The following is a 230,686-nucleotide window of genomic DNA, read 5'->3' as shown; positions in this document are numbered from 1 at the left end:
CTGGTTCCCGGCGTTGGGATGCGGATGGACATAGTGGCAACGCACGCCAACGCGGCGAATAAAGCTGTCATGACAATTTTCTTCAGATTCGTATTTGTGTTCATTTGAAAGCCCTCTTTTCTTGTTCATATTATGTAAAACATAATGGTTTTACCAATGTAGATACTTTATATCATATCTGGATTGAAAAAAAGAGCCAATAATTATAAATATGACCATGCCAGTTTGAAAATAAGCAGTTGTTCTGATTAACCTTGAGAGAGAGGGTGAGATTTTGTATAATGGGAGTAACCAAACGGAAAAATGTGTTGCTGACGGCGGAGGACGCAGGGGGAGGCAAAGATTTGGGGAAGTAAGAAGGAGGTCTGTGTGTTGAGAAAAATGTTTAATATCAATGGCGATTGTAAACCGTTGCTGCATTATATGGTGAATATAGAAGACAGGCTGAACGAGGTAAAAAAGATGGTGGAGCAAGGGAGTTATTTCACTATTAACCGGGCAAGGCAGTTTGGGAAGACTACGATGCTGAGAGGGCTGGCGGAGTTTCTTGAGAATGATTATATGGTGATAAGCCTGGATTTTCAGATGTTGGGTGCAGCTAAGTTCAGGAATGAGAATATATTTTCAATTGCATTTGCAAACATTTTTATTGAAGCAGCGGAGGGAATAGATGACACAGGGGTGTTGGGGTGTGCGTTAAGTTCCTTTCGGGAGGCTGTAGAAGAGCATAAAAGTGAGATAGAATTATTTGAATTGTTCGGATATCTCAGCGAAGTATGCAGATGTTCTGAAAAACCGGTCGTATTGTTGGTTGACGAGGTTGACAGTGCGAGTAATAATCAAGTTTTTCTTGATTTTCTTGCACAGCTTAGGGGGTATTATATTAATCGGGACGTGAAAGCAACGTTTCATTCAGTAATCCTCGCAGGTGTTTATGACATTAAGAATATCAAACATAAGATTCGGGCAGACGAGGAACGTAAATGGAATAGTCCCTGGAACATAGCGGTAGATTTTCAGGTTGATATGAGCTTTTCGACGGCTGATATTGCAGGGATGTTGGGACAGTATGAGGCGGAACGAAGGACAGGAATGGATGTGGCAGGGATTGCAGGGATTATCTATGACTATACTTCTGGGTATCCGTTCCTTGTTTCTTATATTTGCAAATTAATTGATGAGCGAGTGGATACTGGAGAGATTGATATAGGGAATAATGCTGGAAGAAATGAGAGGTGGACAAAAGAGGGTGTGTTGGCGGCGGTGCGTTTTTTGCTGTCAGAACAGAATACTTTGTTTGAATCATTATTCAACAAGCTTGAGGACTATCCGGAGCTTGAGATAATGCTCCGTGACCTTTTGCTTTGCGGGAAGGACATTCCTTATGTTGTGGGGGTACGTTCTGTGGAAACTGCACTGATGTTCGGTTTTGTCAAAAAAGTGGGACATAACGTGGTCATAGCGAATAGGATTTTCGAGACTCTGCTATATAACTTTTTTTTGGCTGCTCCCGCTATGCAAAAAGAACGAATCTATGATGAGGCTTTGCGGGATAAGAACCAGTTTGTCCAGAATGGGCGGTTGGACATGAAGCGGTTGCTGGAGAAGTTCGTAATTCATTTTAATGATATATATGGGAATTGGCAGCAGACTTTTTTGGAGGAGGATGGACGCAGGTATTTCTTGCTATATCTAAGACCTATTATTAATGGAGTGGGAAATTATTATGTGGAATCTTGGACACGTAATATGGAACGTACGGATGTAGTCGTAGATTATCGGGGAGAGCAATTCGTGATAGAGCTTAAAGTGTGGAGAGGCAGTGCATATCATGAGCGCGGGGAAGGGCAGTTGATTGAGTATCTCGATTATTATCATTTGAATCAGGGATATATGATTAGCTTTAATTTTAATAAGAAAAAGGAGATTGGAGTGAAGGAGCTGGAAATCGGAGAAAAAGTGTTGATTGAGGCGGTTGTTTGAATTGGATAGAATTATAATCAGCCAAACGCACCCGGTTTATGCGGGTGCGTTATTATAAATCAGCATACGTTGTTTCTCAAGCCGGGATTGCAGGCTTTTCAGGAATTTTTCATTGCCGATTACTTTCAGCATAGGCCCAAAGGACATGACTTCAATCAACAGCTCTGTTTCCATGTTCTGATTATAATAGATGAGGCATTCATATGTGTTTTCGCCGATTTTTGCGGTGTTCTTCTCATAATTGGCGAAATGCAGCATGGCGCGCTCAAGGGCGTTGCGTTTGTTGACAATATGCAGTGTCAGCGGCTCTTTGTAGTAAGAATTCCGAATCAGAGAATTCAGGTCAATGTCGGAAGTTAGAGTCTTGTCTGTAAGCCGGACCCTTTGGATGCGGGCGACATTCAGGATGTCAAGCCGCATTCTTCTATGGTTGGAAGTTTTCAGGGCAAGGAGACGGAACTTGTCATTTTTTACAGAATACTCAAGTCTGGCGGGAACGTAGTAGTGATGGACGCGCGTCCCGGCGGGGGAGGTATAATCAAGCTCCACATAGGCCTTCCGTTTCTGCGCTTTTAGGAGCGTACGGAAATTCTGCCGGTATCTTTCTTGGATGGTATCGGATTCGTCCGTATTGGCTCTGGTAAGGTCTGTGTTGTGTGTAGATGCTTGGCTTTCGTTAGCGGCGGTATGGAGTAATTTGGACGTAACAGGATAGGGATCACCGTCGGCAAAACGGTCGTAGCAGCAGAATTGTTCCTGCCGCCAGAGAGGTTCTACGGATACTAGCATTTCGTTCAGGGCGTCGGTTTGTTCACGGTCAAGAAAGAGCCCGATGCGCGGGTCGGACAGCAATGCCTTGAGGTAAGATTTTTCGAGGGCGGAAAGCGGGACGGTAAAGGAGGGTGATAGTTTGGAAAGGTAGAGTTCACCATCCCGGTCAAATAGATTCCATGCGCCGCTTTCCAGCTTAGGGATGATGGAAATCATACTTTCCCCGAAGCCTTCGCTGTTTATCTGGTTGTAGATATCCTGTATGGACAAGGCGTTCTGACGGCATAAAATATGCCGCATTACCTGATAATAGCAACTGTAGATTTCTGAAAATAGTTCCATATGTTGATTCCTTCTATTTATTGTATAATGTGCAGAAATTAATTCGCTCTGGGATGCCCTTAGGGGCCCTTCTATCATATCTCATACATTTCATACATTTCCTGCAAGTCCCGGTAAAACCTCTGTTCTACGGATTTTGCCGTACACCTAAGTTCCAGTATCCTTCCGATAAAGGTACGGATCCAGGGCAGCATTTCGTTGCAGTCAAAGGCTTCTGTCTCGTACTGATAGACGTTCCGGGCAATCCTTGTGACCCTTCCGCCTCTGCCCTCCCGTTTCAACCGGTCTACAATATAATTTTCCGTCGGCTCTAAAGCCTGTATGGTCATGGTCAGTTTATCCAGATGATGTCCTTCTTCCCCTTGAAAAGAAACGCCCCACAGATACTTCCGGTTATGGTCAAGTTTCTCCGTTAGTTCGTCATAGTCTGGGGAGGAATCCAGAGGGGTCACGCATTTAATAGAATCCAGACGGAAACAGGAGAAGCGGTTTCTTTTGTGTACATATCCGCACAGGTAACGGCGCCCGGTTCTTGCGCTGATAAATATCTGCAAAGGGACGCAGGCAGATGTGGTCTTCGTCTCTGTCCGGGAACTTTTTAACTCGAGTCTTACCTGCGCTTTTTTGTTCATGGCGTCCAGTAGGGAAAGAAGTATCTCGTCCTCCAAAGTATGTACGCAGAAACTATGTTTTACCCGGAAGGTCTGATTCTGGCAGTCTGTCTGTTCCGTTAATTCATTCCCGACCACTCCGAAGACTTCTGCCATCTGGTAAAATGACAGGGCATCTTGTATATTTTCATTGGAACGAAGCCAACAAGGGAGTGTAAGGCTTAGGGAGAACACCACTGTTTTCCCGAGCTTTTGTTTCTCCAGTAAGCCTTCTTTCGCGTAGGCATTACATTTCCGGCGGACGGTCTGGATGTCGAACAGGGCGTCGTATTCTGAAAGCAGGAGGTCGGTGATTGCGTCCGCTGTCAGGGGACGTCCGTCTTGAAGGATATCAAGAATTAGAAAATGCAGTACAATATCATTGTCCGTGAAGCTCTTGGTCTTCCATACCCGGAACAGGGGATTGGTGTCCAGCAGATTGCTGTCAATGGCAAGGGAAATGTTGGAGCCGCCGGATACATGGTCTTTGCGGACATAGGAACCAAGCCAGCTCTCAAGCCTTCGGCGTTCATTGTCATAGGTGCGGGGGCTTTTGCCTTTGAATTCGTTCCGGGTCTTGAAGCCGTAGACAAAAAAATCACGGACATATTCTCTGGTCTTTGGAAAACTTTTTACCAATTCCTGAAATTCTGACATTGCTTCCTTCCTCCTTTTGTTTTGCACGATTGCGTTTTTGTAGCTTTTGAATTTAGTATATCATATGGGAGTGGGATTGTGTTCGCAACTTTTTTAAAATGATAATCTGGAAAATGTCGGATATAATACATTTAAGAAAGGACGGGGATGATATGTTTGTGATAAGCAATGAAAATACGAGATTTCCAATAAAAATATGGTTGGAAAATGATAGTCAGTTGGAAGGAACTTGCCTGGAACAGGCGTATCATCTAGCGCAGCTTCCGTTCCTACATAAATGGGTATGCCTGATGCCAGATACCCACACAGGAAAAGGGATGCCAATCGGCGGGGTAATCGCGGCGAAGGATGTGGTGATTCCTAATGCGGTAGGCGTTGACATCGGCTGCGGCATGGACTACATTTCCACAAATATCCGTGTGGAGGATATCAGGGAGATTCAGACCGGGAACGGCACAATCATCCAGTCGGTCATTGGAAATATCATGCGGTCGATTCCGCTGAACACTGAGCGTTACAGAGAACCTCAGGCGTCGGCTGTGCTGGACCTGGCAAAACAGGAGATAGAGAAGTATGAGAAGAACGAGGAACTCCTGCCGCTTATCGAGGACGGGTATTATCAGGTGGGAAGCCTTGGAGGAGGAAATCATTTTATAGAATTGCAGGAAGACCAGGAGGGGTATCTGTGCCTGATGATACATTCCGGCAGCCGCCATCTGGGGAAGGAAATATGTGATTATTTTCACAAGAAAGCAGCAGAGCTAAACCGGAGATGGTACAGTGAAGTAAAAGAGGAGTATCATCTGTCGTTCCTTCCGGTTGGGACAAAAGAGGGGCAGCAGTATATTCATTGGATGAATCTGGCGATGGATTACGCTTTTGAGAACCGGGAGCGTATGCTTGAGAAGACCTGTGCAATCGTGAAAGAAACGATTGAGAAGCATACAGGGCTGACCGTGGAATTCGGGGAAGAGATTAACTGTCACCATAACTATGCCGCATTAGAGAACCACTATGGAGAAAATGTCTGGGTACACAGGAAAGGCGCTACCAGAGTAAGGGAGGGAGAGCTTGCCGTAATCCCTGGCGCCATGGGCTCCTACAGCTATGTGGTGGAAGGGAAAGGCAATCCCTTATCCTTCTGCACCTCTTCCCATGGGGCGGGCAGAAGTTACTCAAGGTCAGGGGCCATGAAAGCATTCAGTACAGAGAAGGTTATGGTGGATTTGAAGGAGCAGGGCGTTGTGCTCGGGAAACGCAAGAAAAACGACGTGGCAGAAGAGTGCAGGTTTGCTTATAAAGATATCGATCAGGTCATGGAGCAGCAAATGGATCTGGTCACGCCAGTCAGAAAATTGAAGACGGTAGGCGTCGTGAAGGGATAGGGGAATTATTTATTGCGCGCGGGTATCGGGAGTTACTCCCTGCCCGGCGGTGCCTGCAGCGTGCTGTCAGGTATACCATAAATATTTCATGTCTTAACTTACTGTTAAGGAGGATGTGCTGTCGAGGGTTCAAACCCCTCCCATGTAAATGGTAGCTCAGAGGTAGAGCACACATGAAAATGGCAAAGACTTTCAATAGTCTGCGGTTCGATTCCGCTCTCAAGAATACTTTTATCCCGAGTTCGCGCACAGGATGCGGATTGGCCTGCAGCCTGTAAGTCTGCCTCCTGTCTGGAATGTATGGCGGTTATTTCCGCAGATAACGAGGTAAGTGTGCTGCTTATGTGCATTTGCCTCGTGAAGCAGAGGGACAGGGGGATTTTCGGTTCTGCCGGGATTGATGTATGAGGTGGGGACACAGCATATGTCAATGGCTGACGGTTGTCAACGGCAGGATGGAGTAAAGGGAAATGCAGCCAGAATGGAAGAACAGCAGATGCCCTTCTTTCGGACTAACTGCAGCCCCGGGCTTCCGCAGCAGGTCAATGAACGAGGGATAAAAGTATACCCAATGGCACACAATAGTTAGGAGGAATGTGATATGAAGTATATGATTAAGGATAATCAGGCAGGATTTGTGTTAAAGGACGGCGTATTTCAGAAAATGATTACATCCGGTACATATCATTTTTCTAAAATGCTGGGCTACAGTGTTGAAATCGAGGAAATGTCCGGCGAGGTCGATTACATGGAAGTACCGTATCAGGTATTGGCAGGGGATTCTGCATTCCTTGGGGCAACCTTGCACGTGGAGATCCCAGACGGCTCGGTGGGGTTCATTTACATAAACGGAAAATTAACGTCATTTGCCAATCGGAAGGAATATACATTCTGGAATGTATTTGACAAGTATGAGATAAAGATTGTCTCTATGGCGGAGACGGAGATTGGAGAGGATGTTTCAAAGCAGATGCTGTCATTGGTTCCTATGAATCTTTATACGGAGATGTCCGTAGGAGAGGGGGAGACGGGGCTTGTGTATTATGACAATGTACTCCAGAAATCAGCTTCAAAGGGGGTGTACCGTTTCTGGAACTATGCCCGCAGCGTGACATATCGCGTATTCGATCTGCGGCAGCAGGAGCTTGATATCGTGGGGCAGGAGATTCTTACCAGAGACAAGATTGGTATCCGTATGAACGTGTCCTGTATGTATAAGATTCGCGATGCCGTAGAATTTGCGGCAACAGTCTCGGAGCTGAAAAGACCGCTCTACTCGGCGGTGCAGTTAGTTATCCGGGAGATTGTGGGGAATTATAAGCTGGATGAGCTTCTGGAGTCGAAAGAACAGATTTCTAAGGAAATCTATAAGGCTTTAAAGGCGCGGGAGACGATGTTCTGTGTGAATTTCCTGACGACCGGGATTAAGGATATCATACTGCCAGGGGAGATTCGGCAGATTATGAACTCCGTCCTTGTGGCGGAGAAGACGGCGCAGGCAAATGTGATTTCACGGAGAGAAGAGGTTGCTTCTACCCGGTCGCTGCTCAATACGGCGAAGCTGATGGATGAGAATAAGACGCTTTATAAGCTGAAGGAGCTGGAGTATCTGGAGCGGATCTGCGAGAAGGTCGGGGAGATATCGGTGAATGGGAATATGGGGATTGTGGAACAGTTAGGGAAGATGATTGGGGCAGGGGCTTGATTGTTTATAACGGTTCTTTGGGGGTGGCGCATATCTTGCGGTGTAAAGCAAGGTTATGCGCCAATAAAGATATATGCGGAAAATATAAATTGTGACGGCAGTCAATGAGTGATATAATAATGGCAGAGAAAATCTTGAATTAGGGAGGAACTGTAGACATGGATGTTGGGACAATAGATATATTATCGGTATTATATGACAATGTTATAAATTACGATAAAATGGCATCCGAATTAAATAGAACGGATAATAGTTTTAATGATTTACTAAAAGGAGCCGCGATTGAGGATGTCAAAAAAGATATATATAATAAATTTAATATCAAAGTAAATGTACCGGATAGTAAAGACGAATGTACCATTCCTTGTGAAGTATTATATAGAATGAATAGCGATACTGTATTGAGAGAAAAGGTATATACGGTATTGGCTGATTATAAAAATACGAAGAGTACACTAGCCGGTTTTTATCCACCGGTAAAAAAGTATACGCTTGCATTTGACGGACAGGGAAATGTGATTTCTTACATTCTGGAACCAGATATGGAGAGATTAGAAGAGGATTATGGTAAATCAAGTAAGAAAAATTATAGATTTGACAGAGTCTCTTTAGAAACTTGTAATTATAATGAGATCATCAATAATCTACTTTTCGGTTTGTATCAGGGGTGCGAGACACAGTGTTCCATGATGGCGGCAGATTTTCTGAAAAAGTTACGGCTGACAGATGTAAATTAAAAATGTATGTAGAGATGACTATGGAAAGGGGGATATCCTGTGGGAAACTACGTGAACACTGGTAATGCAGGCTTTGCCGCCGCTGTCCGTGACACTTATGTAGATAAAACGGAATTGATTTCATTTATCAACAGTACGTTGGGAACGAAACGAAAACTTACCTGTGTCAGCAGACCGCGCCGTTTTGGTAAATCCTATGCCGCTCAAATGTTGTGTGCTTATTATGATAAAAGCTGTGATTCTGGAAGTTTGTTTGCAGGTTATAAGATTGCAAAGGACTGTTCCTATAAAGAACATTTGAACCGGCATGATGTGATTTACCTTGATATTACATGGTTTATTTCTATAACAGAGAATATCAGGGATACAGTGTCAAATCTACAGGCGAAAGTAGTGGAAGAGCTTCGGGAACTCTGCACTGATGTAAAACAGGAACAGACATTGCCGGAAACCATTGCCAGGATTCATGAAGCGACCGGAAAACGATTTATTATCATCATTGATGAATGGGATGCGTTATTCCGTGAGGCGAGGGATGACCATAGGTTACACGAACAGTATATCCAGCTTTTGCGAGGTCTGTTCAAAAGCAGCGGCCATACAGACAAGATGATAGAAGCAGCCTATATGACGGGAATCCTGCCGATTAAAAAATACGGTACGCAGTCGGCAATGACCGATTTTAGGGAATATACCATGATCCAGCCGGAACCATTGGAGGAATATATGGGATTTACGGAGGATGAAGTCCATAGATTATGCCAGAAATCAGACTTGGGATTTTCTGCAATATGTGAGAGGTATGATGGGTATGTACTGGGAGATAATACGCACGTTTACAGTCCAAAATCGGTCATGGATGCATTGGCAAGAAACAGGATAGGGAACTATTGGACGCAGTCCGAAACGTATGAATCATTGAAGATTTATATTGACTTGGATGAAGATGGTCTGAAAGAGGCGATTGTTCAGATGCTTGGAGGAGCGCACCTGAAGATAGATACGGGAACATTCCAGAATGATATGACTTCGATAAAAAGGAAGGATGATGTCCTTACGCTGTTGGTGCATTTGGGTTATCTTGCGTATGATGCCAATGAAAAGCGTGTTTTTATTCCAAATGAAGAAGTCAGACAGGAGTTTGTACGTGCCGTATCGACTGGCAGGCATCAGGAAATTGGGAAGTTGATAAGGAATTCCGATTTCCTTCTGGAACAGACGTTAAGTATGGATGAAGAAGCAGTTGCGGCAGCGATTGAGGAGGCACACAGTGCGGGGACAGCGCCTGTTTTCTACCTATTTTGCTTTCAACGATGAATACATGGCAACGCTCAGGATAATAGCTCCGCCCACCAGTTCCCGTATACTGGGAATTTCTCCAAGGAACAACAGCGCATAGACAATTCCATAAACGGTCTCCATTCCGGATACAATCCCGGCGGTCTGAGCTTTCACACTTTTCTGGGCGGTTACATACAGAGAATGTGCGAAAGCCGTACAGACAAATCCCACGAAGGCGACTCCCGCGAAATCCTGCGCCCTCCATGTTGTGTCTACAAGAAACAGCGCCGGAAGCAGCACGATGGCGGCAGACCCCTGTTCGTAGAGACAGATGGTGCGGGCGGCATACCGGGCTGAAAAATATCGGTTTGCCAGCGTCAGGACCGCATAGGTAAGGCTGCATATCATCCCCCAGATAATACCGATGGTGGTATGGTTCGCCATAGAAAATTCTGGTATGGTAATGAGTACGCCGATGAACAGAATCACCGCACTGATAATGCTCTGCCTTCGTATCTTTTCATGGAATACGACTGGTTCTAGGAATGTCAGGAACAGTGGGAATGTGGAGAATGTGATTGTCCCGATTGCCACTGTTGACACTTGGATGGACTGGAAGAAGGTCGTCCAATGGGCAGCCATGACTGCGCCTGTGAGAATAATCAGAAAGACGTCTTTTTTGGAATCAAGCCGCAATCTATCCTTTTTTACAAGTGCGATTACCAGCAGTAATGCAGAAGAGCATACGACTCTTCCAAGGGCTACCATGACTGCGGATACTTCTACGAACTGTGCGACAACGCCTGCAAGCCCGAAGAGCATTACGGCGATATGCAGGTATAGGATATTTTTGTTAAAATGTGTTTGTGTGTCCATTGCCTGGGTTCTCTCCTTTGTCTGCTAAACAAATGCTTCTATCAGCAGTTTGTCTTTGTATGGAGTTTCTGTAACTCCAATCTCTTTCTCTTTATTAAAATTGAAGGTAAGCATATACCCTGTCTTTAAATGATGATGCTCCAGATAACGAGCCAACTGCGCTTCCCCTTCCTGATGCCTTGAAGCGCCGCGCCAGAGCTTGGTTTCTACAATAAATTGTTCCCCGCCGTAATCAACAATCAAGTCGGTACGCTCCCGGTTTCTGGTTTCTGCTTCTATATAACAATTCCCGGTTCCGTTGATAATTGGTTTCAAGAACAGCATGAAATAACGCCGCCCGTCATCTTCATAGAACTTCTGTCCACGGTCGCCGTAAAGGGAATCAAAATGCTCTACAAATCGTTCTAACACGAATCGCATATTTAAACGCCCATTCTCAATAAATCTTGCCTTATCTTTTAATGCGGCATCATAGATTTCCTCCTGTTGCATAGAGGGGACTGCAAGGAAGAAATTATACAGTAAGGTCTCGAAGATTCTGTTGGCGATCAGAACCTGGCTCTTTGAAACCTTTACAAAACCGAACATAAGCGCGGCTTCAATCGGACGAACACCGATTACATACGCAATTTCTTTTCCTGTAAACAACAGGTCGCGGAGCATGTGTTCCAGATCAGGGTAATCCTCCAGTTTATTAATGAGGGAATCAAATAACGTGTTTGATTCCGTAAGCAATATGCGGACGGCATCTAAGAAGCCTGTCTTTGTCCATGTAGATTTTGAGGAGTCTCCTTTTACAGTAATCCTCTCGTCCATAAGTTTACAGAGGCGGGAAACCAGGAATGGATAGCCGGAAGTATAATCATAGAGAAGACCGGATATCTCCGGAATATTCATGCCTGTATGGTGGTCGCATTCGTAATCTTCAAGCATTCCCGCAATCTCTCCGGCAGAAAAGCTCATATCGATGAGAAAATCCGCAGCAATGTTCCAGGGACTGTTATTCTTGTGTGCCTCGTCCGGACGGAGCTTATGACGGATGTTTCTGATATCGTAAACACCGGCAAGAATCACAGACTGGAAGGTAGGTTTTATATCTCTGTTCATGTAATAGCCCCGAAGCTGTGCAAGGAAATCCATAAATACCGTGTTATTTGTAGCACTGTCAACTTCGTCAATCATCAGGACAACTGGTCTGTCAGATGTGCCGCACCATTGGCTTAAAATCTTGAATAGCGCCGAGAGGGTGGTATTGTTCAAAGATTTCCCGGCAGACATGGACAGCTTCTCTTCAATATCCTTGGGGATATCCGGCACGCAGTCCAGTAGTTCATTAGAAAAAGCGGATGTAAAAGCCATTTCATTTTCAAAATCCCCATGGCTCATCATCTGGAAATCCAGGCTGATTACCAGATATTCGTCTGCCAGGAAGCGTGCAAGCGCCCTAAGGGTTGTGGTCTTACCGTACTGGCGGGCGCGGTTTATTGTAAAATATTCTCCCTGGTCAATCATCTTTTTGATTGCATTCAGCTTTGGCTGAATATTGACCATATAGTGATAATTTGGTTTGCAGTCGCCATTGATATTGAAGAATCTGCTCATTTTTTGCACCATACCTCTCTGAACGGTTATGAAATACGGTTTAATACTATCATGTGATGGTGGAAATAGCAAGTGGATAGGAAGCAGATTTAGCAGCGCATTATATGATCCGCAGGATAAGATTTATGCAGTTTAACTAAAAAGTCGGTATAGAAATGTTAAGAAAACGTGCAGAACTGCAAGATAAAAGCGGTGGTATTTTCTGTCTTCCCGCCGTATACTTGTTTTACAACAAAACAAGAGAGGAGAACCATATGAACTTAGGTAACAGTTTATTCCATGCACGGAAAAAATGCGGGCTTTCACAGGAAGAGGTAGCACAGCGGTTAGGAGTGAGCAGACAGACCGTTTCCAAATGGGAGACAGATGAGACGCTTCCGGATATCCGCCAGTCCAAGAAGATGGCGTTACTTTACAACCTGTCACTGGACGAATTGATTGATTTTGATATTGACATCAGGGAAATTCAGGAGGCAATCCAGCGGACGAGCCAGGAAACCGAGGAGAAAATCGACTGGACAAGCGCATGGGGAAAGAAGTACCCCATCTTGCTTAGCTATCAGAAGGAAGTCAATACGCCTAATTACGAGGTGCGCCTTGGTGTGATGATAGACGAACTAAAAGCGGAGTATGGATATTCAGAAATGGATGCATTTCTGGTGTTGAAAGATATTCTGGCGAAGGTATGGAAGGAGCGGAAAGCTCGTATGAAATAATTAGATGGCAGGAGGATTCCCGGGGATTTTTCCGGATTCTCCTGCCATCTTAGCAATCGCTATTCTTTTTGAATAAACGGATTTCCCCGGTCAGAGCCAGACGTTCAATTCAGCGGTCCGGAGTAGTGTCTGGAACGGTAGTCCCGCGGTGACATCCCGTATACATGTTTAAATGCCCTTGAGAAATGAAGTTGGTTCGGGTAGCCGACTGCATTTCCGATATCTTTTACGGGCAGTTTTGTGGTGACCAGGAGTTGTACTGCCTTGCGCATCCTGAAATTTATCAGGAATTCCTGAGGGCTGACTCCAAGATTCTCCCGGAAGATCTTCCCAAGATAATTGCGGTGGATCTTACAGGAATCCGCGATATCTGCGACGGAAATATCCGTATGGAAATTCTGATCAATGTAGGTCATTGCCCATTCGAGATAATACCGGCTCATTCCCTCAGTCTTGGGCGTAGTTTTGGCAGATGATGAGCGCATCAGACAGTCCAGAAACATATACAGATGGGACATGAGGTGGAATTGCGTTTCTTTTTCATGATGTACGATATAAAGCATCGTTTCTTTTAATTTACCGGAAAGCACCTTATCCTCTGTGCGATAGACCGGATTGTTGACAGTAAGTCCGGCCACCATCATGGCCTCTTTTGCGTGCATGCCGTCGAATTCGATCCAAGTATACTCCCAAGGGTGTTGTTCATCGGCAGTGTAAGTCGTGATCTGTTCCGGCACAATGAGAAATCCTTGCCCGCTCCGAATATAATAAGTATGGTCACAGCCCTTGGCATCTGTCGCCTGCAGTTTCCCTGCACCCAGAGATTACATAATGGAAGAGATAATGAGAACGGATATGCGGTCCAAAAGAGGAGAGCGGGTCATTTTGAGCATACCCGAACTGATACATGCACAAGTCTATAAAATTTTGATTCTGAAATACATGGAAAATATCATTCATAATAAAAGGGTTCTCCTTTGGCGGGTATCTGTATAGGAATATTCTTCAATATCATTTTAAGCACAGTGTACCCAAAAATGCAAATATGAAGAATAAAGAAAATTATAATTGTATAAATAATATATTATTTGTGTTAAATGGTTGACAAATTTGTGAAAAGTGATATTATTAGTTTAATCAATAAACTGTTTAATGATTAAACTAATAAAAGAAAGGATGAGAAGAATGATTTATGACTTTGACCGTGTAGTAGACAGAAAACAGACAAATGACATGAAATGGAATTCAAAAGCAATCAGTTCATACGTGCATCTGGAAATCCCGGAAAATATAATACCGATGTGGCTTGCGGATACGGAATTTGCATGTGCCCCTATGATTGTAGAGGCTTTGAAGAATCGGACAGAGAAAGAGATTTTTGGCTATTGTGCACCTATGGAAAGTTTTTATGAGGCAGTATGTTATTGGCAAAAGAAACGTTTTGGATGGGAGATAGAGCCGGAATGGATCACCTATATTCCGTCAGTTGTAGCAGGGGTGAATATTGCGGTTCGTACATACAGTAAAGAAGGCGAGGGGGTGATCATCCAGCAGCCAGTGTATGATCCTTTTGCGTCCATTATCAAAAACGCTAAGCGTAAGGTTGTGAATAATGGTCTGATTTGTAAAGACGGACATTTTGAGATGGATTTTGACGAATTGGAAAGGCTGGCGGAAAGACCAGAGAATAAAGTCATGATTCTGTGCAGTCCCCATAATCCGACCGGGCGAGTCTGGACGAAAGAAGAGTTAGTGCAGGTAGAAGAGATTTGTATTCGGAATGGGGTAATGCTTGTGTCGGATGAGATTCATGGAGATATTGTATACAAAGGACACAGGCATTATCCATTGCTCAGCCTGGATGACAGATATACTAAGAATGTGATTCATCTTACGGCACCGGGCAAGACATTTAATGTGGCCGGACTGAAAGGAAGCATTTCCATTATTCCAGACCAGAAAATCAGGGAAACATTTGTGCAGACACAGATTGCCATGTCATTAGACGTCAAGAATACGTTCGGAATCGAATGTGTGATTGCGGCATATACGGAAGATGGGGCGGAGTGGGCGCGTCAGGAAGTGGAATATATGGAAAAAAACGTGGATTATCTGGAAAAATATCTTCATGAGAATATGCCGGGCGTTACGATGATACGGCCTGAGGGTACGTTTCTTTGTTGGCTGGATTTGTCCGGGCTGGGGTTGAGTGATGAAGAAATCTTTCAAAGAATAATAATGGATGCAGCGGTAATCTGTGTTCCTGGTCCATGGTTCGGTCCCGGCGGCGAAGGACATATTCGGTTAAATATAGGGTGTCCCCAAAGTATGCTCGTGACAGCGCTTGATCGAATGAAAAGAGCGCTAAAAATTGTTGGATTGTCTGAGGTGTAGAAGTAGACTGGACACGCTTTCTTAATTTTAGTAGAATGATGTCAGAAGAATAAAGAAAGCAGGACAGACGAGATGACAAAGATTAAAGAAGCCCTCAGATTGCTCGAGAATTTGTATATGGTAGAACGCATTGTTACGGCAATGGAAAAAGAACCGAAATACTACGGGACAGAGGAATTGCTTTACACAAATGAAGTACATACTTTAAAGATTATTGCACAAAATGAGGGAATTACGCAGAAGCAACTAACGGATAAGATGTTCCGTACAAAAGGTGCAACTTCAGTTATGATAAAGAAGCTTGAAAAAAAAGGTTTAATTATCAGACAGGAAGATAAAATGGATGCAAGGATATTAAGGCTGTATCTGACTGATAAGGGAAAGACCGTGAATGAGGTTCATCTTAAATATGATGAAGATAAGATGAGTGAATTAATGCGAGAGGTCTCTCTTTCTGACGAAGAGGTGAATAGTACCAATCATGTTTTGGAACTATTCATAGATTTTGCAGGAAAAAGAATCTTATAGTGCCGCAGCACATGGAGGAGCTGTAGGCAGAAGGTTTTCATAGTGAACTGGGGAGCGGACTTCATAGGTACGGGCGTTGTATGTGGAGGAAGTCATATGAATGATATTATGAAGTTGGCCAGTGGTCCTGTCATGTGGACGATTTCATTGGTCACAATAGGAATTGCGATACTGGAGTCAGTCCTTATCTATCAAAGGGCAAAAAAATTTGTTGTTAAGACCAATCTCTTAACATCTGGGGAAATGAAGATGTGCATGAAGACAGGAGGGATTGTTGCGATTGGCCCGGCGACATCAGCTTTTGTTGTTTCGCTCAGTATGATATCCATGCTTGGTGCGCCGATTACATTAATGAGGGTGGGGATGATAGGAGCCCCGGCAACAGAACTGATGTCCGCAGGAATCGGAACGGAAGCGGCGGGAGTTGTACTGGGAACGGATGCCCTTACTGGTCCGGCGCTTGCAGCGGCGCTATGGTCCTGTGCGATTTTAAGCAGTGGTTATCTGATTCTGGTACCGATCATGACACGTGGCCTTGGTGTGACACTTGGAAAGGCTATGAGTCCGAAAGAAGACGGAAAGAAGTCCATATGGGTCATTATTTTTGGAGCGATTCTGCCGCTGGTGGTCTTCGGTGCGCTGGCGGTCAGTCAGGTAACAAAGAGTGTGATTCATGCGGCGACCTTTGGTTCTGCGGCTGTTGTGATGCTTGGCTTAAATAAAATAGCGAAGAAGAATAATACCGGGTGGCTGAAACAATGGGCAATGGGAATCGCTGTACTTTGCGCAATGATTGTCGGTGGAATCATGAAGAACATATAGGAGGTCACAACGATGAGTGATACGAACAAAAAAGATTCTATGGAAACCAATCACATTGATAAGTTGTATCAGGATGAATATATCAGGCACATACATAAAATCGGCACTGTTACGATGATGGCGCTTCTTGTGATCAGCTTTCTGCCTGCAATTTATGTGTCCTTTGTGAAAGGAATGCATCCGGGATGGGGAGTGATTGGGAAAGCAGCAGTCACATTGTTGGGGATTAATGTATTCCAGTGGATTATTGAGCCTATTATATATTTTCCAATGATCGGCATTACGGGCTCATATATTGGATTTGTGGCGGGCAATATTACTCCGATGCGGATTCCGGCAGCTATTGCGGCGCAGAATGCCGTTGATGCGAAACAAGGGACAAAAAAAGGCGAATTTGCAGGTGTAATTGGGATTGTGGCGTCAGTAATCGTCAATTTTGTGGTACTTGCAATCGTCATTTTATTTGGGAGTTATTTGATCTCAATTCTCCCATCATCTGTTAAAGATGCGCTTCAGTTTGCGTTGCCGGGCGTATTTGGCGCATTGCTGGTAACATTTGTTTCAACACTATTGAAATAAGGAGGCTATATATGAATTATATCGATTTGCACTGTGATACATTGATGCATGCTTTTCTGAGAAATAAGACGGATATCTATGATATGCCGGAGACCATGCTTGATGTGAAGCGCATGAAACAGGGCGGCGTGTTGGCTCAGTTTTTTGCGGTGTTCCTTCCGCCGGCGGGGGCGGAGAAAATGGTGGGGCGTCCGCTTCCTTCGGATGATGATTATATAGACCTTTTGGTAGGAATTTTACGGAACAGTATAGAGATGTACCCAGAGTGTATTGCAGGGGCTTATGGTATGGATGACTTGGAAGAGAATCAAAGGCAGGGAAAAATATCGGCATTTTTGACGATTGAAGACGGAAGAAGTGTAGCCGGAAAAATCGAAAAACTAAAGGAATATTATCAGAAGGGAATACGCCTCATCTCTTTGACATGGAATACGCCCAACTGCTTTGGGTATCCGAATTCTAAGGATGCGGATGTGATGGAGAAAGGGCTGACTTCATTTGGAAAAGAGGCTGTGGAATATATGGATGAACTTGGGATCGTGACAGATGTTTCACATCTGTCTGACGGTGGTTTTTATGATGTAGCGCAAGTGTGCAGAGGTCCTTTTGTGGCGTCCCATTCTAATTGCCGTGCTCTTATGGAGCATCCAAGGAATCTGACGGATGATATGATTAAGGCACTGGCGGAAAAAGGCGGTGTTGCAGGAGTGAATTTCGGCCCAGAGTTTTTAAATGGCTCGTATGCCAAAAGAACCAGTCGTATCGATGATATAGTGGCGCACATTTTGCATTTTGTCAGGTACGGCGGAGAAGAATGTGTTTCAATTGGTACAGATTTTGATGGAATCAGCGGAGAATTTGAAGTTGGGAGTCCGGATAAGATGGAGTTGTTGTTCGAGGCATTAAAAAGAGGTGGTATGTCAGAGCGGCAGATAGAGTTGCTGGCTTATAAGAATGCAATGCGTGTGATGAGAGAAGTGTTGGTGAGATAAGACTGAAAATGCAGTTGGCTTAATGGCTGACTGCATTTTTTTTAGTTTATATCAAAATGCAAACAGAAATAAGAAAAACGGATAAAAATGTTTTATTAGGATATATAACCGGATTGCACAAGCTATTCCAATACCTTAAATACATGGCTATAATATGTATAGTCCAATAAAAGGATGGTGTTCAGATAAATCCGGCCGGTATATTTGAAAAGAGTAATTTTGGTATATTTTTGCGTCTATTCAAAATGACTCTACAGAATTCTGTTCCCAAAAACAGGTCTTGGAAGGGATTCTGGGAGTGGATGAACAAACGGGAGGAAAGAATATGGATAAATGGTTAAAAAAAGGAATGGCTGCCACGGTTGCAGGAACCATGGTCTTCGGGCTTGCGGCTTGCGGTTCAAAAGGAAACGGCGGTTCTGCAGACGGGCATCTGGTATTCCAGATCTGGGATCAGGGACAGAAGGCGGGCATGGAAGCCATGGCAGAAGCCTACACAAAAGAGCATGAAGGCGTTACGATTGAGGTACAGGCAGTCGGTTGGGACGAGTACTGGACGAAATTGGAAGCGTCTGCCACGAGTAATTCTATGCCGGATATTTTCTGGATGCATTCCAACCAGATCTACAAATATGCGGACAACTGGGATTTGATTAACTTGTGTACGACCTATGGTGATATGAATGGAAAATGGGATGTTGCAATGCTCCCGAAATGTCCGAATCCGGCAAACGGCGATGGACGTGCTTCTATCTCAAACAGCGTGTCCTACGCGACGGCGGCAAAAGGAAAGAACAAAGAGCTTGCCATGGATTTCCTCGAGTTCTTAGGCTCAGAGGAAGCGCAGAAGATTCAGGGTGAGTCCGGCGCGGCAATCCCGGCGTATAATGGACTTGAGGATGCATGGGTACAGAGCTTTGCAGACAAGGGATATGAGCTTACCCTTGAGAATCTCATCGGGGAGTTTGAATACAGCGTGAAATATGTGAACAATCCGTCCAGACCCTCCTGGGAGCCTAAAGTAGAACAGACTATGCTTGACATTTATGCGGGAAGTGTGACGATAGACGAGGGCATTGAGAAAATGCAGTCTATCGTGACAGAGGCAATGGAAGAGTAGAGAAAATAGTGATAGATGGGGGAATTCTTGATGAACAGAAAGAAAAAAGGATTTGACCAGGATAATAAATGGGGCTACCTCATGGTAGCGCCCACCATTATTGGTCTTCTTGTCTTAAATGTGTATCCGCTGATTGATACTATCATATTAAGTTTTTCATCTGCACAGGTATTTGGCGGACGCAAGTTCATAGGACTTGCCAATTACACGAAGATGTTTTCAGACGCCGAGTTCTGGCGTGCCACATGGAATACGGTGCTGTTCTGTATCCTGACGGTTCCGGTGGGAGTGCTGCTTGCGTTGGTGATTGCAATCTTGTTGAATGCTAAGATTAAAGGGAAGGTAGTGTTCCGTGCGATTTTCTTCCTCCCGATGGTCGTAGCGCCGGCGGCAGTCGCCATGGTATGGAAATGGATGTTTAACTCGGAGTACGGGATTATCAATACGGTGTTCCATACCAGTATTGACTGGATTACGAACCCCAATGTGGTGATCATTACCGTGGCGATTGTGGCAATCTGGAGTGCACTGGGATATGACGCGGTGCTGCTGTTGTCAGGCATCCAGAATATTTCCAAGAGCTATTATGAAGCGGCAAGCTTAGATGGGTGTACGAAACTCCAGCAGTTCCGATACATTACCCTTCCCATGGTGTCGCCTACCTTGTTCGTGGTATTGATTATGCGGCTGATGGCGTCTTTAAAGGTGTATGACCTGCTGTATATGATGGTGGGAGAAGGCAATCCGGCGCTGAGCAAAGCGCAGTCGCTCATTTACCTGTTCTACCGGGAGTCATTCATATCCGGGAACCGGGGATATGCATCGGCGATTGTAATCTGGACGGTGCTCTTGATTGGAATGATTACGGCAGTTCAGTTTGTAGGTCAGAAGAAATGGGTTAATTACGAAGTTTAGGGAGGTGGTATCACATGAGACAGAAGAAAAATGCGACAACGCTGCTTACATATATAGCTTTGCTCATCGGTTCGGTCATTATGATTTTCCCGTTTGTGTGGATGCTTCTCACCTCTTTTAAAACAAATGCGGAGGTCATGCAGATACCGCCGACAATCCTGCCGGCGAACTGGGATTTCAGCTCATTTTCAAAGGTAGTGGATCTGCTTCCATTTGGGAATCTTTACCTGAATACGGCTTTGATGATTTTCCTGCGGGTTGTCTGTGCGGTAGTGTTCTGCTCCATGGCGGGTTATGCATTCGCAAAATTGAATTTTAAAGGGAAGAACATTCTGTTTACACTGATTATTGTCCAGCAGATGATACCGGGACAGATTTTCATTATTCCGCAGTACCAGATGATTGCGAAGATGGGGATGACGGATACCATATTTTCGTTGGTATTTCCGGGTGTTGTCAGTGCGTTCGGGACATTCTTTCTGAGACAGGCGTATATGGGGATTCCGGATGAGGTGGCGGAGGCGGCATATCTGGACGGGTGTACCAGATGGCAGACGTTTACGAAGATTATGTTTCCGCTTACGAAGTCCTCGGTTGCAGCGCTCTCGGTATTTACGGCGGTATTTGCCTACACAGATTTGATGTGGCCGTTGGTTGCGAATACGAATATTAATTCTACGACGTTGTCGGCAGGACTTTCCAGCCTGAACGGGCAGTTCAGCACGAATTATCCTGTGCTGATGGCGGGTTCGCTTCTGGCAATGCTGCCGATGGTAGTGCTGTATCTGTGTTTCCAGAAGCACTTCATCGAGGGCGTAGCTATGACAGGAGGAAAATAGACAGACACTTTCTAATTTATTGCACACCTTTTGGACAGGGCATTCCTTTGTAGTTGGAGGGATGTCCTGTCTGTGTTTTTTGATTCTTGTTTTCATGAAATATTTCTTATTAAGTTATCGTGCCGCAGATACCCGTCGATATATTATATATGTATCATATGGATTATGTTCTGGCAGAGACAGATTTTGATAGAAGGAGGTCGTAACTATGAGCCAATGTACCTGTTTTCATGGCATCGGATATCAGCCGATCACGCCGTGGATGGATAAGATTTCTTCCGCACAGATGGAACAGATTCGGAAGAATTTCCCATCTGTGAAACCGATGAATGATACGCCGCTTGCGCTCCCCAAAGACACGTCTGTTGCTGCGCCGTCCAAGCCGTCTCCGGTAGTGATTGAGTATGGACCGGTGAGACCGGTTCATACAGGGTATGCAAGGATTGACAATGCGATTACAGATGCTTTGAGAGGCAAGAGCCAGGAGTTGAAAGACAGCGTCTATGATATTATACGGAGTGATTTCCTCCCCAACAATGTACATGGGGTGGAGGAGACGGACCGGCTGGCGCGGATTAGTTTGGGCGTCGAGAAGGCGGAGTATCTTGCGAATCAGTTCATGGATGAGCGCTCAAGAGGTTCTTTTATGGATGCCATGCGTTCCATTGCCAGAATCGGCATGGAAGGCAAGCGGGTTGGCTCCTGTAAGATGGAGTATCAGGTAAAGCATGCAATCGGTCTGGATGGAAATGGTTATGTACATGAGGACAGCAGGGGAGAGGTCAGATATGCAATGGAAATGTACGATACTGAGTCGTATGCAGAGTATCAGAAGATGCTGAACGCTTCCGGAGAGGATACGGGGGAATCGGCGATGTTTTTGATGCGTTGGATGCTTAAAAATATTGACCTTGTTGTTGCGGGCAGGCCGGGATACCAAAAGTATCAGGATGAGCAGTATGAAAAATTATATCAGGTAAAGCTGGACCGTACATTTTCCGGGACGGATAAAAGCAGTAAGGATAGTTTCCTTTCCTCCATCAAGGAAAAGTTAAATGCAAACCGGAATTTGCAGATTGATATGTTCATGGAGCAGATTTCGCAGATGGCGAAGGCGCCGGGCGGATATCTGCTTGGCAGGAGAATGGTTCTGACGGGACGGGCATAGATTAGGAAATAAAAGGTATTGCTGACAATCCCCCTCTTTCTTGACAAGAAGGAGGGGGATTGTTAGACTTATATTATAAAGTGCGGCGTCTGTTTTTGCAGATATATGGTGAAGAAGATGAACGATAGCAGGATTTCTAAAAAAGATAATATAAAGCTGGCGGTCAGTATCGTGTTATGGATATCTGCGCTGGTTTTAAGTGCGGCGGCAAGGCTTTTGAGCAGTTTTGCCCAGTGGTACAGTACACATATCTACCCGCTGTGGGTAGGGAGCATTGGCAGGCTGATGGGATATTTCCCATTTTCCGTGTCGGAAATGTTGTTGTACCTCTTGCTGATAGGGGCAGTCATATGGATAGCCGGGAGAATTGTAAGAAAGACAGGCAGGAGAAGCCTGTACAGTGGGTTTCTGGATTTGTTCCTGCTGGCGGCAGTCCTGTGTTTCCTCTACGTGGTAAATTGTGGAATCAATTATCAGCGCGAATCATTTTCAAGCAGTTCAGGGATTCGGACAGAGGAATATTCTTCTGAAGAATTAGAGGAGGCGTGCATTTGGCTTACCGGTGAAATCGCCGGTTTAAGCGGCAAAGTAGAGCGGGGCGAGGATGGCGGTATGGAGCTTAACATCCCGGCAGAAGAAAATGCAGTGAAGGCGATGAAGGGACTTTCCCAAGAGTATCCGGAGCTTACCGGATATTTCCCAAAGCCTAAGGAGCTGGTAAATTCATGTATTCTTTCAATCCAGAATCTAACAGGAGTCTATTCACCCTTTACAATTGAGGCAAATTATAACGGGGATGTACAGGACTATGTGATTCCGTTTACTGCATGCCACGAGTTGTCCCATCTGCGGGGATTTATGCAGGAGCAGGAGGCGAATTTTATCGCTTTTCTGGCTTGCAGTAAATCGGGGGAAGATGCATTTGCATACAGCGGGTATCTGTCGGGTTGGATACAGTGCATGAATGTGTTGTATAAGACGGATTACGATGCATGGAAGGAGGTGCGGGGGACTCTGTCGCCGGAGGCGGAGGCTGACCTTAGGCTGAACCGGGAATTTTGGGCAAAATATGACGGCGCTATAGCGGAAGTCTCGAATAAGGTCAATGATACATATTTGAAAGCAAATGGACAGAAAGATGGCGTGAAGAGCTATAACCGTATGGTGGATTTGATTGTGGCTTATTACCATAGTGAAGTTAGATAATGTGGTCAATCAGGTTTGAATTGTGAGAAGGAGGAAGAAGATGAGTAACGAAAATTTAGTAAAAGAAAGGTCATGTATTGACTGTGCCGTAAAGAACTGTGATAAGATGGATAAATCTTATCCCGAATTCTGTCTGACTACGAACATGAATCCAGAGGTGTATCAGGAGGCAATGGCGTGTTATGAAGAGGAAGAGAACCATAAGACGATGGTTGCCGCGGCAGAAGTGGAGTATGAGCATTACTGCCAATACACGAGAGTTGAGGAAATCATGGAATTTGCCCGGAAGATTGGGGCGAAGAAGATTGGAATCGCGACCTGCGTGGGGCTTCTGAAGGAGAGCCGTACATTGGCGTCTATTATGAGAAACCACGGGTTTGAGGTCTTTGGAATTGCGTGTAAGGCGGGGGCGACGCCGAAATCTTCTGTCGGGATTCCAAAAGAATGCAATGGAATCGGGCTTAATATGTGCAATCCTATTTTGCAGGCAAAGATGCTGAACCATGCGAAGACAGACCTCAACGTAGTTGTGGGACTGTGCGTGGGCCATGACAGCCTGTTCTACAAGTATTCGGAGGCGCTGACTACGACGGCTGTGACCAAGGACCGTGTGCTGGGGCATAATCCGGCGGCGGCGCTTTATATGGCGGATACCTATTATAAGAAGTTGAAGGAGTAAATAAAATATTTTAAAGGCGGGTGGTAGGAATGGGAGGGGCTTTGTATTCTGCAAAAGCATACCCATTCGGGCATCCCGTAATTCATGCCCTTGGGTATCCCTCGTCGGACGGATAATGGATACGTCCGGCGAGGGAGCCTGCTATTACAATTTTATTCCCGACAATGCATCTGCAAATGCAGTATTAATGGGTTCTTCTTTCTGCTTTTTCAGATATTTCTGAACATCTTTCTTGGTGACTCCCGCGCCTTCCTTTTCCCTCCGCGCCTTAAAGGCAGAGAGCTTCTCCTTGTATCCGCAGGCACAGACAAATGTCTCGTCGTCCCCTTTCTTGATTAGTTCCATTTTCTTATGGCAATTCGGGCATCGTGCATTGCTTAGCCGCGCCACCGTCTCCCGGTAGCCGCATTCCCGGTCCTGACATACCAGTAGCCGTGCATTCTTTCCATTCACGGACAGCATCCGTTTCCCGCAGCGTGGGCATTTGGTATTGGTCAGGTTGTCATGCCGGAATGAGCCGTCTGCAGAGCGGATTTCTTCAATCAATGCGTCGGTGTACCCTTGAATTTCTTTCAGAAATGCTCCTTCCTTGCGGCGGCCTTTGGCGATATCGGCAAGCTGCATCTCCCATTGTGCCGTAAGCTCCGGCTTTTTTAAATCCTCAGGAACCAGCGTAAGGAGCTGTTTCCCCTTAGAGGTGATGAGAATCTCATTTCCTTTTTTCTCAATCAGGAAGGAATGGAATAGCTTTTCGATAATATCGGCCCGTGTGGCGACCGTTCCTAATCCTCCTGTTTCGCCGAGAGTCTTCCTTGCCTTGGCGTCTTCGGATTCCATATACCGGACAGGGTTCTCCATGGCAGTCAGCAGAGTCGCCTCGGTAAATCTTGCCGGGGGCTTCGTCTTTCCAGTCTGGACGGAAATATTGGAAATCGGCAGCAGCTCTCCCTTTTTCAGGGGCGGCAAAGACTGGCCGGATGTCTGGAATCCAGAATCTTCTTCTTCGTCATCAAAATCATCTGTTTCATAAACAGCCTTCCAACCCGGTGCGAGAATCCGTTTCCCTTTTGCGATAAAACTTTGTCCGCAGGCTGCTGCGTTCAGCGTGGTCTGCTCGTACTCAAATGCAGGATAGAGGACGCTGATGAAACGCCGCACCACCAAATCGTAAATCTTGCGCTCCTCATTGCTCAGATGCTCAAGTAATGCCGGTTCTTCAGTAGGAATGATGGCGTGATGGTCGCTGACCTTCTTGCCGTCCACAAATGATTTGCTGGTCTTGACGGGCGTTTTTAAAAGCGGTGGTATGAGTTTTTTATACGGTCCGACATTGCAGGCTTTCAGCCGTTCCTTTATGGTAGGGACGATGTCTTCTCCAATATAGCGGGAATCTGTGCGGGGGTAGGTGAGTACCTTGTGGTTTTCGTATAAACGCTGCATAATATTCAGGGTTTCCTTGGCAGAGAATCCAAAGCGGCGGTTCGCATCACGCTGGAGTTCCGTCAGGTCATACAGGCCGGGTGCAAACGTCTTTTTCGCAGACTTTTGTACGTCTGTGACGGTAAGGGACTGCCCTTTGAGGTTCGTGTGTAAATCCGTAATAAAGGATTTATGGAAGGAACGTGTGCTTTTGTTTTTCTGATGCTGCCATGCCCACTTGACCGTTCCGGCAGTGCAGGTAAGCCCATAATATTCCTCCGGGCGGAACGTGCGGATCTCTTCCTCACGCCTTGCGATGATGGCAAGGGTCGGGGTCTGGACACGTCCGCAGGAGAGCTGGGCGTTGTATTTGCATGTCAGCGCGCGGGTGGCATTGATTCCCACCAGCCAATCCGCCTCGGCGCGGCTTCTTGCCGCGTGATATAAGTCTAAGTACTCCCGTCCGTCCTTTAAGTGTGAAAAGCCTTCCCGGATTGCCTTGTCCGTGACAGACGAAATCCAGAGCCTTCGCACTGGTTTCTGGCAGTTGGACTTTTCCAGAATCCAGCGGGCCACCAGTTCCCCTTCCCGCCCGGCGTCTGTGGCAATGATGATGTCACCGATATCCTTGCGGAACAGTTGGGATTTCACGTTGTGGTATTGCTTTGCCGTCTGTTTGATTACGATAAGTTCCCATTTCCTGGGAATCATGGGCAGGTAGGATAGATTCCATTCTTTGAATTTCTTATCGTACTCTTCGGGATCTGCCAGAGTGACGAGATGCCCTAACGCCCATGTGACGACGTACTGGCTCCCTTCGATGGCCCCGGATAGATTCTTGCGGCAGTTCAGCACACGGGCAATGTCACGGGCGACGGAAGGTTTTTCTGCTAAAATTAGTGATTTCATTTACTGTACTCCTTATTATATACTTTAACGGACGGAGTCCGCCCGCCCCATAGGGGCATGAATTACGGTGTGCCCTTGGGTATACTTTAACGGACGGAGTCCGCCCGCCCCATAGGGGCATGAATTACGGTGTGCCCTTGGGTATACTTTAACGGACGGAGTCCGCCCGCCCCATAGGGGCATGAATTACGGTGTGCCCTTGGGTATGCTTTATCAAACATAGCGGATTTATAGAGATTTGTCAACCTGAAAACGATGGTTTATTCTATTATGAAAGCAAGGTTTTCAGCCGATATTACAAGTATAGCATGAGGTTATTCGGAAAAAGAAAAGAGGGATATCTATGAAAGTAACGAACAGCAAAGCGTACTCAGATCCCAAGGTTGCACTCTACCAGATGGATTCCCGGAAAAGTGTTGAAAATAATACGGCGGCTGCCCAGACGGATGCGGCATCTATGATAAAGTATCTGAAGCAGACCTATAAGAATATTAATTTTAGCGTGATTTCATTTGAGAACCATCAGCAGATTTCACAGTATGGGGCAGGACAGACAGGAACGAATAATGTGGCGATTTCCGAAGAGCTGTTAGAGAAGATGAGTACAGATGAGAATCTGCGCCAGCATGTGGAGAATATTCTGAACCATATGGATCAATATCAGAAGTCGGCGAATGTAGAAGCCTTGCTGAAAAATAAGGAACTGGTAGGCATGGGGCTGGTAATTGGCGAAGACGGCCAGGTATCCAAGTGGACGGCAATGCAGAAGAAAGACGAAAGCACCCAGCCGACTTGGTGGCGGGATAAGAAGTCTACCTCCTTCTATGCGAAGAAGAAGAGCCCTAAGGTCAACTCTTACAGCTATTCCCATACGTCGAGCATGATGCGGCTGGCAAGCGCAAGGAATGTGACCTCGGTAAAGGGGTTGATTTCTGCGAAGTATGGGGAGATACAGAGGGTGAAGTCTCAAGTGTCTGACCCGGCGGAGGCGGCAAGGATAGTCCGGAAGATTAAGTCCGTAATCCAGAGCGGCAATATTAAGATTGCAAGGCTTCACAAGGAAGAGAATTTAAGGCTTCGGGAGAAGGCGGCAGAGCGGAAGATGAAGGATAAGCTTGCGCTTCAGTTAGCGCAGGAATTGAAGCGCAAGCAGAAGGCGAGGATGGGGCAGGAACACTGCCAGACAGCGACGGCACATATGGATGATGTGACGCCCAATTCTTCCATGAACGACGAGCAGTTTAAGCAGATGGCAGAGCAATATGTGGATTCGCTGTCGCCTACGGCGTTATCTGCAGAGATTGCGTCTGTGTTGGGAGGTACGGCGTCCGCAGGGGTGAGCGTAGAAGTGATGTCGGCGCCTGTCACGTCGGTGGAATTTATTGATTGTTCGGCGTAGCCGAGAATAAGATAGGTCTGGTGGGAAATATCGTATTTCCCGCCAGACCCGTTTTAATATATATATAATTAAAGGAGGAACCATAATTTACCTATCGCTTTTTAAGAATAGCCTCAAGGACTTGACGTGAGGCTGTTTCCGAAGCTTTCTGGTTCTCTGCCGCAGCTTCCTTTAACTCTGCCCGGAGAATCGGAATCTCCTTAGGAGCGTCGATCGCAAGCTTCACCCAGTCAGTTCCGGCATCCACGACAGTCAATGTGATATTGTGGTTAATGGAGAGGGATTGTCCTTTCCGGCGTTGCAGTATAAGCATAACATTAATCCTCCTTATGGGCAATATCACCAAGCGCATGGCGGAAGGTGTATTCAGGCTGATCCAGAATGACCTGTTTTGCCTTGCGGTTCAATGCGTTAACGGCAAGCGGGGCTTTTAAGTTCACTGTGGATTCCGCAACGGAATCGCGGATCACGCTGATTACATAATATGAGATATCTTCGGGAGAGTCCGCGTCTAGTTCCCGGAGATCCTGTTTGGAAAGAGCGGGAGCATAGTCGGGAAACAACCCGAATGGATTCATCAGTATAAACGAAAGCGTCTCGTCATCCAGACATTGCAGAGAAATCATGGAATCATCTTCCTCCTGGAACGGGATGGGGAGATACTGCGTGTGGGCTTCAAAGCCAATCAGTCCATTGATGATGTGAATAGAATCTGCTTCTTCATAAGAAACAGATCCGAAATATTTAGCATTTATATTCAACGTATTATACCTCCTAAGGATTACGAATACCCAAAAGACATCCCGAAATAAATGCCCTGAGGGCGGACTATCGTCCGATAAGGTATACCCAAGGGCACACCGTAATCATGCTCTGCGGGCGGGTGGACTACGTCCAACAAAGTAACTCAGTAAGAGTGTACCAAGCAATAGGGGGCTGTCCTACAGTGTATGCTCCAAAAATAATATGTGAAAAAGTAAGGGCTTTGTTAAGCCCTTACGTCTATTGGTTCATAGTTCGGATCAGCGCTCGGCGGTACGTAGAGCGGTCCGCCAATATATTCGATGACAACATCGGGATGCTGAGTGATGGACATCTCAATATTGCCCGGGATAAATTCAAAATTGCCGTTTGCTACCTTCAGGTCAAAATTCAACTTATCCATCTCATAATTGATCGTCAAATCAGCAGCTTCATAGTTGATATCTACAGGGGCAGAAGGGGTGAATCCAAGCTGGAATTCTCCGGTAGCAGGAGCTGTTCTCTGCTGCATGATCTGTCCGATTACATCTTGACCGATATCTGCCTTTAACAGAAGCTTGCCTTCCTGTACGAGCTGTGCCGTTGCGCTGTAAGCGGCTTCTTTTCCTGCCTGTGCTGTCTGGGCAACGCTTCTGGCCGTGGTAGGCACAACCGAATTCCTTGCCTCAGAAGAATCCAGGTGCAGTTTTACAGGACGACTCTTGATCGATAGCCCGCCGTCGTTACGGCTGATCTCCAACTCTGCCTTCGCTCTGGAATATTCCAGCCGGGCATTGTTGACTTTCAGCTCATATTGAATGGGGACTGTTGTAATTCTGATGAGTTGATTCATAAAAGACTTCCTCCTTTCTCATTCCTATGCTTTTTATTATTTCATGAAATCAATAAATGATGGTGTCAATATATTGTTGCCAACCTTGAGCGATGCATTGTAAGCATATTGCGCCCAAGAAAAATTCATGATAGCTTCTGCCATGTCAACATTCACAACGTTGTCAATCTGCGTAGCAAGGCTGATCTCGTTTGTCTCTAACCTGTCTTTGGTAGTGGTCAGGAATTCTGTCTGCGTACCAAGGGTCGTTACGGCTTCCAGTACGTCGTTGCGTCCATCGTCAAATTTTTCCAGGAGATCCTTGTACTTGTCATAATCAAAATCAGGTTTATCTAATTCGTCCGCGATCTTTCCCATCAACAGAATCATATTCTTCGGATCGCCGTCGTCATACTTGCCGAAACCTACCAGATTAATGCCGGGAAGGCTGGTATTGAATGCGCTGGATGAATCAATGGTAAAATCATCGTTGATATTCAATCCGAATCCCAAGTCAACATAAACAGAATCTTCCGACAGTTTTTTCAGCCGATCCGCAGCATTCGCTGGATCACCGTCGCCATTGACAAGGTTTCCATCGTCATCATAGAGAAGACCGGTTGTGACGTCTACGTTCCGGTAGAACAAAGCCTGATTACCGGCATTATCTTTGCCAAGCTTAAAGGGCGGTTTCTGACCGTCGCTGCCGGCGAATACATATTTCCCCTCATAGCTTGCGTTCAGGCTCAGGAGGAAACTCTCCTGAGAGCCGCGCCATGCGTCGGCGTAGGTCTGTCTGGTTTCAAGAGAACCGTTGGTTCCGTTTAATGCTTCCAGACCGTACTGCTTGCTCAGCTGTTTTCCAATCGTGTTAAGCTGCATCGCCGCATCTTCCTGGGCATCCTGAAAAGACTGTACGTCTTTTACCAGCTCCAGATAATCGTTATTTCTGACATATTTACGCTCCAGAACAGAAGCACGCAGCGCGCTGGCAGGATCTTCTGCCGTTGCGTTAAATTTCCGTCCGGTCATTACCTTGACTCTTGCGCTGTCCAGATTCGTAAGAGAAGTCGCAAGATTCGATTTGTAATTCCTTAATATCTGATTCGTAGTAATTCTCATGTTATACCTCCTGTTACCTTCCGACTACGCCTGTGCCGTTAATCAATTTGTCAAGAGCTTCGTCCAATGTTGTCAAAAATCTTGCCGCCGCACTGTATGACTGATTATAGTGCAGCAAATCCATGCCTTCCTCATCCAACTGCACGCCGGATACAGCGTCCCTTGAATTGGATGTCTGGTTCAGAACCGAAATCTGATTCGCCAGCATGGTTTGGGCCGATTTATAGTCAATACCAAGTGTTGCCTCAATGTTGGCAAAACAATCATGAAAACTTCCTTTGTAGAAAGTAATGTTATTGCCGGCAGAATTCGGGGCGGAGAATGAGATATTCTTTTCCAGCAGCTTTACCATATTCAGGACATTCTCGTTGGCGGTAGAACCCGTTTCCTTGTCTACCGTCACATAATTGTTGGAAGGACGGATACCGTAGCTTCCGTTCGCCCATCCGCTTGCAATCTTAATGTTGGAAGCGGTAAACTCCGCAGAGCCGTCGCTGGTTTCAAATAGGGGATACTGATATACCTTCTGCGTTCCGTTAGAGCCGTCAAGAAGCGTTCCGTTCTTATCCCTTGCATAAAGGGGATTCCCGTCTTTATCAAAGGTCTCAACGACATTGCCGTCTGCATCTAACATATTCGTTGGATCGCCGTTGGCATCCAATACCGTGTTCGCCTTGTTAAATTCCGTAGCAAAGGTATTCACCAGAGAATCCAGTACCTTCTCATAATAACCAAGCCCTTTGAAGTCCGTTCCGTCGAAATCTCCGGATTTATTCAGGAAATCCAGAGTCCCTTTTAAAGTACCGGAGCCCAAAATATCGGTAACGTCTGTAGTTGCGCCTTTTGCCTCAAAAAGGGTCAGGGATACCGGCTCGTGATCGACATCCACATCGAACTGGGCATATAAACTGTCTGAAATCAGGGAGTGCTTTTTACCCTCGATATCTGTGAAGTCTACATTCAAGATTTCTACGTACTGTCCCGGTCCGACTTCCTGGTTCTTATATTTTACAGAGATTGGAAGATAACTTCCAAGTTCGTCTAACAGCGTGTTCCGCTGATCCTGTAACTCAAGAGCCGGATTGCCAAGAACATGGCTGCTCTTGATGCTTTTATTCAGCTCGGAAATATTCTTGAGCATATGGTTTAAGTCTTCAATATCGGTAGTCTTAAAGCCCATCTGCATATCTTCCCTGACATCCTGAAGCTTGACGGAGTTCTCACGGAACAGATTCAGAAGAATCTGCATATTGGAGCGCACCATCGTATCATGCTCCTGATTGCCAACCTGAGTAGAAAGTGTACTCAATGAACTGGTAAGGGAGATGAAAGCGGCGCGAACCCCTTCCATCGTAGCCTCGTCAAAAATGGGGGTCAACTGTTCAAAACCGGCCGCATGTGCGTCCGTCGTTCCCAGCTTGCTGATCTGGGAGCGGTACTGGGCATCCAGAAACGGATCGCGTAACTGGGAAACCGCTGTCATCTCAACACCGAAACCAACCTTGATGTTGGACTTAGCACTGTAAAAGTCACCCTTCTGGGTATTCAGGCTGGCAAGGTCAAGACGCTGCCTGGTGTATCCAGGGGTATTGATATTCGTAATATTCTGACCGACAACATCCAGAGCACGCTGGCTGGCAGCCATACCAAGCTGTGCGGTGGTGAAACCGGCAAACGTAGAGCGTATCATAGCAATTCCTCCTTCTGATCTATCCGCAAGCCATATCCGCCATATCTAAGCCGGATATTCGTGTATATCCGATCATCTGGGGCAAAGGCTTCGCACAGGTATTAAATGGAACGACTGGTAAAGTTGTTCCGTTTGTTGTCATTTTTCTTCTGTCCTGCAGCAGAATATGTGGCCTTTCCGGGGCCTTCTGCAGCTAACGCACGCTGTATCACATGAAGATTCACTTCAATGATATCCCTTGCGCTTGCGCTGACTGACTGGAAAGTGCGGACCCGTTCTGCTAACTGGTCAAACAAAGGATTCAGGATAGCAGCCGCCTCTTCCGGAGCACATTCCAAAATCTGCCGGAACGTATATCCTTCCATACCGAGACGCTTCTGTTCTGATTCCCGCTTCTGCTCCAATCCGCGTAATTGAAGAACAGCAGCCTGCTCCTTATGCATGCAGTCTTCCACAAATGAAACTCGGTTTTTCACTGCCGCATCAAGCTTCTCCTGTTCTATCGGAATTAAATGATCAAAAAGAGTAATCAACTCTTCTATAATCTTAGTAAAAGCTGTAAAATCATTCATCCCTTGTCTATCCTCCTACAGCAGCAGCATCCGGGCTGCTATGGCATGGGTGTCCACATGGTACGTGTTCGCTGTAACCTGATTCTGCAAATTGTGAATCTTATCTGCAGACGCCATATTCTTAATCTCAGAAGACAACTGCCGGGCAAGTGACTTGGCAAACGTATGCTCTTCAATCTGTCTGGGGTCAGACTTTATAATAATAGCATCGAAGTTGTGTTCGTCATTAGAAACTACAGAAGGAGTAGAACTTTCCTTGGTATGAATACGCAGGTCTGTGAAGTTGTTCATCACATTATTATTAGTTGAGATTTTCATACTGGACTCCTTTTTTCATAAATTTTTGTAACGTGATTATCTTGTTATATTATGAATATCGGCACAACTTCGGGATTCATAACACTAAAAACGAAGTTACTTAACGCCCTTGAGATGATTCATCAGGACGTTAGAAATATTTTCGCAGGAAGCCTGTGTGCAGACTGCCCCGATGTTGTAGGCGACCATAGGCATACCGTATACGACACAGGATTCTTTATCTTGTCCGATGGTAAACGCGCCGCTCTGCCGCATCTTGAGAAGGCCGTCCGCACCGTCGCGTCCCATACCGGTCATGATGATACCGACCTTATTGATGGAGACGTTTGCCGCGATTGAGTTAAACAGGACGTCTACAGACGGGCAGTGGCCGCTCACCTTGGCGCCGGGACGGCACTGGACGATGTAGTTGCGCCCGGAGCGGACAACTTCCATCTGTTTAGCGCCGGGCGCAATCAAGGCCAGGCCAGGATGGATCACGTCGCCGTTCTTTGCCTCGCGCACTTCCATGTTACAGATACGGTTCAAGCGCTGGGCGTACATTTCCGTAAACCCTTCCGGCATGTGCTGGGTAATGACCATACCGGGGATATTGCCGGGAAGCCGTTTCAATACCTCAAGGGTTGCCTCAGTTCCTCCTGTAGATGCGCCCAGCCCGATAATCGTGGAATCAAGGACATTGCGTGACAGCGCTGCAAATGGCATCGGTCTTGCCGTACCCTGTGCTGAGCGCGGACGGGCCGTTCCCGGAGCGCCTGCAGGGGCGGGAGCCGGCGCCGGCGCCGTTGAGTTTGGCGCGGGCGTATTTGGCTGGCTGATGCGGACTTTTGCCTTTGCGGCCGTCATAACTTTTACGGTGAGGGATTCAAAGAATGTATCTTTTGAATTTCTCACCGTCATATCTGGTTTGCGTACAAAATCAACCGCACCGGCTGAAAGTGCATCGAATACGCTCAAGTTCAGGGAGGATACCAGAACGACCGGAAGCGGATTGGTAGGAAGTAACTGCTTCAAAAATTCGATTCCGTTTAGGCCGGGCATCTCCACATCCAGAGTGAGTACATCCGGATGCAGCTGAGGAATCTTCTGTTTGGCATCATAGGCATTGATAGCATAGCCGATTACTTCTATGCCGGGTTGGGATGACAGATGTTGAATGAGCGCCTGCCGAAATAGAGAAGAATCGTCAACGACTAATACTTTAATTTTGTTATTCATAAAAAGGTTCCTTTCTTACGCCGATACTGCGTATCCATTATAGTTGTAGGGATAACCATGGAAAAGCCGCTTCTGAAACATCAAAAGCAGCCCATTCCTTCTGTTTTTATAATTATCAAATTTTACGATAGGTAGCAGGTTTCAGATATTTGTAGGGCGTTGTTGTCTTGTTCAGGCTCTCTGAATGACCGATCAAAAGGTATCCGCCGGGGTTAGTCGCATTAAAAAAACGCTGCACTAACGCATCCTTGGTTGGCTGATCGAAATAAATCATCACGTTCCTGCAAAAAATCACATCGAACTTCAATTTAAATCGAATCGGGTCCATCAGGTTGAATGTCCGGAAGATTACATTGGACTGAATCTCCGGGGCAACGGTAAATGTACCAGGCTCGCCCGCAGGACGGAAATACTTTGACTTCCATCCGGGATCAAGTTCCTTTAACGCCTCTTCGTCATAGACCGCGCTCTTTGCCGCCTTCAGGGCGTTCTGGGAAATGTCGGTTGCGAGAACCCGTGTATCCCATGCGGCTGCCTTGGAACCGAAGAATTCCTTCAGAATCATGGAAATCGTGTAAGGTTCTTCCCCGGAAGAGCATGCCGCACTCCATATACTGAGGACTTTATCCTTCTTTGTCTCTACAAGATAGGGAAGGATGGTGTCCTTGAACAGATCAAAATGTGCCCTTTCCCGCATAAAAAACGTGTAGTTTGTTGTAAGCTTATTCAGCATTAATTCGATATCTTCCGGTTTCTTATTCGTAACCAGATTATCAATATACTCTCCGAAGGAGGAAAATCCCAAGGAGACAATCGTGTTAGAAAGACGGCCGACGATCAACTGGCGTTTTTTTGACAAGTCTATTCCGTAGTTCTGATGAATGAACGTTATCAATGTCTGAAAATCACGGTCATTTAGAGTTAACATAGTTCTGGCTCCTTTGTATAATTAGTATGACTGAACAAGCTGCTCACAATCCAGGAACAGAATAACGGAACGCTCAGATGAAGAAATCATCCCGCTGATCAGTTCTTGCTGGTTCTCTACCGGAACCGGTGAGATTCTCTCCTGGTCAATATCCATTACCTGCTGAACTGCGTCTACGATAATGCCGATGTAGACGGAATTGATATTCAACACGATAATGCAGGTTGAAGAGGTATATTCGATTGCGGGTTTCCCCATACGCAGACGGATATCAATGATTGGGATAATCTGCCCACGTAAGTTGATGATACCCTTGACATAATCTGGAACAAGGGGAACCATGGTAATCGCATGGTTCGTAATAATCTCAATAACGTAGTTGGTGCTGACGCCGATGTTAAGCCCGTCGGAACTGAATGTTAAGAAACGTTCCGTTGAGATTGGCGTCCCATCCTCCATAACTTCGTTCGCTGCTGTATTTACTGCTGTATCTGCTGACATAATTATTCCTCCAGTTTTCTGTACACTTTAATATTGCCGAGTCGCCGCGTATAAGTTGCTGATATCCAGGATTAGGCTGATATTGCCGTCGCCTAAGATGGTGCAGCCGCCGATTCCGGAACTCTTGATGTTGAAGTTGCCAAGGAACGGTGAGAGAGGCTTTACCACTACCTGCTGTTCTCCAAGCAGCTCATCCACGAACAGACAGTAGGATATGTCGGCAGTTTCAACCCAAATCAGGATACCGTCTTCAATATTGGTAACTTCTGTCTCAATATTGTATAACTCATGTATTCTTATAATAGGATAGAACGCATCCAGGCACTTAATAATCTCGTTGCCGTTAGCATCCAGGATGACTTCTTCCTTCTGCGGCTTAAATGACTGGCGGATATTGGCAATCGGTATTGTAAACAAGGACTTGCCTACGGAAACCTCCATACCGTCCGTAATCGCCATGGTAAGCGGGATTTTGAGTGTCGTACAGCTTCCCTTGCCCGTCTCGCTTGTGATGGAAATCGTTCCGCCGACTGACTCTACATTCTTCTTCACTACGTCCATACCTACGCCGCGGCCGGAAAATTCGGTGACTTCTTCGTTGGTGGAGAAGCCGGGCAACAGGAGAAGAGAGAGGATTTCTTTCTTGGAATAATCGCTTGCCGGTTTGGTCAGGATTCCGTTCCGTTCTGCCTTGGCAAGAATCTTTTCCGGATTCATTCCCTGTCCGTCATCGGAAATGGAAATGATAACTTCGCTTCCTGTATGGGCGGCGGAAAGGATAATCTCTGCCTGAGGGTTCTTGCCTGCGGCAATACGCTCTTCTGCCGTCGCTTCTACGCCGTGATCCATGGAGTTACGGACAATATGCATGATCGGGTCGCCGATGCTGTCCACAACTGTCTTATCTACTTCCGTATTCTCGCCTACCAGAGTGAGGCGTACGTCCTTATTAAGCTTCTTCTTCATATCACGGACAATACGGTTCATCTTCTGGAATGTTCCTGACAGAGGAACCATCCTAAGGGACATTGCAATATCCTGAAGGTCGTCTGTTAATTTGCGCAGCTGGCGCGCTGACTTCGTGAAGTTGTCGAGTTTTAAATTCTGTAAATCCGGCGAAGATGTTACCATAGATTCGGTAATAACGATCTCGCCGACGATTGCTACCAGACTGTCCAGTTTGGACAGGTTTACGCTGATTAAGCTCTGCTTTACCGGAGCTCCGTTGTGGGCGGAAGCTGCCGGGGCGCTGCTTGCTGCCGGGGCGTTATTGGATGCCGGGGTGCTGTTTGCTGCCGGGGCGTTATTGGATGCCGGGGCGCTGCTTGCTGTCTCTGCCGTTGCCGGGTGTGACTGTGAAGCCTGAGCCTTCTCGACAGGCTTCGCCGATGCATTTTCAATTACTTCATAGGAATGGATGCTGTTCTGCAGTTTAATCGCCTGGAGCGCCCGCTCTAAGTCTTCCTCGTTCGCAACTGCGATAAAGAAGCCTTTCTCCACAATCGTCTCGCTGGTGTCAGAATTCGTCTCCACATCATTCGGATAGTGTTCAAAGTGCAGGTCAATCTCTCTCAGTGACGTAATTACCATAAACGCACGAAGATTCTCCATACCGGACCCTTCTTCAAAATGAATCCGTATGAAGTAACGTAAATTACTTTCCGGGCAGCCGGCAAGTTCCTGGTTGATACGTGCGATTGCTTCCCCATCGGCAACCGGCATCTCGGATTCGGCCTTCTCATCCTTGGAAGAATCAGCAGCCGGCTTGCTTCCGGAAGAACTGATTTTTTCCAAAAAACTATTAATATTTGCGATGATGTGGTCGATATTAGTGCTAAGGGGCTCATCGTTTTCGATTTTTTCAACCTCTATACGAAGAGCATCCGTTGATTGGAACATCAGATTGAACAAATCATTTTTGTGTGATTCGTCAAGAGCATCCATCCCGTTTTCACGGATATAGAAGAACAAGTCCTCTATATGATGTGCAATCTCCATCAACGTAGAGAATTCCATCATTGCAGATGATCCTTTGATCGTATGCATGATACGGAAAATCTCATTAACATCATTCGTTGTGAACGTTGCATTCTTTTCCGCTTCTATTAAGAGTTCATCCAGCTGTTCCATAAGAGTGTTTGTCTCATAAAGATACATTTCAAGCATGTTATCCATAATCTTAGTACCGCCTTATCTAATAATGTTAATTATAATATGTTAAAAAGTATTATTTTTATGTATATCGTCATAATGGCGGAAAAGGATAAGAGTAAATTATAGAGTAGGTGAAAAAATGTCAAATATTTTAAAAGTAACGAACCCAACCGTGGCGTATGAGAATAATAATACCATAAATAAGCAGACTCCTTCTCAGCAGGCGGAGGATCTAAGCATTAAGAACCCTGTCGAGGCGAACCGGGTAGGAAGGGCAGACGGCCGTACCGAGTCGGGCGGAGACGACGGGGGGCAGAAGGGTATTTCTTATGAATCGAACTTCGGAAGCTTTGTTGCGTCCCTGCGGGATGTGCCGAGACTCGGAGAGATTATGACCAAGATGATCTTCGGCGGGATGGCGAACCTTGTGGAGTCAGGAATCGGCAAGGGGACGGCGGAAGAGATCCAGGCGTTTTTCCAGATGCTTGAGATGTCCCCGGAGAAGCTGAACGAGTTCATGAAGAGCCAGATGGCGGGGGCGAACCGGCTGCAAGGACCGCTGTTTGACGTGATGCGCCAGATTATGGGCGAGGCTACGACGGTGGAGCTCAAGGCGGGTGTGCTGGATTTCCTGAAAAAATATAATGACATGTCTTCGGGCAAGCATATCCTTGAGAATATCAAGGGGACCCTTGAGGATATCGAGGCGCGTATGTTCCGAAATGACCGGGAGGGCCTTCAAAGGCTCGCTATGCGGCTAAAGCCCCATTCTACGGACAGCAACGCGGCGAACGTGCGGATGCTCAAGGAGCAGATTATTCCATACATGGGCAAATATGTGGCGGAGAACCGGGAGATGGGGAAGCTGCGGGATCTGGTTACGCTGGTTGCGTTCAATACGGCGCGGTATGAGAGCGGCAGCCTTGACAAGGTGGTGGAGGCGTTCCAACGGCTGATGGATTTCCCGACATTCCATAAGCATTTCCAGGGAATGACGGGGAAGGATTTTCGTAATATGCTGCTGAATGTGGATTACGACCGGGCGGCAGGTAAGAACGAGGTAACGGATAAGCTGCTGAATATTATGGAGGCTGGCGTGAAGGGTGAAGCCGGTGTCGAGAATAAGGAGCAGTTTGTCAATATTATGCGGAGTGTGCTGGTGAATGAGAGCGTCTATATGCCGGTGATGCATGTGATGCTGCCTGTGATATTGGACGGCGTTCCGATGTTTTCGGAGATGTGGGTTGACCCGGATGAGGAGTCGGGGAATCCCGGCTCTAAGGAGCGGGGCGTGAAGCTGCTGATTAAGTTTGACATGAAAGATGTTGGCTTTTTTGATATGATGTTGTATTATGAGAAGGGGAAGATTGATATGCTGCTCCATTATCCGGAGGAACTGTCCGGGCATGAGGGCGATATCCGCGAGGGTATCCGCAATATTATGCGCAAGAATAATCTGGAGTTGGAGTATCTCGGCGTTGAGAAGGGCAAGGCGCCGATCCCGGTGCATACCGCATTCCCGAAGATATTTGAAAGGAGAAATTCTATCAATGTCACAATATGAGGACGTGATGAACAAGAAAGCAGTCGCACTGCGGTATGATGAGAATAAAGACGTGGCTCCCGTGATCGTTGCTTCGGGACTGGGGTATATGGCGGAGCGCATCGTGGAGATGGCGAACGAGAACGGCGTGCCTGTGTATGAGGATAATTCCCTGGCAACGGTGCTGACGCAGCTGGATCTTGGCACGGCGATCCCGGAGGAGCTGTATCAGGCGATTGTGGATATTTATGCTTATTTTCTGAAATATAATCCAGAGAAGAAGCGGGAGGCTGAGGAGGCTAAGGCTCGGGCGGCTGCCGCGGATGAAGAGGATGAAGAGAGCGAAGAGGGGGAGGAAGAGGAAGGTTAGAAGTAGAAGCGTATTAAGAAGCGAAGTTGATAGGATGCAGAAGGTCTGTGCCCGGCTTCGCTTTTTTTATTTATTAAAGAAATAATAGAATTGGCCGATATATATAAGGTATACCTTAATGGACGAAGTCCACCTGCCCGCAGGGCATGTATTACGGTGTGCCCTTGGGTATGAATTAATAGATGGGAAGAGGAAGATGCGATATGACGAAAGCGCAGAAAAAGCAGGCAGAAGATTTCCTTAAACTGCTGGGGCGGGCGCATGATGGGATTCGGAAGACTATAGAGACGCATAATCACGCTGCGGCGCTGGACTTGCTGTCGCAGTGTCAGGAGTGCGCCATTCAGTTGGGCGGGATTATTGAGGCGGTAGAAGGCGAGGATTTTGTTACGATTCCTTTGATTGAAGATTATTGTGAACTGGCGTATCAGATTTATGATAAGATTTCCAAGAATTCCCCTGTGCATGTGAATCAGATGTGTAAGGCATTGCGTAAGTTGTTGATTAAGATGGAGAACAGTGTGAAGCATGATATCCCAGAACGCATGGAGGTTGTGTTCTTGCCATATAAAGCCTCTATGTGGGATTCGCTGGAAAGTGTGTGGAAGGCTGCGGACGAGGATCCGGACTGTGATGCGTATGTCGTTCCGATTCCGTACTATGACAAGAATGGCGACGGTAGTTTCCGAGAGATGCATTATGAAGGGAACGAGTATCCGGATTATGTTTGTGTTACGGATTTCCGAGAGTATGATTTTGAAAAACGCAGACCAGATATGATTTTTATTCACAATCCTTATGATGAATACAATTATGTCACGAGTGTTTCGCCGGAGTTTTATTCTAAGAATTTGAAGCGGTATACGGACAAACTGGTCTATATCCCCTACTTTGTGTTGGGGGAGGTTGATCCGGAGAATGAAGAAGCTGTGGAAGGAATGGCACATTTCTGTACTGTGCCGGGAGTGTTTCATGCAGATGTTGTGATCGTGCAGTCGGAGAACATGCGGAAGGCTTATATAGAGGCGCTGACAGCGGCGGCGGGGGAGAAGACGAGAGCCTATTGGGAGAAGAAGATTCTGGGACTTGGTTCGCCGAAAATGGATAAGGTCCTGGAAACCTCGGAGGAAGAGTATGAGATACCGGGGGAGTGGCTTAGGGTTCTTGAAAAACCGGACGGGAGCAGAAAAAAAGTGATTCTGTACAATACGAGTGTGACGGCGCTGCTTGAGCAAGGGGATAAGATGCTGAAAAAGATGAAGTCTGTATTCCACACTTTTAAGGAGAATGTCCAAGATGTGGCGTTACTGTGGCGGCCTCATCCGTTGATTAAAGCGACCATTGAATCGATGCGCCCTCAGTTGTGGCTGGACTATAAGCAGATAGAAGAACAGTACCGGGCGGAAGGATGGGGGATCTATGATGATTCCGTTGAGCTGAACCGAGCGATTGCCCTTTGCGACGCTTATTATGGGGATGGAAGCAGCCTTGTTCAGCTTTGCCAGAAGGCAGGAAAACCAGTAATGATACAGAATGTGGAGATAGTATGAGATATTTGGAGTTGACAGCGGGATACCGCACTGCGCTTGCGGACGGAACTTTGGTGCCGGATTCCCCAAAACATATGGCGACGGAAGAATTATACAGGGCATATCCAGGGGATAAGATTCATCTGTGTGATGATAGATATGTATTTGCTCCGGCTGTGTTTTCGATGGAGAGAGAGCAGGAATATATCTATAGTTATGCGTATCAGGCGGAGGAGAACTGGGCGCATTATACCAGGAACCTTACCCCAGACAGTTACAGGCAGGAGGACTATATATTTGAACAGGACTGCTGGTTCCGTGTCTGTGTCAGGAGGATGGACGGGGAATATATTGGAACAGAGGACATCGGACGTGCAGGGAATCTGGTAAGGATGAATGACAGCCAGGACAGCGGCCGAACAGAGGAAAGGCCGAAGCCCTGGTTTCGGCAAGAAATAGCGGACACCGTACATGCTATCAACCATATTGTGAAAGATATGGGGACTTCTGTGGAGGACAATGAGGAAAAGGCTAAAGCGGCGGAAGGCGGCAAAGAACCTGGGAATCGTATTATGAAGCTGTGTCTGCTTACGGATACACACTATACCGTGAATGGGACATGGGAAGATACTGCCTGTAACATTAGAAGCGTGGCGCGGCAGGCAGGATACGATGCGATTATCCATATGGGGGATTTTACAGACGGCATGCTTTCTAAAAGGCTGACGGAAAAGTATGTGACCCGGATTCTGGATGATTTGGAGTCATGTCAGGTCCCGGTCTATGTGACGGTGGGAAACCATGACAGCAATTACTTCCGGAACAGGAAGAATACCTATACGGTTGAAGAGATGCGCCGCATCTATCGGCTGGACGTTCCGGAAGACAACAGGCTTGACTATTTTGTGGATATGTCAGAGTATTCGGTGCGGATGGTATTCTTGTCCTCTTTTGACGACGGGGAGCGTATCCGGTATGGATATTCGGAAGAACAGCTTGGTTGGCTGAAAGAAACTCTGTACTCTTCTGAGGCAGGGACAAGATTTTTGATTTTTTCTCATGATGCGCCCCTTGCAAGACTGGATTACTGGAGTTTTCATGTGAGGAATGGAGAAGAGCTGCTGGATATTCTGGAGGAATGTAATGCAATGCCCCAGTATCAGGTTGCAGGATTTTTCTATGGGCATACCCATGCGGATAATGTTTTCGGAGAATGTAGTTTCCCTGTAATATCGGTAGGCTGTGCGAAACTTGAATATTTTACCGATAAGAAGCCTAAGGGAGCAGTGGCATGGCGGCGGGAAGCGGATACTGTGACGCAGGAACTATGGGACAGTGTTCTCATTGATTTTGATGCGCAGAGATTGAGAATGGTACGTTTTGGAGCCGGGGAAGACAGGGAGGTATCCTTTGCAAAGGAGGAGAGCGTCTATAAGAATGTGGAAGTCTTACGGCGTACGAACCGGACGATGAAGATCTGGGCTCACAGAGGGGCAAGCGGGCATGCGCCGGAGAATACGCTTCCGGCGTTTGAGATGGCGCATTTAGCAGGTGCAGATGGTATTGAATTGGATGTACAGTTATCGAAGGACGGCGTGCCGGTGGTGATTCATGATGAACAAATCGACCGGGTGAGCGATGGAGTAGGGAATGTACGGGATTATACGTTTGAGGAATTGAGGTCATTCAATATGAATCGGCAGTTCCCGGCGTATGGGCGGGCAGCAATCCCTACGCTTTCGGAAGTCTACGATCTGGTCAAGGGAACCGAGATGGTCGTGAATCTGGAATTGAAGAACAGCGTCGTGTTTTACGAAGGGCTGGAAGAACAGGTGTTAGAGCTTGCCAGGAGGAAGGGGCTGGAAGACAGGATTATCTATTCTTCCTTCAACCATTATTCTATGCGGAAGATAAAGCGTCTTCTGCCGACTGCGCGAGTGGCGTTTCTCTATTCGGACGGGATTCTTGACGCGGCGGAGTACGCCAGACAAAACGGTGCATATGCAATTCATCCATCCCTGGGGAATATGATGTATCCTGATTTAGATATAGTGCGGGAATGCCATGATAGAGGAGTCAGGGTTCATGTGTGGACGGTGAATGAAGAGGCGGATATTGAGAGGATGAGAGCTTTGGGCGTGGATGCGGTAATTACAAATTATGTGGAGAGAGGGTGAGGTGGGGGTATTTTATTAAGTTTATATATTATATTATATAAAATGATTGGTTGTATTTGAAACAGAACGAGAATATAACAGTTTATGACAATATTGAGTTAAAGAGGAAAATAAGTTTCGGAGAAAAATGTGGTATGGAGGTAAATGACTATGAGACAGAGATACTTCAAGAAATGTACGGCGTTTATGTTGGTTGTAACGATGATTATGGGGTGTTCTATGTCTGCATCTGCCGAAAGCTTGGGGCAAGGAAGCGGGACGGGAGTCGGGGAAGTGGAAGGCAGTGTGAAAACGGACATATATCAGGTTATCTTGCCTGCCAACACAGACGGCGTATTTGATTTTATCTTAGATCCCCAAGGGCTTATCAATAAAACGGATGCGGCCGCATATGACGGAAAGAAGTTTGAGGCGGGCTCAACCGTGTTTTTTGAACGTAAAGACGGCGAGTCAGAGGAGGATTATTGTAATACCAGTGATTTTGTTACGATTACAAATAAAAGTTCCATAGCGGTAAATGTATCCCTTCATGTGAGTATTGATTTGTCTTCTGTTGAAGGAATTACGATGACGGATGATAAGGAATTCACGGAGGATACCGGAACAAGCCTTTATCTGGGGATTCTGGATGGAGAGGATGAAATTCCCATCAGCGAGGATGGACTGAAGATGGATATAACGATAGACGCCGCGCCTGAAGGGGCGTATGAGTATGTCTATGATGAAAGCAGGGATGAGTATAACTTTAGGTTAAGTGATGATCTTGGAGGCGTAGAGTTTCCTAAGTATTCTTTCCAACTTACGGGAGCGGCAAATGGGAAAGGCGACTGGTCAGAATTGACAGGGGCAAAACCGGAGGTGACGGTTGCCTGGGAGATTACGCCCAGTGAGGGATAGGCGGGATGGAAGATGATGGAAAGTTGAAAGCGGGTGTAAATACGGATATGAGTAATGAAAAAATTCTTGTGACAAGAGCTTCGATGCCGCCTTATGAGGAGTATATTGAAGCAATACGCCCATTGTGGGAGAGTCATTGGATTACCAATATGGGGCGCTATCATAGAGAGTTGGAGAAACGGCTGAAGGAGTATCTGGATGTGACGGAGCTGTCGCTTATGGTCAATGGACACATGGCGCTTGAAATGGCGATACAGGCATTCGATTTTCCGGAGGGAGCGGAGGTGATTACAACGCCGTTTACCTTTATCTCTACGACCCATGCGATTGTCCGCAATCACCTTCAGCCGGTTTTTTGTGATGTTAAGGCAAGCGATGGAACGATTGACGAGACTAAGATTGAGGAACTGATTACGGAAAAAACAGCGGCAATTCTGCCGGTTCATGTCTATGGGAATATATGTAATGTGGAAGAGATACAGCGGATAGCGGATAAATATAGTTTGAAGGTGATTTATGACGCGGCGCATGCCTTTGGCGTGAAGTACAGAGGGCGGGGGATTGGGAATTATGGGGATGCCTCGGTGTTTAGCTTCCATGCTACGAAGGTATTTAATACAATTGAGGGCGGCGCGGTGACATTTTCGGAACATAGGTTATATGAAAGGCTGTATAATCTTAAAAACTTTGGGATTCGGGGGGAGGAGTTGGTGGTATCCATAGGCGCAAATGCGAAGATGAATGAGTTTGCGGCGATTATGGGGTTGTGTAATTTGAAACGTGTCAGCACCATAATGGACGAAAGAAAGGAATTGTGGCAACAATATCAGGATAGACTTTCTAATATAGCAGGAATTAAGTTGTTTTATAGTCATTCGGAAATAAATAAGAATTATTCGTATCTCCCAATTATAGTAGACGAAGGATATGAGTTGAGCCGTGATGAATTATATCGTAAACTTCGGGAACATAATATTTATTCCCGAAAATATTTTTATCCATTAACATTAGACCAAATGTGTTATAAGAATAAATTTAAGCAGGATAATTTGAAAGTAGCGAGGAACCTGGCAAATCAAGTATTGGTTTTGCCTTTGTACTCAGAGCTTTCTATAAATGACGTAGATAAAATATGCAGCCAGATTGGTTGAGGAATTTGATTGAGATAAATAGTAGAGAGGTATATGCGTATGAAAGTATATTTACATATCGGAACATATAAAACGGGATCAACAGCATTGCAGTCGTGTATGACGCTCAATAGAAGCGAGCTGTTAGAAAAGGGTGTTTATTGGGGGGAATATAGCTTGTTGAGTAATTCGCATTCTAATATTGCTTATGGCTTATTGAGGGATGCGTTAATAAAAGAGGAACTATTTTTTGATTATAAGCAACATCCAAGGTTTAAGAATTTAGCTGATGCTCCTCGAAAGGTAATTGAAGACGTTGTAAAAAATGCAGAGAGAAATAATTGTAATACTGTGATTATATCAAATGAAGCTATGTTTGCAGATGCTTTTAGAACGCTTTGTGGTTTACAAACATTATATAATCAGGAAATATATGATAAAATAAATGCGGATATGCGGCAGGCATTTTTCGATATCTTAAAAGAGTATTTTGATGAGATTGCGATTGTCTGCTATCTTAGACGTCAGGACTTCTTTTTAGAATCTCAGTATAATCAATTTTGTAAACAACCTTGGTATGGAAGCGAATGCAAATGTATTGAATTTGAAGAGTTTGTCAGGTATAAACCACTATCGCTGGATTATCAGAAAGAGTTGATTGGTTGGCAGCGTATATTTAACGAAAGTAAAATGATAATAAGACCTTACGAGAAGTTAAATAAAGATATTATTTTTGATTTTTTTGGAGTCATACTAAACTGGAAGGAGGAAGAAATTGAAAGGTTAAAGAAGATTAATAAATCAGGCGCCAATATTAGATGGCATAGAGATTTAGTAGAGTATAAAAAATCTATAGGTATTGAAGATAAAAAGCTGAATCGAACTTTAAATGAATATGCAGAACAGACAGAGAGAATAAAGGATTATGCTTATTTCAGTTCAGAAGGACGAAAAAAATTTTTGTTAATTTATGAGGAGTGCAATTCAAATATTTCAAAAATATATTTTGACGGTAATGAATTTTTTGATACTTCGATGGAAATAGAAGAATATAAAGGAATTAGTTATGATAAATTTCAGGAAATTACAAGATACGTAATGAAAAGGTTGGTCACAGTTTAAATAATTAGGAAAATCCCCTTGCTCTGCTAATACAGAGCAAGGGGATTTTTCAATGAAAACAGTACGTACAATTTTATTTATGCAGCTACATTAACTAAGAATTTTACTTCTGTGCCGTCGCTGAATGTTACGATTAAATAACGTGTACCGCCAACGCCGCCGCTGCCAATAGCTGTATTCTTAGTTCCGTCTATGGTCAATGTTGTACCGGTAAGTGAATAACAGGAAGCAGGAACGGAAGCTGCTACAGTAGTTCCGTCTTTTGACATATTAATAGACGAAATCGTTGCTGTAGAATCTACGTTTTTAACAGTAAAAGTATTAGTGTTGCTTATGCTGTATGCTTTTCCGCTTATACTTGGCTGGCCAACCTTTGTGATAGTCCAAGCAACCTTTGCAGTAACTGCCTTGTCAATCTTAGACCAATCTGCTGCTGAATCACAAGCGCCTTCTAATTTATAAGAGATTTTCTGAGCATCGGTATCGGCAAATCCTGGTGTTAACTCGTAAGTATACCAATATCCATTAGGGGATTCTTCAACACCTTCAACTGCAGACGTGTTAGCTTTTATCTGATACCCCTTTGTTACCGTGGTTCCATCAGCTTCCGGAACTTTCGTTACGGTTGCAGCAGCGCTCTCATAAGAAGCAGACGTGATAGCTGCGGCGGCATCTGTACCCTTAATAAGTCCAAGATAGAGAGACGGTGTTTTTGCACTGGCTAAAGCATCCTTAGCAGCTAACGTAACGTCTCCTGTATCCAGAGTAACAGATAAACCAACCTCTACGTCATAAGAGCTTTTGTTATAGATGGTAATTTCATCACTTGTGTTTGAATAGGTAGGATCTGTTGCACTTCCGGTCGGTGCATTCTCAAAGTATACGGCGCCTGATGCGGTTGGATACTTAGCGCTGTCAGCCTTATTCAATAATCCCTGCGGATCAAGAGTAAAATTGACATTCTGAATTGTAGGAAGCACAACGCGGAATACGTCTTTGTTGACATATCCTTCCAGCGATCCGTCGCCGTTGATTTCGGATGATGCTGAGCCTGGATCTGTTACGTCCTCAGCAAATACTGTTGCCGGTGCCAGTAACAGGGTTGCAGCCGTTGAAGCTGCGATGATTTTTGCAATCTTTGTTTTTCTCATAGTTCGTTCCTCCATTTTAATTAATTTTCGATGGTAATCGTCATATACATAGATAGAGAGCTAGTTTCGTTAAATTCATCATCTACCAAATGATATGTAATGATAGCGTCGTGAACGCCTTGCACCGGAGCGGAATCCAGCTTAATGTCGTTCAAATGGCTGCCGATTTCCAGATATGGAGACTTATAGATATCTTCTTCTTCGTTATCCGCCAGTGCGATTGTGAAGTATACGGTGTTCCGGTTGCTTACAGAGTTCTCCACATAAGCATTCGTAGAAGCTGAATTACCGTCAGGAAATACCCAGTTTGTATTCATTGATACTTCATAAGAACCGACAGGCGTCTTCGCATCTTCCTCCATCTGGCTGATGACCTCGTCAACATTATCTGGAGTCACGACATTGTTGTAAGCCTTTCCTTCCCCTTTCGGAAGAAGCTTCACAATAATGCCGATCAGAACGCCTATAATAATTATAGCGATAATGATTACTATAATCAGAGGTTTCTTACTCTTGCCCGATTTTTCTTGGGTATTGACGTTCTCATTAGCTGTATCTTTGGACATGATAATGTACCACCTTTCTGAGATTTACATTAGTGATATCGACAAGCCAATATGAAAACATAATACTTCAAAGGTAAAAAGTTTATATATTATATTTTATATTTGTGAAGACGAAAAAACTGTGATATAATTCAGTCCATACAGAAAACAAGAGATGGTGTTAAGGAGGAAGGAAACCGTGTCAAATCGCGTACACTTAGACACATTGGAAGCTGAGGCAATCTATATCATGCGGGAGGTAGCGGCAGAATGTGAGAAGCCGGTGATGCTGTATTCCATCGGAAAAGACAGTTCGGTGATGCTGCATCTGGCGCTGAAAGCGTTCTATCCGGAGAAGCCGCCGTTTCCCTTCTTACATATAGATACGACCTGGAAATTCCACGAAATGATAGAATTCCGCGACCGCATCGCAAGGGAAAAAGGAATTGAGATGTTGGTATATACGAATGAAGAAGGCGTGAAACAGGGAATCAATCCTTTTGACCATGGCTCTGCTTACACAGATATTATGAAGACACAGGCGTTGAAGCAGGCGCTTTCAAAATATGGGTTTACGGCTGCATTCGGGGGCGGAAGGCGTGACGAAGAGAAGTCCCGTGCAAAAGAACGGATATTCTCTTTCCGCAATGAAGCCCAGGCGTGGGAGCCTAAGAATCAAAGGCCGGAGATGTGGAATCAATACAACACCCAGATTCATAAAGGAGAAAGCATGAGGGTATTTCCTTTATCGAACTGGACGGAAAAGGATATCTGGCAGTACATTGCGAGAGAAAATATTGAGATTGTACCGCTTTATTTTGCGAAGACAAGACCGGTCGTCTATCGGGACGGCAATATCATTATGGCAGATGATGACAGGATGCGTCTGCTGCCGGGAGAGAAGATAGAAAACAAGTGCGTAAGGTTCCGAACCCTGGGGTGCTATCCGCTAACCGGGGGCGTAGAGTCCGCGGCGGATACGTTAGAGGCGATTGTAGAAGAAACCCTGGGAGCGGTTACGTCGGAGCGGACAAGCCGCGTAATTGACCATGAAGCGGCAGGAAGTATGGAGAGACGCAAGAGGGAGGGATATTTCTAAATTATGAATGGATTATTGAAATTTATCACTTGCGGAAGCGTGGACGATGGTAAGTCTACCCTCATAGGACATATGCTGTATGACGCAAAGTTGATTTTTGCGGATCAGGAGCGCGCGCTTGAGTTAGACAGCCGGGTCGGGAGCAGAGAGGGGAAGATTGATTATTCCCTGCTGCTGGATGGGCTGATGGCGGAACGTGAGCAGGGAATTACAATAGATGTGGCGTATCGATACTTTACAACCGATAGACGCAGTTTCATTGTGGCAGATACGCCGGGGCATGAGGAATATACAAGGAATATGGCGGTAGGGGCGTCGTTTGCAGAACTGGCAGTAATTCTGGTGGATGCGTCCCAGGGAATCCTGGTGCAGACGAGACGGCATGCAAGGATTTGCAGCCTCATGGGAATTCGATATTTCTGTTTTGCGGTAAATAAGATGGATCTGGTTCATTATCGTGAAAGTGAGTATAAGAAGATTGAGAAGGAAATTAAAAAACTGGCTATTGATTTGGATTTAGCCGATGTTACCGTGATTCCGGTATCGGCGACGGAGGGAGATAATGTTACAAGGCGGTCGGAACCGATGAAATGGTATCAGGGGCCGACGCTGCTTGGCTATTTAGAGGAGGTCAATACGGGCGCAGGGACAGAGGAAGGTTTCGTGATGCCGGTTCAGCGGGTATGCAGACCGAACCACACTTTCAGAGGATTCCAGGGGCAGGTTTTAGCGGGACAGATATCGGAAGGGGATATGGTAACAGTTTTGCCAAGCAGGGAAAACGCAAAGGTGCAATCCCTCCTGCTGGCAGACAGGAAAGCGGAAACCGTAGAGAAAGGGAATCCCGTGACGATTCAGCTTAATAAGGAGATAGACGTATCCAGAGGGTGTGTGTTCGTCAGCGGAACGAAGCTGAAAGTCAGCAATATGTTTTCAGCGTCTATATTATGGATGGATGACACGGAGCTGGTGCAGGGAAAGAATTTCCTGATTAAGATTGGCACGAAGACCCTTCCGGCAACGGTAATGAAGATAAAGTATAAGGTGGATATTCATTCGGGCGAACACCTGAACGCTTCCCGGCTATATAAGAATGAGATTGCGGTATGTGATATCGTGACGGCAGAAGAAGTTGTATATGATACATTTCGCAGACACAAAGAGATGGGATGCTTTGTACTGATTGACCGGGTGACAAATATGACGTCTGCTTGCGGTGTGATTAAGCATTCACTTCGCAGGTCTGAGAATATCGTGTGGCAGAAGCTTGACATTACCAGAGAGATTCGGGCGGCGAAGATGAACCAGAAACCGGTTACGCTTTGGTTTACCGGACTGTCTGGTGCAGGAAAGTCTGCGCTTTCCAATGAGATTGAGAAAGCGTTAAGTGTGTCCGGACACTATACGATGCTGCTGGACGGGGACAATGTAAGGATGGGGCTGAACAGTAATCTGGGCTTTACGGAAGAGGACCGCATTGAGAATATCCGGAGGATTGCGGAAGTAGCAAAGCTTATGAATGATGCCGGGTTGATTGTACTGACTTCGTTTATATCACCGTTCAGAAGCGACAGGGAACGGGCGCGGATGATAATAGGGGAGGAGAATTTCGTTGAAATCTATGTGAGCACCCCGTTGGAAGAATGTGAAAAAAGAGACGTGAAAGGGCTTTACAGGAAAGCAAGAAGCGGTGAACTCCCGAATTTCACAGGTATATCAAGTCCCTACGAGGCGCCGGAGCATGCGGACATTACCATAGATACCACAGGTATGTCATTAGAGGACGCTGCAAAATATGTGCTTGAGGAGATAGAAAAATATGTTGACCATGAGACTGGACAAAGAGTTTAAGAAGAGACGGAAAAAATATTATGCCGGAATGATTCTTGCCGGCGTTGTCGGTTGTTTTTTATGCGCGGGATGCGGGAAGGAGCCGGAGAAAGACAAGACGGTAAATGTGGCGTATTTCCCGAACATAACCCATAGCCAGGCGCTTTTGATGAAAAACGAGGGAGCATTAGAAGAAGAGCTGGGCGACAACGTTAATGTGAAGTGGACGTCGTTTAATGCGGGACCGGACGAGGTGACGGCGCTCTTTTCCGGTGATATTGATATCGGGTATATCGGACCGATCCCGGCAATCAGTGCAAATGTAAAGTCGAAAGGGGATGTTGTCGTCATATCCGGATGCTCGGACGGTGGAATGATGCTCCTTGCCGCTCCCGAAAGCGGGATAGAGACGGTTTCAGACCTGGCGGGAAAGAATGTGGCAGTGCCCCAGATTGGCAATACCCAGCATTTGGTATTCTTGGATCTTCTGGCGGAGAATAACCTTGCGTCTGCGGATGCAGGCGGAGACGTGACGATTACCGCAACAGCAAACGCATATATTCTCCAACTGATGCAGAATGGGGAAATTGATGCGGCTTGTGTCCCGGAACCCTGGGCGGAGACGCTGATGAAGGAGTGCGGCGCCAGGGTAATATGCGATGAGAACGAGGTTTGGAGTAAAGGTTCTTATCCGGTTGCCGTGGTTGTGGCAAGGAAGGAGTTTATGGAGGAAAATCCTGACATCGTAGAAAAATTTCTTAAGATTCATGGAGAAATGACCGATTATCTTAATAGAAATGCCAAAGAAACCATGAATGCAATCAATGAAGAGATTGAAGCTGCCACGGATAAGTCGATTGATACGGATATTTTAGAGGCATCTCTTCAGCATATTACATTTAATCGTGATGTAAATGCCGATACGGTGGACGCTTTCGCGGATATATGTGTGCGGGAGGGATTTACGGCAGAGGGCCCATATGAAGGGTTTTTGCAGACAGAATGAGTTCGTGTTTGGGAAAGGTGGTTTAGGCATTGCTTGAATTGAAAGACGTATCAAAGCAGTATCCGCAGCAGGGGGAAGATGTATTGTCCAGCGTATCACTCAAGATAGAAGACGGAGAGTTTTTCGGGATTGTGGGACCGTCAGGCTGCGGGAAGACGACGCTTCTTAATCTGATTGCGGGGCTTGAGCTTCCAACGCAGGGGACGATATTAATGGACGGCAGGCCGATAACTGGGCCGGGGAATGACAGAATTATGATGTTTCAGGATGCCGCATTGTTCCCCTGGCTGAATGTAATCGAGAATGTGAAGTTTGGATTGGATGTGGCGGGGTATTCCAGGGAAGAGCTGGAAGAGAGGGCGCATCGGTATCTTAAACTTGTTAAGCTGGATCGGTTCTGTAATTACCGTGTCCATGAAATCTCAGGCGGGATGAAGCAGAGGACGGCTCTGGCGAGGGCGCTGGCGATGGAGTGCAGGATTTTGCTCATGGACGAGCCTTTTTCGGCGCTGGATAAGCAGACGACGAACGTGTTGAGAGAAGAGCTTGCACAGATTTGTGCTGTGGCAAAGAGGACGATGATCCTTGTAACCCACAGTGTGGAGGAGGCGGTATTCCTGTCTGACCATGTGGCTGTCATCGGCGCGGGAAAGACTGGATTGAAGAATGTTTATTCCATTGACCTTCCAAGGCCAAGGCGCATAGAATCAGAGGAGTTCCTGAGATATAGGCGGGCGATACTTGATGAAGTACGGATCGAGGTAGAACAAAGTGAACAAGAAGAATTTGACTAGAGAGACGTTCTGGAAGGAGAAGCTGCCGGTAGTTCTGTTTTATATTTCGCTTCTATGTGTGTGGCAGCTTTTGTATTGGGTTGGAACGGAGCAGATGAGATGGTGGAAGAGTTATTCCTTCCCAAGTCCGTTGGGAGTGATGGAGACTCTCAAAAGCTTGATCGATAAGGGGACTTTGTTCCAGGCATTCTTATATAGCCTTTTTCGGGGAGTGGTTGGATTTGGAATATCAATTGCAATAGGCGGTGTGGTTGGAGTGATACTGTCGTTGAATGACGGGATTCACCGATGCCTGCATCCCTTGCTGATGGGGCTTCAGACGCTCCCAAGTATTTGTTGGGTTCCATTTGCCATATTATGGTTTGGGCTGGATGAAAGCGCTATTTTGTTTGTGGTGGTTATGGGGTCTGCATTCAGTATTGCACTGTCTGTGAGGAACGGCATCCGGAATGTGAATCCATTATGGATGAAGGTTGCCAGGACCATGGGAGCAGATAAGAAAAAGTTGTATATAAAAGTAATCATTCCGGCGGCTATGCCGGATTTTATTGAAGGATTGCGGCAAGGGTGGTCATTTGCATGGAGGGCGTTGATGTCAGGAGAAGTGATGAGTGCGACGGTAGGATTGGGACATACCCTGATGATGGGAAGGGATCTTGCAGATATCAACCAGGTCATGCTTGTCATGATTGTGATAGTGGCAATCGGGATTGTGATTGACCGGTTTGTGTTTGGAAAGGTTGAGGAGCGTATGCTTAGGAAAAGGGGACTATGAGAGACGGCTTTGTCCTAAGAGATGTTTAAAAATATGAAGTATATATATTATATTATATTATATATCGGGAAGGAGAATAATGGTAAGAGTAATTACATATGGGACATTTGATCTCTTTCATGAAGGACATTACCGTTTGCTGCAGAGAGCAAAAGCTTTAGGAGATTATCTGATTGTGGGTGTGACGACAGAGAGCTATGACAAGGCAAGGGGGAAGCTTGGAGTTGTGGACTCTGTGATTACTCGTATTGAGAATGTGAAAAAGACCGGGTTTGCCGATGAGGTTATCATCGAGGAGTCGGCGGGACAGAAATTTAATGATATAAAGAAGTATCGTATCGATATTTTTACGGTGGGGTCTGATTGGACGGGCTACTTTGATTATCTGAAAGATTGCTGCAAAGTGGTGTATCTGGAACGTACCAGGAATATTTCCAGTACGATGCTGCGGGAGCAGAGACAGCATATTATGAGGATTGGAATTATTGGGAATGGAAGGATTGCCAATCGTTTTGTGCCGGAGGCAAGGTTAGTAAGCGGTATTACGGTACAGGGAGTCTATAATCCGCATCCCCACAGTGCAAAGAGGTTTGCAGAAAAGTGGGAGATTGATGGGTATGAGGATGTGGAACTGTTTTATGACGCCGTTGACGCGGTATATATAGCATCACCCCACAAGACGCATTATGAGTATATTAACGGGGCGTTGGAGCATGGGAAGCATGTGCTGTGCGAGAAACCTATGGTTTTACAGAGGCGGCAGGCGGAGGAAGTGTTTGCGCTGGCGAAGAAACGGGAATTGGTCCTTTTTGAAGGAATCAAGACGGCCTATTGTCCTGGGTTTCAGAAGTTGTTAGGAATTGCCTATAGCGGGGTGATTGGGAGTATCCGGAATGTGGAAGCTTGTTTCACAAAGCTGGAGCAGGAGAATAGCAGGGAATTGACTGATCCGGTTTATGGAGGCAGTTTTATTGAACTTGGAAGTTACGTCATGCTTCCGATATTGAAGCTGATGGGCGCTGATTATGAGAAAGTTTCTTTTGACACGATTAACGGGGAAAAAGGGGTAGACCTTTTTACCAGGGTGACATTGAAATATCGAAATGGCCTTGCAACGGCAACCTGTGGTTTGGGAGTGAAGTCGGAAGGCAGGCTCTTAATTGCAGGCACGAAGGGGTATATCCTGGCGGAGGCGCCCTGGTGGAAGACTTCGTATTTCGAGGTGCATTATGAGGATACAAGCAGGGTAGACAAGTTCTCAGAGGTATTTCTGGGAGAAGGGCTGCGGTACGAGATTAGTGATTTTCTGACCAGGCTCAACCATGGAGAGAAGGATGACTTTAAGCTGACCAGAGGGGAGACTGTGGCGTTGGCGGGGATTATGGAAGAGTTTATGAAAGCGAGCAGGGAGTAAAGGGACGATATGGCATGAGAAAAGCAGAAAAAAAAGAAGTATTGGAATTTGTCAATAGTTTTTATCAAGCCCATGAAGAAATCAAGAAAGCGTTGGAGCAAGGAAGGACGGCAGTCGCCTGGAATATGCTTTGCGAGTGCCAGGAATTTGCGATTCAATTAGGGGAAACCATTGAAAAGAGGGAAGGCGAAGGACATTCTGCCGTTTCTTGTGTGGAAGAATATTGTGAAGAGCTGTTCTGTGTATCGGAGACAATCAAGGACGTGGGATACAATGTAAATAAAATATGCAGGCGGCTTACGAAGCTGTTGGTGAAGATTGAGAACTCTGTGAAAAATGAGATAGCAGTCAGAAAAGAAGTAGCATTTTTCCCTTATAAAGCGTCTATGTGGGACAGCCTTGAGAGTGTGTATCTTGCGGCGAGGGAAGACCCGGAGTGCGACGCATATTGTGTGCCGATTCCTTATTTTGACATGAATCCTGACCGCTCGTTTGGGCAGATGCACTATGAAGGACTTGAATATCCGGAAGGGATAGAAGTGATTGACTGGCAGACGTATCAGTTTGAAGATCGCAGGCCGGATGTGATTTATATACATAATCCCTATGATGATTGGAATTATGTTACCAGTGTGCATCCAAGGTTTTACTCGGAAAATTTGAGAAAATATACGGATACCCTCGTGTATATTCCCTACTACAGCACGACGGGAGGAATGGCGGAAGCACAGAAATTATGCCCTGCGTATGTCTATGCGGACTATATTATCACGCAGGCGCCGGGATTCCGGGAGTATTTTGACGAGAGGATTCCGGATGAAAAGTTTCTGCCTTTTGGCTCGCCCAAGTTTGACAGCATTATAAGAAAATGCAAGAACCCGCCGGAGCCTCCGGATGATTGGAAAGAAAAGATGGAAGGGCGGAAGGTGTATTTTTATAATACAAGTATCAATGGGATGCTTGCTGATACAGAATGTTTTTTGAAGAAGATGCGGTATGTATTTTCCTGTTTTGAGGGGAGGAAAGACGCATGCCTTTTGTGGCGTCCTCATCCGTTGCTGGAATCTACGTTTGAAACTATGCGGGTGGGGTACAGGCAGGAGTATTTGGAGTTAAGACGAGAATTTCTGGGCAAGGGGTTGGGTATTTATGACGATACCCCGGATATGGAGGATACGATTGCTTTATGCGACGCGTATATTGGAGACGCCGCAAGTTCGGTGCTTTCGTTGTTTGGGATTGTGGGGAAACCCATATTTGTATTGAATAACAGGCTGCATAGTGAACCGGATGAGGATAGCTGGCGGGGGGAGATTCATCCGGGGCTTCTTTATACGGAGAAGGATAGATTTTCTATAACACAAGGGAACAGGTTGTATGTGTCAGAACCATTTGCTCATGACTATAAGTATTTATGCGACCTTTCAGATTATGTTTACGGTGGGGATTATAATGTGGTTCATGAGTTTGAGGGAAAATTTTATGTGTGTCCACAAAATGTACAAAATATTTTGGTGATTGATACTGCTGGGAACAAAAAGAAGGTGGAATTTGAGCAGACAAAAATAAAAGAGAATTCCTTTGCATGGTCGATAAAATGGGAAAAATATCTAATTATGCTGCCTCTGAAATATCCGGCTATCGTTGGGTATGACACGGTAACCGGAAAGACTACATATTTAAGGGATGACTTGGATACGTTTGTGAAGAAAAAGGACGAAATTACGATAACCGGAGGGAGCGGAGTAAAGAATGAGAAAATTTATCTGACGTCTCCAACCGATAACAAGGTTTATATATTTAAAATGAAATCAGGAGAGCATACTGTTCGTGCGATACCAGTTGAATCTGATTGTGGATATAGAACTATAATTCCATATGGGGAAGAATTTTGGCTGTTACCTTATATGGGTGAACGACTGAATATTGTTCGGTGGAATCCGGATACAGATGAAGCAAAGGCATATCATCAGTTCCCAAAAGGATTCAAATGCTTGGAACCAGTCCATGGAAATGAGTGTATGGAAAGACCATTTAGCGGCTGGACATTCTATGAAAATTATCTGTATCTGACACCGGATTATGCCAATATGTATATTAGAATTAATATAGATACGGGGGAAATGGAAGAGTGGAATCCGCCTTTTGAGTACAGGGAAGGAAGAGAGTATTTTTATACAACTGATAAGAGCTCATTTTTGTGGGGGTCAGGCGATGGAAACGGGAATGTGATGATTTTTATAAATCCCGAGAGGAGATTATATAAAATTAATCTTGGAACAAATGATTATACGGAAATAGAGATACATTTTGATGTAGACGAATTAAAAGCACACGAGCCGGGATTTTGTCATTCCTCGGAAGGTCTTAGGTATTGTTGTAATGAGAATGCATTCAATTCAATTCGTAACTTTCTTGATGACTCTATTAAGGGAAATCGGTTTGATGAAGATCAGCAAAAAGCTGCATATAAAGAAATTGCATCAAACAATGATGGAACTTGTGGAGTAAAGGTACATGAGTTTATGAGCAGATTATAATATATTTGAGGAATAAGAATGATACAGATTGACCAGAAAACCCTTCGGCAGATCCAAGCAATACAATTGGAGATGTTGGAAGAAGTGGATAGAATATGTAAGAAATGTAGGATTCAATATAATATTATAGCCGGAACGCTGTTAGGAGCGGTGAGACATGGGGGATATATCCCGTGGGATGATGATGCAGATGTTGCGTTTCTTAGAACGGAGTACGAGAGATTTAGGCAGGCAGTGAAGACAGAATTGGATTCCTCGCGTTTTTACTTTCAGGATCACCGAAGAACTAGAGGATATCGCTGGGGATATGGAAAACTAAGAAGGAAAGGAACTGTATTTCTTAGAGAATATCAGGAGGATATGCCCTATAAGCAAGGGATTTTTATTGATATCTTTCCCCTTGATGGAATACCGGATAATTATTTGTTACGTAGTATAAATAATTTTGAATGTTTTTGTGTTAGAAAAATCCTCTGGTCAAGAGTGGGACGAATAGCAGAAAAAAATATGCTGAAACGACAGTGCTATAAGCTGTTGTCTGCGTTACCTGAAAAAAAGGTATGGAGTCATTATCATAGAATGGTTATCCGTGCAAATAGAAAGAGAACCAGAATGGTCAGGATTCTAACATTTCCCACCCCTAACAGGGAGTATGGGTATCATAGAAATTGGTATGAAAATAGTAAAGATTTTATGTTTGAGGGGAAGATATTTCAAGGTATCAAAGATTATGACAGCTATCTTAATTTTAAATTTGGAGACTATATGAAACTACCGCCCTTGGAAAAAAGGAAAACACATCCAGTCAGCGCCATAATGCTGTTGGGTGAGAGGAAATTAGCGGATTGATAAAGAGAGGAAATATGTGCATGGGCAGATTATGTAAGAGAGGAAGAAACTGGCTGCAGGTTTATAACGGGGATGGGGATGTAAGGGAGTGCAGTTGGACCAGTGATGGAGTCATAGGAAGTCTTATAGATTATACGATTCCTGAACTTTACCATGGAGAAGCTGCAAAAAAAATGAGAAAGCGTTTGATGGAGCAAGATTATTCTAAATGTGTAGTTGATGGGTGTCCGTATTTAATGACAGGTGAAATATGTAATATTCAAACAGAGTTAGGCGAAATACCAGAATATCCGGAAGAATTGTATCTAGCTTTTGAAAATGACTGTAATTATCGTTGTATGAGTTGTACTGTTCATAATTATTTGGAGGGAAGGACGAAAGAGGAGTTAGAACATAATTATGACATTATAGAATCAAGAATACGGCAGGCATTGCCATATGCAAAAAGAATTGGTGCAAATGGGCTGGGGGAATTATTTACAAGCAAAAGAATACTTCGATTATTATCGGAATGGAAACCTTTAGCGCCGCCTGAAGAATGTTCCGTTCGTTTGGAGACGAATGGTTCGCTATTTGATAAGAAACATTGGGAACAGATAGAGAATCTTGGTCAATATAATTTAGAGGTAGCGATTACCGTTATGAGTTTCGATGAACTGACGTATCAGCGCCTTTCCGGTGTACAATATCCCATAAGGAGGATTGAGGACAATTTAAGGTTTGTAAAAGGGCTTCGGGAAAAGGGAATCATAAATATGCTGGAAATTGCAACTGTCGTTATGGCGGATAATTTTAGAACTCTTCCAGAATTTGCTCGTAGATGCATAGAAGAGTTTGGTGCAGATTATGTGCGGCTTCGACCATATGATAATTGGGGGGCACAAGATGAAATGGAGGAATTCTTTACAAATATAAGAAATCCAAAACATCCCTGGTATTCTGAATATAAAGAGACTATGGCACATCCATATCTTGCGCATCCTAAAGTACATGATCATAGTGGAGGAAATGATGCATATACGAGAAAAAGTGTTCCCTTTGAGCTGTCGGATATGAAATGGAGGATTTTAACTAAGATTTTGGAAGAATCAGATAAGGTGATGTCTTCAATATCAGAGATAAATAATCTTGTGATATATGGGATGGGAAATATAACTCATATTCTTGTGAAAGAGATGAATGCACGAAATATTCCGCTGTTATGTATTATAGATAGTTATAAGGAAAGCGGATGTTTCGAGGGAGTTCCTGTATATAACATAAAGGAAGTAAAAGGTTTAGTAAATAATGAAATTTCTATCATAGTTATGTCGCTAACGGGAATTTCTGATGTATATAAAAACTTAAATGAATATTGTATACAGGGAAAGGTGATACCAATTTGGGATATTATAGATGATGTTGAGATTTCAGATAGATTAAAGTATATAAATAGATTATAGGGTGATTATTTTTATGTGGTCAGAATTTGAAAAAATTTACAAACAACTGCAAGATGAAGAATCAAGATTTATTTTTTTGAAAAGGCTGCAATATAGCCTTTCTAACCAAGACAAAGAAAGCATGTATTCAATAGCTATCCGAAAACCTGATGATGGAGAGCATAGTCTTTATACACTTTTGAAAGAGCGGAATCGTTATTCTAAAGAACAGCCAGTTATTATTTTTGGAGCTGGTTTTAGAGGTAAAATATATAAACCTTTTATTGAAGGATATACGGTTGGGACGCTAATTGCCTATTGCGACAATAAAAAAGAATTGCAAGGAACGATTATTGAAGGAATTCCAGTGTTGTCTGTTGAGGATGCCTGTAGTCAGGAACCAACTGCATTATTTATTTTACTAGGTGAGAAAGCTAGTGAAGAAATGAAAGAGCAGTTGATTGGATTAGGAATAGAAGAAGAGCGTATTTTTAGTTATCCATCTAAAGAAAAAATTTATGGAGTACAATATTTTGATATGAATATAATCAGGCGTCCATCAGGCGGCGAAGTATTTGTTGACGGAGGATGTTTTGATTTGAAAAATACTTGTCATTTCATGAATATTTATTCGGAATTTAAAAAAGTATATGCTTTTGAGCCGGATACATTAAATTATAAAAAATGTATAGATGCTAAAAAAGTGTATTTAGATGATGACAATAGGGTAGAGTTTATAAATAAAGGATTATGGAGCAGAGATGAAAAATTAAGTTTTTCGGGAGGAGAAGGAACTTCGTCGCATCTTTCTGAATATGGAAAGACAACAATTGAAGCTACATCCATTGATAATTTTTTTGATGGACGGGGGGAGGGCAAAGTATCCTTTATTAAAATGGACATAGAAGGGGCAGAATTAGAGGCGCTAAAAGGCGCACGAAATACCATTTTAAAGGATAAGCCGGATTTAGCAATTTGTGTTTACCACAAAAATGAAGATATTATAGAAATACCCAGATATATTCTGGAATTAGATCCGGAATATGAATTATATTTGCGGCATTATGATTTGGCAGAATATGAAACAGTACTATATGCTGTCAGACCGAGAGTTACCTCGTTTCAATTGGCAGACTTTAAGTGGAAAATATTAACTAAAATCTTGGATGAATCAGATAAAGTAATTTCGACAATTTCAAGAAAATGTAATCCTGTAATATATGGAATGGGAAATTTGACCTATGCGCTTGTGAAAGAGATGAGAGCACGGAATATCTTACCGCTATGTATTATAGACAGTTATAAAGAAAGTGGGAATTTTGAAGGGATTCCTGTATATAACATAAAGGAAGTAAAAGAATTAGAAACTAAAAAGATTTCAGTTATAGTTACGCCGATTAATGGTGTATCAGAAATATATAAAAAGTTAGAGGAGAATGGAATACGAGGGGAGATAATACCTGTTTGGGATATTATAAATGATTCTGAAATTGCAGATAGATTGAAATATATTAATAAGCTGTGAAGCGTATATATGGGAGTGTAGATATTGTTTGAGAAAGAAAAAGTGGTGGATATATCAATACTTTGTAAAACCTATAATCATGAGAAATATGTCAGGAAAACATTAGAGGGTTTTATGATGCAAAAAGGAGATTTTGAATACGAAATCTTAATTCATGATGATGCGTCTACAGATGGTACAAGAAAGATATTAAAGGAATATAAGAATAAATATCCGGATAAAATAACATTGATTCTTCAAGAGGAAAATCAATATTCTCAAGGAATTGAAATTTATCGGACATTTATTTATCCATTAGCAAAAGGGAAATATATAGCTTTGTGTGAAGGCGACGATTTTTGGATTTATGGTCGAAAATTACAAAAACAATATGAACTTATGGAGGCGAATCCGAATATTTCCTTGTGTTATCATAATGCACTGGTATATCGAGAAGAAACAGATTCTTTGCAGCTCAATGTATTTAATCATCCATCTGGTTATATAGAGGATAAAGATATTATATGTACCACAAAAGGCTGGTATCCAACTGCATCCTTTTTTGGACGGACCGATTATATAAAGGAACAACCAGAACTAAAGGCGGCTACGGTCGATGAAGGATTACGCACATATATGGCATGTAAAGGGGATTTGTATTTTATTAATGGAGCGTGGAGTGTATATCGAGAATTTGCCAGCGGTTCCTGGAATGAAAAATATCGTAAGGATAAGACGCTTGCATCCAAATATATTGAAGATATAGTAAGTTATTTTACAAAGTTTGACGATTACTCAAAAAATAGGTTTTCTGACCATTTGCATACAAAATATATGCAGGCTGTAAGAAGATTTTTTGGAGTTAATTTTGGGTGTGGATATACAGTTGAACAGTTTGAAGACGGTTTGGAGGAATTAAGAAGTGCTTCGGGTCATTCTATTGCCCATATATTAGAAGAGTTTCATGACGAGTATATTATTTGGAGTATTGATTATTATGAATATACTGTAAAAAACAAGATAAATGAATTATTTCATAACGGGTATAAACTATACATTTATGGGGCGGGAGCCGAAGCAGTGAAAGCAGTTGTTGTGTTAATGCGTTGGGGTATCAATATAGATGGGTTCATTGTTACAAAGAAAAAAGATGGAATGGAGACATTACTTGGGTATCCAATCCATTCAATAGAGGAAATGAAATTTTTTGATAATATGTATATCTGGCCGTGTCTGATAGATGGCAGAGAAGAAGTGTTGGAAACTTTAAATAATTTGCCATTTTGCAAGAACCTGATATGAAAGGATATACCTTATTGGACGAAGTCCACCCGCCCGCAGGGCATGTATTACGGTGTGCCCTTGGGTATACTTTTGAAAATAATGCAGTTTGGAAAAGGACAGAAGAATGATAGATAAAATAGAAGGCCCTTTGCTGACAGTCATACTCCCTATCTATAACGTGGAATATTATCTTGACAAATGCATAGAAAGCGTAGTTAGCCAAACATACAAAAATATAGAAATCATCCTTGTAAATGACGGCTCCACAGACCATTGCGGAGAAATTTGTGATGGCTGGACGAAAAAAGATTCCAGAATAACCGTATTACATAAACACAATGGCGGCCTGGTAAGCGCCCGGCAGGCAGGTTTAAGGGCTGCTTCCGGGGATTATATAGCATATGTTGACAGCGACGACTGGATCGGAAAGGAAATGTATGAATCCCTTATGGAAATAGCCGTTTCCCATAACCCAGATTTAGTGACCAGCGGATTAATCCGCGATTATGCCAATCATACTGTGGTGGAAAACGAGAAAATAGAAGCAGGCGTCTATGAAGGAGAAAAGCTGCACGAGTTATTACATCATGTCATTCATACAAGCCACTTTTTTGAATCAAAAATTAACATGCATATTACCAATAAGATATTTAGAAGGGAAGTATTAGTAAAATACCAAATGGCAGTACCTACAGACGCCAAAGTCGGGGAAGATGCGGACGTGGTATACCCCTATCTTTTTGAATCAAAAAAAATAGCCGTATCCGGAAGATGCTTTTATCACTATGTGATGCGGGACGACTCTATCATGGGGGCGTCTGCGGCACATAAGAAAAGTCTGGAAATCATGCAGGAAATATTCAACAGGTGTATTTCCAAAAATGAAGAAAGAATACAAAATATCAGAGAACAATTATCCCAGGTAGCGGCCTTTTTCACATGCATGTCCGCCCCTGAATCCATAGTTCGACTGGAAAACGGTATCCTTTTCCCATTCCAGGATGTTAAGCGGCATGACAAGGTTATCTTATACGGGGCAGGGAGGTTTGGGAAAGCAGTGAAAGAACTGTTCATGTCCAAACAATATTGTGAAATCCTGGCATGGTCAGATAAAGCAGAAACAGACGGTGTCATTCCGCCTGAAAAAATTCCAGAGTACCAGTTTGACAAACTCATCTTAGCAGTTATAAACGCGGCTGTAGCAGACGAGATTGAGGACATGTTAGTAGAAATTGGAATCGACAGACAGAAAATATGCCGGGTAACTCCAAATTGGGATATGAGAAAACAGGAATAAAAGAAAGGTTTAACCGATAGGCGGCAGGATGGAAAGAAAAGGCTTCATTAGCATAATCATACCGGTATATAATGCAGAACCGTATTTAGAGGAATGTGTGGAGAGCGTGTTAAAACAGACATACTCCCAATATGAGTTAATTCTGATCGACGACGGCTCAACCGACGCCAGTTGGGAACGCATCCGTTCGTATGCCGGTAAAAATGGGAAAGTAAAAGGACGAAGGAAAGAAAACGGAGGTCCGAACAGCGCCCGAAAACTAGGGTTAGAAATCGCAGAGGGAGAGTATGTGATGTTCATTGACGCAGATGATTCAGTAGACAGGCTGCTTTGCGAGAAGCTCATACGGGCAATGGAGGAGCATGGAGTGGATATGGTGATTTCCAGAATCAAGAAGAAGCTGGAAGGCAGGGACATCGGCGTAATCGGAGGATGGAAAGAGGGAAAATATCCCGGTGCATATATGGCGGAAAACCTGATCGACCCAGATGTATTTTACAGGGCAAACATGCCGTTAGGGCTGGCGGCCAATTTATACCGGGCAGAAATCTTGAAAAAAATATTCCGCACAGTAGATAAAAAAATCCGGTTTTCAGAAGACTATTCCTGCCATATGCTGTCGCTGCTGGATTCAAAATATGTCTATTGCCTGGATGAATGCCTGTACGATTACCGGCAAAACAAGGATTCGCTCATGCACAGCCACGGAAACAGTAATTTTGAGTCAGAAAAATATTTGTATCGTTTTCTGACGTCTGAATTGAAAAAAAGAAACGCTTCGGAAAAGCTTCATAAACAACTGGAATGGGTGGTCATTTTCTCTCTGCTGGTGGGAGGGTACGGAACCTTCCGGGAGAAAAAATATTTATATCCGTTCCGGGATGTCCGCCGGGGAAGCAGGATCATCCTCTATGGGGCAGGGGCTTTTGGGCGGGCGCTTTATGAGTTTGCAGAGCAAAGCGGCTTCTATGAAATTGCGGCCTGGGTAGACAAGAACCACCGGATTTATCAAAAAGAAGGATTTCCTGTAAACGATATAGAAACCATAAATACTTTGGATTATGACTATCTTGTGATAGGGCTGTTAAGGAGCGATTTGGCGGCACAAGTCAAGAATGGGCTGGAAAAGAAAGGCGTCAGTCCGGAGAAAATCAGGACGGTGGATACAGAACTAATATCCTGCCAGGAACTGCCGCAATGTTTTTGGACATAAAAGAGACGAGGAAAAGAAATGTTAATCAGTATCATAATGCCTGTATATAACAACGAGACCTATTTCCCAATGGCGGTAGAAAGCATCCTGGTGCAAGACTATCCCGATTTTGAGCTGATCATAATCGACGACGGTTCTACCGACGGAACGCCGGCAGCCGCAGACGAAATGGCAGAACGCGACGGCCGCATCCGGGTGATCCACCAGGAGAACCAATGGATATACGCAAGCTTTAACCGGGGGATCGAAGAGGCAAAAGGAGAATATATCTATATCCTGAACTCTGATGACAGGCTGCGCAAAGGCAGTTTAAAAAAGATGGCTGACAGCGCAGAAAAATACAGGCCGGACGTAGTCTGGACAACCGTCCTCACCCATGTATGCGATGAAAAGCAGAACATTCTTATCTGTAACAAAGGCAGGGCAGACCGCCACGTAAAAGAAGAAGCCTACTATCCGGACGAGAGGGAGGTAAGGAAACATTGGCCATATTTTTACGGCAGCCTCCTTGCACATAACCAGGCAAATCTGTACCGCAGCGAAATCATGAAAAAGCACAGGTTCAGGAACGACGTGTACGGGGCGGACGCGCTGTTCAACGTCAGCATAGCGCCAGACGTCAAATCTGCGCTGATACTGAAAGAGCCTGTTTATGATTACTTAATCTACCAGCAGCCATCCATGAACGCATCGGTCGGCAAATATTATCCCTATGAACACGATATGTTCAATGAAATATACGTTAGGTATAAAAGTATGTTCCAGGGATGGGGGCTTCCGGAGGAAAGCTACCGGGAAGTCTTGGGAAATTTCAGGTTACGGCAAGTATCAATGGAGATCCGTTCACTGTCAGCCATAAATTGCCCCATGACATCCAGCGAAAAACTGAAACATATCCTATGCAAAGTCCCGGACGCTGTGGTATCTGCCTGTGCTCAGTCAGACAACAGGGAAGAAGAATTAGAGAGCCGCATCCTATCCGGGATGAGGGAACTGCTTCTTCGGGAATCCATAGAAGAAACCGACGAAATGTATTTTGCCTATGAACTGTTAGATTCCCTCTTACGGTACGAAAAAGAGGAAGAAGATTACAGGAAAATCGAAAGGGCAATCCGGCATCCATCCAACCCGATGCATATCGGACAGATATTTTACAATCAATTGAAAGGGAACGGTTAGCAGAAGAATCCATGGAGACAAGTATCTTTAAAAATAAAACTCTATTCATCACCGGAGGGACAGGCTCCTTTGGGAATGCGGTTTTAAGGCGTTTTATCACAACCGATATCAAAGAAATCCGTATCTTCTCCCGGGATGAAAAAAAGCAGGACGATATGCGGCACGAATACCAGGCCAAATACCCCCAGTATTTTGAGAAGCTAAAATTCTATATCGGGGACGTCCGGGAAATCCAGAGCATCCGGAACGCCATATACGGCACGGATTACGTTTTCCACGGGGCGGCGCTGAAACAGGTTCCCTCCTGCGAATTTTTCCCGGTAGAGGCGATCAAAACCAACGTCCTTGGGACAGAAAACCTCCTGACGGCGGCAATCGAAGCAGGGGTAAAGAAAGTCATCTGCCTGTCCACGGACAAAGCGGCATATCCGGTCAACGCCATGGGGACGTCAAAAGCCATGATGGAGAAAGTCGCGGTTGCGAAATCCAGGACCGTACCCCAGGAAAAAACCAGCATCTGCTGTACCCGCTATGGAAATGTCCTGTGTTCCCGGGGGTCTGTGGTCCCACTGTTCATCAGCCAGTTAAAGCAAGGGCATCCGATGACCATAACCGATCCCGCCATGACCCGGTTTATCATGAGCCTTGAGGAGGCGGTGGATTTGGTGTTGTTTGCATTTGAACATGCCAGAACCGGGGATATCATGGTGCAGAAAGCGCCCGCCTGTACGATTGGCGATCTGGCAGAGGCGACGGCAGAGATTTTTGGCGTCAGCCATTCGTTCCAGGTCATCGGCATCCGCCACGGGGAAAAGATGTACGAGACGCTGCTCACAAATGAGGAGTGTGCGAATGCGGTTGACATGGGGAATTTTTTCCGGGTTCCGTGCGACCGGAGGGACTTGAACTATGATAAATATTTTCGTTATGGCAATACAGACTGGAAGAACCTGGACGCGTTTACATCCGATAATACCGAAAGGCTGGGAGTCGGGCAGGTAAAAGAAAGGCTGTTGGAGCTTGCCTATATACAGGAAGAATTGCAGGGATGGGGGCATTAGATGAAGGCTTTGGCAAATGGTTTGATTGCAAAGAAAAAAGTACTATGGCTGTGCAACATTGTGCTGCCTGATTTCAGCCAGGAATTTGGGATTAAGAGGAACAACTTTGGGGGATGGATGACCGGGATGCTCCACGGGATGGAGAAGGAAGAGGGGACAGAGGTGAGCCTGTGCTTCCCAATCATAGATAAGGTCCGGTTAAAAGAAGGCACGTGTAAGGGGCATGACTATTATACGTTTTTATATGATGTGGATGCGGTGACGTATACCGATGAGTTAATCCAAACATTTGAAGATATTTTGGAGAAGAGCCGTCCGGACCTGGTTCATATCTGGGGGACTGAATATCCCCATACGACGGCGATGCTGCTGGCGTGTCAAAGGAAAGGGATGTTAGAGAGGGCGGTAGTGAATATCCAGGGCTTGGTATCAGTTTATTCCAAACATTATATGGCTGGGATACCGCAGGAATATAGAGAGAGGGAAATAGAATGCGGAATCAGTATGGAAGAAGAATATCGCCGGTTTGAGGAACGGGGAAAATGTGAGGTGGAAAGCCTGAAACTGACACGGCATGTAATCGGCAGAACCGATTGGGACAGGGCGTGTGCCGAAGCAATCAACCCCAAAGTCCAATATCATTTCTGCAATGAAATATTAAGGGATATTTTTTATGAGTATGCGGGATGCTGGGACTATGGAGCTTGCCAGAAACATTCCATCTTTGTGAGCCAGGCGTCGTACCCCATAAAGGGATTCCATTACCTGTTAGAAGCCCTTCCTGTGGTAATCCGGAAATACCCGGATACCCATGTATATGTTGCGGGGGTCAATGCCTGGGATACAAAAGGGAAGAATCCGTATTCCCAATATATCATCGAGCTTATGGAAAGGTTTGGTTTGACGGAGCGGATTTCGTTCTGTGGGAGCTTAGATGAAAATCAGATGGTTTGTCAATATTTAAAAGCGAATGTATTCGTATTGCCGTCAACGGTTGAAAACTCGCCGAATTCATTAAAAGAAGCAAAATTACTGGGGGTTCCGACGGTGGCGTCATTTGTTGGAGGCGTTTATAGTGAGCAGAATATTGGGGGAGATAACTTTTTTTATCCATATGATGAACCTCTAGTGTTAGCACATTATATCTGCGTACTCTTTGAAAGCAGGAAATATCCCGTTCCTTATACGTCAAAATTTCATGATGCCGAAAGTTGTGCAGAGCGAAATATGAATATATACAGAAGTATTATATCCAAAGAAACACTGTAATGAAAGCTATAGTTCCAATGAAGGGAGTAGAAATGGCGTTAGTGTCTATTATTGTACCGGTATATAATGTGGAAAAATATTTGGAGCAGTGTATTAACAGCCTGCTAAACCAGACCATGAAGGACATAGAGGTAATCTGCGTAGATGATGGCTCGACGGATTCTTCTTCGCGCATATTAAATGAATTTTCCTCCCGTGCCCCCAGGGTACAAGTAATCTCAAAAGAGAATACAGGATATGGAGACAGTATGAATAGAGGGATTGCAAGGGCAAAAGGAAAGTATATCGGAATAGTAGAAAGTGATGATTATGTGCTTCCGGATATGTTTTCCAGTCTTCTTCGGGAAGCGGAGAGAACAGACGCCGATGTCGTAAAGTCTAACTATCATTCCTTTTCCGAAAGTTCTGGGTTAAACTATGAAGAAATATTAAACGGGATTCCATACCACAAAATTTTGAACCCCAAAGACCATGAAAGAATCTGGAAGATCATCCCCAGCATATGGAGCGCTCTTTATAGAAAAGATTTTTTGGAAAAAAATGGGATTATGTTTCATGCAACGCCGGGGGCTTCTTATCAGGATGTTTCTTTTGGGTATAAAGTATTGCTTTCAACTGAAAAAATGGTCTGTGTGCCGGAAGCATATCTATGCTACCGAAGCGACAACGAAAATTCTTCCGTAAAATCAACGAAAAAAGTATTCTGCATTATGGATGAGTTTGGAGAAATCAAGAAGTATATTAGACAGAAGCGGCTGGAATCCATGATGCCGATTATCTTGAGAGAACAATTCACACATTATACAGGGAATTATTACAGGATAGATTCCATATACCAGTATGCTTTTTTGCAGCGGATGAGAGAAGAATTCGTGCAGGACTATGAATCCGGGTATGCAGAGCAGAGTTTGTGGCCGGAGAGAGACTGGGAATTGCTGCATCAGATTATGAGGAACCCAGAGGCATATTTTGAGTCAACGAACATAGATTACCTGAATAAATATAAATATAAAGCATATACGATGAACCATTGCCTGCCTGAAATCGGCGCAGAAAAAATCATAGACAATGCAGAAAGGATTATCATCTATGGGGCAGGAATGTATGGGCAAAAATTATTAGGAAAGCTGTCTGATAAGAGTAAGATTATTGGATTTGCAGTGACCAGTTTAAAGTCTGATATGCCGAAAGAAATACAAGGGATTCCGGTATATGGAATCCAAGATTTAAAGGAATTTCATTCGGAGGCAGTGGTTCTTGTAGCCATGAAAAAGGTTACGCAGCAGCCGGTGTTGGAAGTATTGAAGAGTTATGGATTTCAGTCTGTTATTTCGCTGGATTCCATCTGAGAAGCGCAGAGATATTCGTTGGAGGAGATAAATATGATTGATATAGACGATAAGAAAAATAATGTGATTACTGAGAGCGCAGTGTGGATGAATTTTGTGGTAGCAAAACGGTGGTTAGAAAACAGAAATGCAAATAAAAGTTTTGTAGATTATTTTCACCAATGCGGTTATAAAACAATCGCAATATATGGCGCAGGTGATATGGGAAGGTTGTTGTATGAAGAAATAAAAGAGTCAGACATTCAGGTAAAATATTTTGTGGACCGGAATGGGGAAGGGATACATGCCATTGATGGGATTCCAGTTATAACCATATCACATTTGGACGAGATGGATGAAGTTGACGTGGTGGTGGTGACATTTTCTAACACATATGACAAAATGTGTAAAATGTTGGCAAAATTCGTGCCGGAAATCAGGACGTTGTCAATCAAAGACGCAATATTTGAGATGTAATGGAGGAGCAGTATGATTGCAAGAAAGATTTCAAAAGAATTTAAAGAGGATGGAATAGATAAAAGTTATGATGAGATTTTTTCTTTGATATGCCGAAACATGGAGATTCAAATTAAGGAGCAAAGGTTCGTGTATTTTATTGATACGGATTACCTGATGGATACGACCAGAGGGATGCCATATGAGAACCTGTCCCCGGCATATGAAAAAATACTGAGTTTTGGCTTGAAACAGTTAAAATATCCGGAGGCGGAGATTACAAATGAATTTTGCGAAAGTTATAATAAAACGCTGGACAGTATGTCAGAGCTTGCAGACCGCATTATTGTAAGGCTGAAAGAGTGCAGGTTTGATATGGACAGACAAATAAAATGGTTTGAGAGGATGAAAGATCAACCCGCGGTACATTTTGAAGAAGCAGTTCAAAGAATGCTGTTTGTAAATCAGATGTTCTGGCAGACGGATCATAAACTAACCGGGCTGGGGGCGTGGGATACTTATCTGTATCCATATTTTGAAAAAGATATAGAGTCAGGACAAATTAGGAGAGAAGAGGTACAAGAAATTTTAAAAGAAGTATATAGGGTACTTCACGAAAATTACGAGTATAAAAGCAATGTATTGATGGGAGATACCGGTCAAATATTTGTGTTAGGGAAATCCGATATGAATGGCAGCTATATATGTAATGATCTGACATATTTATTTATTGAGGCAATGAAAGAAGTACAACTGCCGGATCCCAAATGTTTGCTTCGGGTAAATGCAAATACTCCCAGACCGTTGATAGAGCTTGCTTTGGAATCGATTGCCACCGGAATTGGGGCGCCGTTATTGGCAAATGACGACGTGGTTATTCCCCAATTAATTGAATTTGGAATAGAACAGTCAGATGCGTACGAATATACGACCTCCGCATGCTGGGAACCTCTGATAGGCGGAAAGAGTTCCAGCGTGAATAATATGAACGTACTGAATTACTTAAAAGCCTTGGATAACCTGCTCAGAAGAGAACGCCTGGAAAATGTGAAATCTTTTGACGAACTGTTAGAGAGATACCTGGTATATCTGAAAAAGAATATCAACGAGATAAAAAGGGTTTTGAACATGCGTTGTTTCCAGTATGACCCGTTGCTGTCTGTCTTTACAGACGATTGTTATAAGAATAAAAAAGATGTTTCCTGGGGAGGCGCCCGCTATCACGATGTAGGGATAGCGTCTGTTGCGATGGGAAATGCGGTGAATGCCCTCCTGAATATAAAAGAGTATGTTTTTGAATGTAAAAAATATTCTTTATATGACGTAAAGCAGATGACGCTTCTGGATTTTGAAGGAAAAGAGGATGTCCGGGCAGAGTTGAGGTCAAAACCGTCTGGCTGGGGGACCGATAGGCCGGAGGTAATTGAGCTTGTTAACAAGATAACTTCGTGTGCGGCAGAAGAGTTGAAGGAATATCGCTCTTACCTGGGCGGAAGGCTGAAGGTGGGACTGAGCGGATCCGCTTACCTGGATGCGGCAAGGGAGTTTGTCGCGTCCTTTGACGGGCGCAGAAGCGGAGAACCATTTATCGTCCACATTTCAAATGAGGAGAATGACGGTTTTACAGAGATTATAAATTTTGTATCACTATTGGAATATGGCGAAGGAAGATTTAACGGAAACGTGACAGATTTGATGGTCAACCCGGAATTCATTAGTCAGAATTGGGATAAATTCGTTGATTTTCTAATGCTCTGTATTAAAAAGGGATTTTTTGAAATGCAGATGAACGTAGTCGGCAGCAGGACGCTTTTGGAGGCGCGGGAACATCCGGAAGATTTCCCAAACCTGATTGTGCGGGTGTGGGGATTCAGCGCATATTTTAAAGATCTTCCGGAAGAATATAAGAATGTATTGATCGAACGTGCATTGAAGAACGAGGGCGCTGCGTGATGCATAAGAAATTACTGGTTACGAACATACAGAGAATGTGTTTCCAGGATGGACCGGGGATTCGTACTACCGTTTTTACCAAAGGGTGCAGCATTCACTGTCCCTGGTGTTCCAATCCGGAAAATATGCGGTTCCAGGCGGAAACCTATGAGAAAGACGGCATGAAAGGCGTATATGGAAAAGAGTATTCTGCTTCTGAATTAGTAAAAATCCTCTTGAAAGACCAGGATTTCTGGGATGACGAGGGTGGAGTGACTTTTTCCGGAGGAGAGGCGTTGATGCAGGCAGAAGCATTGCAGGATGCATTGAAGGAGCTGAAAAAACACCAGGTACATACAGCGGTGGAGACGGCATTGTTTGTACCTTCGGAAAAGCTTCGGCTTGTGCTGCCATATATTGATTTCTTTATAGCGGATATAAAAATTCTGGATAGGGAATTATGTAAAAATGTGCTTGGCGGCGATACAAGGATTTACCAGGCCAATGTGGAGCTGGCATATCAAAGCGGCAGGCTTGGACAATTTCGGATTCCCTGTTGTCCGGAATATACATTTACAGAGGATAATAAAAAGAAGCTTCTGGAATTCCTAAGGCAATATCCGGATATCCCGGTTCAGGTATTTTCTGTCCATAGTTTAGGAAAGAAAAAATACGAGACGCTGAATCGGCCGATGTGGGAAAGCCAAGGAGTAGGGCAGGACGCCCTGGAGGAGTATTGCACAGAGCTTATACAAGAAGGAATTCGGGCAGAGGTAATTCATATTTAATAAAGTATATCCGGTAAGATGTATCTGGAAAGAAAGGAACAGCTATGAACAAGATCGGCGTATTTATATGCAATTATAATAAAGCAGAGTTTGTGGTAAGATGTGTAAAATCCATCAGGGAGCAGACCTGCCAGGAACTTGATATCCTGGTAGTGGATAATGCGTCTACGGATGATTCGGTAGAGAAATTAAGAGATTGTTTCGGTGAAGAGATAACGATTATAGAAAATGAGGAGAATGTTGGAGGTTCCGGCGGATTTGGAAGGGCAATCCGTATGGCGCTGGAATTGGGATACCAATATTTTATGCTAGTGGATAATGATGCTTTTCTGGATAAGCATGCCGTGGAACATCTGTACAGGTATATGGAAGCGCACGAAGATACCGGTATCTGCGGGGCGGAGATTCTGTGCATGCAGCATCCCAATAAAATCCAGGATCTCGGCGGAAGGCTGGATCTGGAAAATTATTTTATGGGCGGGGTCATTGCCGGGTTGGAGGAGCTTTCAGGAAATGCGGTTCTGGAATGTGATTATGTCGCAAGCTGTACGGTGATGGCACGGACAGAAGCGGTACGTAAATTCGGCGGTTTCCCGGAAGAAAATTTTATTTACTGGGATGATGTGGAATGGTGTGCCAAATGTTGGAATGCCGGATATAAAGTCGTAGTGAATGGGTTTGCCAAGGCTTATCATGATTTTTCTGACAGAGATTTCCGGAATATGTTTTTCCGTTACTATGTCAACAGGAATCGTTATAAATTTTATACAAAATACCTTCCGGAAGAAAAGCTGGAGGATTTTTACCAGACAATTACCAGAGAATTTTTTTCCCAAAATTATGCGGCAATGAATAAAGGAAAATATGGAACCGTCTTAACTTCCTGGAACGCTTTGGATGATTTTATGCATGGAATCACCGGAAAAGCGGCGGATGGGAAAATCGTCCCTTATGTAGAAGGAACGGACAGGCTTGCAGGAAGAGTTGCCGAATCGAAATCCGTGATTATTTATATGAGGAGGCATACTGGGGAAGATTATAGCGGTCTGAATAATGTATTCAGATATTTGATGAAACATAAAAAGGACATTAAAATTAGGGTAACTTTTCATTTAGAGGAATATAATCTTTCGGAGTATGATCTGGTTTTTGAATTGTGCAGCCATGTTACCAGGATAAAAGAAAATATATTACCGAGAATTTACATAGACCCGTGGCGGAATTATGTACTGGATGAAGATGATTATCAATATTTTCGTAATTATGAACAGAGTCTTGCGAAGTTCCAGGAAATGTACAGGCCATTGTTTGCAAATCAGGTAAAGAAGCTGCGTAAGGGATAGATTCTTGGCGGGGGAAAGGTAAGATATGGATAGTATAGAGGAGAGGAACTGTTTTGACGCTGTTTCCGGATTAAACGGTAAAAAAATTATCCTTTTTGGGGCCGGAGGGATGGCGGGGCATTATTTGGAAAAATACGGCGATAAGTACCCGCCGGCGCTGATTGTGGATAATGATGCGGATAAATGGGGCAGTGAAAAAAACGGAATTAAAATTGAAAATCCGGATATGCTCACCGGTTTTGTACGCGGAGCGTATCGGATTGTAATTGCAGTAAAATATTTTGAGCCGATTGTGGAACAGCTTGCCGGAATGGGGATTGGTGAGGAGGACTACCGGATTTTTGACAGAGAGATGGACATGCTGTTACACGGCAGATTATTTCAGCCAATCGCTGACGGGAAGTACCATATGGGATATGTGACGGGGGTGTTTGATTTATTTCATATTGGGCATCTGAATTTGCTCAGAAATTGTAAGACTCGGTGCCATTATCTGGTAGCGGGGGTTCTGACAGATGAACTTACAGAGCAGGATAAGCGCAAGAAGCCATTCATACCTTTTGAAGAACGGCTGGAAATTGTCAGACAGTGCAAATATGTGGATCGGGTCATTGCCGTGGATTTCCACAATACGAATAAAGTAGATGCTTGGAAAGACTTAAGGTATGGGTGCCTGTTTTCCGGAAGCGACCATCAGGGAGAGCCATATTGGATGTGGCTGCAGAGTCGGCTGAGGTCGCTGGGTTCGGAACTGGAATTTTTCCCATACACGGAAAGCACCAGTTCTACAATGCTGCAGGCGGCAATCAGAATGAAGACGGAGAAGATACATGAAGCCAGTTTGTGAGATGGATCAGGTGATTGGAGAATATATTGAAAATCATGAAAAGAATGAATTTAGCGATGTATTATCGAAAGACGAACGGCTGGAAGCGGCTTTTTATCTGAGCGAGCTGCCAAATGGGCTGTTTGGGTGGTATCCTTTCGAGAAATCCGGAAAGGTTCTTCAAATAGGAAGCTGGTTTGGCGCATTTACGGAAATGCTATGCTCACGCTGTCAGACGGTCACGGTTGTGGAGCCAGACCCATATCGCGCCCATATGACAGGAAAGAGATTCAGGGAGTTTGCGGATTTAAAGATTGTACAACGAAACATAGCAGAGTATTGCGGAGAATGTAATGAAAAATACAACTATGTCATATTTGCCGTTGATGAAAAGTTCGATATCATTCCGGATGTTAATGCATACAAAGAAATACTCACCGCCGCAAAATCAGTTCTGGATAAAGACGGAAGAATATTAGCGGCGATGCCGAACCGATTTGGAATCAAATATTTTTGCGGAGAACCCGACCCAAACACGAAAGTTCGGTTTGACGGGATGACGGAGAATAATTCTGGCCTTTATCGTTTTGACAGGCAGGAGCTTCTGTCATTTGTAAGCAGTATGGAATTTCCGTATGCAAAAATATACTATCCCGTGCCAGATCATCACCATACTCAGATGATATATACGGATGACTATCCGCCGGGGCCGGATATGAGAGAGCGTCTTCACACTTATGTCAGCCACAAAACGTCCCGGCTTTTAGATGAGTGGCCGCTGGTAGAACGTTTGACTAAGAATGGAGTTATGTATTTTTTTTCTAATTCTTTTTTGGTGGAAATGGGGAATGGACCGTGCAGTGAGGTGGCATACTCGTCGATTTCAGCAGAACGCGCCCGCACAAGGGCGTTTGCAACCAATATTATGAAAAACAAAGTTGTTGAAAAGATTCCTCTGTATGACGAAGGCAGGGCAGGGATTAGGCAATTGCTCCATAATACCTGTAAACTGGCTGAAAGAGGAATATCTGTTTTAAAGATAGAGGAAAAAGAAGGACGGGCGGTGATGCCGTATATTGGCTATCAATCTTTTTCCAAACATCTTCAGGAAATTGTGCAGGAAGATACAGAGCTGTTTGTAGAATGCATGGACAGGCTGCGTGATGATATCTTACGCTCATCAAGACATGCGCCGCCAAAGAAGAATGTTTTTCTCGAACAGGCGCCGGATGTGGATTGGGGAGTGATACTGGAACAGGCATATCTTGAGATGATACCTGTAAACAGTTTTTGGAACGAAGGGGAAATCCTATTTTATGACCAGGAGTTTACCAAAGAGAATTGTCCGGCGAATTACGTAATGTTCCGGGCATTGAAAGATATCTATCATTTCTCGCCGGAAATTAACGATATGCTTCCGTTAGATGCAATGAAAGAACGCTACGGGCTTACGGTGACGTGGGAATATTTTGCACAGGAGGAAGAACGGTTCCAGACGGAGCTTAGGAGAAGGAATGTATACAGTGGTTTTTTCCAATGGCTGAGATATTTGTTTGACGTGGTAGCGAAAAACAGGAGAATGCTGGAGAAAGGGGGAGGAGAGAGGGAATATTTTAACCCGCTTTCTGAGCTGGACAGCAGGCGGATTATTTTGTTCGGGGCGGGAAAGATAATGGAGTATTATTTGTATAAATATGGAAGAGATTTTCCGCCGGTTTTTATTGTTGATAATAATCAGGGGAAATGGGGAAAACGAATCGGCGATGTTGAAATAAAGTCCCCTAAAACGATAGCCAGGCTTATGCAGGGAACCTACCGGGTGATTATCGCAGTGAAGGATTTTGAGCCTATTGTCAGCCAGTTAGAGAATATGGGGATTGGAGCAGACAGTTTTCGGATTTTTAATGTGGAAATAGATGCATTACTGGGGGAGCGGGTGTCAAATCCCATGGCAGACGGAAAGTATGAACACGGATATATAGCGGGAGAGTTTGACAAATTTGGAATGTGTGATTTAAAGCTGCTGGAATATTGCAAGGGGCATAGCCGGTGTCTGTCGGTAGGCGTATATACGGATGAATGGATTGAGATGACAGAAAACAGAATCCCGGAGGTCGCTTTTAAGGAGCGGTTGGAAATCGTGCGCCAATGTAAGTATGTGGACAGGGCGGTTCCCGTTGGCGTGGATTCACTGAATGAAATCCAGATGTGGAGAAAATTAAAATTTGGATGTTTGTTTTTGCGAATGGAAGACAGGGAAGTTTCTGATACGGTTTGGCTGCAGAGGAAACTGCGGACGCTTGGAGCGGAGCTTGAGTTTTACCCAGGATTTACAGAGTAGGAGGGATTGGCATATGGAGATCATCTGTTCATCTGCCGGCATCGTGAATCCGTTTCGTCCCGGACAAGGGGTTATGGATATGTTGGACGCCGGTTTTCAGAATACATCGTTAGAGTTTGATATGTCTTGTTCCAGTTATGAGCTGGAACATTATGGAGAGATTCGCAAGGATGAGGAAGGGGAGGCAGACAGGCTGTTTCTTCCTGTTTCGGAGCATCCGGAAGAGGTCCGGAACTTTTTTGTAAAAATGCATGGGGAGTGTGTCCGGAACCATCTGCGAATCCCGGTCGCCCAGGCGCCTTGCCTGCCCCGGGATACGAAGCGGGAGGATTTGGCGGGGAGGCTTACCGAGATTCAGAAGGAATGTATCCGCTTTTGCGGGGAGATTGGCTGTGGTTATCTTGTGGTTCGTCCGTTATATGCAGATACGGTTTACAGATCGGATGCGGTTTCCCAGGGAGATGCTGCTTACGGAGGATATGCGGCTGGCGAAGAGTTCAGCCGTGGGATTGTTGGACATGCAGACGATATACAAGAAAAAGAATGGCGGATAAACCGAAAGTATTACCTGGGGCTGGCAGAGATGGCCCGTGAAAACGGTGTTATGGTTTTGCTTGAGAACCAGTGCCGGAACCGGAATGGCAGGATGGTGCGAAGCGTTTGTTCCGACGGTGAGGAAGCCGCAATGTGGCTGGATTGGCTAAACCGGGAAGCCGGTGAGGAGCGTTTCGGGTTCTGCATGGACGTGGGCGTGTTGAGCCTGTGCGGGCAGGATATGTATGAGTTCACCCTTGCGTTAGGGGATCGGCTTAAAGCAGTGGTTTTAAGGGATTGCGACGGGCAGAATGAAGGCTCTTTGCTTCCGTTTACCTGCGCTTGCTTTGGAAAGCCGCGGACGGATTGGCTGCGGCTTTTGCGTGGGCTTAGGGAGATTGGGTTTGACGGGCAGTTAATCCTGGATGCCTTTGACACGGTAGTTACATTTTCCCCGCTTTTGCGTCCGCCCCTTCTAAGGCTTGCAAAGGCGACGGCAGACTATTTCCAATGGCAGATAGGGATTGAGAACCTGCTGAAGAAGTACCGGAAGATTGTGCTGTTCGGCGCAGGGAACATGTGCCGGAATTATATGAAATGCTACGGGGAGAAATACCCGCCGTTGTTTACCTGCGATAATAATGAAAAGACATGGGGGACGGTATTCTGCGGCCTTGAGGTGAAACCGCCTGGGGCGATGAAAGACCTGCCGGAGGATTGCGGGGTTTTTATCTGTAATATTTATTACCGTGAAATTAAGCGGCAGTTACAGGCAATGGGAGTAGAGAATATCGAGTTTTTTAACGATGAATATATGCCGTCGTTTTATTTTGACAGGCTGAAAGGGGTGTAGCGGTATGGTTTCCATAGGCGTACAGACGAAGGGCGTGGTAGAGGATCGGGACCCGAAAGCGGGATTTGAACTGCTGAAAAGGGTGGGATTTTCTAATGTTGATTTTAGTTTGAATTCGTATCTTCTGAATACGTCGCTGTACCGATTTGAGCTGAATAGTTTTTTTGACCAGACGGTTACGGAATTGGAGACGTTTTTCCGACCCCATAAGGAGGGGGCGAAAGCCGCCGGGGTGAAGGTTCACCAGATGCATATGCCGTATCCATTGTATATCCCTGGCGGTAAGAAGGAGATCAACGACTACCTGTGGAATGTGGTTGCGCCGAAAAGTATGGAAATCTGCGCTTTTTTTGGGTGCCGGTATCTTGTAGTGCATGGGTTCAAGCTGTCGGGGAACCTTGGGTCTGAGGAAGCAGAGTGGAGGCAGACGGAGCGATTCCTGGATTCTCTTGCGCCGATGGCGAAGGAGAGGGGGATTGTCCTCTGTATCGAGAACCTGTACGATGTGCTGGGAGGGCATGTGGTGGAGGGACCTTGCTGTAACGCGGGGAAGGCGGCGGAGCGGATTGATCGGTTTAATGAGAAGTACCATGTGGAGGCGCTGGGGTTTTGCTTTGATACGGGGCATGGGAATTTGGTGGGGATTGATTTTGAAAAGTTTCTGGTAAGGCTTGGGCATCGGCTGAAGGCGCTTCATATCCACGATAATGATGGAGTGGGGGATTTGCACCAGATACCGTTTACGTTCACGAAGACGAGGGAGAATCGGGCTTCCACGGATTGGGAGGGATTCGTCAGGGGGCTTAGGAGGATTGGGTATGAGGGTGTGTTGAGTTTTGAAACGGCGCCGGCGCTGACGGCATTTCCGGGGGAGATGAAGGAGGCGGCGCTGGGGTTTATTGCGGGGATTGGGGAGTATTTTGCCGGTAAAGTCGCATTATAAAGTAGAGTGTTTAAAAGTTAGAATATTATAAAAATAAATGTCGAAAAATGTCGAGTGATGTGATATAGTAAGAGCGTGGCTCAAAGGTAAGGAAATGAAGAGAAGGTAGCTTCTCTTTGTTTGCTTACTTTTTTTATGATAAAAAAATTACAAGACAGATATAAGCTGCGGAGGGAGCAATAGAAAATGAGTATGGAAATAAAAAGTTTTGGGATAGAACAAGCTGATTGTTTTTTAATAAAAATAGAGGAATCGGGTAAACATTTTAACCTGTTAGTAGACTGTGGGAAAGAGGGATTGCTGAACAAAATTAAAGAGGAATTAAATGGCGAGACATTAAATGGTGTAGTTATAACTCATATAGATGCAGATCACATTCGAGGAGCCATAGATTTGATGGAGAAGGGTGAAGAGAGTATTATTCGGAATAAGACATTCTTCTTGTACAATAAATATGATGAAAGCCTAATCAGCTACGAACAGGGACAGAAGTTATTTGAATTGATAAAGCAGCATAATCGTGAAAAGTTATTAATAAAAAGTTATGCGAGTAATTATTTTAGGGAGAATGAAGTATTAAGGAGAAGATGCAAAGGTTCAGAACTTCCAGTCTGGCTTCTATCAAAAAAACAAAGGGCTCTTATAGATCGGTGTTCATTAGAAAAAAATGTTGTATATATTACAATTCTTTCGCCAGATATAATTACATTAAAAAAATTTATGCGAAGCTGGAATGAAAATAAAAAGAATTCGAGCCTTCAAAACAAAAGCTCAATAGTTTTTTTGTTGGAATTTAACGATAGGAGTATCTTAATGCTTGGAGACGGTATGGTAACATATGTGGAGAGGGAATTGGAAAATATAAAGGGGCTTACACATATTGACTATATAAAGATATCGCATCATGGGGCATTAAATAATAATAAAGGGCTGGTAAATATTATTAATAAGTATAAGTGTGAACATGCAGTAGTGACAATAAAAGGTAATCAAAATAATGAGAAAAAACATCCAAGCAGAGAGTTAATAAAAGAATTAGAAGCAGCGGGATGTTACCTTTATACAAGTACAGAATATGAATGTGATGATAATGATGATGAGATAAAATATATTGTAGTTAAAGATAAACTTGTTGTTTAGATGTGAAAGGAGTACAAATGAAAAATTTAGTGTATATTCAGACATTTAATCGGTTTGGAAGTGGTATATTGTTTCCATGCAAATATAAAGACAGAAATACTTGTGTAATTTTGACAAATTATCATGTGATTCGCGATTTAAAATCAGACGGGAGAAATAAGAAAGAGTTTATTAACCTAGAATTTTATGATATGTTTGGAAATGAGGTCAAGAAAGAGTTTATCAAGGCGGTTTATGTAGAATATGGTGAAGTTTGTGACAACGAAAGCGATTTAGCGTTACTACTGGTTGAACTAGACAAAATGGTTTGCATTTCATTTGATTTTGAAGAGGAGATATTATGGGAAAAGCCTGCTTCAAAAAGCATTTGTTCGGTTGGTTATCCTAATATATTGCAAGATGATGATGTGAACCGCAGATTAATTATTGAAGGAAAAGTAGAAGATACATTTCCGCAGATGAAGAAGCTTGGAATATATAAAATTACAGATAGTTACCATTGGTATAAACATATGTCAGATCGGGATTTATTTGAGGGATTCTCAGGAGGTCCGGTTTATCTGTATTCAGAACAAAAGAAATATCTTATTGGAATTAATCAATCCTTGTGCAATGTCGGAGATGGGGATAACCCGTTTAAGCTGGTTTATTTTATTAGGATAAGACAGGCATTTGAGTTTTTAAGAGAAAACGGAATTATATTGTTTGAGTATAATGATGGGAAGATAGAAATTGAATGGACAGGGAAAGGATTAAGCCATGACATTAACGAAAATGAGAGAGAGATTAGTGTACTGCTTTTGGGCGGAAGTGGTTCAGGTAAATCGTCCTTTATTAATGAATTGATGTTACATGGAGATGCTGTGAATGCTAGCGGGGATGGGCAGACGACAAGGATGGACATTGATTATTCTTTGAATGTTTGGCATAAGAAGACTGAATTAGAACTGAGATTTTATAATAAAGAAGAATTTGCAGTGCATATGGAAGAATTGACAAATATAAACAGGATAATTTATTCTTTCCAAAACCCATATTGTTTTCCATATAGGAATTTGGAAGAAGATATGATTGCATATTTAAGGATAGTATTTGAACCATTGGAAAAAATAGATAAAATATTTGAGAAGGATTCATATAAGAAAATTATTGGAAACAATGTAAAACTTGATATTCCCCCAATAATTATTAAAATAAACGATGTTTTAAGAAAGGGAGACGACGCTGAAAAAGAAGAGATAGTTTCGGTATACAAAAATATTTTAAGTTTATTTGGAAGAATGACTAATTTAGAAAAATCACCTATTAGTCCTAATAAAATTAGTGCTATATTTAGAGAGGACTGGCGTGAATGCTATCATAAAAATTGTAAAAAGGAAGACAAAGAAAATGTTGAGATATCTTTGGAGGAATACATAGAACATATTTTAAGGTCAGATAATGAAGATATTGAAAATTATGTTTATAAGGAAGAGGAAAGGCAGCAGTTGTATGATGTGCTAAATAGCAGTAAGGGGTTTTTTGATGTCAAAGAATTCTTTTTTCTTTTTGACGAAAAGGAACCGGAAGAGCATATTAGAGAGCTTGTAAGCAAATATCAAGAATCCATTGATGAAAATATTAAGAGTGAGAATACGGGAGGGGATAAAGAAGAGAATAGAAAGGAAAGTGTGGGAATAAAACAATATTATGAAGAACTTTATGAGTATATTTATAATGAGATATATAACAAGGTGAAAGATTATTTGGTAGAAAAGTATACTCTGAAAATTGAATTTTCGGAAATTAATGAGGATTTAAGGCAGATTATAGGTCTATGTCTGAAAGTGATAGGCGGAAGTTCCTTATCTGGAATGGTAAAGAAAGTTCATGTTATAGACTTAGTATCCAATAATTATGCGCTTATGGTTAAAAGAAGCGGGATAAAAAAAATAAAGTTAATTGATACTTGCGGGTTAGATCATATTGAGAGAGGAAGCGGAATCAAAAGAATATTATTGGAAAGATACACAGAATACAAAGATAATAAGATTAAATTGGATGCAGTATTTTATCTAAAAAAATTGGATGCAGGGAAACCAACTGAATTAGAACGGATTCTTCCGATTTTATATAATATAGAGCCTGATCAGCCAATATTTAATATTTTTACTGGCGCAGATATTTTTTATGGAGGAAGGGAAGAATATCTAATAAATTTTCCATGGAGTGACGAGTTATATAAAATGGAAAAGAAAGATGAGAGAATGCGTATTCCCAAGAGTGTAGCATATATTTATGATAGCCCCAATATTGTAAAAAGGATTCCATGTTCTGAGGAACGTAAAAGAGATTTGTATAGAATAATCAAAGAAAATTTAATGCCTTTTGTTTCTGAGACTGAAAAAAGGAAATGCAAAGATTTTGCGAAGAGTAACCGTATTTATCTAAAAGATGTACTGGAGTCACTTCTTTCGGATGAGTGGAATTCTGGATATGTGGATCGAGAAAGGATAATTAGAATAATTGACGAAGAACCAGAAGAGTTTATTGTAGCTTTAGAAAATGATATTAATAATATGTTTTGGTCAGCTTCAATTTTTGATTGGAAATCACGTCACCATATGACGGTTAATGCAAATGTCAGAAGGATATTTGGAAAAGTAAAAAATGAAAATTATATGGGGTATAATGGTATTTATCTTGACAGATGGGATTTATTATTAAAAGAAGGATTCCAAGAAGCTTTTTTGACGAATAAAAGCGAAGTCATTGAGTTCCTTTCTAAAAAAGGAACTTCAAAAAGTCAGCTAGAAAGAATGTTTGGTAAATTAAAAGAAAATATAATAAAGGAAGATGTGAAATACAACAAGGAGCACGACAAAGAGGAATCCAAGTTTAGAAAAATATTTGTTAAAATGTATTCATGTGAAAGGTATTTTGATAATAACCCATACCAGATCGATTCAGAGCTGAAGTTGGAAGGACAAAAGGAAAAGAGAGAGTATCTCGAAGACATATGTAATTTTCAGAAAGGGTTAAAAAATGATAACATAAAAAAGGAATTTCGGGAGTTATTTATTGACGAAATTAAAAAATATGTAAACGAAGAGAATCAAAGACGAATAAGAAATCTATGGCGGTATAAAACCGATTTCAAAGAAAAAGTAAATGAAGTAATTGAAGAAATGAAAGAAATTGCAGGAAAGGACGACCCGGAATACTTATATGAAGTGTTTAAAATATTTCTCGATTTATATAAGGAAAACTGTAAAAAATAATGAAGATGAGCCATAATTGTTAAATTTTTATAAAAAAAGTGTCGAAATTTGTCGAATACTGTGATATAATGTAAAAGGTTTATCAAAGGTAAGGAGATAGAGAGAAGGAAACTTCTCTTTGTTTGCTTACCTTTTTTTTCGGCCAGGTGTTGGGATGAAGGTAAATACCTGAAACCATAATCAAATCTAAAAGTACAGGAGAAAAGTGCCATGAAAAAGGGATTGGGGAATCAGAAGTTTATGAAAATGCGGTTAGGATGTGTTTTGCTATTGCTCACTGCCATTCTGTTTAGTGGTTTTTGGGGAATAGAAAGCGGGATGATTTATGCAAAGGAGGAAGAGGGCAAGAAAGATTCCGAGAAGAATGAGGGAGAAATGCTGGAACCAGACAATCTGAATGACAAAGGGTATGACGTTGTCTATGTTATTGATAATAGCGGGAGCGTCTGGAAACAGCAGGAAATACGAAACCAGGCGTTTCGTAATATCAGTAATCTTGCCGTTGGAGCCGACATCCGTGTAGGCGTAGTCTATTTTGCCGACCATGTATATGATACGCTCTCTCTTACCTCTATGGAAGATAAGGCGGGAAGTGAGAAGGTTCTGAAATTCCTGGATATGAAACAGCAGGATCAGGGAAATATAGATACGAACATTGGAAATGCGTTGGAAGCTGCTGCGAATATGTTTGACAGCCAGGATTCGTCAAGAGAGCGGATAATTGTACTGTTTAGTGACGGGATTAATGAAAATTTAGCGGGTGACAGTGCATATAAGGTGGCGGCAGACAGGAAGACGGAGGAGCAGGCCGCCCGTCTGAAGAAAATGAAGGCGAAGATTTACTGTGTGTATCTTCAGAAAGACAGAAATGATGAAGCTTATCTGCAACGGCTGGTAAATTATTTTTCCGATGAATGGGACTATGTGCCGTCGCGATTCTCAAAAGTTATGGATAGTGAGATCTCTACGTTGTCGGATAAGTTTGCCGCTATATATTTTGCCATGCAAAACAATATGAAATACCGGGAGGTGAATCCGGATTCATCTGGCAATGTGAATTTTTACATTCCTTCTCTCGGAGTTGAAAAATTACAGGTTTATCTGGACGGTAATATACAAAAAAGTGGGTTGGCATCCGTCAAAGATTCCCAGTATACAATGTGGAAAGATAAGACGGCGACATTTATTGAGTATGGGAAACCTAAGGCAGGGGATTGTACGATTGAAATTGAAAGCCCGGATTTAGACGGGGTATCTGGTACAATTGCGTGTTATGCGTACCTCCAGGTTTCGGTGGATATTAATAAGAAAGAAAAGGGAAAGGGAGAAAAGGGGAAAAAATACGAGATGGTTGTCCATTTCTATGACAGGAATGGTGAAGAGGTCAAGATAGATTCTATGGCTTCTGTTGAGGCAACCGTGATTATGGTGGATGAAAAGGGAGAAGAGACGGAAATCACTCCTGCGATGGAAATCGAGGAGGGGATTGCAAAAAGCGACGCATTTGTTTTGGATGCATACGGAGCATATAGATATGAACTTCATCTGACATATGAGGATTTTATTGATCTGAGTTATAAAGCGGAAGCGGGTTCTGTAGAAAAGACGGCTCCTGTTGTCCATAATATAGAAGACGGAAAATTCAAAGGCGAAAAGACGGAAGATGGGAAGATTGCATTTTCAATCAAAGAGAGCGAGTTGTATGAAGATCTGGAAGGAGAAGGGATAAGCATTGAGAATGTTGCTCAGTTGAATGAAGCAAATAAAGTGTCTGTAACCCAGGAGGATGGGTATGTCAATGTTGTGGCTGACGACACTGGGGATGTAAATTTTGCGCTGCAGATTGTGGATGAGTCGGGGATGGGAGCTGAGGTAACGGTACAAGGCAATCTGTCAGATAAGGGGGTTGCCCGAATGGTGGTAAAGATCGTTATTGTGGCGGTTTTGATGATCATTCTTTTGTTTATATTGAGTGGGCTCAGAATCAGGAGGAAAAAGGAACAATTAGGAGAAATGTTCTCTGAATTTGAGCGTATTGCTTCGGAATTTACCAAGATGATCAATGTATGCGACGAGGAGAAAGAAAAATTCCAGGAAAACGAGTCCCGTGTCAGGAGAGCTTTGCATGGAGAAGGAAAGAAAATGGGAGTACTGGAATTTGCAGGATTGTTGGAAGAAGAGCAGCGGGAAGATTTTGGATTAGATGTTTATCAGAGAGAGAATTATGAAGAGGATATATTGGCAGAAGGAAAAAAGATACAGAAGGAGATAGAGAATGCGAAGCGGGGAATTGGGATTTATAAGGGGAAAGAAGAAAGTATAAAAAAGAATCAGGGGAATGTGGATAATGCCATTAAAGAGATTAGAGAATGTTGTGGCAGAGCGTCTGAAGAACTGGATAAAGTGAAGAACGGATACAGAATGCTCAGAGAACAGAATGAGAAATTAATCGGGAAGATAAGGAAGATGGGAATTGAAGCAGGGACAGTTGAAGATATGTTGGAAAATGAAATTGTCTGTAAGTTATCTATCCGAGAGATTACGACGCTGCCAAATGTGATGGGACAAAAGGGATGCCGGAATGATGCGGGCAAGTATATAAAGGGATTTTATAAACTAGATGATGTGAAAATATTAGGAAAAGGGAAATTAGGAGACAATATAGGGAAAACAGGAATTTATATATATGGGTATGAAGATGAGGATGGTTCGGTTGGGCTTGAATTAAGAAGTATGAGAGAATTTCGTTTTGGTTTGCAAAGGGCTGGAAATGGCACGGATATGGAATTAAAAAAGGAGGCTGTACTTTTGAGTGGGAATAGGTACAGCGTAAAAATTCAAGTGAACCGGTGGGAAGTAGGTATGATATTAGAAGTAGAGGCACAGTAGATATGAAATGAAGAGGAAGGTATGAATAATGAATAAATTAAATTTTTGTCCTTATGATTTTTCGGAAATTGATATGGATAATCTGGCATATGAGTTGACGTTTCCTAGAATGTGGAGTTGGAAGGATGTGAAAGAAAAAACGGTTGTTGGTACGGGAATAAAGATATATATAAGCGAAAATGATGATAGGAGAGATGAACGCTTTAAGAAAAATACAAAAACTGAACATATCATTTTGCGAGAACACTTTTTGCCAGGAAGAAAAAATGGTTTTAAACTTTTGAAAGAGTTTATAGAACGTGAGAATGCAAAGATAGTGGATGAATGTGAGAAAGCTTTAGAAGAAATGGAACTAGAAGAAGGGGCCGATTACGATGATGAATTTTTGGTTTTAAAGAGACAAAAAATGCTTTTTTATAACGTACGGGATGGGATAGATGTGTTTGAAGACATCAATAGAAATATAATTATCTATGCGATGCCTTGCTGTCCGCATTGTCATAACAGGCTTCCCATCGGCTGGGATAAGGCGGAGGACTTTGGCGCGGTTGCGTTAATGGCTCCATCTGGAAGGGGAAAGACTACCTTTTTATTGTCCATGATGAATAGAAATTGGGAGGCATTCCAGGAATTAGGGGGGGATCCAGACAGCAGGCATCAAATCAGTATTGCGCCTGCACATTTGCCTCATGATGAAAAAGATACCACATATTATGAGATGGCAAACAATGCGAATGAAATGTGCCGAAAAGGGGGGCGATGTCCGGACAATACAGATAGACAGCATTGGATTCCACCGGTTTTTTTAAAGGTGCAGTATCTTAATCATACTATGATAATAGGAATATATGACAATGCGGGAGAAGAACTTAGAAAGATGAATTTGATAGAAAACCCTAATCTCCATATGTTGCTAGATAAAATGTTCGCTGAATTATATTTGTTTGAACCAGATGATTTAAATATTACACTTCCCAGAAAAAGAGAACAGAATATTAAGCAGGAATTTAAAAGCTGTAAGTTGCTGCCTGTTGAAGAACAGGGGAAAGAACAGGAGGAAAATAGAGGGAAAAAAATATCAGGAAGAGATTTAATAAAGGATGCATTCGAGGTACCATTTAAAAGCGGAGATATTAAAGCGGCTTTAGAAGTATATTATAACTATAAAAATGTGCTGGTTCAACATGACTGCAGAAGTCATTTAGAGGAGATGTATTTTGCCGGAGTGATTATAAAAAGCGATTTATTGGAGCATTGTGAGGAAATTAAGTCAAAAGCAGAATATGATATATTATTTCAGCGGGGTATATTAGATGATATGCTTGACAAGGATTCCATGGAAATGAGAAATGAACTTGTTCAGAAAATGATTAAAGAACTTCATCTATTTGGAAGTAAAGACATCGATGAATTTAAGAGAGATTTCGGTGAGATTGACAGAAACGGGAAACCCACAGGAAGACAGGCAGTTTCATGGCACTGTATTAGCGCCTTGGGGTGTGGCTCGGACGGAGGAAAACTGCAAGATGAATATGCGCCAATTCGGGTGGCGGAACCGTTACTTACGTGTATATTAAGACGCATTGCAGATAATGGGTGGATGGAGGAATAAGAGGGAAGAATTATGAAATTTGAACAGGCTTTTTATACGCGAGGAAATAACCTAATGCGTGAAACCGGGAAAGGACTTGGACTTGTATCTTATAGTAATCCGAAACGAGATTTTAGGGAAGGATGTATGAGCGTTGGATCGGACTTTGGTAAGGAGTGGTCTGACAAAACTGCACAGTTTGTTCTCTATGCTGACACATTCAGAACCTTTGTAGGGGTAGGGGTTAGTCCGGAATTAAGCGGAGAAGGGGGCGATGTGAATAAGATCTGCCATATTTTTGTCCCTTGTGAGGAGGAAAGGAAGGCGGTGGTATGTAATCCGGAAATGTATTATCTTGATTACCCATTTCAGAGAGAATGTAAGAAAGGAGAACAATTAGACCGGATAGAGCTTTCACCTGTTTTGCGCGAAAAGGATTACTTGAGAATCTTAGAAAAATATCATATGGATCAGAAGCGGCTTGCATATTTCCTGTACAAGATATATCCGCTTATGTTTAAAGAAGAAAATTTCATATGGATATTAGTAGACAGCCAGGAGTGGAAAGAGGAGGAGTATCCAGCCATAGCCAGGGAAATTACATGGCTGGCAAGCTGCCTTGCGCCAGGAGTTGGGGAGGAAGGTATCGATTATAGAAAAAGGCTTACATATAGTGTTAATGCAGAAGATAATACAGCTATAGTTCATATCGCATATTCAGACAATAGAAAAATAGAGGATAAGCATGAGAAGATTTGTCTTGGAAAAGAACCAGATGTGGAGATACCGGAATTATATTTGAGACTTGCTGAGAAAGCGGTAGAATCACTTCTTAGTTATCGAAATTTTGTTTTCTCGATAATGTATAGTCAGATAGAAAATATAAGAAGCGAAAAGTTAAGGGAGAATTTTTTTAAATGGAAACTAAGGGAAGGGGAAAAAATTCCCAAAAGAGAGTTGCCATGTCCCATGGACGTTCTAATTGATAAAGCAAAAAGGGATTCGTCTTTTGAAGGGGCAATTTTAAAATATATTCCACAGGCAGAGGACTTAGAAGCAGAAGAATTAAGACGTTTATTGAAAGAGATTGTCATACGGAAACTTCTGGATTGTACAGAGCAAGAGAAGTCATTAGAGCTAACTAAACTTGCAGAAATATTGATTTTTCGAGTATATGAGAAAAGTATGAGATTATATCAAAAGACGATAGCAGAGCTCCCTAAGACTGTAAAGGCAAGTCTTGTGCAATATCTATTATTTCAAGAGGATTCTTGTATTCAGAGACATTTTGGGAAAATTGAGACATTTGAGGAATTTTGGAATGCTATCAAGTTGTATAGCTGTATCAATGAGAACAATAAGTATAAACAGTATATAATAAATCTGGATTTTGCAAAAGAAATACCTGGGTTAATTAGGGAAAATGTATTGGCGTGCGTTGGGAATTCGGAGCAGAATAATCAGATAAAAGCAACTCAAATATTTGTATGGGAAATGTGTAAAAATGATATTCCTAGTAAAATCTTTTGTACTTGGGCATTTGAGAATCAGGATTTCAACATATGGAAGGAAATCAAGCTTGGAGATGTTGAGGAATATGAGAAAGTAAAGTCCGTGATTCAAAATAAACCATATTTGCAGAAAATCGAAGAAGTACCACTTAAAGATGGAAAAGCTGAGTTGAATCGGGAATGTTATTGTATATGGAAACAGATCGTGGAGCAGAAGGAGTGTGAGTTACAGGCATTAGATAAATTTGAACTCTCTAAAGTCCATGAAGATATGCAAAATTTTCTGGATAATCTGGAAAAAATTATAATAAAGCGGGCTGATAATAAAGATTATATTATTTATTTGATGCTGGAAGTGAGACTAGATGCAGTGTGCTCAGGAACCTATGAAAGAATACCTGTTAGAAGACAAGCTATATATGACAAATTGAAAAAGGAAGAACCTCACTTTTATGCGGGATTGGTGAAAACAAAATGCGATGCAGAAGGTATTGAAATTAAGGAGAAGTTAGAAGAGATCACCAAGGTTAATAATAGTTTTGAAAAAGGAATTAAGAAACAAGTAACTAGAATGGAGATGGGTATGGGCAAAGGAGGAGAAAATGAAAGTGGGAACTGGAGTATAGTGAATAATCTTCAAAATAAGGAAAACGAAGCCATAAAACGGATGGACGAGATGGAGGCAAGGATGGCTAGAGTGGAGAAATTGTTAGCAGGTATGGAGAATAGGCTAATGACGATAGAAGAATTGGAAAGAAGAATCTTACAGTGTTTAGAGTACCAAGGAACAGGTGAAACTCCTGAACTTTCACAACCGAATAGATTGCCACATTATCAGGAAACGAATAGTGATGCGCGTGTTGAAGAAATGGAAGTTTACCCGATAAATAGAGATTGGTTAAAATAGTAAAGCGGGAGGGCATTAATGGATAGACAGGCATACATAAACTGGATCCGCGAGGTTCGTGGAAAGATGAGCCAGAAAGAGTTCGGGGAAAAAATCTGCCATTTTAAAAACGAAAAAGGTACGAAAGTCTGTAAAACATATCATAGAAATGAAATTGCAAATTGGGAAAAAGGGAAGAATGTACCACTGAATCTGGAAACATTTATTTCAATTGCGCTTCTTGATTTTGATAATAATCACCGGGATAAATCCGGCAGTGGGTATCGTAATCTGCGTTTTCAGTATGTCCGAAATAAGATGAAGGTGATTTTAGGCCAGGAGCTCTATTGCAGAATCGTCCATGAAGCGCTCCTTATACAAGTGTGCAGGGATATCATTACATTTGAAGAGCTGCTGGAGTTAGAGCCAGAGTTGGATCGGATTGTCCAGAGTGTTGATATGGACATGTGCCAGAAAAGAGACTATGCGCTGCAGCGAGGTACAGAAAATATTGCAGGCAATCTATATGGAGTAACAAAGAAGGATGAGATTATATCCATTATTGCAGAATCCAAGATGTTTTTTTACACGGGAGTTCGGACATTTGGAGAAAGAATGCGTAAATGTTGCGAAAAGGAGCAGCGATATGCAGCTTCTATCAAATTTGCCGAGGCTGTGAGAGTCTACGCTCCAAATTATAGAGATAGTTTTGGACGTGTTTTTACCAGTAGCGGTATATCGAGACGTTGGATTATAGACCTGTGTATTCATCTTAGATTCAACAGGGCAGAAATACAGGACATGTTAAAGAATGCAAAGGTAATACCACTTTCTGCAGACCCGTGCGACGTTGAATTCTATTATGAAGAACGAGAGGGAATGGCGATTGGAAGCGCATCCTGGTATCAATATATGGAGAAACAGTATCCGGATAAATTCAAGAGTCATTTTTCCGGTCTGCAATTGTTAGATTTGTCGGATAAGATGAGGGTGGCTGGTTTGATAGGGATATTTATCGGGAATGTGAAGCAGATAGAAGAACTGGTGCCGGTAGATTATCTGTTGGAATCTTTCATGTGGTATGACTGTGGAAAAGAAGCATTGAAAATTATGCGGGAGATTAATGGACATGAGAAGTCAGCAGAAGAGTTGGAAATGCTAATAAGGGATAAGGGAAAGTTCTGGATTGATTATTTGGAATCTGGCTTATACACCTTGGAAAGTGAGGACGCACGGAAGGTTTATCGGGATTACCTCCAGGAATTCAGTGAATATTACATGGTTCCGATAAAAGTGGATGGACAGGCCTGCAATGATATAGAAGCCGTAAAATTGCGATATTTTGCGTCAATAATATATACAGTTTTTACAGGTCACTACTATAAGGGAAGAATCCGTGAGGAGGATTTAAAAATTATCAAGAATCAATTTGAGAACCAAGTGGAAGGCTGGAAAGTAATCTATGGATTTATCAATCAATTTTTAGTTACATTTCTAAGCGGAAGAATACTGCACAAAGATGATAAAGCACGTTATTATTGCATGATTAACCATAAGAAAAAAAATACATTTGATATGGAGGACGTGAAAGAGAGTATCTGGGAATCGATATACATGCTGGATTGCACAAAGTGAGATTTTTTATTATCTACTTTGATTCTGATATACTGCAAATATAAACAGATGAAAGGAAGGTAATAAAATGATTGGGAAATTTATTGTTTTCGGTGTTGTATCCTTAATGGTGGTTCTAACGATTTGTCTGCTTCATGATAGTGATTTTGTCAAGTATATTATAGAATATAAGGGCAAAATTATTAGTGCGACAAAAAGGAAAAAAGAAGAAAAAGAAATTGAAATTTCAAATGGGCCGGTTCTCTGGGTTCGGTTTGAGGGTCAAAAAAATTATTATAAAGCAAAGGTTGACAAAAAAGAATTTAGGATAGGAAGGGGGAAGAAGAATAATCTGTCAATAAGTTCAAAAACGGTGGAAGAAAAACATGCGGTAATCTATAAGCGGCAGAAGGGCAGCAGCGTGTTTTACGAATTAGTAAATTATGCCAAGAGTAATCCTGTTGAATATTACAATAAACAGAAACAGGTTTATGAATATCTTGGCTATAAAGATGGTGTGAAGCTTGATGCCAGAGAAGCATTCTACATAGGCAATAATAAGATTATTGTTTCGATCCCGGTGATTACCCATTCACCGACACTCACGGAATACGTCGGATTCAATCGAGACGGAGAAATTAAAGAGCATTCAGGCAGCGGTGCAGAGCAGCCTTCGTATACACAGGTTTTTCAGAGAAACAGTTTGAAGACATGTGTTTAAGGAATGGGAGAAGGGTTATTATGGGAACGGTATATCATCATGGAATTAGATATAGAATGGAAAGTCTTAGAAATAGAGTAGATATGAAATCGATTGCTATTATGCTTTCAATAGAGTTTATGCTGTATTTCTTTGTGATATACAAGGGATTTGGTTGGAATTATCTGCCGATAATTGTCTTCATGATGTTTTTTACGATTGTGAGCAGTGCAGTGGCGTCCTATATGGGCGCAGATCGGTATCTGCTGGTTATTATTATTCTCCTATTAAATCTGGGGTTTGTAGTTCAAGAAATTGAGTCTGGAAATGGTGTAAAGATTTCTAGTTTTTTGCTGAAGTTTGGGCTGGCTGTAGCAGCTGCATTCCTGGCGGCGCTTTTATATAAATATTTGGCAGGAATTTTAATAGACGATAAAATAGTGCTGGGCATAATGACGATTCAACTTTTGGTTTGCATTACAATGTATACAGTTGGAGTGAGGATTGGTGACATGAACAGGCAAGGCGCTGTTTTGACAATCAATGTAAAGGGAATCTCCATTACACCATTTGAAATCGTAAAAGTACTTTATCTCTTGGTTATCGCTGCACTTTTATGTAAAGAAGAATCAAAAATGTTGTATTTAGGAAAATGGAGAATAGGTAAAGAGACTTTTCTTATGATACATACAGGTATTCTTTCCATTTTCTTCCTTCTTTACAGGGAACTTGGAACGCTGCTTGTCATCTACCTTGTAGAAGTTATTATGCTTTGGATTTTTGGAAAGAACAGAAAGCAGATTTTTATGTTGCTTGCGTTTACTGTAATAGGGATTGTGGGAGTTTGGTTTATTTGTGACCAGATACTCTGCCCAATAGTGATAGCAGGAAAAATTTCCCTTCCAGGTATTATGGAGAAGATAGTCAAGCGATTCGGAACAGCCTTCCACCCGGAAGATGCAGTGTTGGACGCAGGATATCAAGGGACGATGGGGCTTGAGGCGTTAGCGATAGGCGGTTTTCTTGGGCTTGACACGGAACGTTATCGTTTGCCCCTTCCGGAAGCGGCAACGGATATGGTTTTTGCTAACGTAATTCAGACTTGTGGTTTCCTCATGGGTGTGGCAATCATAGTTTCTTTCTTTGCTTTGTTGGCAAGGGGGATTGCAATTGCATCTGCGTGTAAAGAAACGTATTTCCAAGGACTTACAATGTCTATTGTATTGCTGCTGGTAATCGAAAATATGATTCATATCGGATATAATATTGCAATGTTTCCCATCACAGGAATTCCATTGTATTTCGTATCACAGGGATTTACGGCGGTTGTTACAGCAATGGTTCTTGCAGCTGTACTTCTTGTGATATCAACTGGGGTGTTAGAAAGGAGGAAGCTTATATGAGTTTATTCCGAAAACGAATTAGAAAGGTTTATATGACGCTGGGATTTGTTTTTATAATGGAATTGGGTATCCTTTTTTATAACTCTGGCACTGTCGTAGGTATGAATATAAGGGCTGATAAACTAAAAGCATATGCAATTGCGTCAAGGGATGACAATACAGTTTCACCAGGAAATTTTTACGATAGAAATGGAATCATCCTGACAGAAAACGTTATGCTGACAGAAATCCGGCATGATAAAGAAGGAAAGCAAGTTGAGAAAACAGTCCGGAAGACACAATATCGTGATGGGAAAGCGTATTCGCAGTTGCTTGGTTATACTGGCGGTCGGATCATAGATATGTCAGCAGAGTCTGTGGAAAAGGTTGTAGGTCGCAGAGATGATTATCGTTTAATGGCTTTTATGGATAGCAATTATTGGGGGGATAACGGATTATACACGACAACTGGAGCCAATGGGGATAAAGGTCAGGATGTAACGTTGACAATCGACCATAAGCTCCAGATGGAGGTATATGAATCTTTGGCGAGACAGATGGATGAAAGCGCCGCTCGAGGTTCAGCAGTTGTTATGAATGCGAAAACGGGTGAAATCTTATCAATGGTCGCATTTCCAACGTATGATTTTAATGATTTGGGAAAAGCAAAAGAAGAGATGCAAAGCGTTGAGGAAGAGACAGAGCTTGAACCGGGGTTCCCAGTCACCTATAAAGGGGCGGTTGCTCCCGGAAGCATCTTTAAAGTATTTACTGCGGTGGCGTTGATTGATCATGGCCTGGAAGATTTTACAGTTGTGGATGAACCATTTATAGTGAATGAGTGGCAGTGCAATAATGCTTATTCCTCTATGGGAGATGAGATTACATACTATGAAGGTATGGAACGTTCTTCTAATGTATTCTATGCCCAAGCGGCGTTGGAATTGGGAGCTGACAAATTAAGGGAAACGGCGGAAAAATTTATGCTTTTTGAAGAGAAAGACGGGGATAATTGCCTGAGTACGGATTTTGGTCTTATACGGTATAACTGGGATCTCGATGTACAGGAGGAGGAACTGGCGCAGACGGGTTTTGGACAGGGAAAAACAGAGCTGTCTACCGTATATGCGGCTGCAATCACACAGGCGATTGCGAATGACGGGGTTATGATGACACCGTATCTGGTGAAAAAGCTTACAGATGCAGACGGAAAGGTGGTCTATACAGGGAAGGCAGAAATGCTCAGCAAGTCTACAAGCGCCTCGACGGCAAACAAAGTGACGGAAGCAATGCGGGCGTCTGCAAGATATAGTAGTACATGTTACAAAGGGCTTGGGAATATGGCGGAAGTATTTCAGAGGTACAAAATTGCAGGTAAGACTGGGACAGCAGAAACGGGTGATGAGAATGATTCTAACAATGCGTGGTTTATTAGTTTTGCACCGGCTGATGAGCCGCAATATGTGGTGGTTATAAATCAATGTAAGACGGATAAAGGTGGATATCGGATGATGAATACCGCGGCAGAAATCTATGAATATCTTTTTGAAAGGGTAAACAGATAAGGAAGTCGGGAAATGCAGTTTCGATAAAAAAGCATTTCCCGATAGCCAATTAATACATTTTAGCAATCAGCAAGTCGTGAAGTTGCCAATACCAGATATTCCAATCAGATAATGGGTAGCTGGCAGATTCTTTACAAGCAGTATTTGATGAAGTGTCTGGATAAAACAGACAGTTTAGAATCTGTGGGTACTCCTTTTCAAAAAAATAACGGTTTTGTCTTGACTTTTCGTTGTAAGAGATTGCTGAAAAGTGTTCATTATAATGTTTTTCTCCGCAGAAGAATAAACGTGAAAACAACAAAGCATAAGAATCACGTACCTGTTGGGAAAATGGGGCGTTAGAATTAATACGGTAGTCAATCATTTTGCAGCCCTTTTTAATATTATCTGATGGTGAGAGGTCAGTGTAATAGCAATCTGTAAAATCAACCAAGCGGATATCAAATTGTTTATTTATCATAATATTTTGTGGAGATAAGTCCAACTGGATAATATTTCCCTGATATAGCCAATCGACAGCAAGGTAAATCTGTTCATAAATATGAAGAATCTGTCTCGAGGTAAGCAATGAACGGGGACCAATATAATGCGGTTGTCTGCAAAGGTAATCTTCCAAGGTTTCACCACAGATTTCTTCCATATCCAGATAAGGTTTTCCATCAGTGCCTCGGTGCAAAGCGTAGTAGCTGGGAAATAATTTAGAATAAGTATTCCCCTCATTTTTTGAGTTCATTAATTGCTGCAATTTGCGCATATGGTCTAATTCCAAATGGAAAGCTAGGGTATATTTTTCATAGTCGCAAGGGGCATCACAGAATTTTGAATAGTATTGGTTGTTTATATTATTCGACATATTGAATTCCTCTTTAGTTTGACTTAATAAACACTATAGCATTAATTTTAATTTGGTTCAAGAGGTGAATAGAATGGAAACATATAGAATTTATACTTATACGGAGAAATCCAGGTTATCAACCCATTTAAAAAATGAGGATAGTTTTTTCTTCTCGGAATTTACATTTATGGAGGATGTAAAGATACAAGTCCTGGCGGTTGCAGATGGGATGGGCGGGTTGAAAGACGGAGACAAAACATCTCGGAACGCTATACAGGGTTTTTTCAAAGCTTTTTATGAAAAAATGATCAATATATATATAGGACAGAATACGGAGAGTTTTTCCATGCAATATTTTGCGGATAAGCTGACAAATGTTCTGAAAGAGTCTATAAAATCTGCAAATACGGAGGTATGCAAAAGTTCTGTTTCCGACGGAGAGACAGGAACAACATTAAGTGTTGTGTGTATTGTGGATGATTATGCGGTAGTTGCGAATGTCGGTGACTCCCCAGTGTACTTATATCGGGCGAAGTCAAGAAAGTTACAGCTTATTTCGCAGTTACAGACAAGAGCTGAGTTGGAAGTGGTATCAGGAAAATATGAGAGATATTCTTCCGAATATTATGTAAATGATCGTTATCTATATAATAGTTTGGGGGAATACTTTGAGATTGGAGACGAAAATATTTATACAGGAGTGATTGGAAAACTCGAAAAAAATGATATGTTGCTTGTTGGCTCTGACGGGGCTTTTGGACGATTACAAGATGCGGAACTTCTGGAATTGGTTGACGGATGTGCAGAAGAGGAGGAAGGATATATTCTGCCGCAGTTATTCGGGCTAGCCCGAATGGATAAGCAGGATGATCAGACAGGGATTCTCTATATAGTGAACGATACTTCGCGGGAGGAAAATTGAGAATAGTGGGAATGGTAAGAATAGAAGAAATACTACAAAAAGGGGAACATATTATTGCAGATAACGGAAATGAATACGAACTGCTCGAAAGTGCAACATGCAAAGAAAATACCAGATTGCGCATATACAGAGTTGGGCAAATATTGGATGTTCATAAACATATAATTTATTTTTTAAAATGTGCATATTTAAATGATCCTATAAGTGTGAGTAATTTAGAGAGGGAGAGTAATTTCCGATTTTACTATCCTTACATTGAACATGTAATAGAAGGATTTTGCGCAAGAGATTCTCGTGGCTATCCAATGTATTGTGTGATATTTGAATACATCGAAGGATGGAATTTGAGAGAATATTGGAAATATAAAGAAAGACTAATGCAGGAAGGCGAAATAGAAAATGGAGAACACAGAAGGGATATCTTTGGGCAGATGATACAGTTCCTACATGGTGTTAATTATTATATGAAGTTTGCACGTAACGATCCGTACCTGCACCGTGACCTTAAACCAGAGAATATTATGATTAACAAAGATGGAAAGGTGGTTATTGTTGACTTTGATATTGCCCATGTATCGGGAAGTACAGAAACACAGATGTGGGTAATGGGGAATGAAGAATCGGAGGATAGTATCAACGAGGGAGGAACGACAGGGCGACGAATTCGGAAAAAACGGATGCTTGGCGGCTCGGGAGGATATACTGCCCCTGAAATGTATATTTCTATTCAAAAAGGCGCTCCGGAAATGCCGAATATAAAATCAGATATTTATTCAATAGGAAGACTATTTTTTTATTGGCTGCAAGGGAAAGATTATTTTTCTAAAAATGAATGTTGGAATTGGAACTATTATTGTAATAATGATGAAAAGCTAGTGTATGGTTTAGAGAAAACGCGGTTTGTTAGAAAGGAATACCTTTCAAGGGAATATGCAGAACTTTTGAAAATTATCCGGAAGATGTGTGTGAAACCTGAAGAAAGATATGCTAATATAACAGATATTTTTGAGGATATGAAGAAATTCTTGATTCAATATTGCGGGGGGTCTGAAAAAAAATATGAAGAATATATACGCTTTAATCAGATGCCGTTATTGAGGGAGAGTTTAAGCCATAAGCTGGAAAACGCACCGAATGTAGTATATGAAGTTTATACGGCTAAAGGGAAATATAAGAAAGGGAAAGCGCTGCTGAATCATACAATGAGAGACATATCTGTTGACGGGAAAAGAGTTATGACTATTTATAATGTGGATGGAATTATATCATATATTCCCTATGAAAAGAAGTTATATCGTTTGCGGCAGGGAAGAGACTATGAAATACATCCGGAAGAAGAATTTGTGTTGGGCGACATAAGGATAAGGTTTTCTATACATTGACGGAGGATAAAATGAGAAAGAATAAAAAAAATATTGAGTATTATATGAGTGATGAGAAAACAGGACGGATAGAAAGTGAACGTGAACCAGAACCAGATGATATACTTGAAGGTGAGATGAATAAGAAAAAAATACAATTGCAGGAAATAGAACCGTACACCCCCAGACCTAAAAATTGGGGTTTGATGTTGGAAAATGATAAAAGGAAAGAGGCAGAAGCGGCAAGGAATTTCAGAAAAAATGCCGAAAAAAGAAAAGAAATTCTTATTGAAATTATCATTGACGGAACATATTCTTTTTCTAAAGTTTTTTTAAAAGTGAATTACATAATTGAACGTATAATCAAAATGATTCATGAGGAAAAAGCAGAATATAGAGGAATTGTTATAAAATATGGGCTGACAGTTCTTCATCAAAAAGCTGAACCGTGTATTTTCCAAGATGGAGGATATTTTACTGAATCTGAGGATGAGCTTTTCCAGAGGATATTAGATATTGAATTTTATGGGGGAAACGCTAGCGGGAGAGAAAACCTTAGGGATGCATTAGATACAGGGTTAAGTATACTTAATAACTATGGAGTGGAGAATGCGTATAGGGGATTAATGATGTTTTCAGATTCTCTTCCGGAAAACGGGGATATGTATCCAGATTTTTTGCAGGATAATCAAGACGGATATATTAATAAAGGGCTTCGTTTTGCAGTGATATATACATATAATGATGAATATATGCCGAAATTAAAGATGGTGGATGGGGATGGAAGAATGGTAGAAAACGGAAAAAATGAGATGTTTTTTGGGAGTATGGAAGAGTTGCTTTCTTTTGACGGATTCAAGATAACAGGAAGAATTCGGCAGATTGTTAATGATATATTAAATCAGACATCTGTAAGAATATGATGTAGGCGAAATGTAGGAGGACTGAAAGACAATGCAGTTGGGGCGGTTTAGTGAAGAATTTCCCGTAAATGACCAGAAGCTAAATGTAGTAGTCTGTATTTTTCAAAAAGATATTAGTATGACAGATCAAAGTCCATTAAACCAGATGCTGGAGGAACTGCAGGTTGCGTTAAAGAATGAGCTTGATGAGTACAGTGAGATTGAGTTGGCGTTTGTTTTTGAAGATAAGGCATTGGGGATAAGGGGATTTGAAAAATTGGAGAGAAACACACCAGCTTATTATAAAGAACCAGATAAGACTTATAACCTTGCGCATATCTGGTTAATGGGGATGGTGTTGTTAGAACAGAAGCAACAGGTAGAAGAGCCTGGCTTTGCTATAGAAAACAGATTGTATCTGGTTACAGATGCAAAACTTCCACAGGATAAGGTTCGGTGCATTATAGAAGTGGAAGGTGGAGTACTCCGTATGCATTCCAGGTTTGAAAAGCTTGATTTTATTCCAATTCTCTGGAAAAGCGAGGAGGCAGATGGAGACATTTTGGAAGAATATATACGAAAACACGGAAAAGGGATACAAATTTTTTAGTAGGAGAAAAGGCATGAAAGATCAAAGGAATGTAAAGAGTTTATACAATACTTTTTTTAGCAATAATTATAGCTTGCGAGATGTTATGGATATATATGTTAAAAATAGTGGAAAATATGATAAAGAAGATTATTTAGAACTCAGATATCTGCTTTATCCACAAGCGGAATTATTTGTAAAGGATACTTATCAGTATCATATATGGACGGCGTTTGATGCTCTTATGCATGTATGCAGTAAAGAAATTGAAAATACTGAAAAACGAAAAGAGTTGATAAAAGTAATAAATGAGTTTCTAATGTACGTAAAGGATAAAGTGAGTAGAAAATATAGGAATGGGGTAGAAATTAGGAATGCTGCATTAAATTTTTTACTAAATATAGTTTGTACTTTTTCAGAAGATAGATATAAAATTCAATATTCTGCCATGATTTTTGATATGGTAGATAGATATAATATTGATGAATCGTTTTATGAATTTTATGGGGAAGGTGCGAAAGAATATATTTTAGTCTGTGTATTGGATATTTTAAAACGGTCTAATATTTCTGACCGGTATGTTAAAGATATACTTATAGAAGAAAATGATAAAAAATATGTAGATAATTTTTGCAGACTTATATTGAAGAGTGGCGATCAGAATCAAAGAAAAGTAGAAGAGAAGCATATGGAAACAGGAGATAAAAGTTCAAATGCCTTTAAGGTGGCATGGGGGTGCATTATTTTTATTTGCATTATTATATTATTATTATTTGGGACATTTGCATACGAGAAAAATAGTATTCATGAAATATTAAAGGAAGACAGAAAAGAAATAAGTGACTTAAAGAGAAAGATAGATTCTTTAGAAAGTGAGCTGGCAAAGCAATTGGATGAAATCAAATCAGTTAAGGCTGATCAAGATAAAAAAAATCAACAAATGGAGCAAGCAATAGAGGAGGAAAAACAGGAAATAGACAATAATGGAGAGAACCCTGATGGAGAATCTCCACCGGCAGCAGAGAATAAAAACTACAAGATGCCGTTTAAGAGCAACGTATGGGCAGAAAAATCTGAAAAATCCTACGTCCTTGGTGAAATCGAAGCAGGAGAGGAAGTCAATATCCTATCCGAGCGGGACAACGAAGGATGGATAGAGATTTTATATCAGGAACAGACCGGCTACATAAAAGCGCCGACTCAGGAACCAGATAACAGTTGATATGAGGGGATTAAATGGAACATTTGGAATATGTGATTGAAGACCACACGATAGCAGAAGTTCTAGGCGTTCAGAATTTCAAAAACGAGGAATCGGCAGTACTAGAACTGGTGAAGAATTCTTTCGACGCACAGGCGAAAAAAGTATATATCACTATATTCAGGGAGCAGATGGTAATCCAAGATGACGGGGCTGGGATGAACCGTCAGTTGATCCTGGACTTCTGGATGCATGTAGGGAGAAGCGAAAAGGCATATGAAGCCGGTGGGAAAGGAGATAAAAGGATACTGGCAGGCGAGAAGGGGATAGGCAGGTTTGCGATGGCGAGGCTGGGCGCGGAGGTGACGGTATATTCCAGGATGGCGGATGATATTGCCGTCGTGTGGAAGACGGATTGGAGCGAAAATACGCTGGACACAGATAAGAATATAAAAGGCCATGGAACGAAGATTCTCATAAGCCGTCTGCGCGATCATTGGACAGAGGTAAGAGTACGCAATCTGTGCGATTTTCTGTCAAGAACATACAATTCTGACAGTATGGAAATCATCGTAGAGTATCAGAACAAAAAAATGAAAATCAGAAAATATTTTGAAGATTTTCAACTTGGGATTCATGGGGTAAGCCTGATTCATTTAGATTACAGAGCAAAAACAAGAACTCTGCACTGCATGATAGAATCGGATGAATTTCGGGAAGAAGCAAAGAAGTGGTGTGGACAATTGAATTTGAGCCATGCCCAAATCAACCTTGACATGGCAGATGAACTGGAAGGAATGCAGGAAGAGCTGGTGCAGAGGGAGATATCGAGAGAAGAATGGGAATCTATGCTGACGCGTATCGGAGATTTTGCTGCGGTATTCTACTTTTCTCTGAAAAATCCTTCAGCAGTTGATGCAGACAAATTTTGTTATAAGCACAGGATATTAGAAAAAAGATATGCTCATGGTATTGTTCTGTATCGGAATGCATTCAGTATATCTTCGTATGAAGGAAAAAAAGATTGGTTGGGACTTGGGATGCGTTCCAGGATGTCATCAGCGGCAGCGTCGCATAAAACTGGGTCATGGCGTGTAAGAGAAAATCAGTTATCAGGAAAAGTCATGATTGACAAAATGGAAAACGACCTTCTGATAGATCTGGCAAACAGACAGGGGCTTATGGAAAATGACACATATAAGATTTTCATTCAGATTATTTTGTCTGGGATTCAATGTTTTGAGCGGTATCGCCAGAAGATTATCCGTAGGATAAATACCAAGAATATAGTCGGGAAATTGCCGGATACGGCAATTTTTGAGAGGGTAGTTAAAAATCCAAGTAAATTAGTAGATCTTTCGTCGGAAGAGCAGAATACATTTGTCCGCGAATTAAAGAATATGAAAAAGAAAGACCAGGAAACCCAACGGCAAATGGATGAAACAGAGAGAAGATATCAGTATGATATCCGGCTGTTGAACACGCTGGCGACTTCCGGGTTAAGAGCAACTTCAATCGCTCATGAGATGCGTAATTACAGAAACAGTATTGACGATAATGTAGATCACATTATTCGTGCGCTTACCAGATATGGGCTTTGGGAAGTTGTGGATGCCCCGGAAAATAAGAAGTATATTCACAGAAACATCCCCGAGCTTTTGGAAAAGAACCGCAGAGTCAATAAAAAGATAGTTTCTTTCATCGACGTAATGTTGTCAGAGGCGGAAAAAGAGCAATTCTTGCCAGAAAATATTCTGTTGAAGGAATTATTCCATGAGCTGAAAACAGATTGGGAAAAGGATTATTCCTGGATAGAAATTCAGCTGATAATGGAAGAGCATGTGCGGCATAAGAGCGCAAAAGATATATTCAGGGTGATCTTTGACAATCTGTTCCTAAACAGCATCCAACAAAACGATGACAAAAACGCCCTGCAAATTATGATAGAAGCGGAGAAAAAAGGCAGGTTTATGGAGTTCACTTACTCAGACAGCGGACGCGGGCTTGTGCCAAAGTATATACAGGAACCAATGCGCATCTTAGACGTACACGAAACGTCACGGAAAGGGGGGCATGGGATTGGTATGTGGATTGTCAACAATACGATTATCGGAACCGGAGGGGAAATTACAGAAATTGACGGAAAAAACGGGTTTCGGATTAAGTTCAGAATAGGAGAGAAGGTATGAGTATCAAGGAAACAATGAATCTGGTATATATAGACGATGAGCCGGAAGAGGCGATTTCGTGTTATTTAGAAGAGCAGTATAAGAATGAAAATGTGGATGTAACTTATCGTGAAAAGAAATTTAAAGTTCATGAAGGGTATGAAAGTTTAATGAATTCAGAGGAGGTGAATAACGCCAACGTAATTTTAATTGATTCTAAATTATTTGAAAATGGCAACATTCAGCATAAAGGCAAATTTTCCGGAGAAGAATTTAGGATGATATTAAGAAAAATCTTTCCATTTATAGAAGTCCTGGTTATTTCACAGAATGGCGAAAACCTGCAATATGACATTATCCCCAAGTATAAGAGGAACGATTCTGAATCTGCAGAAGAGTATTATGAGCGGCTGTTAAAGGGGAAAATTGATGAGTGTATCAGGAAAGTCATTACATTCCGAAATATTTCAGAGAAGCTTAGAAGTAACGATGAAATAGAGAAGTTTTTGGTGGAAAAAACGGTAGATTCGTTAAATGGTACGAGCGATTATGAGGATTTGACGAAAGAAGACATTGACAGGCTGATAAAAGCTTTCCGCAGTATCAGTTAGTAGAGGCAAAAACAGATGAAAAAGAATATAGATTATCGAAATACGGAGTATTGCAAGGAATTAGAAGAGGTAGAAGATAAAAAGAAAAGGCTGGAGAAACAGATAGAGACAGAATGTCCAAAGACAAAGATATTTTACAATAAAATAAAAGAAAGGGACAGCGCGTATCATCAGAAATTTGCAGAAATTTATAATGAGAAGTGCGCCTATTGCGGAATGTCTTTGGGACTGCTGCCATTAGAATGCTTTGAAATAGACCATTATATTCATGAGGCATCTTTTCCGAAATCGCAGGAAGGGCGTATCAAGGCGGGAAGACTCAAGAATCTCATATGGACATGTGTATCCTGCAACCGGGGTAAGTCTGGAATTTTGATTGAGCCGGATTATCTTCAAAAACTAAATACTGATGACGGGAATATTGCCAGGGTATTTGAGCGGGGCGACGATTGTTCTATACAGATAAAGGCTGAGTATAAGGGCGATAAGTTTATAAAAGAGTTTTATGATGCGCTTGGTCTGGGGTATGAACGGAGACGGATTGATTATCTGCTCTTAGAGATGCAAGGGAAGAAAGATGCGGAACAAGACGTAGGTAAAAAAGTAGTATTAGGGAATGCAATACATGATTTATTAACAAAAAGAAATAGAATGAGATGTTCTAAACACAGTAAGTAAGACTTTTGTCTTATAAATATAGTAGAAAGAGGTGATTAAGAGGTGAATGAATATCTGTTAAAAACAGGTAAAGAGTTCCTCAATGAGATTTTTTCAGAAGCCGCCGGATTTGTAGGAGATGTTGCGGGAAGTAAACTCTCACAATATGTATGTGTGATATCCGGGCTTACACAGGAGCGTCTGGATGCGCTTGCCAGCGGTGCAGCGCCTGATGAGACAGAATTTCTTGCCTTGTGCGATGCAATTTTATATCTTGCGAAACAGCCAGGCAATGAGGGATTTACAGAAGCCGCGGAGACGGCAGAAAGACTTAAAGTTCGATGGATGGATGAACGGTTTCAGAGGACGAAGAACGCCGCCAATATTGTTGATGCGTTGGTGGAGGTTTCAGATAAGGAGAGCGAGGCGGAATTTTTATGCAGCTATCATCTTTTCCTGGATGCAAGCAGCCTTTGCAGCAGAGAGATGCCTGTATTTTTGGATAAACTACTTCCCGCAATGGAGGCATATGGGAATCCGCACCAGATTACGGTGCCGCAGGCAGTTATAAACTGTCTGAATGCTCTGGCTTCCACTCCGGAACAGGCCGAACTGAGCAAAGCAAATGAGGGATTAGCGCAGTTAAAGAGGATTCAGGATGCAAAATTACTGTCAATACGGGGGGATGAGGGAGATTCTACATTGATGAGTACCTTTTTATCAGCGTTTTCCCGGTTTAAGCCAGTTTATCGTATGGTTCTGATTACACAGGACGAAGCGTTGGCTAAGGCTGTTTCATTATTGAATTCCAGCGGCGTGGAAGGGAATGATATTTTAATCGCATCATTACAGGAAGACGGCGTTTTAGTAACCTGGTTTAAGACGGCAGACAGGATGGCAGAGGATAAATCAATAGACGAAAATTCTGAAGATGATTCCGATGCAGAATATAATATGGAAATCTTGTTTGAAGAAGGCTCTGTTGAAGAAGTTGAGACTGAAAATTTGTTTGAAGAAGGTTCAGATGAAGAAGTAGGGGCAGAAAATCTGTTTGAAGAAGATCTAGATGATGAATATGACGATGCTCTGGAGGACGATACAATCATATCGGAGGATGATTTGGAGAAAATTATGAGTATTAATGAGCTTTTGCCTGTAGAAGATGAGGCGGATGAAACCGGGCCTGTGGAAATAGAAGAACCTGACGAGCTGGAATTACTGGAAGAAGAACGTTTAACCAGTAGTTTTCTGCTGGAGCCTGATTTTGAAGAATTGGATGAAGGGGTGATAGAAGAGTTTGAAAAAGAAGATTCTGGTGAAAAAGAAGATGGGATGGAGGATACTATACAGCCTGGTTCATGGAGTACGCTGGAATAAGGTATGTCGGATGTTTACGGCATAGTTGGAGAAAGGAAGTGAATAGTTTTGACTTTACGGGATTTAGCAGATGCTCCGGATAATCATTGTTCCTTGCAGGAATGGTTGGACATTGCCCAGTTTGCGGGATTAGCGGTGACAGCAGATACGGTTTTAGACAGCATGCAAGTTTATACTTTGCGTAAAACTGCGCCGGCATTTTTCGCAAAGAAAAAACAAGAAGAAGCAGCAGCGGAACGAGAAACAGAAAAGAGAAAGGCTGCGTCGGCAGAAATGCTCGAAAAGCTGATTCAGGAAAATTATATTTTTGTGGATATCAGCAGTTTACTCGAACCGGCTGGTGAACGCGCCCTCATGCTTATGCTGCCATTACTGAAAAAGTATGGGAAAAAGTTATACATATCCTATTCGGTTTTACGTCAGATGACAGAAGAGGCATCAGACCAATCAGACCCTAAGCGCGCAGAATTATGCGGACAGCGTGTAGACGCACTGAAAAAACTACAGGAAATGGGGCTGGTGGATATCCGTGCCTTCTCAAAAGACGACAATCCTGCCAGAGATTTGATGACTGCATGCGCCCATTTCCGAATTACAAATCCGTTGCTTGTGATTACACAGGATAAAAAATTAGCGGAGGATCTTGTAAGGCTCAATTATCAGAAGGCAGCGAATGGAAAGAGCGTCACGGTGAAACGGGTCAATAAGTATGGGTATCTCAGCAATCTGATTGCACGACAAGGAAAAGCATTTTATGTCTGTGACAAAGTACGGGAAACACCTGATTGTCAGAGCACGGTTACTTTTATACCTAAAACCGGCGATTGTGTATATGGACAGCCTGAATGTAAGGATGAAATCAGTCTGTGTGAAGAAATAGGAAGTGGCGGTGAAGGGACAATCTATCAGACAAATACACCTTATGTTGCAAAAATTTATAAAGAAGAATGCTGCACAGCATACCGACTGGAAAAATTACTTAGAATGATAGAGGCAAAGCTTGAATATAATGGGATTTGTTTTCCTGTTTCAGTCCTCTATAATCGGAAGAGCGAATTTGTCGGTTATTTAATGATGAAAGCAAAGGGGTATTCGGTTCAGCAGAGTATTTTTCGCAAGGCTCTCTTTTTAAAGAAGTTTCCGGGATGGGAAAAAGAAGATTTAGTTCAATGTGCCATTACTATTTTATTTAAGTATAAGTATCTTCATGACCATAATATTTTGGTTGGAGATATTAACCCGAATAATATTCTGGTAGCGGATCCCCTTGAGGTGTATCTTGTGGATACGGACAGTTTCCAGATTAACGATTTGCCTTGTCCGGTGGGATTTCCATTGTTTACAGCGCCGGAACTGCATCAGAAGCATCGAAATGGTGAACTGCATGGGTATGGGGAGATTATGCGTACAAAATCTAATGAATGTTTTGCGGTTGCGACATTAATGTTTATGATGATGCTGCCAGGGAAACCTCCGTATACGCAGCAGGGAGGCGAGGATATTGTGGATAATATCCTGCAGATGCATTTTCCCTATCCTTTAGACGAACGACACGGTGAAAATGTACCGGATGGGACATGGAAATATATCTGGAGTAATCTAACGCATAGGATGAAAGACAATTTTCATACTGTATTTGACGGGAAAGAAGGAAAATCTGTATTTAATATAGAAGAACGGCTTACCGTTGACCAGTGGATAATGGAAATGCGGGAGTACCAAAGAATATTAAAACACTGGACAAAAGAGTTTCAGAAGAATCCGAATTCGTTGGAAGTTGACCCAGAGTCTTTGAAGCTATACCCTGAAAGATTAAAACGCCAGAGAGGTGTAAAATATGAAAAGTGCCATGGCGGTTGTGGAAGGGAGTTTCCAGAAGAGCGTTTAAAGGCAGGTTATTGCCCGGAGTGCCAGCGAAAAGGGGAAGAATTGGAATGTATCGTTTGCGGAGAACGGTTTGTGTATACAAATTATGAGAAGTATTTCAAGAAGTTCAGACGTCCGTTGATGTGCCCGAAATGCAGAAGCAAGAAAGATGAAGTATTCAAGCGTTATCAATGTCAAACCCCAGGTTGTTTCAATGATGTTGAGGTTACGTATGGCAACTATGCATATTTAAAGAGTAATAATTATCAGCTTCCCAAGTATTGCCAGACATGTAAAGAGCTTCGTGAACACAAGGCGAAAAGGGCTGTCTATAAGGGGACGCAGCAGGAGAAGGCGACTCCCCAGACGCCAGTCAAACCAACAAGGAAAATGGAATCTCAGACGCCAGTCAAACCAACAGGGAGAAAGGTTTCGTCAGGGCAGGCTGGATGCTTTATTACTACAGCCGTGTGCGGCTATCTTGGAAAGCCGGATGATTGCCAGGAATTAACGGATTTCCGGTTTTTCCGTGATAACTGGCTGCGTTTGCAGCCGGGGGGCGAGAGGCAGGTTCAAGAATATTATGATACTGCTCCGGAATTAGTGCGGCGCATGCATGATTCTTCGGAATATGGACAGATATGCAGAATCCTTTGGACAGACTTTCTTGTCCCATGCCATGCGATGATCCGGCATCAGCGTTTTGAAGAATGTAGGGCGCGTTATGAGGCGATGGTTAAATATTTGCGTAACGTCCTAGCGCAGTAAGGCAGGTGGGTATATGGAACAAATGAATAGAAGCGGAAAGACCACTTTGTGGACAGCTGTAGGATGCATAACGAGGGGACGTTCTCACGTGAAAGATAACATTGTCTGTCAGGATAGGACATGCATATTAAATGAAAATGGTGTTTATGCATTTGCGCTTGCCGATGGAGCCGGCTCGGCGGCGTTATCACATTATGGTGCAGAAACAGTTACAAAGGCTGTCTGTCGGCTACTTTGCCAAAATTTTAACGACTTTTTCCAGGAACCGTCAGGGAAAACAGTGAAAGAAAAAATTGTAAGCCATCTGGTCGGCGAATTGGAAAAGACTGCCGCTTATCATGGATGCTACATGAAAGACCTTGCGTCAACATTGCTTGCGGTTGCAGTCTGTAAAGAACAGTACTTATTTCTGCATATCGGCGACGGCGTGATTGGATATACAAAAAACGGCAGGATAAAGGTAGCTTCGGCTCCTAAAAACGGCGAGTTCTGTAATGCGACGTATTTTGTAACATCTGGTGATGCCGTCCGTATGATGAATATCGGGAGAGGGGAAGCGACAGGAGTCTGTGGCTTTGTGTTGATGAGCGATGGTTCGGAAGCCAGTCTGTATAGCAAACAGCAGAGAGCATTGGCGACGGTTTTGGAAAGACTGGTGTACAGGCTGAGCATCACATCGGCTGAGTTCTTAACGCCGAGTATACAAAGTAGCCTGGATGAGGTGATTTCCAGACAGACCTATGATGACTGCAGTCTGCTTATTGCAGCCAAGGTGGAGCGGACATATGCAGAGCTGAGTGCAGAAGAACAGAATGAATATTTTGAAATTCAGGCGGACATAGTGAAACCGAGAGCGGCGAAAAAACGCAGAGTACGCTATATGGATATCCTGAATGCTTTGACAGGAGAGAAAAGCGATAGTGAACTGGTAAAGGCGGTAGGTTTAAAAGATACAAAAAGATTCGTAAAAAGATGGCTGTGTCCGTTAGAAGAGCTGGGATATATTGTCCAGGTCCGTCCCCATATTTACAGGAGGATAGTAGGACCTGACATAATATCCGAAGCTGAACTTATAGGATGCATTATGTCGAAAGAGGAGAGGGTACAAGATGAAGAAGGGTGCGGCAATACGCATTGAAGATTTAATGGAAAACGGCGGCCCGTTCCTGCCGGTCTGCCTTTGTCTCGATACAAGCATGTCAATGCAGGCGACATTAGGCGGCAGGCCGACGGGAGAATACGCATATATTGACGGTATCCGAGGGCAGGTTGTGAAAGGAGGGGTTAGTTGTCTGGAACTCCTCCAGGAAGGGGTTCAACAATTTTATGAGACTGTTTTTTCGGACGAGATGGCGAGATTTACGGTTGAAATTGCAATCGTTACATTTGACGACTATGCCCGGCAGATGAAACGTTTTTCTCGTGTGGAGTATATGAAACGAAGTGAAGAAGGGGCGCTTGTCAGCGCAGGGTGTTGGAGACTTCCAGAGTTGGAGGCGAAAGGGGAGAAAACGGCTATGGGTGAAGGGATTAACCTTGCGTTGGATTTGCTGGAAAATTGCAAAGAAGATTACAGGAAGCGAGGATTAGATTATTATCAGCCATGGCTTGTAATTATGAGTGATGGGAAGAATAACGGATCGGATGTCGCGTTTACAAGGGCGAGGGAGCGAATCTATGACCTTGTAAACAGGAATAAGCTGGCGGTTTACCCATTAGCGATTGGCCATAGGGCAGATTTACAACAGCTCAATGCACTGTCGCCAAAGCAGGAGGCGTTCCGGGTACAGGCGCTACAGATTCGCAGTTTGTTCCGGTGGCTGGCCCAGAGTTCTAAGGTTGTATCCAGCGGGGAGTTAGGTCAATCCCGTAGCCCTAAACTTGAACGTTTTGAAGTTGTGGGTTGGGCAGAAGGGTTAATGTAATGATTGGAGGTAAGAAAAATGGCAAGTGATAAAATTCGTATACAAGATCTTTTAGATAATCCGGATCCGCATGTTCCGGTCTGTCTGTGCCTGGACACCAGCGGTTCCATGCTTACGACAGAAGGCGGCACACCGACGAAAGAATTTATAGAAATTGACAACAAACGTTATCGTGTCGTTACCGGAGGCACAACGCGGCTGGATACGCTAGAAAAAGGAATCCGGCAATTTTATGATGCGATTTATGAAGATGAGAACGCCCGCTATGCGGCTGAGATTTCTATCGTCACTTTCGACGACGAAGCGAGAATGGTGACAGATTTTTCCCGTGTCGAGTATAATGATGTGAGGGAAGAAGTTCCAAGCCTTGAGACACATAACCGTACGTCCCTTGGCGCGGGTGTGAACCTTGCGCTTGATCTTCTGGAAAAGCGGAAAGAGGAGTATAAGGAAAAGGGTGTGGATTATTTCCAGCCGTGGCTTGTGATTATGACAGACGGCGAGGACAATGGATCAGTCGAGGAACTGGAACGTGCCAGAGGACGTATCCGCGATTTGGTCAGCCAGAAGAAATTAAGTGTATTCCCATTTATTATCGGCACGGAGGCAGGAATTCAGACATTGGAGTCTCTTTCGCCGGAACAAAAGCCTATGCGTATTAACATAACGCAGATTAAAGGATTATTTAGCTGGCTGGGAAAAAGTATTGCACAGGTATCATCTCAGAGTATTGGAACCGGCGGAACGGTTACGCTCAATGAGTTTGAAGTGACTGCGTGGGATCAGCCGTTGGATTAATGGAAGGATTGGGAAAGGCAGGAGGATGGTATGCAGATAACGGCAACACAAATTGCAAAGATTCTGAATCTGTCAGTTGACCAGATCATGAAGGCTATACAGGAAGTGGGCATTATTTATACTGAGGAACGTCTTTTGTCCGAGACGGAGCTGGATAGGCTGCGCACGGTTTTGTTCCGTTATTACCGAACCAATCCGGCAGAAGGAAGAGAGCGGCGGTTAGAGGATTTGGAGAAGAAGGGGCGGCAGAAGACGGAGCATGAAGCAGTCCGGCGTAGCCCTAAGCTTGAACGTTTTGAAGATGTAGTTTGGGCAAAAAGGGGAAATATTATGAGTGGAGCTAAAAAAATGGCAAGCGATAAAATTCGTATACAAGATCTTTTAGACAATCCGGATCCCCATGTCCCAGTCTGTCTGTGTCTGGACACCAGCGGTTCCATGCTTACGACAGAAGGAGGCACACCGACGAAAGAATTTATAGAAATTGACAACAAACGTTATCGTGTCGTCACCGGAGGCACAACGCGGCTGGATACGCTAGAAAAAGGAGTCCGGCAATTTTATGATGCGATTTATGAAGATGAGAACGCCCGCTATGCGGCTGAGATTTCTATCGTCACTTTCGACGACGAAGCGAGAATGGTGACAGACTTTTCCCGTGTCGAGTATAATGATGTGAGAGAAGAAGTTCCAAGCCTTGAGACACATAACCGTACGTCCCTTGGCGCGGGTGTGAACCTTGCGCTTGATCTTCTGGAAAAGCGGAAAGAGGAGTATAAGGAAAAGGGGGTGGATTATTTTCAGCCGTGGCTTGTGATTATGACAGACGGCGAGGACAATGGATCAGTCGGGGAGTTGGAACGTGCCAGAGGACGCATCCGCGATTTGGTCAGCCAGAAGAAATTAAGTGTATTCCCATTTATTATCGGCACGGAGGCAGGGATTCAGACATTGGAGTCTCTTTCGCCGGAACAAAAGCCTATGCGTATTAACATAACGCAGATTAAAGGATTATTTAGCTGGCTGGGAAAAAGTATTATACAGGTATCGTCTCAGTATATTGGAATCGGCGGAACGGTCACACTCAATGAGTTTGAAGTGGCTGCGTGGGATCAGCCGTTGGATTAATGGAAGGATTAGGAAAGGCAGGAGGATGGTATGCAGATGACGGCAACGCAAATTGCAAAGATTCTGAATCTGTCAGTTGACCAGATTATGCAGGCTATACAGGAAGTGGGTATTATTTACACAGAGGAACGTTTTTTGTCCGAGATAGAGTTGAATAGGCTGCGCACGGTTTTGTTCCGTTATTACCGAATCAATTCGGCAGAAGGAAAAGAGCGGCGGTTAGAGGATTTGGAGAAGAAGGGGCGGCAGAAGACGGAGCATGAAGAGGAGAAAGGGCAGCAGAATCCAGAGGCGGCAGAAGAAACAGAGCAGCAGGAATTGACATCTGCCGCTATGATGGAAGAACTGGTAAAAGATAAAAAGATTATGATTGACACATGCAGCCTGATGCATGAAAAGTGCGGCGAGGTCATCCTGTCTATGCTCCCACTATTAATGAAGCATGGGAAAAAAGTTATTATCCCGATGAAGGTAATAGAGGAATTAAAAAAAATCCGGCATTGTTTTTATGATGCTGCAAAACGGCGGGCAGCAGAAAAGGGAATGCGTATATGTAGGGAACTTCAGGATGCGGGATGTCTGACTGTCAGAGGAAGTAAGAACGATAATTTTGCAGATAATGTATTTTTTGTCACCCTATCCAATTACCGCTATCGGCACAGGATGTTGCTGATCACCCAAGATCACGGACTTACATATGATGTACTTCAACTGAATTCTCTTCATTCCGGTGGAGAAAGTTATCCAGTAGAGGTTATGCATATTACGAACCACGGAGAGCTTTGTGTGTCAGACATGCCGTATGCATAACAAATATTGAAAGAGGATTGCAATGGTATACGAAAATATAAAAAGTTGGTTTTATTTGCAGCCACGGGAAAAAGTAGAGCATACGGCTCTTGTTCTGCATACAAGCTGTGTGAATTACAGCCAGGAGGATCTCTTCCAGTTAACAACCCTTCCGTTTATCTGGATTATTCCGGATAATGTTTTTTGGGAATTGAAGATGTTAGAGGAGTCAAAGTTATTTGGCGCTAAGGCTTCGTTGATTCTGACGAAGGTAATGGGCTCTGTTGACTGGCGCAGACGAAAATTTCGCAGAAGATGGGATTTAGAACAACTATATAAAGGGTGTTCGGAGCCAGTAGCGCCATCAGAAATCTTTGACGGGACACTTCTGTTTGTGTTTGGGGATCTGGGGAAACAGGATGAATTTATCTGTCATAACATTGGTCTGTACGATCACTATATTTTGCTGAATGAAGGATGGAGCTGTATAAAAGGGCAGGCGAGGGTATATGGTCTGAAGCAGATAAGGCAATTGGAAATGCGCAAAGTAAGACCGCTTATGCCGGGGGCTTCAATGCCCTTGCCCCGCGAACTTGCTGAGATTAAAATTCCAGACTATGGGATAATTTTTAGTGGAAAAGAGTTAAAATCAACGAACAAGTATGGAAGTAATGCGGGGATTTACACTTATCGGGAATTTGTAGATCAATACATTAAACTATATAAGAATCGCGATCAAAGAGGGCATCAAAAAAGCAAACTTGAAAATCTTCAATATATTTCGAGGCAGGTAAGTCATCTGAATCTGGCGCTTCCGGAGTCCATTTTGTATAATGAGGCAGGTCATGCTATTGGTTATGTGATGAGGCGTTTTAAAGGTCATCCCCTTAGGGACTATCTGCCTGTCGGATGGGAGGGACATAATCTGGCGTTAATTTTTTGCAGGCTCTCCCTGCTGTTGCTGGAACTTCATACGATGCATATTATTGCCAATGACCTTTCGTTCAACAATATAATAATTGGAGACGATGATGAGGTCAGCCTGGTTGATTGCGACAGTTTTCAGGTGTTTGATTATCCGGGCGGCGGGATTACGGAAATGTACAGGCATCCGGAAATCAGTGCGGAAGAGTGTCAGAAAACACTGAGAGAGCCAAGACATGAGTATTTTTCATTTGCGGTAGTATTATTCCAATGCCTTTTTTATTATGAACCGCTTTGGCAGGTTCAGGACGGGGAGGATGAGCGTATTTTGAATTGGAACAATGTCAGGTTTCCCCTTGACGTAGACGGAAGAAGCCAGAGGAGGGCGAACCGGGATATCCTGCGGTTATGGGAGGGACAGCCAAAAACGGTTCAGAAAATGTTTGCAGATGAATTCCATTTTAGAAGAGACCATAGCGTAGGCGCATGGATCAGGGCATTGGAGTTATTAAGTTAAAAAGAAAGAAGGTTTTGATATGGCATTTGCTGTTCCGCCCAGGATGAATGGACCGAAAACCCATCTTCCGGTTGCCATTGTAATTGATACAAGCGCGTCCACGAAGGATATCCGGGAGCTGATGAATCAATGTGCAAGGAAACTTGTAAATAGTTTGAAGCGTGAACTGGCGTTCCAAAAAGTTGTGGAGCTGCTGGTTGTGCTTTATAACAGCGACTATACGAATATAGTCGATTTTAAACCGTTAGAATCCGTCAGGGAGAGTGATTTAGACATTCCTGAGAGCAAGGGGTTTACCGAAACTGGACGGGCGCTTCTCTATTCGCTACAGAGATTGGATGAAAAAAAGATGGAGTGGAAGCAGAAGAGGGAAAAATATTACCAGCCATTATTATTTTTACTGACGGATGGTTATCCGGACGCAGGAAGAGGCGCGCCCAAAAGTGTTGAAGAAAGAGTAGAGGAAACATATGCTTTAGCTGCAAAGCAGATTAAAGAAAAAGAAAAAAAAGAAAAAATTATTTTTGTTGCAGCAGGCATTCAGCAAGAAAATGGAGACAGGGCCAATATGGAAAAGCTAAGGGAGCTGAGCAGTCATTCAGAGCGCATTTTATGTGTCAAAGACGTTGTCGGCAGCGTCAATAGTATTGAGAAATTTTATAATCTTATTTATGAATCTACGAATGCGCTGTTCTCGAATACTCCGGTTGAGGAAGTGATTGAACAAGTATGGAATTTGGGGAATTAGAAGGGTAAAGGGGCTGGTTTCACTGAATGTAATTGAGTACCTGGGACTGGGAATCTATCATGAAAGATGCAGTCTTCCATGTCAGGATGCAATAGGGAATACGAAAGCTAAAAATGGAAATATGATTATGGCTTTATCAGATGGAGCGGGTTCAGCTAGATTTGCAAAACAGGCGGCGTGGGAAAATGTCTATGCTGTGTTGGAGTATTTTGAAGCTGTGCCATTGTCCGTCTTCCTTTCATTGGAGGAAGAGCAGAAGAAGAAGGATATATTAGATGCTTGTAGGAACAGACTATGCCAGTTCGGCGGAAAGGAGTACCGTGATTATCCGCTTGAGTTTTCCGCCACCCTGTTGTTTTATGTATATGACGGGAAGCATTTTGTGACAGGGCAACTGGGTGACGGAGCCATGTTTATCTTTGATAGATACTGTAAGTGTTTGTTTTGTTCCGAATCTGTAAGCATGAATGGAGAAAAATGGCAAGTTTATTTTACGTCTTCATCTGAGGCAGACAGCTTTATGCAAATTCATGTATTTGATGTAGAAAATATGCCGGTGGACAAGGTATTGATGGCAAGCGACGGTGCATGTCTTATGTTTGAAAATCGGGGCGGCGGCATGGCGGCAGAAACGGCGAAAGAAATCGTTCAATTTGTCCAAAAGGGTGAGATACGTTCAAATACCGAGCTGGCAGATGTGTTAAATCAAATGGCAGAGGTTTCCAGTGAACGTCTGGATGATTGGTCGGTTCTGGTCTGGAGTGGTTCAACAGAGTTTAAAAAAGAGAAGCTGCGTATGATATCTATGCTAAAAGAGGAAAACGAAAAGTATACGAAAATAGATAAGGAAGGAATGGGCAGGCATGATGAAGGTTGATAGGAAAGAAATCTGTAAATATGTAGCTGCATATGACCCTTCGTTAAAAGTTGGAGAACAGCTTGGAAAAGGAGGGATGGCATGTGTTTTTGATTTACCAGAAACCGAACCTGTTCAGGTAATAAAAGTTATGGATACCGGATGCCAGGGAGATTCTATCGGTACGCGCAGAAGAATGCGGAAGTATTTTATCCGCGAAATACAGGCGATGAAAGTATTAAAAGCATGCAAGTGCAAATACATTATGCCGGTACTTGGGTGTTACGAGTACAAAGAGTCGAAAAGTAAGGAAGAGTCAGTGTTTCTGGTGAAAATGAAAAAGATGCAGACATTGACGGATTATTGCAGGGTGTTCGAATTGACAGAGAAGCTGCTTGTGAAGTTGGCTATGGACATCTGCCGGGCACTGCAGACATGTGAGAACCAGAGAATTCTGCACAGGGATGTAAAGCCGGACAATCTTTTCGTTTCCGATGATAACGGAGAGATTTATTTTGTACTTGGCGATTTTGGAATATGCCGCCGGATGGATGAAGTCGGTATGGGAACGGTTACATACTGTGGCACGAGACAATTTATGGCTCCAGAGATTGAACGCAGGGAGCCTTTAAACGGCTCTTTCAATTCGGATATTTATTCGCTGGGTGTTTCATTATACTTTATAGCAAGTAATGGGAAATTCCCATTTTGTAATAAAGAAGGCGATGGGAATTTACAAGGTGGATTGTCGAATATATCGGAGGGCTTTTCAGATATTATCTGGAAAGCAATACAAGTGAATCCAAAAGACAGGTTTCAGCATGCGTCAGAGATGCTGGCAGAACTGGAACGTCTGAGCATGTCGGAGGAGAAGTTGTTGAAGCGGCCGTACTTTTTTGCGGCAAAACAGGCAATGCTTAATGGGCGGTTTGATAAAGCGCTTAAATACGCTGGCCAGGGCATAGAATATGAAGAAGAGGGGTGTGCGAGGCTATATGCATACTGTCTTTATTGTGAATATAATAATGAATGCTGCTTGGATGAGAAGAGAGCAGAACAGGCAGTTACGATGTTGGATGGATTAGCGGAGGGAGGGGATGCCATTGCCCTCTGTATCCGCGCGACGATTCACCATAAGCATAATGAGATTGAAGATTTTTTTCATAAAATCCGAAAATCTGCTGAAAATGGCTGTATTATTGCGCAATATCTTTATGGAAGGTCTTTGTATGAAGGATGGCATGGACGCCGGAGAGAGTCGGCGCTGGGGAAGGCTTACTTGAAGAATGCAGTAATGGCTAATTACAAACAAGCAATTAAGTTCTTTATAAGGCTCTCAGAAAATGATGTCAATGCGTCTAGGTTTCTGGAACAATGCGGTCTAACGGAGAATGAGTTAGAATATGAGGAAGAAACGCTGAAATTTGATATTCTAAGGTTTCTTTAAACGGGTAAGGTATTGAGCCTGTATAGTAAAAAAGGCATTTCCAGGAAAACCATAATAAACCCGGAAATGCCTTTCCCCCTCCCCGCCCTCACCATTCCCGCCGCAATATCTCCTGCTTCATCCGCAGCGCCTCCAAATCCCCCGGCAAAAGCAGCATCAACTGCCCCAAGACATCATACGCCTGTTCCCACTGCCCCGTATCAATCAGCCCCCGGAGAACCTGTTTCACCTGCCCCCCAAGCATCAAAAACTCCTCCGATACTCCTTGCTTAGGAGCTTTCAGCTCCGCCTCCAGCCCCTCCAATAATTGTCCCACAGCCCCCGACATTTTCGGATAAATATAAATCGCATCCTTCAAATACGAGAAACTTTCTAACACCTTTCCATCCCCAATCAACCCCAAAGCATCCCCAAGAGCCGCCGCAAACCGATATCTGACCGGCAAGGCATAAGCCTCCGGCTGTGCCAGCGCCTCATCCCGGTACAACGCCGCCGCATCCGTACAGACACTCGAACAATACTGCCCCAACACTTCCATTAACTGCGAAAACTCCACCGATTCCCGTGTCAGCATCTTTTCCAGAAAACATTGCTCCAACCGTCTTGCATAGAAAGGATTCTCTTCAAGCAACGGCATAATCTTCTGATAGAATTCCTGCATCTCCTCCCATTCCTTGCGTTCCGTCACCGTTTCCGCATATGCGTTCCATGTTTCCGGCGACAGCTCCCCAAGCAATGTACCTAACGGAAAATGATTGCGCACCGCAATCTCTATCAATTCCCACTGAAATCCAGGAGGACGATCCTCCGCACAGGAAAACCATAATTCCTCAGCATCTTGAAGATGTCCCTGCGCTTCCACATAAAGCATTTTCTGAATCCGCACATAAGCATTATCCGCAGTAAGCTTCGCATATCCCTCTAGGATTTCGTCCGTCTTCTCCACATAGACTTGTTTCCACTCTTCCAGACAGGGATAATAATCCGTCACCCGCTCCTTCTCGTCCCACGGAAACCAACAAAGAATCCGACTTACCGCTTGAAAATCGCCTGCCCCTGCCGCAAAGAACAACCCGTCTATATAGATAGAAACCGCCTTCGCCGCTGCCGTGTCCAGATTGATTTCCGCTGCCCTCTGAAGCTTCGCCTCATCCGGGTGTTCCTGCAAATAAAGCAGTTTCTCATGATACAGGCAGACATATTTCAGCCCTCTTTGCAATTCCTCCAATTTCCGGCAGGCATCGCTCAGTGTCAGGCATATGTGAAGGATTCCAACTTCCAATGTCCGGGGATGCCTAAGAATCCGCTCCCCCTCGTCTAATACACTCTGTAACTGACCTGTACGCAAAATCAATAGGGGAAGGTTCGCCTGCATCCACAATTCATAGTTATTGATTTGCGTCTCCTTGCGGGCAAGTGCAAGCCCCTTTTTACAGTACTCGATTGCAGCGTCATAATCGCCGGCGCTTCGGTATTCCTGGGTAATCTGCATACAGCACTGCGCAGAATCAGGATTTTCTTCCAGCATAGGGAGAAGCAGGGAAAGATTTCGATTATTTTTCGTATCCTGGCATCCGCTTTTCTCTTTTGTAGCATAACCAAAATGATGTACGAAAGCCGAGAACCTTTTGTTTGGTTCCTCAAAAGGTCTCAGATTTTCATGAATTGGAAATACAAACTCTGTCCTGGGCGTCAGCCTGCACATCCGTCCCACATCCGTATCCGCATAGCGTTTCCCCTCCAAATCCAAATAATTGCGGACTACATAGCAGGCAGACTGGTAATCCCTATATTCACCGCTCTGAAAGAACCGGATAATCTCCCCGGTATCTTCAAACCACTCATCATCGTCCAGATATAAAAACCATTCCCCCATAGCTTCTTTCAAACCTGCGTTGCGGGCTTTGGAAAAATCGTCGCACCACACAAAAGGAATGATACAAGAAGTGTACTGCCGCACCAGTTCCAGCGTTTCTTCGTCCTTTCCGGTGAAAACAACAATCAACTCACTGTCCAGCTCCTTTAGGAGCGGTTTCAGCGATGCCAGACATTTGCCCAGCGTTTCTCTCCGGTCTGATGCCAGAAGAGAGATGGTAAGTTGTATGTTCATGATTTCTTCCTCCTTATCAATTCCTGGCGAATCCAGATTAATTCCAAATCTCCCGGCATGACAGGCAAAAGCTGTCCGACAATATCCTCTGCCTGCTCTGTCTCGCCGGCGTCCAGCAGCGTATGAAGCACAGATTTCATCTGGCGGGCAAGTTCAGAGAATTCCCCATCTATATGCACAGCAGGGAGGTCCATCTGGCATACCGCCTGGCGAAATAATTCCGTGATAACACCCGTCATAGCGGGATAAATGCGAATTGCGTCGCCAAACATCCGAACTGCATCTGACGTTTGCTCTATTTTCATCGCGTCCAACGCTTTTAAAGTTATGGCAGCAAACCGATATTCATCCGGGAGAAACATCCATGCGTCCGCCCCGAACATCTCATCCCGATAAATACTTTGGTAATATTCCATAAAACACTTGCAATATTCTTCTAATGTTCCTGCGAATTCCTCCCAAAGCGGGAATCCTTTTAAAAGTTTCAGCTCCAATCTTCGTTTTTTCAGGCAAATGCCATGAAGCGGATACATTGCTATCAGCCCCTCTTCACATTTCCGGACACAAGGTACGGAAGAATACGGAAGTGAACCGATGACTTCGGCAGTGCAGGCATTCCAGGTATCCAGATTCATCAGCTTTGCCAATGCCGTTAGCTCCAGCTGGTGCAAAATTCCTGTTTTCAGCAATAACTGCTGCAGATACGCGTCATTGGCTTGACCAATGCACTGAACATACAGCAGTTCTCCTTTACGGCGGTTCCCCTTTTGTAAATGCCGCAAGGATTTTTGAAATAGGAGATATGTCGGTAAAACAGCCATATGCTCCGCCGTTTCCAGCAGAATATCGGTAAATGCGTCGCCGTATTTTGCACAAAACTGTTCAAAAAGAGGATAATAACGGCATAAAAGGGCTTCCTCTTCCCATGGAAATAAGCTCAGAAACAAAGAGGCATTTTCAAAATCCCCTATCTCTAATGCACAGGATAAAGCATTTGCCCGCATAGGATACAGGTTTTCCGGATTTTTCACATAGCCTTCGTCAAATTCCCCGTAGCTTTGCTGTTTCCAGCGTTCCGGATGTTGTTCCATGTCTGAAAGAAGTTTCTCAAATGTTTTCCCATACTCCAAAGCTTCGGCAGGTTTTGAATGTTCTGTGTACAGATGAACCAATTCCTGGTATAGAACCAGACGGGTAAGCGTGCAAGGAGTCACTTTTTCCAGAATTTCTTCCAACTCTTTGATTGCGGCTGCCTTTTCCGTTTTTTTGCCAAGTAAATGTGCCAGATACGCCAACAGCCACTCTTTGGCGTAGGAATCCTTTTCATTTTTGCAAAGCGAAAGCCCCTTCCTGCAGAAGTTCTCTGCCTCGTTCCATTTTCCTGCCAGCTCAAACTCCTTCGCAAGCTGTAGATAGTTTTTCAAAAGACCGGGATTTTCCTGAATGGAATGAAGTAAGAGAGGAATATTTCGGGTGCGTTTCCCATAGGCTTGAGCCGTCTCTTCCCCTTCGTCAGCATATCCATAGTGATGAACGATTGTCTGAAAATATTTACAGGGTTCCATACGGGGATACAATTCTTCGTGAATCGGATTTCGGAAATGAATTCCTGAGACTCGTTTCACCATGCGAAATGCAGAAAAGTCAGCGTATTTCGTTCCATTCCAATTCTGGTAGTTTCTCTGGATGTAATGGGCGCTTTGGTATCGCTTGTATTCGCCGCTCAGGAAAAAATGGCATATTTCTTCCGTATCGTCAAACCATTCGTCGTCGTCAATGTATAAGAACCATTCCCCCTGTGCGGATTCAAGGCCAGCGTTTCTTGCGGCGGAAAAATCATTAGACCACCGGAAAGGAATGAGCTGGGGCGTATATTGTTCAGCAATTTTCCGCGCTTCGTCATCCGTGCCTGTCCATACGATAACCAGCTCACTGGGGACTTTTGCAAGAAGCGGCTTCAGGGAATCCAGGCAGCGCGCCAGAGATTCCCTTCGATTTGATGCAAGCAAAGAAATGCTAAGTAACAGCTCCATTCATTTTTCCTCCTAATCCGTTCTGTGTGCTTCTTCTTTCCCTCAATATCACTTGTTTTAACCGTAATACGTCCAAATCATCCGGCAAAAGTGACAACAGACGGTCTGCGACACCATATGCCTCTTCCCACTGCCGTTTTTCCACCAGGTCGTACAGAACTTGTTTTACCTGTGTGCTAAGCAGCCGAAATTCATCCGTAATTTCCTGCCTGGGGGAACGAATCTGTTCTTCCAGATATGGAATCATCTGGCCGACTGCCGGAGACATCTGTGGATAGATGTGAACCGCCTTTTTCAGGAATGGAAGACTGTCGGCAAACCGTTCTTGTTCAATGTACAGAAAGGCTTGTTCCAGGTTTTGGGCAAACTGACAGCGGGAGGGCAGTGCAAAGGCAGCAGGATTTTCCAAGGCTTCCTCCCGGTATAGGGCTTTCGCATCAGCCGTCAAACTGGTACAGTATTGACGCATAAGGTCTGACAGTCGAGAAGAATCCACTACGCCCCCTGTCAGCAGCTTTTCCAGGACGGACTGTTCCATTTGCCGCGCATAAAATGGAAATCCTTCCAACAACGGCTCCATGTTTCGGTAGAAATTCTCTAACAAATCCGTCCTTTTTGATGAAACCACCGTCAAAACATAATCCGTCCATGTTTCTGGCGTCATATGCTCTAATAAAGGTCTTAGCGCAAATTGATTCCGAACGGCAATCTCAATGAGTTCCCATTGGAATCCCGGTGGGCAGTGATTTGCACAGATTTCCCAAAGTTCCGTCATCTTCTCGGCCATCTTACCATCAACAGAACCGCATTCTGCAAAGAGCATTTTTTGGATACACACGTAAACGTTCTTCGTGTCCAGCCGAATAAATTCTTTCAGAATGGCGTCTCTCATGCCGCCATACGTCTTTTTCCATTCTTCCAAACGCGGATACCAGGGAAGAACCCGTTCTTGCTCCTCCCATGGAATCCAGGACAGAAGCATCCGTATCTTTTTCAAATCCTCTAATTCTGCTGCAAAAAACAACCCTTCTACGTATAAGGAAACCTCTTTGGATAACGCGCTGTCAAAGGTGACGTCGGCGGCATTTTGGAGCATGGCTTTTTCCGGGTGGTTTTGAAGATATAAGAGCTTTTCCTGATAGAGAAAGACATACCTAAGCCCTTTTCGATATTCCCCAAGCTCCCTGCACAGTTCTGTCAAAATAATACATAGATGAAGGGTTCCTGCTTCCAGTGTCCGCGGATGTTTTAGCTGGCGTTCTGCTTCTTCCAATGCCTGACGCGCGCCCTCTGTATGGTATATCATTGACGGGAGCTGAACCTGCATCCACAACTCATAGGTATAGACCCGGGGTTCCCTTCGGGAAAGAGCCAGTCCCTTTCGGCAATATTCTGCGGCGTTTCCATATTCGCCGATACTTCGGTATTCCTGGGTGATTTGCATACAAGTTTGGCCAGAATCCGGATCTTCCTCATACATTTTCAGAAGAAGAGGTAAATTCCGCGCTGCTTTTATCCCTTCCCCCTGGTTCTCTTTTTTTCTGAGATATCCAAAGTGGTGAACATAAGCCGACAATTTCTTGCAAGGTCTGTCAAAGGTAGACAGGCACTCGTGGACAGGATGGACAAATTCTGTGTCGGCTGTCAGCCGGCACATACGGCCGACTTCTGCGTCCGAGTAGCCTTTCCCAGCGAAGTCTTCATAATTGCGCTGTACATAAAATGCTGACTGGTAATTCCTGTACTCGCCGCTTTGAAAAAAATGGATGATTTCCCCGGTATCCTCAAACCATTCGTCATCGTCCAGATAGAGAAACCATTCTCCCTTCGCTTCTTTCAGCCCGGCGTTCCGCGCTTTAGAGAAATCATTACACCAGACAAAGGGGATGATATGGGAGGTATACTGTTGTACCAGCGTTAATGCTTCTTCTTTTTTCCCGGTGAAGACAACGATAAGTTCACTGTCCAGTTCCCTGAGAAGAGGAGACAGGGAAGCAAGGCATTTTCCGAGCGTTTCCATCCGGTCAGATACCAGAAGGGATATGGTAAGCTGTATGTTCATGGGTTTGCCCTCCCTGCAAAAGAAAGCGCCCATCCAATGGACCGGCGCTTTCTGTCGTTATATTTTTGATTACTGTAACAACTGAAGAACTCCCTGAGGAACCTGATTAGCCTGCGCAAGCATAGCCTGGGAAGCCTGAACCAGAATGTTGTTCTTCGTGTAGGTCATCATTTCCTTAGCCATATCAACATCACGGATACGGGACTCAGCAGCAGATAAGTTCTCTGTCTGAACACCTAAGTTGTTGATGGTATGCTCCAGACGGTTCTGTAAAGCACCGAAGTCTGAACGCATGGAAGAAACGATATCGATTGCCATCTTTGCCATAGTGATTGCCTTTAACGCGTTGGTAGAAGTTGAAATATCTACCTTGCTAAGTGTAACAGTCTCCTGCTTAGTACCAATCTTTGCGGACATCTTAGATGAACTCATTGCAGACAGAGTAATCTTAATCTGGTCAGCAGTGTTAGCAGTCTCGCTGGCATGGATAGCAACTACGCCCTTCGCGGAGCCTGTTCCCTGGAACTTGGAGAACAACGTTGTTCCGTTGAAATTAGCGGTGTTACTAATTCTGTCAATCTCATTTCTTAAAGCAACAACTTCTTTCTGCATCTCAGCACGGTTAGCGCTGGAGTAAGTTCCGTTGGCGGACTGTGTAGCCAGCTCAACCATACGGTTCAGCATGGAGTGAACTTCTGTCAGAGCGCCTTCTGCCGTCTGTACAAGAGAAACACCGTCTTCGGAGTTCTTCTGTGCTGTCTGAAGACCTGTGATCTGAGCACGCATCTTTTCGGAAATAGCAAGCCCGGCAGCGTCGTCACCAGCGCGGTTAATTCTGTAACCAGATGACAGTTTCTCCAGGTTCTTTGTCAAAGCTGAATTGTTGTTAGATAAATTTCTGTGTGAATTTAATGCTGTAATATTATGTTGGATTCTCATAGTTTTTCCTCCTTGAAATTCGCCAGGGACATCCTTTTCCCTGCATATTTATTCGCTATTTTTTATAATTGCGAAGTGTTTGGGAGTACAATAAATGCGGCTTCCAGACCTGCCGGCGAACTGTCCGGAAAAGTACACTTTGTCGGACACGATCCGCTTACTTCGCAAGGACATGTACCTCAGTAGGCCCTTGGGGCGCATGTAAAGAAAAAGCAGATACTCCAAAATGAGGGTAGAATTTTGGAGTATACCATGTTATGATACATACATTCAAAGTACCTTGTATTGTATAAAGAAAAGGAATTGTAAATATGGGAATGTATTTAAACAGCCGGACTCCGTTTGAGTCCTACAAATCGACAAAAGCCGGAGCCTACTTTGTAGATAAGACCAGTTTGCTTGGCGAGTTAATTCCCGCATTTGGTACGGAAGACCGCTATTACTGTATTACAAGGCCGCGCCGTTTTGGAAAAAGCGTTATGGCGAATATGGCCGGGGCTTTTTTGGGCAAGGGGATAGAAGCAGGAGAATTATTTGATGGTCTTGCAATATCAAAAACGGAAAGTTATACCGCGCACCGAAACACCCACGATGTATTTTTCATTGATTTCAGCCGGATGCCAAGGGACTGCGATAATTATTCCTTATATATTAAGCGTATTCAGGATGGTATTAACCGGGATTTGTCAGAAGCCTACCCCAGTGTTGGCATTGATATGGATGGCGCTGTCTGGGATAATTTTTCCAATATTTTCCTGCATACAAACGATAAGTTTATTTTTATCATAGACGAATGGGATGCTATTTTTCACAAGTCATTTATTACGTCTTCCGATCAGGAGAAATACCTTGACTTTTTAAAAAATTTATTAAAAGGCCAGGTTTATGTGGAATTTGCCTATATGACCGGAGTACTGCCAATCGCCAAGTATTCCAGCGGTTCAGAGCTGAACATGTTCTTGGAATATGATATCGCCACCTCAGAGAGGTTCAGCGAATATTTCGGGTTTGTGGACACCGAAGTTGATATGCTATACCATATCTATCAGCAGAAAACCAACCGCCCCAAAGTGACCCGCGAAGACTTGCGTTTCTGGTATAACGGATATCATACGGCGGGCGGCAGACAGGTGTATAATCCCCGTTCCATCGTATGCGCATTGACGAATAACCAGCTAAGGAATTACTGGACAAGTTCAGGACCTTATGACGAGATTTTTTATTATATCAAAGATAATGTAGATGAAATCCGTGATGATTTTGCCCTGATGATTTCCGGCGAACGTGTAGCTGCTAAAATGCAGGAATATGCCGCAACGGCGAAAGAGTTAAATACAAAAGGACAGATCTATTCCGCAATGGTTATCTATGGTCTTCTTACCTATGAAGACGGAGAAGTATTTATTCCAAACAAAGAATTAATGGAACAATTTAACCAGCTATTGCTCTCGAACGAGAGGCTGGGGTATGTATACCGTTTAGCCAGAGAGTCGGAACGGATGCTGCGTGCAACGCTTAATCAGGATACGGAAACGATGGCGGAGATTCTGGAGTTTGTCCATGATACGGAGTCGCCAATTCTCAGTTATAACAGCGAAACAGAATTATCGGCAGCCGTCAATCTGGTTTATCTGTCTGCCAGAGACAAATACCGTGTGGAGCGGGAAGATAAGGCGGGCAAGGGATATGTGGATTTTGTCTTTTATCCGGAACGCAGGAATGCAGATGCTATGATTCTTGAATTGAAAATAGACAGTACGCCGGATGAAGCAATCCGGCAGATAAAAGAAAAAAAATATGCGCTTTGTTTTCAGGGGAAAATCGGAGAGGAGCCGAGATATACAGGCAGGATATTGGCAATAGGCATCAGTTATGACAAAAAGAGCAAAAAGCATTCCTGCAAAATCGAAGTCCTCTAAATAAAAGCATTCCTGCAAAATCAGACAGGAATGCTTTTGTTTCATATTGTTTGTTTTTCAATTATACATTCATGGTTATTCCAGAAGTTCCTCCGATCGGCTGAGTGCCGCTGCCAAGCCATTCCATCCTGGTTCTTCTACAGCATTCATGAATTCCTGTGTAATCTCCTGATTCGGAATAAATACTTCATTCTTTTTCCTATCAAAGGTTAAATACCCAAGATGAACCAAAAGTGTAAGCACATCGTCTTTTGTTTTAAATGTGGTCATATCATTCTGGAACTTTCGGGTATTCACCTTACAATGCATATTTCCTAACATCATGGTAACTATTTCTTTTAGACCATCAAAATTCAAATCAATATATACTTTCAAGGCTTCATATGTCTCTGTTCCAATCCAATAGCTCTGTATTTCCTTCCATGTCAACGCATCGATAACTGATTTTGGGTTATACATATGCAATTCACCAATTCGATATCCATCGTACCATTTTTGGATTTCCGAATATTCAACACCATATTCCTCACACTGCTCTTGTACTTCTTCTTCTGTAAATCCAAAGAACTTTCCAAGATTCTTAGGGGATAGCATAGAATATTCATCAAAAATGTTAATTGCAGAATGTTCTCCGTATTTTTTTATAGGTAAAATCCCTGTCATATAAGCTAAATCTACGTATCCGGAGCCTTTAAAAAGCCCTCGCAGGAAGTCCAAGTACTCTTTTTGTTTTTCTTTTCGGTTCCTTGCCATCCGAAATACACAATCCCATTCATCAATAATAAAAATGAACCCATCTCCAGTCTGCAAAAATATCTGCTCAAGCGTCATTTTTAATCTGCCGTTAGGAAGAATGTCCGTACATTCTGGAAATTCTTTTGTTAACTCCGAAATTACGTGTCGCTCAATCTCTGAAATAAACACATCAAGATCCTGCTCAGTTTCCAGAAAACGCTGAATATCCAGCCGTATTACATTATGACGGTTCAAATGCAAATGAAAGTCTTTGCCGCTCTCTGCCTTTTTCCCGGAAAACAATTCTGCCGAATCGCACCCCTTGCTGTAATATGCCACAAGCATATCCGCAGCCATAGATTTCCCGAAACGGCGAGGCCTACTGACGCACATATAACAATTCATCTTATTTATTTTCGCGTTCGTAGCAGAAATCAAGTCTGTTTTATCAATATAAATGTCAGAATTAAGGATTTTTTGAAATGTAATATTACTTGGATTAACATAAATTCCCATACAAGATACTCCTTTATCGTTCTATTTATATATTAACTTTTGGATGGAATAAAAGCAATCCCATTCTTAGCAAAATACCTATGAAAGAAGCTCCCTGTACTCCCGAATCCGTTTATATAACGTACTCCGCCCAACATTGCATAATTCAGCAAAATCTTGGGTTGAAATCGAATCCCCTTCCCACTGCCGATACAATTCTGGGAAATTATCCGGCATATGGATCTTCGGCTTGCCGAACCGTATCCCCCGTGCCTTTGCCGCCGCAATTCCTTCTGCCTGCCGCTGGCGGATATTGTCGCGCTCATTTTCTGCAACAAATGAAAGAAGCTGCAGCACAACATCACTGATAAACGTTCCCAGCAAATCCTTCGTTCTGGTTGTATCTAACAAAGGCATGTCCATAATACGGATATCAACTTTTTTTTCCTTGGTTATGATACGCCATTGCTCCATAATTTCCTGGTAATTCCGCCCCAGACGATCTATACTTTTTACAATGATCAAATCGCCCTCCCGGACACGCCGCATCATCCTTGCATAGGCGGGCCGCTTAAAATTCTTGCCGCTCTGTTTGTCAATATAAATGTCTTTCCTGTCCATCCCCGCATCAAGCAGCGCGATCATCTGCCGCTCAATATTCTGCTCCTGCGTAGAAACCCTGATATAACCGTATACTTTGTTGCTCATTTCGTACCTCCTACATTGAATTTACCTGATTTTGAGTATACAAAAAAACGCTCCGGATACTCAAGTTTTCTACTGCACCAAAAGGATTCTCGGTTGTATTCCAATCAAATTGACGTTATAATAAAAAAAACAGAGGAGGACGAATATGACCACAATAGGACTTGTTATGATTGTAAAAAATGAGAGCCGCAGTCTGGAAAAATGTTTATCATTAGCAGAAAAACTGGTGGATGGAATCTACATTACCGACACAGGCTCAACTGACCATACAATAGAAATCGCCCGAAAATTCAATGCGCACATCTCAGAATACGAATGGTGTAATGACTTTGCAGCCGCCAGAAACTATGCATTGGAGCAGTCCCCTTGCGATTGGAACCTGATTCTGGATGCGGATGAATACTTGGTCTCAGGTAAAAAAGAAGATATCCTGCAGTTTGTGGAATCCGGCGGGCGTGTAGGCGCGATTGAAAGACATGACCGTTACAGGGAAGCGAACGGGGAACTCAGTCAGAGCTGTGTATTTACTACAAGGCTGGTTCCGCGGGGGACCGTTTATGAAGGGAAGGTGCATGAACAGATTATAAGCGAGCTTCCGATTGTCCCGCTTCCGTTGGTATTTGACCATGACGGATATCTACAGGGAGGAAAAGGAGAGCGGAATCTGGAAATCCTTTTAGAAGAATTAGAAGAAAATCCCCACGACCCCTATGTCCTGTACCAGGTTTCACGTACCCTGTGGCTTATGAAAGAGTTTGAGAAAGCAAACGGATATTTTGAAAAATTCTATCAGTTCGTGCCGGAGTCTGGGACGGGATACCGTACAAACGGCGTGATATCATATCTCTATAACCTGTTAGAATTGAAGAAATACGAGAAAGGATTTCAGATCATAGCAGATGAAAAGCAGAGGTTGGACGCCTATGCAGATTACCATTTTGCATGTGGGACGTTTTATACACAGGGAATTTTTGCCGATATCCAGCGATACATAGGATATCTTCCGGAAATAGAGCGGTCTTACCGACGATGTCTGGAGATTGGGGAAGTTCCGGAACACGAGGGAGTCCTTGGGAATGGTTCGTTCAAAGCCGCATATAATCTTGGGGTGTGGTTTGAAGTGAACGGTAAGCCCAAAGAAGCCGCTGTCTATTATAAGATGGCGGCTAAAGAGGGATATACCCCGGCCAAGGAAAGGCTGAAAAAAATTATTTAAAAAAGTTAAAAAAAGACTTAAGTTCTCGCCGAAACATACGATAATATAAGTGTCAAGAAGTTTTCGGTGCAGTCCAAATAAGTGTACTTTTCTGGACAGTTCGCCGGCAGGTCAAGAGCGGTATATTTATTGTTCTCCCGATTACTTCAAAATTATAAGTGAATAATGAATAATTATGCGGGGAAAAGGAATTCCCTGACGAATTTCAAGGAGGAAAAACTATGAGAATCCAACATAATATTACGGCTTTAAATTCACACAGAAATTTAACGAACAATAACTCTTCTTTAACAAAGAACCTGGAGAAATTGTCATCTGGTTACAGAATCAACCGCGCTGGTGACGACGCTGCCGGACTTGCTATTTCTGAAAAGATGCGTGCTCAGATCACAGGTCTTCAGACAGCACAGAAGAACTCCGAAGACGGTGTATCTCTTGTACAGACAGCAGAAGGCGCTTTGACAGAAGTTCACTCCATGCTGAACCGTATGGTTGAGCTGGCTACACAGTCCGCCAACGGAACTTACTCCAGCGCTAACCGTGCTGAGATGCAGAAGGAAGTTAAGGCTCTGCGGGAAGAAATCGACCGTATCAGCAATACTGCTAACTTCAACGGAACAACATTGTTTACTGGTACTACAGCAAGCGTTGCAATTCATGCAGGTGAGACATCTAAGGATGCAAACCAGATTAAGATTACTCTGAGTGCAATGAGCGCGAAGTCTATGACTGCAACGATTGGCGGTACATCAACGACAATTAAGCTTAATTCAGATGTAAACGTTTCAACAGCAACCTTGGCTAAGGCTTCTATCGATAAGATCAATACTGCAATCGATATCGTTTCTTCTATGCGTTCCGATTTCGGTGCATTACAGAACCGTCTGGAGCACACCATCAACAACTTAGGTGTTCAGACAGAGAACTTATCTGCTGCTGAGTCCCGTATCCGTGACGTTGATATGGCTAAGGAAATGATGGCTTACACGAAGAACAACATTCTGGTTCAGGCTTCTCAGGCTATGCTTGCACAGGCTAATCAGGTTCCACAGGGAGTTCTTCAGCTGTTACAGTAATTCAGTAACACTATTACGGATTTTCAAAATCAAAAATATAATGACAGAAAGCGCCGGTCCATTGGATGGGCGCTTTCTTGTGTCTACAGGAGGAATAGAAACTATATGGATATCGTGCTTACCATATCGCTGCTTGCCTCAGACCGCCGTGAGTCCCTAGAACGCTGTCTGGACTCGTTAAAGCCGCTTCTTTCAAAACTTCCAAGCGAATTAATTATCATATTTACCGGAACGGATGAAAAAGTCCGGGAAATTGCCGAAAAGTATACGCCTCAGGTTATCCCGTTTGCATGGTGCGGCGATTTCTCCGCCGCCAGGAATAAGGGGCTAAAAGAAGCCCAGGGGGAATGGTTTCTGTACATTGACGACGATGAGTGGTTCGACGATGTAGATGAGATCTGTGAATTCTTCCTGGGCGGCGAATATAAACATTATCATAGCGCACATTATGTACAGCGAAATTACCAGGAATGGAACGGGACAAAATATTCTGACTTTTCAGCATTTCGGCTAATACAAAGAACCGCTGAGAGCCGATTCTGCGGTGCAATCCATGAGGAATTGACGCCCCGTATGGAACCGTGTAAATATTTTCAAATATGCGTCCATCATTACGGATATGTAAAGGACGCAGGGAGCGCTTTAAAAACATCACGGAATATTCCGATGCTTTTGCAGGTTATGAAAGAGCAGCCCGGACATATTAAGAATTATATCCAGTTAGCCAAGGAATACGATCTGGCGGGAGACTGGAAATTGGCGGAGGAATATTGCCGAAAGGGACGAGAAGCCTGTCGGGAATTGAATGATCCTTATTCCAAGGGATGGCTGCAAGCATATCTTTCTCATCTTGTTACCAAAAAAAATGGAAAAATGCCCGCTATTTCGGAGCTAGAGTTAATCTTGACACAAGAGAGTCCGATGGAGCTTACCAGCTTGGTTCTATACCAGCAGCTCATCCAACTGTGTGCCGAGGAAAAAGAGGCAGAGAAGACTGTGTGGTATGGATGGAAATTTGAAAAGCTTCTGAAAGAGATGGATGAAAAAGAGTCGCTTTGGGAACAGCAAAGCTATGGTGAATTTGGCGAGAATTATGTGAAAAATCCAGAACGCCTATATGGTATGCGTGTAAAATGCGCAGCAAGTGCAATGGAAATCGGGGATTGGACAAGCGCAGCATATTTTCTAAAGCTTTTCCCATGGGAGACGGAGGACATCCTGTGCAGATATTATCCGGAACTTGAAAATTGGAAGGGGATATACGCAAAACCATACGTAGATTTGCTTCTTGGGATATTGGATGATATCGCTTCTGATGAGCAGGCTCCCATCTATCTTTTGCTGCAAAAAGCATTGGATGATTTGGAAAAGGGCAGGAATGAAGAGGGGCAGGAATTACTTGTATACTGTATGCTCCATGCGCAAGATTGCTATTTACAGCAGCAGTTATTGAAGAAAGCAATTCGTCATCAAGTCAATTTCACTCCTTTGGTATCACGGATGTCTTTGGATACATGGAATAACCTTGTTACAGATGCAGTCAGAGAGCTTCCATTTTCTTTGAACCCTGGTCTGCATTTATGCGAGGAGGAATTAGAGAAACACTATCCGCTTCATAGTCTCTGTCTGAAACGGCAAAGGTTGGAGCAGAAACTTTTCAAGGGATTTCCAATTTTTGAAGAATTTACGGAAACTCTGAAAGAGTATTGTACATGTGTTATAGAATTTTACAGGGGATTATTCCGGGATGAATGGTTTCAGGAGGAAAACAGCAGTTTTCTCCCATCTGAATGCAGATTTGCTCAGATTACATTAAAGGCGTTGGAAGAATTATCCATGGAACAGACCGGGGAGGCTGTGCGTCTGCTTGGGGATGCATACCATATCTATCCAGACATGACAGGCGTAATTATGGAGCTGTTTCGGCAGACGGCACGCCGGCTGGATGATCCGGCGCTCCATGCAGGAGCAGAATTTTTACAGCTTGCAAGGCAGATGAAAGAAACGCTGCACACCCTGATTGACGCCAATCAGACTGCACAGGCGGCGGAAATCCTAAACCAGCTTCTTCCGTTGATGCCGGAAGATCTGGAAGTGATTCGATTGCGTCAGGAATTAATAAGGAGGAGAAAGTCATGAATATACAGCTTACCATATCCATGTTAGTATCGGATCGTATGGAGACGCTGGGGAAATGTCTGGCTTCGCTGAAACCGCTCCTGAGAGAGCTGGACAGTGAATTAATAGTAGTTTTTACCGGAAAAAATGAAGAAACACTGGAGCTTGTGCGGCAGTACACCTCCCATATCATTCCTTTTGAATGGTGCAACGACTTCTCGAAGGCGCGGAATGCCGGGCTGAAAGAAGGCCGGGGGGAGTGGTTCCTGTATCTCGATGATGATGAATGGTTCGACGATACAACGGAAATTATCCGGTTTTTTAAAAGCGGAGAGTATAAGAATTATCGGTCTGCCTGCTATGTGGCTCGTAATTATCTGGATTTGGAAGGGAAAAGCTACTCAGACGGGGATGTGGGAAGGATGTGCCGTCTGACGCCGGAGACACAGTTTATATATTCGATCCATGAGAACTTGAATACGTTTGAAGAACCCTGCAAAAGACTGTCAGCTTTTGTCCATCATTATGGGTATGCAAAAAAGGAAACGTTTGCATGGAAAGAAACAAGAACGAGCAGGAATCTTCCGCTCCTCCTGGAAATGTATGAGAAAGAGCCGGACTCCCCATGGTGCTGTATGCAGATTGCCCAGGAATATCGAAGCGTGGGCGAATTTGAACAGGCAGTCGAATACTGCCGAAAGGGGTTGGAGTTCGCTCGGAAAGAAGTTCGGATATCCAATTACGAGTTGTGGCTGCAGGTGAATCTGCCGTTATTGATTTCCTTTACCGGCGACCTGAGACTCGCATTAGAAGAAGGGGAGCAAATCCTCCGGCATCCAAGAACTTTGGAAGCAGGAATCATGCATATATGCGTGATACTCACCTCTTTATGCCGGCAGCTAAGAGAATGTGACAAAGGATTAAAATATATTCAGTTGTACCGTGAAAAATTGTTATACCTCATGAAACATCCTGAAAAAGCTATGCTGCAAAGGTCTGCGGGGCTGACGCTGGATAAAGGCAAGGAAGAGATGGCGCCCATGTATTTGGACGGATTATCTTTCGCCCTGGATATAAAAGATTTCCGAATGGCGCGAAAACTTCTCTCCTGGCTGCCGTGGGAGGATAAAGCACAAATGACGCCTTATTATTCCCACATGGAAGAATGGAAGAGGGTTTATGAGGACCAAAAGGACGAGATTCTCCAAGCATTTGATAGTTTGGACACAACAAACTCTTATGTATGCATCCAGAAAGCGCTTTTTGCAGAAAAACAAGGACAGATTGAGAAGGCGGAGGTATTATGGAAGACATGTGCCAGTGATTGTCCGGCAGGCTTCCAGTGGGAATTGATGGAGATTGCAGTGCGGAATCACTTTCAAGTGGAACCATTGCTTGAACAGATGTCCCCGGAAATCTGGAACGGATATGCGGAAATGGTGGCGGAACGTAAGGAATTAGGGCAATTACAGGAATTTTGCCAGAATATCATGCCATTGCTTGAAAAACGTCCGTTCTATAGGAGAAAGCTGGAGCAAAGTTATCTTGAGAAGCTGTTGACAACAGAGCTGTTAGATTCTTCCAGATTAGTAAAATTACTGAATCAATACTGTACAAGTGTTTGTACCGATGCAACGGCATTGTATCGAGAAGAGGTACTTGCAGATCCAGAAGCATATGCCCTTCCGACTCGCTATCGGTTTGCGGTGCCCCTTGGCAAAGCCTTACGGTTGATTGACAATGGAGAGTTCATAGAGAGTTTTCCCTACTTAAAAGAAGCGCTTCATGTATATCCAGGCATGGCGGGGGCTGTGGGTCAGTTGGTACGGTATTTGGAGGATGAAGTACAGGCGCCAAAACGTTCTGTGTCTGAGGAGTTTGAGATGCTTGGAGGTCAGGTGAAGCAGGTCCTTCGAGGACTAATGAAAGCAGGACAGTGGGAAGAGGCATACAAGGTTATGGGACAATTAATAACGTTATTGCCGGACGACCTTGAGGTTCTGCAAATGAAGCAGGAAATATTGCGGCTAGGCGTATAAAATTAGAGCAGTAAAAAAGGCATTTCGGTACGTTCCCCGAAATGCCTTTCTTAATTCTTAATACTTTAATTCCTAATATTTTGCCATATCATCCACAAAAGTTCCGCTGCTTACCGGAGCTTTCGGCGCCGGAGCAGGTACGATCACTGTATCTGAAACCGGAGCGGGAATCGGTTCCGGGATAGGATCAGAGACCGGAACCGAAACCGGAATCGGATCAGGAGTTCTTGCGGCAACCGGTGTCATAGGTCCTGCCATTTTCTTTAACCGGAAACGTCCGACTAGGCTCTTGAGCAGGCTAGACTGACTGTAAAGCTCTTCGCTGGCAGCCGCGCTCTCCTGAGCGGTAGCGGAGTTCGTCTGGATAACGGAAGAAATCTGGTCGATACCCTGTGTAACCTGCTGAATTCCTTCTGCCTGCATATCAGATGCCTCTGTGATAGCAGCCATATTTTCGGAAATCTTCTGCGCGCTTGATACAACCTTCAACAGAGACTCCTGTGTATCTGACGCAATCTGGTTTCCTTCGGATACGGCAGTCAGAGAATTGCTGATAAGGGCGGTTGTATCTTTTGCAGCTTCCTGACTCTTGGATGCAAGGCTTCTTACTTCGTCTGCAACTACGGCAAATCCCTTGCCGGCTTCACCTGCACGAGCGGCCTCGACAGCTGCGTTCAGTGCAAGGATATTGGTCTGGAATGCAATATCTTCAATCGTCTTGATAATCTTTTCGATCTCGCTGGAACATTCATTGATTCTCGTCATAGCGGTCATCATAGATTCCATCATCTTATTGCTGTTGTCAATCTCGCCTACCGTCAGGCCCATGAGGTCGTTGACATCGCGGGCATTGTGTGCAGTTTTGTTAACCTTATCGGATAATTCGCTAAGCGTAGCAACCAATTCTTCTACGGAGCTTGCCTGCTCTGTCGCGCCTTGGCTAAGGGCCTGGGCGCCGCTGGATACCTGCTCGGAGCCTTCTGCAACCTGGTCGGACGCCTGATGGAGCTGGCTCATGGCATCGTTCAGGGACTCGATAATCTTACCGCAGGAATGCTTGAGAGACTGGAAATCGCCAAGATAATCCATATCCATCTCAACAGACAAATCACCCTCGGCAAGGGAGCCAAGCCTCTGACTGATATGTTCGATGTAACCAGATAACGTCTTCAACAAGAAACGGAGATTTTCTGCCAACCCACCTAGCTCATCATTGGATTCATATGTAACGCTTGTATGCATATTACCTTTTGCCATCTCTTTTACTGCTCCCTCAATCTCTACGATTGGAGAAGTGAGACTCTTGTTCAGACGGACTGCAAGAATACAAATTACAATAAGACTGAAAACTGCAACGCCTACCAGCAGAATCGTACAGGATCTCTTAGTGCTATGACCGTCTTCATAGAATATTTCGGCGTTTGTCTCTGCTCGTTCAATAATTGCGTCAATTGCTTCCTGAAATTTGATGCCAGCGTCCGCATATTCCCCATTCAATACGGCGAGCGCCTTCTGTCCCTGATGGGCCTCCAGATAGGTTAAAGCATCTTCACGAGACTTCTTCAGGTCGGCTGCGGCATCCAAAGCCGCTGCTACCAGAGCGTCATCTGAACCGTATACCTCGGTCAGCTTGTCAAGGTCGTTGGTCATGGTCTGCGCAAGAGTATTCACCTGTGCCAGAAGCTCCTGGCTCTTTGCCTCGTCCTCTGTCGTCAGGGCGCGGAACATATTCAGCTGAGTCTGGCGGGTGGAAGATTCGGCTTCCAAAGAATACCGAACCATTGGGTAGGGACGTTCATAGAAGTTATCTAATCCCTTGAGAACGCTTCCGAGTCCGATATTAGCAACGATGATGGAAATGATATAGAATACCATCATAATTCCAAATGAGAGGAGTAACTTACTCCTCACTTTCAAGTTTCTAAACACGTTTCATTCCTCCTAGTACATAATAATAGTAAAAAATATAAAATAACGAGTAATATGCATTTTTTATTTTATAACGTTTTGCTAAAAAAGTAAATATCTGATTAAAAGTTTCCTGTCATATTTTGTGGTAAATTTTTGTCAATATCTGTAAAAGTTGTTTATGATAAAATAGTGCAGGTTTTTGATAATTTTAACTTTATTATATATCCCAAATGGCGTATAATGGCATAAAATGTTAAAAAGATAGCCAAAAAAACCTTTTCAAAGCGAGATAAAAGTGGTATAAATATAACGTAGAGTGATATAAGTATGTTTTTAGATAAGTTTGATGCTCTTACAAGATATGTAAACGTATGAAAGAATAGGACAAAATCAGAATGGAGAGAGGCTATGGGAATGGATTATACGATTTACGATAATTGGTACAAGTATATGAGCAGCGTTTTGAACCAGATCCGGGGGATATCCGATTATCCTTCTTCTACAGGGCGCGCATCCTCCACAGGTCAGAGCTTTGCGGATATATATAATGCCATAATGGGTTTGGATACCGTTCAGGATACGAAAGCGGCAGAGAATATATCTTTCATAGAGACTGGAAGCACGAGCATGGACGCGATTTTTGAGGAGGCGGCGAATCTGTATGACGTACCGTTGAATCTGTTGAAAGCTATGGGCAAGGCTGAGTCTGGCTTTGATGCGAATGCAGTGTCCCCGGCAGGAGCGCAGGGTGTAATGCAGTTAATGCCTGCCACGGCAAGGTCGCTGGGAGTGGAAGACCCATTTGATGCAAGGAGCAATATTATGGGCGGAGCCAAATATATTTCTCAGCAGCTTAAAAAGTATAATGGAAACATAGATTTGGCGTTAGCCGCATACAATGCGGGTAGCGGGAATGTTGCGAAGTATGGAGGCGTTCCTCCGTTTAAGGAGACGAGAAACTATATCCAGAGAATTAAGGGGTATATGAACACCGACCTGACGACCGGCAAGACGGTGGAAGGGAAGAATGTGGGCAAGGATAACGGAGCGGATGGAATATCCGGTTATGGTACATATTTTGCAGGAGTGCAGACTGGGACGCAGAACAGTACTGCTAAGAACAGTACATATAACCTGTCTCAGGAGAATGCACAGTACTTTATTGAGATGATGAAACTTCAGATGATGAACAGGGCGAGTGTAATCACGAATTCTCTTTCGGATATGAACGGGCAGACCACTTTTTTATAGGGGATGGAAATCGAATGGACTGCCAATATTTTCATGTTAGATAAATGTTAATTTCTAACGAAAAGAGTAGACTTTTTGTAGAATAAAGTCTATAATGAATGAGAATGGTTTCATAATGTCAACTTGTAAAACAGAGGGGTTATCAATTAATTGAGAAGGAAGTGACAGAGAATGTTTGGGAATACGATTTCAATGGCGCATAAATCACTGGATTTTCTGTGGAAACAGAAGGAGATTATTGATTTGAATATTGCGAATGTGAATACGCCGGGATATAAGTGCCAGTCTGTGAGTTTTGAGGAGATGTATCGGAAGCGTCTGCTGGCGGCGAGTCAGACGAAGAATAATGCGAAGGTTCGCCAGGCGATTGACGAGGCGGATTGTCTGGTATACAGCAGGGATAATTCTGGGAGATTGGACGAGAACAACGTCAATGCGGACGTTGAGAATACCAAGATGGCAAGGACGACGCTGCACTATCAGTACTTGATTCAGTCAGTAACCAATGATGTTAAGCGTTATCAGTCGGCTATTAAAGCACAGTAATATGATATATGAACTGTTTGGGTAAGTAAGAGTATATATATAAATAGGAAGGGATTGATATAGTATGGAAGATAGGTTTATCACACCGTTGCAGCCTTTGAGAAGTATAATGGATGTCTCGGGCATATCTGGTCTGAGGACTGTGAATGGTCAGACGCAAGTCACAGGCTCGGATGAGATAAAAGGGCAGGAGGGAATTTCTGCATTTAAGTCTATTTTTGAGGAAGCGATTGATAATGTAAGGTCAACAGAAGATACATTGACAAAGAGGCAGTATCAACTGGCAACAGGACAGATTGAGGATCCGCATACGGTCGGGATTGCGTCGTCAGAGGCGCAGCTCGCTGTGGATATGCTGGTAGCATTGCGTACCAAGGCGTTTGAGGCTTATAATGAGATTATGCGTATCAGTCTATAATACAATGACATGCATTGTATATGGTAGACGGATATTTTTTACTGTAAAAAATAACGATGATACATAGAATCGGAAAGTAAGAGAGTTTTGGACAATGAAGGAAAAGTTTGGGCAGTTTAAAGAATTTGTCGGCAATTTGAGCAGAAAAGTGAAGATTATGATCATTGTCGGTGCAGTGCTGTTGATAGGCGGAGCTGTGACGATTGCGATCATTCTGAATAACCAGCCGTATACAGAGTTGTTTTCTGGGCTGGGGCAGGAAGAGATGCAGCAGATTGCACAGAGGCTGACAGAGGATGGCATAGATTATAAATTTAACGGTGAATCGACGATTATGGTCAAGAAGGACACGGTGGACCAGACGAAGGCAACCCTTGTTCAGGCTGGATATCCTAAGAACGGATTTACATACGATACGTTTAAGGATAACGCAAGCATGCTGACCACCGATTCCGATAAGAAGACCTACAAGCTCTATGAACTGCAAGACCGTATCGGCTCCACCATCCGGCTGTTTGACGGGGTGAAGGATGCAAAGGTTACGATTGCGCTTGGTGAAGAGAGTAAATATGCGCTGAATGATGAAGAAGAGAAGTCCAGCGCTTCGGTTGTGGCAATCATGCAGGACGGCGGTTCCCCGACAGAGGAACAGGTTGTAGCAATCCAACGTTTGGTGGCGAAGAGTATCCCGGGCATGGAGTTGGAGGATGTAGCGGTTATCGACGGAAATGGGAATGATGTTTCTGTTGATGCGAACGGGAATTCGTCTAATAGTTCTACGACAGAAGAGCTTGCCCGTATGGTGGAGAATTCTGTTTCTGCCAGCGTTATGAAGGTGCTTGGTCCGATTTACGGGCAGGAGAATGTGCGTGTTACCGCACATGCCCGTCTGAATATGGAACGACTAATCCGTCAGCAGACCACCTACACCACGCCGGATAAGATTAACGAGGAAGATAAGACGGGAATCATCAGCCATGAAGAGCTTTATGAGGAGCAGGCGGGGACCGGTGATGGCGCCGGAGGAGTTGCCGGGGCTGAGACCAATGCAGATACACCGGAATATAATACGAATGGGGATGCGGACGGAACGAACGCATACAGTGAAAGTGCAGTCCGCGACTATTTGGTTAATGAGTTGAAGGAAGAAGGGCAGATTGACCCGGGTGAATTAGAAGATCTTACGGTTTCTGTTGCGATTAATGGGAATGGATACGGAAGTCTGAGAGAGAACCAGATTCGCTCTCTTGTGGGGAATGCAGCAGGGATTGCGGCAGACGCCCAGGAAGAGAAGATTGCGATTGTAAGCGCACCGTTTGACGGAATTGATACAGACGACGAATCACAGGAAGCATCAGCACAGGGAATTCTTGAGAGCATTCCATTGTGGGCGATTATAGCGGCTGCGGCGTTGATTCTGCTGTTGATTATCGTGATTATTGTCCTGGTACTCAGAAGACGGAAACAGGATGAAGAAGAAGTTGAAGAACTTATCGAAGAAGAGGCAGAGCAAGAAGAAGTTCAGGCTGTACTCGACATGAATGAAGAGCTTCTGCAGCTCCAGAATGACAGGAGTATGGAACTCAAGAAGAATGTACGGGAATTCGCAGAACAGAATGCAGAGATTTCTGCCCAGTTATTGAAGAACTGGCTGAATGGGGGCGTTGCAGATGGAGGAGAGTAAAGAAAACAAAGATAATAAAGAAACCAAAGAACCTAGAGAGAGTAAGCTGACTCCTGAACAGAAAGCAGCGGCGGTCGTTGTTTCCCTTGGAGCCGATAAGGCGTCAAAGATCTATAAGCATCTGAGCGAGAGCGATATTGAGAGACTGACCATTGAAGTGGCGAAGTTAGGACATATCAGCCCGGATGAGATGGAGCTTGTTTTGGATGAGTTCTATAAGACTTGTCTGACGCAGAAGGTTGTAACCGACGGCGGTATGGAATATGCCAGAGCGGTACTTGAAAAGGCGTTTGGGGAGAGTACAGCGCAGTCCTTGTTGGATAAATTATCAAAATCTCTGAAGATAAGACCGTTTGAATTCATACGGAAGAGCAATGTGAAGAATTTGATTTCTTTTTTGCAGCATGAAAGACCGCAGACCATTGCACTGGTTCTGTCTTATGCAGATTCGGATCAGGCGTCTATGGTTATCAGCGAACTTCCTAAGGAAAAGCGGATCAAGGTTGTAGAAGCGATTGCCAGGATGGAAAGTGCATCCCCGGAAGCGATTAAGGTGGTGGAAGATTCCCTCAAGAAGAGGTTCGACAGCATCCTTACTACAGACGTCACGACGATTGGCGGCATCGATTACATAGCAGATGTTATGAACCATATGGACAGGGCGAACGAGAAGTACATCTTCGACGAGTTGGGCAAGAACGACGAAGAATTGGCAGAGACAATCCGGAAGAAGATGTTTGTATTCGAGGATATCGTGTCCATGGACAACAGATCGATTCAGAGATTTATCCGCGAGTGCGATGTCAAGGATATTGTATACGCTCTCAAGGGGTCCGACGAGAAGATCAAGGAGCTTGTATTCTCCAATGTATCTTCACGTATGGCTGAGAGTATCCAGTCTGACCTCGAGATTACGGTTAATGTACGTCTGAGAGACGTGGAAGAAGCGCAGCAGAGAATCGTCGGCGTAATTAGGAGACTGGAAGAAGCCGGTGAGTTGATTATTGTTAAGAGCGGAAAGGATGAAATCATTGCCTAGGATTGTAAAAGAACCGGAGAAGAAGCAGGACGTTAAGCCCTATGACTTCTTCGCCGGATTCAAAATCATCGAAGAGCCGAAAGAGGAGGATGACGACTCGGAGGAAGATGCCGAAGAGGAAGAAGAAACCGTTTCCGTGGAAGAGATTTTGGAGGAGGCGAGAGCGCAGGCAAGGCTGATTGTCAGTGATGCCCGCTCTCAAGCGGAGTACTTACGGGACCAAGGGTATCGGGAAGGGAAGGAAACCGGAATTCAGGATGGAACACGGGAAGCCTACGATGAACAGCGAAGACTTCTGGACGTTGAGATTCAGGAACTCCGGAATAATATATCAGAAGTAATCCAGAGTGTGACGATAGAGAAAGAGAAGCTGCTAGAGCAGTATTTGGATGACCTGAAACGAATTTCCCTTACTGTGGCAGAAAAGGTGATTCAGACCAGCCTTCAGTCCAGCGGCGATATCGTGAAACGTATGATTCTTGCGGCAACAGATAAGATTACGAAAAAGCAGTGGGCGAAGATCTATATTACCAAATGCGACACGGCGGTTTCTATGGATGTAGATACGGAATTTCTGGACAGATTATCCAAACTTTCCGAGAATATTAAGATTGTCACTATGGACAACGGAGAAGAAGGCACCTGTATTATAGAGCTGCCGGATGAGATTATTGACGCGAGCGTCGGTACGCAGTTAGAGAACATCAAAGACATACTGAACAATGTCAGGGTGTAGCCAAGGAGAGAGAGTATGTTTTCAAAATTGCCGGAACTGATACAGAAAGCAGAAACAATCAGTTACATAGGAAAGATAGAGAATGTCATCGGAATGGCGATGGAGTCTTCGGGAAACAGGGCCAGTATCGGGGATATTGCCATGATTTATAATGAGGAGAAGCACAGGCAGATACCTGTGGAGGTCGTAGGTTTCCGCGGAGACAAGATGCAGTTGATGGCATATGAGAACCTGAACGGCGTGGCTGCCGGCAGTTTTGTTAGAAATACCCGGAAACGTTTGAAGATTCCGGTAGGAGAGTTTTTGAGAGGAAGGATCATAGATGCCACGGGGAACCCCATGGATGATTTAGGACCGCTTCCTTCTTCTCGTTATTATTATGTAGAGAATACGTATATCAATCCGCTGACACGGCCTCCGATTACGGACCCGTTGGAATTTGGCGTGAAGGCCATCGATGGGCTGAACACGGTCGGTAAGGGACAGCGTATCGGTATCTTTGCGGGAAGCGGTGTCGGCAAGAGTACGTTGCTGGGAATGATTGCACGAAATGTAAAGGCAGATATCAATGTGATTGCACTGGTGGGAGAGCGAGGCCGTGAGGTTCGTGAGTTTATAGAGAAGGATCTCGGACCAGAGGGAATGAAGCGCAGTGTGCTTGTAGTTGCGACTTCCGACCAACCGGCGATGCTTCGTATGAAATGCCCGTTGGTAGCAACGACGATTGCCGAGTATTTTAAGGATCAGGGGAAGGACGTCTTGTTGATGATGGATTCACTGACCCGTTTTGCCATGGCCCAGCGTGAGATTGGGCTTGCGACCGGAGAGCCGCCGGTTGCAAGAGGATATACCCCTTCTATTTATGCAGAATTTCCTAAGCTCCTGGAGCGCAGCGGGAAGTTCGAGAAGGGTTCCATTACCGGTATCTATACGGTACTGGTGGAAGGCGACGACACCAATGAGCCGATTGCAGATACCGTCCGAGGTATCTTGGACGGCCATATTGTACTTACAAGGAAGCTGGCGAATGAAAACCATTTCCCGGCGATTGACGTGAATGCCAGCATATCCCGTTTGATGACAAATATTGTGCCGGAAGAACACCGTGAGGCGGCGGCAAAGATGCGGGATATTCTAAGCATATATGCGAAGAATGAAGACTTGATTTCAATCGGGGCTTACAAGTCGGGAACAAACCCCAGACTTGACGGCGCTGTTTCTAAGATTGACAAGGTCAATGCCTTCTTGATGCAGAAAATTAATGAAAGCTTCCCAGGGGAGACGTCCTTAGAGATGATGAAGGAGATATTGCGGTGAAGAAGTTCTTTTTTTCATTGGATACGGTACTTAATTATAAGGAACAGGCGCTTGATGGGCTGAAAGCAGAGCATGCCAGGATTCTTGCGAAAGTCAGGGAGTGTGAACGAACCATCGAGAAGATGGAGGAGGAACATCGGCGTTGTACGGCGGAGTTCCGGAATAACCGGATGAACGGGATGAAGATTTGTGACATCCATACCTATGAGAATTATCTGGAAGCGCTGGGGATTAAGATTAGGAAGAAGTATGAGGAGCTGGCAAAGCTCCAGGAGAAAGAAGAAGCCAAGCGCAATGAGGTAGTGGAGGCGAAGAAAGAGACCTCTTCCATTGACAAACTAAAAGAGAAGAAGTTCAAAGAATACGAGAAAGAAGTTCAGAAGGAAGAAGAGCAGTTTATCGAAGAGTTTGTTGCCACGAAGCGGGCGATGGCGAGGATTGTAGGGTAATCCTGCATATGTGGATGAGAGATTTCATCCCGGCAGATTACTATAGATGTAACCATGGCGCAGGATAGCCGATTTGTGTGTCAAGAGTTACAAAGAATTATATAATAGGAAAGGAGGAAGAAACCCATGGAGAAGTTGAGTATGAAGACGATGGATATCGGATTTCAGACGGCAGGGAATGTAAAGGCGTCGCAGCAGACGGCGGACGTGTCTGGCGACTATGATTTCCGTAAGATGCTTCAAAGCAAGAATGAGGATGCCCAGGGCAAACAAGACAGCAAGGAAGTATCCAAGGATCAGAATAAGGATACGGCGACAGATAAGACCGAAGCGGCAGGCAATCAGAAACAGGAAGGGGTGTCCGAGGAACAGGGGAAGACAGAACAGACCGACAGCAGCGAGACGGATACGAGACAGGCAGAGGTTATGATTGCATTGCAGATACGTGAACGCTATTCTTATGGATTTACCGGAGCGGTTCAGGAAACAGAAGAGCAGATTCCTACCGATGCAGTGGCGGAAGTAACAGATGTACTGCCGGAGATCGGGGCAGAAGAAGGAGTACAGATACCGGGAACGGCGGAACAGGGGGTCGTTCTGGTACAGAATGAAGAACAGACACAGCAGGTGCAGATGCCGGAAACTGGACGGGTACAGACAGTGAAGCCGCAGCAGGCTGCAGAGCAGCCGGAACAGATGCCAAAGACAGCGGATGTGAAGACAGCAGAGGCAATGCCGGTAATACAGACTCGGGATTCTGCCGAGACAAAGTCACAGACACAAGATTTTACATCGAATCTGAAAGAGACGGCAAAGACGGTCGCACAGCCAGAGGAAAAGGCGGATGCACAGCCGGAACATTTTGCGGCGGAGCAGGCGGCGGCAGCGGTTCGGCCGGAAGCAGAGCAGTCTGTACGGACAGAGGTGGAAAGGCCGGAGACGGCGGCAAGAGTATACGTGGAGCAGCCGGAGGAATTGCCGGAGAAGGTGACAGACACCTTGTTGGCGAAGCTGGTGGAAGGCGTGAAGGAGTTTGAGATTCATATTGAACCTGTGAATCTTGGAAAGATTGCAGTAAAGGTACTTTACGAAGGAAATCAGGCGACAATCTCGATTGTATGTTCCGAGAAGCGCGCCATGGACGCGCTAAGCCAGAATGCCCGTGAGATTGGGAATATCATCGACCGAAATTTAGGCGGAGAGACGACGATCATCGTGGATAAGCAGGAGACGGACTACTTAAACCAGACTCGGGATGAGAATGAGCAGACGAACCAGAACCAGCGGCAGAAAGAAGAGAAGAGCCAGAATCAGGATGGAGAGGATGCAGAACAGTTCTTACAAAGGCTGCGGTTAGGGTTGACCGGCTAAATATGATGAAGAATGGATGAAAGAAAGGAGAAGAAAATATGGCAGGAGTGAGCGACGTATTATTAAGCGATGCCGCCAAATATCAGTATGATGCAGCGAAGGCATCCCAGACAGACGCAGTTGCCAACGGAGGCGATTTGTCTATTGATGATTTCTGGAAATTGATGGCTGCACAGCTTCAATATCAGGATCCAATGAATCCCATGAGCAACAGCGATATGATGAACCAGATGACGCAGATGGCTACCATGAACGCGATGACCCAGGTAACAGATGCGGTAGCGAAGTTTGCCACGGTGTCGAATAATCTGTCTCAGGTTACGCTGACAACTTATTCTACCGGATTGCTGGGAAAAGAAGTTACGGTTGCGATTACTAATGAGGAGGGAGAAGTGACCGGAACCAAGAAGGGTACGGTAACGGGCGTAGACCTGACCGGTGCGACGGCAGTATATATTGACGGAAAGAAGTACGAACTGTCACAGGTTATGGGTATCGGTGAAGTACCGGTGAAGATTCCAGACAAAGATAAGGACGAAACCGATAAGACGGATACAGATAAGACAGATACGGATAAGACGGATACAGACAATACGACAGGCGACAAGGATAAAGAGTAGTTTGAGGGGATTACACGGGGAATAGAGATTAAGGCGGTGCAAGTAATGAGTAAGATGAACCAGATTACGAATGCCGGGACGCTTAAATTGCAGCATGCATCCGCGCAGCTGCAGACAAAAGGGATCATCGGCGCAGGTGCGAATACAGGCACAAAGGTGCAGTTCGCAGACGTTTTGCAGAAAGAAGCCGACAAAGCTCAGTCCGTTCAATTCTCCAAACATGCGGTACAGAGAGTCCGGGAACGGGGAATCGAGATGACAGACGGTCTCCTGAAGGACTTGAACCAGGCAGTTTCCAAAGCCAGGGAAAAAGGCGCAAGAGACGTGGTTATCATCGGCGAGAGCGGGGCTTTTATTGTAAATGTTCCACATAACGTCGTAGTGACAACGATGTCGGGAACAGAGATGAGGGAAAATATATTTACGAATATTGACAGCGCAGTCTTAATGTAAGCCGGACCATTTGATGGAGGTTTCGTATCTGTATGACTTGCAGATACATAAGGAACCGCCTGGGCAGGAAGCGGTTGTGAGATACAGCGGGCGGCACGGCGGTTCCCCTGAGACGGCGCAGAGTATATGTTAAGGAAAGGATGTATAACAAATGGTTAGATCAATGATTGCCGGAGTCGCAGGGCTCAAGGCGCATCAGTCCAAGCTGGACGTTATCGGTAATAATATAGCGAACGTTAATACATGGGGTTTTAAGTCTTATAGCTACAACTTCCAGGATGCAATGTATACCAATTCAATCAGCAGTACAGGCGGAAGCCAGATGGCGGGGGCTGCCGGCGGACATAATGCTTCTCAGGTAGGTTATGGTTCACAGCTGTCCTCCATCTCCAACGAGTTTAACACAGGAGCTCCGGCTCCTTCTTCCAATAATCTGGACTGTATGATTGACGGTACGGGATTCTTCCTGGTAGGAAATATGGTGAACGGCGCGTTTGACGATATCGAATCTTCCGGGCTGAACCTGTCAAGAGTCGGAATCTTCCGTGTGGATAACAACGGTTATCTGGTAGATAACCAGGGAAGTTATGTATATGGGTATCAGCCGATTGAAGGAACGGGAACGCCAGAGACGCCGGCGACGTCCAGTTCGGTGACGATTAAGGATGCTTCGGCTATGCTGAAGGAGCCCACTACTGCAGATGGGAAATGGACGATTACAATCGCAGGTATAACGATGGATACAAATGTTACGTCTGTGAACGATTTTGAAGACGCGGTAAACGACTGGATAACGGGAGTTACAAAGTTGGAGGCGTATCCGAAAGCAGAAGCGGCGGATCTTGCAGCTGGAAGCGGTGTGACTTTATACACTTTTGAAAATGGCGAATATAAAGAATTTACTGGAACAGTCGATCCTAATGCAACGTATTATAAGCAGAATCCGAAATTGAATGCAAAATATGACTATAAGGATGATGCAGGTGCGACGCAAACTGAAACTGTGTTTCTAGATTTAAGTAAAGTAAATATCAGCCTGGACCGTATTGGTCGTTATCTTACCAGTGCGACACTGACGATTACGGCAAAAGAGGCGGGAGATACTTTCGACGCGACCCTTGGCCCTATTAGAAAAGCCCTAATCGGCACAGGCGAGGTGGTAGACCCTAACGACCCTGCAAAAGTATTAGAGTCAGTCGAATCCGGACGGAATCAGGGTAACAACCTTGTGCCGGGAGTTGCGGCAGAATATGTAGATCAATTATCTGCAATCCGTATCCCGATTGATCCGGAAACCGGGCAGCGTTACGACATTCAGGGATGGAAGATTGACGAATACGGAATGATTATGGGAACCGACAGAAACGAGCGCACGATTCCAATCGGACAGCTTGCCCTTGTTTCCGTAGAGAACCCGAACGGCCTTGAGAAGAAGAACGGCTACTACTACTCCGTAGGGCCGAACGCCGGAGCCGTAGAGGCAATCAAGCCAAACGGCGGGCCGGTAGGAATCATCAGGGGGGGCTCTCTTGAGATGGCAAACGTAGACATAGCGAACGAGTTCTCCAACATGATTACAACACAGAGAGGTTTCCAGGCGAATTCAAAGATTATCACCGTAACGGATGAAATGTTACAGGAGCTTGTTAATATGAAGCGTTAGTAGCTGCCGGGAAGTAATAGATTTGGTTTTAACAGCATATTCCAGGATATGGCGAAATACTTCTTCGCCATATCCTGGGATATGTTTGAAATTTATGAGGAACTATGATATGATAATGCTGACGAAATTAAATGACACGAAGATCGTATTGAATTGCGCGCATATAGAATCTGTGGAGATAATACCGGAATCAAAGATCCTTATGACAAACGGCAAGTTTTACATCGTAAAAGAGGGTGCGGAAGAGATAATCGAGAAAACAATTGAGTACAATGGTAAGATACATTGCTACCGTGGAGATAGATAGTATAGTAATTAAGGAATAAGGCGGTGAAGATAAGTGGATATAACTAGTATTTTAGGTGTTGTTATCGGAGCGGTGCTGATCGTATTCGTAGGTATCGGTCCGGCAAAACTTGGGAACTTCTGGGATCCTGCCAGTATAGCAATCGTTGTTGGAGGTACGATTGCTGCAGGAATTGCAAGTTACCCGTTTAATATGCTTCTGACACTTCCAAAGCATACGAAGATGTTGTTTCAGGGAAAGAAATATAACATCGGCGAATTGATTGACATCCTGGTCGAGATGGCTCAGCTTGCCAGGCAGAACGGTCTTCTGGCGCTGGAGGAGAAGGCGAACGAGCTTGACGATATGTTCTTCAAGCAGGGCATCATGCTGATTGTAGACGCGACAGAACCGGAGGAAGTTCGTACGCTTCTGGAGAGTGATGTGGAAGCCATGCTGTCAAGGCATGAGGATTGTATCGGGATTTATGAGACTCTTGATGCGAAAGCTCCTGCATTCGGTATGATCGGAACGCTGGTCGGACTGGTTAACATGCTGAAAGGTATGAATCTGGATGAAGGCGGCGCGGGAGATATCGGTCCTGCCATGGGAACGGCGTTGATCACAACTTTCTACGGATGTATACTTGCCCACATGATATTCTCACCGATTGCCAAGAAACTGAGAGTAAGGAATGATGAAGAATTACTGTATAAGCAGATCATGATTGAGGGAATCCTCGCGATCCAGGCGGGAGATAATCCTAAGTTCCTGCGTGAGAAGCTGGTTACGTTTGTATCTCAGAAGCAGCGCCAGAAACTTCTGGATCCGGATGCGATTGCGGCGAAGAGCAAGAAGGCAGAAGAATAACAGGAGGGAGATATGAAGAAGAGGAACAAAGGCGGCGGCGGTGGCGGCGCCAATTGGATGGACACCTATGGAGACCTGGTAACTCTGCTGTTATGTTTCTTCGTATTGTTATACTCCATCTCTACCCTGGATCAGTCGAAGTGGATTATGATTGTCAAGAGCTTCAACCCGGAAGCGGAAGAATTGTCCCAGATTGCGGATGAGACGGAGCCGGGAGCGCCCAATGATATGTCGGGAGCCGTAGAGGCGGAAGCGTTCGACGAATTATATGAGGCTTTGAAAGCAGCGGTAGATGAAGCGAATATGAATAGTGAAGTAGAGCTGTTTAAAGGGGACGGTTATACTTTTATCACATTTCAGGATAATGTATTTTTTGACGGAGACAGTTCCGTGATCAAACAGGATGGAATGGATGTGTTGGCGCAGTTTGCGTCGATCCTTTCAGGAGTCAAGGATTCTGTGAAAGAGATTCAAGTGTTGGGACATACGACGCAGGCAGACCCGGTTATTCCGAATAATCCGGAGAACGACAGGGTTCTTTCCTCGGAAAGAGCGGCAAGGGTTGCGGCATTCATCCAACAACGTACGGAAGTGACGCCGGATAAGATAGTACCAATTGGGTACGGACAGTTCCGGCCGGTCGCGCCGTTTGATACGGCGGAGAACCGGGCAAAGAACCGGAGAGTCGAGTTGTTAATCACGAAATCTGATGCGGTAGAGCATACTCTGGAAGAATATTATCAGATGATGGACAGAACAAGCGAGTAAAGTAAGGAAAGTGGGAGTTTAGGATGGCAGATGTATTATCGCAAAGTCAGATAGACGCATTGCTGAATTCCATGCAGAATTCCGGTGCGGATGAGGTGGTAGAAGAAAAGAAGGAGGTCGTGAAGGAGAAGGAGTATAAGAAGTATGATTTCTTCAGCCCGAAGAAGTATACGAAGGATAAGCTGAAGATGCTCAGCAGTATCTACGATAACTACTCCAGAATTGCTGCTTCACAGATCAACGGTCTGTTCCGGGCTGCCAGCGAAGTTGAGGTTATGGGGGTCGAGGAGCAGAGATATTATGAATTCGGGAACGCCCTGAACGAGTCGGACGTACTTACGATTGCCAATATAGATCTGCCCGACCGATCCAGCAATCCGCCAATGCTGATGCATATCAGCCCGATGCTGATGGCGTCGATGATCGACCGTATGCTTGGCGGTACGGGTACGGATATGTCTGTGGATATGTCCTATACCTATACGGATATCGAATTGGCTTTATATGCGAAGATTATCAAGTATCTGGTCATGATTACTAAGGATGTATGGGCGGGTTATATTAATTTGGATGTGGAGTTCGAGCGGGTAGAAGAGAACCCGAGTATGTTCCAGGGAATCAGTGTGGATGAGACGGTTGTGATTATCATGCTGCACATTTCCCTCGGCGGAATCGACGGAAGTATGAATATCTGTATGCCGGGAACGCTGCTGAGCAATATGTTCGAGATTATTGATAAGACGAAGCATCTGGCGAAGAAGAGCGATGCGGCGCACCTTAGGAATACCAAGGAAGATATCCTGGAGAATATTCGGGAGTCCAAGATGGATATTATGGCGCAGCTTGGTATTGCAAGGATGAATCTGGACGATGTATACAATCTTCATGTGGGAGACGTCATCGACTTGAACAAACCGCAGGATTCTTTGATTTCACTCTATATCGAAGGGCAGCCGTGGTTCAACGGCCAGCTTGGCGTACATAATAAGAATGTTGCAGTTAAGATTGAGGACCGTCTGCTTGAGCCGAATAAGTTGCTTGAAGAGGCAGGAGAAGACGTGGCAGTATAACTACCAGATAAATCCAAGGAATTATCTGAGTAAATAAATTATAATGAAAACATTAACATTAACAAAAGTGAGGTAGAAGAAATGGCAAAGATTTTATTAGTGGATGACGCGGCGTTTATGAGAATGATGTTGAAGAACACGCTGTCGCAGGCAGGGTATACGGATCTGATTGAGGCGGAGGATGGAGTGAAAGCGGTAGAGGCTTACACTGCGGAGAAGCCGGATCTTGTGTTCATGGATATTACCATGCCGAACAAGGATGGATTAGAGACGTTAAAGGAGATTAAGGCGATGGATCCGGGCGCGACGGTCGTTATGTGTTCCGCAATGGGACAGGAGACAATGGTTATGGATTCCATCAAGTCTGGAGCAAAAGATTTTATTGTAAAGCCATTTAAGCCGGAGCGTGTATTATCAACGGTGAAGAAGATCCTTGGCTAGTTTAAGGAGGTTAATATGTCTTTTTTGAGTTCATTTGATATAAGTGCATCAGGGATGACGGCAGAGAGGCAGCGGCTTGACATAGCGGCAGAGAATATCTCCAATGCCGAGACCACCAGGACCGCCAGCGGAGGAACTTACCGCCGGAAGATGGTTGTCTTGCAGGAGGTTCCGGCCACCTCTTTCCGCACCAGATTCAACAGCCTCCTGAACCGGACTGCGTCCAAGGGCGGAGTGAAGGTGACGGAGATCGTGGAAGACCAGAGAGACCTGAATCCTGTTTATAATCCGGATCACCCGGATGCGAATGAGGAAGGCTATGTTATGATGCCGAACGTAGATCTTGTAAAAGAGACAATAGACGGTATGTCTGCAACGAGAGCCTATGAGGCGAACATTACGGCCTTTAATGCCATGAAGCTGATGGCGCAGAAAGCGTTAGATATCGGCAAATAGAAAAAGGGGTGATTTTCCCGGAAGGAGTGAAGGGTTAATATGAATTCAGATTGCTTTAGTAAACTGGAAATAGATGCGATAGGCGAGATACTTAATATCAGCCTTGGCGCGTCAGCGACAGCGGTTTCCACGATGCTGAGTGCAAGGGTAGATATAACGACACCTATCGTCAACGTCGTGAATAAAGAAGAATTCGAATTGGACAGGGTTGATCCTGCAGTCTGTGTCGAGATTACATATGTTGCGGGTCTGGAAGGACAGAACGTTATGCTTCTCAAGAGGCATGATATCAAGGTAATCGTCGAGATGGCCATGGGGATGGAGATTGCTGATGAAGATTTTGAATTAGATGAGATTAATATCAGCGCGGTCTGCGAGGTCATGAATCAGATGATGGGGGCGTCTGCGACAGCGTTGTCTGAATTCTTAGGAAGAGTGGTTGATATCTCCACACCGGTTTCTTTCGAGGTGGAGAATGAGCAGCAGTTTATAGATAAATATTTTGTAGATGAAGAACCTAAGGTTTTGATCGGATTTACGCTCAAGATTGCGGACAAATTGGAGAGTGAATTCTTTAACGTAATGCCGATTGCATTGGCGAAGGGATTAGTGGAAGGTTTCCTTCCGCCGGAAGATATTGTTCCATATGTCCCGGGCGGAGCGGGAAGCGCACCGCAGGCAGAAGCCCCGGCGCCAGAACCAGAGCCGGCGCCGGCAGCCAGTGAACCAGCGGCAGAGGCCTCAGGTGGAAAGATGTCCCAGGAGGAGATCGAGAGAATGCTTGCGGGCATGATGGGCGGCGAACCAGAGCCGGCGCAGGCAGAAGCCCCGGCGCCAGAACCGACACCGGCTCCTGCACCGACACCGGCCCCGGTTCCAACACCATCGCCAGCGCCGGCTCCTGCGCCAACACCGGCCCCGGCTCCTACAGCAGATCCGACGGCAGACATGGCGGCACAGCCGGCGATGATGCCAATGATGCAGGGGGCGGCTCCGATGGTGAACCCGGATGTTTCAATGATGCAGATGCAGATGATGCAGCAGATGATGCAGCAGATGCAGCAGATGCAGCAGCAGATGCAGGAACAGAACAGCGCGCCGAAACCAATGGCAGCGCCGCCGGAACCAAAGATGATCCATGTACAACCGCCGATGCAGCCCAATTTGAAGGCGGATACCGGAATTGTGCTTGAAGGGGAGCAGGAAGAGAATATGGAATTGATTATGAGTGTTCCATTGGAAGTTTCTGTTGAGATTGGAAGGACGAAGAAGCTTGTCAAGGATATCCTTGACTTTACGAAGGGTTCTCTGGTTGTTCTGGACAAACTGGCGGGCGAACAGGTAGACTTGTATGTCAATGGACAATGCATTGCGAAGGGTGATGTCGTAGTTGTTGAAGACAACTTTGGAATAAGAATTACAGAGATCATGAAAGTGAATCTGATTGCATTAGAGCAGCATTAAAGAGTAAGGAAGGAAAGATATGTGGAGAGTGATTGCCACCTTTGTTGCGGTAATAGTGATTATATATCTGAGTTATCTGGCCAGCAAGTACATAGGCAAGGGGCTGGGCAGAAGCGGTAGTTCCCGCTATATGCGTCTGATCGATCAGATTACCCTTGGCCAGGATCGGCACGTTGCAATTATGCAGGTTGGCGGGAAGTATCTGCTCGTTGGTGTCACGTCAGGCCAGATCAGTCTCCTGTCTGAGGTTTCGGATGAAGATTTGTTTCCTTTGGAGCCCGATAATGCAGAGGGCGAGGGGAAGATACCGGACTTCAAAACAATGATAGATAAATTGGGTGACATAACGAAAAGAGGAGGTAGAAATTAGTGTACGATTCATTAATCAATGTGAATGGCAATCAGGTTCCTACACTGGATATTCTGTTGATGCTGACGGTCATATCACTTCTGCCCTCTCTTTTGATCATGGTGACGTCTTTCGTAAGAACAGTGATCATTCTCTCTTTTTTGAGAAATGCAATGGGTGTCCAACAGACGCCGCCCAACATGGTATTGGTTGGGATTGCAATTTTTCTGACTCTGTTTATCATGGATCCTGTCATTAAGCAGATCAATACGGAGGCATATACGCCATATAAGAATCAGGAGATTACGCAGGAAGAAGCCATTGCCCGGGCTCAGGTCCCGTTGAAGGAATTCATGCTGTCGAATACGGAGAAGAGTTCCCTCAAGCTGTTTGTGGATATGTCCGGGGCGGAAGAGGTTGAGAATGAAGTGGATCTTCCCATGACGGTCGTGATCCCCTCTTTTATGACGAGTGAGCTGAAGCGAGGGTTTACCGCGGGATTCCTGTTATATATTCCATTTCTGTTGATCGATATTGTAGTATCGTCTACCCTTATGTCTATGGGTATGATGATGCTGCCTCCGGCGATGATCTCAATGCCGTTCAAATTGCTGTTATTCGTAACTGTAAATGGATGGGAACTTCTGTTTTCCACGATTGTCAATAGTTTCCGATGACGGGAAGGGGTATATAGATGACGAATGGTGAAGTGGCGGATCTGATGTATGAAGTGTTCATACTGATTATCCAGCTTGCAGGTCCGCTTCTGGTGATCAGTATGCTGGTTGGTATCCTGATCTCCATCATACAGGCGGCGACGCAGATTCATGAACAGACGATTACGTTTGTGCCAAAATTATTGGTAATTGGCGTCATACTTGTTTTTTCCGGCAGCTCTATGTTGGAGACGCTGCAGGAATTTACCACGAAGATCTTTCTGATGATACAAGGCTGATGCGAGGAGTGATGACATGTCGATAGATAATACCGCACAGCTTACCTTGTTTTCGCTGATTCTGATGCGGATGTCAGGATTTATCTTAATGAATCCGATATTGGGAAGAAATAATATACCGGTGCGGGTGAAGGGGGGATTTATCTTCATCCTGACGATGACGGTGTATTCCGCTTCGATGGAAGAAGCGATAGAGATTGCGAGTACGGTTGAGTTTGGATTTCTTCTATTTAAAGAATTTGCGGCAGGATATGTAATCGGATATGTCATGCACTTATTTTTTTTTATTGTTAGTTTTGCGGGTTATGTGATTGACTATCAGATTGGGCTGTCCATGGCAACCGTGTATGACCCGCAGAGTAACGCGCAGATGCCCGTAACAGGCAGTGTGTACCAGGCATGGCTGATTATGCTGTTTTTCGCTGTGGACGGACATCTTGCACTGATGAAGATCTTGCTGACCTCAGCAGAGATTGTCCCATATGGGGGGATTGTGCTCACCCAGGGACTTGCATTGAAAATCATCGATATCTTCCTGGAATGTGTGGGCATGGGAGTAAGGCTTGCGATACCCATGATTGCAGCAGAGTTTCTTGTGGAGATGGGAGTGGGTATCCTCAATAAAGTAGTGCCGCAGATTAGTATATTTGTGATTAATATTCAGATGAAATTAATTGTCGGTCTGGGCCTTCTGGCGCTTCTGTATGCGCCTGCGGGTGAATTTATCGAGAAGATTATGACGACGATGATAAAGACGGTCCAGGGAATACTGACATTTTTATAAAGGAAGTGAACACCTTTGGCGTCAGATGAAAAAACCGAAAAAGCCACACCTAAGAAGCGAAGGGACCAACGTAAGAAAGGTAATGTTGCTACCAGTAAGGACGTTATCGCGGTCGCTTCGCTTGTAGGGTGTTTCTATTCTATAAAGTTATTTTTCCCGACCATTTACCGCAGGCTCAGGGAGAGCATGGTTTTCCAGTTGGCCTCGGTTGCGGATATCGACGAGCTTTCCCTCGGCAATTTGCAGCTCGTAGGTATGAAGGCAATAGAGACTGCGGCGTGGTGTATTTTTCCGGTTGGCGTGATTAGTCTGGCGATCGGCGTGCTTGCCACAGGAATACAGACCCGATTCCTTTTCACAAGAGAACCGTTGAAGTTTAACCTGGGCAAGCTTAATCCATTGAAAGGGATTAAAAATCTGTTTTCTACGAGACAGCTTATGGAGCTGGTAAAGGCAGTCCTCAAGATTATTATTTTGGCGGTTGTACTGTACGGGATTTTGAAGGATGAGCTTGTGGTAATCGCACAGATGACGGATGTGAATCCGGTTGCGGCCGCCACCTATGTGCTGAACGAGATTATAAGCATGGTATTGAAGATTGGAATGATCTTTGCCGCTATTGCCGGGTTTGATTTCTTCTTCCAGCGATGGAAATATGAGAAGGATCTTAAAATGTCCAAAGAAGAAGTCAAGGAAGAGTTCAAGCAGATGGAAGGAGATCCTCAGATTAAGGGAAAGATCCGAAGTCTGCAGCAGAGCAGGGCGAGAAGCAGGATGATGCAGGCGGTTCCCGACGCCGATGTAATTATCCGTAACCCTACACATTTTGCGGTTGCGCTTAGGTATGATATAGACCATGACAACGCGCCTGTCGTGATTGCAAAAGGGCAGGATTATGTGGCTCTCAAGATTGTCGAGATTGCAGAGAACCATAAGGTCACGGTAATTGAGAATAAGCCTCTGGCGAGAGGAATCTATGCTTCGACTCCCCTTGGCGGGCAGATTCCCGCAGAGTATTACGGGGTGGTAGCGGAGATACTGGTTGAGGTATTCCGAATGAATAAAAAGTTGGTGTAGAAGATGAAAAATATATTAAATAATGCGGTGTCATTGATTGTAGTTATGATTGTACTGCTGTTAATCATACCGTTGAGTCCGTTTTTTCTGGACGTAATGATTATTTTGAATATTGCGGTATCGCTGATTATTCTTCTAATCAGTATGAATATCAAAGAGGCGCTGGAATTCTCTATCTTCCCGTCACTGCTTCTGATCACAACCTTATACCGTATCGGAATCAATATCTCCTCAACAAGGAGTATCCTTAGTAATTCGGGTACGGCGGGACAGGTAATCAAGTCTATGGGCGACTTCGTTCTTCAGGGAAATGTAGTTGTCGGAGTTGTTATCTTCCTGATTATCGTATTGGTACAGTTTCTTGTTATTACCAAGGGTGCGGAACGTGTCGCTGAGGTAGCGGCGAGATTTACGTTGGACGCTATGCCTGGTAAGCAGATGGCGATTGACGCTGACCTGGGAAGCGGCCTGATTACGGAGGAGGAAGCGAAACAGAGGCGTTACAAGATTCAGAAGGAAGCAGATTTCTATGGTTCCATGGACGGTGCCACAAAGATTGTTAAGGGAGATGCGACCATGTCCCTGATTATCACGGCAGTCAATTTCCTGGGCGGCTGTATCATCGGTATGGTACAGGGCGGAATGGGATTTACGGAAGTACTTCAAGTGTATTCCATTGCGACCATCGGCGACGGCCTGGTATCTCAGATACCGGCGCTTCTGATTTCGACGGCGACGGGTATGATTGTTACCCGTGCGGTTGCGGAAGACAGCCTGAACATCGATGTGACCAGACAGTTCTCCGCGCAGCCAAGGTCAATTATGATTGCAGGCGGCGTCCTTGCGATTCTGATTGCCGTTCCTGGAATGCCGAAACTCCAGCTCTCCATCATTGCCCTCGTGATGATGCTTGGAGGTTTTTATCTTCTTCGGCGGATGCAGTCATTTGCGGCGATTCCTGAGCAGGGACCGATGACGATGGGAGGACCTGGCGTACCGGAAGCAGACCCCATGCAGATGATGGAGGACGAGGAAAGTTTCAAAGATATCAACAGTGTATATTCGCTGATAACGGTAGAGCCTATTGAGATGGAGTTCGGTTACAGCCTGATTCCTCTCGTAGACGAGGCAAGCGGCGGAAGGATGATCGACCGTATCGTAATCTTCCGGCGTCAGTATGCACAGGAGATGGGGCTTGTCATCCCATCCATCAGGCTGCGAGACAGTTCCAGCCTGAATACGAACCAGTATGTCATTAAGATTAAGGGAGAAGAAGTCGCCAAGGGTGAGATTCTGGTAGACTACTATCTTGCCTTAGAGCCGCCGAATCTTGAGAAGGAGATCGATGGTATAGATACCATTGAGCCTGCATATGGTATTCCTAGTAAATGGATTACCGTGGATAAGAAAGAGATGGCTGAAATCTATGGATATACGGTTATCGACCCGCTGTCTGTAATGCTGACTCATCTGTCAGAAACGGTGAAGAAGCATGCCCACGAACTGCTGAATCGTCAGGAGGTTGTCCGCCTGATCGACAATATGAAGAAGCAGTCGCCTGAGCTTGTAGATGAATTGATTCCGAACCTGATCTCTTATGGAAACTTCCAGAAGATTCTGACAAATCTGTTGAAGGAAGGTATCCCGATCAAAGATATGGAGACGATCATGGAGACAATCGTAGATTCTTCCATGACGGTAAGGGATCTGGATTCTATCACGGAGAACATCCGTGTTGCGCTGAAACGGACGATTACCAGAAGATTCTGCGAAGGGAACAGTATGAGAGTCGTGACGTTAGACGCAGAGCTGGAAAAGAATATTATTACCAGCCTGACAAACGGGGATCATGGCGTATATCTGGCATTAAGCCCGGAAGTCATGCAGAATGTAATTACCCAGATGTCCGAGGAAGTGAAGAAGTTCCAGGAATTGGGGCAGTCGCCGGTCATCCTGACAAGTCAGGTGGTCAGGATTCATGTTTACCGGCTGATCGAACAGTTCTTCCCGGATGTTTATGTGCTGTCTTTTAACGAGATCAGCAACAATATCCAGATACAGGCGGTCGGCAATATCACGATGTAGCAAAATCTCTGGCAAATGGAGATAGGGGACGGCAGATATCAGTAAATAACTTAGATGTAACGAAATCTAACGGAGTGCAGTATGAACACACAGGAACGTTATAAGGATAAGACAAACGAAGAGCTTTTAAAACTGTATAAGGAGACGGGCAGCCTGGAAGTCAAGCAGGAGATCGTTATGCGCTATATCTATCTTGTGAAGAGTATTGCGCTTCAGATGCGGGACATCTATATGAGTTTTTCTCAGGTAGACGACATTATCAGTGAAGGCGTTATTGCGATTATGTCTTCCATCGATAAGTTTGATATGGATAAGAATGTGAAATTTGAGACATTTATTTCCAAAAGAATCAAGGGAATGATTATTGACTTGGCAAGAAAGCAGGACTGGGTGCCAAGAAGTACAAGAAAGAGCACAAGAGATATTGAAGAAGCGGTCACAACGTTATATAATAAGCTTGGGTACTATCCTTCTGTGCAGGAGGTGACGGACTATCTGAACATTACTCCGGAAAAGTATCAGGAAACCATGCGCAAGGCGTCCCTGTTTAATATCCTTTCGCTGGATATGGTGCTGGCGGAAGCCCAGGGGAATGAAGTCGGCGTGACGCTGCCCCAGGGGGATAAGAGCGAGCAGCCTGAGAGTAAGTTCCTGCAGAAAGAACTTACGCAGGTTCTGGCGGATGGGATTGGTACGCTCAAGGAGAATGAGAAGCTTGTGATTTCGCTGTATTATATAGATGAATTGAATATGAGGCAGATTGCGGACGTACTGAGCGTCAGCGAGCCGCGCGTCTCTCAGATTCATACGAATGCAATAAAGAAACTAAGGAAACACATGGAAAGATTCAACGAAGAAAAGGAGAGCAGGAATGTTTCAAGGGTATTATGATCTAACTTCTAATATGATCACACAGAACCGTAATCTGAATGTCGTCAGCAATAATATGACGAACGTATCCACTCCGGGTTATAAGATGGACCGAATCATGCAGAGTACCTTCCGGGAAGAGATGATTTATCGGTATGACAGAGACGGCAAGACTCCGGTAGGCAGAGTATCCTGGGTGAATACCGCGGCCGAGAGGGTAACGGACTATACGGAAGGAGGCATCCGGGAGACTGGCGATGCGTTGGACGTTGGACTGACCGGCAACGGTTTCTTCGTTATCGATACCGGCGAAGGCCCGGTATATACCAGGGACGGGTCGTTTAACCTGGATAATGAGGGGTATCTGACGCTGCCTGGAATCGGCAGGGTGCAGGGGACAAACGGGGCGATTCGCCTGACGACAGACAATATCATCATCGACAAGCAGGGGAATATCATCGCCGAGGACGGGAACCAGATTTTCGGGACGCTGCAGATTGTGGATTTTGCAGATTACGGCCAACTGACCAAGATTAGCGGAAGTGTGTTCCGGGCGAACGCACAGCCTCAGGCGGCGGATCGTGGGACTACGGTTACACAGCGGTATCTGGAGGACTCCAACGTATCTATGGCGGAGGAGATGACGAGGATGATCAGCAGCCAGAGGATTTTACAGAGTTCCGCCCAGCTTCTCAAGATTTACGATCAATTGGAGGCGAAGATGGTTACGATGGGTTCGGCTACGTAGGCGGCTGATAAATAGATGGCTGCCGGGAGATGTGTATAACATCCGCCGTGCAGGACAGAGAGGAGAGGCATATGTATACATCATTTTACACTGCGGCAAGAGGGGCGATGGAAGAACAGCGGAAGCTGGATGTGGTTGCCAATAACCTTGCGAATGTGAATAACTACGGTTATAAAGCGAAGACGCCGGTTTTTTCGGATCTGATGTATTATAACCTGAATAACTATGACGGGGCGGATACCCCGCTGAAAGCGGGGACGGGAATCCTGGTAGAGCAGACGAAGACCGATTTCAGTCCCAAGGGGCTGGTGACGACCCAGGGAGATTTTGACTATGCGATTATTGATTCCGGATTTTTTATGATGAGAAGCCCGGTTACCAATGAGATTACATATACGAGGAACGGACATTTCAGTATGTCCAAGCGCGGAGATGAATTCTACCTTGTGAATGATAACGGGAATTTCGTTCTGGATGAAAACCGTAATCCCATCCGTGTTACGGATGGCGAGCTAAGCGGTAAGATCGGAGTCTTCGGGTTCAACATTATGGACGGAATGTTGAGTGTCGGCAATAACGAGTATGCACCGGCCGTAAAGAACGGACAGCCGTTCCTGATGGCAGGCGCCCAGGTGGCTGACCATGCGCTTGAGATGTCCGGCGCAAGTGTGGCAGATGATTTTACCCGCATTATTGAGGCACAGAGAGCGTATTCCTATGCATTGAAGATGGTACAGACCTCCGATGAGATTGTGAATACAGTGAATACATTAAGGTCATAGAGAGGTGAATTATGGGGATAAAGACATATGAAGAGATGAATGATCTGGAGCTTGATATTTTGAAGGAGATTGGCAGCATCGGCGGCGGCAACGCAGCCACGGCGCTGTCAAGTATGCTAAGCGCGAAGGTGAATATGTCCCTTCCAAAGGTAGAGATTCTGGATTTCAACGAGGCGCTGGTCAACGTAGGAGACCCTGAGGAAGTGGTTGCGGCCATACTGGTAGAGATGTCGGGAGAATTGAGCGGTATCATGCTGTTCATCCTGACAAAGGAATTTTCAGATGAGATACTGTTCCGGATGCTTGGCAAGACGGAGGCGGATTTCTTTGAATTGGATGAGATTGATTCTTCCGTCCTCATGGAGATTGGCAATATTGTAATCTCCTCCTATATTACGGCGATGGCGTCGCTTGTGAATATGAGCGTGGAACTGTCGGTTCCGCAGCTTGCCGTGAATATGCTTGGCGGGATTATGAGCGTGCCGATTGCGATGATGGGCCAGCATTCAGACAGGATTATGATGATAACGGGAGAATTCAAGATTGATGGAAAAGCGTTAAACAGCAATATGCTGCTTCTGCCAGATGTAGAGTCGTTAAATGTTCTTATGAAAAAACTAGGAGTGGAATGATAAATGGAGAAGAAGATATCAGTAGGAATTGCTGATATGAAGATGACGAGACAGGAAGGCGTGTTGATTACATATGCGCTGGGGTCTTGTATCGGTGTTTCTTTTTATGATCCGATGATTAAGCTAGGAGCGCTTCTTCATATTATGCTTCCTGAAAAGAGTAGTGCGAAGGATGGAAATGTGTTTAAGTTCGCGGATACGGGTATCCGTGAGACGCTTCGCAAGCTTACTGCGTTTGGGGGGTCAAAATCGCGGATGGTATGCAAGATTGCAGGCGGGGCCAAGATGTTCGAGATGAAGGGCAGCGGAGGTCTTGGGAATATCGGTGAGAGGAATGCACAGAATGTTAAGAGGATTCTGATGGCGGAGGGGTTACGAGTTACCAGTGAAGATGTCGGGGCAAATTATGCAAGGACCATGCTGTTGGACGTGGCGACGGGGAATGTGTACGTCCGGTCGGCAGGGAAACCGGAGAAGATGCTTTAGCTCTTATGCCGGATGAATATTGCGTCGATAAATATACATAGAATGTAAAGGAGTGAGTGTGTATGGCTAATACAGAGATTTTACTGGAATCTGGAACAAATGAAATTGAAGTTATGCAGTTTACCATATTCGGCGAGCTGTATGGAATTAATGTGGCAAAAGTGCTGGAGATTATGATGGCGGATAAAGTGAAGCCTATCCCCCATTCTCATGATGCCGTTGAAGGTATTTTCAAGCCAAGGGAGACTCTTCTGACGGTGATTAACCTTCCGAAATATCTGACGGGTGAGTGTGGAGATACGAAGGACAGAGATCTGTTCATCATTACGAATTTTAATAAGATGCACATTGCATTCCGCGTACATTCCGTAGTTGGCATCAGCAGGATTTCCTGGGAAGCCATCCAGAAGCCGGATAAGGCGCTGACGAACGGGGAAGACGGCGTTGCCACAGGTATTGCGCAATGCGGGGATAACCTTGTCACAATCCTTGATTTTGAGAAGATTGTCGCAGAGATTGCGCCGGAGACGAGTATTCAGGTGTCAGATATCGACAAACTTGGCGACAGGGTCGAGAGAGACCAGAGTATTATCCTTGCAGAGGACTCCATCCTGCTTACCAAGATGATCTCGGATTCCCTGTTACGGGCGGGGTATTCCAATCTTACGACCTTTAATAACGGGAGGGAAGCATGGGAGTTCCTTGAAAGCATCCGAAGCGAACCAGATTTCTATAGAAGAGCCGCATTGTTGATTACTGATATCGAGATGCCGGAGATGGATGGACATCGCCTGACGAAACTTGTAAAAGAAGACGAGTATATGAAAAAGATGCCGGTTGTAATCTTCTCGTCCCTGATTAATGAAGAGATGAGAATAAAGGGCAAGCAACTCGGGGCAGACGAGCAGCTGTCAAAACCAGAGATCGGACGTTTGGTCGAGGTCATGGATGCATTACTGGACCGGAGGGATAGTTAAATGAAGAATTGTGTAGTAAGACAGGCTATAAAGGATCTGAAGGACACAGTTATCGGTTATGAGCTGCTTGTCCAGGAAGATGAGAGCAGCCTGTATAATTCCAGCTCAGACAATGTGGCGGCGAATACGATGGTTGCCTTCCTGTCTGAGAATTCTGAGAGGATATTCAAGGACAGGAAGACGTTTATGACATTTACGCCCACCCTCCTGTTTCGGAACACACCGAAGATCTTCGATAAAGATAAGGTTGTGATCCAGATTGAGGACAACATTGTCGTCCACTCTCTGGCGGCAATCCTGATTAGTAAGTACAGGGAAGACGGATACCATTTTGCTATTAATGATTTTCAGTTTACTCCCAAGTATTTCAGTATGCTGGAGTATGTTGATTATATCAAGATGGATCTTTCTAACAAGACGGAAGGGATGCAGCGGCGTTCGATTGCGAATGTAATTGATATGGCCCATGGGTTCCAGAAGCAGTTTATCGCAACGGGCGTAAACAGCAAAGAAGTATATGACTGTGCCGTAGAATTGGGCGTTGATTACGTGGAGGGGAATTATATTGCCGGAGCCACGACGTCCAAGACGAGCAAGATGGACTTCATGCAGGGAAATCTCTACCAGCTTATTGTGGAGATTACGAAGGATGAGCCGGATGTGGAGGTTCTGGAGGAGACGATTATCAGGGATGCGTCCCTTACCTATGCTCTGCTCAAGATGGCAAATTCAGCGTATTTTGCCGTGCATCATGAGACGACGTCTGTCAGGCAGGCGTTGGTTCGCGTCGGCATCAGCCAGTTGAAGCAGTGGGTTTACCTGTTAAGTTTCGAGGATAAGCAGAATAAGTCGGAGTCCGAGGAATTGCTGAAAGCATCTTTCATGCGTGCGAATTTTACATCAGCATTGGTGAAGAGGCTGAAGGATTTCCCGATTAACAGCTCGGATGCCTATTTGCTTGGTATGTTCTCAATGCTGGAGTACATGATTGACGCCCCCCTTGCGGAGATTCTCTATGAGATTCCTATTCTGGAAGAAGTGAAGGACGCCCTCATACGGAAGGAAGGCAAGGCAGGACGCCTGTATGAGCTGGTACTTAGTTATGAGAAGGCAGACTGGAGCGTAATCAAGGAGATTTCAGAGGAATTAGGGCTCAAGACGAACGAGATGGCGCAGATTTATATGGAATGTGTAGAAGAAGTGAATAATATCTGGGATAATGTGGTAGGCATGAGTGAAGAGTAATGCAGTAGGAGTAACGTCGTAGGATATGCCATAAGGTTGATTGAGGAGTAACGGGGGTGGAAGTTATGGTAGGCGGTATCTCAGCGATGAGCCCATATGTACATACATCATATCGGTATATGGGTTATGGGCGTATGAATCAAACGCCGCAGGAGATTGGAGCGGACTCCGGGCGGAAGGTTGGCGCAGTATCCGGCGTACGGAGCGCCGATGCGGTATCTGGGACACAAGGCAGACAGAGTGTATCAGCTATTGGCGGAGCGCAGGGCGTACAGAATGCGGGGGCAGTATATGGCGTTCAGGCCAATGCGAAAGTCGGAGCGGCTTTGGCGGCAGGACGCGCTGCAAGTCCGGGAACACCTGTGGAGCCGGTCAGCCCTGTGCCGGCAGTGGAAGCCAATGCTCCGCGGGGAATCGGGTATATGATTCCTTTCCTGCGGGAAGGGATGGACCCGGCAGAGCTGGCAGTGCGGATGCGTATTCAATATGTAGGCCCGACAGCCTCAGGAAAGACGCCCGCATCCGGCGGGGATGGGAGTGAGGCGGGTGCAGAATCCGCAGGACTGGGAGTTGACGCAGTCAGGAAAACCGCAGAAGAGGGCGAATGCCAGACTTGTAAGGAGAGAAAATATCAGGATGGTTCCGATGATGCCGGAGTTTCATACAAGACGCCGACACGGATAGCGCCTGAGCAGGCGGCAACCGCAGTGCGGGGCCATGAGATGGAGCATGTAGTACGTGAACGGGCGGCGGCAGTGCGGGAGGATCGGCAGGTGGTAAGCCAGTCTGTGACAATCCATACAGCAATCTGTCCGGAGTGCGGTACCGTCTATGTTTCCGGGGGAACCACAAGGACTACGACTGCGGCAAACCCACAGGCAAAACAGCCAGAGCAGCAAGAGGGTAACGGGGGATTCGATGCTGCATAGGGACTGTTATAGCAGATGATAAGATCTGCTGACACATTTTTGGGGTACAGTAATAATATGTTATTGAGAGATTTTATACTTAGAAATAGTTGGCAGAAAAGTTCCCAAAGATAGCAGGGAATGTGCAAAAAAGAAAGAGGGGATATATATCCATGCGTAAAAGTATTAAGACAATGGTTGGAATTCGGGTAGCGTTTGCATTTGCCGCCGTACTCGTCTACAGCCTGGTGGTAACATTCAATGTTTTTCTTATAAAGGATGCGGCGACTTCCAGCAGTGATGCAAGTGAGATGTTGGATACAATCGAAAAGGCAGAGACGGCGCATTATAAATGGTCCAGCAGCCTAAGCAGTGCTTTGTACGCAGGGATTGAGTTTGAGGGAAGTATGGATCCGACGACTTGTGTACTGGGAAAATGGCTTTATAGTGACTTGGATACGGAGGACGCCCTTGTTATTGAGAAGCGAGACGAGATTGAGCCTTTGCATAAGGCGCTTCATGAGTCGGCCGGCTATGCGCTGGAGCTTATGAAGACGGACCCAGAAGGCGCCCGTGAATATTATCAGGATACCATTCGGAAGAATCTTGCTGTGCTGGTGGCGGATTTAGATGAGATTGTAGCGGAAGGGGCAAAACTGACTGAGGAGAGTTCCGAAAGTATGTTCCGTACAATCCACGTTGTGCAGGTATTGGCCGGGGGCTGCTTTTTTGTTGCGCTTATTTGCCTTATCAGCCTTATCACTTATGTAATGAAACGTGTGATCCGGCCGATCATGTATATCAGCGAATGTGTTCGTCCGCTTCAGGAAGGGACGCTGGAATTGAATTTGAACTATGAATCACAGGATGAGATTGGGGAACTGTCAGCGGTTCTGGATAATTCTCTGGAAGTCATTCAGGGCTACGTAGGAGATATCAACCGGATTGTGAACCAGTTAGCGCAGGGTGAGTTTAATGTACACACCTCAACGCCGTTTATAGGAGATTTTAAATCAATAGAGACATCGATAGAAAGTTTTACAGATACATTGTCTGCGTCTATCGGCAATATTGGCAAGGTAGAGCATCAGATATCCGGAAGCGCCGAACAGTTGTCAAGCGGCGCACAGTCGTTGGCGCAGGGGGCGACCCAACAGGCAAGCGCAGTCGAGCAGTTATATGCGATGCTTGAGGAATTGTCAAAGAATGCGGCGAAGAATGTTGAGACGGCGCAGAATGCACAGGAGAATGCACGCCTGACCGGTGAGCAGGTAACGATCAGCAGCCAGCAGATGGAAGAGATGGTTTCTGCAATGAATGATATTACGCAGGCATCCCACAGAATCGGTGAGATTATTGCAACCATTGAGAATATTGCGTTCCAGACGAATATTCTCGCGCTGAATGCTGCGGTAGAGGCGGCAAGGGCCGGCGATGCAGGGAAAGGATTTGCAGTAGTTGCTGATGAGGTGCGAAGTCTGGCGGCACAGTCTGACCAGGCGGCAAAGGCAACCAAAGATCTGATTGGTAATTCTGTCCAAGTGACGGAGAAGGGAAGCCAGATTGTAGATGAAGTGTCCCAGACACTGCAGAAGACACTGAATCTTGTAGTTGAGTCTAACAGTGCGATTGGTTCGATTGCAGAAGTGATACAGGGAGAGGCAGAATCGATTAAGCAGGTTACAGATGGAATCGGGCAGATTTCAGAGGTTGTCCAGACCAATTCTGCCAGCAGTGAGGAATCTGCGGCTGTCAGCGAGGAATTGTTTGCACAGGTTACGATGCTGAAACAGCAGACGGAGAAGTTCAGATTGAAGAAATAATAATGAAGTGATAGAAGGAGCGCTGGCGGCGCTCCTTCTATTATTAATGTCTTGGATTATCCTTCACAATTATGCAGGCTTTGGTTGCCTCAACCGTAACGTCGGATATCAGCTTATTCGTATAAAAACTGATGAGAGGATCAACAGCAGCAGGCGAAGTGACGATATATCTTGGAATCAGTCCGTTCATTGTCAGCGCTATGGTGTCGGCGACACAACGGTCACATGTACAGACATCAAACTGGCGCATAAAATAGATAATCTTATCTTTCACAATTGACTCCATGATGTTCACATAAACAAAATCTGGTTCTGGCTCGGATTCAGGTACAGGTTCTTGCTTGGGAACCGTTGTAGGACCAGGTCCCGGAACGGATTCGGGATCTGGTATCGGTACGGAAGGAACCGGTTCCGGTGTGGGAACAGAAACCGGCGCAGGAGCAGGAGCCGGCTCCGGAGTCGGTACGGTAACGTTGTCGGAAACAGTTTCTATAGAATAAGAATCAGCCGTATCGGGTACGGCTGGAGTGTCAGCAAATCCGGACAAACTGGAAGAACCGCCGCCATTGGCGCTATTATCAGAGTCGGATACGTCGTTCGCAGACTCAATGACCTTTGCTGAACTATCTTCGTCCATAGAATCGTCGTTCAAAACCTCTGATGTATTTGAAACCGGTTCTTCAAATTGTGCGGATAATTTCTGCTGTATCAGATCGGCAACGGGATCTTCCCCGGTTGTGTCAATCACGGAAATATTCTGAACCGAAGCTGCGCTGGCAACAGTTTCGGCTTCGGCAGGTTTCGCGGAAGCAGAAGCCTCCGGTGATGCCGCTTCCACAGAAACCTCCGACGATGCTGCGTCTGCCGAAGTCTTCACGGAGGGGGTTGTATCTGGAGCCTCGTCTGCCGCAGGCTGGCTGCTGTCATGCCCGGCAAGCAGATTCAACACATGGGCGGTCTTATTGCTTTTTCTTGCCATTATCTATACCTCCTTATATTGTCTCGGAAGAAGTCATGTCCACTACTTCACGGATAAATTCCTGATAATCCAGAGACGGCTTCGCATGGGGAGCATGGTCAAATATGCTAAGACCATGCGCCGGAGCCTCGGCTACCGCTACGCTGGTACGAATCTGTGCGTTAAATACACACGCCCCGATCTGTGACGCAATATTCTCAGCCATCTCCTTAACCTCTCGGGCAAGCAGCGTCCGCGGATTATATTTCGTCAGAAGGATACCAAGTACATTCAGGTTGGGATTCACGCTCTGACGGACAGAATCGATAGTTTCCTTTAGCTGGGAGACGCCAAGAAGGCTTAAAATCTCCGGAGCCATCGGGATGATTAGATGGTCGGACGCCGCATATGCATTCACTGTGAGTACGTTCAGGGCCGGAGGAGTGTCAATAATGATATAGTCATACTCTGCAATCACAGGGAGCAAGGCTCTTTTAAGCAGTATATCCCGATCGGAAGAAGTAAATTCCAACTCTGCGCTGCTCAGCAAAATATTTGAAGTAATAATGTCGCAATAATCTGTATCCTGAATTGCATCTTTGATATTAACCTGACCTTTCAGTACGTCGTATATGGTGCTGCAGTTCTCGATATCCAATCCAAGGCTAAACCCCATGCTGCCCTGAGGGTCAAGATCGATTGCCAGCACCTTTTTATTGTAAAATGAAAACAGCCCGGCAGCCAGGGCGCTGGATGATGTTGTCTTGCCTACGCCGCCTTTCTGGTTCGTAAGTGCGATAATAGTAGCCAAAATAAATTCCTCCATTCGTAATTAAAACTTATCTAACTATTATTTAAAGTATACTATATGCCGATAAATAAGTACAGAATAAATTTGAATTTATGAAAAAGGTGCGGCAGTTAAGCTAGACATTTATGTACAAGGCAGCTATCGTACCGCACAGACAATAGGCATTTATGAATGAAAGAGAAAAGGAGAGATTAGTATGGCAACAGTAGGTGGATTAACGAACTCAACAGCTAACAGCATCCGCGGATACGGCGGCCTGGCAAGTGGAATGGATCGTGATACCCTGATTGAAGGTATGACATATGGCACTACCAGTAAGATTACACAGCAGCAGCAGAAGAAGCAGCAGCTTGAGTGGAAGCAGAACGCAGTCCGGGCTATCAGTGATATGATGATCGCATTTGCGAATAAATATACAGCATCTTTGACTTCTTCTAACAACTTATTCAGTTCTATGTTCTGGGGAAGGAATAATATTACGACGACAGGGGCGAACAGCAAGTTTGTTTCTGTGACAGGAACGGCAAGCGCGGCGAATGCTATCACTATCATGGGTGTAAAGCAGATGGCGCAGGATGCGAAGTGGTCTTCTTCTGAGTCTGTTTCAGATATGAAACTACAGACCGGGAAGATCGGGACGACAATAGATAAGAATGGAATGGACGGCAACGAATATGTCGTTCAGGATCTGGTAGGTAAAAGACTGGATTTTGAATATGGAGGAAGCAGTTACTCCGTTACTTTAGGGCTGACGGATTCCGAGGGTAAGCTCTATGATTATAAGACGGCGGAAGGAATTAAGAAGGCAATCAACGAACAGCTGTCAAAAGTAGAAGTGAATGACAATACGAAGCTGTCAGACCTTGTTGAAATTAAGGTTGGAAGCAATGACAATATAGAGATTGCAAAAAAGGCGGGAGCGGGAGGCAATGCTCTAAAAGTAGTCGGCGGCAATAATACGGCGTTAGATTTATTAGGGTTCCCAAGCAAAGAAGCGGACGGAGAGAAGGACAAAGAATGGGATCTTGCCACTGCAACTGCGGTAGGGAATAAACTTGATACTTCTAAGTTGTCACATAATATTAGTTTCGCAGAGAAAGTTGCGGGAAAAGAGCTGACTTTTTCCTATAATGGAACATCAAAGACAATCTATATGCCGTCAAAAGACAAATTGGATGGAACGAATGATAATGAGGTAATCCGTAAGTCTCTTGAGGTAATCCGTAAGTCTCTTGAGGATCAGTTGGCGTCTGCTTTTGGAAAGGGCAGAATTCAGGTAAACTTAGATGCAGAAGGAAAACTTAGCTTCACAACAACGAACCCGTCAGGAGGAAAGGACACGACCTCTACACTCACGCTTGTTTCCGGCAGCAGCGACCTTGTCGGGGCGAACGGCGTACTTGGAATTAAATCTGGAGTTACCAATCGTGTGAACCTGAAAGAATCGCTGGTTAATGCTGGTTTAGGGTTAACCGTTGGGGACTTTGACGGTACAAAGAATAAAATCCAGATTAACGGTGTAGACTTTACACTTAATAAGGATGAGTCTGTCAATGCTCTAATAGACCGGATTAATAAGAGCGGAGCTGGCGTAACCCTAAGTTATCAGGCAGTTGGAGATAAGTTCACATTTACATCCAATGAAAAAGGAGCCAGCGGGACCATCAATATATCTGGTGACAGCGATTTCCTGAATAAAGTATTCGGCGTCAAGACGACGGACGGAAAAGTAGAGGTTCAGGGGCAGGACGCCGTTGTCGCTGTAAAATATAAAGGTTCCGACGATGTTGTGGAACTGATTCGTGACAGCAATTCCTTCACAGTCGACGGTCTTTCCATTGGCGTAAAGGGAACGTTTGGATATAAAGTGAATAAAGACGACGCGGGACATCTCCTGGATGCGGATGGCAATTCATTAGCACCAGGCAAAGATCCGGTTATGGTGTTGGATAAAGACGCAGATGCAGTTGAGATCGATGCCAGAGTAAATACCGACAATATCGTGGACGGTATCAAGGCTATGGTAGAAGAGTACAACAAGATTATCGAGCTTGTGAACAAGGAACTTACCACCAAGCCGGACCGTGACTATTCACCGCTTACCAGCGAGCAGAAGAAGGAGCTGAGCGAGAGCGAGATTGAGACATGGGAAGAGAAGGCAAAATCTGGTATGTTGTACGGCGACAGCGACCTGAGAATGTTAAGCAGCGACCTTCGTTTCATTATCGGAGGCGGTAATGCGGAAGCATTGAAGGCAGTCGGAATCACGACGTCTACGCTGTATTCAGACAATGGTAAGCTGACCTTGGATGAGTCTAAACTGCGCGCAGCCCTGGAGACCGATCCAGAGTCCGTAGAAAAGCTCTTTACAGCGCCGCAGGGAACGAAAAATGAAAAGGGCAATGATATTACCGGAATTGCTACGAACCTCAAGAATGTAATGGATAAGTACGTAAAGACGCTTGGTTCCATGGACAGCAAGGGTATCTTGATTAAGAAGGCGGGATCTACAAGCTCACCTATGAGTCTTACCGAGAATGGTTTCTACAAACAGATAGCTGAGATCAATAAGCAGATCTCTAAGCTCCAGACAAGGCTGGAATCAGAGCGTGACCGTTACATCAAGCAGTTCACAAGCCTGGAGACATTAATCTCCCAGATGAATAGCCAGAGCAGCTGGCTGAGCCAGCTTGGAGGCTATTAAGAATAGATAAAAGGGGAAGAATATGTATCAGAATGGATATCAACAGTATAAGATGCAGTCTGTGAATACGATGACACGCAGCGAGATGCTTCTGCTCTTGTACGATGAGCTGATTAAGCGTCTTAACAGGGCTCAGATCGCATTGGATGATAAGAACTATGATTTGTTTGATAAATCAGTAAAAAGGTCGAGGGAGATTGTAGAGTATCTCAACAAAACTCTGAACATGGAGTATCGGATCAGCTATGATTTGAGGAGGATGTATGAATTCTTCCTCTTTGAGCTCAGCAGGCTGCAAGCTGGCAGGAACAGCGCTGTAATCCAGGAATTGAAGCCCCTTGTCGCAGAACTCAGGGATGCGTTCAAAGAAGCAAGTAAGACGGCTGCCGTATAAACAGGAGGATGTATGGAGAATCAGGAAGAACTTTTGACAGAAGTCCTAAAACGGGTGCAGCGGAACTATATGCATATGGTAGAGATTGAGAGAGTGACGAAGGATCTTGCAGACGCAATGTCCAGAAATGACCAGGAAGCAGTCCAGCTTCTTATGAAGATGCGGCAGGATGAGTTGGAACGGTTTGGAGAGACAAAGCAGGAGATTCAGTTATTGGCGGAAGCCGGAGGCGAAGAAAAGGAAAAGGTCAGATCATGGCTTCGGGGAGAAGATCAGTATCAGCCGGAGAACTTTGAAGCCAGAAAGATTAAGGAGCTTAGCTGTCAGTTGTCACAGGTTTTGGAGCGGACCATTGCCATCGATAAAGTAATCAACTTAAAAGTGGCTGGTAAAGACTCTTATTATCAATCAACGCAATAAAAAGAAAAGATAGGAGCTGGCGGAAATCATTACATTTCTGCCAGCTCTTTTAAATTTGCATACATAGCATCTTGCCATTAATGTGAGATCTGCCTACTTGGGCGATATACTCCAGACTGGTCCGCCGGAATTGGCAAAGCGGCTCAGTTCATCCAGAAGCGTCTGAACTTCCCACGGAGTCTGCGTGTTCTCAAGGCTGGCAGGGTCGGCTACCCGGACTTGAGTTCCGGTCCAGTAATCCGTAATGATAATAAAATGCCCGCTTCCGGTAAAATGGCCGGGCCCCATCAACGCTACCAGGATATGGCCGCTTGACAATTCGGATAAGACTCCTTCTACCGTAAAATTCTGGAAGGAGCTTACCTCAAACCCAAAAGCAGCGGCACACTCAGGAATAAAATTATGCGCCGTCCCGCCTCTGGGCGCCCAGTAATGGTTGGCAGCCGCCCAGTCGGCCATCTCTGGCGGCAGAAGGGGTTGGTTCGTGAAGCTGGATACGATCATGGCGAGAACCGTAGGACCGCATCCGTATTTCCTGAGAGGATCCTGACCTCCATACAAATGCTCCGCCCAGCGGGCGTCAGATTGATTATAATAAGTAAGCATCCCGATACTGCTCTCGACAGTCAGGGAATATTGTCCGTCTGTGACAACCGGAGCTTCGACAGGGTCCGGGGCGGCATCCGGCAGCGCCGGTGGCGCGGGTCGGACAGTGCCGGACGCAAGGTCAATCCGGGAAAATGGCATACACAGAAGCGAGGCTATGGCAATAAGTCCGATAAGAGCCCCGTAAAGTAGTTTCTTTTTCATCTTTGTCTCCATATTTCGGAAATTATATTGACTGTTTTCACAAATAATAGTATATAATAAATATCGGTAACAGTGGGAAAAAAATTAAGGTGGGAGTATATGGCACAGATTATTTTCGACCATGTGACGAAACAATACAAGAACGAAGTCGCATTGAAGGATATTTCCTTTACCGTAGATAAGGGGGAATTCGTTTTTATCGTAGGTAAAAGCGGAGCCGGCAAGAGTACGCTGCTGAATCTGATTATGAAGCAGGAAGAGGTGACTTCCGGGCAGATCATAGTCGAGGGCAGGAGGCTTGACACTATGGACCGTAAGAGGGTTCCGATGCACAGAAGAAGGTTAGGAATCATGTCACCAGAAGTTGGGCTATTGAAAGATCGCTCGATATATGATAATATAAGGTTGGCGATTCTTGCGACCGGTAATGCAGATGAACGGATACGGTCGAAGGTGATTAAAGTTCTGGGATTAGTTGGGCTTGCTGGAAAGTACCATGCATACCCAGATGAGCTTTCCGGAGGAGAGCAGGCGAGAGCGCTTCTTTCGAGGGCCCTTGCTGTCCAGCCGGAGATCTTGATTGCGGATGAACCGACAGCGAATCTTGATCCGGATTCGGCGTGGGATCTGATGCAGTTATTCGATGAACTGAATTACCGGGGAATGACGATTCTGGTAGCCAGCCATGCAAGAGAACTGGTTACAATCATGAAGAAGCGGTGTATTACACTGGTGGCCGGAAGGCTCGCTGTGGACGCTAAACGGTCGATTTATGATCAGAAAGCAATGGATGTTTTTGCTGAGAGAAGAATTCTGGGAGAAGAAGAAAAAAATAGTGAAAAAATGTTATATTTGCCTGATAATGTCCGATAATAAATTTAAAGGGTGTAATTAGTCGAAACTTAATTCGAGAGGCCTGGAAGGGAGGAAACGAACGATTAATTTTGAGATCAGATATGTGTTAATATTGCTGGCAGCAATTATTAATCAGAAACCGATTCAATCCATGCGGAAGCATGTAAGATGGGAGTCGGTTCTTGACGTTTCTGAATATCAGGAGATTGTTAATATTGTCTACGTCGGACTGTTAGGGATTGAGAAGAATATTTCGGAAGAATGCAATGCTCAGTTCTATCAGGAATATAAGAAGTCGCTCCTACTGTATGAGACATACGAGAAGGTAGAAGAAGTCATAAAGTGGCAGTTGGAGAGATATAATATTGAAGCATTATTTTTACTTGATTCCAGTGCGAGCGAGATGTATCCTAAGCCGGAGATGGCGCAGATCAGGCAGGTAGAGATCCTTGTGAACAAGAAGGCTCTTCCCTGGATTAACAGGATCATGCTGGATATGGACTATGAGCACAGAGAGGATTCAACATGCAGCGGCATTTTATACGTACGTGTACCGGGAATCAGGGTTGTGTTCTATGACGCTATGCCGATTGAGAACAGAATGGTTCAGCGTTTTTTCACGGGACCCATTAAGAGATTTCGGTGTGCAGAGCCCTACAAGTACATACATATGCTGTCCAATGAGGAAGAGTACCTGTACCGGGTTGCAAGAATGGTGGAGCTGTATATTACGGGCAGATTAAAGATACGGGACATTTTAGACCTGTGGCAGTATCGGAAGCTTTTAGGAGAGCAATTCCGGTGGAAAACTGTAAAAGAATTGTTAGATAAGGCGGACTGGGAGGAATTCGCAAGCCAGATTGATATTCTAGGGACACTCTGGTTTGGAGAGGATGCTGAGCAGCAGTATGGACTTGCGCTGGAACTGGAAGAGTATATTATTTCCCGCGGCCGTGAGAACAGGCATCTGGACGAAACCTTGCTGCCATGTGAGAAGATCCGGCTGGATTTCTACTGGCGCAACCGGGATAAGGAATGGGCCTTGAGAAAGCAGGCTTGGATGTTCCCGTCGAGAGAATACATGATTCGCTTTTTCCCCATATTGGAAAAGCATCCGTATTTACTTGGCTTCTGTTGGATAATCCGTAATTGGCGTTTTTTTAGAAGGATCTGTGCGAATAAGTGTAAGAAAACAGGTTTTCGGCTTAGAGTCAGATTGTTAGACATACAAGAAAAATTGAAAGGAATGATTAGGAGAAGAAAAAAAGAAGAGGGAGTAGAGGAGCCTGAAGCTACATCCGGAGATGTCATACCACAGGCAGAAGAAGTAGGATTCCCAGACTGTGATGCAGAAGAAGAACGTGTGCCTCAGAGTATTGAGCAAGGAGAAAGAAGCGGTACACCTGGCAGAGATACGGAGGAAGAGAAAAGTTCCCGGGATGCAAGGGAGGAAGAGACGACTTCTCGGGATGCAGAGGAAGAAGAGGAAGACTTACGGAACGAAGATGCAGAGGAAGAGACTGCAAATATAGAACAGACAGAAGGAGAACGAGATGTTTAAGAATTTAAAAATTAGAATGAAATTATTGGTGGCATTTGGAATAGTGCTGTTATTAACTGCCTTACTTTCCGTTTATTCCATATTACAGTTGAGGAAGGCAAGTGATAACCTGACTGGTTTTGTGAATGGGTCTGTCGCGGCAGACGACGCAGTAAAGGCATGCCGGATTGCAACGTTTATAGCGGCGAAAGATATGCGGGATATGATTATCGGTGGGAAAGCTGATTCTGATAACCTTCAGGGAATTGCGGAGAATGAGGAGAGTATACGGACGAATCTTGAGAAGATCAAGGAACTTGGGATTCTGGATAAGGAACAGGTTGCGGAGCTTGAGTCCTTGCTGACAGAATGGATGGGAGTTGCAGAGGAGATTATTGCACAGTTGGAGTCCGGCGATCCGATGGGGGCTGCCGAAAAAGTGCGGACCGAATGTACGCCTCTTCTCGATGAAGTAATCAGCGAGATTAATGCGTTGAACACAGAGACGGTTAATATACGTGCCAACACCGTTGAGGATAGCGTAAAGACAACGAACATGAGTATGATTATTCTGCTGGTTATTACCGTGGTTGCGATCATACTTGCTATGATTATCTGTGCAATCGTTACAAAGCTGATCGTATATCCGGTACATCAGGTAGAAGAAGCAATGCAGGGGCTTGCCCAGGGAGAGATGTCCCAGACTTTGGAATATGAATCTGCGGATGAATTTGGCTTGCTGGTAGGCAGCGTTAAGGAGACGTGTCAGGTATTGGAGAATGTTGTTTCCGATCTGTCGCGTCTATTGGATGAGATGTCAAACGGCAACTTCGACCTGTTTGCAAACGGCGAGTATTACAGGGGAGACTTCGGGCCGCTGTTGACTGCAATCCGCAGGATGAACCGCAGTTTAAGTTCAACTATGAGGCAGATCAATGACGCTTCTGATCAGGTAGCAAGCGGCGCGGATCAGGTATCTTCCGGCGCGCAGGCATTATCACAGGGAGCTACGGAGCAGGCAAGCTCTGTGGAAGAGCTTGCGGCTACCATTAATGATATTTCAAGAGAAGTAAACAATACGGCCGAGAATGCAAGGGAAGCAAGCGAGAAGGTTATGGAAGCTCAGACGAAGCTTTCAACTTCCAACGAACAGATGCAGGATATGATTGCGGCTATGGGCGAGATCAGTCAGAAGTCAGGAGATATCGGCAAGATTATTAAGACCATTGAGGATATTGCATTCCAGACCAATATTCTTGCACTGAATGCGGCAGTTGAGGCGGCGCGTGCAGGAGAAGCCGGCAAGGGATTTGCAGTAGTTGCAGATGAAGTACGTAACCTTGCTTCCAAGAGTGCGGAGGCGGCAAGCAATACGACGGCATTGATTGAAGGTACGATCCTTGCGGTTGAGAACGGTACGAATATTGTAGACCGTACTGCGGCGGCAATTTCTGAGACGGTTGAAAGTACGAAAAGCGCAGTTACATATGTGGATAAGATTTCTACTGCGGCAGTCAGCCAGGCAGAGGCGGTTACACAGGTAACGATGGGTATGGATCAGATTTCCAGCGTTGTCCAGACCAATTCTGCAACGGCAGAGGAGAGTGCGGCGGCAAGCCAGGAGCTGTCCAGCCAGTCACAGTTATTGAAGTCTCTGGTATCACACTTTAAGTTAAGAAGCGCAAGGCCGGGCGAGAATAATTAAGAGAACGTGATAGAGTGAATAAAAAGAGAGAACCTTGAAGTAGAGGATTCTCTCTTTTTATTTGTTTTTTACGATTGAGGGGCACAGCAAAATCCCGCAAACCGTATAGCCTGCGGGATTTCGTTGTAGTTATAGTTGTTCTAAAAGGAATGAGAGTAAAGTCTTGCACCATCTGTTATAGTAAAATGATGCTTACTTTATTGAGGGGGGAGATAGTGATGTTCATCAACTATCTATTAATAGTATAAGAGATATTTATGTCCAAAGTATGTTGATTCCATTAAAGAAAAAGAAAAATTCTTAAGAAGGACTTAAGAACTTAAAAAAGATAACCTAAACCAAAGGTGTTGATATTGATTTGTGCTTAATGTGTGCAGTGAGTATATCAAAAAATTCACTGGACGGCGGCTTGGTGGTTAATGGCCTCAAAGCTATCTCTTGTAAAAGATTCTTGTTTCCTCTGTCCCAGCATACCTTAATTACGGTTCGCAGATCCCTTTCGACACTATAACTTGTGGTGTAGTAATGCTTTGCAATCTGTGGATATAACATTTTACTGACAGATAAGAGATAATCTTCATTTTCCAAACATAGTTTAATTCCATAGCTCAGATAGCGGTATCCGCGGTATGTGGCGCCAATGCCAAGGGAACGGATAAGATACTCAATTTTCTGCTCCATAACAATATCCTCAATAACTTTACACTGAGAAACGAAAGCATGCTACAAGGTCATTATAGCGAAAATATTAGGGCATTAAGCATTGGCGACAAAGACAGTAATTTTTCGACATACTAAGATATTATTCGACATTATAGTGCATGCTGCTAATGAGCAGAAAAGCCTAGTTTTCATAATATATTAAGAATTTATGCAGATACCTCTTAAAAAATAAATGTTATTCTTGTATAGTATAAGGGAGGTGATGAAAATGGCTAAGATATTAGTATGTGACGATGAAAAAGAGATTGTAGAAGCAATCGATATCTACCTGACTCAGGAAGGGTATGAGGTATTAAAGGCGTATGACGGGGAGGAAGCGCTGCGGGTATTAAAGAACCAGAAAGCGGATCTTTTGATTCTGGATGTGATGATGCCGAAACTGGACGGAATCCGGGCGACGCTTAAAATCCGGGAACAGAATAACATGCCGATTATTATTTTATCTGCGAAGTCTGAGGATGCGGATAAGATTCTTGGATTGAATGTCGGGGCGGACGACTATGTGACGAAACCATTTAACCCACTGGAATTGGTGGCAAGGGTAAAGTCACAGCTGCGCAGGTATACCCAGCTTGGCAGTACTGCGGAACACGCCGGGCAGGAAGTGTATGAAGCCGGCGGGCTGGCAATCAACGACGACCTGAAAGAAGTGACCGTGGACGGGGAGCCGGTGAAGCTTACGCCTATTGAATATAATATTTTGCTGCTATTGGTAAAGAATCAGGGGAAAGTTTTCTCCATAGACCAGATTTACGAAAGTATCTGGAATGAGGACGCTATCGGCGTGGATAATACGGTGGCGGTGCATATCCGGCATATCCGGGAGAAGATCGAGATTAATCCCAAGGAACCCCGCTATTTGAAAGTGGTCTGGGGAGTCGGGTATAAGGTGGAGAAATTTTAGAAGGGAGTTTGTATGAGGCAACAATGGTATGGGTCAAAGACTATGAAAGGCCTGTTGATTATACTGGCGCATGTGCTTGCCGTGGCTGCCGCGGTAAGTTTCCTGTGGTCGATGACATATCCGGCGTTTGTGGCCGAGGTGTTTTCGGGCAGCGGGTCGAGTGAGTACGAGGATACGGATATTTTCAAGAATCGGCTGATAGACCTGAACTGTGAGGTTATGAGAGGGCTTAGGGTGCAAGAGCTGGTCGAGACGGACGGGGCGTATGACCCGCAGAAGATCATTGATATCCAGGAATATCAGCAGTCATCCGGAGTGGAGATGAGATTCCCGGGAGAGAATATCCATGGGCTTGCCTATAAGCTGGGCGACTTGATTGCATGGGGCAATAACTGGGGGTATAACGGGGAAGGGCTCTATGACGCAAATGGAGGCTTGGAGGACAAGATAATCGTATGCAGGCGTCCGGATAAGACCTTTCATTACTATTATTACAGTGAATTTAAGGAGCTGGTCAACAGCGGAGAGCTTAGGTTTGTAATCGCGACGGATGAGTCGGGAATTTCAGAGGGCGATATCCTCGCCGAACTGCGGGACGGCAATTTTATCAATAATTCGGAAGCCGCGTTCAAAGGGCTTCAGGATATGGAAGGGAAGATTGTCTATATCGACTGCTGGAGCTATGACGGCGGCTGGATGGAGGAATTATATAAGCCTGTGGACGCGGAAAATATTATGCAGGTGGCAAATGATAATCCGGAGTGGAACGGACGTCTCAACGATGCCTATGCCATGCTGAACAATGCGATCTTTAGCCTGCAGGACGCCTATAGCGCCTATGAATGGATGGAAGAGGGATATCAGGAAGGTGATACGAACCTTACCTATTTATATGCAGATACGGAGAAAGGACTCGTGTATACCAACCGGAAGGAATTTCGGGATTATGGGAAATTAAAGGAGAATCTGGAAACGATCCGGACGATGGGGAAATATGCGGTCATAGAGCCGGAGCTGAAGGATTTTGAATCGAATATCGAAGGGATTGACGCAGCGGAATGGAGGGATGAAATCAAATACTCCGGCGGAAAGGAGAAGGGATTCATCTACGCTGTCAGTGTGGACACCGAATATCCCATTAAGGACTCGCTCTATTCCGAAGCACGGCAATATGAAAAATATAGCCCGTTTGTCCGGGGCGTACTGATACTGGGAGCATCCTCTATCGTTTTGCTCGTCGTGATTTTGATATGGCTTACGGCAGTTGCGGGACGGGATGGACAGAGCCAGGAGATAAGCCTTAACTGGTTTGACCGGTGGAAGACGGAACTGGCGGCAGGGGCAGTTGTCCTGGCCTGGGGCGTGCCTGTGGTCTTATTCGGAAGCAGAACGCAGCTTTTAAGCACAGCCGGGGCTATGTCTAAATGGATGTACTATGAGGCGGAGTATGCGTATATTTCACCGTCCGGTACGTTGGCAGTGGGGGGAACGATTGCAGCATATACCTGTGCAATGTTCCTGATAGGATATCTGAGCCTTGTAAGGAGAATCAAGGCGAGGACGCTTTGGAAGAACAGTCTGTCTAGGAGCCTGATTCGTTTCTCGAAGCGTGCGTTTGCAAGCCTCCATGCAGTCTGGAAGGCGGTGGCGGTATTTACGGTTTTTGTGCTGGTCCATTGGCTGGCCTTACTCAGCAATGGAAATGAGTATGCCGTTGCCCTGATGCTGGCCGGGGAGCTGGCAATCTTCATCTATATGGTGAGGCAGGCTGTCGGACGGCAGAAGATTGACATAGGAGTTGACAAGATTGCAGGCGGAGAAGTAGACTACAAGATTCCCCTTGACGGTATGGGGGAAGAACAGAGAAGTATTGCAAAGAAGATTAATTCTATCGGGCAGGGATTAGATGCGGCATTAGAAGAGAGCATCAAAAGTGAACGGCTCAAAACGGATCTGATTACGAATGTCTCCCACGATATTAAGACGCCATTGACTTCTATTATTAATTATGTGAATCTTTTGAAACAGGAAAATTTTGACGATCCGAAGATTATGCGGTATCTGGATATTCTGGACGAGAAATCCCAGCGCCTCAAGACACTTACGGAGGATGTGGTGGAAGCGTCGAAGGTGAGCTCAGGGAATATCACCCTGGAATTCATGAATATTAATCTGGTGGAAATCATACAGCAGACCAGCGGGGAATTCGAGGAGAAATTTACGGCGAATGACCTTACGGAGGTGATGTCACTTCCGGAGCATGAGGTTATCATCCGTGCCGATGGAAGGCGGCTCTGGCGGGTATTGGCGAATATCTATAATAATGCAGCCAAATACGCAATGAAGGGAACGCGGGTCTATGCAGACCTCTACACCATAGGGGATGCAGCCGTGTTCAGCTTGAAAAATATTTCCGATCAGCCGCTTAATATTTCGGCGGATGAATTGACGGAACGGTTCATACGGGGGGATATCTCCCGGGGGACGGAGGGCAGCGGGCTTGGGCTGTCGATAGCCAAGACGCTGACTCAGATGCAGGGAGGGAATTTTGAGCTGTATCTGGACGGGGATTTGTTCCGGGTGACGCTTACATTTCCGCAAAACCATTAACGGTTATGCACGCGGTATCCTGGCGCAGGCAATGGGGCAGTTTGCCTTGCCTGCACGGGGCAGCCGCGTGTTTTCGTTTTGATACTTGCGTTTATCCGGAAAAAACATTACAATAGTAGATACTATGGATGAATTAAAAGTATTACTACAGGATAATCTGAATATAGAGTTTCGGTCAGCCGTGCTGAGTAATCCGAGACAGAAAGACGTTGCAGAGAAGATGAAGGTGCGCCCGCTGCTCCACAAGGAGAAACTGATGTTTCAGATTGAAACCTTCCGCAACCATCAGGCATTTCACAGGAATGCAAAACCTGAGGAAGCGTGTATGCTGCTTCTGGAAGCGATGGAGAATATGCGGCAGATGCAGATGGAGACAGCAGAGCGGCTCTATACCGTGCTGGTGAGTAAAAAAGGCAAGGTGACGATAAAGAAGAAGGCTTTGGAGTGTGGGAGAAAGGAGATTGATTTAAGCCACAACCGCAAGAAGCGTTATATCCTTGAGGAAGGAAAACCCGTCCCATTTCTGATTGATTTGGGAGTCATGACAGAGGAAGGCAAGGTCGTCCGTTCAAGATTCGACAAATTTCGACAGATTAACCGGTTTTTGGAGTTTATCGAGGATATTTTGCCAGAGCTTGATCGGGACCGGGAGCTGACGATTTTAGACTTTGGGTGCGGCAAGTCCTATCTGACATTTGCCATGTATGATTATCTGCATGAGCGTAAGGGGTATGACGTCCGGATTATCGGGCTGGATTTGAAGAAGGAGGTTATTGCCCATTGCAGCGAGCTTGGCAGGAAATACGGTTATGAGAAGCTGACATTCCTTGAGGGAGACATTGCGGGCTATACGGGCGCCGAACAGGTGGATATGGTAGTCACCCTTCATGCCTGTGATACGGCGACGGATTATGCACTGGCGAAGGCGGTAGGCTGGGGGGCGAAGGTAATCCTGTCTGTGCCGTGTTGCCAGCATGAGCTGAACAGTCAGATTGCAAGCGACGTATTAAAGCCTATTTTCAAATACGGGCTGATTAAGGAGCGCATGGCGGCGCTTGTGACGGATGCGCTGCGGGCAGAGTATCTGGAGTGTGCGGGGTACGAGGTGCAGATCCTTGAGTTTATTGATATGGAGCATACGCCTAAGAATATCTTGATCCGCGGGGTCAGGAGTGGGAATAAGGGGGAGAACCGGGAGGCGGTGAGAAGGTGCGAGGAGTTCCTGCACGTGTCGCCGACCCTTGGGCGTCTGCTAGTGCGCCATCCAGATGGAGCACTAGAATAAGAAGGGGAGTCTTAGATGAATTGGATAAAGAAACTAAGGGATACGGCAATCTTGGTCCTGGTGTTTATCGCTGCGGTCATTGGCTTCAGCTATTACACGAATAAAGGGAACGACAATATGACTGCCGATATTGGCTCTGCCACTTATCCGCAGATTTCGTTTTCCTATAACGGATATGTGCTGAATACCCTGAGTGGGTTTGCAAGGGCGATGGACATTCCCGCCATGCGGGACACGATTACGCCTGTGAATGCCCGAAGGGTGGAGGGGACGATTCAGGCGTATGAGAACAGGATTCAGAAAGCGAGTTATACGATATACACGCTGGACGGCAAAGAGAAGATGGGGGAAGGCGCCCTTTCGCAAAACGGAGAGAGCTTTACGGTAGAGCTTGGCGATGCGGTGACAGCGGGACGGGAGCATGTGCTTGAGATTGTACTGAATACCGGCGGCGAGAATGACATCTATTTCTACACCAGGATTGCGGATGCAGAAGATCTAAGCGTTGCGGAGAGTTTGGATTATGTCCGTAGTTTCCATGACAATGCGATGAATAAGGTGGAAGGGGCGGGCGTAGGTACGGCTATCGAGCCAAATGAGAGCGCCAATAACACCACGTTCCAGCATGTAACGATTCATTCGGATTATGACCATGTGTCTTGGGGCGAGTTAGAGCCTATGGTGGAGAAGGGGGAACGCTGGGACATTACGGAGATGAACGGGGATTCTGTTTCCGTGCGGCTGGAGTACCGTGTGCGGTGTAAGGGTGAGGAGAACGAGTCGGATGTGTACCATGTGGAGGAGTTCTTCCGAGTCAGGCATGTTGCCGGGAGCGGGACTACGTACCTGCTTGATTATGACCGGACGATGGAGCAGATTTTTGACGTGACAAAGCATATGCTGAGCGAAAATGGCATCGTACTTGGTATCGTGCCTCAGGATATTCCCTATCTGGTCAATGAGGACGGGAGCGAGGTGTCGTTTGTAGTGGCAAATGAGCTGTGGAACTACAGTAAAGAGACGGACGAGATTTCGCTGGTTTTTAGCTTCACGGATGTGGAGAACAGTGATGTGCGCAACATGGTTCCCCACCATGAAATCAAGCTGCTTGGAACCGACGGGGCGGGCGGCACCATGTTTGCCGTGTGCGGATATATGAGCCGGGGCGCCCATGAAGGAGAGGTTGGGGTTGCCATCTACAAATACAGTTCAAGGAAGAATTCTGTGGAGGAGAAGGCATTTATTTCCAGTAACAAATCCTACGGGTTTGCGGTCCATGAGCTGAGCAGCATGGTCTATTACAGTATGAAGCAGAACAATTTGTATGTGATGCTGGAGGGTACGCTGTATGAATTCGATTTGACCAAGGGCAAGAGCAGCACCCTTGCGGAGGGGCTTACCGACGGACAGTATGTGGTGTCGGAGGATGGGCATCTGGCGGCGTGGCAGCAGGGGAAAGAGATGAATGCGGCGACGACGGTGACGGTGAAGAATCTCGAATCCGGGAAGGAGCGCAAGACTGAGTGCGGCGGGGATGAATGTATCCGTCCTCTTGGTTTCGTGAAAAATGATTTTGTATATGGAGTGGCGAAGACGGCGGATACGGGAAGGACCATATCTGGCGAAGTGACGGTTCCTATGTATAAGATTGGGATACAGAACAGCAAGGGAGAGATTGTGAAGACGTATCAGGTGGAAGGAATCTACGTGTTGGATACGGTGTTCGATGTGAATATGATTACGCTGAATCGAGCGACGAAGGAGGGAGAGACGTACACGGGTACGACTGCCGATTATATCACGAATAACAAGGAGCGAGAGGCGAGCAACATCTACCTGAAAACGTATACAACGGAGCTCAAGGAGACGCAGGTGAGGCTGGTCTATAACGACGGGATTTCCGACCGGGAGCCTAAGGTGCTGAAGCCCAAGCAGATTTTGACTGAGGATACGGGAGAGATTAACTTCGACGATATCAGTTATGCGGGAAAATATTTTGTCTATGGATATGGGGAGCTTCAGGGAATTTACGATCGGGCGGGCGAGGCTGTCCGGGAAGCGGCAGCCTACAGCGGATGTGTGGTGGATTCCGAGCAGGCTTATATCTGGGAACAGGGCAACCGGAGCAGGCAGCATTTTATTGAAGGAAAAGATGAGGTAATCGGGATTATGGCAGACCGGCTTTTGCAGAGGCAGGCACCGGTGGAGATTTTGAAGGAGCAAAACGGAGGCAGGGCGCATGACTTGACGGGATGTACGGCGGAGATGATATTGTATCTGATTGATAAGGATATCCCGGTTATTGGGATGCTGGACGCACAGCGGGCCGTGATTCTGGTGGGATATACGGAAGGCAGCGTGGTTTATATTGATGCGGACAGCAAGGAGCGTCGGGCGGCGCCCATTGGGGAGATGGATCAGATGACGTCTGGGAGCGGGAATACGTATATTGGATAGGATTGCGGAGTGTTTGCCGTGAAAGGGACGGTTGAAGCGTGTATGATAAGAGGCTGGCTGAAAATGATTCAAAGCATTTTCAGCCAGCCTCTTTTTAGTACATTAGGATACCGGAACGAAGATGATATTCTTATATTTTTTTAGTGCGATGTATAGTATGATTCCCAGTACCCCGCAGGACAGGATTTCCCCGATGCCGATTGTGAGCATCAAGAACGGGATTGGCAGGGCAACGCCGTAGCCAAAGTGGAGTATGAACGGCACGATGACTGTATTTGCCAGGATTGGCGGCAGCGGTGCAAGCACCGGGAGCTGATTGCGTAACAGGTATGTGCCGAATGCCCCGATGAGGGTGGCGATGCTTCCGAAGACGATGTCTGGAAGGATGGCCCCGCCTAAGATATTGCCGATTAGGCATCCGATGAATAGGCCGGGGACTGCGGCTGGGGTAAATAGTGGGAGGATGGTAAGCGCTTCTGCGATCCTTACCTGAATCTCTCCGAAAGAAAATGGTGCGAATACATAGGTAAGCACCACGTAGACGGCAGCGATCATTGCTGCCTGGCTTAGAAAAGCTGTGTTTGGTTTTTTCATGTTTCTTCTCCTTTAGTTTTGTTTTACGTGTGGAAGGTCTCGAACACACGCGCCTGCAAGCCCTGTAAGACCTTGATTTTCGCGGGCTTGGCAACGGATATCAGTATAGCATGGGGGAGGGGAAAAATCAAGCTTTTTGGATATTGCATATGGATTATATTATAAAACGCTATAATAAGGTCGATATATAAATGTAGTATTATATTCAAACCAAGGAGAAGGCGAGGATTAAAGAACAAAACGATAGGAAGGGGCTGGCTGAACTATGAAAAGAAGACATCCTGTGAGAAGAATGCTATGTGTGCTGCTTATTTTAATGGTGTGTACGGTCATGTCAGTCGGCATTTTCTATGGAGTGAAGGGATATCAGATGTATCAGGATGCCATTTCCCTGATGCCGCTTAATGACAGGATTGAGGAGATACAGGAGCAGGAACATTTTACGCGGTATTCTGAGATGACGGATTTTTATATCAATGCAGTGATATCAGTGGAAGACCGAAGATTCAGAGAACATAAGGGGATCGACCCGATTGCTGTCTGCCGGGCTGTGTGGGTGGATGTAAGGTCAATGTCATTCAAAGAGGGAGGCAGCACGATTACACAGCAGCTTGCCAAGAATCTGCTGTTTACGCAGGAGAAGAGTATTGAGCGCAAGGCGGCGGAGGTATTTGCCGTGATGGATATCGAGTCAGAATACAGCAAGGAAGAGATATTTGAATTGTATGTGAATACCGCCTGTTTTGGCAGCGGTTTTGAAGGGATTTATGCCGCTTCCTTCGGATATTTTGAAAAGACGCCTTCAGAGCTTACAGATTATGAGTCGGCTGTGCTGGCAGGAGTGCCGAATGCTCCGTCTTTGTATGCGCCGGGTGTGGACGATGGACTTACTTCGCTGAGGGCACGGCAGGTACTCGAGAGTATGGTAAGGAATGACATGATTACCCAGGCAGAAATGGAGGGAATGATCGGCATAACAGATATTACGAAAGAGTTTTAGGGGTATGAAGGAGGAACGATATATGAGGGCGACAAACATCACCTACCCGGCAGAAAAGAAGGGGTTGTACCGTCTGTTGACAACACAGCTTCAAGGGCTGACAGACGGAGTTTCTGACCTGACCGCGAATCTGGCAAATGTCTCCGCTCTATTAAACCAGGCATTGACAGACATTAACTGGGTAGGGTTTTATCTTATGAAAGACGGATGTTTAATCCTTGGACCATTCCAGGGAAAGCCTGCCTGCGTAGAAATTCAAGTCGGCAGCGGCGTCTGCGGTACGGCAGTTGCGCGTGATGCGGTTATGCTGGTTGAGAATGTCCATGAATTTCCGGGACATATTGCCTGTGACAGTGCGTCTATGTCGGAGATTGTAATCCCGATACATAAGGATGGAGAAGTGATTGGTGTGCTGGATATTGACAGCCCTGTTATTGCAAGGTTTGATGAAGAAGACCGGACTGGGCTTTCCGGGCTGGTGCAGACATTGGAATTGCAGCTTTCAAAGATGATGAGCATTACCGGAGTATGAAATGGCTGAATAACATTACGCGGGAGGGACTGTTTGAAGAAACATAAAAGTTCATTCTTTGATACTTGTGAAAGAATAAAGAGGCGCGAACCCTTGATTTTACTTGGGTGAGCGCCTTTTTTTTGTGCGTAAAAATTCATGCAGTTATAGAAATCGTTTTTTGGTAAAATTTCACGAAGATTCCGACTTTAATTTGTGCATAATATAAAATTCTAAATATTCATTGAAATATGATTGACAAATGTAATGTGTATATGTAGAATGTAACTCAATCAATGTTACAAAAGAATATAGAACATTACAAATGTAATGAAAAGGAGGAAAACATGAACACAACAGCAAGAATGAACCACATCATCCAGCCGGACGGCAAGACATTTATTATGGCGATGGACCACGCAGCCAACTTTAATACGCTGCCGGCGCTCACGGACCCGAAGAAGCTGGTAAAAGAAATTGCAGCAGCAGGTGCGGATGCATTTCTCTCGACCGTAGGCATGACAGAATTCCTGACGGATTCTTTTTCGGGCAAAGGAATCATTGTCAGGGTAGACGGCGGAGTCTCTTATCTGGGAGACAGGTCAAAAGCAATGCAGACTACGGTAACGGCAGAGGATATTGCAAGAATGGGAGCCGACGGTGTGATCACGATGAGCTTCCCAGGCTCTAAATTTGAAAACGAGGTGTTAAGTAATCTGACGAGAATATGTATGGACTGCCACAGATGGGGAATCCCGGTATTGGCAGAGGCGCTTCCGAGAGGATTTGAGCCGTTTGAGGATTCCAGGACTCCGGAGAACCTTATCTTTGCCAGCAGGCAGAGCGTAGAACTTGGCGCGGATTTTGTAAAAACGAATTATACCGGAGATCAGGAATCCTTCAAGGCGCTGGTGGAAGCGACCTATAGACCGGTCGTCATTCTTGGCGGTGCGAAGAAGGTTCCTGTAGAACAGCTCCTTCGAGAAATCAAGGATTCACTGGAAGTTGGCGGCGCCGGCGTCGCAATGGGACGGAATATCTGGGGGCATGAGAATCCGGTAGGGTATACGGCAGCGATTGCAAAACTGATCCATGAGGACTGCAGTGTGGAGGCAGCGTTGAAAGAGATGAATACGGTCTTTGCCGTATAAGGAATTCAAGGAGGAAAGAAGATGTCAACATATAAGGTGGCTGTCCGTCTGTTGAATTCCTGCGGTGAGTGCTACTATTGCCGGAATGGCCATGAGAACCAGTGTGTAAAATCCTTTATTGCCAAGACACAGGAATGTGCAGTCGGACCGGGAGGTTTTTCAGAGTATATGATGATGGAGGCGGCAGATGTATACAAGATGGCAGAAGATATCGAGCTGTCCCATGCAGCCCTCTCGGAGCCTCTGGCATGCTGTGTGCATAGCATTGAAAACGGAAAGATACAACTGGGAGATGATGTAGTAGTCATTGGTATCGGGATTATGGGCGCACTGCATATCCAGCTCGCCAAATTAAAGGGGGCAAGGGTCATTGCATGTGAGCTTGATGAGAAAAGGCTTGAAATCGCAAAGGCGATGGGGGCGGACATTTTAATCAATTCCGGCAAGTGTGATGCAGTAGAAGAGATAAAGAAGCTGACAGACGGGAGAGGGGCGGACGCAGTATTTTGTACGGTGCCGGCAGCGGCGCTTGCCGGCCAGGCCGTTGAGATGACCGGGAAATTAGGAAGGACCGTATTCTACACATCCTTCCATCCGGATAAGCCGATTGAAATCAGCCCGAATAAGGTGCATTCCTCGGAGCAGATCATCACTGGAACGGTAAATCCGCAGAAGAAAGATTTCTTGATTGCAACAAGGCTTTTATCATTAAAACTTGTTGACGTATCGGAACTGATTTCTGACCGCATCCCGCTTGCGGATATCGACAAGGCGTTAGAAAAAGCGATATTGCCGGATACATACCGGATTATCGTACAGCCATGAATCGCAGGAATAGATAGAGAAAGGATTGTTTTGAGTTAGTTGCGAAAAGGGCGGTTCAAGATGTATAATAAATCTATCATATGCAGGGGGATAGATTTATGAAGAGTGAACAGATGTCTAACGAGATGATGAATGAATACCGAAGAGTTGCTTATTACTATTATAAGGCGGGGCTTACGCAGGAAGTTATTGCGAAGAGGATGAAAATGTCGCGTCAACGGGTGAATCGAATCGTAAGCGCCTGTGTGGAGCTTGGTATTGTTAAAATTACGATAGCTGATTTGGATAAATGGAATCTTGAGCTGGAAACGGAACTTGAACAAAAATATGGACTGAAAGAAGTCAGAGTGATAGATAATGTAGTGGAGGACAGGCTTATCCAAGAGTTGGGGATTGCAGCAGGTAATTATCTTCAAAGTATTGTGAAAGAAGGAGATATTGTCGGGGTCACGAGGGGACGGACCACGGCTGCAATGGTGGATCACTGGATACCGGCAGTATCCTATCCTGAAAATGTTACAGTTACACAGCTTATCGGAAGTGCAAGGGAGGAAGATTCAAGGCTTGGGGCAGACAGGATAGTGTATGGCCTGGCGGACAGGCTTGGGGCAGAGGTAGCTGTCTTGCATGCGCCAGTAATTCTGCATAGTGCAAGTTTAAGAGAGTCTTTTGTTGGCGATCCTTATTACATGAGCGCTTATGAGGTGGTAAAGAGCTGTACGATCGCAGTGGTTGGCATTGGGACTGCTGACAGTCAATGGGAGCATATGATTTCCTTGTATGATGTGGAGAACGATGAAGAAAAAAAATGGACGGAAGATGTGGCGGGCGAAGTGTGCGCGAACTTTTTTGACAGAGAAGGACAAGAGGCGGCTCCGCCGTTTAAGGACAGGATCATTGCTATCACGATGGAGGATTATAAAAAAATCCCGGTGCGTATCGGTGTCGCGGGAGGAGAGGAAAAGGCAGAAGCCATTCGTGCGGCGGTAAAGGGGAATTACATCAATGTACTCGTTACTGACTTACTGACAGCGAAATTACTAAAGGAATAGGGTAGGGGAAAATAATCAGGCAGGCGTACCTGTATACGCTGCGGTTTTGGTCGCAGTTCCAAGTATGGCAATCTCCTGTTTCCCACAGTTCACATCAATCATTGTAGGATTTGCGGCATTATTTGCAGCAGTGTCGAGGATGTGCAGAAGCAGGTACAGAAGGATATCCGGACGGTAAGAGAGGTGCTGGGCGGCAAGGGTGGAGCCTTGGGATAAATGAGAAAAAAGTTGTTTTTTCCTCCAACATGATATATAATAGAACATAGTGAAAATTATAACATGCCAAGGGATGCCTAAGCATCTGGAAGGGCAGAAGGAATTGGAGGAATGAATATGTTAGTATCAGCAAAAGAGATGCTTGAAAAAGCAGTGGCAGGCCACTACGCAGTTGGACAGTTCAACATCAACAACCTTGAGTGGACGAAAGCAATCCTGACAGCAGCCGAAGAGACAAAGTCACCGGTTATCTTAGGTGTATCTGAGGGCGCAGGAAAGTACATGACCGGTTTTAAGACCGTACAGGACATGGTAGCAGCTATGGTTGAAGAGATGGGAATTACTGTTCCGGTGGCTACACATCTTGACCACGGTTCCTACGACGGATGTAAGAAATGTATCGAGGCAGGGTTCACATCCATTATGTTCGACGGATCTAAGTACCCGATCGAAGAGAATGTTGCCAAGACAAAAGAACTGATTGAGATCTGTCGCGAGAAGGGAATGTCCTTAGAGGCAGAGGTAGGCGCAATCGGCGGAGAGGAAGACGGCGTTGTTGGACAGGGCGAGTGCGCGAATCCGGAAGAGTGCAAGATGATTGCTGATCTGGGCGTGGACATGCTGGCTGCAGGTATCGGCAATATCCATGGCAAGTATCCTGAGAACTGGGCTGGACTGAGCTTCGAGACACTGGATGCTATCCAGAAGCTTACAGGCGATATGCCTTTGGTTCTTCACGGCGGTACAGGAATCCCGGACGACATGATCAAGAAGGCTATCGATTTGGGCGTTGCTAAGATTAACGTGAATACAGAGTGCCAGCTGGTATTTGCTGACGCTACACGCGAGTATATCGAGGCTGGAAAAGACCGTGAAGGCAAGGGCTTCGATCCTCGTAAGCTGCTCAAGCCTGGTTATGAAGCAATCATTGCTAAGGTAAAAGAGAAGATGGAATTGTTCGGTTCAGTTGGAAAAGCGTAAGAAGCGAGAAATTTTTACTTGCCTTTTTTGACGGATTGAGGTATACTAACAGGCGTAGAGAGAACAAAGGCGTTCCGACCCGGAGGTCGGACGCCTTTTTCGATTTACTTTCAACTTACTTCCCCCTTTGTTTTGGTGGGCTGCCGGAGCATAGCCGTTATCTCGCGGCAGCCTGGATAAAGAGTGGGAGGAAGAGGATATATTTCAAGAAAGGAAACATAAAACATATGAGTGATTTGTTAAATGTAGCTGATATTTTCGGGGAAGATGTTTTCAATGACACAGTCATGCAGGCGCGTCTGCCCAAGAAGGTGTACAAAGACCTGAAGAAGACCATTGAGGAAGGCAAGGAACTGGATCTTGCGACAGCCGACGTTATCGCACATGAGATGAAGGAGTGGGCGATTGAGAAGGGGGCGACCCATTATACCCACTGGTTCCAGCCCCTTACGGGAGTGACGGCTGAAAAACATGATTCCTTTATCTCCGCGCCCATGGGGAACGGCAAGGTACTGATGAGCTTTTCCGGTAAGGAACTGATCAAGGGCGAGCCGGATGCCTCTTCCTTTCCGTCGGGCGGGCTGCGGGCCACGTTTGAGGCGAGAGGATATACGGCATGGGACTGTACTTCCCCGGCATTTGTAAGGCATGACGCGGCAGGCGCGACGTTGTGCATCCCCACGGCGTTCTGTTCCTATACAGGCGAGGCGCTTGACCAGAAAACGCCGCTTCTGCGCTCCATGGAGGCGGTGAACATCCAATCGCTGCGGTTGATTCGTCTGTTCGGGAATACGACGTCGAAAAAAGTAACGCCGTCCGTTGGGCCAGAGCAGGAGTATTTCCTTGTGGATGCGGAAAAATTTCAGCAGAGAAAAGACTTGATCTATACGGGACGTACCCTGTTCGGTGCGATGCCGCCTAAGGGGCAGGAGCTTGACGATCATTACTTCGGGACGATTCGCCAGCGGATTGCGGGCTTCATGAAGGATGTCAATGAGCAGCTCTGGCGGGTAGGAGTGACTGCGAAGACACAGCACAATGAGGTGGCGCCGGCACAGCATGAGCTGGCTCCCATTTACGCGGAAGCCAATGTGGCGGTAGATCACAACCATGTGGTGATGCAGACTTTGAAGCGGGTTGCATGCCAGCATGGCATGAAGTGCCTGCTCCATGAGAAACCGTTTGCCGGGGTAAATGGCTCCGGAAAGCATAACAACTGGTCTCTTACGACGGATGACGGGAAGAACCTTCTTGACCCGGGGAAGACTCCGCATGAGAATATCCAGTTCTTGCTGGTGCTTACTTGTGTGCTGAAGGCGGTGGATGAGCATGCCGACCTGTTGCGCGAGTCTGCATCCGACCCGGGGAACGATCACAGGCTTGGCGCGAACGAGGCGCCGCCGGCAATTATTTCCGTATTTCTTGGCGAGCAGCTTGAGGATGTACTGGAGCAGCTTATCAGCACAGGCGAGGCGACTCACAGCTTGAAGGGCGGCAAACTAGAGACGGGTGTGAGGACTCTTCCGGATTTGGCGAAGGACGCAACGGACAGGAACCGGACGTCGCCGTTTGCATTTACCGGGAATAAATTTGAGTTCCGTATGGTAGGCTCCCGTGATTCTATCGCAGGACCGAACGTAGTGTTGAATACGATCGTAGCGGAGGCGTTTGCCGAGGCGTGCGATGTGCTGGAGAATGCGGAGGATTTCGGCAAAGCAGTTCATGATTTGATTAAGAAGTATGCGGTGGAGCATTACCGGATTGTATTTAACGGTAACGGTTATTCAGACGAGTGGGTAGCGGAAGCCGAAAGACGGGGGCTGCCGAATATCCGGTCTATGGTGGAGGCGATTCCTGCGCTTACGACAGAGAAAGCGGTTGCGATGTTCGAGAAGTTCAAAGTATTTACCAAGGCGGAGCTTGAGTCACGGGCGGAGATTAAGTACGAGAATTATGCGAAGGCAATCAATATCGAGGCGCGTACCATGATTGACATGGCAAGCAAGCAGTTCATCCCGGCTGTCATTAAGTATACGAAGGAACTGGCGGATACGGTGATTGCCGTGAAGGAAGCAGGGGCTGACGCATCGGTACAGGCAGAGCTTCTGGGGGAGATATCCGGTCTGCTTGGGAAGACGAAACAGGCGTTGTCTGAATTGATTCGGCTCACGGATCAGGCGGCGGCCATGAAGGAAGGCGAGGAGCAGGCAAGGTTCTATCATTTTGATGTGGTTCCTGCCATGGAAACGCTGCGGGCGCCGGTGGATAGGCTGGAAATGATTGTTGACAAGGATGCATGGCCGATGCCGTCTTATGGAGATTTGATTTTTGAGATCTAGCAAATATATTAGGAAATTTTAAGAACCTTGGACTTGGAATAAGCATGGGTATGTGATATTCTAAGTGCAAGGTTTTTATGTGTGCGGCAGATATAGGTACGAAGGCTGCATGAATATTATATAAGAAGAAAGTAATCTGGCTTAGGGGGAACTACGATGACGAAATATGAATTTTTGGAAAAAATGAGACATGCCTTGGCAAATGACTTGAGCGGTTCCGTGATACAGGACAATATTAATTATTATGACGGATATATCAGCGACGAGGTCAGGAAGGGTCGCAGTGAAGCGGCTGTAATCGAGGAACTGGGAGATCCCTGGGCGATTGCCAGGACGATTATTGAGTCTGTGGAGAATACAAGCGGCGGGCAGGAGGGTTATACATACGATCCTGCACAGCAGGGTTATGGAAATGGGCAGCAAAAGCAGAATTCCAGTATCCGGGTAATCGGCGTGGATTCATGGTGGAAGAAGCTGCTTGTAATTTTAGGCGTACTGGGAATTGTCATGCTGGTGGTTGCTGTAATCGGAGGAATCTTCTCTCTCCTTGCACCGATTGTCGTTCCGATTCTGATTATTATGCTGATCGTGCGTCTGATAGGAGGCAGGCGGCGATGAAAGAAAGGCGAAGAATAAAAGTAAAAGATCGATGGGGGAGCCATCGATCTTTTGAGGGGAGTATAAATAATTAATAAGGGGTTGTAGAAAGTATCCTTTCTACACATCTTAGTATAGTATAGTATGAGTGAAATTGCAAGATAAAATTTATAAAAATATAAAAATTTTTATAAATAAATTTTTTTCAAAAATCATACATAAAACATTGTCTGGCGGACATAATAGCCATGTAACAAAAATGATTTAGGAGGAATTGACATGGCTAAGAATTATAGTTCATCTAACAAAAACGCATCTAACCAGAATGCAAACAACCAGAACGCATCCAACCAGAATGCAAGCAACCAGAACGCATCTAACCAGAATTCATCTAACAAGAATGCGTCCAACATGACTTCTAAGAACAAGAATTCTAACAGCACCAGCTCTAACAGCACGAACTACAGCGACAACTACTAAGCCGCAGGAGGCCAAAAGAGCCTGTATCGGTTCATGACAATACGCAAGTTAGAGAGAATGACAAAAACGGAAAGTGCGCTGCATAAGAAATCGTCTTATGCGGCGTTCTTTTTATTGACAAGAGATAGGGAAAAAAGTAAGATGGAGAAGTAACGATTAAGAGAGAAATCTGGAGAAACCATATGGATAGAATTGAATTAATCGCCCCCTGCCATTTTGGGCTGGAAGCGGTGCTGAAAAGAGAGATTCTGGAGCTTGGATACGAGATTGCCAGGGTGGAAGACGGAAGAGTCACCTTTTACGGGGATGCCGCTGCTGTGTGTTATGCCAATATTTTCCTGCACACGGCGGAGCGGGTTCTGTGGAAAGTGGGAAGTTTCCGGGCGGTCACGTTCGAGGAGTTATTTGAGCGGACAAGGGAGCTGCCATGGGAAGCCTATATTCCCCGTAATGGGAAGTTCTGGGTGGCGAAGGCCGCGTCTGTAAAGAGCCAGTTATTCAGTCCTTCCGATATACAGTCGATTATGAAGAAGGCAATGGTCAGGAGACTTTCACAGCGATACCATGTGGAGCGTTTCCCGGAAGACGGCGCAGCATACCCCATTCGAGTGTTTCTGATGAAAGACGAGGTGACGGTGGGGATTGATACGTCAGGGGTCTCCCTTCATAAGCGGGGATACCGTGAGGTGTCCGGGAAAGCACCGATTACCGAGACGTTAGCGGCGGCGTTGATTATGCTGACGCCCTGGCACAAGGAGCGGATATTGGTAGATCCTTTCTGCGGAAGCGGTACGTTCCCGATTGAGGCGGCGATGATAGCGGCGGATATTGCGCCGGGGATGAACCGTTCATTTACCGCAGAAGCATGGACGAACCTGATTCCTAAGAAGCTGTGGTATGATGCGGTGGAAGAAGCGCAGGACAGGATTCGTGACGATATCGAAGTGGATATTCAGGGGTACGATGCAGACCGTTCCGTAATCCGGATAGCCAGAAAGAATGCGAAAGAGGCAGGCGTCGGGCATCTGATACATTTTCAGGAGAGGGACGTTAGGGAATTGAACCATCCTAAGAAGTATGGGTTTGTGATTACGAATCCGCCTTATGGGGAACGATTAGAGGAGAAAGCGGCATTGCCTGAGCTTTACCGGACGTTCGGGGAAAGTTTCGCCCGTTTGGATTCCTGGTCGGCGTACATGATTACGTCTTATGAAGATGCGGAGAAATATTTCGGGAGGAAGGCGGACAAGAACCGTAAGATTTATAACGGGATGTTAAAGACCTATTTTTATCAGTTTCAAGGGCCGAAGCCGCCGAGACGGCCGAGGGATGTGGGGTAAAATCTCCTGATTGTGTACATAACGGAATAATCAGTATGCAGGCAGGAAGATGAGCGAGCAGCAGTAGCAGTGGGGAGGCATAAGATGGTGAGAAAGATTATATTTGCAACGGGAAATGAGCATAAGATGGGGGAAATCCGTATGATTCTTGAGGATCTTGGCGCGGAGATCCTTTCACAGCGGGAGGCTGGGATTGAAGCGGATGTTGTGGAGGACGGCGCGACGTTTGAGGAGAATGCGCTGATAAAAGCGACGGAGATTGCCAAAGCGGCGAGGAAGATTCCCGGGTTTGAGGAGGCGATTGTCCTGGCGGATGATTCCGGGCTGGAAATCGACTATCTCAACAAGGAGCCGGGGATTTACTCGGCGCGGTACATGGGGGAGGATACTTCTTACGACATTAAGAACCAGGCGTTGATTGACCGTCTTGCCGGGGTGCCGGATGAGCAGCGGACGGCAAGGTTCGTGTGTGCGATTGCGGCGGCATTTCCGGACGGGAGCAGTGAGGTGGTCCGGGGAGTCATGGAGGGCATCATAGGATATGAGAGCGCCGGGGAGAATGGATTCGGTTACGACCCTATTTTCTTTCTCCCGGAGTACGGATGTACGAGCGCACAGCTTGCGCCCGAGAAGAAGAACGAACTGAGCCACAGAGGAGAGGGGCTTAGGAAGATGCGGGCAATTCTGGAGAGAAAATAAGGATGAGAGGTATCTTATGAAAATATTGATTGTTAGCGACACACATAAGTCTCACAGGAACCTTGAGCGGATTCTTGAGGAAGTCCGCCCGGTGGATATGCTGATTCATCTTGGCGATACCGAGGGAGGGGAGGATTACATTGCGGCGTTGGCGGACTGTCCGTCCCATATTGTCAGGGGGAACAATGACTTCTTCTCGGATTTGCCCCAGGAGGAAGAGTTTGAGGTCATGGGGCGCCACATTTTTATTACCCATGGGCATTATTATTATGTGGCGCTGAATGAGGAGAGGATTAAGGACGAGGCGAGGGAACGGGGAGCGGATATCGTGATGTACGGTCATACCCACAGACCGTCCCTGACGCGGGAGGAGAATCTGATTACGCTGAACCCGGGGAGCGTGGCGTTTCCAAGACAGGAAGGGCGCAGGCCCAGTTATATGCTGATGGACCTGGATGAGGCGGGAAATGTGGAGATCGAACAGAAGTATTTATGATATTTGGGAAATGTCGGTAAAAAAATAGCAAAAATGAAAAAAAGTTGTTGACAAGTGGTGGATAGTCCTATATAATAACTGATGTGTCACGGAGATACGGCTTCGGAGATACCGGGATGTATATAGTGACGGGGTGTGGCTCAGCTTGGCTAGAGCGCCTGGTTTGGGACCAGGAGGTCGCAGGTTCAAATCCTGTCACCCCGATACGTGTGCGGGTGTAGTTCAATGGTAGAACACTAGCCTTCCAAGCTAGATACGTGGGTTCGATTCCCATCACCCGCTTTTTTAAAGCCAAATGGCGAGCAGCTTAGAGGCTTTAAGAAGATAGGTCTAGGGAGCTAGTCTTATGAGTCTGTAGCTCAGCTGGATAGAGCAACGGCCTTCTAAGCCGTAGGTCGAGGGTTCGAATCCCCCCAGGCTCGTTAGAACCACACAATTGAATAAGGTGATACTTAGTTGGACAATGAATAGTTCGATAAGTAATATATATGGTGGGTATGGTGCAGTTGGTTAGCGCGCCAGATTGTGGTTCTGGATATCATGGGTTCGAGTCCCATTACCCACCCTTTTTTCTTTTATTGGGCTATCGCCAAGCGGTAAGGCACAGGACTTTGACTCCTGCATTCGTTGGTTCGAATCCAACTAGCCCAGGGTATGGGCGTGTAGCTCAGGTGGTAGAGCACTTGACTTTTAATCAAGTTGTCCGGGGTTCGAATCCCCGCACGCTCAGGTGAGAATGCTATCTTTGGAAGTGTTTCCGTAGATAGCATTTATGCGGATGTGGCGGAATTGGCAGACGCGCTAGACTTAGGATCTAGTGGGCTTCCCGTGCAGGTTCAAGTCCTGTCATCCGCATTGAATGAAAGCCCCAGAACTCTTAATAGAAGGAAAAGTTCTGTGACTTTGTTTTTACTTTAATAGGAAAGATAGACGGATTTTGTTCAGTTATGTAAAAGGTACAAAAAGGGCGTTTTGTTCATTTGCAAAGAGCAAATGAAGAGTGGAAATGTATTTATGTGAAATGTATAAAAAGGAGGATAAAATTGTGAAAAAAATATCAATTTTGTTGGCATAAAATCGTTTTTTTTACTGTTTACTTTAAAACAGGTTTGGCATATATTCTATATTTCAATTTTCAGAAGTTTCTTTAGAATCAAAAAATCCTCCCCATTTTTGTGAAAAAATAACAAAAATTGACAAATAGCAACGAAAATATTAGTTGCTATTGTAAAATATAAACAAGTGTGTTAAAATTCTCGTATAATCTTTGAAACTATGTTTCAAAGGGAAAAAAGGAGGAAAAGAAAGACATGAAAAAAAGAGTAATTGCGTGTCTGCTTGCGGGAATTATGACATTCTCACTTGCGGCGTGCAGCGGGGGGAGTGTAAGCAGCAACTCATCTTCGGGATCAGGAAAAGAAGACAGCAGTGAGAGCAGTGCAGACAGCGAGGTAGGCGTAGAACAGACCGCAGAGCCGCAGGCTCCGCCGGAGGATGCGCCGGTAGGAGGGCAGTTTGTCGTACAGATTTCACCGGGGACTTTATCGCCGGATATGATGGATGGATGGTCGGCGAATGCGACAAATACAGGATTTATTAGGTTGATGCAAGATTACGGTCTGACAGATATAATGAGGGATCGTACTCTTGACTGGAACCCGGTTGTTGTAAAGTCCCATGACGAGAAGGAGAATGAGGACGGATCGATTACCTATACAGTAGAGATCAATGATAATCTGAAGTGGAGCGACGGTTCCGATATAACAGCGAAAGATTACCTATTCGCTATTATGCTGCGTTCTTCTAAGCAGTTCGTTGAGTGCGAGGGTGATGCGACAACAGGAAGCCCGCTGCTTGGCTACACGGAGTTCAACAGCGGAGACAAGAAAGAGTTTACAGGGCTTCGGCTTCTTGGGGATTATGAATTCTCTATGACAGTAGATGCTGAGAATCTTCCGGACTATTATGTACTTGGCAATATCGGATACACACCGGATCCGATGGCGGCAATTGCGCCGGGAACAGATATTCTGGACGACGGTAACGGGTGCTACTTCAACGACAAGTTCACCACAGATGTTCTGAGAGAGACGCTCCTTGATCCGAACGAAGGTTTCCGTTATAAGAGACCGGTCGTATGCGGACCTTATAAGCTGAAGAGTATTGACGTCAGCACCGAGACCGTAGAACTTGAAATTAACGAAGAATTTCTCGGAAGACCAGATGGAACGAAGCCTCATGTACAGTCCATCATCTCGAAACCAGTTGCGGTAGAGACTTGGAGAGATGAATTCGAGAAAGGTTCCGTTGACTTTTTCAATACGACAAAGGGAGAGACGATTGATTCTACCTTAACAAAGTTAGAGGACGGAAGCCTGAAGGCTAACTATGGACTTGTACCGTTGGATTCTGTAAATGAATTCCGTTTTGCATGTGATTTCGGACCTGCTCAGTTCCCGGAAGTACGCCGTGCATTTGCTTATATTATTGACCGTGATGAGTTGAACAAGCAGCTTACAGGCGGATATGCTTCCGTTGTTGACTGTCTTGCTACGGAGGCGATGGAAGACTATCAGGCGACAAAGAGTGAGCTTGAAGAGAATCTTACACATTATACATACGATATTGACAAGGCAAAACAGGAATTAATCGACGGCGGCTGGACGCTGAATGAAAAAGGGGAAGAGTTCAAGGAAGGTACAGATAAGGTACGTTATAAGGATGTAGACGGCGAGCTGATGCCGCTGGAGATTCAGTGGGCATACAGTGAAAGTGAAATTACGAACCTTTACAACACAGTAATTCCTCCGGAAGCCGAGAAGGTTGGTATGAAGTTTGAAGGGACGAAGATGGACTTTGCGCAGTTGGTTAATCATCTGAACCGCGAAGGATCAGATCCTACTTACCATGTTTTCTCTTGCGCCGTTGTTTTACCTGAACTTAGCTCATGGTGGTACTTCTTTGATGACGCTCCGGACAGAATGGGTCTTTGGAACTACTATCGTGTAAGTGATCCGGAATTGAAGAGCATTACGGCAGAGATGCAGAAAGTGGAGCCGGGTGATGTAGAGAAATTCCGCGAGTTATTTGTGAAGTTTGAAGAGGAAATCAACAAGAAGATGCCGGGTGTTGTTATGACGACAGGAACGCAGTACTGGTTCTATAATCCTAAGTTAAAGAACTTTGTTCCTCGCGCATATGATAACTGGTGGTATTTCATTCTCGATGCTTACATTGAGGAATAAAAGTTTTAGCAGGATAGACATAATAAGGGGAGACGGCGAGCCGCTATCTCCCTTTTTATCAAAATAAAGTGGGGTTTTACATATGGCTAAATATATACTAAAAAGACTTGCCTATATGGTAGTCGTTTTCTTTATTTTGTCCATTTTGCTTTTTGGCTTGTTTAAAATGGTTCCTGGAGATCCGGCGCGAATGTTGGTTGAAGGACAGAAGATGAGCGTTTCTCCTGAGGAATATGAGATGCTGTATCAGCAGGCAAGAGCAAGGCTTGGGTTGGACAAACCATTGATTATTCAGTATTTTAGTTGGTTTGGGAATCTGCTGAGAGGCGATTTCGGATATTCCTCCGTACATCGGATACCGGTTACTGAACTCGTCGGTCCGCCGATGAAGAATACGATCTGTCTGAATGTGGTGTATTATGTGCTTCTGTTTCTTATAACAGTTCCGTTGGGAATCAAGGCGGCAGTGAAGCAGAATACGGCATTTGATACGACTGTGCAGGTGACAACGATTATCGGTATCAGTATTCCGTCATTTATCACGGCGCTGATCTTTATCTTCTTGTTTGCGATTGTGCTCCCAATCTTCCCAATCAGCGGTATGGTGACGACGGGAGCGAATTATACCGGATTCCGGGCGTTTACAGACTATGCGTATCATCTCTGTCTGCCGGTGCTTGTAATGGTATTTGCAGGGCTCGGCGGTCTTACGAGATACGTCAGAGGCGCTCTTTTGGATGCCTTGTCTATGGACTATGTGCGTACTGCGAGGGCAAAGGGGCTGCGGGAAAAGACAGTGATTTATAAACATGCATTCCGGAATGCGTTGATTCCGATTACCGGATATGTTGTCGGGTCAATCGTAGCAATTTTTGGCGGTTCTATCATTATCGAGACACTGTTCTCATGGAACGGGGTAGGTAAGCTGTTAATCGATTCCCTTATGAATCAGGATTATACGGTTGCGCTTGCGATGCAGATGTTCTATATACTTCTGGCGCTTGTGGCGAACTTGATCACAGACCTCTGCTATTGTCTGGTAGATCCGAGAATCAAGTTAGAGTAATGGAGGAATGAACATGTTGAAAAAAGGTAAAAAAGAAGAAAAGCAGCGTTCTATTTTAGAAGAAGAACAGATGCAGAGTCCTTTTCGGACAATTATTAAGAACCTTTGCGAGAACAAGATTGCTATGGGTTCGGCTTTTGTATTTATTGTAATATTTTTGATGTGTTTCATTCTCCCTATTTGGTTTAAACAGGATATGAACTATCAAGACCCAACACAGAAGAATATCGGACCGGGATTTTCATTTCTTTCTGTCCCTAAGGAGCTGAACGGCAATGTAAAAGCGATAGGGGTAGGGCCGACCTTCGGCGTGGGGATTGATAATGACGGCGTTGTGTATGAGTGGGGAAGCTTAACCGACCGTCTGAAACAGATTCCGGCAGACATGGGAAAGGTCGAGGATATTGCAGTCGGCCAGGATCATGTCCTTGCAGTGAATGACGAGGGGAAAGTATTTACTTGGGGATTCAATCGTATGAACCTGAATCGGATTCCGGCGGAGGTACAGAATAAGAAGGTAAAATCAATCGCAGCAGGGTATCAAGTGTCAATTGCAGTTCTGGAGGACGGAAGCATTGTAAAATGGGGAAATGAAAATACAGTTGATATTGTGGCTTCCAGGGCAAAGGATGAGAATGTAAAATTGGTGAAAACGAATATCCAGACCGGCCTTGCGCTGACAGAGGACGGCAAGCTGCTCCCACTTGCGAAGAGGGCGACGGCTTTTGACGCAATTCCGGATGAGATTCAGGGAAAAGTACAAGACTTTGTACTGACAGATAAGACGGCGCTGGCGCTGCTTGACGACGGTACGATCGTTTGCTGGGGCGGCAATGACTATCATATCAAGGATATCCCGGAAGGTGTGGAAGGACATGCGGTCAGTCTTGCGGCAGGACGGAACCATGCCGTTGCGCTGCTTGACGACGGTACAGCCGTAGCATGGGGCGGCAACAATAACAAACAGGCGAAGCTCCCGTCAGGGCTGAAGAATATTGTAAGTATTTCCAGCAAATATTACCAGAATTATGCCATTGACGCAGACGGAAACGTTACCACCTGGGGACTGAAAGGCTACCTGTTCGGTACGGACAACCTTGGAAGAAGCGTTGCCCTGCGTATATTAAAGGGCGGCCAGATGACCATGACGGTTGGATTTGTATCCGTTATCATTTCCCTGATTATCGGTATCATTGTCGGAGGTATTTCCGGATATTATGCAGGAAAGATTGATATCGTGCTGATGCGTATTGCGGAAGTAGTAGGCTCCCTGCCGTTTATCCCGTTGGCGTTAATCCTGTCGGCATTGATCGGAAACAAGGTATCGGAGGTAGGGCGTATCGTTATGATTATGGTAATCCTTGGTATCTTGAGCTGGCCGGGCGTTGCCGGTATCGTCCGCGCGCAGGTACTGGCAGAACGTCAGAAGGAGTTCGTTACGGCGGCAAAAGCCCTTGGCGTGCGTGAGAGGAATATCATTTTCCGGCATATCGTGCCAAACGTTATGACAATCATCATTGTTAATGCCACGCTTGCATTTGCTACCTGTATGCTGACTGAGTCCGGTTTGTCATTCCTTGGATTTGGTGTTGGCGAGCCGATCCCTTCATGGGGAAATATGCTGAATAACTGCCGTTCATCGGAGGTTATCTCACAGTTTTGGTGGAGATGGGTGTTCCCGTCTATCGCACTCGCGCTTTGTACAATCAGTATCAACCTTTTCGGAGACGGCCTGCGGAAAGCAGTTGATCCAAAATCCAGTGAAAGGTAGGGGGGAGTCATGGAGTATTTATTAGAAGTTGACGATTTACATACATTTTTTAAGACGAAAAAAGGAATCGTAAAAGCCGTTAACGGTGTGTCCTATCAGGTGGAAGCCGGTAAGACCCTTGGAATCGTTGGAGAGTCCGGAAGCGGTAAGAGTGTTTCTGCCATGAGTATTCTGAAATTGCTTGACGGCAACGGATACATTGACAGCGGAAAGATTACATTCAAGGGGCGCGATCTGGCAGAGTGTACGATTAACGACATGTATCAGATTCGTGGAAACGAGATTTCCGTAATCTTCCAGGAGCCGATGACGAGCCTGAACCCGGTGTATACGATTGAGAAACAGTTGAATGAAGTTTATCTGACTCACCAGAAGATATCGAAAGAGGAAGCGAGCAAAAAATCCCTTGAGATGCTGAAGTCGGTTAAGATTCCCAATGCCGAGTCTATCATGAAGCAGTTCCCGCATCAGCTCTCCGGCGGTATGCGCCAGCGTGTCATGATTGCAATGGCGCTTGCGTGTGAGCCGAGTCTGCTGATTGCAGACGAGCCGACCACGGCGCTTGACGTTACCATCCAGGCACAGATTTTGCATCTGATGAATGAACTGAAACGTGAGAAAGGAACATCTATCCTTTTCATCACTCATGACCTTGGCGTTATCAATGAGATGGCGGACAGCGTGGCGGTTATGTACTGCGGGCAGGTTGTGGAGATGTGTCCGGCGCATGTGGTATTTGCAAGGGACAATGGATATTCACATCCTTACACGGAAGGTTTAATGACTTCTATCCCGCGCCTGGATACGCCGGTGGGAACGAGGCTTGAGGCAATTCCGGGAGCCGTACCTCATCCGCTGGATCTTCCTAAGGGATGTAAGTTTGCGCCCCGCTGTAAGTATGCTACCGACAGATGCTTAGAAGAAGAACCGGCATTAGAGCAGGTGGAGGGCAATCACCTCGTACGCTGTTTCTATCCGGAAAAGGAGGCGCGCCATGCAAAATAAGAATCAGGATAAAAAGGTGCTGTTGCGGATTACGGACCTGAAACAATGGTTCCCAATCAAGAAGACGAAATTATTCCAGAAAGAACAGCTTTATGTCCGTGCTAATGACGGCATTACCCTGGACATATACGAAGGAGAGACGGTTGGGCTGGTTGGAGAGTCCGGGTGCGGGAAGTCCACGTTCGGAAGGACGCTGCTTCAGATTTATCATCAGACCGAAGGGAAGACCATGTACTATGGACGTTCTCTTACGGAGATGGCCCCGGATTATGTCAATGTCACGGTAAAGAGCATTGGCGCAAGAAAGAAAAAGATTAGCGAGTTAGAGAATAAAGTTACGGCGCTCAAGGCAGAATATGAGAAGATGGCAGACGGCACAGAGAAGTTCGTGAAGCAGGAAGAATGCGAGAATGTCCGTAAAGAGTGCAATAAGGAGTTCCTTGACCTTGTGCAGATTATCGGCGGGTTCTACGGCGTTGACAACGTGCAGGAGGCCGAGCGGCTGCTCCTGGACAAGTTCAGGATAGCCGCGGAACTTAGGAATTTGAGGGAAGAAGACCGGGCTGAGGGCAAGGATAAGAAAAGCGAGATTCAGGCAAAAGAGAAAGAATTAAGCGCAGCGGAAGAGAAGCTGACCGCGCTTAGAAGCAAGTACGGTTCAGACGAGACCTTCCGGAAATACGAAGAGTACCGGGATGAAGGCGTAGACCTTGCCAGACTGAAGAATCATGAGATGCGTATTTTAAGGAAAGATATGCAGATGATTTTCCAGGACCCGTATTCATCTTTGAATCCGAGAATGACGGTAGGGCAGATTATCGGCGAGGGGCTTCTTGCCCATGGATTCTTCACGAAGAATGATGATAAGATGCAGGATTATGTCATGAAGACGATGGAGGAATGCGGACTTGCGCCGTACATGCTCCACAGATATCCGCATCAGTTCTCCGGCGGGCAGAGACAGCGTATCGGTATTGCCCGCGCGCTTGCGCTGAAACCTAAGTTTGTTGTCTGCGACGAGGCGGTTTCCGCCCTTGACGTGTCCATTCAGTCGCAGATTGTCAACCTGCTGAAAGACCTTGGTGAGAAGGAGAACCTTGCGTACCTGTTTATCTCCCATGGCCTGAGCGTCGTAAAATATATCAGCGACAGGATCGGCGTTATGTATCTGGGGAACATCGTAGAGCTTGCGTCTTCCCAGAACATGTTCGACCATCCGATGCATCCTTATACGGAGGCGCTGTTGTCGGCAATCCCGACCACAGACCCGGATGCGAAGAAGGAGATTGTACCGCTGGAGGGCGATATCCCAAGCCCGGTACATCCGCCGAAGGGATGCAAGTTCCATACAAGGTGTAAGTACTGCCAGGAGATTTGCAAGCATGTGACGCCGGAGCTTAGGGAACTTGAGCCAGAGCATTATGTGGCATGCCATTTCCCGTTAGGGCAGAAATGATTTTTTGAAGGAAAGGAAAGGGTACAATGTTATTATTTGGAAAAAACAGCAAATGGGCGCAGAGGCGAAAGGAACAGGACGAAAAGTATAACCGTTTCCGGGAAGAGATTCAGGAATTTCCGTTGGAGAAGAATGATTACCTGGCGATGGTGCTCGGTGCGTTTTGGGCGCTGTGGCCTGTCCTGGCTATCGTAGCCGCTGTAATTTTCGGCGTTGTACTCATCTTTTTTAAATAGTGGAGGAAAACGGTAACATGAAATTTAATGAGTTTGTTTATAAAAGAGTTGAACTGGAGGAGATGAAGGAAAAGATCCGCCAGATTACGGAAGCTGTAAAAACTGCCCCGGATGCAGAGGCACAGATTGCGGAGATTTACCGCATGAACGATTTGATGAAGGAGCATGCAACGGCAGACGCCCTCGTGTACATCCGTTATACAATCAATACGAAAGATGATTTTTATGTGAAAGAGCGGGAGTATAACGACCATATTTCCCCGTTGATTGCAGAAGAGGTACAGAAATATAACGAGGCGCTGCTGAATTCTCCATTCCGCAGCGCGTTGGAAGCGAAGTTTGGCAAAGTCATGTTCCTGAATCTGGAGTTGGGGATGAAGGGATTCTCTCCGGAGGTTACGGAGCTGATGCAGGAAGAGAGCGCATTGCAGACGCAGTACCAGTCGCTTTTGGCAAGCGCGCAGATTGAGTATCAGGGCGGTACATACAACTTATCGCAGATGGGTCCATTTACGCAGAACAAGGATCGTGAGGTGCGTAAGTCAGCTCAGGAAGCAATGGGAAGATTCTTCGACGCGCATCAGGAAGAGCTGGACGAGATTTTTGATAAGCTTGTGAAGAACCGTACGGAACAGGCGCACCGCCTTGGAATGAAGAACTTTGTGGAGCTTGGTTATGTGCGCCGCCAGAGGAACTGCTATACGCCGGAGGCTGTCTCAAATTTCCGCAAGCAGGTTGTGGAAGACCTTGTGCCGATTGTATGTGAGATCAAGAAAAATCAGGCGGAGCGTATCGGCGTGGATGAGTTGAAAGTATATGATGATTCATTCCAGTTCCCGGACGGGAATGCAACGCCTCAGGGAACCTATGAGGAGATTATGGAAGCCGGACGCAGGATGTATACGGAGATGTCGCCTGAGACGGCGGATTTCATCAAGATGATGTTTGACCGGGATCTGTTTGACGTTGTGGCAAAGCCTGGGAAAGCGACAGGGGGATACTGCTGTGATATTCCGGGATATGAATGTCCGTTTATCTTCTCGAACTTTAACGGGACGTCAGGAGACGTAGACGTCTTAACCCACGAAGCGGGGCATGCGTTTGCCTCCTATATGGCGGATAAGCATGTTGACTTGCTTGACCTCAGGCTTCCGTCCATGGAGGCGGCGGAGACCCATTCCATGTCTATGGAGTTCTTTGCAACGCCTTGGTATAAGCTTTTCTTCAAAGAGCAGACGAAGAAGTATGAGCTGTCTCATCTTGAGGGGACGCTGAATTTTATTCCTTATGGATGTCTGGTGGATCATTTCCAGGAGATTGTATATGAACATCCGGAGATGACGCCCAAGGAGAGAAACGAAGCATGGCTGAAGCTTGATAAGATGTATCGCCCTTATCTTGATATGGCGGATATGCCGTTCTACGGAAGAGGAGCAGGCTGGCAGAGGCAGAGCCACATCTATGCGACGCCGTTCTACTATATCGACTATTGTCTGGCTCAGACGGTTGCGCTGCAATTCTGGCTTGAGATGGAAAAAGACTGGAAACAGGCATGGGAGAAGTACAAAGCGTTTGTAAAACGAGGCGGAACCGATACGTTCCTTGGGCTGGTAGCAGGCGCAGGCCTGAAATCACCGGTAGAGGATGGCTGTATCCGTGAGATTGCGGGACATGCAAGTGAATGGATAAAAGAACATAAGCTGTAATAGATGACAGGCGGCAGGTCTGTCGGGGAGCGTTTGTTTCCCGGCAGACCTGTTTTTCATTTTCTATACCCAAAGGGTATAATTTCACATAGAGTATATGAAATAGCTGGTAGAATCGTACATAGTTGTGTATAATATATTGAAAAAACATGGAACTGTATATACAGTTCTTTCTGCAGGGGAGTGATAAGATTGTATACGGTAGCGATTTGCGATGATGAGGCTGGACATTTGGATAAGCTGAAAGATATGTTGGATACTTATCAGGAACAACGTGCGAATTGTGAATTAGAGATTGCATGTTTTGGCAGTGCAAAAGATTTGCTTTGCAGAGTCAGGGAACAGAATTATGAGCCTGATTTAATGCTGCTGGATATTTATTTACAGGAGGAGTTTGGAATTGAGGCGGCAGGAGAACTGCGCAGGATGGGGAACAAGAGCCAGATTGTGTTCATCACTTCGTCGCCGGAGCATGCGCTTGAGGCATACCGTGTGCAGGCGGCGCAGTATCTTGTGAAGCCGGTGGGGGAGGAAGAGCTGTTTCAGACGTTAGATCACCTGCTCAATGAGAGCAGGAAAGAGCGGAGGCGTTATCTGGTGCTGCGTACGGAAGGGAGAGTCGGCCGGGTGGCGGTTGATGGGATTGTCTTTTGCGAGGCGCAGGGCAAGAGCCAGAAGATGCATCTGGCAGATGGGGAAGAATTATTATTGCATATGACGATGACGGAGATTTTTGGTATGTTGTCAGATTATCCGGAATTTGTGAAGGTTGGGGCTTCCTATATCGTGAATCTGGAGCATGTTGCAAGCCTGAATGCGCGGAAACTGGTGATGGAAACGGAGACGGATATCCATCTGCCGAGGGGGTCTTATCAGCCGCTTAGGGAGCGGTATTTTAATTATTATTGTGAAAAGAAGTGAAAGGAAGGTTGTCTTGTATGGAAGGCACTCATAGGAGCAAATGTTTTCGGAAACGGTGTAGCTTGTGGGCTATGCCGTTTCTCCGTTTTGTAGATCATTTAGCAAAGACGAGGGAAGTATTCCAACGAGGTCATAGGAAATATCAATCTGTTGTTCTCTATGCCCCTTTGATTTATCCGGTGCATGAACGATGCACCCAAGGTAGGGACAAAGATGTTCGCTCATTTCTCCCTTTGGCTTCATCACAGTGCGGTTCTTACTGGTATCCCGTGGATACACTCATTAGAATAGATTAAGGACTTTGTAAAGTATTAAAAACTTGATTTTATACCAAGCGAAGAATTTTTGATATAGTAGAGAAATGTATTCATCATATGAAAAAAGGGTTTTTATAAAAATTATCATAAAACGATATGTTTTTTTCATTAGAGTGTAGTATGCTAAAAATAACAGAAAAACTGTATTAGGGTTCTTTGATGGCTCCTAAGGTCAATAAAATATTTATAATGTAATATCTTAAATACTGTTTAAATTTAATATATCTAAGGGAGAAAACATATTATTGATGATTTACCGATTGCTCAGTGTAAAACAATAAAAGAAAGAAACATAATTCGACGCTTAGAAATTGTAATAGCTAATAAGGGGATTGATAATTTAAATAAAGTAGGAGCGATACCAACTATTATAGAGGCGACATATACCTCAAAACATAAAGAAATGGGATATACAAAAGAAGATATACAGGATTATTATGTTTTGTTAAAATTTGAAAAAATTGATAAATTAAAAAATAATCACTGTACTGATTGTTGGGCTAAGGCCGTTTGTCTTTCATGCCCGGCAGCATTACTATTAGAAAAATCTTTGGAAAAATTAGATGCGGAATGTTATACGAGGAGAATTTTGGAAAAACAGATGATATTAAAGTGCGCTAAATTTAGTCTTGCAAAAAACAGTTAGACTTAGGTGCATTTAATAAATTTTGTGAAAAGGAGGTGCTGGAATGTTAAAAGATGTGTTAAATAATGAGCTGAATACACTTACAATTGAGGCTGTAGAGTGTATTGATCTTGATGAAAGTATGGCTGCCGGTGTTGGCTGCCGCGGTTCTGCTTGTGCCGGTGCTTGCACTTGTCCTCTAGTACTATAATAATGTTAACAAACAATACACGTATTTTATATACGTGTATTGTTTGTTAGTATACGGTAATATGAAAAACGAAAGGAAATGCACAAATGAAAATGCTGTCCGGAAAAGGGAAAATATTAATGTCGCTGACCTGCCTGCTTTATGCAATGCAGTCGGTAATTATAGCTGCGCTGGTCTATACAAATGGTAAGATAATTGAGTTTGCGACAAATGGCGATGTAAGCAAAATGGGTTGGGCAGTGGCAGTGGCTTTTGGAATATCATTGCTGAGTTATCTGGAAACTGCCGCTGCCGCCTACACAAGACTGGCCTATCTCTCTAATGGTGAAATGACCATGAAAAGCAAGATTATGAAAAATATCCTGAGACGTCCCCTGCAGAGCTTTCGTGGTGAGAATGACGCCTTTTATTTAAACCTCATGTCAACAGATGTGACAATGTATAGAACCGATTACCTGGGAATATTCCCCTATTTGTTTTCATCAGCTTTTGCGATTATTTCCTCGGCTTATGTGTTGTGGACATTACATATTTGGCTATTGGCGGCAGCTCTTGCAGTGGCTGTCATTCCAATGGCAGCTATCAAACCTTTTGCAACAATAGAGAAAAAACTGAGAGGGGATTACTCTGCTGCCTCTGAAAAATACACCAATGTTTTAAAGGAAACAATCGAGGGGTATGAGGTTGTCCGTACAGGAAACAGTGGGGATGACTTTCAAGCCAGACATGATAATGCCAGCGAAAATCGTCAGAAATATTTCCGTAAGTTTAATTTTGTAAGTGAGATGAGCTTCGAGACCCTTATGTCAGTGGCTGGGCTTTCCAATATCGTATGCCTGGGTATTGGCGGCTATTTGGCTGTACATGGGCTTGTTGCAGCCGGTATGCTGTTCTCAGCCTCCAACTACTTTACAAGCCTTTCAAACTCATTTACAAATATAACGGATTATATTATTACCATTCGTTCCAGTAAAGATGTGGTTGAGAAGCTGCATACGCAAAGCAGTTTGCCGTACCCGGGTGATAGCGGCATCCAATTAGCTGCGCCAACGGATATTTCCTATGAAAATGTATCGTTTTCTTTTGGCAAAAAGAAACTTTACGATGGGTTTAGCCATACATTCCGTCAAGGCGGATGTTATGCTGTGGTTGGTGAAAGCGGAAGCGGTAAGTCCACGATGTTTAAGCTGCTGCTAAAATACTTCGACAATTATGAGGGCAATATTTTATTAGGCGGCCAAAATATCAAAAAACTCTCTGAAAATGAGCTGTACTCAAAGATTGGAATTATCACGCAGACGCCATACTTATTCAATGCCACATTCTATGACAATATAACCTTGTTCAGCGGCAATCCCAAGGAAAATTCCGGCGAGTACATAAACTTGCTGGATGATCTGAACTTAACGGCTTTAGCTGAACAAGTTGGAGACGTTCCTCTTGGGGATTTTGGCGATAATATTTCCGGTGGTGAACGCCAGCGTATTAACATTGCTCGTACAATGTTTAGAAAGCCTGAAATTTTAATTTTTGATGAGCCTGCCACAGGGCTTGACCCTGAGAACGCAGCTCTAATCGACAACTTTATCTTTAACCACAAGGAAATCACCCGCATTGTTATATCCCATAACTGGGCAGAGGACTACCTAAGTCGTTTTGATGAAATTATAAGGCTGTAAATAAAAAAGGATAGGGAATCGTTCCCTATCCTTTTTTATTTATAGCCTTTTTTGCGAAATATACCGAAAAAAGTGCAGATTATGATGATTTATAATATAATGATTATTTTCCTGCTATAATGTTGCAAAATCAACCAGAAACAGGAGAGTGTGTATCAATATGCAGAAGATAGAGGAGATATTAACCCATGCGGCATGGGCAGGAGCAAGCGACGTACATATTACCACCGGGATTTCACCAAAGATGCGGCAGAACGGCAGTCTTGCCACGATGCCATTTGAAAAAATGACGGCAGAGGACACGTTGGAGATTGCGCGCAGCATTATGAGTGAAGCCCAGATGCAAAGTTTTGAGGAGAAGGGAGAGTATGACATGGCATTCTCCATTCCTAATCAGGGACGTTACCGTGTCAATATATTCCGGCAGCAAGGGGATGTGGCTATGGCGTTCCGTCTGGTGTCGGAGAAGATTCCTTCGCCGGAGGAGCTGGGGGCGCCGGACTCCATTATAGACTTGTATCAGCGCAAGCGGGGTCTGGTTCTTGTGACCGGGCCTACGGGCAGCGGTAAGTCAACCACATTGGCGGCGATTATTGACAAGGTAAATACGTTTCGGGACGCCCATGTGGTGACGTTGGAAGACCCCATCGAGTATATCCATCAGCACAAGAGGTCTATGGTACACCAGCGTGAAATTGGGATGGATACCCAGAGTTATGCAAATGCGCTGCGTGCAGCCCTCCGTGAAGACCCGGATGTTATTCTGGTGGGAGAGATGCGGGATTATGAGACGATTGGCGTGGCGGTTACGGCGGCTGAGACAGGACATCTGGTACTGTCCACCCTGCATACGATTGGGGCGGCGAGTACGATTGACCGTGTAATCGACGTATTTCCGCCGCACCAGCAACAGCAGATTCGGGTACAGTTGGCGAATGTATTGGAGGCAGTGGTTTCACAGCAGTTAATCCCAAGAGCGGACGGCAGGGGAAGGGTTGCGGCGTTTGAGGTTCTTCACGCCAATCTGGCAATCCGTAATCTGGTCAGGGAGGGGAAGACCCACCAGATTCCGAGTATTATGCAGACCAACCGCAGGCTAGGCATGATTGCCATGGACGACGCAATCGTAAATCTCTGCCGGGAGGGGAAGATTACAAGGGAAATGGCGGTGGCCTTTGCCCAAGAGCCGGATACGATTGAGAGCAAGCTGTAGAGTAGGAATAACAGACAGGAAGATTAAGGTGAGTATATCTATGGGAAGACACGGCAAAAAGGGATTTACATTGACCGAGCTAGTGGTAGTTCTGGTAATCCTATCCATTATCACTGCGATTGCGGTCCCATTTGCTATGAAATATATCAAACTGGCGGAGTTCCGGGAAAATGAATCGAATGCAAAGACCATTTATCTGGCGGCAGAGTCGGAACTGACATGGTATCGTACTTCCGGGAAATGGAAGGATTTCCGCAAAGCGGTAATCCGTGAGGGGAAGCGCAACGATACATTTGACGGCGCCAGAAAGGATAAGCTGAAAGGGCGGATTTACGCCATTACACTAGACAGCCGGGAGCGCGGTTCAGGCGGACTGGTGACAAAGCTTTTAGAAGATAATTCCTACGACAAGGAATTTCTGGACGCTTCGATTACCATCGAGATTGACGTTGAGACTGGTCAGGTGTATTCAGCGTTCTATGCGACCCGGTGTGAGAGCCTTTCGTACGACGGGAATGATGAGGAGATTCTGAATATTACGGCGGCGGGGGATAACCGAAGCTATGATAACCGCAGAGACCGGCTATTAGGCTATTATTCAGTGGAAGATGTGACGAATGTGGTAGAACTGAAACCGGTGAGGCTCAAAGTCACTGCAATCAATCTGGTAAACAGTGAAACCCTGTCCCTGAATTGGTCCAGCAATTCCAGGCATGATAACCTGGACGTGGAGTTCCATATTACATTTTATAAAAAGACAGGGGATAAGGCAAAAGGAGAGAAGCTGTTTTCGACGGTAATCGACCGGGCGGAGCTTAACGGGAAAGGATTCGGAAAAACTGAAAATGCGATGGTGCATCTGAAACTGGAAGGGCAGGAAGAGGAAACCACCGGGAAAAATAAGGATTTGGGAGAATGGGCCTTCCCCCTTACATATCAGGAAAATGGGCGAAACGGCAAGTTTTCTCTGACGTTGGACGGCATGATGTCGGCAGAGCTTATGGAAAGCCTAAAGGCAGGGCTGCCGGGTGAAGGGGGAGCAGGGACGGATGACTTGGCGCTGCTCAGGGAATACAGTACCAGCATGACAAGATATGCAGGACTTTCCAAACCGGGAAATGAGATGCCGGAGCTGGCACAGCTATCGCAGCCTCAGGACATTTGCGCAGAGATTGAAGTGCAGCCCACCTACCGGAACATGGCGGAGGATGCGCGGGAGTATCAGGCAAGCAGCCCTGTGACCTCCAATGTGGAGAATACAATGTTTGCCGGTGTGACGGAGCTGGACGACGGCAGGATGGAGGCAAGGCTTACCCGTTTCCGCCATTTGTCGAATATACGGTATTGCGGCAAGGCGGCGGTGTTCCGGCTGGATAGCCGGAACATAGACTGGACGGCGGCCGGGACAGGCGTGTTTGGCCTGGACGGTGCAGAGGCACAAGAAGGAAATGAAGACGGCGCAAGGGGAATGCGGTCGGTACGTTGGTATCCGGTCAAGAGCCAGGCGGATGGTTTGGCGTTGGACTTCCCGTCTATCGGTATGCTGGCCAAAGGGCAGAAGCTGACAGGGAGCGGCGCCGGTACGTTGGTGTCCAATGTGAAACTGGGCGCATCTTCCATGCCAGGAGACGGCGTGATTGGAAAGGTGCATAAAGACGACGGCCAGAAGAAGCCTTATACAGAATATCTTGGGCTCTTCTGCGAGGTAGAGGGAAATATAAGTAACCTGACATTAAAAGACCCGACCCTTAGTTTGGACGATACAGGGCAAACGGGAGGAAACTTCCGGCACTTGTCGGGAGTGGGAATTCTCTGCGGCAGAAGTGAAGGAAAGCTGAATGACGTTACGGTCCAGTGGACGAAGAACGGGCAGGATACGGTAGAAGTATTACTGGCAGACCGGAGTGAAAGTGTCCCTTCGGAAAAAGTCTGTGGAATCGGCGGCGTTGTGGGTGTCCTTGCGAAGAAAGAAGCCGATGGTTCTTTATCGGAGTTGACGGATTCAGAGGTCAACGGCATTACCATGAATGGTTCCGTGACAGGAAGTCTTCCAAAGCCGGAATCTGTTGCCGACGGCATGAGCGTAGAGGAACAGGCAAAGGAGTATCAATACGGAATTGGCGGTATTTTCGGTTATGCCCGTATGGGCGGCGGCGTGAAGGCAGAATCCTGTGAGAACCACGCCGATGTGACGGGAAATCTGTTCACAGGCGGGATTGGCGGCAAAATGGACGGCAGTTACCGTTCTTTGGATGATACGGGGACTCGTTCCGGGGATACCGCGCCCGACTTAAAAGACTGCATAAGTGACGGTCTGGTACTGTGCAGTTCTAAAGTCAACCACTCTATGGAGATGGAAGGACGGTATTTCGGCGGGATACTGGGATTTGGAGCCGGTGCATGGGTAGAGGAGTCCTACAGCGCTTCCGGCCGTTTTGGCAATCACCGGTATGACGTCAGCAAAAAGGATGAAATGCTTCTGGGGCGGTATGTCGGCGGTATTATCGGCTACGGAAACAGAAGCCTTATCGCAGGGTGCAGCACGAAGAAGGGCGGATATATTTTAGGCTCGGATTTTGTGGGCGGTATTGCGGGCGGATTGTCCAATGATTTAAGGTATGCGATTCAGGGAACCGAATCGATTACCGTGACGTCCAATGCCGGTTATGTAATCGGCAATAACTATGTGGGCGGTATTGTGGGAAAAAATGATGGCGTCCAAGGCGCAGAATCGGCAATCCTGAACTGTGTCAATCAGGGAGTGGCAGCAGGATATGGGCGTTATATCGGCGGTATTGTGGGATACAACGGCCAATACGGGACGATTAGCGACTGCGCAAGTTACCTGTCAGACTACGACCAGTCCATTTACCGCATGGTAACGGAGACATGGGAGGCAGGCACGGGCAACTGTGTAGGTGGAATGGCAGGCTATAATGATGGGATGATTCAGTTCAGCGATTCCGGAAATATAACTGTGAAGTCTGTTGCCAGCCTGGTAGTGGGCAGACATTTTGTGGGCGGTATGATTGGCTTTAATGATATACATGGGAATCTGGGCGAGGATTTGAACGAGAATTATACCCTGATAGGCGGGCGCATACATGGATATGGCAATGCGGTAGGCGGCTGTATCGGACTGAATACATCCACAGGGATTCTGAAAAATGACCTTGAAGTGAAGCCGGCTAGTGTAACAGGCGCATACTATGTAGGCGGATGTATCGGTGCAAATGTGGTAGACATGGTGGATGATACGGCGGGGCTCACACAGGGACAGTCGGATATCAGGATGGATGGTTTCCGAACGGATAACCGGCTTGGAAGTATTACGGGAAACGCATTTGTGGGAGGCGTGATTGGATATCACAGAACCTACAGCCAGGGACAGTTGGGAAATATTTCGATACATGATTATCTGATGGCCACCGTTACCCAAGCCGCTGGTGCAGAGAATCTGCTGCCCATGCTGCCGCAGATTACCGGGGATGGTTATGGGAAGAATCTTCCCGGTGCGGTCATGGAATCAGATAATCCGTACCGCCTGACCATTTCCGCGAAAGGCAATGCGAATAACAATGTTCCGATAAAATCTTTGCTTTATACGGGAGGAGTGGTCGGATACAGCGAGAAGAACAGCCGGTTAATACTGGAAAATTGTAAAAATGAGGGAAATATCACGAAATCGTCCGCGGCGGACAACGAAATGGCGGCAGGCGTTTCGCTGAAGGCTTATCTTATATATGAGGGAATGAATTTGGCTGCCGAAGAGCTGGAAACGGACGAAAGGGTGTCCATGGCGGGCGGGATTATCAGTGCAAATCAGGAGAATCAGGTCATTGATCACTGCACGAACTCCGGAAGTATGAACGGTTTCGTCGGTTTGGGCGGTATTGTAAGTTTTAACTCCGGCGGTATCTTTAACTGTGAGCTGTCCGATAACTTCGGGAATGCAGGACTGGACTATATCGGCGGAATTGCAGGGCTGAACGTCCGGTCGGAGAGCGCCGGGATAAAATCTTACACAGACGCAGCAGGAAATGTTTGGAGAGACTATACTTCCGGAACTATTGCGAATTGCAGTACCCGGGCAGGGAGGAATATTGCCGGGAACAGTTATGTGGGCGGTATCGTAGGTATCAACATGCAAGGCGGCGTGGTGAAGGAGAACCATAACAGGGCAAACGTAACCGCAGCGGGAAATTATGCAGGAGGAATCGCCGGTTACAATGACGGGAAAATACAGGCGGCAGAGGATACGTTTACAGGCAGCCGCAGCGTCATTGGGACAGGAGGCGAAGGAATCGGCGGTATCGCAGGTGTGAATCGAAATGAGGGGGAGGTCGAAGTCATATCCCTGTCTGCATCGGCATCAGGCGAAGTGGTCGCCGTGAATGCAAAGGTGACTGTTACCGGACGAAGTAAGGTAGGCGGTATCGTGGGAATCAATGTAGGCAGTATCCGTTCGGCGGCTTCCGACGGGCTCCCAACGGGCTATCTGGTATGCGAGGCGGGCAGAGTCCATGCCCTGAATGGGTATGCCGGAGGGATTGCCGGAGAAGCGCAAGGAGAGATTGCGCGGGCAAAGAACCGGTGCAAAGAGGTCACGGCAAGCCGCGGCGCGGCAGGCGGGATTGTAGCGGTCAATCAATCCGGCGTAAGTCTTTTGGAATGTCAGAATCAGGGGAATGTGAAGAGCGACCAAGGGTATGCCGGAGGAATTGCGGCGGAGAATTACGGGACGATTATAGGATGTTCCGTGGGAGATAACGAAAGCAAGGCGGATGCGGTGACGCTCACAAGCCGGGGAACCGGTGAGATTGGGGCGGTATGTGCGGTAAATCACGAAGGCGCATTCATTCAGGATAGTATATTGTATGGCAATGTCGCGCTGGAAGGAGAGGCGCAGACCGCAGGAGGAATCGCCGGGGTGAACCGGGGAATGATTGGACGTCAGTCTGAGTCTGGTACGGGGAGCAAGGCAGAAGTAATTAGGAACATGCCGCAGATTAAGCTCTCTTTCGGAGAATTGACCATAGGAAGCGCGGCTGGCAGAAACGAAGAAGGCGGGTATATCTCTGGCATTGAAGCGCGGGGGCTTAGGTTTGAGGAATTCTGCAATTACCGGTATCTTGGAGGAATTGCCGGAGAGAACCGGCAAGGCGCCGTCGTGAAGGACTGCATTTTCTCGGAAGGGTTGATGAAAGAGGAGGCGGACAGCAGTATACCGGGGAATTGCTACGGAGGGATTGCCGGAGATAATCAAGGGAAACTTGATAATTGTAAGGTGGAAAATTTTACATGCAGTATTACGGGAATCTATACGGCAACAAGTACCAGCGCTGCAAAAGAGAAGGAAGAATTGTCTTCCCATGTGGGAGGAATCGCCGGGAAGAACGGCGGATTCGGTGAAATCAAAGGATGTGTGATTGGCGGGAAACAAAACGCCATTAATGCAGGCAGCGGTATGGCGGGCGGTATTGCCGGTTATAATGGCGGAACCATCGAACTGTCCGGTGATGAGACTGCAACCGGGCTGATGCTTGTGCAGTCAGACGTAACCGGATTGAGCGGAGGCGCCGGGGAACAGGCTGTAATCCAGGGAAGAGTTGGAAGTATACAGGAGTTGGTGAATGCCGCGAAGGCAGGGAATATCTCCGCCGATTCCCAATATGTGGAATGGGATGGCGGAAAAAATGTTTCTATAGAAACTTTAAAATATTCTCAATCCAAGAACAAAGTCAGTTCGGGAAGAAGGTTATCCCTGATTATGTCAACCAATGGCAGCGTGGGAGGAATTACTGCCTACAACACCGGAGCCGTCGATTACTGTGCCACCGGAGACTGGTATCTCAACAATAAATCCAATGCGATTGGAGTCGGAACCGGGGGCATCATAGGCATGAATGAATCCGGGCAGGATTTATCCTTCCTGCTGAATCAGGCTTTCGTGGGGCGTGAACTTGCGTCTGGTGTTACGGACCGGTTTGCCGGGGGCATCATAGGCAACCAGAACAACACTGCCCAGGGCGGCTGGAAACTGAAAAATTGCGTTAACTACGGAACGGTTTACTGTTTGAGGGCGCATTACTCCGGAGGAATCTTAGGTCAGTGGACCGGAACCGGAGGTACGGTGGAGAACTGCCAGAACTACGGCAATTTGCAGACCACTTATCAGGAAGGGTGGCTTGGCGCGGCAGGCGGTATCGTGGCGCAGCTCTACCATGCCTACGAGGATAATGAATATAACATCATTGGCTGCAAGAATTTCGGAAATATTTACGGGAAAACCGGGAAAAATAACGCAGACTGCGCCAACGACAGTGCGGGAATCTTAGGAAATGTCACGGCTTATAAGACAGCCAGCACACAGAACGGTCAGCGGTATACGATTCAGGTGTTGGATTGCGTAAACGGCCCGGGGGTGGAGGTGTATTCCTCATCGATGGCGTCCGGCGTTGTGGGATTTTTCTCCTGCTCGGACGGACCGAATTACAATTCCATCGTAAACTCCACAGGAAACATTTATCTCCGTATCGAGAGATGCAGGAATTACGCGGCAGTCCTGAATGGAAAACAATTTGTCGGCGGCATTTTCGGAGAGAGGTACGGTGCGGGAGGTTCCCAAAATACTGTTATGAGGGACTGCTATTCCGTGGATATCACCGGATACAATAAGGCAAATTTCCCTGTGATTTCCTATGTGAACACCGCCAACAAAAGTAATGCGGCGCTGATTAACGCCTCGGATAATTATTATATAAACGGAAGAACGGGAAGCAACAGTTACTTATTCAACAATGGAGGGCAATATACTGTACCCGATATCTCCAATGACTTAAAACGAGTATCAACGAATCTGCTCTATTATATCACTAAGGATGACAGGCAATATTATGCATATCTGGCGGCAGGGAAATCTGTTTCCGTGGATATACTCAGGGTTTTGGAAGACGGAACCATCTATGACAGAAATGACCAGCCGGCAGGACGCATCCTGTTTGAGATTGACGGGACGGCGGACGGCACACGGTATGATGGTATCGGCAAGGTAGTAAATGCGGGAAGTAATTTTGACGTCCATGTGAGGAATTCCTTCTATATAAAGGAGACAGGCGGAAACACGTATCAGATGCCAAGACCAGAGCAGGTAGAGCTTCGTGTGGATGGGAGCAGGCTGCACATACAGGTAACTCCGGCAGCCGGAACAGACCCGTTTCAGTATGTCGGGGCGTTATACCAGGTAAATGAAGACGGAAGCGAGACATTAATCAATGACAGGATAGAATTTTTCTCAGAGGAGTTTGATTATGAGCTGTCAGAATCGGAAATCCAAAAAGGAGGCATATTGCGGATAAAGCTAAGAGCGTACGGCATGAACCCAGAGCTTCTTCCGTCAGAAGAAGTGGTGGGGGATGCGGCGCTTGGCAGGATATTGCCGGAGCCGGAAATCCGGATTGAACTTGTTCCACAGACAAATGGCGGCTATCAGTATCAGTTCAAGCTGGTGAATGCCAAGGACTATCGTGAGGAGGAGAATTACCGGATAGCTGTGAAATTCATGGATCAGCCCGCGGCGGTTCTTACTGCGCCGGATTTGGAGGGATATCTGGTACCGGAAGGAAACAGTCGGTTGACATTTACACAGGAATTACAGCAATTACTGATTCAGGCAGTGTCGGGAACCCAAGGAGTCTTAGATTCCAGAAAGGTTCCGGTTCCGGCATATCTGCCGAAATATAAACCGTCTATCGCTGTGTTGGATACGAGCCAAAAGCCGAGAGTTACCTGTACGGTCTCCGGAGAGAGTGTAACTGAATTGGGTATCACGGTCACTTTGGATACGTCGGCGTCGGGTAATGTGACGACGCCCCCTATCTATCGGGCGGAGCTTATCGGAACCTGGGGCGGCGGAAAAACCGGGAAAGAGCAAAACGCCGTGCTTGCCAGCCAAGATATGCTGACAGCGCCCAACGGCAAGGCTGTGGTAAATTTCCAATTACCAGAGTATATTCACCGGGCGAAAGACTTGAGAGTCAGGATATGGTATGCGCAATCCGGTTTAGGACCGGTCTACACGTACCGGCTGGCGCAGGAGCAGGAGGCAAATATCTATACGGTCAAGGGCGTGGAAATTCAGGATGTGGACGGCGTACCAACGGAAGTTCCGGTATGGGAGTATGGAAACAGTCCGGTGTTGAATGAAAATGACAATGGTTACTTTATGGAATACCGATGGACTTCGGGGAAATTGTTTGACTGGCTGACCCCGCCGCCGCATTTAATGGAGGAAACGGAATTGACGCCGGAATATGATGGGGAGCAGCAGCTGCAATATACGTTCCGGTGGGACGTTGGCGACGGCGAGTACCAGGAAGGGAACCGGTATGTGGTATCTCTGGCGGGAATCAGCGGGGAAAGCAAGGATTCCATCATAACAGGGCAGGAGATGCAAGGAAATATGCTGACTGTATCGGCGGAGGACTGGACGTATGACCATGTAGAACTGACCGTGACCCGCAAGGGGGACGAAGCAAATGGAATGCAGACCGTCGGGCTGACTTCAACGAAACGTTATCAGGTAAAACGGCGGCTTGGAAGGCCGGAACAGCCATCCGTGGTGAATACCAACGCCGACGAGCTGTTCTATACGGCAAAGTGGGAGCCAATCAAGACGGATGGAGTGCGGGATGAAACAGGGTGTGAAGCTTATGGAATTTATTTACGGCGCTATGAAGAAATAGACGGCATTTTGACGCCGGGAGAGCCTGTACTCTTGAACTCGGATGATCCGGTGTTGGTGGATGGAAATGTTGATATTTACCAGAAGGAGCTGAACCTTGAAGCCTATGCGGGACAGAGGGTGTTAATCTATATTGTGGCGCAGGCGTCGCCGGACAATACACTGTATGTCAACAGTGTGGAGGGAATCACCTACGACCTGACGATACCCATGCGGATTGGAAAGCCTTCCGTAACGTGGGAGATGGGATGGGATTATGACCGTACCAGACCTTTGTCCGTGGAGGAATTTCAGGCAGAAGATGAATGGAAGGAAGGAAAGCTGACCGTGAAGATTACGCCGGAACCGGACAGTATTCCCACGGGTGACAGCAGTTATCTGCTCAAGGGGTATGTGTTCGAGAGCCGGGAAATGGCGGAGGCAGCGAAGCCGGATATCGAATCCGGGAAAGTTGCGGGGGTTGCCGGACTATTGGCGACTTATCCTGCCGCAGACGGCGCTGGGCTTACGCCCGTTGCGATGGAGTCCGGCAGCGGCAGCACCTATAATGGTACGATTCGAGGAATATCGGCGCAGCATGCAGGCAAATGGTTGCTGCTCTATACAAGGATATCTTCCGGGAACGGGCAGGTAAGTTCCTGGTGGACGCCAAGTGAGATTGTCCGTCTGCCATATGTGAGGCTGAATCAGCCGGATGTGACGGTTGACAGCCAGGAGCGGGAGATTACGCTGGAAACAGGCTCGAATCCGGATCTTCTGGGAACGGAAATCTGGAAATCCAGCCGGATTGCCCTGCACTGGGATGATGTAGAGTGGGCGGATTCCTACTATATCACATTGAAGCCAAGAGCGCTGAACCCGGACACGGACAAGGCAGAGGCTTCACAAGAGCAGACCTACCGGATTGTGGAGGAGGCGGATGAGACGACGGCTGATACGGGAAACCGGAAAGTGACGGTTTATCGAAAGACGGAAGTCTTCGATGAACAACAAGGCGTGGATGTGGAATATTGGGAGCCGATAGAACCAGTAAAGCCTGTGGAAATGGATGAGAATGGGATAACCCTGTTTGAATTCAATGATTATTGGGTGAAGGATGAGAATGGGATATATACGGAAGCCGAGATTCCATATGCCTACCGGGTGAAGCTGAATACCCGGCTGGAAGCAGCGTGGGATGAGGAAACCGGGTTCCGGTATACTTTGATTCTTCCGGATGCCGAGAGCCTGACTACATTAAACGGCACGGTTCTGTCCGATGTTGGGCTGCAAATTACGGAGAAAGTCTTACTGTCCTCGGATGTGGCGGTAAATGCGCCGGATGGCGCAAGCCAGAGCGATGGGTATACGAATTCGGGTGATTTTGAAGCGCTGTTTTAAGGTTGGATCATTCCCTCAGGGGCATCCCGTGATGCATGCCTCTGAGGGGGCTGGCGGACTTCGTCCAACAAAGTTTGAAGAAATGGAGGGTGATATGGTACGGCAGAATAGAGACATTTATTTCAAGAATAGAGTAGAGTCTAAAAAAGGCTCTACGCTCGTAATCGTTGTCTGCGTATCTGCCTTTTTAATGGCATTCGCCCTAGCCATGCTTTACACGTCTGGTCTGCTTCTGTCCCGCGCCAACCGGCGTCTGGAGCAGGAGCGCAGCTATCAGCTTGCACAGAGCTTCGCAAAGGCATTGGAGCAGGAGTTAAAGGCGGATTATGATAAACCGGAAAATGCACCTGAGAATAGTTTTTACCGTTATGTGTACAATTTCCTGGAAGGAAGATATGGGGAATATGACCCGGACCATCCGGACGAAACCATTTTCCACTATACGGCGGCTCTGCCGGATGGAGTAGACACGGAGAAATACGGCACAATCAAGGTGGTCATGTACAAGGAGGCAAATCAAGACCAGGATGCGGAGATGTCTGGTGAACTTGTGAAAGACCAGAGTGTTGACGACGTCCTGAATAACGGGATTGCCCGTTATACCTTCACGGTGGAAGTGACCGCAGAAGTGGGAGGGGTTTCCTACAGCTACAGCACGGTATACCAGCAGATGGCGACTTATGAGGTGAGCTTTAAACACGATGGCAAAAATATCCTATGGGACGGCAGTTGGCATGAGTATCTGTCAAGTCCGGAATATATTGTTGATTGGGAGAAGGGAAATATCCAGTACGAATACCAGTCTGACAAGATTACCCACTGCGAGTTTGCTAATGCCCATGAGTAAAAAATCAGGAGGGAATCATGAAGATATATAGAATTCATTCTGGAGCGGGAGAGTCGCTGGTGGAGGTAACGGTCAGCGCCGTAATCTTTTTAATAATGATGGCAGTCCTGCAAGGTTCGATTTCGTTCTGTACAAATGCACAGCACAAGAGTGAGGAAATTCGACAGGAGAACGCGGAGATTTGTCGGAACCTACAGTCGGCGTCCTACATTCCTGGCGCAGAAAACATGACTTATTTATTCAAAGCTACAACAGCAGACGGAGAAACACCGGGAGCAGAAGCAGCGGTGCTCTTTCGCATCGCCGTAGAACTAGGAACGAAAGAAGTAACATATCTGGATGCAGACGGAACGCCAAAGACGACGACATTTTACCTGTTTGGAGCATCTGATGCGAAGGGGACAGGAGAGGCAGGCGGAACGGAAGATACAGGAGGTGATGCCCCTTGAGGGCGCTGCAAAGGCTTAGAAGATATAGAAAGTCTGGCACGAGTCTGGTGGAGATGGTCGTTACGCTGTTGGTCTTTGGCATCATGATGACGATGATGGTTGGAGTTTTAAGCCCCGCCGCAAAAATATTTGTCCGAATACAAAAGCTGCAATACGCACAGATTATCTTGGATAATACCATACAAGAACTAAGGGGAATGACCAGAGACGCAACCGGATATATAAAAATCTATGAGAAATGCGGCGAAACGGATCGAATCGCAGACCAGACTGGGGCACAGAGCGGACAGGGATTAGAGTTTGTCAATGAGGATGGCTATGTCATGCTGATTTCCACGGAAGGCTGTCCTGACACAGGCATATACAGGGGAAGTCAGCTCCTCAGTACGGTGAACCCCGGCGATGTACCGGCAGGAAGGCTGTTTGCAAGATACTATGTCCGTGAGAAGGATGGAAAATATCACTATGAGGATACTTCCGGTCATCCCATTGCCAGAGCCGTAAACAGTATATTTACCGACAGATATTATATGGGAAATTATTTGGAGATTACATTTTCCTACCCTTCAGGAACTAGCCCGGATGGGAAGGTAGATTATCTGGAAGCAGAAGTCAGGCTCTATAGCGATGCTGAAAAAAATGAGATGGTAGTAAAAGAAAGTGTGGTTCTGGACTTACGGTATCACGTAAATCGTCAAGATAGAGTGACAGCCGACAGAGCTTCATTATAATATCGAAAACTAAGGATAAATCCATCCCGTAAACGAATCCCGGACAGGACGACGGGGAGTGTGAAGGATGTTGGTTTATAAATGTAACTATTAATGAAGTAAGACTCAAAAAAGAAAAGAGAAGGAGAATGAAGAAAATGATGAGGAGTTTGAAGAAAAACAGGAAAAAGGGGTTTACCCTTGTGGAATTGATTGTGGTATTGGTAATACTGGCAATATTGGCGGCATTGCTGATTCCGGCGTTGACGGGGTATATTGATAAGGCGAAGAAAAAGCAGGTTGTGGCGGAGACGAGAGCGTGTGTTATAGCTGCGCAAACGTTGGCAGATGAACAATATGCTCAAGGTAATGACCTTAATGATACTAATGTGCCGCCAACTGATGTGAGAGATTTAGCGGAGGTAAAAGCAACGCCTAAAATTTCGTATTCAGGTGGAAAAGTAAGTGTACTGGAATATGAAGATGGAGGTTTAACATGTACATATAAATTAGATTGGGGAACAGAAAAAACCACTGATGGAAAATATAATGTTTCGGAATAATGTTATCGATATAGGTTATATCAATATTATTGTATTATTTCTCAATATAATTTTAGTGCAAATAATTGCACTTGGATTCAAAAGGAATAGCAAAGCCTTTTATTAAATTGAAATTTTTCCAGTACCCAGGCAGTTCGGGACGGTCCTTCCCCCAAGCGCGGCATAAAAGGGCGTCCTTAGCGGAGGCGAAATCCACTGCTTACGGAGACTTAGGAACGAAGGCTCTCCTGAGTTCCTTAGTCGGAGTTAGCAGTTAGTTCGCCGGAGCGTTGCCCAGCCGCGTTTGGGGGAAGGACCGTCCCGAACTGCCGTCCCTGGAACCATCCCCCCAATTACACCCCAATTACACCAAAACAACCTCAAAAAAGGACTCAATCATGCTAAAACCCCTATTTACCCCCCAACCGGCAGATGAAAAACAATCTGCCAACCGGCTCCCCCAAGCACTAGCCATCCTCCTACTCATCCTGACAACCATAGTCGCCGCCATCCCCGGCGTCTTACACATCATGCACCGCGCCGACGCCCAAGTCGCGCTCGGCAACGCCAAATCCTTGCGGATGGCATTAGATGCAACTGCCACAGCGTATTACGGTTCCAACCAACCTTTCTGCGACACATCCTCTATAGGAGGCGTCACAGAAGAAGTCTGGCGTCAGGTAATAACCGACAGCAAAGTCCCAGGTGATTTCTGGATACTGCAAATGGATAAGAACGGCTACGAAGTACAGCGCTTCTACTATCAAGAAGGCGATTTTACAGTAACATTTTGCAGAAAGCCGCTTACCTATGAAGTTTTCTATCAGCAGGAAATAATTCAGACCGACAGACGTTAAAATATTAGAATTCATTCTTGCAGCAATACATTGGCTTAATATTTAGCTATATGATAAAATATCTGCAATTCATCAGTCATAGAAGGGGAATAGAATCAAATGTTGACAGTACTAATCGGAATACTATACTTGTTTCGCTTTATATTCGGCGCATGCATTTTCAGTTTTTTAACAGTAGTAATCTATCGCCTCCCCAAAGGGGAGAATATCGTATACGGCCGCAGCCATTGCCCCGGCTGCGGCAGGACGCTGAGCGCGGGAGAACTAATCCCGTGCATCAGCTACCTTGTCCAAGGCGGAAAATGTCTTGGCTGTGGAATGAAGATATCAAAACAATACTTCCTGACAGAATGTCTGGGAGGAATCGCATTTATTTTAAGCAGCGCATATTTTGGCAGCGGCGAGTCAGGCTTTCTGTCACTGAGAGGCTGGATTGCCTTCATCTATATGGGAATCCTGACCGTCGTTGCATTTATAGATTGGAATACAAAGATCATCTACGATCGTTTTCATATAGCAATCGTCCTATTAGGAATCGCGGCAGTCTGGCTGTTCCCGGAACATACGCTGACAGACCGGCTGCTCGGAGCCGTAATCATATCAGCGCCCATGCTGATTCTGTCATTATTAATTCCAGGCGCATTCGGCGGCGGCGATATCAAATTGATGGCGGCAAGCGGCTGGCTTCTGGGCTATAGGGCCATGATTCCGGCGATATTTATCGGAATCCTGACAGGAGGAATCTATTGCATCTGGATGCTGGCAAGAGGAAAAATGACGCGGAAGGACCGGTTTGCATTTGGACCGTTTCTGGCAATCGGCCTTGCCGCCGCATGTATTTGCGGAGACCAGATGTTAGAGTGGTATCTGTCAGTCTGGCAAATATAATCAACTTATGACAATACGAAAGGGGAGTTATTATGCCGCAATTTCGTTATCTCGCAAAAAATATGGAAGGCAAGAACCTGCGCGGCACAATGGACGCCGCAGGTGAAAGCGCATTACAGCAACAACTGAAAGAGCAAGGATTGTTCCTGGTACAGGCAAAGGATGTCACGGCGTCAAAGAGCGCCCGTAAATTTTCATCCAAGCTGCTTTCGGAATTCTGTAAGGAGTTATCTACCCTCCTTGCCTCCGGAATCAGCATTGTCCGCGCGTTGGAAATCGTTGCAGACGAGGAAGGCCTGCCTGCATATGCAAGGTCGGTCTATTTGTCCGTCCTTGCCGATTTAAGGAAGGGAACCAGCCTGTCGGAAGCTATGGAATCAAAAAAATGTTTTCCTGAGCTGATGCTGGGAATGATTCGTTCCGGCGAGGGGAGCGGTAATATTGACGCTGTGATGGAACGGCTGTCCCTTCATTACGAGCGGGAAAACAGACTGAAAAATCAGGTGAAGTCAGCGATGGCTTATCCGGCGGTGCTGCTGGTAATGTGCGTGGCGGTAGTCATTCTGATTGTGACCTTTATCCTGCCGCAGTTTGACGAATTATTTTCACAGATGGAAAGCCTTCCAGCGGTAACAGAGTGGCTGATGGCGGCGTCGGACTTCCTCGTGCATCAGTGGTATCTCGCATTACTGGCCATATTTCTATTGGCAGTCGTAGTACGGATTATTTTAAAAATCTATAAAATACGCAGAACCATTGACTGTTTGAAAATCCGTATGCCTGTAATCGGGAGACTGAATAAGATTATTTACACGGCGCGCTTTGCCAGAACTTTGAGCAGCCTGTATTCCAGCGGTATGCCGATTGTGGCGGCATTACAGACGGCGGGCAAGACCATAGGAAATGTATACGTGGAGGAGCAGTTCGAGCAGGTGGCGGTCACGGTGCGAAGCGGCACAGCGCTCTCCCAGGCGCTCAGGGAAGTAGACGGTCTTGTGCGGAAACTCGCCAGTACCATATTGATTGGAGAGGAGAGCGGGCGGCTGGATACGATGCTGGATTCCATCGCAATGACTATGGAGGAGGAAGCAGAGGCAGCCACGAAGCGTATGATGACCCTGCTTGAACCCATATTGATTTGCCTGATGGCAGTCGTAGTAGGATTTATTATCATAGCGGTCATGCTCCCGATTTATGAGTCTTACGGAGCGATCGAAGGCTCGGCGTAAGCATGGAGCGAAAAGCGGACCAAGAGGACAAGAGAAAGTCTGGCACAGGAAATTTGGCCATGAATATAGAATAGAAAATGCAATTTACAGAGAGGGGAGAATAAAATGGGGCAGACTGTCATCGTATTT

At 45.1% G+C, this 230,686-nt stretch carries 193 protein-coding genes, 7 tRNA genes and 1 pseudogene (2 of these 201 cut by a window edge); 168 read left to right on the top strand and 33 right to left on the bottom strand.

Features of this window, described 5'->3' with window-relative positions; all coding sequences use genetic code 11:
- Positions 1 to 104: the start of an ECF transporter S component gene (locus AC6I3O_RS24985; protein WP_497853216.1), read on the bottom strand. Its footprint begins 433 nt before the window's first position; only the first 104 of its 537 coding nucleotides appear in the window; the start codon lies at positions 102 to 104; the stop codon falls past the left edge of the window.
- A 265-nt stretch (positions 105 to 369) separates the two neighbouring features.
- On the opposite strand from AC6I3O_RS24985, the gene AC6I3O_RS24980 reads away from it, so the two are divergent.
- Entirely contained in the window at positions 370 to 1,983 is a 1,614-nt protein-coding gene (locus tag AC6I3O_RS24980) for an AAA-like domain-containing protein (RefSeq protein WP_497853215.1), read from the top strand.
- A gap of 36 nt (positions 1,984 to 2,019) precedes the next feature.
- Here AC6I3O_RS24980 and AC6I3O_RS24975 read toward each other — a convergent pair whose 3' ends face one another.
- Together AC6I3O_RS24975 and AC6I3O_RS24970 are read right to left on the bottom strand one after the other, a co-directional pair.
- Positions 2,020 to 3,096 (bottom strand): WYL domain-containing protein, encoded by a 1,077-nt coding sequence (locus AC6I3O_RS24975; RefSeq protein WP_497853214.1) that lies wholly within the window; start codon positions 3,094 to 3,096, stop codon positions 2,020 to 2,022.
- A 74-nt stretch (positions 3,097 to 3,170) separates the two neighbouring features.
- Positions 3,171 to 4,403, bottom strand: coding sequence for a WYL domain-containing protein (locus tag AC6I3O_RS24970; RefSeq protein ID WP_497853213.1), 1,233 nt, complete (start codon positions 4,401 to 4,403; stop codon positions 3,171 to 3,173).
- A 152-nt stretch (positions 4,404 to 4,555) separates the two neighbouring features.
- Between AC6I3O_RS24970 and AC6I3O_RS24965 the strand changes: the two genes are divergently transcribed.
- From AC6I3O_RS24965 to AC6I3O_RS24945, 5 genes are all read left to right on the top strand, one after another.
- Positions 4,556 to 5,788, top strand: coding sequence for an RtcB family protein (locus AC6I3O_RS24965; protein ID WP_497853212.1), 1,233 nt, complete (start codon positions 4,556 to 4,558; stop codon positions 5,786 to 5,788).
- Positions 5,789 to 6,212: 424 nt separating this feature from the next.
- The gene (locus AC6I3O_RS24960; RefSeq protein ID WP_497853211.1) at positions 6,213 to 6,377 is read left to right on the top strand and encodes a hypothetical protein; all 165 of its coding nucleotides are present in this window, start codon (positions 6,213 to 6,215) and stop codon (positions 6,375 to 6,377) included.
- 12 nt (positions 6,378 to 6,389) lie between these two features.
- On the top strand, positions 6,390 to 7,493 hold the full coding sequence (locus tag AC6I3O_RS24955) for a slipin family protein (RefSeq protein WP_497853210.1): 1,104 nt from the start codon (positions 6,390 to 6,392) through the stop codon (positions 7,491 to 7,493).
- Positions 7,494 to 7,651: 158 nt separating this feature from the next.
- Positions 7,652 to 8,230, top strand: a complete 579-nt coding sequence (locus tag AC6I3O_RS24950; RefSeq protein WP_497853209.1) for a hypothetical protein — start codon at positions 7,652 to 7,654, stop codon at positions 8,228 to 8,230.
- A gap of 39 nt (positions 8,231 to 8,269) precedes the next feature.
- Positions 8,270 to 9,547: an AAA family ATPase gene (locus AC6I3O_RS24945; RefSeq protein ID WP_497853208.1), complete on the top strand. Its 1,278-nt coding sequence runs from the start codon at positions 8,270 to 8,272 to the stop codon at positions 9,545 to 9,547.
- Here the strand turns inward: AC6I3O_RS24945 and AC6I3O_RS24940 are convergent.
- Both AC6I3O_RS24940 and AC6I3O_RS24935 read right to left on the bottom strand, forming a co-directional pair.
- Complete coding sequence (locus AC6I3O_RS24940) at positions 9,527 to 10,387, bottom strand: DMT family transporter (RefSeq protein ID WP_497853207.1); 861 nt, start codon at positions 10,385 to 10,387, stop codon at positions 9,527 to 9,529. The genes AC6I3O_RS24945 and AC6I3O_RS24940 overlap by 21 nt on opposite strands.
- 24 nt (positions 10,388 to 10,411) lie before the next feature.
- Complete coding sequence (locus AC6I3O_RS24935; protein ID WP_497853206.1) at positions 10,412 to 11,989, bottom strand: AAA-like domain-containing protein; 1,578 nt, start codon at positions 11,987 to 11,989, stop codon at positions 10,412 to 10,414.
- Between the two features lie 254 nt (positions 11,990 to 12,243).
- Between AC6I3O_RS24935 and AC6I3O_RS24930 the strand changes: the two genes are divergently transcribed.
- Complete coding sequence (locus AC6I3O_RS24930; protein ID WP_497853205.1) at positions 12,244 to 12,705, top strand: helix-turn-helix transcriptional regulator; 462 nt, start codon at positions 12,244 to 12,246, stop codon at positions 12,703 to 12,705.
- A 104-nt stretch (positions 12,706 to 12,809) separates the two neighbouring features.
- Here AC6I3O_RS24930 and AC6I3O_RS24925 read toward each other — a convergent pair.
- Positions 12,810 to 13,668 (bottom strand): annotated as a pseudogene (locus AC6I3O_RS24925) (AraC family transcriptional regulator).
- Positions 13,669 to 13,890: 222 nt separating this feature from the next.
- Between AC6I3O_RS24925 and AC6I3O_RS24920 the strand changes: the two are divergent.
- The 11 genes from AC6I3O_RS24920 (at position 13,891) to AC6I3O_RS24870 (ending at position 23,947) form a co-directional block, all read left to right on the top strand.
- Entirely contained in the window at positions 13,891 to 15,099 is a 1,209-nt protein-coding gene (locus tag AC6I3O_RS24920; protein ID WP_497853204.1) for a MalY/PatB family protein, read from the top strand.
- 72 nt (positions 15,100 to 15,171) lie between these two features.
- Positions 15,172 to 15,627 (top strand): MarR family winged helix-turn-helix transcriptional regulator, encoded by a 456-nt coding sequence (locus tag AC6I3O_RS24915; protein ID WP_497853203.1) that lies wholly within the window; start codon positions 15,172 to 15,174, stop codon positions 15,625 to 15,627.
- Between the two features lie 96 nt (positions 15,628 to 15,723).
- Positions 15,724 to 16,449 carry a DUF5058 family protein gene (locus AC6I3O_RS24910; protein ID WP_497853202.1) on the top strand — a complete coding sequence of 242 codons (726 nt, stop codon included), beginning with the start codon at positions 15,724 to 15,726 and terminating at the stop codon, positions 16,447 to 16,449.
- Between the two features lie 12 nt (positions 16,450 to 16,461).
- Positions 16,462 to 17,028 (top strand): hypothetical protein, encoded by a 567-nt coding sequence (locus tag AC6I3O_RS24905; RefSeq protein ID WP_497853201.1) that lies wholly within the window; start codon positions 16,462 to 16,464, stop codon positions 17,026 to 17,028.
- A gap of 11 nt (positions 17,029 to 17,039) precedes the next feature.
- A complete protein-coding gene (locus tag AC6I3O_RS24900; protein ID WP_497853200.1) occupies positions 17,040 to 18,020 on the top strand; it encodes a dipeptidase in 981 nt (326 codons plus the stop codon).
- A gap of 325 nt (positions 18,021 to 18,345) precedes the next feature.
- Positions 18,346 to 19,140, top strand: a complete 795-nt coding sequence (locus AC6I3O_RS24895; RefSeq protein WP_497853199.1) for an ABC transporter substrate-binding protein — start codon at positions 18,346 to 18,348, stop codon at positions 19,138 to 19,140.
- A 30-nt stretch (positions 19,141 to 19,170) separates the two neighbouring features.
- Positions 19,171 to 20,055, top strand: a complete 885-nt coding sequence (locus AC6I3O_RS24890; RefSeq protein ID WP_497853198.1) for a carbohydrate ABC transporter permease — start codon at positions 19,171 to 19,173, stop codon at positions 20,053 to 20,055.
- 14 nt (positions 20,056 to 20,069) lie between these two features.
- A complete protein-coding gene (locus AC6I3O_RS24885; RefSeq protein WP_497853197.1) occupies positions 20,070 to 20,894 on the top strand; it encodes a carbohydrate ABC transporter permease in 825 nt (274 codons plus the stop codon).
- Between the two features lie 208 nt (positions 20,895 to 21,102).
- Positions 21,103 to 22,062 carry a hypothetical protein gene (locus AC6I3O_RS24880; protein WP_497853196.1) on the top strand — a complete coding sequence of 320 codons (960 nt, stop codon included), beginning with the start codon at positions 21,103 to 21,105 and terminating at the stop codon, positions 22,060 to 22,062.
- Positions 22,063 to 22,179: 117 nt separating this feature from the next.
- Positions 22,180 to 23,268, top strand: coding sequence for a DUF3810 domain-containing protein (locus AC6I3O_RS24875; protein WP_497853195.1), 1,089 nt, complete (start codon positions 22,180 to 22,182; stop codon positions 23,266 to 23,268).
- Between the two features lie 40 nt (positions 23,269 to 23,308).
- On the top strand, positions 23,309 to 23,947 hold the full coding sequence (locus AC6I3O_RS24870; protein WP_497853194.1) for a DUF1847 domain-containing protein: 639 nt from the start codon (positions 23,309 to 23,311) through the stop codon (positions 23,945 to 23,947).
- Between the two features lie 144 nt (positions 23,948 to 24,091).
- Here AC6I3O_RS24870 and AC6I3O_RS24865 read toward each other — a convergent pair whose 3' ends face one another.
- Positions 24,092 to 26,275, bottom strand: coding sequence for a DNA topoisomerase III (locus AC6I3O_RS24865; RefSeq protein ID WP_497853193.1), 2,184 nt, complete (start codon positions 26,273 to 26,275; stop codon positions 24,092 to 24,094).
- Between the two features lie 343 nt (positions 26,276 to 26,618).
- On the opposite strand from AC6I3O_RS24865, the gene AC6I3O_RS24860 reads away from it, so the two are divergent.
- Positions 26,619 to 27,674, top strand: a complete 1,056-nt coding sequence (locus AC6I3O_RS24860) for a DUF6033 family protein (protein ID WP_497853192.1) — start codon at positions 26,619 to 26,621, stop codon at positions 27,672 to 27,674.
- A gap of 91 nt (positions 27,675 to 27,765) precedes the next feature.
- On the opposite strand, the gene AC6I3O_RS24855 is transcribed toward AC6I3O_RS24860, so the two are convergent.
- From AC6I3O_RS24855 to AC6I3O_RS24805, 11 genes are all read right to left on the bottom strand, one after another.
- The gene (locus AC6I3O_RS24855; RefSeq protein ID WP_497853191.1) at positions 27,766 to 27,987 is read right to left on the bottom strand and encodes a carbon storage regulator; all 222 of its coding nucleotides are present in this window, start codon (positions 27,985 to 27,987) and stop codon (positions 27,766 to 27,768) included.
- A gap of 4 nt (positions 27,988 to 27,991) precedes the next feature.
- A complete protein-coding gene (gene fliW, locus AC6I3O_RS24850; RefSeq protein ID WP_497853190.1) occupies positions 27,992 to 28,435 on the bottom strand; it encodes a flagellar assembly protein FliW in 444 nt (147 codons plus the stop codon).
- A gap of 227 nt (positions 28,436 to 28,662) precedes the next feature.
- A complete protein-coding gene (locus AC6I3O_RS24845; RefSeq protein ID WP_497853189.1) occupies positions 28,663 to 29,268 on the bottom strand; it encodes a DUF6470 family protein in 606 nt (201 codons plus the stop codon).
- A 36-nt stretch (positions 29,269 to 29,304) separates the two neighbouring features.
- Positions 29,305 to 30,369 carry a flagellin N-terminal helical domain-containing protein gene (locus tag AC6I3O_RS24840; protein WP_497853188.1) on the bottom strand — a complete coding sequence of 355 codons (1,065 nt, stop codon included), beginning with the start codon at positions 30,367 to 30,369 and terminating at the stop codon, positions 29,305 to 29,307.
- Between the two features lie 13 nt (positions 30,370 to 30,382).
- Complete coding sequence (gene flgK / locus AC6I3O_RS24835; protein WP_497853187.1) at positions 30,383 to 32,059, bottom strand: flagellar hook-associated protein FlgK; 1,677 nt, start codon at positions 32,057 to 32,059, stop codon at positions 30,383 to 30,385.
- A gap of 101 nt (positions 32,060 to 32,160) precedes the next feature.
- On the bottom strand, positions 32,161 to 32,631 hold the full coding sequence (gene flgN, locus AC6I3O_RS24830) for a flagellar export chaperone FlgN (protein WP_497853186.1): 471 nt from the start codon (positions 32,629 to 32,631) through the stop codon (positions 32,161 to 32,163).
- 15 nt (positions 32,632 to 32,646) lie between these two features.
- On the bottom strand, positions 32,647 to 32,949 hold the full coding sequence (locus AC6I3O_RS24825; protein WP_497853185.1) for a flagellar biosynthesis anti-sigma factor FlgM: 303 nt from the start codon (positions 32,947 to 32,949) through the stop codon (positions 32,647 to 32,649).
- A 96-nt stretch (positions 32,950 to 33,045) separates the two neighbouring features.
- Positions 33,046 to 34,167, bottom strand: a complete 1,122-nt coding sequence (locus AC6I3O_RS24820; protein WP_497853184.1) for a protein-glutamate methylesterase/protein-glutamine glutaminase — start codon at positions 34,165 to 34,167, stop codon at positions 33,046 to 33,048.
- A 115-nt stretch (positions 34,168 to 34,282) separates the two neighbouring features.
- Positions 34,283 to 35,095, bottom strand: a complete 813-nt coding sequence (locus AC6I3O_RS24815; protein WP_497853183.1) for a CheR family methyltransferase — start codon at positions 35,093 to 35,095, stop codon at positions 34,283 to 34,285.
- Positions 35,096 to 35,116: 21 nt separating this feature from the next.
- Positions 35,117 to 35,596, bottom strand: a complete 480-nt coding sequence (locus AC6I3O_RS24810) for a chemotaxis protein CheW (RefSeq protein WP_497853182.1) — start codon at positions 35,594 to 35,596, stop codon at positions 35,117 to 35,119.
- A 27-nt stretch (positions 35,597 to 35,623) separates the two neighbouring features.
- The gene (locus AC6I3O_RS24805) at positions 35,624 to 37,771 is read right to left on the bottom strand and encodes a chemotaxis protein CheW (RefSeq protein WP_497853181.1); all 2,148 of its coding nucleotides are present in this window, start codon (positions 37,769 to 37,771) and stop codon (positions 35,624 to 35,626) included.
- A gap of 118 nt (positions 37,772 to 37,889) precedes the next feature.
- Between AC6I3O_RS24805 and AC6I3O_RS24800 the strand changes: the two genes are divergently transcribed.
- The 7 genes from AC6I3O_RS24800 (at position 37,890) to AC6I3O_RS24770 (ending at position 46,518) form a co-directional block, all read left to right on the top strand.
- Positions 37,890 to 39,314: a hypothetical protein gene (locus AC6I3O_RS24800; protein WP_497853180.1), complete on the top strand. Its 1,425-nt coding sequence runs from the start codon at positions 37,890 to 37,892 to the stop codon at positions 39,312 to 39,314.
- Entirely contained in the window at positions 39,301 to 39,663 is a 363-nt protein-coding gene (locus tag AC6I3O_RS24795) for an EscU/YscU/HrcU family type III secretion system export apparatus switch protein (protein ID WP_497853179.1), read from the top strand. The genes AC6I3O_RS24800 and AC6I3O_RS24795 overlap by 14 nt, the downstream gene beginning before the upstream one ends.
- Before the next feature lie 203 nt (positions 39,664 to 39,866).
- Positions 39,867 to 41,213, top strand: coding sequence for a hypothetical protein (locus tag AC6I3O_RS24790; RefSeq protein WP_497853178.1), 1,347 nt, complete (start codon positions 39,867 to 39,869; stop codon positions 41,211 to 41,213).
- The gene (locus AC6I3O_RS24785) at positions 41,210 to 43,369 is read left to right on the top strand and encodes a glycerophosphodiester phosphodiesterase family protein (protein ID WP_497853177.1); all 2,160 of its coding nucleotides are present in this window, start codon (positions 41,210 to 41,212) and stop codon (positions 43,367 to 43,369) included. The genes AC6I3O_RS24790 and AC6I3O_RS24785 overlap by 4 nt, the downstream gene beginning before the upstream one ends.
- 150 nt (positions 43,370 to 43,519) lie before the next feature.
- Positions 43,520 to 44,266 carry a hypothetical protein gene (locus tag AC6I3O_RS24780; RefSeq protein ID WP_497853176.1) on the top strand — a complete coding sequence of 249 codons (747 nt, stop codon included), beginning with the start codon at positions 43,520 to 43,522 and terminating at the stop codon, positions 44,264 to 44,266.
- Between the two features lie 5 nt (positions 44,267 to 44,271).
- Entirely contained in the window at positions 44,272 to 45,417 is a 1,146-nt protein-coding gene (locus AC6I3O_RS24775; RefSeq protein ID WP_497853175.1) for a DegT/DnrJ/EryC1/StrS family aminotransferase, read from the top strand.
- 39 nt (positions 45,418 to 45,456) lie between these two features.
- Entirely contained in the window at positions 45,457 to 46,518 is a 1,062-nt protein-coding gene (locus AC6I3O_RS24770; RefSeq protein WP_497853174.1) for a hypothetical protein, read from the top strand.
- A gap of 77 nt (positions 46,519 to 46,595) precedes the next feature.
- Here the strand turns inward: AC6I3O_RS24770 and AC6I3O_RS24765 are convergent, their stop codons facing one another.
- Together AC6I3O_RS24765 and AC6I3O_RS24760 are read right to left on the bottom strand one after the other, a co-directional pair.
- Positions 46,596 to 47,669 (bottom strand): hypothetical protein, encoded by a 1,074-nt coding sequence (locus AC6I3O_RS24765; protein ID WP_497853173.1) that lies wholly within the window; start codon positions 47,667 to 47,669, stop codon positions 46,596 to 46,598.
- A gap of 20 nt (positions 47,670 to 47,689) precedes the next feature.
- Positions 47,690 to 48,235, bottom strand: a complete 546-nt coding sequence (locus AC6I3O_RS24760) for a hypothetical protein (RefSeq protein ID WP_497853172.1) — start codon at positions 48,233 to 48,235, stop codon at positions 47,690 to 47,692.
- 178 nt (positions 48,236 to 48,413) lie between these two features.
- Here AC6I3O_RS24760 and cysD point away from each other — a divergent pair, with 178 nt between their 5' ends.
- The 34 genes from cysD to AC6I3O_RS24590 all read left to right on the top strand — a co-directional run bounded on the left by cysD (position 48,414) and on the right by AC6I3O_RS24590 (position 96,631).
- On the top strand, positions 48,414 to 49,313 hold the full coding sequence (gene cysD / locus AC6I3O_RS24755) for a sulfate adenylyltransferase subunit CysD (RefSeq protein WP_497853171.1): 900 nt from the start codon (positions 48,414 to 48,416) through the stop codon (positions 49,311 to 49,313).
- Between the two features lie 3 nt (positions 49,314 to 49,316).
- On the top strand, positions 49,317 to 51,164 hold the full coding sequence (gene cysC, locus AC6I3O_RS24750; protein WP_497853170.1) for an adenylyl-sulfate kinase: 1,848 nt from the start codon (positions 49,317 to 49,319) through the stop codon (positions 51,162 to 51,164).
- Positions 51,133 to 52,149, top strand: a complete 1,017-nt coding sequence (locus tag AC6I3O_RS24745) for an aliphatic sulfonate ABC transporter substrate-binding protein (protein WP_497853169.1) — start codon at positions 51,133 to 51,135, stop codon at positions 52,147 to 52,149. Before cysC ends, AC6I3O_RS24745 begins: the two co-directional genes overlap by 32 nt.
- 29 nt (positions 52,150 to 52,178) lie before the next feature.
- Entirely contained in the window at positions 52,179 to 52,943 is a 765-nt protein-coding gene (locus AC6I3O_RS24740) for an ABC transporter ATP-binding protein (RefSeq protein ID WP_497853168.1), read from the top strand.
- Entirely contained in the window at positions 52,921 to 53,718 is a 798-nt protein-coding gene (locus AC6I3O_RS24735) for an ABC transporter permease (protein ID WP_497853167.1), read from the top strand. The genes AC6I3O_RS24740 and AC6I3O_RS24735 overlap by 23 nt, the downstream gene beginning before the upstream one ends.
- 79 nt (positions 53,719 to 53,797) lie before the next feature.
- Positions 53,798 to 55,132 (top strand): Gfo/Idh/MocA family oxidoreductase, encoded by a 1,335-nt coding sequence (locus tag AC6I3O_RS24730; protein WP_497853166.1) that lies wholly within the window; start codon positions 53,798 to 53,800, stop codon positions 55,130 to 55,132.
- Positions 55,133 to 55,146: 14 nt separating this feature from the next.
- The gene (locus AC6I3O_RS24725) at positions 55,147 to 57,672 is read left to right on the top strand and encodes a hypothetical protein (RefSeq protein ID WP_497853165.1); all 2,526 of its coding nucleotides are present in this window, start codon (positions 55,147 to 55,149) and stop codon (positions 57,670 to 57,672) included.
- A 72-nt stretch (positions 57,673 to 57,744) separates the two neighbouring features.
- Complete coding sequence (locus AC6I3O_RS24720; protein ID WP_497853164.1) at positions 57,745 to 58,521, top strand: LicD family protein; 777 nt, start codon at positions 57,745 to 57,747, stop codon at positions 58,519 to 58,521.
- The gene (locus AC6I3O_RS24715; protein ID WP_497853163.1) at positions 58,518 to 59,963 is read left to right on the top strand and encodes a radical SAM/SPASM domain-containing protein; all 1,446 of its coding nucleotides are present in this window, start codon (positions 58,518 to 58,520) and stop codon (positions 59,961 to 59,963) included. The genes AC6I3O_RS24720 and AC6I3O_RS24715 overlap by 4 nt, the downstream gene beginning before the upstream one ends.
- Before the next feature lie 13 nt (positions 59,964 to 59,976).
- A complete protein-coding gene (locus AC6I3O_RS24710; protein ID WP_497853162.1) occupies positions 59,977 to 61,467 on the top strand; it encodes an FkbM family methyltransferase in 1,491 nt (496 codons plus the stop codon).
- A gap of 24 nt (positions 61,468 to 61,491) precedes the next feature.
- On the top strand, positions 61,492 to 62,748 hold the full coding sequence (locus AC6I3O_RS24705; RefSeq protein ID WP_497853161.1) for a glycosyltransferase family 2 protein: 1,257 nt from the start codon (positions 61,492 to 61,494) through the stop codon (positions 62,746 to 62,748).
- Positions 62,749 to 62,854: 106 nt separating this feature from the next.
- Positions 62,855 to 64,027 (top strand): glycosyltransferase family 2 protein, encoded by a 1,173-nt coding sequence (locus AC6I3O_RS24700; RefSeq protein ID WP_497853160.1) that lies wholly within the window; start codon positions 62,855 to 62,857, stop codon positions 64,025 to 64,027.
- A gap of 28 nt (positions 64,028 to 64,055) precedes the next feature.
- Complete coding sequence (locus tag AC6I3O_RS24695) at positions 64,056 to 65,240, top strand: glycosyltransferase (protein WP_497853159.1); 1,185 nt, start codon at positions 64,056 to 64,058, stop codon at positions 65,238 to 65,240.
- Between the two features lie 18 nt (positions 65,241 to 65,258).
- A complete protein-coding gene (locus AC6I3O_RS24690; RefSeq protein ID WP_497853158.1) occupies positions 65,259 to 66,419 on the top strand; it encodes a glycosyltransferase family 2 protein in 1,161 nt (386 codons plus the stop codon).
- A gap of 11 nt (positions 66,420 to 66,430) precedes the next feature.
- Positions 66,431 to 67,480, top strand: a complete 1,050-nt coding sequence (locus tag AC6I3O_RS24685) for a polysaccharide biosynthesis protein (protein ID WP_497853157.1) — start codon at positions 66,431 to 66,433, stop codon at positions 67,478 to 67,480.
- Positions 67,481 to 68,749, top strand: coding sequence for a glycosyltransferase family 4 protein (locus AC6I3O_RS24680; protein WP_497853156.1), 1,269 nt, complete (start codon positions 67,481 to 67,483; stop codon positions 68,747 to 68,749).
- Positions 68,749 to 70,098, top strand: a complete 1,350-nt coding sequence (locus tag AC6I3O_RS24675) for a glycosyltransferase (protein ID WP_497853155.1) — start codon at positions 68,749 to 68,751, stop codon at positions 70,096 to 70,098. Before AC6I3O_RS24680 ends, AC6I3O_RS24675 begins: the two co-directional genes overlap by 1 nt.
- Before the next feature lie 33 nt (positions 70,099 to 70,131).
- Positions 70,132 to 70,554, top strand: a complete 423-nt coding sequence (locus AC6I3O_RS24670) for a nucleoside-diphosphate sugar epimerase/dehydratase (protein WP_497853154.1) — start codon at positions 70,132 to 70,134, stop codon at positions 70,552 to 70,554.
- 12 nt (positions 70,555 to 70,566) lie between these two features.
- Complete coding sequence (locus AC6I3O_RS24665) at positions 70,567 to 72,486, top strand: pyruvate formate lyase family protein (protein ID WP_497853153.1); 1,920 nt, start codon at positions 70,567 to 70,569, stop codon at positions 72,484 to 72,486.
- Positions 72,486 to 73,253, top strand: a complete 768-nt coding sequence (locus AC6I3O_RS24660) for a 4Fe-4S cluster-binding domain-containing protein (protein WP_497853152.1) — start codon at positions 72,486 to 72,488, stop codon at positions 73,251 to 73,253. Before AC6I3O_RS24665 ends, AC6I3O_RS24660 begins: the two co-directional genes overlap by 1 nt.
- Positions 73,254 to 73,297: 44 nt before the next feature.
- Entirely contained in the window at positions 73,298 to 74,596 is a 1,299-nt protein-coding gene (locus tag AC6I3O_RS24655) for a glycosyltransferase family 2 protein (RefSeq protein WP_497853151.1), read from the top strand.
- Positions 74,597 to 74,621: 25 nt separating this feature from the next.
- On the top strand, positions 74,622 to 75,443 hold the full coding sequence (locus AC6I3O_RS24650) for an FAD synthase family protein (protein WP_497853150.1): 822 nt from the start codon (positions 74,622 to 74,624) through the stop codon (positions 75,441 to 75,443).
- Entirely contained in the window at positions 75,427 to 77,763 is a 2,337-nt protein-coding gene (locus AC6I3O_RS24645) for an SAM-dependent methyltransferase (protein WP_497853149.1), read from the top strand. Before AC6I3O_RS24650 ends, AC6I3O_RS24645 begins: the two co-directional genes overlap by 17 nt.
- A 13-nt stretch (positions 77,764 to 77,776) precedes the next feature.
- A complete protein-coding gene (locus AC6I3O_RS24640; RefSeq protein WP_497853148.1) occupies positions 77,777 to 79,150 on the top strand; it encodes a sugar phosphate isomerase/epimerase family protein in 1,374 nt (457 codons plus the stop codon).
- A gap of 4 nt (positions 79,151 to 79,154) precedes the next feature.
- The gene (locus tag AC6I3O_RS24635; protein ID WP_497853147.1) at positions 79,155 to 80,093 is read left to right on the top strand and encodes a sugar phosphate isomerase/epimerase family protein; all 939 of its coding nucleotides are present in this window, start codon (positions 79,155 to 79,157) and stop codon (positions 80,091 to 80,093) included.
- 186 nt (positions 80,094 to 80,279) lie between these two features.
- A complete protein-coding gene (locus tag AC6I3O_RS24630) occupies positions 80,280 to 81,233 on the top strand; it encodes an MBL fold metallo-hydrolase (RefSeq protein WP_497853146.1) in 954 nt (317 codons plus the stop codon).
- Positions 81,234 to 81,250: 17 nt separating this feature from the next.
- Positions 81,251 to 84,493, top strand: coding sequence for a S1 family peptidase (locus tag AC6I3O_RS24625; RefSeq protein WP_497853145.1), 3,243 nt, complete (start codon positions 81,251 to 81,253; stop codon positions 84,491 to 84,493).
- Between the two features lie 210 nt (positions 84,494 to 84,703).
- A complete protein-coding gene (locus tag AC6I3O_RS24620; protein ID WP_497853144.1) occupies positions 84,704 to 87,382 on the top strand; it encodes a vWA domain-containing protein in 2,679 nt (892 codons plus the stop codon).
- Positions 87,383 to 87,410: 28 nt separating this feature from the next.
- Positions 87,411 to 88,994 carry a hypothetical protein gene (locus tag AC6I3O_RS24615; protein ID WP_497853143.1) on the top strand — a complete coding sequence of 528 codons (1,584 nt, stop codon included), beginning with the start codon at positions 87,411 to 87,413 and terminating at the stop codon, positions 88,992 to 88,994.
- Positions 88,995 to 89,006: 12 nt separating this feature from the next.
- Positions 89,007 to 91,391 carry a hypothetical protein gene (locus AC6I3O_RS24610; RefSeq protein ID WP_497853142.1) on the top strand — a complete coding sequence of 795 codons (2,385 nt, stop codon included), beginning with the start codon at positions 89,007 to 89,009 and terminating at the stop codon, positions 91,389 to 91,391.
- Positions 91,392 to 91,409: 18 nt separating this feature from the next.
- Positions 91,410 to 93,005: a hypothetical protein gene (locus tag AC6I3O_RS24605; protein WP_497853141.1), complete on the top strand. Its 1,596-nt coding sequence runs from the start codon at positions 91,410 to 91,412 to the stop codon at positions 93,003 to 93,005.
- A gap of 67 nt (positions 93,006 to 93,072) precedes the next feature.
- Positions 93,073 to 93,705 carry an FHA domain-containing protein gene (locus AC6I3O_RS24600; protein WP_497853140.1) on the top strand — a complete coding sequence of 211 codons (633 nt, stop codon included), beginning with the start codon at positions 93,073 to 93,075 and terminating at the stop codon, positions 93,703 to 93,705.
- Between the two features lie 20 nt (positions 93,706 to 93,725).
- Positions 93,726 to 95,087, top strand: coding sequence for an FtsW/RodA/SpoVE family cell cycle protein (locus AC6I3O_RS24595; RefSeq protein ID WP_497853139.1), 1,362 nt, complete (start codon positions 93,726 to 93,728; stop codon positions 95,085 to 95,087).
- A complete protein-coding gene (locus tag AC6I3O_RS24590) occupies positions 95,084 to 96,631 on the top strand; it encodes a penicillin-binding transpeptidase domain-containing protein (RefSeq protein WP_497853138.1) in 1,548 nt (515 codons plus the stop codon). Before AC6I3O_RS24595 ends, AC6I3O_RS24590 begins: the two co-directional genes overlap by 4 nt.
- Before the next feature lie 49 nt (positions 96,632 to 96,680).
- Here AC6I3O_RS24590 and AC6I3O_RS24585 read toward each other — a convergent pair whose 3' ends face one another.
- The gene (locus tag AC6I3O_RS24585) at positions 96,681 to 97,484 is read right to left on the bottom strand and encodes a protein kinase domain-containing protein (RefSeq protein WP_497853137.1); all 804 of its coding nucleotides are present in this window, start codon (positions 97,482 to 97,484) and stop codon (positions 96,681 to 96,683) included.
- A 73-nt stretch (positions 97,485 to 97,557) separates the two neighbouring features.
- Between AC6I3O_RS24585 and AC6I3O_RS24580 the strand changes: the two genes are divergently transcribed.
- Genes AC6I3O_RS24580 through AC6I3O_RS24490 form a run of 19 tightly spaced genes read left to right on the top strand, consistent with a single transcriptional unit; the run spans position 97,558 to position 119,020 of the window.
- Positions 97,558 to 98,388 (top strand): PP2C family protein-serine/threonine phosphatase, encoded by an 831-nt coding sequence (locus tag AC6I3O_RS24580; protein ID WP_497853136.1) that lies wholly within the window; start codon positions 97,558 to 97,560, stop codon positions 98,386 to 98,388.
- Between the two features lie 5 nt (positions 98,389 to 98,393).
- Entirely contained in the window at positions 98,394 to 99,770 is a 1,377-nt protein-coding gene (locus AC6I3O_RS24575; RefSeq protein ID WP_497853593.1) for a protein kinase domain-containing protein, read from the top strand.
- An 11-nt stretch (positions 99,771 to 99,781) separates the two neighbouring features.
- Positions 99,782 to 100,672, top strand: a complete 891-nt coding sequence (locus AC6I3O_RS24570; protein WP_497853135.1) for a hypothetical protein — start codon at positions 99,782 to 99,784, stop codon at positions 100,670 to 100,672.
- A gap of 31 nt (positions 100,673 to 100,703) precedes the next feature.
- Entirely contained in the window at positions 100,704 to 101,261 is a 558-nt protein-coding gene (locus AC6I3O_RS24565; RefSeq protein WP_497853134.1) for a hypothetical protein, read from the top strand.
- A gap of 13 nt (positions 101,262 to 101,274) precedes the next feature.
- Complete coding sequence (locus AC6I3O_RS24560; protein ID WP_497853133.1) at positions 101,275 to 102,462, top strand: SH3 domain-containing protein; 1,188 nt, start codon at positions 101,275 to 101,277, stop codon at positions 102,460 to 102,462.
- 14 nt (positions 102,463 to 102,476) lie between these two features.
- Positions 102,477 to 104,630, top strand: coding sequence for an ATP-binding protein (locus AC6I3O_RS24555; protein ID WP_497853132.1), 2,154 nt, complete (start codon positions 102,477 to 102,479; stop codon positions 104,628 to 104,630).
- Positions 104,627 to 105,220 carry a hypothetical protein gene (locus AC6I3O_RS24550; RefSeq protein ID WP_497853131.1) on the top strand — a complete coding sequence of 198 codons (594 nt, stop codon included), beginning with the start codon at positions 104,627 to 104,629 and terminating at the stop codon, positions 105,218 to 105,220. The genes AC6I3O_RS24555 and AC6I3O_RS24550 overlap by 4 nt, the downstream gene beginning before the upstream one ends.
- Before the next feature lie 15 nt (positions 105,221 to 105,235).
- Positions 105,236 to 105,898: an HNH endonuclease gene (locus AC6I3O_RS24545; protein WP_497853130.1), complete on the top strand. Its 663-nt coding sequence runs from the start codon at positions 105,236 to 105,238 to the stop codon at positions 105,896 to 105,898.
- 42 nt (positions 105,899 to 105,940) lie between these two features.
- Complete coding sequence (locus tag AC6I3O_RS24540) at positions 105,941 to 107,254, top strand: PIN domain-containing protein (protein ID WP_497853129.1); 1,314 nt, start codon at positions 105,941 to 105,943, stop codon at positions 107,252 to 107,254.
- A gap of 48 nt (positions 107,255 to 107,302) precedes the next feature.
- Positions 107,303 to 109,888, top strand: a complete 2,586-nt coding sequence (locus tag AC6I3O_RS24535; protein WP_497853128.1) for a CFI-box-CTERM domain-containing protein — start codon at positions 107,303 to 107,305, stop codon at positions 109,886 to 109,888.
- A gap of 13 nt (positions 109,889 to 109,901) precedes the next feature.
- Entirely contained in the window at positions 109,902 to 111,026 is a 1,125-nt protein-coding gene (locus tag AC6I3O_RS24530; protein ID WP_497853127.1) for a PP2C family serine/threonine-protein phosphatase, read from the top strand.
- Positions 110,998 to 111,813: a vWA domain-containing protein gene (locus AC6I3O_RS24525; protein WP_497853126.1), complete on the top strand. Its 816-nt coding sequence runs from the start codon at positions 110,998 to 111,000 to the stop codon at positions 111,811 to 111,813. The genes AC6I3O_RS24530 and AC6I3O_RS24525 overlap by 29 nt, the downstream gene beginning before the upstream one ends.
- 18 nt (positions 111,814 to 111,831) lie before the next feature.
- A complete protein-coding gene (locus AC6I3O_RS24520; RefSeq protein ID WP_497853125.1) occupies positions 111,832 to 112,611 on the top strand; it encodes a vWA domain-containing protein in 780 nt (259 codons plus the stop codon).
- Positions 112,612 to 112,641: 30 nt separating this feature from the next.
- A complete protein-coding gene (locus tag AC6I3O_RS24515) occupies positions 112,642 to 113,739 on the top strand; it encodes a vWA domain-containing protein (protein WP_497853124.1) in 1,098 nt (365 codons plus the stop codon).
- A 36-nt stretch (positions 113,740 to 113,775) separates the two neighbouring features.
- A complete protein-coding gene (locus AC6I3O_RS24510; RefSeq protein ID WP_497853123.1) occupies positions 113,776 to 114,549 on the top strand; it encodes a PIN domain-containing protein in 774 nt (257 codons plus the stop codon).
- 22 nt (positions 114,550 to 114,571) lie between these two features.
- Positions 114,572 to 115,969, top strand: a complete 1,398-nt coding sequence (locus AC6I3O_RS24505; protein ID WP_497853122.1) for a hypothetical protein — start codon at positions 114,572 to 114,574, stop codon at positions 115,967 to 115,969.
- A gap of 19 nt (positions 115,970 to 115,988) precedes the next feature.
- Entirely contained in the window at positions 115,989 to 116,717 is a 729-nt protein-coding gene (locus AC6I3O_RS24500) for a vWA domain-containing protein (protein ID WP_497853121.1), read from the top strand.
- Complete coding sequence (locus AC6I3O_RS24495; protein WP_497853120.1) at positions 116,689 to 117,594, top strand: protein phosphatase 2C domain-containing protein; 906 nt, start codon at positions 116,689 to 116,691, stop codon at positions 117,592 to 117,594. The genes AC6I3O_RS24500 and AC6I3O_RS24495 overlap by 29 nt, the downstream gene beginning before the upstream one ends.
- The gene (locus tag AC6I3O_RS24490; protein ID WP_497853119.1) at positions 117,581 to 119,020 is read left to right on the top strand and encodes a protein kinase domain-containing protein; all 1,440 of its coding nucleotides are present in this window, start codon (positions 117,581 to 117,583) and stop codon (positions 119,018 to 119,020) included. Before AC6I3O_RS24495 ends, AC6I3O_RS24490 begins: the two co-directional genes overlap by 14 nt.
- A gap of 88 nt (positions 119,021 to 119,108) precedes the next feature.
- On the opposite strand, the gene AC6I3O_RS24485 is transcribed toward AC6I3O_RS24490, so the two are convergent.
- The 4 genes from AC6I3O_RS24485 to AC6I3O_RS24470 form a co-directional block, all read right to left on the bottom strand.
- Complete coding sequence (locus tag AC6I3O_RS24485) at positions 119,109 to 121,130, bottom strand: tetratricopeptide repeat-containing glycosyltransferase (protein WP_497853118.1); 2,022 nt, start codon at positions 121,128 to 121,130, stop codon at positions 119,109 to 119,111.
- Positions 121,127 to 123,163, bottom strand: a complete 2,037-nt coding sequence (locus AC6I3O_RS24480; protein ID WP_497853117.1) for a glycosyltransferase — start codon at positions 123,161 to 123,163, stop codon at positions 121,127 to 121,129. The genes AC6I3O_RS24485 and AC6I3O_RS24480 overlap by 4 nt, the downstream gene beginning before the upstream one ends.
- On the bottom strand, positions 123,147 to 125,225 hold the full coding sequence (locus AC6I3O_RS24475; RefSeq protein ID WP_497853116.1) for a tetratricopeptide repeat-containing glycosyltransferase: 2,079 nt from the start codon (positions 125,223 to 125,225) through the stop codon (positions 123,147 to 123,149). The genes AC6I3O_RS24480 and AC6I3O_RS24475 overlap by 17 nt, the downstream gene beginning before the upstream one ends.
- A gap of 69 nt (positions 125,226 to 125,294) precedes the next feature.
- Positions 125,295 to 126,164 (bottom strand): flagellin N-terminal helical domain-containing protein, encoded by an 870-nt coding sequence (locus tag AC6I3O_RS24470; RefSeq protein WP_497853115.1) that lies wholly within the window; start codon positions 126,162 to 126,164, stop codon positions 125,295 to 125,297.
- A 311-nt stretch (positions 126,165 to 126,475) separates the two neighbouring features.
- Here AC6I3O_RS24470 and AC6I3O_RS24465 point away from each other — a divergent pair, with 311 nt between their 5' ends.
- A complete protein-coding gene (locus AC6I3O_RS24465) occupies positions 126,476 to 128,083 on the top strand; it encodes an AAA family ATPase (RefSeq protein ID WP_497853114.1) in 1,608 nt (535 codons plus the stop codon).
- A gap of 75 nt (positions 128,084 to 128,158) precedes the next feature.
- Here the strand turns inward: AC6I3O_RS24465 and AC6I3O_RS24460 are convergent, their stop codons facing one another.
- Both AC6I3O_RS24460 and AC6I3O_RS24455 read right to left on the bottom strand, forming a co-directional pair.
- Positions 128,159 to 129,334, bottom strand: a complete 1,176-nt coding sequence (locus AC6I3O_RS24460; RefSeq protein ID WP_497853113.1) for an AAA family ATPase — start codon at positions 129,332 to 129,334, stop codon at positions 128,159 to 128,161.
- A gap of 78 nt (positions 129,335 to 129,412) precedes the next feature.
- The gene (locus AC6I3O_RS24455; RefSeq protein ID WP_497853112.1) at positions 129,413 to 130,021 is read right to left on the bottom strand and encodes a recombinase family protein; all 609 of its coding nucleotides are present in this window, start codon (positions 130,019 to 130,021) and stop codon (positions 129,413 to 129,415) included.
- A 145-nt stretch (positions 130,022 to 130,166) separates the two neighbouring features.
- Between AC6I3O_RS24455 and AC6I3O_RS24450 the strand changes: the two genes are divergently transcribed.
- The 4 genes from AC6I3O_RS24450 (at position 130,167) to AC6I3O_RS24435 (ending at position 136,470) form a co-directional block, all read left to right on the top strand.
- Complete coding sequence (locus AC6I3O_RS24450; RefSeq protein ID WP_497853111.1) at positions 130,167 to 131,237, top strand: glycosyltransferase family 2 protein; 1,071 nt, start codon at positions 130,167 to 130,169, stop codon at positions 131,235 to 131,237.
- 221 nt (positions 131,238 to 131,458) lie between these two features.
- Positions 131,459 to 132,313 (top strand): flagellin N-terminal helical domain-containing protein, encoded by an 855-nt coding sequence (locus tag AC6I3O_RS24445; protein ID WP_497853110.1) that lies wholly within the window; start codon positions 131,459 to 131,461, stop codon positions 132,311 to 132,313.
- A gap of 105 nt (positions 132,314 to 132,418) precedes the next feature.
- Complete coding sequence (locus tag AC6I3O_RS24440; protein WP_497853109.1) at positions 132,419 to 134,452, top strand: glycosyltransferase; 2,034 nt, start codon at positions 132,419 to 132,421, stop codon at positions 134,450 to 134,452.
- Positions 134,449 to 136,470, top strand: coding sequence for a glycosyltransferase (locus AC6I3O_RS24435; RefSeq protein ID WP_497853108.1), 2,022 nt, complete (start codon positions 134,449 to 134,451; stop codon positions 136,468 to 136,470). Before AC6I3O_RS24440 ends, AC6I3O_RS24435 begins: the two co-directional genes overlap by 4 nt.
- Before the next feature lie 72 nt (positions 136,471 to 136,542).
- Here the strand turns inward: AC6I3O_RS24435 and AC6I3O_RS24430 are convergent, their stop codons facing one another.
- Positions 136,543 to 138,399, bottom strand: coding sequence for a methyl-accepting chemotaxis protein (locus AC6I3O_RS24430; RefSeq protein ID WP_497853107.1), 1,857 nt, complete (start codon positions 138,397 to 138,399; stop codon positions 136,543 to 136,545).
- Positions 138,400 to 138,789: 390 nt separating this feature from the next.
- Between AC6I3O_RS24430 and AC6I3O_RS24425 the strand changes: the two genes are divergently transcribed.
- From AC6I3O_RS24425 to AC6I3O_RS24260, 34 genes are all read left to right on the top strand, one after another.
- On the top strand, positions 138,790 to 139,632 hold the full coding sequence (locus AC6I3O_RS24425) for a lytic transglycosylase domain-containing protein (protein WP_497853106.1): 843 nt from the start codon (positions 138,790 to 138,792) through the stop codon (positions 139,630 to 139,632).
- A gap of 171 nt (positions 139,633 to 139,803) precedes the next feature.
- Complete coding sequence (gene flgB, locus AC6I3O_RS24420) at positions 139,804 to 140,178, top strand: flagellar basal body rod protein FlgB (RefSeq protein ID WP_497853105.1); 375 nt, start codon at positions 139,804 to 139,806, stop codon at positions 140,176 to 140,178.
- Between the two features lie 64 nt (positions 140,179 to 140,242).
- Positions 140,243 to 140,596, top strand: coding sequence for a flagellar hook-basal body complex protein FliE (gene fliE, locus AC6I3O_RS24415; protein WP_497853104.1), 354 nt, complete (start codon positions 140,243 to 140,245; stop codon positions 140,594 to 140,596).
- A gap of 94 nt (positions 140,597 to 140,690) precedes the next feature.
- The gene (gene fliF, locus AC6I3O_RS24410) at positions 140,691 to 142,280 is read left to right on the top strand and encodes a flagellar basal-body MS-ring/collar protein FliF (RefSeq protein ID WP_497853103.1); all 1,590 of its coding nucleotides are present in this window, start codon (positions 140,691 to 140,693) and stop codon (positions 142,278 to 142,280) included.
- Positions 142,267 to 143,319: a flagellar motor switch protein FliG gene (fliG, locus tag AC6I3O_RS24405; RefSeq protein WP_497853102.1), complete on the top strand. Its 1,053-nt coding sequence runs from the start codon at positions 142,267 to 142,269 to the stop codon at positions 143,317 to 143,319. Before fliF ends, fliG begins: the two co-directional genes overlap by 14 nt.
- A complete protein-coding gene (locus AC6I3O_RS24400) occupies positions 143,303 to 144,055 on the top strand; it encodes a FliH/SctL family protein (protein ID WP_497853101.1) in 753 nt (250 codons plus the stop codon). The genes fliG and AC6I3O_RS24400 overlap by 17 nt, the downstream gene beginning before the upstream one ends.
- Before the next feature lie 15 nt (positions 144,056 to 144,070).
- Positions 144,071 to 145,372: a flagellar protein export ATPase FliI gene (gene fliI, locus AC6I3O_RS24395; protein ID WP_497853100.1), complete on the top strand. Its 1,302-nt coding sequence runs from the start codon at positions 144,071 to 144,073 to the stop codon at positions 145,370 to 145,372.
- Positions 145,369 to 145,821 carry a flagellar export protein FliJ gene (gene fliJ, locus AC6I3O_RS24390; protein WP_497853099.1) on the top strand — a complete coding sequence of 151 codons (453 nt, stop codon included), beginning with the start codon at positions 145,369 to 145,371 and terminating at the stop codon, positions 145,819 to 145,821. Before fliI ends, fliJ begins: the two co-directional genes overlap by 4 nt.
- Positions 145,822 to 145,947: 126 nt before the next feature.
- The gene (locus AC6I3O_RS24385) at positions 145,948 to 147,192 is read left to right on the top strand and encodes a flagellar hook-length control protein FliK (RefSeq protein WP_497853098.1); all 1,245 of its coding nucleotides are present in this window, start codon (positions 145,948 to 145,950) and stop codon (positions 147,190 to 147,192) included.
- 38 nt (positions 147,193 to 147,230) lie between these two features.
- Positions 147,231 to 147,812 carry a flagellar hook capping FlgD N-terminal domain-containing protein gene (locus tag AC6I3O_RS24380; RefSeq protein WP_497853097.1) on the top strand — a complete coding sequence of 194 codons (582 nt, stop codon included), beginning with the start codon at positions 147,231 to 147,233 and terminating at the stop codon, positions 147,810 to 147,812.
- 45 nt (positions 147,813 to 147,857) lie between these two features.
- The gene (locus AC6I3O_RS24375; protein ID WP_497853096.1) at positions 147,858 to 148,265 is read left to right on the top strand and encodes a TIGR02530 family flagellar biosynthesis protein; all 408 of its coding nucleotides are present in this window, start codon (positions 147,858 to 147,860) and stop codon (positions 148,263 to 148,265) included.
- 151 nt (positions 148,266 to 148,416) lie between these two features.
- Entirely contained in the window at positions 148,417 to 149,928 is a 1,512-nt protein-coding gene (locus AC6I3O_RS24370) for a flagellar hook-basal body complex protein (protein ID WP_497853095.1), read from the top strand.
- A gap of 22 nt (positions 149,929 to 149,950) precedes the next feature.
- Complete coding sequence (locus AC6I3O_RS24365) at positions 149,951 to 150,235, top strand: flagellar FlbD family protein (RefSeq protein ID WP_497853094.1); 285 nt, start codon at positions 149,951 to 149,953, stop codon at positions 150,233 to 150,235.
- A 33-nt stretch (positions 150,236 to 150,268) separates the two neighbouring features.
- On the top strand, positions 150,269 to 151,084 hold the full coding sequence (locus AC6I3O_RS24360; RefSeq protein WP_497853093.1) for a motility protein A: 816 nt from the start codon (positions 150,269 to 150,271) through the stop codon (positions 151,082 to 151,084).
- A 12-nt stretch (positions 151,085 to 151,096) separates the two neighbouring features.
- A complete protein-coding gene (locus AC6I3O_RS24355) occupies positions 151,097 to 151,852 on the top strand; it encodes a flagellar motor protein MotB (RefSeq protein ID WP_497853092.1) in 756 nt (251 codons plus the stop codon).
- A gap of 23 nt (positions 151,853 to 151,875) precedes the next feature.
- On the top strand, positions 151,876 to 152,922 hold the full coding sequence (locus tag AC6I3O_RS24350; RefSeq protein ID WP_497853091.1) for a flagellar motor switch protein FliM: 1,047 nt from the start codon (positions 151,876 to 151,878) through the stop codon (positions 152,920 to 152,922).
- Between the two features lie 81 nt (positions 152,923 to 153,003).
- Complete coding sequence (locus AC6I3O_RS24345) at positions 153,004 to 153,363, top strand: response regulator (protein WP_159748812.1); 360 nt, start codon at positions 153,004 to 153,006, stop codon at positions 153,361 to 153,363.
- Between the two features lie 15 nt (positions 153,364 to 153,378).
- A complete protein-coding gene (gene flgC, locus AC6I3O_RS24340; protein WP_497853090.1) occupies positions 153,379 to 153,819 on the top strand; it encodes a flagellar basal body rod protein FlgC in 441 nt (146 codons plus the stop codon).
- A 39-nt stretch (positions 153,820 to 153,858) separates the two neighbouring features.
- The gene (gene fliN / locus AC6I3O_RS24335) at positions 153,859 to 155,283 is read left to right on the top strand and encodes a flagellar motor switch protein FliN (protein WP_497853089.1); all 1,425 of its coding nucleotides are present in this window, start codon (positions 153,859 to 153,861) and stop codon (positions 155,281 to 155,283) included.
- Positions 155,284 to 155,302: 19 nt separating this feature from the next.
- The gene (fliO, locus tag AC6I3O_RS24330) at positions 155,303 to 155,653 is read left to right on the top strand and encodes a flagellar biosynthetic protein FliO (protein WP_497853088.1); all 351 of its coding nucleotides are present in this window, start codon (positions 155,303 to 155,305) and stop codon (positions 155,651 to 155,653) included.
- The gene (gene fliP / locus AC6I3O_RS24325) at positions 155,653 to 156,309 is read left to right on the top strand and encodes a flagellar type III secretion system pore protein FliP (RefSeq protein ID WP_497853087.1); all 657 of its coding nucleotides are present in this window, start codon (positions 155,653 to 155,655) and stop codon (positions 156,307 to 156,309) included. Before fliO ends, fliP begins: the two co-directional genes overlap by 1 nt.
- Before the next feature lie 17 nt (positions 156,310 to 156,326).
- Positions 156,327 to 156,587: a flagellar biosynthetic protein FliQ gene (locus tag AC6I3O_RS24320; RefSeq protein ID WP_497853086.1), complete on the top strand. Its 261-nt coding sequence runs from the start codon at positions 156,327 to 156,329 to the stop codon at positions 156,585 to 156,587.
- A 16-nt stretch (positions 156,588 to 156,603) separates the two neighbouring features.
- Positions 156,604 to 157,371, top strand: coding sequence for a flagellar biosynthetic protein FliR (locus AC6I3O_RS24315; RefSeq protein ID WP_497853085.1), 768 nt, complete (start codon positions 156,604 to 156,606; stop codon positions 157,369 to 157,371).
- Between the two features lie 15 nt (positions 157,372 to 157,386).
- Entirely contained in the window at positions 157,387 to 158,448 is a 1,062-nt protein-coding gene (gene flhB / locus AC6I3O_RS24310; protein WP_497853084.1) for a flagellar biosynthesis protein FlhB, read from the top strand.
- Positions 158,449 to 158,451: 3 nt separating this feature from the next.
- Positions 158,452 to 160,533: a flagellar biosynthesis protein FlhA gene (gene flhA, locus AC6I3O_RS24305; protein ID WP_497853083.1), complete on the top strand. Its 2,082-nt coding sequence runs from the start codon at positions 158,452 to 158,454 to the stop codon at positions 160,531 to 160,533.
- Between the two features lie 81 nt (positions 160,534 to 160,614).
- A complete protein-coding gene (locus AC6I3O_RS24300; protein WP_497853082.1) occupies positions 160,615 to 161,424 on the top strand; it encodes a sigma-70 family RNA polymerase sigma factor in 810 nt (269 codons plus the stop codon).
- Positions 161,405 to 162,151 carry a flagellar hook-basal body protein gene (locus AC6I3O_RS24295; RefSeq protein WP_497853081.1) on the top strand — a complete coding sequence of 249 codons (747 nt, stop codon included), beginning with the start codon at positions 161,405 to 161,407 and terminating at the stop codon, positions 162,149 to 162,151. The genes AC6I3O_RS24300 and AC6I3O_RS24295 overlap by 20 nt, the downstream gene beginning before the upstream one ends.
- Before the next feature lie 71 nt (positions 162,152 to 162,222).
- Positions 162,223 to 162,933, top strand: a complete 711-nt coding sequence (locus AC6I3O_RS24290; RefSeq protein WP_497853080.1) for a flagellar hook-basal body protein — start codon at positions 162,223 to 162,225, stop codon at positions 162,931 to 162,933.
- A gap of 11 nt (positions 162,934 to 162,944) precedes the next feature.
- Positions 162,945 to 163,565, top strand: a complete 621-nt coding sequence (locus tag AC6I3O_RS24285; RefSeq protein ID WP_497853079.1) for a chemotaxis protein CheC — start codon at positions 162,945 to 162,947, stop codon at positions 163,563 to 163,565.
- Between the two features lie 3 nt (positions 163,566 to 163,568).
- Positions 163,569 to 164,051 carry a chemotaxis protein CheD gene (locus AC6I3O_RS24280; protein ID WP_497853078.1) on the top strand — a complete coding sequence of 161 codons (483 nt, stop codon included), beginning with the start codon at positions 163,569 to 163,571 and terminating at the stop codon, positions 164,049 to 164,051.
- A gap of 62 nt (positions 164,052 to 164,113) precedes the next feature.
- Positions 164,114 to 165,028 carry a chemotaxis protein gene (locus AC6I3O_RS24275; protein ID WP_497853077.1) on the top strand — a complete coding sequence of 305 codons (915 nt, stop codon included), beginning with the start codon at positions 164,114 to 164,116 and terminating at the stop codon, positions 165,026 to 165,028.
- The gene (locus AC6I3O_RS24270) at positions 165,029 to 166,273 is read left to right on the top strand and encodes an EAL and HDOD domain-containing protein (RefSeq protein ID WP_497853076.1); all 1,245 of its coding nucleotides are present in this window, start codon (positions 165,029 to 165,031) and stop codon (positions 166,271 to 166,273) included.
- Positions 166,274 to 166,329: 56 nt separating this feature from the next.
- Positions 166,330 to 167,202 (top strand): hypothetical protein, encoded by an 873-nt coding sequence (locus AC6I3O_RS24265; protein ID WP_497853075.1) that lies wholly within the window; start codon positions 166,330 to 166,332, stop codon positions 167,200 to 167,202.
- 152 nt (positions 167,203 to 167,354) lie between these two features.
- Positions 167,355 to 169,004 carry a methyl-accepting chemotaxis protein gene (locus AC6I3O_RS24260; protein ID WP_497853074.1) on the top strand — a complete coding sequence of 550 codons (1,650 nt, stop codon included), beginning with the start codon at positions 167,355 to 167,357 and terminating at the stop codon, positions 169,002 to 169,004.
- A 43-nt stretch (positions 169,005 to 169,047) separates the two neighbouring features.
- On the opposite strand, the gene AC6I3O_RS24255 is transcribed toward AC6I3O_RS24260, so the two are convergent.
- Complete coding sequence (locus AC6I3O_RS24255) at positions 169,048 to 169,983, bottom strand: late competence development ComFB family protein (RefSeq protein WP_497853073.1); 936 nt, start codon at positions 169,981 to 169,983, stop codon at positions 169,048 to 169,050.
- Between the two features lie 13 nt (positions 169,984 to 169,996).
- Positions 169,997 to 170,773: a ParA family protein gene (locus AC6I3O_RS24250; RefSeq protein WP_497853072.1), complete on the bottom strand. Its 777-nt coding sequence runs from the start codon at positions 170,771 to 170,773 to the stop codon at positions 169,997 to 169,999.
- 196 nt (positions 170,774 to 170,969) lie between these two features.
- On the opposite strand from AC6I3O_RS24250, the gene fliD reads away from it, so the two are divergent.
- The 3 genes from fliD to AC6I3O_RS24235 are packed head-to-tail and all read left to right on the top strand — an operon-like array spanning position 170,970 to position 174,291.
- The gene (gene fliD, locus AC6I3O_RS24245) at positions 170,970 to 173,477 is read left to right on the top strand and encodes a flagellar filament capping protein FliD (RefSeq protein WP_497853071.1); all 2,508 of its coding nucleotides are present in this window, start codon (positions 170,970 to 170,972) and stop codon (positions 173,475 to 173,477) included.
- A gap of 22 nt (positions 173,478 to 173,499) precedes the next feature.
- Entirely contained in the window at positions 173,500 to 173,871 is a 372-nt protein-coding gene (fliS, locus tag AC6I3O_RS24240) for a flagellar export chaperone FliS (protein ID WP_497853070.1), read from the top strand.
- 12 nt (positions 173,872 to 173,883) lie between these two features.
- Positions 173,884 to 174,291, top strand: coding sequence for a hypothetical protein (locus AC6I3O_RS24235; protein WP_497853069.1), 408 nt, complete (start codon positions 173,884 to 173,886; stop codon positions 174,289 to 174,291).
- Between the two features lie 93 nt (positions 174,292 to 174,384).
- Here the strand turns inward: AC6I3O_RS24235 and AC6I3O_RS24230 are convergent, their stop codons facing one another.
- Positions 174,385 to 175,101: a C39 family peptidase gene (locus AC6I3O_RS24230; protein WP_497853068.1), complete on the bottom strand. Its 717-nt coding sequence runs from the start codon at positions 175,099 to 175,101 to the stop codon at positions 174,385 to 174,387.
- A 99-nt stretch (positions 175,102 to 175,200) separates the two neighbouring features.
- Between AC6I3O_RS24230 and AC6I3O_RS24225 the strand changes: the two genes are divergently transcribed.
- The 3 genes from AC6I3O_RS24225 (at position 175,201) to AC6I3O_RS24215 (ending at position 179,201) form a co-directional block, all read left to right on the top strand.
- On the top strand, positions 175,201 to 175,974 hold the full coding sequence (locus tag AC6I3O_RS24225) for a cell division ATP-binding protein FtsE (protein WP_497853067.1): 774 nt from the start codon (positions 175,201 to 175,203) through the stop codon (positions 175,972 to 175,974).
- Positions 175,975 to 176,059: 85 nt separating this feature from the next.
- Positions 176,060 to 177,517 carry a nucleotidyltransferase family protein gene (locus AC6I3O_RS24220; RefSeq protein ID WP_497853066.1) on the top strand — a complete coding sequence of 486 codons (1,458 nt, stop codon included), beginning with the start codon at positions 176,060 to 176,062 and terminating at the stop codon, positions 177,515 to 177,517.
- Positions 177,510 to 179,201, top strand: coding sequence for a methyl-accepting chemotaxis protein (locus AC6I3O_RS24215; protein ID WP_497853065.1), 1,692 nt, complete (start codon positions 177,510 to 177,512; stop codon positions 179,199 to 179,201). The genes AC6I3O_RS24220 and AC6I3O_RS24215 overlap by 8 nt, the downstream gene beginning before the upstream one ends.
- A 333-nt stretch (positions 179,202 to 179,534) precedes the next feature.
- Here AC6I3O_RS24215 and AC6I3O_RS24210 read toward each other — a convergent pair whose 3' ends face one another.
- Positions 179,535 to 179,882 carry a sporulation initiation factor Spo0A C-terminal domain-containing protein gene (locus tag AC6I3O_RS24210; RefSeq protein WP_497853064.1) on the bottom strand — a complete coding sequence of 116 codons (348 nt, stop codon included), beginning with the start codon at positions 179,880 to 179,882 and terminating at the stop codon, positions 179,535 to 179,537.
- Positions 179,883 to 180,132: 250 nt separating this feature from the next.
- Here AC6I3O_RS24210 and AC6I3O_RS24205 point away from each other — a divergent pair, with 250 nt between their 5' ends.
- The 4 genes from AC6I3O_RS24205 (at position 180,133) to AC6I3O_RS24190 (ending at position 187,180) form a co-directional block, all read left to right on the top strand.
- Positions 180,133 to 180,828 (top strand): response regulator transcription factor, encoded by a 696-nt coding sequence (locus tag AC6I3O_RS24205; RefSeq protein WP_497853063.1) that lies wholly within the window; start codon positions 180,133 to 180,135, stop codon positions 180,826 to 180,828.
- 12 nt (positions 180,829 to 180,840) lie between these two features.
- The gene (locus tag AC6I3O_RS24200) at positions 180,841 to 183,438 is read left to right on the top strand and encodes a sensor histidine kinase (RefSeq protein ID WP_497853062.1); all 2,598 of its coding nucleotides are present in this window, start codon (positions 180,841 to 180,843) and stop codon (positions 183,436 to 183,438) included.
- A gap of 124 nt (positions 183,439 to 183,562) precedes the next feature.
- Positions 183,563 to 184,723 carry a class I SAM-dependent methyltransferase gene (locus tag AC6I3O_RS24195; protein WP_497853061.1) on the top strand — a complete coding sequence of 387 codons (1,161 nt, stop codon included), beginning with the start codon at positions 183,563 to 183,565 and terminating at the stop codon, positions 184,721 to 184,723.
- Between the two features lie 15 nt (positions 184,724 to 184,738).
- A complete protein-coding gene (locus tag AC6I3O_RS24190; protein WP_497853060.1) occupies positions 184,739 to 187,180 on the top strand; it encodes a hypothetical protein in 2,442 nt (813 codons plus the stop codon).
- 102 nt (positions 187,181 to 187,282) lie between these two features.
- On the opposite strand, the gene AC6I3O_RS24185 is transcribed toward AC6I3O_RS24190, so the two are convergent.
- Positions 187,283 to 187,774, bottom strand: a complete 492-nt coding sequence (locus AC6I3O_RS24185) for a QueT transporter family protein (RefSeq protein WP_497853059.1) — start codon at positions 187,772 to 187,774, stop codon at positions 187,283 to 187,285.
- A gap of 265 nt (positions 187,775 to 188,039) precedes the next feature.
- Between AC6I3O_RS24185 and AC6I3O_RS24180 the strand changes: the two genes are divergently transcribed.
- From AC6I3O_RS24180 to AC6I3O_RS23985, 40 genes are all read left to right on the top strand, one after another.
- Positions 188,040 to 188,774, top strand: a complete 735-nt coding sequence (locus AC6I3O_RS24180) for a transglycosylase domain-containing protein (RefSeq protein ID WP_497853058.1) — start codon at positions 188,040 to 188,042, stop codon at positions 188,772 to 188,774.
- Between the two features lie 22 nt (positions 188,775 to 188,796).
- Positions 188,797 to 189,306, top strand: a complete 510-nt coding sequence (locus AC6I3O_RS24175) for a GAF domain-containing protein (protein ID WP_497853057.1) — start codon at positions 188,797 to 188,799, stop codon at positions 189,304 to 189,306.
- Positions 189,307 to 189,632: 326 nt separating this feature from the next.
- The gene (locus AC6I3O_RS24170; protein WP_497853056.1) at positions 189,633 to 190,436 is read left to right on the top strand and encodes a class I fructose-bisphosphate aldolase; all 804 of its coding nucleotides are present in this window, start codon (positions 189,633 to 189,635) and stop codon (positions 190,434 to 190,436) included.
- Positions 190,437 to 190,457: 21 nt separating this feature from the next.
- The gene (locus AC6I3O_RS24165) at positions 190,458 to 191,261 is read left to right on the top strand and encodes a zinc-dependent alcohol dehydrogenase (protein ID WP_497853055.1); all 804 of its coding nucleotides are present in this window, start codon (positions 190,458 to 190,460) and stop codon (positions 191,259 to 191,261) included.
- A gap of 98 nt (positions 191,262 to 191,359) precedes the next feature.
- Positions 191,360 to 192,313, top strand: coding sequence for a sugar-binding transcriptional regulator (locus AC6I3O_RS24160; RefSeq protein WP_497853054.1), 954 nt, complete (start codon positions 191,360 to 191,362; stop codon positions 192,311 to 192,313).
- 333 nt (positions 192,314 to 192,646) lie between these two features.
- A complete protein-coding gene (gene fba, locus AC6I3O_RS24155) occupies positions 192,647 to 193,510 on the top strand; it encodes a class II fructose-1,6-bisphosphate aldolase (protein WP_497853053.1) in 864 nt (287 codons plus the stop codon).
- 227 nt (positions 193,511 to 193,737) lie between these two features.
- On the top strand, positions 193,738 to 195,849 hold the full coding sequence (locus AC6I3O_RS24150) for a glutamine synthetase III family protein (RefSeq protein WP_497853052.1): 2,112 nt from the start codon (positions 193,738 to 193,740) through the stop codon (positions 195,847 to 195,849).
- A 156-nt stretch (positions 195,850 to 196,005) separates the two neighbouring features.
- Complete coding sequence (locus AC6I3O_RS24145) at positions 196,006 to 196,467, top strand: DUF1700 domain-containing protein (protein ID WP_497853051.1); 462 nt, start codon at positions 196,006 to 196,008, stop codon at positions 196,465 to 196,467.
- 258 nt (positions 196,468 to 196,725) lie between these two features.
- Positions 196,726 to 196,926, top strand: coding sequence for a hypothetical protein (locus AC6I3O_RS24140; RefSeq protein ID WP_497853050.1), 201 nt, complete (start codon positions 196,726 to 196,728; stop codon positions 196,924 to 196,926).
- A 182-nt stretch (positions 196,927 to 197,108) separates the two neighbouring features.
- A complete protein-coding gene (locus AC6I3O_RS24135; protein WP_497853049.1) occupies positions 197,109 to 198,266 on the top strand; it encodes a THUMP domain-containing class I SAM-dependent RNA methyltransferase in 1,158 nt (385 codons plus the stop codon).
- An 84-nt stretch (positions 198,267 to 198,350) separates the two neighbouring features.
- On the top strand, positions 198,351 to 198,965 hold the full coding sequence (rdgB, locus tag AC6I3O_RS24130; protein ID WP_497853048.1) for an RdgB/HAM1 family non-canonical purine NTP pyrophosphatase: 615 nt from the start codon (positions 198,351 to 198,353) through the stop codon (positions 198,963 to 198,965).
- A 16-nt stretch (positions 198,966 to 198,981) separates the two neighbouring features.
- The gene (locus tag AC6I3O_RS24125; protein ID WP_497853047.1) at positions 198,982 to 199,461 is read left to right on the top strand and encodes a metallophosphoesterase family protein; all 480 of its coding nucleotides are present in this window, start codon (positions 198,982 to 198,984) and stop codon (positions 199,459 to 199,461) included.
- A 129-nt stretch (positions 199,462 to 199,590) separates the two neighbouring features.
- Positions 199,591 to 199,665: transfer RNA gene (locus AC6I3O_RS24120), tRNA-Pro, on the top strand.
- A 7-nt stretch (positions 199,666 to 199,672) separates the two neighbouring features.
- Positions 199,673 to 199,743 (top strand) — tRNA-Gly (locus tag AC6I3O_RS24115).
- 66 nt (positions 199,744 to 199,809) lie between these two features.
- Positions 199,810 to 199,883 (top strand) — tRNA-Arg (locus AC6I3O_RS24110).
- Positions 199,884 to 199,952: 69 nt separating this feature from the next.
- A tRNA-His gene (locus AC6I3O_RS24105) sits at positions 199,953 to 200,026 on the top strand.
- 14 nt (positions 200,027 to 200,040) lie between these two features.
- Positions 200,041 to 200,112 (top strand) — tRNA-Gln (locus AC6I3O_RS24100).
- A 5-nt stretch (positions 200,113 to 200,117) separates the two neighbouring features.
- Positions 200,118 to 200,190: transfer RNA gene (locus AC6I3O_RS24095), tRNA-Lys, on the top strand.
- 45 nt (positions 200,191 to 200,235) lie between these two features.
- Positions 200,236 to 200,316: transfer RNA gene (locus AC6I3O_RS24090), tRNA-Leu, on the top strand.
- 455 nt (positions 200,317 to 200,771) lie between these two features.
- Positions 200,772 to 202,706, top strand: a complete 1,935-nt coding sequence (locus tag AC6I3O_RS24085; protein ID WP_497853046.1) for an ABC transporter substrate-binding protein — start codon at positions 200,772 to 200,774, stop codon at positions 202,704 to 202,706.
- A gap of 82 nt (positions 202,707 to 202,788) precedes the next feature.
- A complete protein-coding gene (locus AC6I3O_RS24080; protein WP_497853045.1) occupies positions 202,789 to 203,772 on the top strand; it encodes an ABC transporter permease in 984 nt (327 codons plus the stop codon).
- Positions 203,773 to 203,785: 13 nt separating this feature from the next.
- Complete coding sequence (locus tag AC6I3O_RS24075; RefSeq protein WP_497853044.1) at positions 203,786 to 205,543, top strand: ABC transporter permease subunit; 1,758 nt, start codon at positions 203,786 to 203,788, stop codon at positions 205,541 to 205,543.
- Between the two features lie 9 nt (positions 205,544 to 205,552).
- Entirely contained in the window at positions 205,553 to 206,548 is a 996-nt protein-coding gene (locus AC6I3O_RS24070) for an ABC transporter ATP-binding protein (protein ID WP_497853043.1), read from the top strand.
- On the top strand, positions 206,538 to 208,004 hold the full coding sequence (locus AC6I3O_RS24065; RefSeq protein WP_497853042.1) for an ABC transporter ATP-binding protein: 1,467 nt from the start codon (positions 206,538 to 206,540) through the stop codon (positions 208,002 to 208,004). Before AC6I3O_RS24070 ends, AC6I3O_RS24065 begins: the two co-directional genes overlap by 11 nt.
- A gap of 26 nt (positions 208,005 to 208,030) precedes the next feature.
- Positions 208,031 to 208,240 (top strand): hypothetical protein, encoded by a 210-nt coding sequence (locus AC6I3O_RS24060; RefSeq protein WP_497853041.1) that lies wholly within the window; start codon positions 208,031 to 208,033, stop codon positions 208,238 to 208,240.
- Between the two features lie 17 nt (positions 208,241 to 208,257).
- Positions 208,258 to 209,946, top strand: a complete 1,689-nt coding sequence (locus AC6I3O_RS24055) for a M3 family oligoendopeptidase (protein ID WP_497853040.1) — start codon at positions 208,258 to 208,260, stop codon at positions 209,944 to 209,946.
- Between the two features lie 192 nt (positions 209,947 to 210,138).
- Positions 210,139 to 210,867, top strand: a complete 729-nt coding sequence (locus tag AC6I3O_RS24050) for a LytR/AlgR family response regulator transcription factor (protein WP_497853039.1) — start codon at positions 210,139 to 210,141, stop codon at positions 210,865 to 210,867.
- 759 nt (positions 210,868 to 211,626) lie between these two features.
- Positions 211,627 to 211,830 carry a hypothetical protein gene (locus AC6I3O_RS24045; protein WP_497853038.1) on the top strand — a complete coding sequence of 68 codons (204 nt, stop codon included), beginning with the start codon at positions 211,627 to 211,629 and terminating at the stop codon, positions 211,828 to 211,830.
- Between the two features lie 43 nt (positions 211,831 to 211,873).
- Entirely contained in the window at positions 211,874 to 212,020 is a 147-nt protein-coding gene (locus AC6I3O_RS24040) for a hypothetical protein (RefSeq protein ID WP_497853037.1), read from the top strand.
- A gap of 86 nt (positions 212,021 to 212,106) precedes the next feature.
- Positions 212,107 to 213,699 (top strand): ATP-binding cassette domain-containing protein, encoded by a 1,593-nt coding sequence (locus tag AC6I3O_RS24035; RefSeq protein WP_497853036.1) that lies wholly within the window; start codon positions 212,107 to 212,109, stop codon positions 213,697 to 213,699.
- 160 nt (positions 213,700 to 213,859) lie between these two features.
- On the top strand, positions 213,860 to 214,912 hold the full coding sequence (locus tag AC6I3O_RS24030) for a type IV pilus twitching motility protein PilT (RefSeq protein ID WP_497853035.1): 1,053 nt from the start codon (positions 213,860 to 213,862) through the stop codon (positions 214,910 to 214,912).
- A 40-nt stretch (positions 214,913 to 214,952) separates the two neighbouring features.
- Positions 214,953 to 225,035 carry a prepilin-type N-terminal cleavage/methylation domain-containing protein gene (locus AC6I3O_RS24025; protein ID WP_497853034.1) on the top strand — a complete coding sequence of 3,361 codons (10,083 nt, stop codon included), beginning with the start codon at positions 214,953 to 214,955 and terminating at the stop codon, positions 225,033 to 225,035.
- 94 nt (positions 225,036 to 225,129) lie between these two features.
- A complete protein-coding gene (locus AC6I3O_RS24020; RefSeq protein WP_497853033.1) occupies positions 225,130 to 225,882 on the top strand; it encodes a hypothetical protein in 753 nt (250 codons plus the stop codon).
- Between the two features lie 17 nt (positions 225,883 to 225,899).
- On the top strand, positions 225,900 to 226,331 hold the full coding sequence (locus tag AC6I3O_RS24015) for a hypothetical protein (RefSeq protein WP_497853032.1): 432 nt from the start codon (positions 225,900 to 225,902) through the stop codon (positions 226,329 to 226,331).
- A complete protein-coding gene (locus tag AC6I3O_RS24010) occupies positions 226,328 to 227,062 on the top strand; it encodes a type IV pilus modification PilV family protein (protein ID WP_497853031.1) in 735 nt (244 codons plus the stop codon). The genes AC6I3O_RS24015 and AC6I3O_RS24010 overlap by 4 nt, the downstream gene beginning before the upstream one ends.
- A gap of 128 nt (positions 227,063 to 227,190) precedes the next feature.
- Positions 227,191 to 227,604, top strand: a complete 414-nt coding sequence (locus AC6I3O_RS24005; RefSeq protein ID WP_497853030.1) for a prepilin-type N-terminal cleavage/methylation domain-containing protein — start codon at positions 227,191 to 227,193, stop codon at positions 227,602 to 227,604.
- Positions 227,605 to 227,981: 377 nt separating this feature from the next.
- Positions 227,982 to 228,440, top strand: coding sequence for a hypothetical protein (locus AC6I3O_RS24000; RefSeq protein ID WP_497853029.1), 459 nt, complete (start codon positions 227,982 to 227,984; stop codon positions 228,438 to 228,440).
- 99 nt (positions 228,441 to 228,539) lie between these two features.
- Positions 228,540 to 229,328, top strand: coding sequence for a prepilin peptidase (locus AC6I3O_RS23995; protein ID WP_497853028.1), 789 nt, complete (start codon positions 228,540 to 228,542; stop codon positions 229,326 to 229,328).
- A 32-nt stretch (positions 229,329 to 229,360) separates the two neighbouring features.
- Complete coding sequence (locus AC6I3O_RS23990; protein ID WP_497853027.1) at positions 229,361 to 230,557, top strand: type II secretion system F family protein; 1,197 nt, start codon at positions 229,361 to 229,363, stop codon at positions 230,555 to 230,557.
- 105 nt (positions 230,558 to 230,662) lie between these two features.
- Positions 230,663 to 230,686 carry the start of a type IV pilus biogenesis protein PilM gene (locus AC6I3O_RS23985; protein WP_497853026.1) on the top strand. It continues 1,410 nt past the right edge of the window, so the window shows 24 of its 1,434 coding nt (coding positions 1-24); its start codon is at positions 230,663 to 230,665; its stop codon lies off the right edge, out of view.

This window comes from Sporofaciens sp. St.21A7, assembly GCF_059728535.1.
This window is presented reverse-complemented; position numbering and strand designations above follow the sequence as displayed.

Coding starts and splice junctions, on each gene's coding strand:
- AC6I3O_RS24975 (WP_497853214.1), bottom strand. CDS start 3,096: ATGGAACTATTTTCAGAAATCTACAGTTGCTATTATCAGGTAATGCGG.
- AC6I3O_RS24970 (WP_497853213.1), bottom strand. CDS start 4,403: ATGTCAGAATTTCAGGAATTGGTAAAAAGTTTTCCAAAGACCAGAGAA.
- AC6I3O_RS24965 (WP_497853212.1), top strand. CDS start 4,556: ATGTTTGTGATAAGCAATGAAAATACGAGATTTCCAATAAAAATATGG.
- AC6I3O_RS24960 (WP_497853211.1), top strand. CDS start 6,213: ATGTCAATGGCTGACGGTTGTCAACGGCAGGATGGAGTAAAGGGAAAT.
- AC6I3O_RS24955 (WP_497853210.1), top strand. CDS start 6,390: ATGAAGTATATGATTAAGGATAATCAGGCAGGATTTGTGTTAAAGGAC.
- AC6I3O_RS24950 (WP_497853209.1), top strand. CDS start 7,652: ATGGATGTTGGGACAATAGATATATTATCGGTATTATATGACAATGTT.
- AC6I3O_RS24940 (WP_497853207.1), bottom strand. CDS start 10,387: ATGGACACACAAACACATTTTAACAAAAATATCCTATACCTGCATATC.
- AC6I3O_RS24935 (WP_497853206.1), bottom strand. CDS start 11,989: ATGAGCAGATTCTTCAATATCAATGGCGACTGCAAACCAAATTATCAC.
- AC6I3O_RS24930 (WP_497853205.1), top strand. CDS start 12,244: ATGAACTTAGGTAACAGTTTATTCCATGCACGGAAAAAATGCGGGCTT.
- AC6I3O_RS24920 (WP_497853204.1), top strand. CDS start 13,891: ATGATTTATGACTTTGACCGTGTAGTAGACAGAAAACAGACAAATGAC.
- AC6I3O_RS24915 (WP_497853203.1), top strand. CDS start 15,172: ATGACAAAGATTAAAGAAGCCCTCAGATTGCTCGAGAATTTGTATATG.
- AC6I3O_RS24910 (WP_497853202.1), top strand. CDS start 15,724: ATGAATGATATTATGAAGTTGGCCAGTGGTCCTGTCATGTGGACGATT.
- AC6I3O_RS24905 (WP_497853201.1), top strand. CDS start 16,462: ATGAGTGATACGAACAAAAAAGATTCTATGGAAACCAATCACATTGAT.
- AC6I3O_RS24900 (WP_497853200.1), top strand. CDS start 17,040: ATGAATTATATCGATTTGCACTGTGATACATTGATGCATGCTTTTCTG.
- AC6I3O_RS24895 (WP_497853199.1), top strand. CDS start 18,346: ATGGATAAATGGTTAAAAAAAGGAATGGCTGCCACGGTTGCAGGAACC.
- AC6I3O_RS24890 (WP_497853198.1), top strand. CDS start 19,171: ATGAACAGAAAGAAAAAAGGATTTGACCAGGATAATAAATGGGGCTAC.
- AC6I3O_RS24885 (WP_497853197.1), top strand. CDS start 20,070: ATGAGACAGAAGAAAAATGCGACAACGCTGCTTACATATATAGCTTTG.
- AC6I3O_RS24880 (WP_497853196.1), top strand. CDS start 21,103: ATGAGCCAATGTACCTGTTTTCATGGCATCGGATATCAGCCGATCACG.
- AC6I3O_RS24875 (WP_497853195.1), top strand. CDS start 22,180: ATGAACGATAGCAGGATTTCTAAAAAAGATAATATAAAGCTGGCGGTC.
- AC6I3O_RS24870 (WP_497853194.1), top strand. CDS start 23,309: ATGAGTAACGAAAATTTAGTAAAAGAAAGGTCATGTATTGACTGTGCC.
- AC6I3O_RS24865 (WP_497853193.1), bottom strand. CDS start 26,275: ATGAAATCACTAATTTTAGCAGAAAAACCTTCCGTCGCCCGTGACATT.
- AC6I3O_RS24860 (WP_497853192.1), top strand. CDS start 26,619: ATGAAAGTAACGAACAGCAAAGCGTACTCAGATCCCAAGGTTGCACTC.
- AC6I3O_RS24855 (WP_497853191.1), bottom strand. CDS start 27,987: ATGCTTATACTGCAACGCCGGAAAGGACAATCCCTCTCCATTAACCAC.
- AC6I3O_RS24845 (WP_497853189.1), bottom strand. CDS start 29,268: ATGAATCAACTCATCAGAATTACAACAGTCCCCATTCAATATGAGCTG.
- AC6I3O_RS24840 (WP_497853188.1), bottom strand. CDS start 30,369: ATGAGAATTACTACGAATCAGATATTAAGGAATTACAAATCGAATCTT.
- flgK (WP_497853187.1), bottom strand. CDS start 32,059: ATGATACGCTCTACGTTTGCCGGTTTCACCACCGCACAGCTTGGTATG.
- flgN (WP_497853186.1), bottom strand. CDS start 32,631: ATGAATGATTTTACAGCTTTTACTAAGATTATAGAAGAGTTGATTACT.
- AC6I3O_RS24825 (WP_497853185.1), bottom strand. CDS start 32,949: ATGAAAATCTCAACTAATAATAATGTGATGAACAACTTCACAGACCTG.
- AC6I3O_RS24820 (WP_497853184.1), bottom strand. CDS start 34,167: ATGAATAACAAAATTAAAGTATTAGTCGTTGACGATTCTTCTCTATTT.
- AC6I3O_RS24815 (WP_497853183.1), bottom strand. CDS start 35,095: ATGTTAACTCTAAATGACCGTGATTTTCAGACATTGATAACGTTCATT.
- AC6I3O_RS24810 (WP_497853182.1), bottom strand. CDS start 35,596: ATGTCAGCAGATACAGCAGTAAATACAGCAGCGAACGAAGTTATGGAG.
- AC6I3O_RS24805 (WP_497853181.1), bottom strand. CDS start 37,771: ATGGATAACATGCTTGAAATGTATCTTTATGAGACAAACACTCTTATG.
- AC6I3O_RS24800 (WP_497853180.1), top strand. CDS start 37,890: ATGTCAAATATTTTAAAAGTAACGAACCCAACCGTGGCGTATGAGAAT.
- AC6I3O_RS24795 (WP_497853179.1), top strand. CDS start 39,301: ATGTCACAATATGAGGACGTGATGAACAAGAAAGCAGTCGCACTGCGG.
- AC6I3O_RS24790 (WP_497853178.1), top strand. CDS start 39,867: ATGACGAAAGCGCAGAAAAAGCAGGCAGAAGATTTCCTTAAACTGCTG.
- AC6I3O_RS24785 (WP_497853177.1), top strand. CDS start 41,210: ATGAGATATTTGGAGTTGACAGCGGGATACCGCACTGCGCTTGCGGAC.
- AC6I3O_RS24780 (WP_497853176.1), top strand. CDS start 43,520: ATGAGACAGAGATACTTCAAGAAATGTACGGCGTTTATGTTGGTTGTA.
- AC6I3O_RS24775 (WP_497853175.1), top strand. CDS start 44,272: ATGGAAGATGATGGAAAGTTGAAAGCGGGTGTAAATACGGATATGAGT.
- AC6I3O_RS24770 (WP_497853174.1), top strand. CDS start 45,457: ATGAAAGTATATTTACATATCGGAACATATAAAACGGGATCAACAGCA.
- AC6I3O_RS24765 (WP_497853173.1), bottom strand. CDS start 47,669: ATGAGAAAAACAAAGATTGCAAAAATCATCGCAGCTTCAACGGCTGCA.
- AC6I3O_RS24760 (WP_497853172.1), bottom strand. CDS start 48,235: ATGTCCAAAGATACAGCTAATGAGAACGTCAATACCCAAGAAAAATCG.
- cysC (WP_497853170.1), top strand. CDS start 49,317: ATGAATGGATTATTGAAATTTATCACTTGCGGAAGCGTGGACGATGGT.
- AC6I3O_RS24745 (WP_497853169.1), top strand. CDS start 51,133: ATGTTGACCATGAGACTGGACAAAGAGTTTAAGAAGAGACGGAAAAAA.
- AC6I3O_RS24730 (WP_497853166.1), top strand. CDS start 53,798: ATGGTAAGAGTAATTACATATGGGACATTTGATCTCTTTCATGAAGGA.
- AC6I3O_RS24725 (WP_497853165.1), top strand. CDS start 55,147: ATGAGAAAAGCAGAAAAAAAAGAAGTATTGGAATTTGTCAATAGTTTT.
- AC6I3O_RS24720 (WP_497853164.1), top strand. CDS start 57,745: ATGTTGGAAGAAGTGGATAGAATATGTAAGAAATGTAGGATTCAATAT.
- AC6I3O_RS24710 (WP_497853162.1), top strand. CDS start 59,977: ATGTGGTCAGAATTTGAAAAAATTTACAAACAACTGCAAGATGAAGAA.
- AC6I3O_RS24700 (WP_497853160.1), top strand. CDS start 62,855: ATGATAGATAAAATAGAAGGCCCTTTGCTGACAGTCATACTCCCTATC.
- AC6I3O_RS24695 (WP_497853159.1), top strand. CDS start 64,056: ATGGAAAGAAAAGGCTTCATTAGCATAATCATACCGGTATATAATGCA.
- AC6I3O_RS24690 (WP_497853158.1), top strand. CDS start 65,259: ATGTTAATCAGTATCATAATGCCTGTATATAACAACGAGACCTATTTC.
- AC6I3O_RS24685 (WP_497853157.1), top strand. CDS start 66,431: ATGGAGACAAGTATCTTTAAAAATAAAACTCTATTCATCACCGGAGGG.
- AC6I3O_RS24680 (WP_497853156.1), top strand. CDS start 67,481: ATGAAGGCTTTGGCAAATGGTTTGATTGCAAAGAAAAAAGTACTATGG.
- AC6I3O_RS24675 (WP_497853155.1), top strand. CDS start 68,749: ATGAAAGCTATAGTTCCAATGAAGGGAGTAGAAATGGCGTTAGTGTCT.
- AC6I3O_RS24670 (WP_497853154.1), top strand. CDS start 70,132: ATGATTGATATAGACGATAAGAAAAATAATGTGATTACTGAGAGCGCA.
- AC6I3O_RS24665 (WP_497853153.1), top strand. CDS start 70,567: ATGATTGCAAGAAAGATTTCAAAAGAATTTAAAGAGGATGGAATAGAT.
- AC6I3O_RS24660 (WP_497853152.1), top strand. CDS start 72,486: ATGCATAAGAAATTACTGGTTACGAACATACAGAGAATGTGTTTCCAG.
- AC6I3O_RS24655 (WP_497853151.1), top strand. CDS start 73,298: ATGAACAAGATCGGCGTATTTATATGCAATTATAATAAAGCAGAGTTT.
- AC6I3O_RS24650 (WP_497853150.1), top strand. CDS start 74,622: ATGGATAGTATAGAGGAGAGGAACTGTTTTGACGCTGTTTCCGGATTA.
- AC6I3O_RS24645 (WP_497853149.1), top strand. CDS start 75,427: ATGAAGCCAGTTTGTGAGATGGATCAGGTGATTGGAGAATATATTGAA.
- AC6I3O_RS24640 (WP_497853148.1), top strand. CDS start 77,777: ATGGAGATCATCTGTTCATCTGCCGGCATCGTGAATCCGTTTCGTCCC.
- AC6I3O_RS24635 (WP_497853147.1), top strand. CDS start 79,155: ATGGTTTCCATAGGCGTACAGACGAAGGGCGTGGTAGAGGATCGGGAC.
- AC6I3O_RS24630 (WP_497853146.1), top strand. CDS start 80,280: ATGAGTATGGAAATAAAAAGTTTTGGGATAGAACAAGCTGATTGTTTT.
- AC6I3O_RS24625 (WP_497853145.1), top strand. CDS start 81,251: ATGAAAAATTTAGTGTATATTCAGACATTTAATCGGTTTGGAAGTGGT.
- AC6I3O_RS24620 (WP_497853144.1), top strand. CDS start 84,704: ATGAAAAAGGGATTGGGGAATCAGAAGTTTATGAAAATGCGGTTAGGA.
- AC6I3O_RS24615 (WP_497853143.1), top strand. CDS start 87,411: ATGAATAAATTAAATTTTTGTCCTTATGATTTTTCGGAAATTGATATG.
- AC6I3O_RS24610 (WP_497853142.1), top strand. CDS start 89,007: ATGAAATTTGAACAGGCTTTTTATACGCGAGGAAATAACCTAATGCGT.
- AC6I3O_RS24605 (WP_497853141.1), top strand. CDS start 91,410: ATGGATAGACAGGCATACATAAACTGGATCCGCGAGGTTCGTGGAAAG.
- AC6I3O_RS24600 (WP_497853140.1), top strand. CDS start 93,073: ATGATTGGGAAATTTATTGTTTTCGGTGTTGTATCCTTAATGGTGGTT.
- AC6I3O_RS24595 (WP_497853139.1), top strand. CDS start 93,726: ATGGGAACGGTATATCATCATGGAATTAGATATAGAATGGAAAGTCTT.
- AC6I3O_RS24590 (WP_497853138.1), top strand. CDS start 95,084: ATGAGTTTATTCCGAAAACGAATTAGAAAGGTTTATATGACGCTGGGA.
- AC6I3O_RS24585 (WP_497853137.1), bottom strand. CDS start 97,484: ATGTCGAATAATATAAACAACCAATACTATTCAAAATTCTGTGATGCC.
- AC6I3O_RS24580 (WP_497853136.1), top strand. CDS start 97,558: ATGGAAACATATAGAATTTATACTTATACGGAGAAATCCAGGTTATCA.
- AC6I3O_RS24570 (WP_497853135.1), top strand. CDS start 99,782: ATGAGAAAGAATAAAAAAAATATTGAGTATTATATGAGTGATGAGAAA.
- AC6I3O_RS24565 (WP_497853134.1), top strand. CDS start 100,704: ATGCAGTTGGGGCGGTTTAGTGAAGAATTTCCCGTAAATGACCAGAAG.
- AC6I3O_RS24560 (WP_497853133.1), top strand. CDS start 101,275: ATGAAAGATCAAAGGAATGTAAAGAGTTTATACAATACTTTTTTTAGC.
- AC6I3O_RS24555 (WP_497853132.1), top strand. CDS start 102,477: ATGGAACATTTGGAATATGTGATTGAAGACCACACGATAGCAGAAGTT.
- AC6I3O_RS24550 (WP_497853131.1), top strand. CDS start 104,627: ATGAGTATCAAGGAAACAATGAATCTGGTATATATAGACGATGAGCCG.
- AC6I3O_RS24545 (WP_497853130.1), top strand. CDS start 105,236: ATGAAAAAGAATATAGATTATCGAAATACGGAGTATTGCAAGGAATTA.
- AC6I3O_RS24530 (WP_497853127.1), top strand. CDS start 109,902: ATGGAACAAATGAATAGAAGCGGAAAGACCACTTTGTGGACAGCTGTA.
- AC6I3O_RS24525 (WP_497853126.1), top strand. CDS start 110,998: ATGAAGAAGGGTGCGGCAATACGCATTGAAGATTTAATGGAAAACGGC.
- AC6I3O_RS24520 (WP_497853125.1), top strand. CDS start 111,832: ATGGCAAGTGATAAAATTCGTATACAAGATCTTTTAGATAATCCGGAT.
- AC6I3O_RS24515 (WP_497853124.1), top strand. CDS start 112,642: ATGCAGATAACGGCAACACAAATTGCAAAGATTCTGAATCTGTCAGTT.
- AC6I3O_RS24510 (WP_497853123.1), top strand. CDS start 113,776: ATGACGGCAACGCAAATTGCAAAGATTCTGAATCTGTCAGTTGACCAG.
- AC6I3O_RS24505 (WP_497853122.1), top strand. CDS start 114,572: ATGGTATACGAAAATATAAAAAGTTGGTTTTATTTGCAGCCACGGGAA.
- AC6I3O_RS24500 (WP_497853121.1), top strand. CDS start 115,989: ATGGCATTTGCTGTTCCGCCCAGGATGAATGGACCGAAAACCCATCTT.
- AC6I3O_RS24490 (WP_497853119.1), top strand. CDS start 117,581: ATGATGAAGGTTGATAGGAAAGAAATCTGTAAATATGTAGCTGCATAT.
- AC6I3O_RS24485 (WP_497853118.1), bottom strand. CDS start 121,130: ATGAACATACAACTTACCATCTCTCTTCTGGCATCAGACCGGAGAGAA.
- AC6I3O_RS24480 (WP_497853117.1), bottom strand. CDS start 123,163: ATGGAGCTGTTACTTAGCATTTCTTTGCTTGCATCAAATCGAAGGGAA.
- AC6I3O_RS24475 (WP_497853116.1), bottom strand. CDS start 125,225: ATGAACATACAGCTTACCATATCCCTTCTGGTATCTGACCGGATGGAA.
- AC6I3O_RS24470 (WP_497853115.1), bottom strand. CDS start 126,164: ATGAGAATCCAACATAATATTACAGCATTAAATTCACACAGAAATTTA.
- AC6I3O_RS24465 (WP_497853114.1), top strand. CDS start 126,476: ATGGGAATGTATTTAAACAGCCGGACTCCGTTTGAGTCCTACAAATCG.
- AC6I3O_RS24460 (WP_497853113.1), bottom strand. CDS start 129,334: ATGGGAATTTATGTTAATCCAAGTAATATTACATTTCAAAAAATCCTT.
- AC6I3O_RS24455 (WP_497853112.1), bottom strand. CDS start 130,021: ATGAGCAACAAAGTATACGGTTATATCAGGGTTTCTACGCAGGAGCAG.
- AC6I3O_RS24450 (WP_497853111.1), top strand. CDS start 130,167: ATGACCACAATAGGACTTGTTATGATTGTAAAAAATGAGAGCCGCAGT.
- AC6I3O_RS24445 (WP_497853110.1), top strand. CDS start 131,459: ATGAGAATCCAACATAATATTACGGCTTTAAATTCACACAGAAATTTA.
- AC6I3O_RS24440 (WP_497853109.1), top strand. CDS start 132,419: ATGGATATCGTGCTTACCATATCGCTGCTTGCCTCAGACCGCCGTGAG.
- AC6I3O_RS24435 (WP_497853108.1), top strand. CDS start 134,449: ATGAATATACAGCTTACCATATCCATGTTAGTATCGGATCGTATGGAG.
- AC6I3O_RS24425 (WP_497853106.1), top strand. CDS start 138,790: ATGGGAATGGATTATACGATTTACGATAATTGGTACAAGTATATGAGC.
- flgB (WP_497853105.1), top strand. CDS start 139,804: ATGTTTGGGAATACGATTTCAATGGCGCATAAATCACTGGATTTTCTG.
- fliE (WP_497853104.1), top strand. CDS start 140,243: ATGGAAGATAGGTTTATCACACCGTTGCAGCCTTTGAGAAGTATAATG.
- fliF (WP_497853103.1), top strand. CDS start 140,691: ATGAAGGAAAAGTTTGGGCAGTTTAAAGAATTTGTCGGCAATTTGAGC.
- fliG (WP_497853102.1), top strand. CDS start 142,267: ATGGAGGAGAGTAAAGAAAACAAAGATAATAAAGAAACCAAAGAACCT.
- AC6I3O_RS24400 (WP_497853101.1), top strand. CDS start 143,303: ATGAAATCATTGCCTAGGATTGTAAAAGAACCGGAGAAGAAGCAGGAC.
- fliI (WP_497853100.1), top strand. CDS start 144,071: ATGTTTTCAAAATTGCCGGAACTGATACAGAAAGCAGAAACAATCAGT.
- AC6I3O_RS24385 (WP_497853098.1), top strand. CDS start 145,948: ATGGAGAAGTTGAGTATGAAGACGATGGATATCGGATTTCAGACGGCA.
- AC6I3O_RS24380 (WP_497853097.1), top strand. CDS start 147,231: ATGGCAGGAGTGAGCGACGTATTATTAAGCGATGCCGCCAAATATCAG.
- AC6I3O_RS24375 (WP_497853096.1), top strand. CDS start 147,858: ATGAGTAAGATGAACCAGATTACGAATGCCGGGACGCTTAAATTGCAG.
- AC6I3O_RS24370 (WP_497853095.1), top strand. CDS start 148,417: ATGGTTAGATCAATGATTGCCGGAGTCGCAGGGCTCAAGGCGCATCAG.
- AC6I3O_RS24355 (WP_497853092.1), top strand. CDS start 151,097: ATGAAGAAGAGGAACAAAGGCGGCGGCGGTGGCGGCGCCAATTGGATG.
- AC6I3O_RS24350 (WP_497853091.1), top strand. CDS start 151,876: ATGGCAGATGTATTATCGCAAAGTCAGATAGACGCATTGCTGAATTCC.
- AC6I3O_RS24345 (WP_159748812.1), top strand. CDS start 153,004: ATGGCAAAGATTTTATTAGTGGATGACGCGGCGTTTATGAGAATGATG.
- flgC (WP_497853090.1), top strand. CDS start 153,379: ATGTCTTTTTTGAGTTCATTTGATATAAGTGCATCAGGGATGACGGCA.
- fliN (WP_497853089.1), top strand. CDS start 153,859: ATGAATTCAGATTGCTTTAGTAAACTGGAAATAGATGCGATAGGCGAG.
- fliO (WP_497853088.1), top strand. CDS start 155,303: ATGTGGAGAGTGATTGCCACCTTTGTTGCGGTAATAGTGATTATATAT.
- AC6I3O_RS24320 (WP_497853086.1), top strand. CDS start 156,327: ATGACGAATGGTGAAGTGGCGGATCTGATGTATGAAGTGTTCATACTG.
- AC6I3O_RS24315 (WP_497853085.1), top strand. CDS start 156,604: ATGTCGATAGATAATACCGCACAGCTTACCTTGTTTTCGCTGATTCTG.
- flhA (WP_497853083.1), top strand. CDS start 158,452: ATGAAAAATATATTAAATAATGCGGTGTCATTGATTGTAGTTATGATT.
- AC6I3O_RS24300 (WP_497853082.1), top strand. CDS start 160,615: ATGAACACACAGGAACGTTATAAGGATAAGACAAACGAAGAGCTTTTA.
- AC6I3O_RS24295 (WP_497853081.1), top strand. CDS start 161,405: ATGTTTCAAGGGTATTATGATCTAACTTCTAATATGATCACACAGAAC.
- AC6I3O_RS24290 (WP_497853080.1), top strand. CDS start 162,223: ATGTATACATCATTTTACACTGCGGCAAGAGGGGCGATGGAAGAACAG.
- AC6I3O_RS24285 (WP_497853079.1), top strand. CDS start 162,945: ATGGGGATAAAGACATATGAAGAGATGAATGATCTGGAGCTTGATATT.
- AC6I3O_RS24280 (WP_497853078.1), top strand. CDS start 163,569: ATGGAGAAGAAGATATCAGTAGGAATTGCTGATATGAAGATGACGAGA.
- AC6I3O_RS24275 (WP_497853077.1), top strand. CDS start 164,114: ATGGCTAATACAGAGATTTTACTGGAATCTGGAACAAATGAAATTGAA.
- AC6I3O_RS24270 (WP_497853076.1), top strand. CDS start 165,029: ATGAAGAATTGTGTAGTAAGACAGGCTATAAAGGATCTGAAGGACACA.
- AC6I3O_RS24260 (WP_497853074.1), top strand. CDS start 167,355: ATGCGTAAAAGTATTAAGACAATGGTTGGAATTCGGGTAGCGTTTGCA.
- AC6I3O_RS24255 (WP_497853073.1), bottom strand. CDS start 169,983: ATGGCAAGAAAAAGCAATAAGACCGCCCATGTGTTGAATCTGCTTGCC.
- fliD (WP_497853071.1), top strand. CDS start 170,970: ATGGCAACAGTAGGTGGATTAACGAACTCAACAGCTAACAGCATCCGC.
- fliS (WP_497853070.1), top strand. CDS start 173,500: ATGTATCAGAATGGATATCAACAGTATAAGATGCAGTCTGTGAATACG.
- AC6I3O_RS24235 (WP_497853069.1), top strand. CDS start 173,884: ATGGAGAATCAGGAAGAACTTTTGACAGAAGTCCTAAAACGGGTGCAG.
- AC6I3O_RS24230 (WP_497853068.1), bottom strand. CDS start 175,101: ATGAAAAAGAAACTACTTTACGGGGCTCTTATCGGACTTATTGCCATA.
- AC6I3O_RS24225 (WP_497853067.1), top strand. CDS start 175,201: ATGGCACAGATTATTTTCGACCATGTGACGAAACAATACAAGAACGAA.
- AC6I3O_RS24215 (WP_497853065.1), top strand. CDS start 177,510: ATGTTTAAGAATTTAAAAATTAGAATGAAATTATTGGTGGCATTTGGA.
- AC6I3O_RS24210 (WP_497853064.1), bottom strand. CDS start 179,882: ATGGAGCAGAAAATTGAGTATCTTATCCGTTCCCTTGGCATTGGCGCC.
- AC6I3O_RS24205 (WP_497853063.1), top strand. CDS start 180,133: ATGGCTAAGATATTAGTATGTGACGATGAAAAAGAGATTGTAGAAGCA.
- AC6I3O_RS24200 (WP_497853062.1), top strand. CDS start 180,841: ATGAGGCAACAATGGTATGGGTCAAAGACTATGAAAGGCCTGTTGATT.
- AC6I3O_RS24195 (WP_497853061.1), top strand. CDS start 183,563: ATGGATGAATTAAAAGTATTACTACAGGATAATCTGAATATAGAGTTT.
- AC6I3O_RS24190 (WP_497853060.1), top strand. CDS start 184,739: ATGAATTGGATAAAGAAACTAAGGGATACGGCAATCTTGGTCCTGGTG.
- AC6I3O_RS24185 (WP_497853059.1), bottom strand. CDS start 187,774: ATGAAAAAACCAAACACAGCTTTTCTAAGCCAGGCAGCAATGATCGCT.
- AC6I3O_RS24180 (WP_497853058.1), top strand. CDS start 188,040: ATGAAAAGAAGACATCCTGTGAGAAGAATGCTATGTGTGCTGCTTATT.
- AC6I3O_RS24175 (WP_497853057.1), top strand. CDS start 188,797: ATGAGGGCGACAAACATCACCTACCCGGCAGAAAAGAAGGGGTTGTAC.
- AC6I3O_RS24170 (WP_497853056.1), top strand. CDS start 189,633: ATGAACACAACAGCAAGAATGAACCACATCATCCAGCCGGACGGCAAG.
- AC6I3O_RS24165 (WP_497853055.1), top strand. CDS start 190,458: ATGTCAACATATAAGGTGGCTGTCCGTCTGTTGAATTCCTGCGGTGAG.
- AC6I3O_RS24160 (WP_497853054.1), top strand. CDS start 191,360: ATGAAGAGTGAACAGATGTCTAACGAGATGATGAATGAATACCGAAGA.
- fba (WP_497853053.1), top strand. CDS start 192,647: ATGTTAGTATCAGCAAAAGAGATGCTTGAAAAAGCAGTGGCAGGCCAC.
- AC6I3O_RS24150 (WP_497853052.1), top strand. CDS start 193,738: ATGAGTGATTTGTTAAATGTAGCTGATATTTTCGGGGAAGATGTTTTC.
- AC6I3O_RS24145 (WP_497853051.1), top strand. CDS start 196,006: ATGACGAAATATGAATTTTTGGAAAAAATGAGACATGCCTTGGCAAAT.
- AC6I3O_RS24140 (WP_497853050.1), top strand. CDS start 196,726: ATGGCTAAGAATTATAGTTCATCTAACAAAAACGCATCTAACCAGAAT.
- AC6I3O_RS24135 (WP_497853049.1), top strand. CDS start 197,109: ATGGATAGAATTGAATTAATCGCCCCCTGCCATTTTGGGCTGGAAGCG.
- rdgB (WP_497853048.1), top strand. CDS start 198,351: ATGGTGAGAAAGATTATATTTGCAACGGGAAATGAGCATAAGATGGGG.
- AC6I3O_RS24125 (WP_497853047.1), top strand. CDS start 198,982: ATGAAAATATTGATTGTTAGCGACACACATAAGTCTCACAGGAACCTT.
- AC6I3O_RS24085 (WP_497853046.1), top strand. CDS start 200,772: ATGAAAAAAAGAGTAATTGCGTGTCTGCTTGCGGGAATTATGACATTC.
- AC6I3O_RS24080 (WP_497853045.1), top strand. CDS start 202,789: ATGGCTAAATATATACTAAAAAGACTTGCCTATATGGTAGTCGTTTTC.
- AC6I3O_RS24075 (WP_497853044.1), top strand. CDS start 203,786: ATGTTGAAAAAAGGTAAAAAAGAAGAAAAGCAGCGTTCTATTTTAGAA.
- AC6I3O_RS24070 (WP_497853043.1), top strand. CDS start 205,553: ATGGAGTATTTATTAGAAGTTGACGATTTACATACATTTTTTAAGACG.
- AC6I3O_RS24065 (WP_497853042.1), top strand. CDS start 206,538: ATGCAAAATAAGAATCAGGATAAAAAGGTGCTGTTGCGGATTACGGAC.
- AC6I3O_RS24060 (WP_497853041.1), top strand. CDS start 208,031: ATGTTATTATTTGGAAAAAACAGCAAATGGGCGCAGAGGCGAAAGGAA.
- AC6I3O_RS24055 (WP_497853040.1), top strand. CDS start 208,258: ATGAAATTTAATGAGTTTGTTTATAAAAGAGTTGAACTGGAGGAGATG.
- AC6I3O_RS24040 (WP_497853037.1), top strand. CDS start 211,874: ATGTTAAAAGATGTGTTAAATAATGAGCTGAATACACTTACAATTGAG.
- AC6I3O_RS24035 (WP_497853036.1), top strand. CDS start 212,107: ATGAAAATGCTGTCCGGAAAAGGGAAAATATTAATGTCGCTGACCTGC.
- AC6I3O_RS24030 (WP_497853035.1), top strand. CDS start 213,860: ATGCAGAAGATAGAGGAGATATTAACCCATGCGGCATGGGCAGGAGCA.
- AC6I3O_RS24025 (WP_497853034.1), top strand. CDS start 214,953: ATGGGAAGACACGGCAAAAAGGGATTTACATTGACCGAGCTAGTGGTA.
- AC6I3O_RS24020 (WP_497853033.1), top strand. CDS start 225,130: ATGGTACGGCAGAATAGAGACATTTATTTCAAGAATAGAGTAGAGTCT.
- AC6I3O_RS24015 (WP_497853032.1), top strand. CDS start 225,900: ATGAAGATATATAGAATTCATTCTGGAGCGGGAGAGTCGCTGGTGGAG.
- AC6I3O_RS24005 (WP_497853030.1), top strand. CDS start 227,191: ATGAAGAAAATGATGAGGAGTTTGAAGAAAAACAGGAAAAAGGGGTTT.
- AC6I3O_RS24000 (WP_497853029.1), top strand. CDS start 227,982: ATGCTAAAACCCCTATTTACCCCCCAACCGGCAGATGAAAAACAATCT.
- AC6I3O_RS23995 (WP_497853028.1), top strand. CDS start 228,540: ATGTTGACAGTACTAATCGGAATACTATACTTGTTTCGCTTTATATTC.
- AC6I3O_RS23990 (WP_497853027.1), top strand. CDS start 229,361: ATGCCGCAATTTCGTTATCTCGCAAAAAATATGGAAGGCAAGAACCTG.